184 protein-coding genes and 9 pseudogenes (1 of these 193 cut by a window edge) are annotated in these 230,686 nt (G+C 69.7%); 98 read left to right on the top strand and 95 right to left on the bottom strand.

Translation table 11 applies throughout. The features are described 5' to 3' along the window. From NP777_RS00970 to NP777_RS00960, 3 genes are all read right to left on the bottom strand, one after another. Positions 1-968: the 5' portion of an acyl-CoA dehydrogenase family protein gene (locus NP777_RS00970; RefSeq protein ID WP_256648045.1), read on the bottom strand. The gene continues 721 nt to the left of window position 1, outside the view; the window shows 968 of its 1,689 coding nt (coding positions 1-968); its start codon is at positions 966-968; the stop codon falls past the left edge of the window. Between the two features lie 51 nt (positions 969-1,019). Next, a complete protein-coding gene (locus tag NP777_RS00965; protein WP_256648044.1) occupies positions 1,020-2,348 on the bottom strand; it encodes an MFS transporter in 1,329 nt (442 codons plus the stop codon). A 185-nt stretch (positions 2,349-2,533) separates the two neighbouring features. After that, positions 2,534-3,439: a LysR family transcriptional regulator gene (locus NP777_RS00960; protein WP_256648043.1), complete on the bottom strand. Its 906-nt coding sequence runs from the start codon at positions 3,437-3,439 to the stop codon at positions 2,534-2,536. Positions 3,440-3,602: 163 nt separating this feature from the next. Here NP777_RS00960 and NP777_RS00955 point away from each other — a divergent pair, with 163 nt between their 5' ends. After that, entirely contained in the window at positions 3,603-4,004 is a 402-nt protein-coding gene (locus NP777_RS00955; protein ID WP_256648042.1) for a hypothetical protein, read from the top strand. A gap of 910 nt (positions 4,005-4,914) precedes the next feature. Here the strand turns inward: NP777_RS00955 and NP777_RS00950 are convergent. Next, positions 4,915-6,072, bottom strand: a complete 1,158-nt coding sequence (locus tag NP777_RS00950; RefSeq protein ID WP_256648041.1) for an alkaline phosphatase PhoX — start codon at positions 6,070-6,072, stop codon at positions 4,915-4,917. Between the two features lie 325 nt (positions 6,073-6,397). Here NP777_RS00950 and NP777_RS00945 point away from each other — a divergent pair, with 325 nt between their 5' ends. Beyond that, complete coding sequence (locus NP777_RS00945) at positions 6,398-8,749, top strand: glycosyl hydrolase family 95 catalytic domain-containing protein (protein ID WP_391858435.1); 2,352 nt, start codon at positions 6,398-6,400, stop codon at positions 8,747-8,749. A 28-nt stretch (positions 8,750-8,777) separates the two neighbouring features. On the opposite strand, the gene NP777_RS00940 is transcribed toward NP777_RS00945, so the two are convergent. Beyond that, the gene (locus tag NP777_RS00940) at positions 8,778-8,969 is read right to left on the bottom strand and encodes a hypothetical protein (protein ID WP_391858434.1); all 192 of its coding nucleotides are present in this window, start codon (positions 8,967-8,969) and stop codon (positions 8,778-8,780) included. A gap of 308 nt (positions 8,970-9,277) precedes the next feature. On the opposite strand from NP777_RS00940, the gene gdhA reads away from it, so the two are divergent. Then, entirely contained in the window at positions 9,278-10,624 is a 1,347-nt protein-coding gene (gdhA, locus tag NP777_RS00935) for an NADP-specific glutamate dehydrogenase (protein ID WP_256648039.1), read from the top strand. A gap of 88 nt (positions 10,625-10,712) precedes the next feature. On the opposite strand, the gene NP777_RS00930 is transcribed toward gdhA, so the two are convergent. Next, positions 10,713-11,975 (bottom strand): outer membrane protein assembly factor BamB family protein, encoded by a 1,263-nt coding sequence (locus NP777_RS00930; protein ID WP_256648038.1) that lies wholly within the window; start codon positions 11,973-11,975, stop codon positions 10,713-10,715. A gap of 596 nt (positions 11,976-12,571) precedes the next feature. On the opposite strand from NP777_RS00930, the gene NP777_RS00925 reads away from it, so the two are divergent. From NP777_RS00925 to NP777_RS00815, 23 genes are all read left to right on the top strand, one after another. After that, a complete protein-coding gene (locus NP777_RS00925) occupies positions 12,572-13,522 on the top strand; it encodes an ATP-binding cassette domain-containing protein (RefSeq protein WP_256648037.1) in 951 nt (316 codons plus the stop codon). An 11-nt stretch (positions 13,523-13,533) separates the two neighbouring features. Then, positions 13,534-14,322 carry an ABC transporter permease gene (locus NP777_RS00920; protein ID WP_256648036.1) on the top strand — a complete coding sequence of 263 codons (789 nt, stop codon included), beginning with the start codon at positions 13,534-13,536 and terminating at the stop codon, positions 14,320-14,322. A 275-nt stretch (positions 14,323-14,597) separates the two neighbouring features. Next, entirely contained in the window at positions 14,598-23,804 is a 9,207-nt protein-coding gene (locus NP777_RS00915; RefSeq protein ID WP_256648035.1) for a non-ribosomal peptide synthetase, read from the top strand. Beyond that, positions 23,801-38,818, top strand: a complete 15,018-nt coding sequence (locus NP777_RS00910) for a non-ribosomal peptide synthetase (protein ID WP_256648034.1) — start codon at positions 23,801-23,803, stop codon at positions 38,816-38,818. The genes NP777_RS00915 and NP777_RS00910 overlap by 4 nt, the downstream gene beginning before the upstream one ends. Before the next feature lie 27 nt (positions 38,819-38,845). Continuing rightward, positions 38,846-39,061, top strand: coding sequence for an MbtH family protein (locus tag NP777_RS00905; RefSeq protein ID WP_256648033.1), 216 nt, complete (start codon positions 38,846-38,848; stop codon positions 39,059-39,061). Positions 39,062-39,130: 69 nt separating this feature from the next. Then, a complete protein-coding gene (locus NP777_RS00900; RefSeq protein WP_256648032.1) occupies positions 39,131-39,388 on the top strand; it encodes an acyl carrier protein in 258 nt (85 codons plus the stop codon). A gap of 57 nt (positions 39,389-39,445) precedes the next feature. Then, on the top strand, positions 39,446-39,973 hold the full coding sequence (locus NP777_RS00895; protein WP_256648031.1) for a DUF3995 domain-containing protein: 528 nt from the start codon (positions 39,446-39,448) through the stop codon (positions 39,971-39,973). Then, complete coding sequence (sbnA, locus tag NP777_RS00890) at positions 39,973-40,977, top strand: 2,3-diaminopropionate biosynthesis protein SbnA (RefSeq protein ID WP_256648030.1); 1,005 nt, start codon at positions 39,973-39,975, stop codon at positions 40,975-40,977. Before NP777_RS00895 ends, sbnA begins: the two co-directional genes overlap by 1 nt. A gap of 1 nt (position 40,978) precedes the next feature. Next, positions 40,979-41,986 carry a 2,3-diaminopropionate biosynthesis protein SbnB gene (gene sbnB / locus NP777_RS00885; protein ID WP_256648029.1) on the top strand — a complete coding sequence of 336 codons (1,008 nt, stop codon included), beginning with the start codon at positions 40,979-40,981 and terminating at the stop codon, positions 41,984-41,986. Between the two features lie 209 nt (positions 41,987-42,195). Further along, on the top strand, positions 42,196-42,936 hold the full coding sequence (gene fabG / locus NP777_RS00880) for a 3-oxoacyl-[acyl-carrier-protein] reductase (protein WP_256648028.1): 741 nt from the start codon (positions 42,196-42,198) through the stop codon (positions 42,934-42,936). After that, positions 42,933-43,367, top strand: a complete 435-nt coding sequence (locus tag NP777_RS00875) for a 3-hydroxyacyl-ACP dehydratase FabZ family protein (RefSeq protein WP_256648027.1) — start codon at positions 42,933-42,935, stop codon at positions 43,365-43,367. Before fabG ends, NP777_RS00875 begins: the two co-directional genes overlap by 4 nt. After that, positions 43,354-43,836, top strand: a complete 483-nt coding sequence (locus tag NP777_RS00870; RefSeq protein ID WP_256648026.1) for a 3-hydroxyacyl-ACP dehydratase FabZ family protein — start codon at positions 43,354-43,356, stop codon at positions 43,834-43,836. The genes NP777_RS00875 and NP777_RS00870 overlap by 14 nt, the downstream gene beginning before the upstream one ends. Before the next feature lie 77 nt (positions 43,837-43,913). Further along, entirely contained in the window at positions 43,914-44,171 is a 258-nt protein-coding gene (locus NP777_RS00865; RefSeq protein ID WP_256648025.1) for an acyl carrier protein, read from the top strand. Between the two features lie 5 nt (positions 44,172-44,176). Continuing rightward, positions 44,177-45,385, top strand: a complete 1,209-nt coding sequence (locus NP777_RS00860; protein WP_256648024.1) for a beta-ketoacyl-[acyl-carrier-protein] synthase family protein — start codon at positions 44,177-44,179, stop codon at positions 45,383-45,385. After that, positions 45,382-46,560 carry a beta-ketoacyl synthase N-terminal-like domain-containing protein gene (locus tag NP777_RS00855; RefSeq protein WP_256648023.1) on the top strand — a complete coding sequence of 393 codons (1,179 nt, stop codon included), beginning with the start codon at positions 45,382-45,384 and terminating at the stop codon, positions 46,558-46,560. Before NP777_RS00860 ends, NP777_RS00855 begins: the two co-directional genes overlap by 4 nt. Then, complete coding sequence (locus NP777_RS00850) at positions 46,535-47,671, top strand: beta-ketoacyl synthase N-terminal-like domain-containing protein (RefSeq protein WP_256648022.1); 1,137 nt, start codon at positions 46,535-46,537, stop codon at positions 47,669-47,671. Before NP777_RS00855 ends, NP777_RS00850 begins: the two co-directional genes overlap by 26 nt. Beyond that, complete coding sequence (locus tag NP777_RS00845; RefSeq protein WP_256648021.1) at positions 47,668-48,690, top strand: beta-ketoacyl synthase N-terminal-like domain-containing protein; 1,023 nt, start codon at positions 47,668-47,670, stop codon at positions 48,688-48,690. Before NP777_RS00850 ends, NP777_RS00845 begins: the two co-directional genes overlap by 4 nt. A 1-nt stretch (position 48,691) precedes the next feature. Further along, complete coding sequence (locus NP777_RS00840; RefSeq protein ID WP_256648020.1) at positions 48,692-49,594, top strand: alpha/beta fold hydrolase; 903 nt, start codon at positions 48,692-48,694, stop codon at positions 49,592-49,594. A 2-nt stretch (positions 49,595-49,596) separates the two neighbouring features. Then, on the top strand, positions 49,597-50,550 hold the full coding sequence (locus NP777_RS00835; RefSeq protein WP_256648019.1) for a thioesterase family protein: 954 nt from the start codon (positions 49,597-49,599) through the stop codon (positions 50,548-50,550). Continuing rightward, entirely contained in the window at positions 50,547-51,278 is a 732-nt protein-coding gene (locus NP777_RS00830; protein ID WP_256648018.1) for a DsbA family protein, read from the top strand. The genes NP777_RS00835 and NP777_RS00830 overlap by 4 nt, the downstream gene beginning before the upstream one ends. Before the next feature lie 18 nt (positions 51,279-51,296). Continuing rightward, entirely contained in the window at positions 51,297-51,773 is a 477-nt protein-coding gene (locus tag NP777_RS00825; RefSeq protein ID WP_256648017.1) for a cobalamin B12-binding domain-containing protein, read from the top strand. Next, positions 51,770-53,095: a methylaspartate mutase gene (locus NP777_RS00820; RefSeq protein ID WP_256648016.1), complete on the top strand. Its 1,326-nt coding sequence runs from the start codon at positions 51,770-51,772 to the stop codon at positions 53,093-53,095. Before NP777_RS00825 ends, NP777_RS00820 begins: the two co-directional genes overlap by 4 nt. Continuing rightward, positions 53,049-53,618: a hypothetical protein gene (locus tag NP777_RS00815; protein WP_256648015.1), complete on the top strand. Its 570-nt coding sequence runs from the start codon at positions 53,049-53,051 to the stop codon at positions 53,616-53,618. The genes NP777_RS00820 and NP777_RS00815 overlap by 47 nt, the downstream gene beginning before the upstream one ends. Before the next feature lie 84 nt (positions 53,619-53,702). On the opposite strand, the pseudogene NP777_RS00810 reads toward NP777_RS00815, so the two are convergent. Then, positions 53,703-54,002 (bottom strand): annotated as a pseudogene (locus NP777_RS00810) (SDR family NAD(P)-dependent oxidoreductase); the annotation flags it as partial. Here NP777_RS00810 and NP777_RS00805 point away from each other — a divergent pair. Continuing rightward, positions 53,952-54,326 carry an MmyB family transcriptional regulator gene (locus tag NP777_RS00805; RefSeq protein WP_308404987.1) on the top strand — a complete coding sequence of 125 codons (375 nt, stop codon included), beginning with the start codon at positions 53,952-53,954 and terminating at the stop codon, positions 54,324-54,326. The pseudogene NP777_RS00810 and the gene NP777_RS00805 overlap by 51 nt on opposite strands. Positions 54,327-54,394: 68 nt before the next feature. Here NP777_RS00805 and NP777_RS00800 read toward each other — a convergent pair whose 3' ends face one another. Beyond that, positions 54,395-55,588: a right-handed parallel beta-helix repeat-containing protein gene (locus tag NP777_RS00800; RefSeq protein WP_256648014.1), complete on the bottom strand. Its 1,194-nt coding sequence runs from the start codon at positions 55,586-55,588 to the stop codon at positions 54,395-54,397. Positions 55,589-55,831: 243 nt separating this feature from the next. Here NP777_RS00800 and NP777_RS00795 point away from each other — a divergent pair, with 243 nt between their 5' ends. Then, complete coding sequence (locus NP777_RS00795) at positions 55,832-56,626, top strand: SDR family NAD(P)-dependent oxidoreductase (protein ID WP_256648013.1); 795 nt, start codon at positions 55,832-55,834, stop codon at positions 56,624-56,626. 224 nt (positions 56,627-56,850) lie between these two features. Here NP777_RS00795 and NP777_RS00790 read toward each other — a convergent pair whose 3' ends face one another. Next, positions 56,851-57,177 carry a 3-hydroxyacyl-CoA dehydrogenase NAD-binding domain-containing protein gene (locus tag NP777_RS00790; RefSeq protein WP_256648012.1) on the bottom strand — a complete coding sequence of 109 codons (327 nt, stop codon included), beginning with the start codon at positions 57,175-57,177 and terminating at the stop codon, positions 56,851-56,853. Between the two features lie 279 nt (positions 57,178-57,456). Between NP777_RS00790 and NP777_RS00785 the strand changes: the two genes are divergently transcribed. Genes NP777_RS00785 through NP777_RS00775 form a run of 3 tightly spaced genes read left to right on the top strand, consistent with a single transcriptional unit; the run spans position 57,457 to position 60,001 of the window. Then, positions 57,457-58,098, top strand: a complete 642-nt coding sequence (locus tag NP777_RS00785; protein WP_256648011.1) for a hypothetical protein — start codon at positions 57,457-57,459, stop codon at positions 58,096-58,098. A gap of 5 nt (positions 58,099-58,103) precedes the next feature. Continuing rightward, entirely contained in the window at positions 58,104-58,973 is an 870-nt protein-coding gene (locus tag NP777_RS00780; protein ID WP_256648010.1) for a helix-turn-helix transcriptional regulator, read from the top strand. A gap of 44 nt (positions 58,974-59,017) precedes the next feature. Next, entirely contained in the window at positions 59,018-60,001 is a 984-nt protein-coding gene (locus NP777_RS00775) for a quinone oxidoreductase family protein (protein WP_256648009.1), read from the top strand. A gap of 96 nt (positions 60,002-60,097) precedes the next feature. Here the strand turns inward: NP777_RS00775 and NP777_RS00770 are convergent, their stop codons facing one another. From NP777_RS00770 to NP777_RS00760, 3 genes are all read right to left on the bottom strand, one after another. Continuing rightward, positions 60,098-61,096, bottom strand: coding sequence for a sugar phosphate isomerase/epimerase family protein (locus NP777_RS00770; RefSeq protein WP_256648008.1), 999 nt, complete (start codon positions 61,094-61,096; stop codon positions 60,098-60,100). Between the two features lie 23 nt (positions 61,097-61,119). Next, the gene (locus NP777_RS00765; RefSeq protein ID WP_256648007.1) at positions 61,120-62,316 is read right to left on the bottom strand and encodes a Gfo/Idh/MocA family protein; all 1,197 of its coding nucleotides are present in this window, start codon (positions 62,314-62,316) and stop codon (positions 61,120-61,122) included. Between the two features lie 110 nt (positions 62,317-62,426). Next, entirely contained in the window at positions 62,427-63,284 is an 858-nt protein-coding gene (locus NP777_RS00760) for a sugar phosphate isomerase/epimerase family protein (protein WP_256648006.1), read from the bottom strand. A gap of 212 nt (positions 63,285-63,496) precedes the next feature. Here NP777_RS00760 and NP777_RS00755 point away from each other — a divergent pair, with 212 nt between their 5' ends. Continuing rightward, complete coding sequence (locus tag NP777_RS00755; protein ID WP_256648610.1) at positions 63,497-64,528, top strand: LacI family DNA-binding transcriptional regulator; 1,032 nt, start codon at positions 63,497-63,499, stop codon at positions 64,526-64,528. 130 nt (positions 64,529-64,658) lie between these two features. Here NP777_RS00755 and NP777_RS00750 read toward each other — a convergent pair whose 3' ends face one another. Next, a complete protein-coding gene (locus NP777_RS00750; protein WP_256648005.1) occupies positions 64,659-65,207 on the bottom strand; it encodes a DapH/DapD/GlmU-related protein in 549 nt (182 codons plus the stop codon). A 176-nt stretch (positions 65,208-65,383) separates the two neighbouring features. Here NP777_RS00750 and NP777_RS00745 point away from each other — a divergent pair, with 176 nt between their 5' ends. Beyond that, entirely contained in the window at positions 65,384-66,322 is a 939-nt protein-coding gene (locus tag NP777_RS00745) for a LysR family transcriptional regulator (RefSeq protein ID WP_256648004.1), read from the top strand. A gap of 104 nt (positions 66,323-66,426) precedes the next feature. On the opposite strand, the gene NP777_RS00740 is transcribed toward NP777_RS00745, so the two are convergent. The 6 genes from NP777_RS00740 to NP777_RS00715 form a co-directional block, all read right to left on the bottom strand. Further along, positions 66,427-67,431, bottom strand: coding sequence for a hypothetical protein (locus NP777_RS00740; RefSeq protein ID WP_256648003.1), 1,005 nt, complete (start codon positions 67,429-67,431; stop codon positions 66,427-66,429). A gap of 68 nt (positions 67,432-67,499) precedes the next feature. Continuing rightward, positions 67,500-68,786, bottom strand: a complete 1,287-nt coding sequence (locus NP777_RS00735) for a TRAP transporter large permease subunit (RefSeq protein WP_256648002.1) — start codon at positions 68,784-68,786, stop codon at positions 67,500-67,502. Beyond that, on the bottom strand, positions 68,774-69,379 hold the full coding sequence (locus NP777_RS00730) for a hypothetical protein (RefSeq protein WP_256648001.1): 606 nt from the start codon (positions 69,377-69,379) through the stop codon (positions 68,774-68,776). The genes NP777_RS00735 and NP777_RS00730 overlap by 13 nt, the downstream gene beginning before the upstream one ends. Continuing rightward, on the bottom strand, positions 69,376-71,508 hold the full coding sequence (locus NP777_RS00725; protein WP_256648000.1) for a hydantoinase/oxoprolinase family protein: 2,133 nt from the start codon (positions 71,506-71,508) through the stop codon (positions 69,376-69,378). Before NP777_RS00725 ends, NP777_RS00730 begins: the two co-directional genes overlap by 4 nt. A 53-nt stretch (positions 71,509-71,561) precedes the next feature. Next, positions 71,562-73,160 carry an FAD-dependent oxidoreductase gene (locus NP777_RS00720; RefSeq protein ID WP_256647999.1) on the bottom strand — a complete coding sequence of 533 codons (1,599 nt, stop codon included), beginning with the start codon at positions 73,158-73,160 and terminating at the stop codon, positions 71,562-71,564. A 64-nt stretch (positions 73,161-73,224) separates the two neighbouring features. Further along, entirely contained in the window at positions 73,225-74,331 is a 1,107-nt protein-coding gene (locus NP777_RS00715) for a LacI family DNA-binding transcriptional regulator (protein WP_256647998.1), read from the bottom strand. Between the two features lie 176 nt (positions 74,332-74,507). Here NP777_RS00715 and NP777_RS00710 point away from each other — a divergent pair, with 176 nt between their 5' ends. Then, positions 74,508-74,903, top strand: coding sequence for a GNAT family N-acetyltransferase (locus tag NP777_RS00710; RefSeq protein ID WP_256647997.1), 396 nt, complete (start codon positions 74,508-74,510; stop codon positions 74,901-74,903). Between the two features lie 85 nt (positions 74,904-74,988). Here the strand turns inward: NP777_RS00710 and NP777_RS00705 are convergent, their stop codons facing one another. From NP777_RS00705 to NP777_RS00695, 3 genes and pseudogenes are all read right to left on the bottom strand, one after another. Then, positions 74,989-76,464: a hypothetical protein gene (locus NP777_RS00705; protein ID WP_256648609.1), complete on the bottom strand. Its 1,476-nt coding sequence runs from the start codon at positions 76,462-76,464 to the stop codon at positions 74,989-74,991. Positions 76,465-76,497: 33 nt separating this feature from the next. After that, a pseudogene (locus tag NP777_RS00700) lies at positions 76,498-77,915 on the bottom strand (alpha-glucuronidase family glycosyl hydrolase); the annotation flags it as partial. A gap of 103 nt (positions 77,916-78,018) precedes the next feature. Further along, positions 78,019-79,326, bottom strand: coding sequence for an amidohydrolase family protein (locus NP777_RS00695; protein ID WP_256647996.1), 1,308 nt, complete (start codon positions 79,324-79,326; stop codon positions 78,019-78,021). Between the two features lie 80 nt (positions 79,327-79,406). Here NP777_RS00695 and NP777_RS00690 point away from each other — a divergent pair, with 80 nt between their 5' ends. Then, positions 79,407-79,952, top strand: coding sequence for a MarR family winged helix-turn-helix transcriptional regulator (locus tag NP777_RS00690; protein ID WP_256647995.1), 546 nt, complete (start codon positions 79,407-79,409; stop codon positions 79,950-79,952). Between the two features lie 30 nt (positions 79,953-79,982). Here the strand turns inward: NP777_RS00690 and NP777_RS00685 are convergent, their stop codons facing one another. Then, positions 79,983-81,263, bottom strand: coding sequence for an amidase (locus NP777_RS00685; protein WP_256647994.1), 1,281 nt, complete (start codon positions 81,261-81,263; stop codon positions 79,983-79,985). Positions 81,264-81,274: 11 nt separating this feature from the next. Here NP777_RS00685 and NP777_RS00680 point away from each other — a divergent pair, with 11 nt between their 5' ends. After that, complete coding sequence (locus NP777_RS00680) at positions 81,275-81,607, top strand: isochorismatase family protein (RefSeq protein ID WP_256647993.1); 333 nt, start codon at positions 81,275-81,277, stop codon at positions 81,605-81,607. 107 nt (positions 81,608-81,714) lie between these two features. Here NP777_RS00680 and NP777_RS00675 read toward each other — a convergent pair. After that, positions 81,715-82,373 (bottom strand): annotated as a pseudogene (locus tag NP777_RS00675) (NIPSNAP family protein). 132 nt (positions 82,374-82,505) lie between these two features. Between NP777_RS00675 and NP777_RS00665 the strand changes: the two are divergent. Both NP777_RS00665 and NP777_RS00660 read left to right on the top strand, forming a co-directional pair. Next, complete coding sequence (locus tag NP777_RS00665; RefSeq protein ID WP_256647990.1) at positions 82,506-83,504, top strand: helix-turn-helix transcriptional regulator; 999 nt, start codon at positions 82,506-82,508, stop codon at positions 83,502-83,504. A 352-nt stretch (positions 83,505-83,856) separates the two neighbouring features. After that, on the top strand, positions 83,857-85,398 hold the full coding sequence (locus tag NP777_RS00660) for an HAL/PAL/TAL family ammonia-lyase (RefSeq protein ID WP_256647989.1): 1,542 nt from the start codon (positions 83,857-83,859) through the stop codon (positions 85,396-85,398). 118 nt (positions 85,399-85,516) lie between these two features. Here NP777_RS00660 and NP777_RS00655 read toward each other — a convergent pair whose 3' ends face one another. Beyond that, positions 85,517-85,942 (bottom strand): RidA family protein, encoded by a 426-nt coding sequence (locus NP777_RS00655; protein WP_256647988.1) that lies wholly within the window; start codon positions 85,940-85,942, stop codon positions 85,517-85,519. Between the two features lie 62 nt (positions 85,943-86,004). Then, entirely contained in the window at positions 86,005-86,679 is a 675-nt protein-coding gene (locus tag NP777_RS00650; RefSeq protein ID WP_256647987.1) for an HD domain-containing protein, read from the bottom strand. 71 nt (positions 86,680-86,750) lie between these two features. Here NP777_RS00650 and NP777_RS00645 point away from each other — a divergent pair, with 71 nt between their 5' ends. Then, positions 86,751-87,683, top strand: a complete 933-nt coding sequence (locus NP777_RS00645; protein ID WP_256647986.1) for a GlxA family transcriptional regulator — start codon at positions 86,751-86,753, stop codon at positions 87,681-87,683. Between the two features lie 216 nt (positions 87,684-87,899). Then, on the top strand, positions 87,900-88,724 hold the full coding sequence (locus tag NP777_RS00640) for a class I SAM-dependent methyltransferase (RefSeq protein WP_256647985.1): 825 nt from the start codon (positions 87,900-87,902) through the stop codon (positions 88,722-88,724). Positions 88,725-88,950: 226 nt separating this feature from the next. Here the strand turns inward: NP777_RS00640 and NP777_RS00635 are convergent, their stop codons facing one another. From NP777_RS00635 to NP777_RS00615, 5 genes are all read right to left on the bottom strand, one after another. Further along, positions 88,951-89,856, bottom strand: a complete 906-nt coding sequence (locus NP777_RS00635) for an NADP-dependent oxidoreductase (protein ID WP_256647984.1) — start codon at positions 89,854-89,856, stop codon at positions 88,951-88,953. 250 nt (positions 89,857-90,106) lie between these two features. Further along, positions 90,107-90,547, bottom strand: coding sequence for a hypothetical protein (locus NP777_RS00630; protein WP_256647983.1), 441 nt, complete (start codon positions 90,545-90,547; stop codon positions 90,107-90,109). 451 nt (positions 90,548-90,998) lie between these two features. Next, complete coding sequence (locus NP777_RS00625; protein WP_256647982.1) at positions 90,999-91,433, bottom strand: nuclear transport factor 2 family protein; 435 nt, start codon at positions 91,431-91,433, stop codon at positions 90,999-91,001. Beyond that, complete coding sequence (locus NP777_RS00620; protein ID WP_256647981.1) at positions 91,430-92,398, bottom strand: aldo/keto reductase; 969 nt, start codon at positions 92,396-92,398, stop codon at positions 91,430-91,432. The genes NP777_RS00625 and NP777_RS00620 overlap by 4 nt, the downstream gene beginning before the upstream one ends. After that, the gene (locus tag NP777_RS00615) at positions 92,395-93,570 is read right to left on the bottom strand and encodes a type III polyketide synthase (protein ID WP_256647980.1); all 1,176 of its coding nucleotides are present in this window, start codon (positions 93,568-93,570) and stop codon (positions 92,395-92,397) included. Before NP777_RS00615 ends, NP777_RS00620 begins: the two co-directional genes overlap by 4 nt. Positions 93,571-94,209: 639 nt before the next feature. Between NP777_RS00615 and NP777_RS00610 the strand changes: the two genes are divergently transcribed. Next, on the top strand, positions 94,210-94,566 hold the full coding sequence (locus NP777_RS00610; RefSeq protein ID WP_256647979.1) for a hypothetical protein: 357 nt from the start codon (positions 94,210-94,212) through the stop codon (positions 94,564-94,566). 159 nt (positions 94,567-94,725) lie between these two features. Here NP777_RS00610 and NP777_RS00605 read toward each other — a convergent pair whose 3' ends face one another. Next, on the bottom strand, positions 94,726-95,292 hold the full coding sequence (locus tag NP777_RS00605) for a TetR family transcriptional regulator (RefSeq protein ID WP_256647978.1): 567 nt from the start codon (positions 95,290-95,292) through the stop codon (positions 94,726-94,728). Positions 95,293-95,422: 130 nt separating this feature from the next. On the opposite strand from NP777_RS00605, the gene NP777_RS00600 reads away from it, so the two are divergent. Continuing rightward, complete coding sequence (locus NP777_RS00600) at positions 95,423-96,517, top strand: saccharopine dehydrogenase NADP-binding domain-containing protein (RefSeq protein ID WP_256647977.1); 1,095 nt, start codon at positions 95,423-95,425, stop codon at positions 96,515-96,517. Between the two features lie 104 nt (positions 96,518-96,621). Then, positions 96,622-96,834: a hypothetical protein gene (locus tag NP777_RS00595; RefSeq protein WP_256647976.1), complete on the top strand. Its 213-nt coding sequence runs from the start codon at positions 96,622-96,624 to the stop codon at positions 96,832-96,834. A 237-nt stretch (positions 96,835-97,071) separates the two neighbouring features. Here the strand turns inward: NP777_RS00595 and NP777_RS00590 are convergent, their stop codons facing one another. Beyond that, positions 97,072-97,854: an MBL fold metallo-hydrolase gene (locus NP777_RS00590; RefSeq protein WP_256647975.1), complete on the bottom strand. Its 783-nt coding sequence runs from the start codon at positions 97,852-97,854 to the stop codon at positions 97,072-97,074. A gap of 95 nt (positions 97,855-97,949) precedes the next feature. Between NP777_RS00590 and NP777_RS00585 the strand changes: the two genes are divergently transcribed. After that, the gene (locus NP777_RS00585; RefSeq protein ID WP_256647974.1) at positions 97,950-98,552 is read left to right on the top strand and encodes a TetR/AcrR family transcriptional regulator; all 603 of its coding nucleotides are present in this window, start codon (positions 97,950-97,952) and stop codon (positions 98,550-98,552) included. Positions 98,553-98,659: 107 nt separating this feature from the next. Here the strand turns inward: NP777_RS00585 and NP777_RS00580 are convergent, their stop codons facing one another. The 4 genes from NP777_RS00580 to NP777_RS00565 all read right to left on the bottom strand — a co-directional run bounded on the left by NP777_RS00580 (position 98,660) and on the right by NP777_RS00565 (position 100,341). Then, positions 98,660-99,079, bottom strand: coding sequence for a hypothetical protein (locus NP777_RS00580; RefSeq protein WP_391858433.1), 420 nt, complete (start codon positions 99,077-99,079; stop codon positions 98,660-98,662). Continuing rightward, a complete protein-coding gene (locus tag NP777_RS00575; RefSeq protein WP_256647972.1) occupies positions 99,010-99,297 on the bottom strand; it encodes a hypothetical protein in 288 nt (95 codons plus the stop codon). The genes NP777_RS00580 and NP777_RS00575 overlap by 70 nt, the downstream gene beginning before the upstream one ends. A 118-nt stretch (positions 99,298-99,415) precedes the next feature. Continuing rightward, on the bottom strand, positions 99,416-100,177 hold the full coding sequence (locus NP777_RS00570) for an SDR family NAD(P)-dependent oxidoreductase (RefSeq protein WP_256647971.1): 762 nt from the start codon (positions 100,175-100,177) through the stop codon (positions 99,416-99,418). Beyond that, the gene (locus NP777_RS00565; RefSeq protein WP_256647970.1) at positions 100,174-100,341 is read right to left on the bottom strand and encodes a hypothetical protein; all 168 of its coding nucleotides are present in this window, start codon (positions 100,339-100,341) and stop codon (positions 100,174-100,176) included. The genes NP777_RS00570 and NP777_RS00565 overlap by 4 nt, the downstream gene beginning before the upstream one ends. A 128-nt stretch (positions 100,342-100,469) precedes the next feature. Here NP777_RS00565 and NP777_RS00560 point away from each other — a divergent pair, with 128 nt between their 5' ends. The 5 genes from NP777_RS00560 (at position 100,470) to NP777_RS00540 (ending at position 107,499) form a co-directional block, all read left to right on the top strand. Continuing rightward, positions 100,470-101,141 (top strand): GntR family transcriptional regulator, encoded by a 672-nt coding sequence (locus tag NP777_RS00560; protein WP_256647969.1) that lies wholly within the window; start codon positions 100,470-100,472, stop codon positions 101,139-101,141. Between the two features lie 197 nt (positions 101,142-101,338). Continuing rightward, complete coding sequence (locus NP777_RS00555) at positions 101,339-101,734, top strand: nuclear transport factor 2 family protein (protein ID WP_256647968.1); 396 nt, start codon at positions 101,339-101,341, stop codon at positions 101,732-101,734. Between the two features lie 489 nt (positions 101,735-102,223). Continuing rightward, a complete protein-coding gene (locus NP777_RS00550; protein ID WP_256647967.1) occupies positions 102,224-102,553 on the top strand; it encodes a CU044_2847 family protein in 330 nt (109 codons plus the stop codon). 74 nt (positions 102,554-102,627) lie between these two features. Then, positions 102,628-106,854: an nSTAND1 domain-containing NTPase gene (locus tag NP777_RS00545; protein ID WP_256647966.1), complete on the top strand. Its 4,227-nt coding sequence runs from the start codon at positions 102,628-102,630 to the stop codon at positions 106,852-106,854. Between the two features lie 117 nt (positions 106,855-106,971). Continuing rightward, on the top strand, positions 106,972-107,499 hold the full coding sequence (locus tag NP777_RS00540; RefSeq protein WP_256647965.1) for a DUF6328 family protein: 528 nt from the start codon (positions 106,972-106,974) through the stop codon (positions 107,497-107,499). 8 nt (positions 107,500-107,507) lie between these two features. Here NP777_RS00540 and NP777_RS00535 read toward each other — a convergent pair whose 3' ends face one another. The 3 genes from NP777_RS00535 to NP777_RS00525 all read right to left on the bottom strand — a co-directional run bounded on the left by NP777_RS00535 (position 107,508) and on the right by NP777_RS00525 (position 109,125). Next, entirely contained in the window at positions 107,508-108,392 is an 885-nt protein-coding gene (locus NP777_RS00535) for a universal stress protein (RefSeq protein ID WP_256647964.1), read from the bottom strand. Positions 108,393-108,427: 35 nt separating this feature from the next. After that, entirely contained in the window at positions 108,428-108,646 is a 219-nt protein-coding gene (locus NP777_RS00530) for a hypothetical protein (protein WP_256647963.1), read from the bottom strand. Between the two features lie 95 nt (positions 108,647-108,741). Beyond that, positions 108,742-109,125 (bottom strand): hypothetical protein, encoded by a 384-nt coding sequence (locus tag NP777_RS00525; protein ID WP_256647962.1) that lies wholly within the window; start codon positions 109,123-109,125, stop codon positions 108,742-108,744. 273 nt (positions 109,126-109,398) lie between these two features. On the opposite strand from NP777_RS00525, the gene NP777_RS00520 reads away from it, so the two are divergent. Continuing rightward, entirely contained in the window at positions 109,399-109,938 is a 540-nt protein-coding gene (locus NP777_RS00520; RefSeq protein ID WP_256647961.1) for a GNAT family N-acetyltransferase, read from the top strand. Between the two features lie 87 nt (positions 109,939-110,025). On the opposite strand, the gene NP777_RS00515 is transcribed toward NP777_RS00520, so the two are convergent. Then, positions 110,026-110,688 carry a class I SAM-dependent methyltransferase gene (locus NP777_RS00515; RefSeq protein WP_256647960.1) on the bottom strand — a complete coding sequence of 221 codons (663 nt, stop codon included), beginning with the start codon at positions 110,686-110,688 and terminating at the stop codon, positions 110,026-110,028. A gap of 86 nt (positions 110,689-110,774) precedes the next feature. Here NP777_RS00515 and NP777_RS00510 point away from each other — a divergent pair, with 86 nt between their 5' ends. Together NP777_RS00510 and NP777_RS00505 are read left to right on the top strand one after the other, a co-directional pair. Next, positions 110,775-111,122: a hypothetical protein gene (locus NP777_RS00510; RefSeq protein ID WP_256647959.1), complete on the top strand. Its 348-nt coding sequence runs from the start codon at positions 110,775-110,777 to the stop codon at positions 111,120-111,122. 65 nt (positions 111,123-111,187) lie between these two features. Next, the gene (locus NP777_RS00505) at positions 111,188-112,288 is read left to right on the top strand and encodes a proline racemase family protein (RefSeq protein ID WP_391858432.1); all 1,101 of its coding nucleotides are present in this window, start codon (positions 111,188-111,190) and stop codon (positions 112,286-112,288) included. Between the two features lie 451 nt (positions 112,289-112,739). On the opposite strand, the gene NP777_RS00500 is transcribed toward NP777_RS00505, so the two are convergent. From NP777_RS00500 to NP777_RS00490, 3 genes are read right to left on the bottom strand one after another with little or no spacing between them, the layout of a single operon-like run. Next, on the bottom strand, positions 112,740-114,314 hold the full coding sequence (locus tag NP777_RS00500; protein WP_256647958.1) for an amidohydrolase: 1,575 nt from the start codon (positions 114,312-114,314) through the stop codon (positions 112,740-112,742). Next, complete coding sequence (locus NP777_RS00495) at positions 114,311-115,663, bottom strand: MFS transporter (protein ID WP_256647957.1); 1,353 nt, start codon at positions 115,661-115,663, stop codon at positions 114,311-114,313. Before NP777_RS00495 ends, NP777_RS00500 begins: the two co-directional genes overlap by 4 nt. 37 nt (positions 115,664-115,700) lie before the next feature. Next, complete coding sequence (locus tag NP777_RS00490) at positions 115,701-116,477, bottom strand: IclR family transcriptional regulator (RefSeq protein ID WP_256647956.1); 777 nt, start codon at positions 116,475-116,477, stop codon at positions 115,701-115,703. 252 nt (positions 116,478-116,729) lie between these two features. Here NP777_RS00490 and NP777_RS00485 point away from each other — a divergent pair, with 252 nt between their 5' ends. The 5 genes from NP777_RS00485 to NP777_RS00465 are packed head-to-tail and all read left to right on the top strand — an operon-like array spanning position 116,730 to position 121,343. Further along, positions 116,730-117,623, top strand: coding sequence for a DUF6282 family protein (locus tag NP777_RS00485; RefSeq protein WP_256647955.1), 894 nt, complete (start codon positions 116,730-116,732; stop codon positions 117,621-117,623). Positions 117,624-117,656: 33 nt separating this feature from the next. Beyond that, entirely contained in the window at positions 117,657-118,583 is a 927-nt protein-coding gene (locus tag NP777_RS00480) for a hypothetical protein (protein WP_256647954.1), read from the top strand. Beyond that, positions 118,580-119,350 carry an HpcH/HpaI aldolase family protein gene (locus NP777_RS00475; protein WP_256647953.1) on the top strand — a complete coding sequence of 257 codons (771 nt, stop codon included), beginning with the start codon at positions 118,580-118,582 and terminating at the stop codon, positions 119,348-119,350. Before NP777_RS00480 ends, NP777_RS00475 begins: the two co-directional genes overlap by 4 nt. Continuing rightward, entirely contained in the window at positions 119,347-120,324 is a 978-nt protein-coding gene (locus NP777_RS00470; protein WP_256647952.1) for a BKACE family enzyme, read from the top strand. The genes NP777_RS00475 and NP777_RS00470 overlap by 4 nt, the downstream gene beginning before the upstream one ends. Beyond that, complete coding sequence (locus NP777_RS00465) at positions 120,321-121,343, top strand: enoyl-CoA hydratase/isomerase family protein (RefSeq protein WP_256647951.1); 1,023 nt, start codon at positions 120,321-120,323, stop codon at positions 121,341-121,343. Before NP777_RS00470 ends, NP777_RS00465 begins: the two co-directional genes overlap by 4 nt. A 199-nt stretch (positions 121,344-121,542) precedes the next feature. On the opposite strand, the pseudogene NP777_RS00460 reads toward NP777_RS00465, so the two are convergent. The 5 genes and pseudogenes from NP777_RS00460 to NP777_RS00440 form a co-directional block, all read right to left on the bottom strand. Beyond that, positions 121,543-122,580: pseudogene (locus NP777_RS00460) on the bottom strand (arabinofuranosidase catalytic domain-containing protein); the annotation flags it as partial. Between the two features lie 130 nt (positions 122,581-122,710). Then, complete coding sequence (locus NP777_RS00455) at positions 122,711-123,628, bottom strand: alpha/beta hydrolase family esterase (RefSeq protein WP_391858431.1); 918 nt, start codon at positions 123,626-123,628, stop codon at positions 122,711-122,713. 57 nt (positions 123,629-123,685) lie between these two features. Continuing rightward, complete coding sequence (locus NP777_RS00450) at positions 123,686-125,746, bottom strand: non-reducing end alpha-L-arabinofuranosidase family hydrolase (RefSeq protein ID WP_391858430.1); 2,061 nt, start codon at positions 125,744-125,746, stop codon at positions 123,686-123,688. A gap of 114 nt (positions 125,747-125,860) precedes the next feature. Then, the gene (locus tag NP777_RS00445) at positions 125,861-127,498 is read right to left on the bottom strand and encodes a glycoside hydrolase family 43 protein (RefSeq protein WP_256647949.1); all 1,638 of its coding nucleotides are present in this window, start codon (positions 127,496-127,498) and stop codon (positions 125,861-125,863) included. A 429-nt stretch (positions 127,499-127,927) separates the two neighbouring features. Continuing rightward, positions 127,928-128,974 carry a LacI family DNA-binding transcriptional regulator gene (locus NP777_RS00440; RefSeq protein WP_256647948.1) on the bottom strand — a complete coding sequence of 349 codons (1,047 nt, stop codon included), beginning with the start codon at positions 128,972-128,974 and terminating at the stop codon, positions 127,928-127,930. Between the two features lie 583 nt (positions 128,975-129,557). On the opposite strand from NP777_RS00440, the gene NP777_RS00435 reads away from it, so the two are divergent. The 3 genes from NP777_RS00435 to NP777_RS00425 all read left to right on the top strand — a co-directional run bounded on the left by NP777_RS00435 (position 129,558) and on the right by NP777_RS00425 (position 132,803). After that, positions 129,558-130,859, top strand: a complete 1,302-nt coding sequence (locus tag NP777_RS00435; RefSeq protein WP_256647947.1) for a hypothetical protein — start codon at positions 129,558-129,560, stop codon at positions 130,857-130,859. A 173-nt stretch (positions 130,860-131,032) separates the two neighbouring features. Continuing rightward, positions 131,033-131,848, top strand: coding sequence for a hypothetical protein (locus NP777_RS00430; RefSeq protein WP_308404986.1), 816 nt, complete (start codon positions 131,033-131,035; stop codon positions 131,846-131,848). A 190-nt stretch (positions 131,849-132,038) separates the two neighbouring features. Then, the gene (locus NP777_RS00425; RefSeq protein WP_256647946.1) at positions 132,039-132,803 is read left to right on the top strand and encodes a class I SAM-dependent methyltransferase; all 765 of its coding nucleotides are present in this window, start codon (positions 132,039-132,041) and stop codon (positions 132,801-132,803) included. Between the two features lie 54 nt (positions 132,804-132,857). Here the strand turns inward: NP777_RS00425 and NP777_RS00420 are convergent. Together NP777_RS00420 and NP777_RS00415 are read right to left on the bottom strand one after the other, a co-directional pair. After that, positions 132,858-133,271, bottom strand: a pseudogene (locus tag NP777_RS00420) (ISL3 family transposase); the annotation flags it as partial. 47 nt (positions 133,272-133,318) lie between these two features. Further along, the gene (locus tag NP777_RS00415) at positions 133,319-133,894 is read right to left on the bottom strand and encodes a CGNR zinc finger domain-containing protein (protein WP_256647945.1); all 576 of its coding nucleotides are present in this window, start codon (positions 133,892-133,894) and stop codon (positions 133,319-133,321) included. A gap of 82 nt (positions 133,895-133,976) precedes the next feature. Here NP777_RS00415 and NP777_RS00410 point away from each other — a divergent pair, with 82 nt between their 5' ends. Continuing rightward, positions 133,977-135,149, top strand: a complete 1,173-nt coding sequence (locus NP777_RS00410; RefSeq protein ID WP_256647944.1) for an epoxide hydrolase family protein — start codon at positions 133,977-133,979, stop codon at positions 135,147-135,149. A gap of 1,715 nt (positions 135,150-136,864) precedes the next feature. On the opposite strand, the gene NP777_RS00400 is transcribed toward NP777_RS00410, so the two are convergent. From NP777_RS00400 to NP777_RS00390, 3 genes and pseudogenes are all read right to left on the bottom strand, one after another. Continuing rightward, positions 136,865-137,872 carry a hypothetical protein gene (locus tag NP777_RS00400; RefSeq protein ID WP_256647943.1) on the bottom strand — a complete coding sequence of 336 codons (1,008 nt, stop codon included), beginning with the start codon at positions 137,870-137,872 and terminating at the stop codon, positions 136,865-136,867. A 763-nt stretch (positions 137,873-138,635) separates the two neighbouring features. Next, complete coding sequence (locus NP777_RS00395) at positions 138,636-139,478, bottom strand: alpha/beta fold hydrolase (RefSeq protein WP_256647942.1); 843 nt, start codon at positions 139,476-139,478, stop codon at positions 138,636-138,638. A 32-nt stretch (positions 139,479-139,510) separates the two neighbouring features. Then, a pseudogene (locus NP777_RS00390) lies at positions 139,511-139,927 on the bottom strand (dihydrofolate reductase family protein); the annotation flags it as partial. Positions 139,928-140,547: 620 nt separating this feature from the next. Between NP777_RS00390 and NP777_RS00380 the strand changes: the two are divergent. After that, positions 140,548-141,267, top strand: a complete 720-nt coding sequence (locus NP777_RS00380) for a hypothetical protein (RefSeq protein WP_256647940.1) — start codon at positions 140,548-140,550, stop codon at positions 141,265-141,267. 174 nt (positions 141,268-141,441) lie between these two features. Here the strand turns inward: NP777_RS00380 and NP777_RS00375 are convergent, their stop codons facing one another. The 3 genes from NP777_RS00375 to NP777_RS00365 form a co-directional block, all read right to left on the bottom strand. Beyond that, entirely contained in the window at positions 141,442-142,650 is a 1,209-nt protein-coding gene (locus NP777_RS00375) for a serine hydrolase domain-containing protein (RefSeq protein ID WP_256647939.1), read from the bottom strand. Positions 142,651-142,851: 201 nt separating this feature from the next. After that, a complete protein-coding gene (locus NP777_RS00370) occupies positions 142,852-143,328 on the bottom strand; it encodes a Clp protease N-terminal domain-containing protein (protein WP_256647938.1) in 477 nt (158 codons plus the stop codon). Then, positions 143,315-143,560 (bottom strand): hypothetical protein, encoded by a 246-nt coding sequence (locus NP777_RS00365; protein ID WP_256647937.1) that lies wholly within the window; start codon positions 143,558-143,560, stop codon positions 143,315-143,317. Before NP777_RS00365 ends, NP777_RS00370 begins: the two co-directional genes overlap by 14 nt. Positions 143,561-144,122: 562 nt before the next feature. Between NP777_RS00365 and NP777_RS00360 the strand changes: the two genes are divergently transcribed. The 3 genes from NP777_RS00360 (at position 144,123) to NP777_RS00350 (ending at position 146,875) form a co-directional block, all read left to right on the top strand. Beyond that, on the top strand, positions 144,123-144,866 hold the full coding sequence (locus tag NP777_RS00360) for a dienelactone hydrolase family protein (RefSeq protein WP_256647936.1): 744 nt from the start codon (positions 144,123-144,125) through the stop codon (positions 144,864-144,866). A gap of 253 nt (positions 144,867-145,119) precedes the next feature. Then, positions 145,120-145,704, top strand: coding sequence for a flavodoxin family protein (locus NP777_RS00355; RefSeq protein WP_256647935.1), 585 nt, complete (start codon positions 145,120-145,122; stop codon positions 145,702-145,704). Between the two features lie 256 nt (positions 145,705-145,960). Continuing rightward, positions 145,961-146,875, top strand: a complete 915-nt coding sequence (locus tag NP777_RS00350; protein WP_256647934.1) for an AraC family transcriptional regulator — start codon at positions 145,961-145,963, stop codon at positions 146,873-146,875. A 54-nt stretch (positions 146,876-146,929) separates the two neighbouring features. Here NP777_RS00350 and NP777_RS00345 read toward each other — a convergent pair whose 3' ends face one another. Then, the gene (locus NP777_RS00345) at positions 146,930-147,952 is read right to left on the bottom strand and encodes a carbon-nitrogen hydrolase family protein (RefSeq protein WP_256647933.1); all 1,023 of its coding nucleotides are present in this window, start codon (positions 147,950-147,952) and stop codon (positions 146,930-146,932) included. A gap of 227 nt (positions 147,953-148,179) precedes the next feature. Between NP777_RS00345 and NP777_RS00340 the strand changes: the two genes are divergently transcribed. Continuing rightward, on the top strand, positions 148,180-148,521 hold the full coding sequence (locus NP777_RS00340) for a hypothetical protein (protein ID WP_256647932.1): 342 nt from the start codon (positions 148,180-148,182) through the stop codon (positions 148,519-148,521). A gap of 132 nt (positions 148,522-148,653) precedes the next feature. Here the strand turns inward: NP777_RS00340 and NP777_RS00335 are convergent, their stop codons facing one another. Next, positions 148,654-149,307, bottom strand: coding sequence for a TetR/AcrR family transcriptional regulator (locus NP777_RS00335; RefSeq protein WP_256647931.1), 654 nt, complete (start codon positions 149,305-149,307; stop codon positions 148,654-148,656). A gap of 136 nt (positions 149,308-149,443) precedes the next feature. On the opposite strand from NP777_RS00335, the gene NP777_RS00330 reads away from it, so the two are divergent. From NP777_RS00330 to NP777_RS00320, 3 genes are all read left to right on the top strand, one after another. After that, on the top strand, positions 149,444-150,406 hold the full coding sequence (locus tag NP777_RS00330; RefSeq protein WP_256647930.1) for an alpha/beta hydrolase: 963 nt from the start codon (positions 149,444-149,446) through the stop codon (positions 150,404-150,406). A gap of 341 nt (positions 150,407-150,747) precedes the next feature. Then, positions 150,748-151,197 (top strand): hypothetical protein, encoded by a 450-nt coding sequence (locus NP777_RS00325; protein WP_256647929.1) that lies wholly within the window; start codon positions 150,748-150,750, stop codon positions 151,195-151,197. A 95-nt stretch (positions 151,198-151,292) separates the two neighbouring features. After that, entirely contained in the window at positions 151,293-152,057 is a 765-nt protein-coding gene (locus tag NP777_RS00320) for an NAD(P)-binding domain-containing protein (protein ID WP_256647928.1), read from the top strand. Positions 152,058-152,348: 291 nt separating this feature from the next. Here the strand turns inward: NP777_RS00320 and NP777_RS00315 are convergent, their stop codons facing one another. The 4 genes from NP777_RS00315 to NP777_RS00300 form a co-directional block, all read right to left on the bottom strand. After that, on the bottom strand, positions 152,349-153,365 hold the full coding sequence (locus NP777_RS00315; protein WP_256647927.1) for a zinc-dependent alcohol dehydrogenase family protein: 1,017 nt from the start codon (positions 153,363-153,365) through the stop codon (positions 152,349-152,351). A gap of 73 nt (positions 153,366-153,438) precedes the next feature. Further along, entirely contained in the window at positions 153,439-153,837 is a 399-nt protein-coding gene (locus NP777_RS00310; protein ID WP_256647926.1) for a (R)-mandelonitrile lyase, read from the bottom strand. A gap of 57 nt (positions 153,838-153,894) precedes the next feature. Continuing rightward, positions 153,895-154,218 (bottom strand): carboxymuconolactone decarboxylase family protein, encoded by a 324-nt coding sequence (locus NP777_RS00305; protein WP_256647925.1) that lies wholly within the window; start codon positions 154,216-154,218, stop codon positions 153,895-153,897. Positions 154,219-154,267: 49 nt separating this feature from the next. Beyond that, complete coding sequence (locus NP777_RS00300) at positions 154,268-155,674, bottom strand: MFS transporter (protein ID WP_256647924.1); 1,407 nt, start codon at positions 155,672-155,674, stop codon at positions 154,268-154,270. A 157-nt stretch (positions 155,675-155,831) separates the two neighbouring features. Here NP777_RS00300 and NP777_RS00295 point away from each other — a divergent pair, with 157 nt between their 5' ends. Next, positions 155,832-156,677: a helix-turn-helix transcriptional regulator gene (locus NP777_RS00295; RefSeq protein ID WP_256647923.1), complete on the top strand. Its 846-nt coding sequence runs from the start codon at positions 155,832-155,834 to the stop codon at positions 156,675-156,677. Positions 156,678-156,851: 174 nt separating this feature from the next. Here NP777_RS00295 and NP777_RS00290 read toward each other — a convergent pair whose 3' ends face one another. The 4 genes from NP777_RS00290 to NP777_RS00275 form a co-directional block, all read right to left on the bottom strand. Further along, positions 156,852-157,505 (bottom strand): hypothetical protein, encoded by a 654-nt coding sequence (locus NP777_RS00290; RefSeq protein ID WP_256647922.1) that lies wholly within the window; start codon positions 157,503-157,505, stop codon positions 156,852-156,854. Positions 157,506-157,953: 448 nt separating this feature from the next. Continuing rightward, positions 157,954-158,376, bottom strand: coding sequence for a hypothetical protein (locus NP777_RS00285; RefSeq protein WP_256647921.1), 423 nt, complete (start codon positions 158,374-158,376; stop codon positions 157,954-157,956). Then, complete coding sequence (locus NP777_RS00280; RefSeq protein ID WP_256647920.1) at positions 158,363-158,800, bottom strand: hypothetical protein; 438 nt, start codon at positions 158,798-158,800, stop codon at positions 158,363-158,365. The genes NP777_RS00285 and NP777_RS00280 overlap by 14 nt, the downstream gene beginning before the upstream one ends. 1,064 nt (positions 158,801-159,864) lie before the next feature. Continuing rightward, positions 159,865-160,785 (bottom strand): NADP-dependent oxidoreductase, encoded by a 921-nt coding sequence (locus NP777_RS00275; protein ID WP_256647919.1) that lies wholly within the window; start codon positions 160,783-160,785, stop codon positions 159,865-159,867. Positions 160,786-161,336: 551 nt separating this feature from the next. On the opposite strand from NP777_RS00275, the gene NP777_RS00270 reads away from it, so the two are divergent. From NP777_RS00270 to NP777_RS00260, 3 genes are all read left to right on the top strand, one after another. Continuing rightward, complete coding sequence (locus tag NP777_RS00270) at positions 161,337-161,663, top strand: hypothetical protein (protein ID WP_256647918.1); 327 nt, start codon at positions 161,337-161,339, stop codon at positions 161,661-161,663. A 958-nt stretch (positions 161,664-162,621) separates the two neighbouring features. Beyond that, the gene (locus NP777_RS00265; RefSeq protein WP_256647917.1) at positions 162,622-162,768 is read left to right on the top strand and encodes a hypothetical protein; all 147 of its coding nucleotides are present in this window, start codon (positions 162,622-162,624) and stop codon (positions 162,766-162,768) included. Positions 162,769-162,818: 50 nt separating this feature from the next. Next, positions 162,819-163,262, top strand: a complete 444-nt coding sequence (locus NP777_RS00260) for a hypothetical protein (RefSeq protein ID WP_256647916.1) — start codon at positions 162,819-162,821, stop codon at positions 163,260-163,262. Between the two features lie 80 nt (positions 163,263-163,342). Here the strand turns inward: NP777_RS00260 and NP777_RS00255 are convergent, their stop codons facing one another. The 4 genes from NP777_RS00255 to NP777_RS00240 form a co-directional block, all read right to left on the bottom strand. Next, positions 163,343-164,308, bottom strand: a complete 966-nt coding sequence (locus tag NP777_RS00255) for an SGNH/GDSL hydrolase family protein (RefSeq protein ID WP_256647915.1) — start codon at positions 164,306-164,308, stop codon at positions 163,343-163,345. A 312-nt stretch (positions 164,309-164,620) separates the two neighbouring features. Next, complete coding sequence (locus NP777_RS00250; protein ID WP_256647914.1) at positions 164,621-166,144, bottom strand: hypothetical protein; 1,524 nt, start codon at positions 166,142-166,144, stop codon at positions 164,621-164,623. 522 nt (positions 166,145-166,666) lie between these two features. Beyond that, positions 166,667-168,664, bottom strand: coding sequence for a DUF2264 domain-containing protein (locus NP777_RS00245; protein WP_256647913.1), 1,998 nt, complete (start codon positions 168,662-168,664; stop codon positions 166,667-166,669). Next, complete coding sequence (locus NP777_RS00240; protein WP_256647912.1) at positions 168,661-169,644, bottom strand: hydroxyacid dehydrogenase; 984 nt, start codon at positions 169,642-169,644, stop codon at positions 168,661-168,663. Before NP777_RS00240 ends, NP777_RS00245 begins: the two co-directional genes overlap by 4 nt. A gap of 261 nt (positions 169,645-169,905) precedes the next feature. On the opposite strand from NP777_RS00240, the gene NP777_RS00235 reads away from it, so the two are divergent. The 6 genes from NP777_RS00235 (at position 169,906) to NP777_RS00210 (ending at position 178,822) form a co-directional block, all read left to right on the top strand. Continuing rightward, entirely contained in the window at positions 169,906-170,784 is an 879-nt protein-coding gene (locus tag NP777_RS00235) for a helix-turn-helix transcriptional regulator (RefSeq protein ID WP_182469834.1), read from the top strand. Between the two features lie 384 nt (positions 170,785-171,168). Further along, positions 171,169-172,023 (top strand): ABC transporter permease, encoded by an 855-nt coding sequence (locus NP777_RS00230; protein ID WP_182469869.1) that lies wholly within the window; start codon positions 171,169-171,171, stop codon positions 172,021-172,023. 62 nt (positions 172,024-172,085) lie between these two features. After that, complete coding sequence (locus NP777_RS00225; protein ID WP_256648607.1) at positions 172,086-172,949, top strand: carbohydrate ABC transporter permease; 864 nt, start codon at positions 172,086-172,088, stop codon at positions 172,947-172,949. A gap of 107 nt (positions 172,950-173,056) precedes the next feature. Continuing rightward, on the top strand, positions 173,057-174,718 hold the full coding sequence (locus NP777_RS00220) for an extracellular solute-binding protein (protein ID WP_256647911.1): 1,662 nt from the start codon (positions 173,057-173,059) through the stop codon (positions 174,716-174,718). A 145-nt stretch (positions 174,719-174,863) separates the two neighbouring features. Continuing rightward, entirely contained in the window at positions 174,864-177,458 is a 2,595-nt protein-coding gene (locus NP777_RS00215; RefSeq protein WP_256647910.1) for a glycoside hydrolase family 78 protein, read from the top strand. 230 nt (positions 177,459-177,688) lie between these two features. Beyond that, positions 177,689-178,822, top strand: a complete 1,134-nt coding sequence (locus NP777_RS00210; protein WP_256647909.1) for a glycosyltransferase WbsX family protein — start codon at positions 177,689-177,691, stop codon at positions 178,820-178,822. 392 nt (positions 178,823-179,214) lie between these two features. On the opposite strand, the gene NP777_RS00205 is transcribed toward NP777_RS00210, so the two are convergent. Further along, the gene (locus NP777_RS00205) at positions 179,215-180,222 is read right to left on the bottom strand and encodes a LacI family DNA-binding transcriptional regulator (protein WP_256647908.1); all 1,008 of its coding nucleotides are present in this window, start codon (positions 180,220-180,222) and stop codon (positions 179,215-179,217) included. A gap of 7 nt (positions 180,223-180,229) precedes the next feature. Next, complete coding sequence (locus NP777_RS00200) at positions 180,230-184,246, bottom strand: glycosyl hydrolase (RefSeq protein WP_256647907.1); 4,017 nt, start codon at positions 184,244-184,246, stop codon at positions 180,230-180,232. A gap of 264 nt (positions 184,247-184,510) precedes the next feature. Between NP777_RS00200 and NP777_RS00195 the strand changes: the two genes are divergently transcribed. Together NP777_RS00195 and NP777_RS00190 are read left to right on the top strand one after the other, a co-directional pair. After that, a complete protein-coding gene (locus NP777_RS00195; RefSeq protein ID WP_308404985.1) occupies positions 184,511-184,900 on the top strand; it encodes a hypothetical protein in 390 nt (129 codons plus the stop codon). A 164-nt stretch (positions 184,901-185,064) separates the two neighbouring features. Continuing rightward, positions 185,065-186,573, top strand: a complete 1,509-nt coding sequence (locus NP777_RS00190; protein WP_256647906.1) for an L-fucose/L-arabinose isomerase family protein — start codon at positions 185,065-185,067, stop codon at positions 186,571-186,573. Positions 186,574-186,684: 111 nt separating this feature from the next. Here the strand turns inward: NP777_RS00190 and NP777_RS00185 are convergent, their stop codons facing one another. Continuing rightward, the gene (locus NP777_RS00185) at positions 186,685-187,188 is read right to left on the bottom strand and encodes a DUF6653 family protein (RefSeq protein ID WP_256647905.1); all 504 of its coding nucleotides are present in this window, start codon (positions 187,186-187,188) and stop codon (positions 186,685-186,687) included. Between the two features lie 119 nt (positions 187,189-187,307). On the opposite strand from NP777_RS00185, the gene NP777_RS00180 reads away from it, so the two are divergent. Further along, positions 187,308-187,799, top strand: coding sequence for a GbsR/MarR family transcriptional regulator (locus tag NP777_RS00180; protein ID WP_256647904.1), 492 nt, complete (start codon positions 187,308-187,310; stop codon positions 187,797-187,799). 1,347 nt (positions 187,800-189,146) lie between these two features. On the opposite strand, the gene NP777_RS00175 is transcribed toward NP777_RS00180, so the two are convergent. Both NP777_RS00175 and NP777_RS00170 read right to left on the bottom strand, forming a co-directional pair. Then, a complete protein-coding gene (locus NP777_RS00175) occupies positions 189,147-190,544 on the bottom strand; it encodes a PucR family transcriptional regulator (RefSeq protein WP_256647903.1) in 1,398 nt (465 codons plus the stop codon). A 767-nt stretch (positions 190,545-191,311) separates the two neighbouring features. Next, the gene (locus NP777_RS00170; protein WP_256647902.1) at positions 191,312-191,632 is read right to left on the bottom strand and encodes a hypothetical protein; all 321 of its coding nucleotides are present in this window, start codon (positions 191,630-191,632) and stop codon (positions 191,312-191,314) included. A gap of 459 nt (positions 191,633-192,091) precedes the next feature. Between NP777_RS00170 and NP777_RS48400 the strand changes: the two genes are divergently transcribed. The 5 genes from NP777_RS48400 (at position 192,092) to NP777_RS00150 (ending at position 196,711) form a co-directional block, all read left to right on the top strand. Further along, positions 192,092-192,283: a beta-ketoacyl synthase N-terminal-like domain-containing protein gene (locus NP777_RS48400; protein ID WP_391858429.1), complete on the top strand. Its 192-nt coding sequence runs from the start codon at positions 192,092-192,094 to the stop codon at positions 192,281-192,283. 357 nt (positions 192,284-192,640) lie between these two features. After that, positions 192,641-193,621, top strand: coding sequence for a 3-oxoacyl-ACP synthase III family protein (locus NP777_RS00165; RefSeq protein WP_256647901.1), 981 nt, complete (start codon positions 192,641-192,643; stop codon positions 193,619-193,621). Between the two features lie 135 nt (positions 193,622-193,756). Further along, on the top strand, positions 193,757-195,037 hold the full coding sequence (locus NP777_RS00160; protein ID WP_256647900.1) for an aminotransferase class III-fold pyridoxal phosphate-dependent enzyme: 1,281 nt from the start codon (positions 193,757-193,759) through the stop codon (positions 195,035-195,037). 77 nt (positions 195,038-195,114) lie between these two features. Then, complete coding sequence (locus NP777_RS00155) at positions 195,115-196,266, top strand: acyl-CoA dehydrogenase family protein (RefSeq protein WP_256647899.1); 1,152 nt, start codon at positions 195,115-195,117, stop codon at positions 196,264-196,266. Between the two features lie 31 nt (positions 196,267-196,297). Continuing rightward, on the top strand, positions 196,298-196,711 hold the full coding sequence (locus NP777_RS00150; RefSeq protein ID WP_256647898.1) for a thioesterase family protein: 414 nt from the start codon (positions 196,298-196,300) through the stop codon (positions 196,709-196,711). Between the two features lie 58 nt (positions 196,712-196,769). Here NP777_RS00150 and NP777_RS00145 read toward each other — a convergent pair whose 3' ends face one another. After that, positions 196,770-197,324 carry a CGNR zinc finger domain-containing protein gene (locus NP777_RS00145; protein ID WP_256647897.1) on the bottom strand — a complete coding sequence of 185 codons (555 nt, stop codon included), beginning with the start codon at positions 197,322-197,324 and terminating at the stop codon, positions 196,770-196,772. A gap of 166 nt (positions 197,325-197,490) precedes the next feature. Here NP777_RS00145 and NP777_RS00140 point away from each other — a divergent pair, with 166 nt between their 5' ends. Continuing rightward, complete coding sequence (locus NP777_RS00140; RefSeq protein ID WP_256647896.1) at positions 197,491-198,462, top strand: EamA family transporter; 972 nt, start codon at positions 197,491-197,493, stop codon at positions 198,460-198,462. Between the two features lie 20 nt (positions 198,463-198,482). Here NP777_RS00140 and NP777_RS00135 read toward each other — a convergent pair. From NP777_RS00135 to NP777_RS00090, 11 genes and pseudogenes are all read right to left on the bottom strand, one after another. After that, positions 198,483-198,930: pseudogene (locus tag NP777_RS00135) on the bottom strand (IS630 family transposase); the annotation flags it as partial. After that, positions 198,923-199,360 (bottom strand): annotated as a pseudogene (locus tag NP777_RS00130) (integrase); the annotation flags it as partial. The pseudogenes NP777_RS00130 and NP777_RS00135, both read right to left, overlap by 8 nt. Positions 199,361-199,408: 48 nt before the next feature. Beyond that, on the bottom strand, positions 199,409-200,578 hold the full coding sequence (locus NP777_RS00125) for a GNAT family N-acetyltransferase (protein WP_256647895.1): 1,170 nt from the start codon (positions 200,576-200,578) through the stop codon (positions 199,409-199,411). A 5-nt stretch (positions 200,579-200,583) separates the two neighbouring features. Then, on the bottom strand, positions 200,584-201,888 hold the full coding sequence (locus NP777_RS00120) for an MFS transporter (RefSeq protein ID WP_256647894.1): 1,305 nt from the start codon (positions 201,886-201,888) through the stop codon (positions 200,584-200,586). After that, positions 201,885-203,201, bottom strand: a complete 1,317-nt coding sequence (locus NP777_RS00115) for an ATP-grasp domain-containing protein (RefSeq protein ID WP_182469853.1) — start codon at positions 203,199-203,201, stop codon at positions 201,885-201,887. The genes NP777_RS00120 and NP777_RS00115 overlap by 4 nt, the downstream gene beginning before the upstream one ends. Next, entirely contained in the window at positions 203,198-204,481 is a 1,284-nt protein-coding gene (locus tag NP777_RS00110; RefSeq protein ID WP_256647893.1) for an ATP-grasp domain-containing protein, read from the bottom strand. The genes NP777_RS00115 and NP777_RS00110 overlap by 4 nt, the downstream gene beginning before the upstream one ends. A gap of 1 nt (position 204,482) precedes the next feature. Next, positions 204,483-207,521: an amino acid adenylation domain-containing protein gene (locus tag NP777_RS00105; protein ID WP_256647892.1), complete on the bottom strand. Its 3,039-nt coding sequence runs from the start codon at positions 207,519-207,521 to the stop codon at positions 204,483-204,485. Between the two features lie 478 nt (positions 207,522-207,999). Continuing rightward, on the bottom strand, positions 208,000-209,037 hold the full coding sequence (locus NP777_RS00100; protein WP_256647891.1) for a hypothetical protein: 1,038 nt from the start codon (positions 209,035-209,037) through the stop codon (positions 208,000-208,002). Next, on the bottom strand, positions 209,034-209,456 hold the full coding sequence (locus tag NP777_RS48395; protein ID WP_391858428.1) for a hypothetical protein: 423 nt from the start codon (positions 209,454-209,456) through the stop codon (positions 209,034-209,036). The genes NP777_RS00100 and NP777_RS48395 overlap by 4 nt, the downstream gene beginning before the upstream one ends. After that, positions 209,456-209,716 carry a beta-ketoacyl synthase N-terminal-like domain-containing protein gene (locus tag NP777_RS47545; RefSeq protein ID WP_305889209.1) on the bottom strand — a complete coding sequence of 87 codons (261 nt, stop codon included), beginning with the start codon at positions 209,714-209,716 and terminating at the stop codon, positions 209,456-209,458. Before NP777_RS47545 ends, NP777_RS48395 begins: the two co-directional genes overlap by 1 nt. Before the next feature lie 527 nt (positions 209,717-210,243). After that, the gene (locus NP777_RS00090) at positions 210,244-211,083 is read right to left on the bottom strand and encodes a LysR family transcriptional regulator (RefSeq protein ID WP_256647890.1); all 840 of its coding nucleotides are present in this window, start codon (positions 211,081-211,083) and stop codon (positions 210,244-210,246) included. A 92-nt stretch (positions 211,084-211,175) separates the two neighbouring features. Here NP777_RS00090 and NP777_RS00085 point away from each other — a divergent pair, with 92 nt between their 5' ends. Beyond that, complete coding sequence (locus tag NP777_RS00085; protein WP_256648606.1) at positions 211,176-211,913, top strand: SDR family oxidoreductase; 738 nt, start codon at positions 211,176-211,178, stop codon at positions 211,911-211,913. A 118-nt stretch (positions 211,914-212,031) separates the two neighbouring features. Here NP777_RS00085 and NP777_RS00080 read toward each other — a convergent pair whose 3' ends face one another. Beyond that, the gene (locus NP777_RS00080; protein ID WP_256647889.1) at positions 212,032-212,949 is read right to left on the bottom strand and encodes a hypothetical protein; all 918 of its coding nucleotides are present in this window, start codon (positions 212,947-212,949) and stop codon (positions 212,032-212,034) included. Between the two features lie 363 nt (positions 212,950-213,312). Between NP777_RS00080 and NP777_RS00075 the strand changes: the two genes are divergently transcribed. Further along, positions 213,313-214,293, top strand: coding sequence for an MFS transporter (locus NP777_RS00075; protein WP_256647888.1), 981 nt, complete (start codon positions 213,313-213,315; stop codon positions 214,291-214,293). Positions 214,294-214,422: 129 nt separating this feature from the next. Here the strand turns inward: NP777_RS00075 and NP777_RS00070 are convergent, their stop codons facing one another. The 4 genes from NP777_RS00070 to NP777_RS00055 are packed head-to-tail and all read right to left on the bottom strand — an operon-like array spanning position 214,423 to position 218,882. Further along, on the bottom strand, positions 214,423-215,781 hold the full coding sequence (locus NP777_RS00070) for an LLM class flavin-dependent oxidoreductase (protein WP_256648605.1): 1,359 nt from the start codon (positions 215,779-215,781) through the stop codon (positions 214,423-214,425). 40 nt (positions 215,782-215,821) lie between these two features. After that, positions 215,822-216,658, bottom strand: coding sequence for a carbohydrate ABC transporter permease (locus NP777_RS00065; RefSeq protein ID WP_256647887.1), 837 nt, complete (start codon positions 216,656-216,658; stop codon positions 215,822-215,824). Then, positions 216,655-217,542: a carbohydrate ABC transporter permease gene (locus NP777_RS00060; RefSeq protein ID WP_256647886.1), complete on the bottom strand. Its 888-nt coding sequence runs from the start codon at positions 217,540-217,542 to the stop codon at positions 216,655-216,657. The genes NP777_RS00065 and NP777_RS00060 overlap by 4 nt, the downstream gene beginning before the upstream one ends. Beyond that, the gene (locus NP777_RS00055) at positions 217,539-218,882 is read right to left on the bottom strand and encodes an ABC transporter substrate-binding protein (RefSeq protein WP_256647885.1); all 1,344 of its coding nucleotides are present in this window, start codon (positions 218,880-218,882) and stop codon (positions 217,539-217,541) included. The genes NP777_RS00060 and NP777_RS00055 overlap by 4 nt, the downstream gene beginning before the upstream one ends. A 982-nt stretch (positions 218,883-219,864) precedes the next feature. Between NP777_RS00055 and NP777_RS00050 the strand changes: the two genes are divergently transcribed. From NP777_RS00050 to NP777_RS00035, 4 genes are all read left to right on the top strand, one after another. After that, entirely contained in the window at positions 219,865-221,193 is a 1,329-nt protein-coding gene (locus NP777_RS00050; protein WP_256647884.1) for an LLM class flavin-dependent oxidoreductase, read from the top strand. Positions 221,194-221,783: 590 nt separating this feature from the next. Beyond that, the gene (locus tag NP777_RS00045; RefSeq protein ID WP_256647883.1) at positions 221,784-222,617 is read left to right on the top strand and encodes a PIG-L family deacetylase; all 834 of its coding nucleotides are present in this window, start codon (positions 221,784-221,786) and stop codon (positions 222,615-222,617) included. Positions 222,618-222,834: 217 nt separating this feature from the next. Continuing rightward, entirely contained in the window at positions 222,835-223,554 is a 720-nt protein-coding gene (locus NP777_RS00040) for an HAD family hydrolase (protein ID WP_256647882.1), read from the top strand. A 613-nt stretch (positions 223,555-224,167) separates the two neighbouring features. Further along, positions 224,168-225,538, top strand: coding sequence for a lactonase family protein (locus NP777_RS00035; RefSeq protein WP_256647881.1), 1,371 nt, complete (start codon positions 224,168-224,170; stop codon positions 225,536-225,538). 119 nt (positions 225,539-225,657) lie between these two features. Here NP777_RS00035 and NP777_RS00030 read toward each other — a convergent pair whose 3' ends face one another. Then, complete coding sequence (locus NP777_RS00030) at positions 225,658-226,218, bottom strand: TetR/AcrR family transcriptional regulator (RefSeq protein WP_256647880.1); 561 nt, start codon at positions 226,216-226,218, stop codon at positions 225,658-225,660. 96 nt (positions 226,219-226,314) lie between these two features. Here NP777_RS00030 and NP777_RS00025 point away from each other — a divergent pair, with 96 nt between their 5' ends. The 3 genes and pseudogenes from NP777_RS00025 (at position 226,315) to NP777_RS00015 (ending at position 228,656) form a co-directional block, all read left to right on the top strand. Beyond that, positions 226,315-227,490, top strand: a complete 1,176-nt coding sequence (locus NP777_RS00025) for an MFS transporter (RefSeq protein ID WP_256647879.1) — start codon at positions 226,315-226,317, stop codon at positions 227,488-227,490. Positions 227,491-227,619: 129 nt separating this feature from the next. Continuing rightward, positions 227,620-227,820, top strand: a pseudogene (locus NP777_RS00020) (IS5/IS1182 family transposase); the annotation flags it as partial. 239 nt (positions 227,821-228,059) lie between these two features. After that, complete coding sequence (locus NP777_RS00015; RefSeq protein WP_256648604.1) at positions 228,060-228,656, top strand: TetR/AcrR family transcriptional regulator; 597 nt, start codon at positions 228,060-228,062, stop codon at positions 228,654-228,656. Positions 228,657-228,840: 184 nt separating this feature from the next. Here NP777_RS00015 and NP777_RS00010 read toward each other — a convergent pair whose 3' ends face one another. Beyond that, positions 228,841-229,572 carry a type I glyceraldehyde-3-phosphate dehydrogenase gene (locus tag NP777_RS00010; RefSeq protein ID WP_256647878.1) on the bottom strand — a complete coding sequence of 244 codons (732 nt, stop codon included), beginning with the start codon at positions 229,570-229,572 and terminating at the stop codon, positions 228,841-228,843. Positions 229,573-230,132: 560 nt separating this feature from the next. Here NP777_RS00010 and NP777_RS00005 point away from each other — a divergent pair. Then, positions 230,133-230,672 (top strand): DUF488 domain-containing protein, encoded by a 540-nt coding sequence (locus tag NP777_RS00005; protein ID WP_256647877.1) that lies wholly within the window; start codon positions 230,133-230,135, stop codon positions 230,670-230,672. Positions 230,673-230,686 lie beyond the last annotated feature (14 nt).

The following is a 230,686-nucleotide window of genomic DNA, read 5'->3' as shown; positions in this document are numbered from 1 at the left end:
AGGGGCTGCTCGAACAGTGGCTTGCCGAACACTTCGCGGACGCGGGTGTGGTCGACGGACTCGCGGACGGCGCGTCGCATCAGGGCGGTGGCGCGCATGGCGTTGGAGAGGCGGGAGACATTGACCATCTCGGCCATCTGGCGGAATCCGCGGGTGAGTTCGCCGACCGGGGTCGCGTACGCCTCCTCGAGGGAGACCTCGGCGCTCGCGATGGACCTCGAGCCGAGCTTGTCCTTCAGCCGGTCGATACGGATGGCGTTGCGGCTGCCGTCCGGGCGCAGCCGCGGCACGAGGAACATGCCGAGCCCGCGCGTGCCCGCGCCCTGTCCGGGGACGCGGGCGAGCGTGAGGATCACATCGGCCGCCGGATTGGAGGCGAACCACTTCTTGCCCGTGAGCGTCCAGTGGGTGCCGTGGTCGGTGGCGAGGGTCCGGGTCAGGCCGACGTCCGTACCGCCCTGCCGCTCCGTCATGAACATCGCCCCCGTGGCGCGGAGTTCAGGGTCGGTGGAGGACAGCGCGGCGATCTCGGCGGCGTACCGCTCCGGGTCGTACAGGCGCAGTACACGGGCGGCGGAGTCGGTCATCGACAGCGGGCACGCCATGCCGAACTCCGACTGGACGTACAGATAGGAGAGCGCGTACTTGACCGGGTGCGGGATCGGGGTGGGCCAGCCGTGGACGCCGGGGCGGTGCGACATCGCGGCGAGGCCGAACCGCTCGTACGCGATCGACGCCACCCGGTCGTGCGCCGGGTGGTACTCGATCTCGTCCACCCGTTCGCCGTCCGGGGTGTACTGGCGCAGCCTCGGCGGGTTGGCGTCGGCGAGCGCGGCCTGCCGGTCGAGCTCACCGGCGGCGAGTTCGCCCAACTCGGTGAGCAGCGGTTCCACTCGGGCGCGGTCCTCGGCGGACAGGATCCGGTCGAGCAGCGGGCGCAGGGCGGGGTCCTGATCGGCGTAGTTCACGAAAGGGGTCTCCTGTGTCGGGTGTGAGGCGGCTCGGACGGGTGTGGCGGCTCAGACGGGTGTGGCGGCGCGGGCGGTGACGGCCGGGGAGGGTTCTCCGGTGCGGGCCAGCAGGGGCAGCACACCGAGGAGGGTCACGGCGGTATAGCCGAGGCCGAGACCGACGACCGGCCAGATCGAGCCGGAGGCGGTGAGCAGGTACTGGGCGACGATCGGCGCGGTCCCGGCGAAGAGCGTGGTGCACAGCTGGTACGACAGGGACATTCCGGTGTAGCGGACCTCGACGGGGAACACACGGGCGAGGATGCCCGCCAGCGCCGCGTAGTACATGGCGTGCGGGAAGGTCGCCAGCCCCATCCCGAGCACGGCCAGCCAGAAGTTGCCGGTGGCGCAGAGCACGAACATCAGCGGCAGGACGGCGAACTCGGGCACGAGCATCCACAGCACGGCCTTCCGCACCGGCCACTTCCCGGCGAGGACGGCGCCGAAGGGCTGGACCACGACCTGCACCACGAGGGCGAGGGAGATGACGGTCAGAAAGGTGGTGCGGTCGAAGCCGATGTCGGAGGTGGCCCAGGAGAGCGCGAAGGTCGTCTTGATGTAGGTGATCGCCACGCCGGCCGTGCCCGCGAGGACGCCCAGGGCGACGAGCAGGGGGTAGCGGGTCAGCACGACCTTGATGGGGAGCTTGGCGGTTTGCCCGCGTTCCATGACGGTCAGCATTTCGGGGGTCTCCGCCAGCCGCAGCCGGATGACCAGGCCGATGGCCACGAGGACGGCGGAGGCGAGGAACGGGACGCGCCAGCCCCAGGATTCGAAGGCGGCGTCCGGGAGCCTGGCGATGCCGAGGAAGGCGAGCGTCGCGAGGAGATTGCCGACCGGGGAACCCTGCTGGGCGAAGGCTCCGTAGAGCAGCTTCCGCTTCGGCGGGGCGTACTCGGTGGCGATGAGCACCGCGCCGCCCCACTCCCCGCCCATCGCGACGCCCTGGACCATGCGCAGCAGGACGAGGAGGACGGGGGCGGCGGCGCCGATCTGCGCGTATCCGGGCAGCAGCCCGATGCAGAAGGTGGCCGTCCCCATCATGACGAGCGTGGTGATCAGGGCCTTCTTACGGCCGTGGCGGTCGCCGAAGTGGCCGAAGATCAGGCCGCCGAGGGGGCGGGCGAGGAACCCGACCCAGAAGGTGGCGAACGCGGCCAGTGTGCCGACCGCGGGCGGGATGTCGGCGAAGAAGACCTTGCCGAGCACGAGCGCGGAGGCGGATCCGTAGATGTAGAAGTCGAACCACTCGATGGTGGTGCCGACGAAGGCGGTGATCCCGGCGCGCCTGGCGTCGCGGGCCGTGGGCAGCCGATCGGCGGGAGTGTTGTGCTGCATGACGAGCGTCCTCTCGTAGCGGCAGATCTCGCCACGAGAGCCTGTGGAGGAGAGCGGTGCGGCCGCCCGGCGCCCCATCGCGAGATGGGCATCACTGTGCACCCGCCCTTTCAGAGGTGTCCAAGACCAATTCCGCCCATCGGCCAGACGTCATCCGTCATAATCGACGGTCGGCCCGGCCGCCGCTAGCCATGGAAGTCGTCCGGGGTGGGCAGGACCCGGTCGGCGACGCGCAGCACCGCCGCCAGCGCGGCGGACTGGTTGCCCGAGCGCCATCCCAGCGCGATCGGCAGCACCGGCACGTCGTCCCCGGCCAACGGACGGAAGACGACATGCTCCAGCTGGATGTTGCGCGCCGACTCCACGACCACCGCGAGGCCGACACCCGCGCCGACCAGGGCGAGCATGGTGTACGAATCGGGTGCCTCCTGAGCGATCCGCGGCGCGAACCCCGCCTCGTGGCAGGCCTGCATCATCGCCTCCCGCACCGCGGAGCCGCGAGAGAGCGGGAACATCACGAACGGCTCCCGCGCCAGCTCGGCGAAGGCCACCTCGCCACGGTCCGCGAGCGGATGGCTGTCCGGCAGCGCCAGTTGCAGGCGCTCCATGCGGACGACCCGCGCGCTGATCCCGCGCCGTACGGGCAGCGCCACGAAGCCGAGGTCGAGCGACCCCTCGGCGATCCGTCCCAGCGCCTCGCCGGCATAGGTCTGGCCTTCCAGCACCAGCTCGATACCGGGGTGCTCGGAGGTGACGGCCCGCGTCAGCACCGGCAGGGCGGAGTAGCTGCTGGCGCCCGCGAAGCCGAGCGTGACGCGGCCGACCTCGCCCAGCCGCGCCGCCCGCACGGTCCGCCGTGCGGCCGAGGCCTCGGCCAGCAGCCGCCGGGCGGGTTCCAGCAGCGCCCGCCCCGCGGCGGTGAGCTGCACGGACCGGGTCGTACGGTCGAACAGCCTGACCCCGAGGTCCCGCTCCAGCAGCCGGATCTGCTGGCTCAGCGGCGACTGGGCGATGTGCAGTCGCTCGGCCGCCCGCCCGAAGTGCAGTTCCTCGGCGACGGCGACGAATCCGGAAAGGTGACGTAGCTCCACGCACCCGACCATGCCATCCGCACCGCCTCAAGAGAACTGACGCCACATCAAAACACCTCGGCCGAGGCGGGTTCCCGACGGAATTCATAACGCCCCGGGAACACCGGTGTGAAACGAGTGTGAAGAAGGTTTCGGTGGGGCCGTCCCGGCAAGGGGGAGCCCCATGAGTTACCCCCATGACCGCATAGCGGATAACAGTCAGTACAACGGCGATGGAAATCGCCCATACCCTGCCGACCCTGCCGGATATCCCGTCGCCAATCGACGTCGGGCGGGCAATGGAGGGGGTCTGGGTGCAGACAGGACAGCGCTGGTCATTCACACCCTCGCAGACATTGCCGCGGGTTTTCTGGCGTTGTGGATCCTGCTGTACATGCTCGACGCGAATCAGGCGAATGTCTTTGTCGACTTCGTGCACGGTGTGGCGGACTGGCTGGCCGGCTGGTCACAGGACATCTTCACGATGGACACGGAATCCCTGCGCGTCTTCCTCAACTACGGACTGCCCGCGGTGATTTACCTGGCGATCGGGCACGGTGCGGCGGCCTGGGTGCGGCGGCTCTGACTCCGCACGCCCGGCGGCGGCCGGTATCCCTGCTCGAAGGGGTGCCGGCCGCCGTCGTGTTCGGGTGGACAGACGCTACGGGCCGCGTGGTGACCAGCGGCGATGCCCCGTGCGGACGCTGTCGGCGCATGAGGAAGGCATGAGGCCGGCAGGGGGCTGGAGGAGGGCGCGGGCGGGCATCGGGTACCCGCCCGCGCCACGCGCCCCGCTGTCCCTGAACCCGGGGGGGACCGGAGATCGACCAGGGAGGGCGCGTGCCGATGACCAGTCGGCAGTACCTACAGCGCCGTACCGTAAACGCGTGTTACTCCTGGGCCATTTTCTCCCGGGGCGCCCCGCCCGAGCCCGGCCGGGTAACACGATCCGGGCCTCCGACGCTGTAGGCAATGGAGCCGTCAGCACCGCCGTGGAGTGGTGCGTGGAGCCATGCCTCAGCCGTACGCGGCAAATCCCGGAACATCGACGCACGAGAGTCGGAGGCCTACCGAGAGCACACACGGGTAATGTCCGAAATGCAGAGTGATCGCGGGCCTTCACATGGGCAGCCGCAGCCGATGGGAAATATCGGCGGTGCGCCGTTGGCTGCCCGCCTTGGATTTGTGTATCAAATTGGAAACACTCCGAGGTGCGTCCCCTCCGCCATTTGCGTTTTGGCCTTGGTCCTGATTCTGCTGGTCGTCTCGGTGGCAACGTACTTCTGGGCCGACTCCCAGCTGCGTCGGCGGCAACCTCCAATGGGACAAGGCCAAGGTCGAACAACTGGTGCACGCTGAACAACGACGAGCCGGTCACCGTGACCGACACACGGCGATGGGCGATGGGGTAGCGGCCGCTCGCTGAGCGGAGTGGGCCGGAGCGGCCGCCGGGTGCCCGGCCGGCGGCCGCTCCGGCTCCGGTACGCCGTCGGCCGTCAGCCGCGGAACGGCCCCGTCACCTCATAGGTGATGCCGCCCGACGAACTGCCGCTGGTGCCGCGCTGGCTGGAGAAGTACAGCCGCTTGCCGTCCGGCGAGAACGCCGGGCCGGTGATCTCCGAGCCCGACTGGCCGTCGACGCGCAGGAACGGGGCCACCACATCGTCCGGGGTGATCACGCAGATCTCCATGTTCCCACCGTCCTCGGCCACGTACAGATCGCCGGAGGACGCCCCGGTCACGTTGTCCACACCGGTCAGCGGGGCCGTGCCGCCGGTCACCAGCGAATCGTCATAGGCCAGTTCGATCGTCCCGGCGGCCGCGTCGTACTGCCACACCCGGTTGTCGCCCTTGGTGGTGAACCAGCAGGTGCCGTCCGCGTAGTAGCACCCTTCGCCGCCGTTGAACCGCTTGGCCCCGGACACCTGGTTGCGGGTGGCGGTGGCGCCGGTCGGGTCCGGCACGGTCGCCCAGGTGACGGGGCCACTGGTGCCGGAACCGGCGACCATGACCTCCAGCCTGCCGGAGGACAGGTCACCCCATGTCGTCGGCGTGAACCGGTAGAAGCACCCGTCCGTGACGTCCTCGGTCAGGTAGACGGTCCGGCGGACGGGATCGGCCGCCGCCGCCTCGTGCTTGAAGCGGCCCATCGCGTCGCGCCGCACCGCGGCCTTCGCGCCCCACGGGTCGGTTTCGTACACATAGCCGCGGTCCACCTCCTCACAGGACAGCCAGGTGTTCCAGGGAGTCTTGCCTCCCGCGCAGTTCTGCCGGGTACCGGAGAGGACGCGGTACGCGCCCGTGACCGCCCCGGTCGAGGAGAACGCCACCGCGCTCGCCCCGCCCGACGGGTTGATCTCCGAGTTGGAGACGTAGATCCAGCCGCTGCCGTCGGCGTAGCAGGCTCCGCCGTCCGGGGCGTCGTGCCAGGTGTACGAGGTGCCGGTGACCGTCCGCCGCGAACGGGCGATCACCCGGCTGGTGAACCCGGCGGCAAGCCGTATGCCGTTGGCGTCCGGCGAACCGAGCGCCCCGTACGGGCCGGCGCCCGGCTGCGCCGGTGCGGCGTACGCGGCGCCGCGCCACAGGGTTCCGCCGAAGGCTGCCGAGGAGCCGCCGATGACGGCGGCGCGCAGGAGGGTGCGACGTTTCACTCTGGCTCCAAGGAGTGCCGTGAACGTTCCCCGCCGCCGGCCGACGGCGGGGTCCCACGGCCTGGGACCCTAGAGAGGTATCGCATAGGCGGAATTGACAGGGCCTGGACACCATATGACGCGGGCGTGGATCCTCGGGCTCGCGGGCGAGGCGGCCTATACATCGGTTGGCTGGTGCCCTCCGCCTCGGTGAAGGCCGCCGGGCGATCCAACTCACCTGCGGATACGGACCCTTCTGATATCTGATACGTCGGAGGTATTCCCCTGAAGCTCATACGGCCTGCACCATGCCGGTAGTTCACTACCAGATATGGGAGGCACATACGTGACCCCGACAACAGGGAACGGGCTCTCTCGAAGAGGAGTGATCGGCTCGGCGGCCGTAGCCGGCTCGGCGGTCGCGCTCGGCGCCGGAGGCCGGCTGACCGGTTCCGGTGCGGCCTGGGCCGCGCCCCAGGGGCCCGGCGCGTCGGGAAGCCTGGCCGAACGGCTGGCCAGGGCCGCCGCTCCGCGATGGCGGCGGATGCCCGGCGACTGGAAGGACGGCCCCTTCCTCGGCAACGGTCTGCTCGGGGTGAACGTCTCCCGGGGCGCCACGGCCAACTCCGTGAAAGTGATGGTCAGCCACAATCAGGTACAGGACCAGCGACCCCAGTGGGCCGCCACGTACGGCTACTCGCGGCTGCCCATAGGCCATTTCGACCTCACCCTGGCCGGCGAGGTGACCGATCTCGACTGGACCCTCGACATCTGGGACGCCGAGCTGCGCGGCACCGTCACCACCACCCGGGGCAGCGTCCGCTTCACCATGCTGGTGCAGAACGCCCGTACCGCGCTGCTGATCTCCACCCGGCCCAGCGCGGGCGAGGAGAGCGCGGCCTGGTCGTTCACATGGATGTCCGCCACCTCACCCCGGACGAAGGGCAGGCCCGCCGACTACACCGGCAACCCCGACCCCCGCACCGGCTCCACGGGGGCCACCCACTACGTCGAACAGCCGTTGATCGCCGGTGGCGGGTGGACCACCGCCTGGCGCGAACACCGGGTCGGCACCGGCCGGCTGCTCGCCGCGCATATCGTCTACCGCTACCCCGACGACCTCGCGAAGACCACCGAACTGGCCGTGGCCGAGGTGGCGCGCACCCTGGCCGAGGACCCGGACGACCTGGTGCGCGAGCACCGCGGCTGGTGGAACCGCTTCTACGAGCACAGCCTGCTCTCCGTGCCCGACAAGCGGCTTCAGGACTTCTACTGGATCCAGCTCTACAAGGCCGCCTGCGCCACCCGCGCCGGAGGCCCCTCGATGTCCGAGTGGGGCCCCTGGTACCCGGAGACCGGCGGCAGCTGGACCGCGGTGTGGTGGAACCTCAACGTGCAGATCGCCACCTGGCTGATCCAGGGCTCCAACCACCTCGAACTCGACTCCGTCACCTCCACCTTCAAGAGCTTCGAGAAGAACCTGCCGCTGTCGCTCCCGCCCGAGATCCCGAAGGAGCAGATCTACGCCCTGGCCCACCCCTCCGACTGGACGCTGCGCCCCGGCACCCACACCGTCGGCGTCCCCGGCACCCCCACCAAAACCGACAACAACGGCAATCTCATCTGGGCCATGCACAATGTCTGGCTCAGCTACCGGCACACCATGGACACGCGCATCGTGCGCGACGTCCTCTACCCGATCCTCGTCAAAGCGGTGAACTACTACGACCACTTCCTCCACGAGGGCGGTGACGGCAAACTGCATCTGCCGCTCACCCGGTCCCCGGAGTACGCGGACGCGGTGGACTGCACCTACGACCTCTCGCTGCTCCGCTGGGGCTGCGCCACGCTCCTCGACTGCCTGCGCGTCCTCCGTACCGACAATCCGCGCGCCGGGCGCTGGCGGGAGATCCTGCGGCGTCTGGTCGACTATCCGCGCGACGCGACCGGCGTCACCATCGGCGCCGGCACACCCCTCGCCGGCTCCCACCGCCACTTCTCCCACATGCTGTGGCTGTACCCGCTGCACGAACTCACCTGGGACCGCCCGGCCGACCGGGAGATCATGCGGACCACGTTCGACCACTGGACCGAGGACCGCGACCTCTGGGCGGGGTACAGCTACGCGGCGGCCTCCTCGATGGCGTCGCGGATGGGGCGACCCGACGACGCCCTCGACTTCCTCACCACCTTCACCGGAAACCTCTTCGACGAGTCCTACATGGACTGCTACATGACCGCGAACACCATGTACGCGGAGGACGGCAACCTGGGCATCGAGAGCCCGCTGACCACGGCCCAGTCGATCCTCGACATGGGGATGCAGAGCCATGGCGGCGTCGTCCGGGTCTTCCCCTCCGTCTCGCCGCGCTGGCCCGACGTCTCGTTCCAGGCGCTGCGCGCCCAGGGCGCGTTCCTCGTCGACGCGGACCGCGCCGACGGCAGGACCCGATGGGTGCGGGTCCACAGCGAGGCGGGCGCGCCACTGGTGCTGCAGCACGGCATCGCCGGCGCCATCGACGTACGGGACGAGCACGGCCGCCGGCTGCGGTACCGGGAGACGGGACCCGGCCGTGTCGAGATCCCGCTCGGCCGCGACGAGACTGCCGTCATCGCCCCGCGCGGCGCCCACCCGGACCTACGGCCGCGCGACGTACCGGCCGTCGGCGGCGCGAAGCCGTGGGGGCTGCCGGACTGAGCCAGATGCGGGGTGGTGGTCTCCCTGGTCAGTAGAACTCGACGGTGTTGACCCGGTTGATCAGCTCGTGGCCGTCGAGGAGCCGGGTGGCGTTGGCGGCGAAGAGTTCGGCGATGAGGCGGTCCTCCGCCGCGTCGAGCGCGGCGGTGTGCGGGCTCACCAGCACCCGCTCGTGGTCCCACAGCGGGCTGTCGGCCGGCAGAGGCTCCGTCTCGAACACGTCCAGCGCGGCGAAGCCGACCCGGCCGGAGTCGAGCGCGCGGGCCAGGGCGGCCTCGGGACATCCTCGACCTCATCAAGAGCGGACGAACCGAGGACGAGGCCGCCACCCGGCTCATGGGCGCACTGCGCGGAGCCCTGATCGGGTGGTCAGCGGCGCGGCACGGCACGCCGGAGGAATCCGGGTCCGGTCTCTTCCCCACTGAAGGCTGACACCGGCTGAAGTACGCTGTCGGCGCACTTCCGCGCCCGAAGCACGGCTCGTGCCGGCGCCCGCCGGCCCGCATGCGAACGGAGAGAACAGCGCACATGGACGTCAGTGCCTACCTCGAGGCCGTCTACGGCAATCTCCATCGACGGGATCCGGCGGAAACGGAGTTCCATCAGGCAGCACACGAGGTCCTGCAGGCGATAGGACCCGTGCTCCAGGCCCATCCGGAGTATCTGCACGCCAGGATCGTGGACCGGCTCTGTGAGCCCGAACGACAGCTGATGTTCCGGGTCCCGTGGGTGGACGACCAGGGAACGGTGCGGGTCAACCGCGGCTTTCGGGTGGAGTTCAACAGCGCACTCGGCCCGTACAAGGGCGGGCTGCGGTTCCACCCCAGTGTCAACCTCGGCATCGTCAAGTTCCTGGGTTTCGAGCAGATCTTCAAGAACGCGCTGACCGGTCTGGGGATCGGCGGCGGCAAGGGCGGTTCGGACTTCGATCCCAAGGGCCGCTCGGACGCCGAGGTCATGCGCTTCTGCCAGGCGTTCATGACGGAGCTGTACCGGCATCTGGGCGAGCACACGGATGTGCCCGCCGGGGACATCGGAGTCGGCGGCCGTGAGATCGGCTACCTCTTCGGCCAGTACAAGCGGATCACCAACCGCCATGAGTCCGGCGTTCTGACCGGCAAGCCGGTCGGCTGGGGCGGATCGCACGTCCGCACCGAGGCCACCGGCTACGGTGCGGTGTTCTTCGCCCAGGAGATGCTCGCCACCCGCGGCCACGACTTCGACGGACGGCGGGTCGTGGTCTCCGGATCGGGCAACGTGGCCATCTACGCCATCGAGAAGGCGCACGCCCTCGGTGGACGGGTGGTGGCCTGCTCCGACTCCTCCGGCTACCTGGTCGACGAGGACGGCATCGACCTGGAGCTGCTCAAGGAGATCAAGGAGGTGCGCCGCGAGCGGATCTCCGCTTACGCCGAGGTGAAGACGGCCGCCCGGTTCTCCGACCGGGGGTCGGTGTTCGACGTGCCGTGCCAGGTCGCGCTGCCGTGCGCGACCCAGAACGAGCTCCACCAGCAGGACGCCACCGCGCTGACGAAGAACGGTGTGCTGGCCGTGGCCGAGGGCGCGAACATGCCGTGCACGCCCGAGGCGGTCGAGGTCTTCCGCGGCGCGCGGATTCTGTTCGGCCCAGGCAAGGCCGCCAACGCGGGCGGGGTGGCGACCTCCGCACTCGAGATGCAGCAGAACGCGTCCCGCGAGAGCTGGAGCTTCGAGCGTGCGGAGGACCAGCTCGCCACCATCATGCGGCAGGTGCACGCACAGTGTCGGGCCACCGCGGAAACCTACGGCGGTGACGCCGACGACTATGTGCTCGGCGCCAACACCGCGGGCTTCCTCCGGGTCGCCGAGGCCATGACCGCCCAAGGGGTCGTCTGAGCACCGCCGTCGACATGACGAGGCGGGGGCCGCGTACGGTACGGGCCCCCGCCAGGTCAACGGCGTGCCGTGACGCTCCGGGGTACCGCTACGAGGCCGACGGTCCGGTCCAGTCGGCGGCCACATGGCCGATGCGCACCCGCTGTGGGTGGTCGCCGACCGACACGGACGCGGTCTTCTCGCCCGTCGCGAAGTCGATCGCGGTGACCTGGTCGGCACCGCTCTCGGAGACGACGCACGAGGTGCCGTCGCCGCTCACCGTCGCCCAGTACGGCTTCGAGGTCGGCACCAGGGGGCCCTCCTGGAGCGATTCCCGGTCCACGACGGTCGCGTAGTCGTCCATCGTCCCGGCCACGCACAGCTTCTTGCCGTCGGGGCTCATCGACAGGCCGTGGTGGCGGGAGTCGTTGACCCAGGTGGTGCGGTCCTCGCTGGTCGCCGGGTTCTTGGGGAGGGTCTTCGCGCGGGTGATCTTGTCCTTGGCCACGTCGTACTCCAGGAACCCGTTGAAGAACGAGACCTGGAAGTAGAGCTTGGACTCATCGGGGGTGAAGGCGACGGGCCGGACGGCGTCGGACAGGTCCTTGCGGCCGAAGGCGTCGAGCCGTTCGCGCATGTCGATGACCTTGACCTGCCGATATGTGTTCGCGTCGACCACGGTGATGTGCCGGTCGCCCTTCGTCCAGTCCATCGACGGATCGTCCAGGTCGGTGTTGACCTCGCCGATCGACATGTTCCAGAGATACTTGCCGCCGTCGGTGAAGACGTTCTCATGGGGCTTGTCACCGGCGGAGAACGAACCGAGCTGTTTCCCCGTCACGATGTCGAGGACATGCACGGTGTTCGACGTCGATGCCGACACCGCGACGCGCTTGCCGTCGGGGGACACGGCCATGTGGTCCGCGCGGAATCCCGACACCGGGAAGCGCCAGTTGACCTTGCCCGTAGCGACGTCGATCGAGACCACATCGGCGAAGCTGGGCCGGGAGACCACGATGGCGGAGCCGTCCGGGGTCGAGTACATGTCGTCCACGAACTGGTCGTGGCCTTCACCCGGCCCCAGCCGGATCCCCAGGAAGAAGGCGAGTTTGATGGGGTTGAGGTAGATCTCGGTGAGCCGCTGATCCTTGTCCGGTATGACGTTGATCCGGCCGATTCTGGCCAGGTCGCCGGTGGATTTGATGACGTCGGCGGTGCCGTCCCAGTTGTTGCCCACGAACATCACTTCCCGCAGGCCGGCGGCCTTCGGCTGTGCGGAGGCGCTCACCGCCGTGGAGCCGGTCACGGCCAGTGCCACGGCGGCGGCGAGGGAGAGAATCATTCGGGTGGAGCCACGGTGCTCGGGAGGCATGGTCACTCCATTGGAAGTGGGGGTCTGTCATCGTCGGGGCGCCGCCTACTGGAAAGTAATGAAGGTGGGCACCTCTCACAAGAGCTCCGACGGCAAAAAATGACAGGCCCTCAACTTCGCTGCCCGACCAGTCGCTCGTGACGCCCTGTCGGCCGTCCCGCCTGAGAAGATCGACAGAATTTACGCGATGTTCCCCTGGTGGATAAAGCCGGTGAGCCATCGGAACGACAGGTGTCCGACCGTCAGATCCGCAGGCTGGGGCGGGTGTCGAGGGCGGGAAGCGGCACGGCGGAATGAGGGTAAATCGGATATCGCCCCCGGGGTTCGTTCCCTCATCACTTACCGTTGATCAATAAATTACCGGCCGGTATTGGCCGGTGCTCCGGATGGGCCTTGCCAGGTGTGTGCGCCGACTGCTTTAGTGACGCTGCCATCCGATAGGGAATTCCCTAGAGGAGGGCCTATCACTTTGATGAACGGGGGCCACGTACTTCTCTACTGCTGTGGCGTACGCCACTCGTCGCCGTCATGCGTTCATTGCGCATGCGCGTGCGATGTAATGCAAAGCGCGTTCCGAGTACGTGAGGTGTGAATTCGTGGAAATAGTCATAGAGGCCGAAGGGATCCGGAAGAGATACGGGGACCACGAGGCGCTGCGCGGCGTGGACCTGTCCGTTCCGGCGGGAACGCTCCTCGGCCTCCTCGGCCCCAACGGGGCGGGCAAGACAACGACGGTGCGGGTGCTGGCCACGCTGCTGGAGGCCGATGAGGGCCGCGCGAGCGTCGCCGGATACGACGTACGCACCCAGCCGCGCGAGGTGCGCCGCAGGATCGGCCTGACCGGTCAGTACGCGGCCCTCGACGAAAGGCTCACCGGCCGGGAGAACCTCCAGCTCATCGGGGTGCTCCACCGTCTGGGCCGCCGCGGGGCGAAGACTCGCGCCGATGTGCTGCTCGACCGGCTCGACCTGGGCCAGGTCGCCGCACGCCCGGTCAAGACGTACTCCGGTGGCACCCGCAGACGGCTGGACCTGGCCGCCAGTCTCATCGCCGACCCCAAGGTGCTCTTCCTCGACGAGCCGACCACCGGCCTCGACCCGACCAGCAGACTCATCCTGTGGGACATGATCCGCGAGCAACTCGCCGCCGGTGTCACGGTCCTGATGACCACCCAGTACCTCGAAGAGGCCGATCAGCTCGCCGACCGGATCGCGGTGATCGACGGCGGGCGCGTGATCGCCGACGGCACCTCGGACGAACTCAAGGCCAAGGTGGGGGGCGAACGTCTCGAGGTCACCGTGCAGGACGACGCCGCGATCCCCGCGGCCGTCACCGCCCTGCGCGAGGTCACCGCCATGGAGCCGGCCGTCGAACGGAACGGGCGGGTGCTTTCCGTATCCCTGCGCGACCAGCTCAAGACCGTCGCCGAGGCCGCCTCCGCCCTGGACGCCGCCCAGGTGCGGCCCATCGGATTCGCCGTACGGCGGCCCTCGCTCGACGATGTGTTCCTCGCCCTCACCGGCGGCACCACCGGCAAGGAAGGGTAGGGCGAGGCGCCATGGAACTCGTCAGCGACGTCTCCGCACTGTTCGGCCGCCATATGCGGCATCTGGCCCGTATCCCGGAGAAGCTCCTCAGCGTGACGCTGATGCCGGTCGCGTACGTGATCGTCTTCGGCGTGCTGTTCGGCAGCGCGATCTCCGTGCCGGGCAGCGACTACCGCTCGTATCTGATGGCCGGCATCTTCACCCAGATGATGCTCACCAACGTGGGCAACACCGCGCTGGGTGTCGCCGGAGACCTCGACAACGGAGTGGTCGACCGCTTCCGCTCCCTCCCCATGTCCCGGTCGGCCGTGCTGATCGGGCGCACCCTCTCCGACGTGGCGCTCGCCGTGATCGCCTGTGTCGCGATGGCCGTCGTCGGATACCTCATCGGCTGGCGGGTGCACCAGGGCATCCCCAAGGCCATCGCCGGATTCGGTATCCTGCTGCTGCTCGGATACGCCATGTCCTGGCTGGGCGCGCTCATCGGGCTGCTGGCCCGCAGCGCCGAGGCGGTCAACTCCATCGCGTTCATGCTGGTCATGCCGCTCACCTTCCTCTCCAACGCCTTCATTCCGCTGGACGGACTGCCGGGCTGGCTGCGGCTGCTGTGCGAGTGGAACCCGGTGAGCGCCGTGGTGGCCGCCTGCCGCGAACTCTTCGGCAACACCTCGACCGGCACCGGCAAGAGCGCCCTGCCCGTCCAGTACCCCATCCCGCTGTCCCTGGCGCTGATCGCGCTGCTGCTCGCCATCGTCGTCCCCGCCGCCGTCGGCGCCTATCGCAAGGCCGCCGCCCGCTGAGGCACCGCGGGCCCGCACGGGCCCGCCCGGAATGTGCGTGGAGCCCTCGCGCCGGGTTTTCCGTCCCCACCGCCATTCCGCAGGCCGGCGCCGAGAATTCAGGCGTGCCCCGCTTGGTATTTCTCTTGCGGATCGACATCTCGTAACGGAATTCCATTTCACTTCCGTTGGCTTGCCGAGATGTAGTTGACTTCCGAATTTGTCGCGTTGAATGAATCATGCGCCCCACTCGATTCATTATCGATGCGCCATCGCCCGATCAGGACGGATGAACCATGACCGGTTATCAGATTGCCAGCCTGCCGCTCACGGCCGCGCAGTCCGGTATCTGGCTCGCCCAGCGGCTTCAGCCGACGAATTCCCTCTTCAACATCGCCGAATACATCGACATTCACGGCGAGATCGACGCCACGCTCTTCGAGAGCGCGCTGCGCCGTGCCGTGGCCGAGGCCGAGACGCTGCGGGTCCGGATCCTGGAGGAGGACGGCAGGGCGGCGCAGGTGGTCGAGGAGCGGGTCGACTGGACCCTGCCCCTCATCGACGTCAGCCACGAGGACGATCCCCGCGCGAGTGCCGAGAGCCACATGCGCGCCGAGATGCGCCGGCCGGTGGACCCCACCACCGGTCCGCTCTTCGCCTACACGCTGTTCAAGGCGGCGGACGACCGGTACTTCTGGTACCAGCGCTACCACCACATCGTCATGGACGGCCTCGGCCTCTCCCTGGTCGGCCGTCGCGTCGCCGAGCTCTACACCGCCCTCGCGGCCGGACTGCCCTGCCCCGAGGCGCCGTTCGGGTCACTGGCCGAACTCCTCGACGACGAGGCCGCGTACCGGGACTCCGACCGGTTCACGCGCGACCGCGCGTACTGGATGTCACGCTTCGCCGATCGGCCCGCCGCCACCAGCCTGGCCGACCGCACCCCGGCCCTCCCCGCACGGCTGGAGCGCCGGAGCGCCTTCCTCGACGAGCCGACGCTGGCCGGATTGCGCGCCACCGCACGCGAGGCGGAGGTCAGCTGGCCCGCCGTCCTCGTCGCCGCGCTCGGCGTCTATCTGCACCGCATGACTGGCAACCGGCGGATCGTCCTCGGCCTGCCCGTGATGGCCCGGCCCGCCGGACGCGCCCGCACCATCCCCGGAATGATGTCCAACGTCCTGCCGTTCCGGCTGGATCTGCACCCCGGCACCACCGTGGCGGAAGCCGCCCGCCTGGCGTCCAGGGAACTGCACGGCGCGCTGAAGCACCAGCGGTACCGCGCCGAGGATCTGCGCCGGGACCTCGAACTCTCCGGTGACGAGCACCGTCTCATCGGCCCGCACATCAACATCGTCATGGTCGACTACGACCTGAGCTTCGCCGGTCACCGCGGCACCGTGCACAACCTCGGCGGGGGCCCCGTCGACGATCTGTCACTCGTGGTGGACGGACGGGCCGCCACGGAGCCGGGACGGTCCGGAAGCGGCGGCAGCGCGGCCGGCGGGCTACGTATCGACCTGGACGGCAATCCGGAGCTGTATGGCCCCGAGCGACTCGCCGACCACCAGCGGTGCTTCCTCGGCCTCCTCGGCCACTTCGCCCACGCGGCGCCCGACACCCCCATCGGCCGGATCGATCTGCTGGCCCCCCAGGAGCGCGAGCGCGTCCTGGGCGAGTGGAACGCCACCACCCACGAGGTGCCGGACTCCTCCCTGCCCGAGCTGTTCGAGGCCCAGGTCGCCCGCACCCCGCGGGCCCCCGCGGTGGTCTTCGAGGGCCGCACGCTGACATATGCCGAGCTCAACCGGCGCGCCAACCGGCTTGCCCAACTGCTGATCGCGCACGGCGCCGGTCCGGAGAGCCTCGTGGCCCTCTCCGTGCCCCGCTCCGACGAGATGATCGTGGCGCTGCTCGCCATCCTCAAGACCGGCGCCGCCTACCTTCCGGTGGACCCCGGCTACCCGGCCGAGCGGATCGCCTACATGCTCGACGACGCCGCACCGGCGATCGTGCTCACGGCCGACGCGGACACCGCGGGCGGCGATGGCCGCGTCTCCCTGCGCCTGGACGCCCCGGAGACGGCCGAACTGCTCGCCGGACAGCCGGACCGCGACCCCGTCGACGCCGACCGCACCACCCCGCTCCGGCCACAGCACCCCGCCTACGTGATCTACACCTCGGGCTCCACCGGCCGGCCCAAGGGCGTCGTGGTGTCCCAGGCCGCCGCCGTCGACCTCGCCACCTGGGCGGCCACCGACATCGGACCCCGGCAGCTGAGCCGGGTCCTCGCGTCGACCTCGCTCAACTTCGACGTCTCCGTCTTCGAGATGTTCGGGCCGCTGTGCGGTGGCGGGAGCATCGAGGTGGTGCGCGACCTGCTCGCGCTCACCGAGCGCCCGGCGGACGGCTGGTCGGGCAGCCTGATCAGCGCCGTCCCCTCGGCATTCGCCCAGGTGCTGGCGCACGGCGAGGTGAACACCTCCGCGGAGACCGTCGTCCTGGCCGGGGAGGCCCTCTCGGCACACGCCGTCGCCGCCATCCGGAACGCCATCCCGGGCTGCCGCATCGCCAACATCTACGGCCCGACCGAGGCCACCGTCTATGCGACCGCCTGGTACAGCGACCGTGAGGCGGACACCGGGGACCAGGCCCCGCCCATCGGCCGCCCGATCTCCAACACCCGGGTGTACGTGCTGGATTCGGCGCTCCAGCCGGTACCCGTCGGCGTCACCGGAGAGCTCTACATCGCGGGCGACGGCCTGGCCCGGGGGTATCTGCGGCGTCCGGGGCTGACGGCGGAGCGGTTTGTGGCGGATCCGTATGGCGGGGCGGGTGCGCGGATGTATCGCACGGGGGATGTGGTGCGGTGGCGGGCGGATGGGAATGTGGAGTATGTCGGGCGTGCCGATGAGCAGGTGAAGGTGCGTGGTTTCCGGATCGAGCTGGGGGAGATCGAGGCGGTTCTCGCCCGGCATCCGCGGGTCCGGCAGACGGCGGTGATCGCCCGCGAGGACCGCGCGGGTGTCAAACAGCTCGTGGCGTATGTGGTGGCCGAGGGCGACCCCGACATGGGGGAGTGGCGCGGGCATGTGGCCGCCGAGCTGCCCGAGTACATGGTCCCGGCCGCCTTCGTCGCGCTGGAGCGGTTGCCGTTGACGCCCAACGGCAAGCTGGACCGCCGGGCGCTTCCGGCGCCCGACTTCGGGTCGACCGTCACCGGCCGGGCGCCCGCCACCGCGCGCGAGAAGGTGCTGTGTGCGGTGTTCGCCGATGTGCTGGGGTTGCCGGGGGTCGGGGCGGATGACAACTTCTTCGATCTGGGCGGGGACAGCATCGTCTCCATCCAGCTCGTCAGCCGCGCCCGCGCCGCCGGACTGGTCTTCACCCCGCGCGATGTCTTCCAACGCCCCACCGTGGCCGCGCTCGCCGCGACCGCCACGGACGCGGACGCCACCTCGACCCCGGCCCCCGACCAGGGCATCGGTGTGGTGCCGCCGACTCCGATCGTGCACTGGCTGCGGGAGCGTGGCGGTCCGGTGGATGGTTTCCATCAGTCGATGCTGGTGCGTACGCCGGCCGGGCTGACCTTGGAGGCCCTGACGAGCGGGTTGCAGACCGTGCTCGATCATCATGACGCGCTGCGGATGTGGCTCAGACGTGACGGTGATGGTGGCTGGGAGCTGGAGACCGGGCCGCGGGGTACGGTCGACGCGGCCGATGTGATCAGGCGGGTGAGCGATCCGGAGGAGCTGCGCCGGGATCCGCTGGAAGACAGACCGCTGAGGCCCGAGGCCGGTGCGATGGTCCGGGCCGTATGGCTGGACAATGGCGCGGACGCTCCCGGTCGGCTGTTGCTGGTGGCTCACCATCTGGTGGTCGATGGGGTGTCGTGGCGGATTCTGCTGCCGGATCTTGCGGCGGCGGTCGAGGGCCGGGAGCCGGAGCCGGTCGGTACCTCGCTGCGGGGCTGGGCCGAACACCTCACCGCCCTCGCCCGGCACCCCTCCCGACTGGCCGAACTGCCGCTGTGGACGGCCATGTTCGAGGGACCGGACCCGTTGCTGGGCGGGCGGTCGCTGGATCCGGCCCGGGACACCGCCGCCACCGTTCGCCACCTTCGGCTGACGCTGCCGCCGGAGCGGACGGAGCCCCTGCTGACGCGGGTGCCCGCCGCGTTCCACGGTGGTGTGAACGACGTGCTGCTGACGGGCCTGGGTCTGGCGGTGGCCGACTGGCGGCGCCGCCACGGCCATGTGGACGCGACCGGGGTGCTGGTGGACCTGGAGGGTCATGGCCGGGAGGACATCGTCGAGGGTGCCGATCTGTCCCGTACCGTCGGCTGGTTCACCAGTCTTCACCCGGTGCGTCTGGAGCCGGGGGTCGAGGACTGGGCCGACCTGTGGGGCGGTGGGCGTGAGGCCGGGCGGGCGCTGAAGCGGGTCAAGGAGCAGTTGCGAGCCCTGCCCGACAACGGCATCGGCTACGGTCTGCTGCGCCACCTCAACCCCGACACCGCACATGAGCTGGCCGCCCTGCCGACCCCGCAGATCGGCTTCAACTACCTCGGCCGCCTCGCCTCCGGCACCGACACCGACTGGGCGGTCGAGAGCGCGTCCGGCGGCGGCGACGAGGACATGCCGCTCGTCCACACCGTCGACGTCGACGCGCTGACCCTGGACACCCACGACGGCGCACAGCTGCACGCCACCTGGAGCTGGCCGGACGGGCTGCTCTCGGAGGACGAGGTACGGGACCTGGCCGAGACCTGGTTCCGCGCCCTGGACGCCCTCGCCGCCCACGCCGTGGCACCGGGCGCCGGCGGTCGCACCCCCTCCGACCTTCCGCTGGTCTCCCTCACCCAGGACGAGATCGACACCCTGGAGCGCTCCTGCCCCGACCTGGAGGACGTGCTGCCGCCCTCCCCCATGCAGGAAGGGCTGCTGTTCCACGCCCTGTTCGACGAGGGCGGCGCCGACGTCTACACCGTGCAGCTCTTCCTCGGCATGGCGGGCGCGCTCGACGAACGGGCCCTGCGCGCCGCCGCGCGGACCCTGCTGAAGCGCCACCCGAACCTCCGCTCCGGCTTCCGCCACGAGCAGCTCGGCACCCCCGTCCAGGTCGTCCACCACGAGGTGGAGCTGGACTGGGAGACCACGGATCTGCGCGGCCTCGCCCCGGACGAGCAGACGGCCGAGCTCACCCGGATCGCGGAGGAACAGCGGGACCGTGGATTCGATCCGGCGGCGCCACCGCTGCTGCGCTTCGTCCTGCTGCGGCTCACCGACGACCACTGCCGCCTGCTCCTCACGTACCACCACATCCTGCTCGACGGCTGGTCGATGGCGCTGCTGGCCCAGGAGCTGTTCACGCTGTACGCACGCGGCGGAGACGACACGGGACTGCCCCACACCACCCCGTACCGCGACTATCTGGCGTGGCTCGCGGACCAGGACCGGGAGGCGGCCGAGGAAGCGTGGCGACAGGCGCTCGCGGGCATCGAGGAGCCCACACTGCTCGCCCCGACGGCCACCGACATCCCCGCACTGCCCCCGGAGCGGGTCACCCTCGACCTGTCGCCCGAGCTGACCACCGCGCTGACGGACCGGGCCCGCGGGCTCGGACTGACCATGAACACCCTGGTCCAGGGCGCCTGGGCGGTGCTGCTCGGCCGACTCGCCGGAGCCGAGGACGTGGTCTTCGGCGCCACCGTCTCCGGACGGCCGGGCGAGATCGGCGGCGTCGAGTCGATGGTCGGCCTGTTCATCAACACGCTGCCCGTGCGCGTGGCACTGCGCCCGGAGGAGAGCTGGACGAGACTGCTCACCCGCCTCCAGGAACAGCAGTCGGCGCTGATGGAGCACCAGTACATCGGGTTGCACGACACCCAGCGGCTGGCCGGGGTGGGGGAGTTGTTCGACACCCTCACCGTCTTCGAGAACTATCCCCTGGACCCGGACGTGCTGGACAGCTCCGGGAGCGGCCTGCGGATCACCGAGGCCGGCGCGGAGGACGCCACGCACTATCCGCTCACCCTCGTGGCGGTGCCGGGCCCGCGGCTCGCCCTGCGCCTCGGATACCGGCCGGAACTGTTCGCCGCCGACAGCGTGCGGGCCATCGGCACCCGCCTCAACCGGTTGCTGGAAGCCATCGCCACCGCCCCCGATCAGCCCGTCGCCGACGTGGACATCCTGGTTGCCGCGGAGCGCGAGCGGACGCTGATCACCTGGAACGCCACCCAGCACGACATCCCCTCCGCCACGCTCACCGAGCTGATCGAGGCCCAGGCGGCCCGAACCCCGCATGCCACCGCCGTGGTCTTCGAGGGCCGGACGCTGACGTACGCGGAGCTGGGCGCCCGCGCCAACCGGCTGGCGCGGCTGCTGGCCGAGCGGGGAACGGGCCCGGAGGGGTTCGTCGCCCTCGCCCTGCCGCGCTCCCTCGATCTCATCGTCGCGCTGGTGGCCGTGGTGAAGACCGGGGCCGCCTATGTGCCGGTCGACCCCGACTACCCCACCGAGCGCATCCGCTACATCCTGGGGAACACCCGCCCCGCGATGCTGCTCACCACCGCGGACGTCACCGAGGCGCTGCCGCCCGACGACGACACCCCCCGGCTGCTGCTGGACGCCGCGGACACCCGGGCGGCGCTGGCCGGCCACTCCGACGCCGATCTCACCGACGCCGACCGGCTCGCCCCGCTGACCGGCCGCAACACGGCGTATGTCATCTACACCTCGGGTTCCACGGGCAGGCCCAAGGGCGTGCTCGTCCCGCACGAGGGAATCGTCAACCGGCTGCTGTGGACGCAGGCGCGATACGGGCTCGACCCCTCCGACCGGGTGCTGCAGAAGACACCGTCCGGATTCGACGTCTCGGTGTGGGAGTTCTTCTGGCCGCTCATCACCGGCGCCCGGCTCGTGGTCGCCCGGCCGGAGGGGCACAAGGACCCGGCGTATCTCGCCCGGCTGATCCGCGACGAGGGCGTCACCACGACGCACTTCGTCCCGTCCATGCTCCAGGTCTTCCTCACCGAGCCCACCGCCGCCCACTGCACCGGTCTGCGCCGCGTCCTGTGCAGCGGCGAGGCGCTCCCCGGTGAGCTGCGCGCACGGTTCTACGAGACGCTGGACGTGCCGCTGCACAACCTGTACGGGCCCACCGAGGCATCCGTGGACGTCACCTCGTGGGAGTGCTCCGCCCAGGACCCGGCCGGGCCGGTGCCGATCGGCGCCCCCGTGTGGAACACCCGGCTGTACGTGCTGGATTCACGGCTGCGGCCGGTGCCCGTCGGCGTCGCCGGGGAGCTGTACCTCGCCGGTGTGCAACTCGCCCGTGGGTATCTGCGGCGTCCGGGGCTGACGGCGGAGCGGTTTGTGGCGGATCCGTATGGCGGGGCGGGTGCGCGGATGTATCGCACGGGGGATGTGGTGCGGTGGCGGGCGGATGGGAACGTGGAGTATGTCGGGCGCGCCGATGAGCAGGTGAAGGTGCGTGGTTTCCGGATCGAGCTGGGGGAGATCGAGGCGGTTCTCGCCCGGCATCCGCAGGTCCGGCAGACGGCGGTGATCGCCCGCGAGGACCGCGCGGGTGTGAAGCAACTGGTGGCGTACGTCGTCGCCGAGGGCGATTCCGACGTCGGTGAGCTGAGGAAATACCTGGCCGCCGAGCTTCCCGAGTACATGGTCCCGGCCGCCTTCGTCGCGCTGGAGCGGTTGCCGTTGACGCCCAACGGCAAGCTGGACCGCCGGGCGCTTCCGGCGCCCGACTTCGGGTCGACCGTCACCGGCCGGGCGCCCGCCACCGCGCGCGAGAAGGTACTGTGCGCGGTGTTCGCCGATGTGCTGGGGTTGCCGGGGGTCGGGGCGGATGACAACTTCTTCGATCTGGGCGGGGACAGCATCGTCTCCATCCAGCTCGTCAGCCGCGCCCGTGCCGCCGGACTGGTCTTCACCCCGCGCGATGTCTTCCAGCACCGCACGGTGGCCGCGCTCGCCGCGATGGCCGGTGAGGTCCGGGCGACGGCGGTGGAGCCACCGGACCATGGCATCGGTGTGGTGCCGCTGACCCCGATCGTGCACTGGCTGCGGGAGCGTGGCGGTCCGGTGGATGGTTTCCATCAGTCGATGCTGGTGCGTACGCCGGCCGGGCTGACCTTGGAGGCCCTGACGAGCGGGTTGCAGACCGTGCTCGATCATCATGACGCGCTGCGGATGTGGCTCAGACGTGACGGTGATGGTGGCTGGGAGCTGGAGACCGGGCCGCGGGGTACGGTCGACGCGGCCGATGTGATCAGGCGGGTGAGCGATCCGGAGGAGCTGCGCCGGGATCCGCTGGAAGACAGACCGCTGAGGCCCGAGGCCGGTGCGATGGTCCGGGCCGTATGGCTGGACAATGGCGCGGACGCTCCCGGTCGGCTGTTGCTGGTGGCTCACCATCTGGTGGTCGATGGGGTGTCGTGGCGGATTCTGCTGCCGGATCTTGCGGCGGCGGTCGAGGGCCGGGAGCCGGAGCCGGTCGGTACCTCGCTGCGGGGCTGGGCCGAACACCTCACCGCCCTCGCCCGGCACCCCTCCAGAGTCGCCGAACTCCCGCTGTGGAAACGGCAGTCCGACGGCCCCGACCCCCTGGTGGGCGCACGGGCACCGGACCCGGCCCGGGACACCGCCGCCACCATCCGCCACCTTCGGCTGACCCTCCCCCCGGAGCGCACCGACCCCCTGCTGACGCGGGTGCCCGCCGCGTTCCACGGTGGTGTGAACGACGTGCTGCTGACGGGCCTGGGTCTGGCGGTGGCCGACTGGCGGCGCCGCCACGGCCATGTGGACGCGACCGGGGTGCTGGTGGACCTGGAGGGTCATGGCCGGGAGGACATCGTTGAGGGTGCCGATCTGTCCCGTACCGTCGGCTGGTTCACCAGTCTCCACCCGGTGCGTCTGGAGCCCGGGGTCGAGGACTGGGCCGACCTGTGGGGCGGTGGGCGTGAGGCAGGGCGGGCGCTGAAGCGGGTCAAGGAGCAGTTGCGCGCTCTGCCCGACAACGGCATCGGCTACGGTCTGCTGCGCCACCTCAACCCCGACACCGCACCCGAACTGGCCGCCCTGCCGACCCCGCAGATCGGCTTCAACTACCTCGGCCGCCTCGCCTCCGGCACCGACACCGACTGGGCGGTGGCGCCGGAGGCCGACGGACTCGGCGGCGGGGCCGACGACGCGATGCCGCTTCCGCACGCACTGGAGATCAACGCGCTGACCGAGGACGGTCCGGGGGGCGCCCGTCTCGGCGCCACCTGGAGCTGGCCGGACGGGCTGCTCACCGAGGACGAGGTACGGGACCTGGCCGAGACCTGGTTCCGCGCCCTGGACGCCCTCGCCGCGCACGCCGAAGGGCCGGGCGCCGGTGGACACACCCCCTCCGATCTGACGCTGGTCTCCCTCACCCAGGACGAGATCGACGCATTCGAAGACGAACTGGAACCGGGAACCGAGTGGGAGATGCCGAAGTGAGCAGCCAGTCGAGGGTCGAGGACATCCTGCCTCTGTCGCCCCTGCAGGAGGGGCTTCTCTTCCACGCGGTGTACGACACCGAGGCTCCCGATGTGTACACCATGCAGTTCGCGTTCGACCTGGTCGGACGGGTGGATCTGGCCGCCCTGCGCGTCGCCGCGGCAGCCCTGCTGCGCCGCCACGCCAACCTGCGCGCCGGGTTCCGCAGACGCAAGACCGGCGAGGCCGTCCAGATCATCCACCGCGAGGTGGAACTGCCCTGGGACGAGCGGGACGTGAGCGGTCTGGACGAGGAGGCGCAGACCGCCGAGATCGCCCGGATCCTGGCGGAGGAGAAGGGCCGCAGGTTCGACCTCGCGAGCCCGCCGCTGGTGCGCTTCGTCGTCGTCACGCAGAGCGCCGAGCGATTCCGGCTCATCCTGACCAACCATCACATCCTGCTCGACGGCTGGTCGATGCCGCTGCTCGCCCGGGAGCTGTTCACGCTCTACGCGGCCGGGGGCAGCGATGCCACGCTGCCCAGGGTCACCCCCTACCGCGACTATCTGACCTGGCTGGCCGGGCGCGAGCGGGGCGCCGCCGAGGAGGCGTGGCGGCGGGCGCTGGACGGGGTGGAGGGGCCCACGCTGCTCGCCCCCACCGAGGGCGAGCGGCGCGACGCGGCCCAGCCGGAGCGGGTGACGCTGGAGCTGTCCGCCGAACTGACCGCATCCCTGGGACAGTTCGCCCGCTCCCGCGGGCTCACGCTGAACACCCTGGTGCAGAGCGCCTGGGCGGTGTTGCTGGGACGGCTCACCGGGCGCCGGGACGTCGTCTTCGGCGGCACGGTCTCCGGCCGCCCGCCGGAGATCCCCGGCGTGGAGTCCATGGTGGGGCTGTTCATCAACACCCTGCCGGTGCGCGTGGTGCTGCGGCCCGAAGAGCCGTTGTCCGGCCTGCTCGCCCGGGTACAGGAGCAGCAGTCGGCGCTGATGGAGCACCAGCACCTGGGGCTGCACGAGGTGCAGCGGCTGGCCGGGACCGGTGAGCTGTTCGACACCCTGACCGTCTTCGAGAACTACCCCCTGGACCCCGGTGGTCTGGAGCTGCCCGGTACCGGGGTGCGCATCGCGGGCGTCGACGTCAACGACGCCACGCACTACCCGCTCACCCTCGCCGTGCTCCCGGGCGACCGGCTCACCCTGCGCCTGGACCACCGCTCCGACCTGCTCGGCCACGACGCCGCCCAGCGGCTGGCCGCCCGTCTGGTGCGGCTGCTGGAGACGGTCGTCGCCGACCCCGACCGGCCGGTGGCGGCGGTGGACATCCTGGACGCCGCCGAGCGGACACGGATCCTCGTGGAGTGGAACGCCACCTCTCGCGACCTGCCGCGGGCCGGGCTCGGCGAGCTGTTCGAGGCCCAGGCCGCGGTGACGCCCGGGAACGACGCGGTGATCTTCGACGGCGGCGCGCTGACCTACGCCGAGTTGGACGCCCGCGCCAACCGGCTCGCCCGGCTGCTGATCCGGCGCGGTATCGGCCCGGAGAGCATCGTCGCCCTCGCCCTGCCCCGGTCGGTGGAGATGGTGGTGGCGCAGCTCGCCGTGGCGAAGGCGGGGGCCGCCTACCTTCCGGTCGACCCCGACTACCCGGCCGAGCGCATCCGTTTCATGCTGGAGGACGCCCGGCCCGAACTCGTCATCACCGGGGCCGGCGCCGCCCTCGCCCACCAGGGGGAGCGGCTGGACCTCGACGACCCCGCGCTGCCCACCCGGCTCGCCGCGCTCCCGGCCACCGGCATCGTGGACACGGACCGTACGGCCCCGCTGAGCGCGGCCCATCCGGCGTATGTCATCTACACCTCCGGTTCCACCGGCACCCCCAAGGGCGTGGTGGTCTCCCACACCGGTCTGGCCTCCTTCGCCACGGCCGCCGTGGAGAACTTCGACGTCGACGCCGGGGCGCGGGTCCTGCAGTTCGCCTCGCCCAGCTTCGACGCCGCGGTCCTGGAGCTGTGCATGGCGCTGACCTCCGGCGCCGCGCTCGTCGTACCGCCGCCCGGACCGCTGGCGGGGGAGGCCCTCGCCGAGGTGCTGGCAGGACGGCGGGTCAGCCACGCCCTGATCCCGCCCGCCGCGCTCGCGTCGGTGCCGGCGGCCACGCCGCTGCCCGGTTTCCGCTCCCTGGTCGTCGGCGGTGACGCGTGCTCCGCCGAGCTGGTGGCGCGCTGGTCGTCCGGCCGCCGGATGGTCAACGCCTACGGCCCGACCGAGTCCACCGTCGCCGCCACCATGAGCGGGCCGCTGAGCGGAGAGCGGACGCCCCCGATCGGCGGCCCCGTCGTCAACACCCGGGTGTATGTGCTGGACGAGGGGCTGCGGCCGGTGCCCGTCGGCGCCCCGGGAGAGCTCTATCTCGCGGGCGACGGGCTGGCCCGCGGCTATCTGCGCCGCCCCGGGCTGACGGCGGAGCGGTTCGTCGCCAACCCCTTCGACGCCCCGGGCACCCGGATGTACCGCACCGGCGATGTGGTGCGGTGGCGGGCCGACGGCACGCTGGACTACCTCGGGCGCGCCGACGAGCAGGTCAAGATCCGGGGCTTCCGGGTCGAGCTGGGCGAGATCGAGACCGTCATCGCCCGTCATCCGAAGGTCGCCCAGGTGGCGGTGGTCGCCCGTACGGAGGGGCCCGGCGTCCGGCGGCTGGTGGCCTACGCGGTCGGCGAGGCGGGGGCGGCCGAACTGCGCGACCATGTGGCCGAGGTGCTGCCCGCCCATATGGTCCCGGCGGCGTTCGTGCGGCTCGACGCGCTGCCGCTGACGCCGCACGGCAAGCTGGACCGCAAGGCGCTGCCCGCGCCCGACTACGGTTCGGTGACCACCGGGCGGGCCCCCGCCACCCCGGAGGAAGAGGCGCTGTGCGCGGTGTTCGCCGACGTGCTCGGGGTGGAGCGGGTCGGTGTCGACGACAGCTTCTTCGACCTGGGCGGCGACAGCATCGTCTCCATCCAGCTGGTCAGCCGGGCCCGTAAGGCGGGGCTGACGTTCACCCCGCGCGATGTGTTCCGGCTGCGGACCGTGGCCGCGCTCGCCGCCGTGGCCACGTCGCGGGAGGAGACGGCGGCCACCGCCGAACCGGACGACTCCGGTATCGGGGTGGTGCCGCTCACCCCGATCGCCCACTGGCTGCGGGAGCGCGGCGGGCCCGTCGACGGCTTCCACCAGTCGATGCTGATCCGCACCCCCGCCGGAGTGGACCAGTCGCAGCTGACCGCGGCCCTGCAGGCCGTACTCGACCACCACGACGCGCTGCGGCTGCGGCTGACCCGGGCCGGCGGCATCGTCTGGAGCCTGGAGGTGGCGCCGCGCGGGGCGGTCGACGCCGCCGGCTGTCTGGTCCGGGTCGACGCGGCCGGGCTGCGCGGCGAGGCGCTGCGCTGTGTGGTGGCCGGACACCAGGGCACGGCTCAGGCGCGGCTCGAGCCCGAACAGGGGGCCATGGTGCGGGCGGTGTGGTTCGACGGCGGACCGCACGAGAGCGGCAGACTGCTGCTCGTCCTGCACCATCTGGTCGTGGACGGCGTCTCCTGGCGGATCCTGCTGCCCGACCTCGCCGCCGCCTGCGAAGCCGTCATAGCGGGCGACCCCCCGCGGCTGGAGCCGGTGGGCACCTCGCTGCGGCGCTGGGCCGAGCAGCTCACCGCGCTCGCCCAGCACCCGGCCCGGCTGGACGAACTGCCGCTGTGGACCGCCATGCTTCAGGCTCCGGACCCGCTGCTGGGCAGCCGCGCCCTGGACGCCGCGCGGGACACCGTGGCCACCGTCCGGCACATCAGCCTCACCCTGCCGCCCGAGCGCACCGAGCCCCTGCTCACCCGGGTGCCCGCCGCCTTCCACGGCGGAGTCAACGACGTCCTGCTGACGGGCCTCGCCCTGGCGGTCGCGGACTGGCGCCGGCGCCGGGACGGCGACGCGGCGGCCCCGCTCCTGGTCGACCTCGAAGGCCATGGCCGCGAGGGCGTCGTCGAGGGCGCCGATCTCTCCCGTACCGTCGGCTGGTTCACCGATCTGCACCCGGTGCGGCTGGATCCGGCGGTGGCGGACTGGGCCGAGCTGTGGGCCGGCGGCCCGCAGACCGGACGGGCGCTGAAGAGCGTCAAGGAGCAGCTGCGCGCCCTGCCCGACAACGGCATGGGCTACGGTCTGCTGCGCCACCTCAACCCGCAGACCGGACCGGCCCTGGCCCGGCTGCGAAACCCCCAGATCGGCTTCAACTACCTGGGCCGCTTCCCAGCCGCCTCCGCCGGGGACGAGGGCGCCGACTGGGCCGCGGCCCCGGAGGCCGACGGCCTCGGCGGGGGCGTCGACCCGGCCATGCCCGTCCCGCACGTCCTGGAGGTGGGCGCCCTCACCCGGGACCACGCCGACGGGCCGCGGCTGACCGCGACCCTGTCCTGGCCCGGCGATCTGCTGACCGAGGAGGACGCCCGCGACCTGGCCGAGACCTGGTTCCGCGCCCTGGACGTCCTCGCGGCCCACACCGGGGTGGCGGGAGCCGGCGGGCACACCCCGTCGGATCTGCCCCTGGTCTCCCTGAGCCAGGACGAGATCGACACCGTGGAGCGGGCCCGCCCGGGCGTGGCCGATCTGCTGCCGCTGTCGTCCCTGCAGAAGGGGCTGCTCTTCCACGCCGTCTACGACGAGCGGGCGCGGGACGTCTACACCGTGCAGCTGCTGCTCGACGTGACCGGGCCGCTGGACCCCCGGGCGCTGCGCCGCGCGGCCCACGCGCTGCTGGAGCGCCACGCCAATCTGCGCGCCGGTTTCTGGCACGAGGGGCTGCGCACCCCGGTGCAGTTCGTGCCCCGGGCGGACGGGACCGAGCTGCCCTGGTACGAGTTCGACCTGTCCGCCGTCCCGGCCGACCGGCGGGATGCCGAGCTGGAACGGCTGCTCGCCGAGGACCGTGCCCGCCGGTTCGACCTGACCGCGCCGCCGCTGCTGCGCATCACCGTGATCCGGCTCGACGGCGACCGGTACCGGCTGGTGCTGACCAACCACCACATCCTGCTGGACGGCTGGTCCACCCCGCTGCTCGCCCAGGAGCTGTTCACGCTCTACGCATCCGGGGGAAGCGATGCCACGCTGCCCCGGGTCACCCCCTACCGCGACTATCTGGCCTGGCTTGCCGACCAGGACGGCGGCGCCGCCGAGAAGGCGTGGAAGCAGGCCCTGGAGGGCGCCGAGCCGACCCTGCTCGCCCCCGTGGACCCCGCCCGTGAGGCGGCGGTGCCGCGGAAGGTCACCGTCGAGCTGTCCGCCGAACTGACGGCGTCCCTGGGGCAGTTCGCCCGCTCCCGCGGGCTCACGATGAACACGCTGGTGCAGGGCGCCTGGGCGGTGCTGCTCGGCCGGCTCACCGGGCGCCAGGACGTGGTCTTCGGCGCCACCGTCTCCGGCCGCCCGCCGGAGATCGCCGGTATCGAGACGATGGTGGGCCTGTTCATCAACACCCTGCCGGTGCGGGTGGCCCTGCGGTCCGGGGAGCCGCTGTCCGGGCTGCTGGCCCGGGTGCAGGAGCGGCAGTCGCTGCTGACCGACCACCAGTACCTCGGCCTCACCGACATCCAGAACATCGCCGGCACCGGTGAACTCTTCGACACCCTCACCGTGTTCGAGAACTACCCGCTCGACCCGGCGGCGCTGGAGCTGCCCGGCACCGGGCTCGGCGTCCTGGGCATCGACGGCCGGGACGCCACCCACTATCCGCTGACCCTCGTCGCCATCCCCGGACTCCCCGGCCAGGGCCTCCAGCTGCGGTTCAGCCACCGGCCCGACGTGCTGGACCCGGCGGCCGTGGAGCGGATGGCGGACGGATTGCTGCGGCTGCTGGACCTCATCGCCACGGACCCGGATCGCCCGGTCGGACGGATCGATGTGCTCGGTCCCGACGAGCGCGCCCGGCTGCTGGCGCTGGGGACCGGGGACACCGGCCCCCGGCCCGCTGTGTACGGATCGATCCAGCGGAGGTTCGCCGACCAGCTGGCCCGTACCCCGGACGCGGTCGCGGTCAGTGACGCCGACGGGCAGGAGGTCACCTACCGGGAACTCGACGCCCGTGCCAACCGGCTGGCGCACCGGCTGATCGCCATGGGGGTGCGCCCGGAGAGCGCGGTCGCCGTGATGCAGAAACGTTCCGTCGAACTGGTGGTCTCGATCCTCGCGGTGCTCAAGGCGGGCGGCGCGTATGTGCCCCTGGACTCCCGCTATCCGCGGGCCCGGCTGAGCCTGATCGTCGAACAGACCGCCGCCGGTGTGCTGCTCACCGACCGCGACCTGCACGAGGCCGCCCGCGCCTTCCCGCACCGGGCCCGCCCGCTGGCCGTCGACGACCCCACCCTCGACGGTGACGCGCCCCTCGACGGCGAGCCGGACACCGACCCCGGTATCGACGGACACCAAGAGCAGCTCGCCTATGTGATGTACACCTCGGGCTCGACCGGCACCCCCAAGGGCGTCGCCGTCACCCACCACGATGTGCTCGGCCTCGCCTTCGACGGCGCCTGGGACAGCGGCCACCACACCCGGGTGCTGCTGCACTCGCCCCAGGCGTTCGACGCCTCCACCTACGAGCTGTGGGTGCCGCTGCTGCGCGGCGGCCACATCGTGGTGGCGCCCCCCGGGGAACTCGACGTCCAGGACCTGGCCCGGGTCATCGTGGAACGGAGGGTCACCGGGTTGTGGCTGACCGCCGGTCTCTTCCGGATCCTCGCCGAGGAGCGGCCCGAATGCTTCGCGGACGTATCCGAGGTGTGGTCCGGCGGCGACGTCGTCCCGGCGCCGATGGTGCGCAGAGTCCTGGCCACCTGCCCCGGTCTTGTGGTCGGCGACGGCTACGGCCCGACCGAGACCACCACGTTCGCCGCCTACCACCGGATGCGGGCGGAGGACACCGTCCCCGACACCGTGCCCATCGGCGGGCCGCTGGACCGGATGCGGCTCTACGTCCTGGACGACAACCTGGCCCTCACCCCGCGCGGAGTCGCCGGTGAGCTGTACATCGCCGGTGCCGGACTCGCCCGCGGCTATCTGGACCGCCCCGGGCTCACCGCGGAGCGCTTCGTCGCCGACCCCTTCGGCCCCGCCGGGGCCCGGATGTACCGCAGCGGTGACCTGGTCCGCTGGACCGACGGCGGCCTGCTCGAATTCGTGGGCCGCGCCGACGAACAGGTCAAGGTGCGCGGCTTCCGGATCGAACTCGGCGAGATCGAGGCCGCCGTGTCCCGCTTCCCCGGCCTCGCCCAGGTCGCCGTGATCGTCCGCGAGGACCGGCCCGGAGACAAGCGCCTGGTCGCCTACGCCGTCCCGGCCGGCGGACAGCCCGCACCGGACCTGTCCGCGCTGCGCGACCACACCGCGGCCGCCCTGCCCGCGTACATGGTCCCCGCCGCCTTCGTCGCCCTGGAGACCCTGCCCGTCACCACCAACGGCAAGGTCGACCGCCGGGCCCTGCCCGCGCCCGACTACGGCGCCGCCGCCACCCACCGGGCCCCGCGCACCCCCGAGGAGCGCACCCTCTGCGAGATCTTCGCCGAGGTCCTGGGCCTGGCCGAAGTCGGCATCGACGACAGCTTCTTCGACCTCGGCGGCCACTCCCTGCTGGCCACCCGGCTGGTCAGCCGGGTGCGCTCCGGGTTCGGCGTGGAGCTGGCGGTGCGCAGTCTGTTCGAGGCCCCCACCCCGGCCCGGCTCATGGCGGCCATCGCCGGAGCCGCCCGCGCCCGCGCCGCGCTGCGGCCCGCCGAGCGGCCCGAGCTGATCCCCCTGTCGTACGGCCAGCACCGGATGTGGTTCCTCAACCGCCTGGAAGGCGCCGCGTCCCCGTACAAGATCCCGATCGCGCTGCGGCTGAGCGGACACCTCGACCGGGCGGCCCTGCGGGCGGCGCTGGGCGATGTGGTGGCCCGGCACGAGGCGCTGCGCACCGTCTTCCGCGAAACCGGCGGCACCCCGCACCAGGTGGTGCTCGGCACCGACGCCGCCACCCCCGTCCTCACCACGGAGACCATCACCGAGGAGGAGCTGCCCGAGGCGCTGCTCCGGGCGGTCGCGCCCGGCTTCGACCTCGCCGTCGACCCGCCCCTGCGGGCCACCCTGTACGCACTCGGCCCCGACAGCCACGTGCTGCTGCTGGTCCTGCACCACATCGCCGGTGACGGCTGGTCGATGGGCCCGCTCGCCCGCGACTTCTCCCTGGCCTACACCGCCCGGCTGAAGGGCGAGGCGCCAGAGCAGGACCCGCTGCCCGTGCACTATGCGGACTACAGCCTCTGGCAGCGGGAGGTGATGGGCGGCGAGGACGACCCGGACAGCCCGATCTCCCGGCAGCTCGCCTTCTGGACCCGCGCGCTCGCCGGGCTCCCCGACGAGCTGGAGCTGCCGGCCGACCGGTCCCGGCCCGCCGTCGCCACCTATCAGGGCGGCACCCTGATGTTCCGGCTCGAACCGGAGCTCCACCACGGGCTGCTGGGCCTCGTACGGGACAACGAGGCGAGCCTGTTCATGGTGGTCCAGGCCGGGCTCGCGGCGCTGCTGACCCGGCTGGGGGCGGGCACCGACATCCCGCTGGGCAGCCCGATCGCGGGCCGCACCGACGAAGCACTCGACGAGTTGGTGGGCTTCTTCGTCAACACCCTGGTGCTGCGCACCGACACCTCCGGCAACCCCACCTTCCGGGAGCTGCTCGCCCGGGTCCGGGACACCGACCTCGCCGCCTACGCCCACCAGGACACCCCCTTCGAGCGGCTGGTCGAGGTGCTCAACCCGGCCCGCTCGATGGCGCGCAACCCGCTGTTCCAGGTCATGCTGGTGCTCCAGAACAACCTCCAGGCCGATCTGCGGCTGCCCGGACTTGACGTCACCGTGGAGACCGCCGGCGCCCACGCCGCCCAGTTCGACCTGTCCATCGACCTCACCGAGCGCTACGCCGAGGACGGCGCGCCGCGGGGCCTGGACGGCCGGTTCGACTACAGCACCGACCTGTTCGACCACCCCACCGCACAGCGGCTGCTCGGCTGCTTCGTGCGGTTCCTCCAGGCCGCCGTCGCCGAGCCGGACCGCCCGGTGGGGGACCTGGACCTCATCGAACCGGGGGAGCGGCGGCAACTGCTGCTCGACTGGAACCGCACCGAGCGCGACACCGGCATCACCGGGGTCGTGGAGCGGGTCCGGGAGATCGCCGCCCGCCACCCGGAGGCCACCGCCCTCACCGACGACCAGCACACCGTCGACTACGCCACCCTGGTGGCCCGCGCGAGCGCCCTCTCCCGCAGGCTGCTGGCGAGCGGCGCGGACGCCGGTGCGGTCGTCGCGATCCTCTCCGACCGCACCGTCCGGGCGCCCACGGCCGTCCTCGCCGTCCTCGGCATCGGCGCCGCCTATGTGCCGCTCGACCCGCGCGCCCCGCACCGGCGCGGCGCCGGAATGCTCGCCGACAGCGGCGCCCGCCGGCTGCTGGCCGCGCCCGAACACCTGGAGCGGGCCCGGGAGCTGGCAGAGGCCGCCGAGTTCCCCGTCGAGGTACTGGTGCTGGACGACCGGGCCGACGACGCCACCGAGCTGCTGCCCGTCGCCGGAGGCCCCGGCCACCTCGCCTACGTGATCTTCACCTCCGGCTCCACCGGCCGCCCCAAGGGCGCGATGGTGCACCGGCGCGGCATGGTCAACCACCTCCTCGCCAAGATCGAGGACCTGGGGATGACGGACACCGACAGCGTGGTGGCCAACGCCCCGCTGACGTTCGACATCTCGGTGTGGCAGATGCTGTCCGGGCTGGTCGCCGGCGGCCGGGTACGCCTGGTCGGCGAGGACACCGCGCTGGACCCGCAGGCGCTGTTCACCCGCGTCGCCGAGGAGCGGATCACCGTCCTCGAGGTCGTCCCCTCCCTGCTGCGCACCGCGCTGGACGCCTGGGAGTCCGGGGCGTACGCCGTCGAACTGCCCCAACTGCGCTGGCTGATGGTGACCGGCGAGGCCCTTCCGCCGGACCTGTGCGCCCGCTGGTTCGCCCGCTATCCGCACATCCCGCTGGTCAACGCGTACGGCCCGACCGAGTGCTCGGACGATGTCACCCACGCCGTCATCGACGCCGCCACCCCGCTCGGCGGCGTACGGGTGCCGATCGGCGCCACCATCCGCAACACCCGGCTCCACGTCCTGGACACCCGGCTCCAGCCGGTCCCGGTCGGCGTCCCCGGTGAGCTGTACGTGGGCGGCACCGGCGTCGGATACGGCTACGTCGGCGACCCCCGGCGCACCGCGGTCACCTTCGTGGCCGACCCGTTCGCCGACGAGCCCGGCAGCCGGCTGTACCGCACCGGCGACCGGGTGCGCCGGCTGCCCGACGGACAGCTGGAGTTCCTCGGCCGGCTCGACCACCAGGTCAAGATCCGCGGCCAGCGCATCGAACTGGGCGAGGTGGAGGCCGCGCTGCGCGCGATCCCCGCGGTGACCGACGCGGTCGTCACCGTCGGCACCGACCCCGCCGGGCAGAGCCGCCTCGTCGGCCATGTGGTCGGCGCGGCCGACCCCCGGCGGGTGCGCTCCGAACTCGCCGCGGCGCTGCCGGAGGCGATGGTGCCCGCGGTGCTGATGGCCATGGACGCACTGCCGCTCACCCCCAACGGCAAGGTGGACCGCAAGGCTCTGCCCGCCCCCGACTTCGGGGCGGCGGCCACCGGTTCCGGACGGGCCCCGCGCACCCCGCAGGAAGAGCTGCTGTGCGATGTGTTCGCCGAGGTGCTCGGACTGCCCCGGGTCGGCCCCGACGACGACTTCTTCGACCTGGGCGGCCACTCGCTGCTCGCCACCCGTCTGGTGAACCGGATCCGGTCCGCCTTCGGGGTGGACGTCCAGGTCAGGACGGTGTTCGAAACGCCCACCGTGGCCGGGCTCGCCACCTCCCTCACCCTGGGCACGGGAGCCAGGGCACCGCTGGTCCCGGCCGGGCGGACCGGGCGGATCCCGTTGTCGTACGCCCAGCGCCGGCTGTGGTTCCTCAACCGCTTCGACGGCGACAGCGGCGCCTACAACGTGCCGCTGGCGCTGCGGCTGACCGGTGACCTCGACCGCGAGGCGCTGCGCGCGGCCCTCGGCGACGTGGTGGCCCGGCACGAGAGCCTGCGCACCGTCTTCCCCGAGACCACAGGACCGGACGCGGACGGCGGCGCGTACCAGCGGATCGTGGACGCCGAGACGGCCCGGCCCGCGCTCCCGGTCATCGCTTGCGATGAGGCGTCCCTGCCCGGAGAGCTGGCCGCCGAGGCCGCCACCGGATTCGACCTCACCCGCGAACTCCCGCTGCGCACCAGGCTGTTCGCGCTCGCGCCGGACAGTCATGTGCTGCTGCTGGTGATGCACCACATCGCCAGCGACGGGGCCTCCGCGGCACCGCTCGCCCGCGATCTGGCCTCCGCCTACGAGGCCCGGCGGGCCGGTGAGGCGCCGCGGTGGACACCGCCGCGGGTGAACTATGCCGACTACAGCGTCTGGCAGCGCGAGGTGCTCGGCGACGAGAGCGACCCCGACAGCCCGATCGCCCGGCAGCTCGCCTTCTGGACCGGAGCCCTGGCCGGTCTCCCCGACCAGCTGGAGCTGGTCACCGACCGTCCCCGCCCCGCGGTCGCCACCGGAGCGGGCGGCACCGTCCCCGTGCGGATCGGCCCCGAGTTGCACCAGCGGCTGGCCGGACTCGCCCGCGAGAACCGGGCGAGCGCCTTCATGGTGGTCCAGGCCGGGCTCGCGGCGCTGCTGACCCGGCTGGGGGCGGGCACCGACATCCCGCTGGGCAGCCCGATCGCGGGCCGCACCGACGAGGCGCTGGACGATCTGGTCGGGTTCTTCGTCAACACCCTGGTGCTGCGCACCGACACCTCGGGCGACCCCACCTTCCGGGAGCTGCTGACCCGGGTCCGGGACACCGACCTCGCCGCCTACGCCCACCAGGACATGCCGTTCGAGCGACTGGTGGAGGTCCTCAACCCGACCCGCTCGCTCTCCCGCCACCCGCTCTTCCAGATCGCCCTGGCCTTCCAGAACCCCACCGAGGTCGGCCAGGAGGTCACCGGCCTCACCGTGGCCGGGGAACCGCTCGGCAACGGCGGAGCCAAGTTCGACCTGTCGATCAGCCTCGCTGACCGGCGCGACGAAGCCGGTGGTTGCCAGGGCATCGAGGGCCATGTCGTCTACAGCGCCGACCTGTTCGACGCGGACACCGTCACCGCCCTGGTCGCCCGGCTGATCCGGCTGCTGGAGGCCGCCGTCGCCGCCCCGGACCAGCCGATCGGCCGGATCGGGCTGCTCGATCCAGCCGAGCGGCACCGCATGGTCGTCACCTGGAACGACACCGCCACCGACGTCCCCGAGGTCACCCAGCCCCAGCTGTTCCAGGCCCAGGCGGCCCGCACCCCCGACGCCCCGGCGCTGGTCTTCGGCGACCAGGAGCTGTCGTACGCGGAACTCAACGCCCGCGCCAACCGGCTGGCCCGCCTGCTCATCGAATATGGCGTGGGCCCGGAGCGGTTCGTCGCCGTCGCGCTGCCCCGATCGGCACGGCTGGTGGTGGCCCTGCTCGCGGTGGGCAAGGCCGGCGGCGCCTATGTGCCGGTGGACCCGGCGTACCCGGCCGAACGGATCGGGTTCATGCTCTCCGACACCGGCCCGGCCCTGCTGCTCACCGACGCCGACACCGCCGCCGCACTGCCGGAGGGCACCGAGGGCATCCCGCGCCTCCTCCTGGACGACCCCGCCACCGACACCCGCCTCGCCCGCTTCGCGGCCACCGACCCCGGCGACGGCGACCGGCTCGCGCCGCTGCGCCCGGCCAACCCGGCCTATGTCATCTACACCTCGGGCTCGACCGGACGGCCCAAGGGCGTCGTCATCCAGCACTCCTCGCTCACCGACTACCTGGTCTTCGCCGGGGGCGACTACGACGGGGTGCGCGGCACGGCGCTGCTGCACTCCTCCATCTCCTTCGACCTGTCGGTCACCGCCACCCATGTGCCGCTCACCGTCGGCGGCACGGTCCAGGTCGTCCGCGACCTCCAGGACCCGGACCCGGGGACCGCCGAGGCGCTGCGCGCCCGCCCGTGCGCCTTCCTCAAGGCCACGCCCAGCCATCTGCCGGTCCTCACCACGCTGCCGGAGGAGTTCGCGCCCACCGCCGAACTGCTCCTCGGCGGTGAGCTGCTGCTGGGCGAGCGGGTCGACGCCTGGCGCGCGGACCACCCCGGCACCACCGTCCTCAACATGTACGGGCCCACCGAGACCACGGTCAACTGCAGCCAGTACCGGATCGCACCGGACACCCCGATCCCGCCGGGCCCGCTGCCCATCGGCGGCCCGATGCCCAACACCCGGTTCCACGTGCTCGACGACCGCCTCGAACTGGTGCCGCCGGGCGCGGCCGGAGAGCTGTACGTGGCGGGCGACTGCCTGGCCCGCGGCTATCTGGGCCGCCCCGATATGACGGCCGCCCGGTTCGTCCCCGACCCGTTCGGCGCCCCCGGCACCCGCATGTACCGCACCGGGGACGTGGTGCGCTGGAACCCGGACGGCACCCTGTCCTTCCTGCGGCGGGTGGACGACCAGGTCAAGCTGCGCGGCTTCCGGATCGAACTCGGCGAGGTCGAGGCCGTGGTCGACCGCCACCCCGCCGTCGCCGGGTCCGCGGTGATCGTGCGCGAGGACCGACCCGGCGACCAGCGCCTGGTCGCCTATGTGGTGCCCGAGCCCGGCGCCGAGCTCCCCACCCCGGCCGAACTGCGCCGCCACGCCGCCGCGGACCTGCCCGAGTACATGGTCCCGAACGCCTTCGTCCCGCTGGACGTGCTGCCGCTGACCCCCAACCGCAAACTGGACCGCCGGGCCCTGCCCGCGCCCGAGTCCGCCGCGGTGTCCGGCGGCCGGGCCCCCCGCACCCGCCAGGAGCGGCTGCTGTGCGAGCTGTTCGCCGAGGTCCTCGGCGTGGAGCGGGTGTCGATCGACGACGGTTTCTTCGACCTCGGCGGCCACTCCCTGCTGGCCACCCGGCTGATCGGCCGGGTGCGCGCCACCTTCGGGGCGGACATCGCCATCCGCACCCTCTTCGAGGCGCCCACGGTGGCGGAGCTGACCGAGCGGCTCGGCACCGGGGAGGACGACGGCCAGGGCGCCAACGGAGCGTTCGAGGTACTGCTGCCGCTGCGCCGCAAGGGCGGCCGCCCGCCGCTGTTCTGCGTCCACCCGGCCAGCGGTTTCAGCTGGTCCTACGCCGGGCTGATGCGCCACCTCGGCCCCGACCACCCGATCTACGGCCTGCAGTCGCGGGGCATCGCCGAACCCGGTGAACTGCCCGCCGGTGTCCAGGAGATCGCCGCCGATTACCTGAAGCAGGTGCGCACCGTCCAGCCCACCGGCCCCTATCTGCTGCTCGGCTGGTCCTTCGGCGGACTCGTGGCACACGCCATGGCCGAACAGCTCCAGCGCGCCGGTGAGCGGGTAGCCCTGCTGGCCATGCTCGACTCCTTCCCCCGGCTGCCCCAGAGCCACGGCGGTGGCGCGGGGCGCCCGGCGGAGGACCCGGTCCTGTCCCAGCGGGAGTTCCTCGCCGGAATGCTCGACCTGGCCGGCTACGAGCGGGCCGAGTGGGACGGCGAGCCGCTGGAGTACGGCCGGGTCGCGGAGATCCTGCGCGGCCAGGGCGGCATCCTCGGCAGCCTCGAGGAGCGGCACGTCGCGGCGCTGTACGAGGTGTTCGAGAACAATTCACGGCTCGCCCGGGGCCATGTACCCGGGACCTACGTGGGTGACGTGCTGTTCTTCGAGGCGACGCTCGGCAAGCCGGAGGACGCCCCCGGGCCCGAGGTGTGGACGCCCTTCCTGGAGGGCTCCATCGAACGCCACCCCGTCGAGTCCGCCCACGACGACATGACCCAGCCGGAACCGCTCGCCGGGATCGGCAAGATCCTCGCCGCCCGGCTCCGCGACTTCACCTGAGACCCCTCCACGGAAGAGAGACGAGAGATGAGCAACCCCTTCGACGACGCGGACGCCAGGTATCTGGTGCTGGTCAACGACGAGGGCCAGCACTCCCTGTGGCCGGTCTTCGCCGAGGTCCCGGCCGGCTGGACAGGCGTCCACGGCCCCGACGGGCGCCAGGCCTGCCTGGACCACATCAACGAGAACTGGACCGACATGCGTCCCAAGAGCCTCGTCGAGGCCATGGACGCGGCCTCCTGACGGCCCACGAACCACCCCCTCGCACCAGAAGAACACCCACCCGAGAAACACACCCCGAAGGAGCACACCATGTCCGAAACGCGTGAGCAGCACCTGGACGAGCTGCGCGAGATCGTCGCCGAGGTGCTCGAGGTCGAGCCGGAGGAGATCACCGAGACCGGTTCGTTCGTGGAGGAGCACGAGGCGGACTCGCTGCGGGCGATCGAGATCCTGGCCCGGATCGAGAAGAAGTACAAGATCGACATCCCGCAGTCCGAGCTGCCCCAGATGGAGAACCTCAAGGCGGTCTACGACGTCGTGGCCGCGCAGGCCGGCTGGCAGGACTGACCCCTTCGCACACCACGGCGACGACGACGTCACGAGGGAAGAAAGCGGACCACCGACATGAATGCTCCAACAGCCCGGGACACCGGGGGCCGACAGATGGCCTGGGCCGGACACACGGCCGCGGTACTGGCCATCGCCTTCGGCCTGTTCAGCTTCTACTGGGCGGCCGGGGGCACCTTCGGCCTCGACACCCTGGGCGGCGCGATCCAGCGGATGGCGGAACGCCGGAACTCCGGCTTCATCACGGTCGTCTGGATCACCGGCGCGCTCAAGGTGGCGGGCGGTCTGTTCTCGTTGTCGCTCGTCCGGCCGTGGGGCCGCGTCGTCCCCCGCCCGCTGATGCTTCTCGCGGGCTGGGGCGGCGCGGCGCTGCTGACCGTCTACGGCGCCCTGCAGGTCGGCAGCCTGCTTCTGGTGGCGTCCGGCGTGCTCACTCCGTCCGACCCCGTCGAGTGGAAGCCGCTGCTGTGGCGCCTGTTCGTCTGGGACATGTCGTTCCTGGTGTGGGGAGTCCTGCTCTTCCTCGCCACCCGGACCTATGTCATGAACCATCCGCGGCGCCCGGAAAGGCGCGGAGGAAATTGATGTACGACAGCGCGCAGGACCTGGTCTTCGACCGTGTCTTCCTGCGGATCGATGGACTCGTCCCCGATATCAGGCTCCTGCTCAAGATCGAGGGATTCAATCCGGCCGGTTCGATCAAACTGAAGACCGCCATCGGACTCGTCGAGGACGCCGAGCGGTGGAATCTGCTCAGACCCGGCGGCCACATCATCGAATCGTCCTCGGGCAACCTGGGAGTGGCGCTCGCCTCCGTGTGCGCCGCCAGGGGCTACCGCTTCACCTGTGTCACCGACCCGAACACCTCGCCGCAGAACGCGGCCCTGATCCGGACCTTCGGGGCCCGGGTGGTGGTCGTCGACAAGAAGGACGCCAACGGCGGATATCTGCAGTCGAGGATCGACTACATCCACGACCGGCTGCGGGATGACCCCGCCCTGTTCTGGCCGAACCAGTACGCCAACGAGGCCAACCCCCGGATCCACCGGGACCGCACCGCCGCCGCCATCCTCGACGAGGTCCCCGAGGTCGACCACCTGTTCGTCGGCGCCGGCACCACCGGCACCCTGATGGGCTGCGCGGCCCACTTCCGCGAACACTCCCCGCGCACCCGGATCGTCGCGGTGGACACCGCCGGATCCGTCACCTTCGGCTACCCGCCCGGCAAGCGGCATCTCCCCGGTCTTGGCGCCAGCCGCAAGCCCGAACTGTGCGACCCCCGGCTCGTCGACGACATCGTCATCGTCCCCGAGGCCGAGGCGGTCCGCATGTGCCGCACCATCGCCAGCAGCCGGGGCATCGCCACCGGCGGCTCCACCGGCTCGGTCCTGGCGGCCGTGGTGCGCAGGGGTCCGGCGCTGCCGCCCGGATCCACCGTGGTGGCCATCGCCCCCGACACCGGGGACCGCTACCTCAACACCATCTACAACGACGCCTGGGTCGAGGAACGCTTCGGACACCAGGCCCTGATCCCGGCGGGCGCGGACGACCATCCGGACGCCGACGGCTCACTGCTTCTGAAAGGCTGACATGTTCGACTTCCACGTCGTCAGCGGCGAAACCGCCCGCCGTGTGATCGGCCGCTCCCGGTCGGAAATCGTCGACCAGGTACGGGACACCTATCTCACCCATGACCTGGGCGACTCGGTCAATCCCAACAGTTACTTCCTGCGCTTCCCCGACAAGCCGGACAGCCGCATCATCGCCCTGCCCGCCTATCTGGGCGGTGCGCACTCGGTCGCCGGCATCAAGTGGATCGCCAGCTTCCCCGGCAATATCGAGCGCTCGGTGCCGCGTGCCTCGGCGGTCCTGCTGCTCAACGACTACGAGACCGGCTATCCGTTCGCCTGCCTCGAAGCCGCCCAGATCAGCGCCGCCCGCACCGCGGCCTCCGCCGTGCTCGCCGCCGAGACGCTGCACGGATCGCGGACCGCCCGGCGGATCCTGGTCATCGGCGCGGGCATCATCGCCCGCAACATCCTGGAGTTCTTCACCGACCGCGACTGGCAGTTCGACGAGGTGCTGGTGCACGACCGGGACCCGCGCTACGCCGAATCGCTCACCGGGTACGCGTCCGGCACCCTCGGCCACCGTGCGAGCGTCGCCCCCGAGCGGGACAAGGCGATCGCGGAGGCCGATGTGGTGGTGCTCGCCACCACGGCGGGAGAGCCCTACATCACCCGGCCGGGCACCTTCGCCCCCGGCCAGATCGTCCTCAACATCTCCCTGCGGGACATCGACCCGGAGATCATCGCGGGCGCCCACAACATCCTGGACGACATCGACCACTGCCTCACGGCCAACACCTCGCCGCATCTGGCCGAGCAGAAGTTCGGCCACCGGGAGTTCATCAACGGCACCCTCGCGGATGTGATCCGCGGCCGTCGGAAGGTGGCCCCCGACCGGCCCGTCATCTTCTCGCCCTTCGGCCTCGGCGTGCTCGACCTCGCCGTCGGCGCGTTCGTGCACCGGGCCGCCCTGGAGGAGAACGAGGCCACCGCCATCGAGGGGTTCTTCGGCGAGACCACCCGCTGGTGAGCGCCACCGCCGGTGAGTGCCACCCGCTGGTGAGCGCCACCGCCGGTGAGTGCCACCCGCTGGTGAGCGCCACCGCCGGTGAGTGCCACCCGCCGGTGGGCGCCACCGCTGGTGAGCGGTCACCCGCCGGTGGGCGCCCCTCGCTCGTGCCCCGCCGTCCCGTACCACCCACTGACCCGTATCCGGACCCGACCCACGAGGTAATTCCCATGTCCACACAACGCCGTGCCCTTGTCACCGGGGGATCGCGCGGTATCGGCGCGAGCGTCGCCCTCCGCCTCGCCCAGGACGGAATGGACGTCGCGTTCTGCTACCGCAGCGAGAAGGAGCGCGCCGAGGAGACCGCCGAGCGGATCCGCGAGCTGGGCGTGCGCTGCTTCCACGCGCCCTGTGACGTCGCGGACTTCGAGGCCGTGCAGTCCTTCATCAAGGAGGCCGAGGCCGACCTCGGCCCCATCGACACCCTCGTCAACTCGGCCGGCATCGTCCGCGACAACCCCCTCGTGCTGATGCCGGTGGAGGACTGGGACGCCGTCATCGACGCCAGCCTGACCGGTGTCTTCAACTTCTGCCGGTCGATGGCGTTCGGCTTCATGAAGCGCAAGCGGGGCGTCATCGTCAACGTCTCCTCGGTGGCCGGTGTCTACGGCAACAAGGCGCAGACGAACTACTCCGCCGCCAAGGCCGGTATCAACGGCATGAGCAAGGCGCTGGCCAAGGAGCTGGCCCCCTACGGCCTGCGGGTCAATGTCGTCGCCCCCGGATTCATCGAGACCGACATGACGGCGGGCCTCACCGACAAGGTGCGCGCCCAGGCGATGGAACTCGTCCCCATGCGCCGCTTCGGCACCCCCGGGGACGTGGCCGAACTGGTGTCGTTCCTGGTGTCCGACCGGGCGGGCTACATCACCGGGCAGATCCTCCAGGTCGACGGGGGCATCGTCCTGTGAGCCGCCGGTTCGCCGCCCCGCTCACCGCGGTCGACACGGTGGACATCGCGGACGCCCCGGCCGGCGCACGGGTGGAGGCGGTCAAGCGGATCACCGGCGACGACCCGTATCTCGCCGGCCACTACCCGGACTTCACCATCTACCCGGGCGTGTTCACCCTCGAATCCGTCCACCAGGCCATCCGCCACTGGGCCACCGAACGGCACGGCCCGGGTGCGGTCGCCGAACTGGCCACCATCACCTCGATCAGCTTCGCGGCCCCGCTCCTGCCCGGGGACACCCTGCGCATCGGCTGCGATCTGACCGAACACGATGACACACCCACGGCGGTGCGGGCCAAGGTCCGCTGCCACCGCGGCGACGGCGCCCTGTCCGCCCGGATGACCCTCGAACTGCGCATCGACCGGAGGGACGGCGATGACCACGCTTGAACACGCCGACATCCGGCGCATCCTGCCGCACCGCCACCCCGTTCTGCTCGTGGACCGCGTCCTGGACCTCGAACCCGGGGTGCGCATCGTCGCCACCAAGACCGTGACCGGCAGCGAACCCTGCTACGCCGGGCTGGACGAGAACCTCCAGGGCTCCGCCTACGCCTACCCGTCCTCCCTGCTCGTCGAGTCGTTCGGCCAGACCGGCGCCGTGCTGTGGCTGTACTCGGCCGCCACGTCCGGGGAGCGGCGCGAGGGCACCCTCATCTTCGGCTCCGCCCGCGATGTGACGATCACCGGCAGCGCCTACCCCGGCGATGTGCTGCGCCACACCGTGGAGATCGACCAGCTCATCGGCGACAACGCGTTCATGCGTGGTGAGACCTGGGTGGGCGACCGCCGCATCGCCACCCTCGGCTCGGTCCTCGCCGTCGTGCGCGAGGAGCTCGCCGCCGGTACCGGCTCATGACCCTTCCGCACGCCCCCAACCCCGCCCACAGGCTTTTGCCAGCCGCCCCCGTCCCCGCCAGATTCAGGAGAAATCCCATGTCCGAAGCGCGTGAGAAGCATCTGGACGAGCTGCGCGAGATCGTCGCCGAGGTACTCGAGGTCGAGCCGGAGGAGATCACCGAGACCGGTTCGTTCGTGGAGGAGCACGAGGCGGACTCGCTGCGGGCGATCGAGATCCTGGCCCGGATCGAGAAGAAGTACAAGATCGACATCCCGCAGTCCGAGCTGCCGCGGATGGAGAACCTCAAGGCGGTCCACGACGTCGTGGCCACGCAGGCCGGCTGGCAGGACTGATCAGCATGAACCGACGGGTCGTCATCACCGGGCTCGGCCCGGTCTCCAGCATCGGCACCGGTGTCACGGCGTTCGGCCGGGCCCTGCGCGCCGGCACCAGTGGCATCTCCGCCATCTCCAGCTTCGACTCCTCCGGCTTCCCGCACTACATGGCCGGTGAGGTCCCCGACTTCGACCCCAAGGCGCTGCTGCGCACCCTCTCCACCGCCGAATGGGGCCGCACCAGCCTGTTCGCGGCGGCGGCGGCGCGGCTGGCCGTCGAGGACGCCGGAATTGACGAGAAGGTGCTCGCGGGCGCCGCCGCCGGCTCCAGCATCGGCACCACCAGCGGGGAGTCCCAGGTCATCGAGGCGCTCACCGCCGAGTGGGTGCACAGCGGACTGGCCGAGGTCACCCCCGCGTACGCGGCCCAGGTCCCGGCCTCCCGGCTGGCCGCCGCCGTCAACCAGGAACTCCGTCTCACGGGTGAGGCGGTGACCCTGTCCACCGCCTGCTCGGCCAGCAACTACGCGCTCGGCTACGCCTACGACCAGATCGTCACCGGCGACGCCGACTACATGATCGCCGGTGGCGCGGACTCGGTGTGCCGCTGGGCGCACGCCGGTTTCTACCGGCTCGGCGCGCTCACCGAGAAGGTCTGCTCACCGTTCGACAAGGACCGCTCCGGCATCCTCACCGGAGAGGGCGGGGCCGCCCTCTTCCTGGAGACCCTGGAGTCCGCCACCGAACGCGGCGCCCACATCTACGCCGAGGTGCTCGGCTACGGCCTCAACTGCGACGCCAACCACATGGTCGCCCCCGACCCGGTGAGCATCGCCGCGTGCATGCGCCGGGCCCACCACAACGCCGGTATCACCCCCGCCGACGTCGACTACATCTGCGCCCACGGCACCGGCACCCCGGCGAACGACGCCATGGAGGCCCAGGCCGTCGTCGAGGTCTTCGGCACCCGGCCCCCGCCGATCAGTTCCATCAAGTCCATGCTCGGCCACACCATGGGCGCGGCCAGCGGATTCGGCGCCATCGCCGCCGCACTCGCCCTCGACGAGGGCTTCCTGCCCCCGACCACCAACTACCGCACCCCCGACCCCGAACTGCCCGCCATCGACCCCGTGCCGAACGAGAGCCGCCCGGCACAGCCCAGGGTCGTGCAGAACAACGGCTTCGCCTTCGGCGGCAACAACGCCATCACCATCCTCGGACGGGTCGCATGAACGCCACCGCCATCAACCCGGACCCCACCAGCGGCCAGGACGTCCGGGAGCACACCCTGGCCATCACCGGCTGGGGCGTCGTCACCTCCCTGGCCATCGGGGCCGACGAGTTCACCACCGCCATCGGCGAGGGCCGCAGCGGGCTGCGCGACGTCACCGGCATGTTTGACGAGGACCTGCCCGAGGACCAGGCGTTCGCCATGCCCGACTTCTCGGTCCGGGACCACCTCGGCCGCAAGGGCACCAGCTTCTTCGACCGCAGCACCTCCCTCGGTCTGCTCGGCTGCACCCTCGCCCTCGACGACACGGACCTGACCGTCACCGACGACAACCGCGACCGGTTCGGCATCGTCCTGGGCACCACCGCCGGCAGCATCAAGGCCACCAGCGACTACAGCCGGGAAACCCTGGAGGGCGACCGGCCGTTCCTGGTCAACCCGGTGCTGTTCCCCAATACCGTGATGAACTGCGCGGCCGGCCAGTCCGCGATCTGGCTGGGGCTCAAGGGCGTCAACGCCACCGTCGCCGGCGGCCGGCTCGCCGGGCTGAGCGCCCTGCGCTACGCCCGCAACCAGATCCGGCGCGGCTACGCGGACGCCCTGCTCGTCGGCTCCGTCGAGGAGTTCAGCCCGCACACCGCCTGGTTCAGCCACCGCCAGCACGCCGCCGAGGAGGGCCGGGTCAAGGTCGGCGAGGGCTCCGCCGTCTTCGTGGTGGAGAACGCCGAGGCGGTACGCGCCCAGGGACGCACCCCCGACGCCGAGATCCTGGCCGTCGAGGTCGGCACCTACGGCGCCCCGGGCCGGGAGCCCGACGCCGGAGCCGGGCTCGCCGACTGCGTCGGCCGCGCCCTGCGCCGCGCCGGGGTGGAGCCGTCCCAGGTGCGGGCGGTCGCCACCGGCGAGAGCGGAATCGCCCGCCTGGACGACATCGAGCGCCGTGGCATCGAGGCCGCGCTCGGCGCCGGGGTGTGGCGGGTGCGGGCCAAGGAGTGGGTCGGCGAGTGCCAGAGCGCCTCCGGTTCGCTGCAGCTGGCCGCCCTGCTGGCCGGCCACCGCGGCCACCCGGAGCTGGACGGCGCGGTGTCCGTGGTCACCTCGGTCTCTCCGGACGGCGGTGTCGGCGCGGCCGTACTGAGGGGGTGGCACCGTGCACGTGGCGATCACCGGAGCTGATCTGCTCACCTGCCACGGCGGCACCGACACCACCTTCGCCGCCCTGGCCAAGGGCGTCGACGGCAGCCAGGACCTGCGGTTCTACGACACCGGCCGCATCAACGTCACCCGTGGCTATCACGTCGACGACACCGCCGACGCCGAGCCCGAACCGCCGCTGCGGGCCGGGCGCTGGCTCGCCCGCTGCGTTCTCGGCGCGGTCCGCCAGGCCGGGGTGAACCCGGCCGTCGAGCGGGTGTCCGTCATCGTCGGCACCGGACTGCGCGAGCTGCGGGCCATGGAGCGCTGGGCCGTGGACGGGGTCCCGGTGCGCCGCCGGAATCTGCACTTCACCACCGCGGTCCGGGAGGTGCTGCCCGAGGTCACCGAGGTGATCACGGTGTCCAACGCCTGCTCCGCGTCCGGCCACGCCCTCGCGCTCGCCCAGGACCTGCTCGCGGCGGGCGAGGCCGACGCGGTCGTGGCGGCGGGCTGCGACGCGATGAGCGAATCCATGCTCACCATGATCGGCCGGGTGGCCGACGCCCCCACACCCGCGCTCCGGCCCTTCCAGGAGGGCCGCGCCGGAGTCCTGCTGGGCGAGGGCGCGGTCGCGGTGGTCCTGCGGCGGGCCGCCGACGCCGGGTCCGGCGCGCTCGCCACCGTCCTCGCCACCGGGCTCTCCTGCGACGCCCACCACGAGACCGCCCCGGACGTGGGCGGCATCGTCGCGGCCATGCGGGACGCCCACCGCCGTGCCGAGGTCACCCCGCACGACATCGGCCTGGTCCTCGCCCATGGCACCGGCACCGCGCTCAACGACCCGACCGAGGCCGCCGCCCTGGACACGGTCTTCGCCGGTGCCGCGCCGGGCCCGCTGGTGACCGGCATCAAGGGCGCCATCGGCCACACCTCCGGCAGCGCGGCGCTGATGAGCCTGCTCGTCGCCGCCTGGGCGATGCGCTCCGGGTCGGTGCCCGCCACGGCGGGGCTCGCCGAGCCGATCGAGGCGGCCGCCGGACTGCGGCTGGTCATCGGTGAACCCGCGCCCTGCGCTGCCCGGGTGGCCCAGGTCAACGCCTTCGGATTCGGCGGAGTCAACGCCGTCAGCGTGATCAGGGTGGAGCGATGACCATGAACCCCGACGGTGTGACCGTCACCGCGCACGCCCTCCATGTGCCCGACCCGATCGGTGGCTCCGTGGCGACCGCGGCGCGGGACCTCTTCGCCTCCGTGGCCCCGGAACCGGCCTGCGGCCCGGACCAGGCGCACACCGTACTGGGCCGCAAGGGGCTGCTGTTCAAGGAGGACGCGACCCGGCTGGCGCTGTGCGCGGTCCACCGCGCCTTCGGACTGCCCCCGGGCAAGCTCACCGAACCGCTCCCCGGAGCGGAGCACACCGCCGTCGTCGTCAGCTCCAACGTCGGCAACGCGCGGACCGTCCGCGACATCGTGACCGGGATGCGGGCCGGCTCCGCCCACGACGTCTCCCCGCTGAACGGCCCCAACGCCTCCAGCAACGTGATCGCCAGTACCCTCGCCATCCGCTACGGCTTCACCGGGCCCAATCTGATGGTGTGCTCCGGCGCCACCTCCGGCCTGGACGCCATCCGGCTGGGCGTCCTGCTGCTGCGCGGCGAGCGCGCCCGCCGGGTCGTGGTGGTCGGGGTCGAACCCGATGACGAGGTGGCCGGCGGGCTGGCCGCCCTCCGCCCGGCCGCGCCCGGCACCACGGTGCCGGTCCCGCTCCGGGCGGCCGCCGCCTGCGTCGTACTGGAGCCCGGCGGGGCCGGACCGCGCCTGGGGAACGTACGCCGCCACACCCGGCCGGACGACATCGCCGACGACCTCAGAGCCTGTGTCACATCCCCGGCCGGGGATGTGACACAGGCTCTCACGCCGCCCGCCGCGCTCCGGCTCACCGCCCCCGGGGCGCCGGGGGCCGGTGGCGGCATCGACCTCACCCCGCATCTGGGGGAGGTCTACGGAGCGCTCGGCGTGGTCCAACTGGCCGTCGCCGCCGCCTGGTTGGGCTCCGGTCAGCCGTCCGGACCGGGCGGGGCGCTGATCACCTGCGGCGACGGCGAGGACGGCTACGCCTCGGTGCGGCTCGACCCGGCGGACGTCCCCGCCCCCGCGGGAGGAGGCTGACATGGCGGAGCCGAACGGGGCGCGCCCGGAACCCGTGCCCGACCGGTGGACAGCGGTGGCCGAGGCCCGCGGGGCGGGGGAGCGGCTGGCCGTACTGGGGATGCCGTCCCCGGCACGGCATCCCGGCCCTCCCGTGGCGGCCCTGGTGCACGGTCTCGAAGGCGGATGGGCCGGATGGCGGCCGCTGGCCGGAGAGCTGGCGGGCCGCTGCCGGACCTACGCCCTCGACCTGCCGTGGCGCGCGGGCAACCGCTACCGCTGGCGGCACCACGGCACCCCCGCGCACTGGCTGCGCGAGGCGCTCGACCTGGTGCCCGAGCCCGTCGACATCCTGATCGGCCACTCCTTCGGCGCCAACGCCGTCCTGGAACACCTGGCCGACCGGGACGGCGCGCCCCAGCCGCGCGCCGCGGTGCTCCTCGCCCCGTTCTTCCGCCCCGACACCCTCCGGGTGGACTGGCCCCTGCACGACGCGGCGCTGGCCGGCTTCCGGCAGATCATCGCCGACGGCGTACGCGTCGGACTGGGCAGCCGGGCCGGGGACCTGGACCCCGAGGTGCTCTCCGCCATGGCCGACACCACGGTCGAGCGGATCGGCCCGGTCGGATTCCTCAGCCTGTTCCTGCAGTTCACCGGCACCACCGAACTGGACCTGGGCTCCGTCACCGTGCCCACCCTCGTCCTGGCCGGGCACGGCGACGCCTCGTTGTCCGAGGACCGCGCGGCGGCCCTGGCCGCGGCCATGCCCGCGGCGACCGTCCGCAGACGCCCCGGCTACACCCACTTCTGCCACGCGGAGCAGCCCGGGGACGTCGGCGCGGACATCGCCGGCTTCCTGGACGACCGCACCGCCCTCCCGGCGACCACCCCGCTCGCCACGACCCTTCTCACCACAAAGGAATGACCATGACGGAGCTGCTGGACGGCACCCTCACCACCCCCGTGGGCAGGCCCCGCTACGAGGGCGCCAACATCCGCACCTGGATCGGCTTCAAGCACTTCATGTATCTGACGGAGGAGGCGGTCCTCCAGTACTTCCGCGAGCGCGGGGTGGGCGCGGAGACGCTGTACCACACCTACGGCCTCGGCCTGGAGATCGTCGACCACTCGGTCAGCCTGCCCGCCACGCTCGGCATCGACGACGAGGTGACCGCCATCGTGGAGCCGGGCAAGCCCAAGCCCGGCCACGGCGCCCCGTTCAAGGTCCGGCTGACCGTCGAGCGGGACGGCGCGACCGTCACCGTCCTCACCGGCAAGATCCGGGTCGCCCTGGTCACGCTGCAGGACGCCCCGGCCGGCATCCAGCCCGTCCCCGCCCACCTGGAGCCCTACACCGTCCCCGAGGTGGCCGCCCTCGCCGACGCCGCGGACCACGAACCCCGGGCCGTCGCCGAGAGCGACCTGCCCGCCGTCCTCACCCCGCCCGGCTCCAACGCGTTCCTGTGGTCCTGGCGGATCCCGTACTTCTACTGCCACTTCTCCGACCGGCTCCAGCACTCCGGCTACGTCCGGGCCATGGAGGAGGTCGTGGACCGCTTCCTGGAGGACCGCGGCATCTCCATCCGCACCATGCTCGTGGAGCGCGGCTGGATCCCCGTGGTGTCCCGGGCCCGGGTGCGCATGCTCGCCGACGCCCTCATGGAGGAGACCCTGCACACCGTGTTCACCGTCCAGGAGATCGTCAAGGACGTGATGTACACCGCCACCTTCGACACCTACGTCCACCGCGACGGCCGGCTGGTGTACACCGCCACCGGGACCATCATGCACGGCTACGCCGTCAGCCGCGGCGAACTGGCGGGCACCCTCGCCGAGTTCGACGACACCACCCGCGCCGCGCTGCTGGGGGACGCCCGATGAAGCGACCGCCCCGCCTGTACTTCAACCTGCGCTCCCCGTTCAGCTGGATGGGGCTCAAGCGGCTAGAGGCGCGCTTCCCGCAAGCCCCCGAGGTCATCGAGTACTACCCGTACTGGGATCCGGACGAGAAGACCCGGGCCGCGCTGGAGGAGCGCGACTCCGGCTTCCACTACACCCAGATGAGCAAGGCCAAGCACCTCTACATCCTCCAGGACACCAAGCGGCTCTCCACCCGCTTCGGATACACCATGTCCTGGCCGGTGGACATCGACCCGTGGTGGGAGGTACCGCATCTGGCCTGGCTGAAGGCGCGCCACCTCGGCCGTGAGCGCGAGTTCTACGCGGCGGTGACCGCGGCGCGCTGGGAGCGCGGCGAGAACATCTGCGACGCCGGGGTGCTGCACAGGGTGGCCGAGGCGGCCGGGTTCGACGGCGACGAGATGGTGGCCGCCGTCCACGACCCCGCGCTGCGCGCCGAAGGGGTGGACGCCCTCGCCGCCGCCTACGACGACGATGTGTTCGGCATCCCGTACTTCAAGGCCGGACGCCACCGCTTCTGGGGCCTGGACCGGGTCGACGACTTCCTCGACGAGCTGATCCCGGCCCTGCGGAAGGCCGGGGTGGACGTGGCCGAGCCGGTGGCCGTACCCGCGGACGACCAGGTGCCGGCCGCACTGCTGGACCGGGTCGGCGCCTACGACTCCGACTCCGCCGGCGGCTGCGGCTGAGGCCAGGAGAGAGATCCCATGCTCATGAACCCCGTCAACGCGGCCGTCGCCCCGCGCGGCCGCACCGTACTGCTCAGCAGCGTGTCCTCGGACTCCCACACCTGGAACCTCGTCTTCCTCCAGCTGCTGCTGGAGGAGATGGGCCACCGCGTCATCAACCTCGGCGCGTGTGTGGCGGACGAACTGCTGGTCCAGGAATGCTCCGCGATCCGTCCCGACCTGGTGGTGATCAGTACGGTCAACGGTCATGGGCAGGCGGACGGACTCCGGCTGATCGGCAAGCTCCGGGCCGACCCGGAGACCCGGGACACCCCGGTGGTGATCGGCGGAAAGCTGGGCATCACCGGGGGCGCCCCGGAGGGCATGGCGCGCCGGCTGGTCGAGGCCGGGTTCAGCGCCGTGTTCCAGGACGACGCCGATCCGGCCGCCCTCGGCCGGTTCCTGGCCGCCCTGGAGGACCGCGCCGAGCCCCGCCGTGAGGTTGCCGCCCCATGAGCTCCACCGGCTCCTTCGCCGGGCTCGCCGGGCGCTCCGCGGGCCTGCTCGTCCAGCCCCGGATGGGGTTCAGCGACCCGGCGCGGATGCGCGCGGGCCTGGACGCCGTCCGGCGGGCGGGCGCGGCCACCGTCGGGACCCTCACCCTCGACAGCTACACCCGGGTGAAGGACTACGACTCGGCGGGACGCGCCCTCGCGGACGCCCTCCCGCTCAACGGCTATCCGCTCGTCACCCACGGCCCGGACACCACCCGTGCCGTGCTCGACGGCATCCAGGGGCCCGACTTCCCGGTCCAGGTCAGACATGGCTCCGCGCTGCCGGACGACATCATCGCCGCCCTCGTCGCGGCCGGTCTGGACGCCACCGAGGGCGGGCCCGTCTCGTACTGCCTGCCCTACAGCCGGGTCCCGCTGCGGGAGGCCACCGCCGGCTGGGCACGCTCCTGCGAGCGGTTCGCGGAGCTGCGGGACCGGGGCGTCGAACCCCATCTGGAGAGCTTCGGCGGGTGCATGATGGGCCAGCTGTGCCCGCCCGGACTGCTCATCGCCATCACCGTGCTCGAAGGGCTCTTCTTCCACCGGCACGGGCTGCGCAGCATCTCGCTCAGCTACGCCCAGCAGACCGACGCCCGGCAGGACGAGGAGGCGGTGGCCGCGCTGCGGTCGCTGGCCACCGCGTTCCTGCCGGACGACACCGACTGGCACATCGTGGTGTACGCGTACATGGGCAAGTACCCGCGTACCCACGGCGGGGCCCTCCTGGTGCTGCGCGCGGCCGCCGGACTCGCCGTCCGCACGGGCGCCACCCGGCTCATCGTCAAGACACCGGCCGAGTCGTACCGCATCCCCACCATCGAGGAGAACGTCGAGGCGCTGGAGTTCGCCGGCGCCGCCGCGGCGGCCGAGGCCACCCGGACACCCCCGGACCCGGCTCCGCCCCCGGACACCGGGATCGCCGCCGAGGCCCGGCAGCTCATCGAGGCCGTGCTCGACCTCCACCCGGACGTCGGACAGGCCCTGGTGCGCGCCTTCGCCAAGGGCTATCTCGACGTGCCGTACTGCCTGCACGCCGACAACCACGGACGCTCCCGCGGCTACATCGACGAGGCGGGGCGGCTGCGCTGGGCATCCGTCGGCTCGATGCCCATCCGGGGCATCACCGGCGGGACACGCGAACAGGCCGTCGGCAGCTCGGAGTTGCTGTCGGCGCTGTCGTACGTGGAACGCACACACGATCTACTGGCCCTGCGGAGCCAGGACACGAGGACAAGCGATGCGCTGGACGCTGGAACGACTGCTGCCGACCTTCGACAAGCGTGAACACCACAGTCGCCGGATCGACGCCCCGCCGGAGCGGGTCTGGCATGAACTCAATGACCTGAGAGTCGGCGAACTCGCCGTGACCCTCGGCCTGATGCGGGTGCGCGGCGGCCCCAAGACCTGGGTCAAGGGTGTCGACACCGGCGCCCACCAGGGCATGGACCTGCGGGTCCTGGAGTCGATGGCACCCCGGGAGATGGCCGCCGACCCGCCCCATGAGGTGGTGCTCGGCGACATCGCGCGCTACACCGCGCTGCGACCCGCGCGCCCGGACGTCGAACGCGGCGACCCGGAGGCGTTCGCACACTTCGACGAGGCGGGCTGGTCCAAGGTGGTGATGAACTTCCGCCTCACCCCCGAGGGCGACGGCACCCTGCTGTCCACCGAGACCCGGGTCCTGAACACCGATCCCGCCACCCGACGCGCCTTCGCCCTGTACTGGGGCCTCATGCGCGCGGGCAGCGGCATGATCCGGATCGATCTCCTGCGGGCCATCGCGAAGAAGGTGGCCGCCGACGGCTAGGGCCTGTCCGGGGTGGGCGGATCACCGCGCGTCCCGGCCACGTCATGGCAGAGCCTCGACGACGCCGATCCGGCACGGCCGGGGTCAGGACCAGGCGATCTCGCCATGGCGGGAGACGAGGCGTCCGCTGCCGGCGCCGGCCCCCTCGGTGGCGAGGGCGACGATCGCGTCCGTGCCCTCGGTGACCGTCTGGGGGCCGCTGTGACCGTTGAGGTCGGTCGCGGTGTAGCCGGGGTCGGCGGCGTTGACGCGGATGCCCTCGAGTCCCTTGGCGTACTGCGTGGTCAGCATCGTCAGCGCCGCCTTCGAGGAGGTGTACAGCGGCGCGACGACGTGCGACTCGGGCCGACCGGGGTCGTGGGTGAGGGCGAGGGAGCCCATCCCGACGCCGCCGTCGTCTCCGACCTGCGCCGGGCCACCGGCCGCTTCCCCCGGGACACCCGCCTGGCCACGCTGATCCGTGAACTGAACGCGGGTAACGAGAGGTTCGCCGGGCTATGGGCGGCCGGGGAGGTGGCCGCGCACCGCGAGGACCACAAGACGATCGACCACCCGTCGGTGGGCCCGGTCACGGTGGACTGCGACGTTCTGACCGACGGTGACTCCGAGCTCAAGGTCGTCATCATGACCGCCGTGCCCGGCAGCGAGGATGAGACCAAGCTCCAGCTCACCACCGTCGTCGGCGCACCGGCCACCACGCGCGACTGATCCGACCCGCGCGTCGGTCGACCGGCCGCGTATGCGCAACCACCCATGGTCATGACTCGTTACGCGCCCTAGCCGCCGAAGGACACACGGAGGCTGCCGTCCGCGGCGAAGGACCACTTCAGCGCGCCGGTGTAGGACGAGCACCGGGATCCGTTCGTCCCGGACCAGAACTGGTTCGAACTGTCGGCGTCACCGATGGTGCGGTCCTTCGTCCCGCTGCTGCCGCCGCGGCACGACACATTGTCCCGGAACACCGAAGTGCCGCCGTCGAAGGAGAAGTTGCGCTGTCCGTTGTCGATGCCGACGTTGCCCGACACCGACATATGGCCGGGGTTGCTGTTGTAGGTGAACCCGTGCTTGCCGTTGTGGTAGGCGACGCTCCGCCGGATGATGTGGTCGACGGCGATGTCCGAGCCGCCGAGCTTGTAGCCGTTGCGGTCGCCGTTGGAGTTCTGGGTGCCGTCCGAGAGGGTGCCGTTGCCGTAGGCGAGGGAGTCCTCGATGGTCACCGGGCCGATGGGGCCGGTGTCCTTCTTGGTGTAGAGGTCCCAGCCGTCGTCGATGTTGTTGTGGGACACGTCGTAGCGGAACACGTTCCCGGAGCCGACCGTGAGCTTCGCGGCGAATCCATCGGCGTCCTCGCCGTCGGAGTCGGCGTTGTCATGCGACTCCGAACTCACGACCAGGTTGTTCGACGGCCATTGGTCGTGGGGGGTGCTGGAGGCGATGCGGGAGATCTGGAGCCCGGTGTCACGGTTGAAGCGGGTCACCGTGCGCTCGATGACGTTGTCGCTGCCACCGACGGAGATTCCGTTGTCACCGGCGCGTTCGACGGTGATGCCGGAGATGCGCCAGAACGACCCGTTGAGGGCGAGCCCGCGGTTCGCCGGATCCTCGCTCATGGCCGAGAAGTTCAGCACCGGGGTCTCACCGGGGTAGGCGACCATCTCCTTGCGGGCGCTCGACGTGCCGTTGTTGCCCGGTGCGATGGTGATCGTCTGCGAGAGGTTGTAGGCCCCGCCGCGCACGTAGATCGTGCCTCCCGGGGTGATGCGGGTGATCGCCGAGGCGAGTGTGGTCGGAGAGGACTCCGTCCCGGGGGCGTCGGCGGTGCCCTTCGGCGCCACGAACAAGTCGTCGGCGGCGAGGGCCGCGGACTGTGCCCGCGAGACCGGCGGATGGATGGCGAGCAGACCCGCCGACGCGACCAGGACCGACGCCGCGGCGACGAGGGCGCGAGGGAATGTCCGAGAGTGCTTCATGGCGCTGAGACCTCCTGATGTGGGGGAGCCGCCGTCGGGACGGCAGACAGCACATGAGAGCGATTGCTGGCCGTCTCCCATCTTCAGAGCCCAGAAATGAAGGGCATTGATGGGTGACGAAGCAGCATGCGAGTCGGAAAATTAGCAAGCGCTTGCAGTGGCGTCAATGACTCTCACCAAGGCGGCGCGGGCGGGCGTCGGAGATCGGCGCCGCTGTCACAGGCATGGTCTAGCGTGCGAGACATGGACCTGGAGCTTGCGGGACGAAGGGCGATGGTGACGGGGAGCAGCGGGGGTATCGGCGCCGCCGTGGCCCGGCGGCTGGTCGACGAGGGGTGCGCCGTGCTGGTGCACGGTCGCGACCCCGCGCGTGTCGGCGAGGTCGCGGAGCGGCTGCGTGCCGTCGGCGGGGTGGTGGACGTCGTGCTGGGGGACCTTGCCGATGAGGCTGCCGCCGAGACGGTGGCCGAGCGGGCCCGGGAGTGGGGGGTGGAGATATTGGTCAACAACGCCGGCCCGTTCGCCGAGCATGACTGGGACACCGCGGAGCCGGCGCTGTGGCTGGACGCGATGAACGGGAACGTCGTGTCCGCGGTGCGGATGATCCGGGCCCTGGTGCCTCGGATGCGCGAGCGCGGATGGGGACGGGTGATCAATGTGGGCAGCCGGGCCGCGACGACTCCGTTGCCGAACATGGTCGAGTATTCGGCGGCGAAGGCGGCGGTGGTCAACATGACGACCAGCCTGGCGCGGCATCTGGCCGGATCCGGCATCACCGCGAACACGGTGAGCCCCGGTGTCATCGTCACGGACGGCATGCGGCGGATGTTCGAGGACGGAGCGGCCGCACGAGGCTGGCCGGAGCAATGGACGGAGCTGGAACCGCTGGTGGTGGCCGAGTACGCCCCGAACCCGACGGGCAGGCTCGGCACCGCGGCGGATATCTCGGCCGCGGTCGCGTTTCTCGCCGGTCCGCCGGCCGGCTACATCAACGGAGTCAATCTGCGCGTCGACGGGGGCATCGCGTTGGTGCCGTAGTGAGCAACCTGGCCCGAACGGTGTGACCGCCGAGTATTCCCGGTGCCGTTCTGCAAAGACCGTCCTTTTCGCCGGCGCCAACGCCGGGGGATTTCGGTGATGGTTCCGAATATCCTGCCGCCCCCGCCCAGCTGTCTGAGAGGGACTCCACGGTCATGAACACCACCTCCCGTATCGCGATCATCGGCGGAGGCCCGGGGCGGCCTCACCCTCGCGCGCATTCTTCAGGCCAACGGCATCGAGGCGGTCGTGTACGAGCGCGAGCCCGCCGATGCCGCGTGCGGCCAGGGCGGCGCCATCGTGGTTCCGGGGGCGACCACACCGGAGACCTCCGCCGGCATCCGCGCCTTGAGCGAGGAGTCCGCGGTGATCGCCTCGATCACCGCGATGGCATCCGCCGCGGCCTCGCCGGACGGCGTCGTCGTCAGCGTTCCGGTCGCCCGGGAGCCCGGGAAAGCGCCCATGAACCGTCCGTGCCGCAGCTGCTGCGCGATTTCCGCCTCGGCGGCGCGCAACACGTCGTCCGAGACGTCGACGAGGATGACGTCCACCCCCACGGCCCAGTGCCGGTGCGGTGATGCTGCGCCCCATGACCCCAGCGCCGAAAACGGCGATCGTGTCCGAGCGCGGATTGGCCGTCACGCTGCCTCCGTGATTCGTCCCATTCGGTGTGCCATGACGCTAGTCGGCTGATCGAACACCCCGGAAGGCAACTGGTATCGATCAAGGGCATCGGCGCCAGGGATACCGGACCTATAGGGCAAACCACCCAGCACGCGCATACCGGGCCCCGCGGAGCCCACCTGGGAGGCTCCTCTAGGATCTGCGGCATGGCGAAGCGCGCGGTCCATCGGCGAGCCCGGAAGATATTGGGTGAGGAGCCCGTGGCCCTGGTCTGGTGCGAGATCCACAAGCCCATTCCCACGCCACCCAAGGAGGTGCACCGCGCCGCGGGCAGGGGACGGCTGAAGCCGGGTCACCACTGGCTGCTGTACGTCGGCGCCGTGGTGTTCTTCTTCGTCGTCGTCCCGGTGATGCTGCTCGACAAGCTGGGTACCGGCCGACGTGACCGGCCGAACGCCCGCCCCTCCGGCTCCGGCCGAGGCCGCGGCCGCGACCGCGGGCAGGAACCGGCGAACCGCGTCTTCGACGGTGACTGGGGCCTGACGGCGGGCCGGCTGCTGCTGCACTGGTACGGGCCCTCACCCAACCCCAAACGCCTGGTCATGCTGGCCCGCGAGCGCGTCTGTATCGCCACCTCCCCTCGCCGCCGGCTGTCGCCCACCAAGGCCGACGACTTCCGGATCGTCGCGGAGTTCCCCCTCGATCAGGCCCGCGCCGAAGGCGAGGCGGGCCAGCCGCGCGGATTCGCCACGTTCCGGCTCCGCTTCGCCGACGGCTCCTGGCTGGAAGTGGGACGGCTGGGCGAACCCGAGGACGTGGACCACTTCCTTCGCACCATCAACGGCTGACCGTCATGGCCACCCCTCGAGCGCCCCTGTCCCGCGACGACCGGCGCACCGAGCTGCGGGAGTTCCTGCGCAGCCGCCGAGCCCGGGTCTCGCCGGCCGATGTCGGCATGCCGGACGGTGGCCGGCGGCGCACCCCGGGTCTGCGGCGCGAGGAGGTCGCGGTGCTGGCAGGCGTCGGAGTGTCCTGGTACACGTGGCTGGAGCAAGGGCGCGACATCAAGGTGTCCGAGCAGGTGCTCGACGCGATCGCCCGAGCGCTGCTGCTGGGCTCCGCCGAGCGTGCCCACCTGTACCGCCTGGCCGGACTCAATCCGCCGCAGACCCCCTCCGCGCCCTCGGCGGCACCCTCACCAGAGGTGCGGCGGTTGCTGGACGCCTGGTCACCGCGGCCCGGCTATGTTCGCGACCGCCACTGGAATTTCACCGCCGTCAACGAAGCGGCACGCGTGGTGTTCGGCTACGGCGAAAGCGACCACAACTGCCTGGTCTCCTTCTTCACCAACGCCCGCTACCGGGTGCGGCACCGGGGCTGGGCCGAGACCGCCACCGATGTGGCCGCCGCCTTCCGGGCCGACGCGGCGCGCTACCCGGACGATCCGGAGTTCGGCCGCATCGCCGCCGATCTGGCCGCGGTCAGCCCCGAATTCGCCGAGCTGTGGGCGCGCCACGATGTGGCCGAGCACACCAGCGCGGTGAAGGCCGTCGATCACCCCGACGCCGGGACGATGATCTTCGATGCCACCCTGCTGCCGCTGCCCGAGCACCCCGGGCACCATCTGATCCTGCACAACCCGCGTCCCGGCACCGGCACCCAGCGGCGGCTGGAGACATTGCTGCGGCAGCACAGCAGCCTGGTGGTGCCACACCCAGGATGAGTGGACACTGCCCGCGTTGCCGCCGTGCCCGCAGGATCGTGGACATGAGCGACAGCAGCAGGCAGATGAAGGCAGTGACCATCCCCGAGTTCGGCGACGCCGAGGTGCTCCGCGTCGCCACCGTTCCCGTCCCCGAACCCGGGCCCGGCCAGGTCGCCATCGACGTGGCGTACGCGGGCGCCAACTTCGCCGAGGTCCTCTACCGGCGCGGCGTGGTCGACGTGCCGCTGCCCTTTGTGCCCGGAATCGAGGTGTCGGGGCGGATCCGGGCCGTCGGCGAGGGCGTCGAGGACCTGGCCGTCGGGCAGCCGGTGGCCGCGCTCTCGATCGTCGACGGCGGTGGTTACGCGGAGGTGGTGGTCAACTCGGCGGACCTGGTCGTGCCGCTGGACGGCCTCGGTATCGGGATGGACGTCGCCGCGGCACTGCCCTCCAACAGCACTACCGCCTTCCTCGTGCTCGACCGGGTGGCCCGGATCGAGCCCGGAGAACGCGTTCTGATCCATGCGGCGGCGGGCGGCGTGGGAAGCCAACTCGGCCAGGCCGCCCGTCTGCTGGGCGCGGGCCACGTGGTCGGCACCGTCGGCAGTGCGGCCAAGATCGAGACCGCCAAGCACTTCGGCTACCACGAGGTGATCACGCGGGACCGGATCGCCGACGCCGGTGAGTTCGACGTCGTGGTCGACATGGTCGGCGGCCCGGCCCGCCGTGCGGGGCTGGACCGGCTGGCCCCGATGGGGCGCCTGGTGGTGATGGGCAACGCCTCCGGCGCCGAGGACATCGGTATCCCGGCCAATGAACTGTGGTTCACCAACAGGACGGTCTCCGGCTTCAACCTGGCCGCCTTCTCCGCCGCCTTCCCCGGGGAGACACGCCGGGCGCTGGGCCGCGCGGTGGCGGCCGCGGCGGCGGGAGATCTGCGGACCCGGGTCGAAACCCTGCCGCTCGAGCAGGCCGCCGAGGCCCACCGCCGCATCGAATCGGGCACGACCACGGGCAAGCTGGTGCTCGAGGTCGCGGCGCTGTGACCCAGTCGCGTCTCGGGGAGAGAGCGAGGAGGCGGGTGATACGAGCGGCCCCGCTTCCGCCGGCCGGCGGAAGCGGGGACCACGGGTGCGGGTGGATCAGAGGGCTTCCGCGGCGCTACGGAGGTTCTTGGCGGCCAGGGCCAGACCCTCGGTCTGGGAGTAGGCGGCGTCCTCGTGTTCGATGTTGACGGCCATGTCGGGGTTCACCTCGGCGAGGGCGCGCAGGAACTCCGTCCAGAAGGGGACGTCGTTGCCGAGGCCGACGGCGACGAACTTCCACGCCGGGTTCTCGGGCCAGGCGTTGCACCAGAAGCCGTAGCCGGTGGGGACCTTCCCGGGGGCGTCGGCCGGGACACGGGCGAAGGACGTGTCCAGGACGCCGCGGATGTCGGCACCGGGGCAGAGCGTGGCGTCCTTCGCGGCGGCGTGGAACACCAGCGGGCCGAGCCACTTGATGGAGGCGACGATGTCCATGCCCTGCCACATCAGATGGGAGGGGTCCATCTCGGCGCCGACGTTGGTCGCGCCGGTCTCGTCGACGAGCCGCTTCAGGGTGACCGGGGAGAAGACGACGTTGTGCGGGTGCATCTCGATGGCCACCCGGACGTCGTTCTCCCGGGCGAGCGCGTCGATCTCCTTCCAGAACTCGACGGCCACGCCCCACTGGTAGTCCAGGACGTCCATGTAGACGCCGTCCCAGGGGTTGACGACCCAGGAGGGGTACTTGGCGTCGGGGTCGGAGCCCGGGGTGCCGGACATGGTGACCACGTGCTTGACGCCGAGCAGGCCCGCGAGGCGGATGGTGCGGCGCAGGTCGTCGGCGTGTTTCGGGCCGACACCGGGGAGGGGGTTGAGCGGATTGCCGTTGCAGTTGAGGCCGGTCAGTTCCATCCCCCGGTCGGCGAAGGCCGCCAGGTACTCCTCGCGTGCGGTGGCCGAGGACAGCAGCAGGTCGACCGGGCAGTGCGGGGCGGGGATGAAACCTCCGGTGTTGACCTCGACCGAGGTCAGACCGTTCTCCTTCAGGATGTCCAGGGCCTCGGAGAGGGTGCGGTCGTGCAGACAGGCGATGTAGGCGCCGAGCTTGAGGGTCATGGGTGCAACTCCTTACGGGTGTTTCAGACGGCGGGCGGAACGTCGACGGCGGTGCCGCCCCGACGCGAGGACTCGACGACGGCCTGGATGATCTCCATCGTCCGCAGGGCGTCCGCGAACGTGGCGCAGGACGGCAGCGGTTCGGCCACCCCCGCGACCTGGTCGAGGAAGGACCGGGCCTGGTAGGTGAACATCTCGGCGTTGCCGCCGCCCACGCCCGGCGCCTCCATCGGGTAACCACCCTTGAAGTAGGGCAGGTTCGGGCCGGCGATGATCTGGCGGGCGCCGCTCGGGCGGGCGTCGGGCTGTGCGCCGTCGAAGAGGTACTCGGCCGGGCGGTGCTGGTCGAACGCGGCCCGGCCACCCACGCCCAGGACGTCGAAGGAAAGCCCGTTGGGCAGGCCGAAGGCGGTGCGCGAGACCGAGAAGGTGCCGACCAGACCGGACTCGAAGCGGGCCGTGAAGGACGCGGTGTCCTCGTTCTCGACCGCGCCGAACTCGTCCGAGACCGGCGCGGCGTCATGTCCGACGACCGCGCCCAGCGGCAGGGGCCGCTCGGGGATCTGCGTCGACAGCGAGGCACCGGACACCGCGGTGATGGGGCCCGCGATGTACTCGGCGGTGTCGATCACATGCGCACCGACGTCCCCGAGCGCGCCCGAGCCGGGCCCGCCCTTGAACCGCCAGCTCAGCGGCCCCTTCGGGTCGGTCGCGTAGTCGCACCAGTACCGGCCGCCGAACAGCGTCAGATCGCCCAGCTCATCGCGCAGGACATGATCGCGGATCGCGGCGATGGCGGGGGAGCGGCGGAAGGTGTACCCGACGGCGGTCACCACATCGGCGCGGCGCTCCAACTCGGCCATCGCACGGGCGTCCTCGACCGTTCCCGCCAGCGGCTTCTCGCACAGCACATGCTTGCCCGCCGCGACCAGCGCCTCGGCGATCGGGCGGTGCAGATCGTTTCCCACGACGATGCTGACGGCGTCGATCGTCGGGTCCTCGGCAACGGCCTCCCAGTTCGGCAGCGCCTTCTCAAAGCCGTAGCGGCGGGCGGCGTCCTCGCCGAGCGCGATGTTGGCGTCGGCTATCGCCGCCAGCCGGACCGGCGGCAGACCCGCGTCGAAGACGGTGTTGACGTTGTGGTAGCCGGCGGCGTGGGCTCGGCCGGCCATCCCGGCTCCGATCACCGCGACGGAGAGGGGCTGGGCGGACGTGGTCATGGCGAATGCCTTTCGAAACGAGGGAAAGAGAACGGGAACCGGAGGTCGACGACAGCCATGGCCACCTCCTGCCGGTTGATACGGGCGTGGGGCGACGGGGGCGCGGCCGGTCAGGAATGGGCGCCCAGATATTCGTCGATCTTCTTCCGCATGAAGGCGGAGGACTCCCTGGCCCGTTCCTCCCAGGCGAAGACGCAGGCGGTGAGGGTGCCGGCGAAGCCGTGTGCCCGCAGTTCGCGGAAGAGCTCGTCGAAGTCCACCTCGCCCTGGCCGATGTCGAGGTGCTGATGGATCCGGGCCGGGGTGCCCGGCGGGTTGAGGATGTAGCGGTTGCCCGAGGACGCGGTGTGGTCGAAGGCGTCCGCGAGGTGGACATGGGTGAGGAGGTCGCCCGCGTACTCGATGATGCCGGGCGCGTCGGCGCCGATGTGGAAGGTGTGCGGGGCGCAGTAGAGGAAGCCGACGTGGGAGTGGTTGATGCCGCGGATCAGGTTGATCGCGTCGTAGCCGTTCTCGATGAAGTCGTCCGGGTGGGGTTCCAGCGCGAGCTTGATGCCCTCGCGCTCGAACACCGGGAGCAGTTCCTCCATCGAGCGCCAGAACTGCGCCTCGCTGCGGTCCGGGTCCTCGGGGCGGCCGTTGAACTCCGAGATCATGCTGTCCACTCCGAGGTCCGCACAGATCTGGATCGAGCGCTTCCAGTACCGGACGGCGGCCTGCCGTGCGTCCTCGTCCGGGCCGGACCAGCGGAACAGGGGCAGCAGGGACGAGACGCCCACTCCGGCCGTGTCCAGCGCCTTGCGGAACTTCCTCACGGTGGCGTCGTCGACACGGGGGTGGCGGAAGAAGGGGATGAAGTCCTCCCGGGGGGAGAGTTCGATCCACTCATAGCCCAACTCGGCCACCACCGACGGCAGTTCGAGGAGCGGAACGTCGCGGATCATAAACGGGTCGAGGGCGATCCTCATGGGGAATCCCTTCGGGTCGGGGGAACATGGCGCGCCCGAGCCGCTGGAGCAGCCCCGAGGGCCGGGGTGGCCGCGGCGGAGACGGCCGATCGACGCAGCCTTTGTAGGAACGACAGGACAATTTAAAGCGCTTTAAGTCCTGGTACTATCGGCCGTGTCGCACGAGGGTGTCAAGGGTGTTGCACCAGGAGATTCGCGCCGGGGAGGCACAGGTGGAGGACGGTGGTTCCGGGCGTCACCAGAGCGGCGCGCCCAAGCGCCCCAGGCTGGAGGACGTGGCCGCGCGGGTGGGCCTGTCCACGGCATCGGTCTCCCTGGTGCTGCGGGGTGTGCCAGGCCCGAGCGAACGGACCCGGCAGCGCGTCCTGAAGGCGGCCGCCGACCTCGGCTACCAGGCGGACCGCACCGCCAGCACACTGGCCAGCAGACGCAGCCGCCTGCTCGGCGTCATGATCGACATCCGCAGCCCCTTTCACGCCGAACTGGTGGAGCACCTGCACACCGCGGCCGAGGAGGTCGGCTACGACCTGGTCCTGAGCACCCTCACCCGCACCCGCGACGAACGGACCGCGGTGGACACCCTGCTGGCCTTCCGCAGCGAGGCGCTGATCCTGCTCGGCCCCACCGCGCCCGCGGACGCGCTCGCCGTGCTCGACAACAAGGCCCCCGTGATCGTCGTCGGCCGCCGGATCGCGGACACCGCCCTGGACGTGGTACGCACCGCTGACGACGACGGCGTGCGTCAGACCATCGATCACCTGGCCGGACTCGGTCATCGCGAGATCGTCTACGTGGACGGCGGGAAGGGTGTCATCGCCACCGACCGGCGCCGTGGCTACCGCACCGCCATGCGCCGCCACGGCCTCGGCGACCACATCCGGGTGCTCGCCGGAGACCACACCGAAGCGGCCGGCGAACGCGCCGCCCGCCACCTCCTCGACGGCGGCCGACTGCCCACCGCGGTGGTCGCGTACAACGACCAGTGCGCCATCGGCGTCCTGGCCGCCCTCGCGCGTGCCGGAGTCGCCGTCCCGGGCGAGGTGTCCGTGGCCGGCTACGACGACGACACGCTCTCCCGGCTGAGCTGCTTCAACCTGACCACCGTCAGCCAGAGCGCCCGGGAACAGGCCCGGCACGCGGTGACCGCCGCCGTGGAACGCCTCGACCAGGACCGCGCCGAGCCCCGCGAGGTCGTCCTCACCCCGCGCCTCGTCGTGCGCGGCACCACGGCCGGGCACGGATAGGGGAACATCGCGCTCGACGCGGTCGTCCGCCGCTGTCGCTCGGCCCCTCCGGCGGCGGGCGGCACTCCACCCCGGCGGTCACCGGCTCATGGAGGGCCCGGGAACGCACCAGGGCCGCCGGCCCCTGGGCTCAGTCGTTCCAGTGTTTGCGGGCGAACGCGGCCGATCCGGTCACCAGGGTGTTGGGCGGAACGTCCTTCGTGACGACGGCTCCGGCGCCGACCACGGCACCGCGTCCGATCGTGACACCGGGAAGAACCGTCACTGTCGCGCCGAGCCATGCGCCGGCTTCGATCGTGATCGGTGCCCGGGTGATGAATTCGCTCCGCTCGGCGGCCGGGAGAGGGTGGTCGGAAGAGATGAGATTGGTCTTCGGACCGATCAGGACGCCGTCGCCCAGATGGATGCCGCCCTGGTCCAAGAAGGTGCAGCCCTGGTTGACGAAGACGTGCTCGCCGAAGTCGATGCCGAACCCGTGGTCGGTGTAGAAGGGCGGATAGACGGTGACGGAGTCGGGGACGGGCTTGCCGACGATCTCCGACAGCAGGGCCGCGCGGGCGGCCTTGTCGTCGAAGGGCAGGACGTTGAGCCGTGACGTGAGCGTGGTCACGTGCTCGATCCGCTCGGCCACCCGGGCGAACTCGGCGGTGCGGACGTAGAGACGGTCTTCATCGGGCATGAGGATTCCTCACGATGGTGGTGTGCGGACCGTAGCCGTCGGATGGCATCCGTCGGCTACGACAGTCGATCAACCAGAGGTTGGCCAGAGCCATCAAAGCGATCCCAGTACGCCCGGATCAAACAACGATCACGGCAGTCAGGATCAACACTTGGTTGTCCGCATAGGATGAGTGCATGGACGTCATGGCCGTGCGCACCTTCGTCGCCGTCGCGGACGCTGGACAGTTCCAGGAGGCCGCCGCCGGTCTGTCGATCACGCCGCAGGCCGTGTCCAAGCGCGTCGCCGCGCTGGAGAAGGAGCTCGGTGTCCAGCTCTTCACCCGTGACGCCCGTGGAGCGCGGCTCACCATCGACGGACAGGCGTTCCTGCCCCATGCCCGGACCTTCCTCCACTCCGCCGAGTGCGCCGTCGCGTCCGTGCGGCCGGGCCATCGGGCGCTGCGCGTCGACGTGATCGGCCGCCAGCTCTCCCTGGCGGGGCTGCTGCGCGGCTTCCATCGCGCCCACCCCGAGATCGAGCTGGACGTCGTGACGCTGTTCGACTCCGATACGGCCGTCGCCGCCGTCCGGGACGGGACCATCGACGCGACGTTCCGCGCCGTGACCAAGCCAGGCCGGGCGTTGCCCCGTGGGGTGGCGGCCACTTCCGTCTTCGACGAACCACTGCACCTGTTCACCGGACCACGACACGAGTTCGCGAACGCCCCCGCGCTCGCTCCCGCCCAACTCGCCGGACGACGGATCTGGATGCCCGGCAACCTGCCCGGCACCGAGTGGGCCGCCTACTACGAGGAACTCGCCGCCACCTTCGGCATCATCATCGACTCGGTCGGCCCGGACTTCGGCATCGAGGCCCTGCTCGACACCATCGCCGGCTCCACGACACTGGCCACCTTCATCAGCGAACAGACCCCCCTGGTGTGGCCGGCCGGCCACGATCTGCGCCGTATCCCCCTCGAAGACCCCACCCCGCTCTACCCCCACTCGCTGATCTGGCGCACCCGCAACCCGCACCCCTCCCTGGCCACCCTGCGCCGCCATCTCACCGCCGCGTACCCCGGCCGCCCCGACAGCGGCACCTGGGTACCGGAATGGACACGGCCCAACCACTGACGGCCGAGGAGGGGCCGGAAGGCCATCCGGCCGGATCGCCGTCGAGGCTGTGCGCTGTCCGGCGAACCGGGCGGGACAGCGCACAGACGTGACGTGGGCTGCGACTACCCTCGTGCCACCGCGATCGAGCCCTGGAGCCGTTCCCCCGCCTCGAAGATCATGTACGGCACTCCATGGTCGGTGCCGAACGACGGCGCCGCCGACCTGCCGTTCTCCGGCGGCCCGGAGCGGGAGTTGTAGAAGACGCCCAGATGGCGACGGCGCGAGAAGTCCGCGCCCACCTCGGTGATCATGAGGTCCCCGCCGCTCTCCTTGTCCTTGTTGTAGACCACGTACGCGGAACCGTTGCGGGTGAGCAGATGGGGACCGCCGACGTTCACCGCGCCGACGTCCGAGTGGCGCACCAGCGGGGTCTGGTCGAAGGTCCAGTTCCGGCCGTCGGCGGACCAGCCCCAGCAGATGTCACGGTGGTTGGTGGTGTTGTTGAGCATGAACAGCATCACATAGTGGGCTCCGCGCGACGGCAGGTCGTGCCGGAAGACCCTGGCGTACGAGGTCTCGGTGGTGCCCGACGGCATCATCGAGGTGGACAGGACGACCTTGTCGTACGTGAAGTGGACGCCGTCCTTGGAGCGGGCGAGCCGTGTCGTGGTGTTCTCGCCGTGGAAGTACAGCCAGAACTCCTTGACGTCCTCCTTCCACAGCACATGCGGCGAGGAGACATGGCTGACCGAGTAGTGCGGGCTCCACTTGTTCGACACGATCGGGTTCGCCGGATACTCCGTGAACGGGCCCTCCAGCGAGTTCCCGTAGGCGAGGCAGATGCCGCCGGGCGCGTCGTGCGGTGCGTAGTAGAGGTAGTAACGGCCGAGCGGCGACGCCAACTTGTCGTAGACACCGCGCACGGTCGGGAAGATGATCTCGCCCGTCGGGTTGTACTTCAGCTGTGACGGCGTCAGCAGCGTCCGTACGTAGGTGTAGTCGGGGAAGCCCCCGGGCGCGGCCGACGCTACTTGCGTCGACAGGCCGCCGAGGGTGAGCGCGGCGCCGGTGACGGCGGTCGCGCGCAGAAACATACGACGATCCGGGCCGGACTGCGGCTCTTGCATGATCGGCTCCTGAGAGGTCGGTTGCTGTTCGGGAGATCGCTGTTCCGGAGGTTGGTGCTGGAAGGAGGTCACAGATAGGTCGTGGCGGTGACACACAGGCCCCCGAGCGCCACGGCCCACACATACGGCAGCGTCCGCACCATCACCTGTTGCGGTGAGACGCCCGCGTACTGGGCGGCCCACACGGTCTGGGTGCTGGTCGGGTCGGCGACGCCGAAGACCTGGTTGTACGAGGTGGCCATGCCGAGGACGGCGGTGGCCGGGTAGATGCCGGTGGCGATGAGGACGCCCGCGATACCGGCGCCGAGGCCGAAGACATTGAGCGGGCCGCGGTACAGGCACAGCGGCACCAGCAGCGTGAAGACCAGCACGAACAGCACCGCGTTCTGCGGGCTGACGGCCTTGACGAGCGGTTCGAGGGCGTCGACCGCGCCGGGCAGCTTCACCGCGGCGAGCAGGATGCCGATCGCCACGAACAGCGTGATCGGGGGCGCCGCCACCTCGAAACCGCCGTACAGGGTGCGCAGCAGCCGCCGGTTCATCTCGCGTGGCCGTGTCGTCGTCACCAGCGCGTACAGCACCCCCGCCAGCAGCGAGGGAATGATGGCCAGTTCGAAGCCGAGGGCCAGGACCAGCGGTACCACCGGCGTCAGCAGCGCGTACCACGGGGCGTCGCCGAGCGACTGCCGTCGGCCGTGCGCCGTCGGCCCGCCCTGGAGCGACTTGAGCGACCAGGTGTGCTCCACGCCGCGCCGCCGCGACTCCACCAGGACGTACGCGACGGCCGCCACCAGCGCGAACGGGAACAGCTTCACCATGAAGCCGCGCACGGTGTCCACGGGCAGTTCCAGCGCCGTGGAGAAGAACTGCCACACCGGCAGCTCGAACGGGACACCCACCGCGATGCCCATGAGGATCGTGCCGGCGGCCGTCACCTTCGGGATGCCCACCGCGATCATGGCCGGGATCCCGATGAGCCCGGCGAGCATCGCCGCGGGCGCGGACCCCGTCACCGTGCCCACGAGGGCCGACACCGCGAGGACGCCGAGCGCCACGAACACCGGCCGGTCACCGCCGAATTCCACGATCTTGCGGACCAGGGTGGCCGCGATGCCGGTCTCCTCCAGGAGCTTGCCGAGCCACGAACCGAGCAGGATCGCGATCATCGTGGCCGCCAGCGCGGGCGCGCCCTCCTGGAGCACCGTGTCGAGCACGCTGTTCTTTCCGGTCAGCGGCGCGCCCGCGGTGAACGCGATCGCCACGGCGAGCAGCACCAGCGCGAACGCGGTGGGCAGCCTGCGGGTGAGCATGGCGGCGACGCCCGCCGCCATGAGGAGCAGAATCACGACACCCATCGATCCGTCTCGCTTTCGGGCACCTCTGGTTTTTTGGACATTGCGGCGGCCAGCGCCTCGGTGAGCAGCAGGGGGCTGCGGCCGAGGCCGCAGGCGGCGCGGGCGTAGGCATGCGCGGCGAGTTCGTCGGCGCCCGCGACATGCGCGTACAGACGGCGCGGCCCGAGCCGCAGCGCGGTGTGGCCGAGCGCCCGCTTGAACTCGGCCCGGACACGCGGGTGATGGAGCCAGGCATGCGCCCGCTCATGGGCGAGGGCCGCGGCCAGCACCGACCCCGCGGGAAACCAGTTCCGCCAGCCGAGCTCGGCGACGAGCCGTTCGGCGCGGTCGACCGTGTCGACGTACACCTCGACCACCGGCGGCCGCGACCGGTACCGGGCCAGCAGCCCGGCGGCGAGTCCGCCGTCCCGCTCGATCACCCGGACCGGCACCGGATCGGGGGTCATACGGCGACCGAACTCCTCGGCCGCCCCGGCCCATCGGCGCAGGACCAGCGGGTCGCGGCCCTCGTGTGTGGGCGTCCCGGCCAGCAGCCGCACGGCGAGGTCCAGATCGTGGTCGCGGCCGAGGTCCGGGCCGTGGTCGCCACTCATGCCCGGGACTCCACGACCGCGACCACCGGCTCGTCGGCCGCGCGCGTACGCAACTCGCTGCGGGCCAGCGCCAGCAGCGCCTCCGGTTCGAGCACCCCGGACAGATCCGCGATCCGGCCGCCCACCAGCAGGCGCACCGCGGGCGCCCGCACCCCGCCGTCGCCGTACGAGGTGGCCTCCCGCACCAGCGAGGCGAGCACCTCACCGGCCGCGCCCACGGTCGTCGTCCGCACCCGCGCGTCGGACACCCCGAGCCGCACCACCCCGTCCGCGTCCACGACCCGCACCGGCCGCCGTCCCGCCCGCAGCCGGCGCCGCACCTCCGTGCCGTACACCGTGTACGCGTCCGTGCCGGCCAGGATGCTCACCCGCGTCTCCTGCGCCTTGAGGCTGGTGGCGGCCGCGCGCAGCCGTTCGGCGTCATCGGCGCGGTGCGCCCGGTCCCGTGTGCGCAGTTCGGTCGCGCCGGTGGCGACGGCCCGTACGGTGCTGGTCTGCGGGTCGACCGTCACCTCGACCTCCACCCCGTCCGCCGCGGCGCCCTGCGCGACGACCGCCCGCTCGGCCTCGGCGCGCACGGCGAGGATGTGCTCCTGGGTGGCGCCGGGGATGATCCGCTCGACCTGCTCGCGGACCAGCGCGAGCGCCACCCCGATCGGGCTGATGACCTCATGGTGACGGGCGACGCGCCCTTCCAGACCGGCGGCCCGCGCCAGGTGCGGGGTCACGGCCGCCGCACCGCCGCCCCCGCCCACCAGGACGGCGGTCTCCCGGCCGAGCCGGTAGTCGCGGACCATCGTGTCCACGACCGCCCGCACCGAAGCGGTCCCCGCGTCCAGCACGGCCCGCGCCGCGCCCGCCACATCCAGGCCGAGCACGGCGGCGAGCGGGGCGAGCGCCGCCCGCGCCACCTCCGGGTCGCAGCGCGCGAAGTCACCCTCGGGGACCCGGCCGAGCGCGTTCGCCGCACAGGTCATCGTCACGGCGAACCGGCCGCCCGCCGCGTCCAGGACCACATGGTCGCCGGGGTCGCCGTCCATCGGACGCACCGTGGTGACCTTCGCGTCCCGCAGTTCGCCGGGCGAGGCGAAACAGGCGTAGGGAAGCCCCGCGATATGCGCGCTGCGCGGCCCGACGCCCGTGACCTTCCCGCCGGAGACCCGCACCATGGATCCGCCACCGACACCGACGGTGCGCACATCCAGGGCGTTGAGGTACGACGCCCTGCCGAGGATCGTCGCATGGCGCACCGCCACCTTGCCGCGCCGCACCACACTGATGTCCGTCGAGGTGCCACCCGTCTCCAGGAACACCCCCTCGCTGATCCGCTCCCGCATCAGCGCCCCCGCCACTCCCGCCGCCGGCCCCGACAGGACCGTCAGCAGCGGGCGCCGCCGCATCTCGTCCAGTGACATGACACCGCCGTCGCACCGCATCACCATCAGCGGCGCCGTGACCCCGGCCTTGGTGATGGCGGAGTCGACGAGATCGGCCGTGGCCAGCATGCGCGGCAGGATCGCCGCGTTCACCACGGCGGTACGGGTCCGCTTGTGCAGCCCGTACAGCGACGTGATCTCGTGCGCCGCCGCCACCGGCAGCCCCGTGGACCGCGCCACGTCGAGCACGGCCCGCTCCCCTTCGGGCCGGTCCACCCCGAACGGCTCGGTGGCGACGACGACTTCGGCGCCCTCCTGCCGCACGCGGGTCACGGCCGCCCGCACCGCGTCGCCGTCGAACGGGTCCGCCACATGCGCGTACACCAGCGGAAGCCGCTTGCCCGGGGCGACCTCCAGCTTCCCGAACGCGGCGAGGCGCCGGGTGAACACGGCGCCCGCCCCCGTGCCGATCCCGATGAGCCCGACCTTCGCCACGTCCCCTTCCAGCAGCGCGTTGGTGGCCTGGGTCGTGCCGTGCGCCAGGAACGTGACGTCGGCCGGGGCGCGCCCGGCCTGTTCGAGGAGACGGCCGAGCGCCTGGACGATGCCGTGGGCGACGCCGTCCTCATGGCGGTGGCTGGTGGGCACTTTCACCTGGCCCACCAGTTCGAGCGTCGTGGCATCGACGGCCACGGCGTCCGTGAACGTGCCGCCCACGTCGATACCGACGCGGACGCGACGGTCAGGGGACATGTCAGGCACCTCCTTGTGCGTTGACGTGCGTACGTTGTCGAAGGGGGAGGCGGTCAGTAGCCGCGGACGTCGGGCCAGCTCCGTTGCACACCCGCCCGGTCCAGCACCCGCGCGAACTCCTCGAACCGCTTGCCGTCCGCCTGCACCTGATGCGGTTCCACGCCCTCGGCCAGGCAGTGCGCGGCGAGCGCGCCCGCGACCTCGCCGACGTTCCACTCCACGGGGTGCAGGCGGTAGCAGCCGTTGGTGATGTGCGTGGTGCCGATGTTCTTGGCGGCGGGCAGCAGGTTCCGCACCCGGCGCGGGACCATCGCGCCCAGCGGGATCTCGAACGGCACCGAGCCGATGTCGATGTAGGTGTCGCCGCCGGTCGAGGGGTGCAGATCGATGCGGTAGCCCCCGACGCCGACCGAGTCCCGGTAGTGCTTGGTGCCGTACGGCCCCACGACGTCGATGGCGACGTCCTGCTCGACGACGGTCGTCACCGCCTTGATACGCCGCGACTCGCGCACATAGGCCGCCTTGGCGAGGCCGTCCGCCGTGCCCGTCACATCGGGCCGGATGCGCAACCCCGGGAACCCGGTGCCGCCGTCCGGGCGCGGTGCCTCGGTCTGCAGCCAGTACAGGACCGACAGCGACAACTGCCGTGCCTCGCCCAGCGCTTCGGCCTCCTGGCCGATGAAGGGCTTCAGCCAGTAGTCGTTCAGGGGCCAGTTGACCAGGGTGAGGTCCGAGTCGAAGGCCCCGGGCCGGTGCAGCTTGCGGGCCAGGATCCGGCGGAAGCCCCACAGCTCCTTGTCCCCGGCGTCCGCGCTCTGGTCCGCGCTGACAGCCAGCGGATCCAGCTCGGGGTTGGGCACGAAGGTGCGCGGGACGGACTCCAGGGTGCGCGGGTCGGGGGCCTCGAACCCGAGCAGCGGCCCCGGCCAGAATTCGGGGCGGTAGGCGCGCCAGAAGTCATAGCTCTCGGGCCGGTCGATCGTGTGGTCCTCGCCCTCGTGGTGGGAGAGCGCGAAACACACCGTGATGCCCTGCTGGTTGCCGGGCTGGGCCTGGGCGGGGGCGTGCGGCTCCCCGAACTCGGCGTGCGACTCGGCCCCGCAAGCGTGCTCCACTCCGGCCGGCTCGAGCAGCTCACCGGTCTCGGTGGCGTCGATGACGTAGGTGGCGGAGACGGTGCGCAGGGTGCCGGTGCGCAGGTCCCGTACCGTGACGGCCGTGATGGCATCGTTGTCGTGCTCGGCGGAGACGGCCCGGTGCTCGGTCAGGACGGTCAGCAGCCCGGAGGCCCGGTGGGGCGCGAGCATCGCCTCCAGGACGGCGAGCGCGACGCGCGGCTCGTGGCACAGTTTGCTGACGCGCCCGGCGCCCGGGTTGAGCTCGGTGAGCCCGAGTGCCTCGCCCCGCAGCGGATACCACTGCCGGTAGTAGGCCCGGATGCCCTCGCGCAGGGCCCGATACGTCGCCGTCGTGCCGAACCGCTCCACCCATGGGTGCTCGTCCGGCGGCACGGCCTGCGCCGTCAACTGCCCGCCGATCCAGTCGGTCTCCTCGGTCATCACCACGCGCCGGCCCGCTCGGCAGGCGGCGAGCGCGGCGGCGACGCCACCGAGGCCGCCACCGACGATCAGGATGTCTGGCTGGGGTATCACCGTGCTCCTCGTGTTCGTGACTGAACTTCGTTCCGCCGAAACGGAGTTGCTCCGGAGTCGGCCGCTACGGGGGTGGGACGGGCGGGCCCGCCGTCTCGCCCGCACGGAACTCGCAGGCCACCAACGGCTCGTGTGCCTCCTCGCCGGACACGAGCGCGGCGAGCAGCCGGACGGCCGCGGCGCCGAGCCGGTGCCGGGGGATGTCGAACCCCATCGGCACGGGCCGGGCGGCGAGGTCGGCGGGCGGGCTCCCGAGCAGCCCCAGCGAGACATCGCCCGGGCAGCTGAGCCCGGCCTCCCGGACGGCGGCGTTCAGCGCCCGCCACGCCGCCCCCGTGTCGGTCTCCTCGGCCACGAACGCGGTCACCCCGTCCGCGACCAGGGCCCGCACCCGCGGCGCGGTCAGCTCACGCGCCGGATCGGCGCAGCGCAGCACCGCGCCGGGGCCGCCCGCGATGCCCGCCGCCGCCAGGCCGTCCAGGAAGCCCTGCTGGCGGTCCGTGGACGGGGGCGCGTCGTCGTCCTCCCGTACGAGCACGATCCGCCGGTGCCCCAACTCGGCCAGATGGCCGACGACTTCACGGCTGGCGCTGACATAGTCGGCACCGACCCAGGCCAGCCCCTCCAGCTCCTCGCGGCGGCCCAGATGCACCACCGGAAACCCGTCGGCGACGAGCCGCTTCAGTTCGGCCAGCGGTACGTGCCGGCCGAGGAAGAGGCACCCGTCGGCCAGCCGGACCCGGCTCAGCGCGTCCGGTCCGGTGGCGCCCGCGCCACCGGTGCTCGAACCCGTGAACAGCACCAGGTCGTAGCCCCGGGCGGCCGCCTCCTGCTCCACGCCCACCAGGAACGGGTAGTACGAGTGCTGGACGTCGGTCGGGAAGGTGGCGGTGAAGCTGAAGACGCCCAGCAGGTTGTTGCTGGCCGCCGCCAGCCGCCGGGCCGCCGGGTCCGGTACGTAGCCGAGGCTGCGCGCCGCGTCGAGGACGCGCTGCCGCGTCTCCTCGGAGATCGCGGCGGCTCTGCCGTCGCCGCGCGCCGACAGGACCAGCGACACCGTCGCCTGGGACACTCCGGCGAGCCCGGCCACCTCGGCCTGCCGCGGCCGTGACGTACGGCCCGCGGGCGCCGGATTCCGTCCCGGTTTCGCCCGCTTCTTCGGCTGATCCACCCCTGACGTCCCCTCGCTCACCGATTCATTAATGCGCATTAGTAATGCGCATTAATGAACTCTGGCGTGAGCCTCACCCACCGTCAAGAGCCAGGACGGAACCATTCCCACGGGGCGCGCACCGCGCCTGAATCGCCCGGAACCCCTGCGCCCGCGCGGGTGGCTACGATCGGGCCATGACGATCACGTATGAGTGGCGAGGCGATGTCGACAGTGCGGCCATTGAAGCCTTGCACGCCGAGGGTTTCGACCGTCCCGTTCTGAACGTCGACTGGCTCACGCAACTGCGCCGGCACAGTCTGGGCTGGGTCTGCGCACGCGAGGGAGACCGCCTCGTCGGATTTGTCAACGTCGCTTGGGACGGCGGCGTCCATGCCTTCATCCTCGACACCGTCGTGGCCCGCGGGGACCGGGGGAGAGGTATCGGCACGGCGCTCGTCGCGGCGGCGGTGGAAGGCGCCCGCGCCGCTGATTGCGAATGGTTGCACGTTGACTTCGACGACGAACTGGAGTCCTTCTACTTCGACTCCTGCGGGTTCAAGCAGACGAAGGCGGGACTGATCGCTCTGTGAAACCAGCGGCTCCCACGAGGTCGGTCCTCCAACACTCGCCGGGGGCCCGTCGGCGAGCCGACGGGCCCCCGGCGAGCGGTCGCGGCTAGAGCCGCTCCTGGCCGTCGGCCAGTACCACGCAGGCGCTGAGATGCCAGGTCTCGTCCTCCTTCGAGGACAGCTCCAGATCCACCTCGCGTCCGGAGGATCCGCCGTCCAGCGGGATCCGGAGCCAGGTGAACTCCCGGCCGTCGAGCCGCTCGCTCCGGGCCCTCTCGACCCCGTCCACCCGGACGATCAGCGACCTGTTGAAGGTGTTGGGGTCGCCGGTGAGCAGATGCGCGGTGCAGCGTCCGGCCGGCAGCCTCAGCCGCAGCACGGCCGGGGCGCTGTCGCGTACGTAGTCCCGGCGGACGACATCGAACAGTCCGGTGTCCGTGGCGTCGGGCGTGTCGCCGACCCAGCCGAACCCGGCGCCCTCGTGCCAGCCACTGGCCGGTGACAGCCGGGTGTAGTCCTTCAGCACCGGCGCCGAGGCGGGCCCGGCGTCCAGCGCGTGGACGCACCGCGCGGCGGGTGGCACGACGACGGTCTTGGCCAGGCTGCGCAGCGAGGAGTCGAGCACCGGCACCGCGCCCGACCTCGGGCGCGCGTGCAGGGTGGCGAGCGCCGGTGCCGGCGGTGGCACCACGGTCATCCTCACCGTCTCGCCCTCCCGCGAGGCCACGTAGGCGGTCGCCTCCTCGGACCGCCAGCCCTCGGGGACAGCCAGCGTGGTCACCGTGCGCAGCCCGGCGCCCGTGGCGTTGACCACCTGCACCGGAAGTTCGTTGCGCTCCCCGCCCAGCAGCGCCGTGTCGGCCGGGGCGACGATCGCCTGGAGCCAGTCGCGGCGCTCGTCGCGGATCCGGCTCAGGTCGAACCAGTAGGCGACCAGGGTGTCCCGCCACTTGGCGGCCTCGGTGAGCTGCTCCCCGAACTGGCGGCGCACCTCGGCGAACCGCCGGTGGTCGACCCGGCGGCGCAGCCCCTCCCAGGCCGTGCGCATCTCCGCCACCCGCTCCGCGCCGGAGAAGTGGGTGTCGTAGATGTGCTGGATCACGGTCCTTCCGCTGTCCAGCCGGTGGGTGTACGGGACATGGTGGAGGAAGAGGAGCAGTTCCTCGGGGCAGTCCTCCAGCGACTCGTAGGCGTCCCGTGTCCTCGGCGCGTACAGCTCGGTGTAGCCGTCGCCGGTGGCGGCGGTGCGGTCGTAGCCGATGCCCGCGCGGTCCGACTTGTGGAACTGGGTGGTCGTCGTCGGGCTCGGGTCGAAGTGCCCGGTCACCGAGCCGTCCGGCGGATGGGTGAGGTATCCCGTGCCCAGCGGCGAGGTGTAGTCCTCGTAGGTGTGCCAGGAGTCCAGGAGCAGGGCGGAGACGGTCTTGACGACGTGGGGGTCGTTGCCGAAGGTCATCCGGGTCCACTCGGTGGCCAGGTCCGACGCGGACAGGTCCGGGTTCCAGGAGAGCCGTCCGTAGCCGTGGGTGTTGGCGGCGGCCAGGTGTGAGCCGGTCCAGTTCCTGGCATCGCCGAAGTTCATCACCCCCGCGAACCCGGAGTGCGCGTAGGAGTGCACCCGGCCGGTCACGACACGGGCCACGGTGCTGCCCTCGCCCGCCTTGAGCGTGTCGAAGTCCAGGACCTCCTTCCACTGCGGCACCAGATAGCACAGATGGGTGGCGTGCCCGGTGTACTCCTGCGTCACCTGGAGCTCGATCATCGAGTTGGTGCTCGGCAGCGAGCCGAAGAGGGGGTGGGCGGGCTCGCGGACCTGGAAGTCGATCGGCCCGTTCTTGATCTGCACAACGGCGTTGTCCGCGAACTTCCCGTCCAGCGGTGTGAAGTCCAGGTACGCCTGCCGGTCCCACTTCGCGTCGGTGTCGTGTACGAAGGCCCGCCACATCACGACCCCGCCGTACGGTCTCAGCGCGCCCGCCAGCAGATTGGCCCCGTCGGCGTGGGTGCGGCCGTAGTCCAACGGCCCCGGGCGGCCCTCGGAGTTGGCCTTCACCAGGAAGCCGCCGAAATCCTCGATCCTGCCGTAGATCTCCTCGGCCTTCCTCGTCCACCATGCGCGCACCCCCGGGTCGAAGGGGTCGGCGGTGTCCAGCCCGCCCAGGTCGATGGGGGCGGCGAAGTTCGCCGTGACGTACAGCGCCACGCCGTACCGGCGCAGCACACCGGCCAGCGCGGCCAGCTTGGTCAGGAACGGCTCGGCGAGGTAGTCCGCCGGCGTGTTGACATTGTTGATCACGGCGCCGTTGATGCCGAGCGAGGCCAGGACACGTGCGTAGTCCGTATACCGGTCGTCGAGTCGCGGCAGCTTCTCCCAGTCGAAGAAGGACCGGCCCGCATAGCCGCGCTCGATCGAACCGTCGTCGTTGTCCCAGTGGTCGGCCATGCGCAGCCGGGCGGCCGGACGCTCCGTGAGGTCGACGTGGTCCAGCGGCCGCCGGGTCTGTACGAGCCGCAGCAGGTGGAACGCTCCGTAGAGCACACCCCGGTCCGCGTGGGCCGCCACCACGGTGAAGTCCCTGCCGCGCCGGGTGACCTGGCGGACGACATAGCCCTCCTCGCCCAGTTCGGCCAGGTCGGCCGCGGGGACGAGCCCCCGGACCAGGGCGGAACTCGCCGGGGTGCCCACCACGAGCGCCGCGTGCGCGGGGCGTTGGTACGTGGCCTCACCCGGGTACCGAGCAGCCCGCCGAGCCCACGGACCAACTCGTCCACCGCCGACCGCTGCAGCGGGCCGCCGCCCTGCCAGACCAACGTCCCCACGGCGTCCCGGTACCGCTTGAGCTGACCGGAGTCCTCCACCTGCCGGTACCGTAGCCACAGGTCGTACCCGTCCTCGGCGGGCAGCGCGGCCGCCGGCGCTTCGGCGCCGGACACCGGCTGTGCCGACGCCGGAGCGGAGAGACCGAGCGAACCGGCCGCGCTTCCCAGGGCGGCCGCGGACAGAACGCTGCGGCGCCGTATTCCTGAGCTCATATGTCCCGCTTCCGTTGATGGATGAACGTCGGACAGGTAGAGCAACGATCAGAATCCAACAGACCTGAGCCCAAGCCGGCGAGCGGGGTCGGCCCGGTCGTGCTCATCGTGCCGGGGGCGTCCACGATCCGTCGACCGCGATGCCGGCGGCCGTGGCGATCCGTTCGCGGGACTCCAGCAGCCGGGCGCGCAGCGCCGGCAGGTCCACACCGAGCAGCCGGCCGTCCCGCTTGACCGCCCGGCCGGCGACGAAGACGCTGTCCACCAGGCCGGGGTGGCCGGCGGCGACGATCGTGCCGACGGGGTTGCCGACCGGGAAGACCGAGGGGTCCTCGGCGTTGAGCAGGATCAGGTCGGCGTCCTTGCCCACGGTGATGCTGCCGGTTCGGGCGTCGAGTCCGCACGTTCGGGCGCCGTCCACCGTGGCGAACTCGACGAAGTCCCGTGCCGTGAGACCGCCGTCCAGACCGCGCTGCACGGCGAACGCCGTGCGCATGGTCGAGAACATGTCGCCACCGGCGGACGGGCAGTCGTCGATCGACAGGGACGGGCGGATTCCGGCGGCCAGCATGCGGCCGGTCTCGGGCCAGCCGAAGCCCATCTTCAGCTCGACGTCCGGGCTGACCGTCACCGAGCAGCCCGCATCGGCCATCATCGCCACCTGGTCGTCGGAGATGCCGTTGCCGTGCACGAAGGTCGTGCGGTCGTCCAGCAGCCCGCGGTCGCGCATCTCGGCGATCGGGCGGTGGCCACTCGGCCAGCCGGTGGCGCCGTGCACGTGCACGCTCACCCGCAGCCCGAGCTCCCGTGCCAGCGCGACATCGGCTGCGGTGGTGTCCATGGTGGTCAGTTGCGGTCCGCGCAGGCCCAGCACCATGCCGTCGTCGGGCAGTTGGGACCGTACGCGGGTGATCTCGGGTGCGATGTCCGGCTCACCGGCCATGCCCGCGCAGTAGCAGAACACCGAGTGACCGGGTGCCTCGCGCAGCGCCTGGAGCGCGGCGTCGGCGTTCTCCGGGCGGTCGGAGCAGTGGAACCAGTCGAGCATGGTCGTCACGCCCGAGGCGAGCGCCTCGATCCGGCCGAGCAGGTTGCCCAGGTACACGTCCTCCGGCTGGTAGTGCGGCCGGAGCGTGCCGTGCATGGCGACGCCGTACTGGTCGAACGTCCAGTCCGCGCCGATGCCGCGGAACGCGGTCTGCCAGGTGTGCCGGTGGGTGTCCACGAAGCCGGGCATCACGATCTTGCCGGTGGCGTCCACGACCTCGGCGTCGGCGGTGCCGGCCGCGTCGAGGGTGGTGGCGACCGCCGCGATCCGGCCGTCCTCGATGAGCACATCGCCCTGCCCGAGATCGCCGACGGCCGGGTCCATGCTGACCACCATGCCGCCCCGCAACAGTTTCCTCATCATGTCCTTCCTGGAGTTGACGCATCAACTCTAGGAAGCGCCGAGTTGATGCGTCAACTGGCTTGCCCGGTATGATTCCGGCCATGGTGGAGACCCATACGCTGGAGCCCGAGGAGTGGGAGTTCTGGGACACTCATGTGCGCGCTCAGCGCCTGCTCACCCGGGAGCTCGACCGTGGTCTGCAGCGCGACTGCGGCATCTCGAAGGCTGAGTTCAGCGTGCTGGTGTCCCTGTGGCGGGCGCCAGGTCGCGAGATGCGCGTCGGCGAGCTCTCCGAGTCGCTCGACTGGGAGAAGAGCCGCGTCTCGCATCAGCTGACGCGCATGGAGAACCGGGGTTTCGTGGAGCGGACCCGATGCGGGGCCGGCGGCCGCCGCACCGGGATCGGGCTGACCGCGAAGGGCCGCCGCGCCGTGCAGAGCGCCATCCTCGTGCACGCGGGCAACATCCGCCGCTACTTCCTCGACTCGCTCACGCCCGAGCAGACCGCGGCCATCCGGGCGTGGAGCGAGCAGACGATCGACCACCTCGACCACGTCGAGCGTGTCGAGCGTGTCGACCACGTCGAGCGCACCGAGCCGGGCCACGACGAGGCCACGGGCGAGACAGCCGACGACGACGTCACCTGATGGGGCCGAGGCCCGCGCGCATGCGACGGATCAGTGCCGCGCGAGGTCGGGGAAGCGGTGGCGGACGGGACTGACCGACTCGAGTGCCGCGCCCAGGCGCAGCACGGTCGTCTCGTCGAACGAGCGGGAGACGAGCTGGACACCGATCGGCAGGTCGCCGTCGCCGGTCCCGAACGGCAATGACAGCGCGGGCAGGCCGGTGAGGTTGAACGGCGCGGTGGCGCGCATGATGCCGGTCGCCGGTACCGTCCGGTCCCCGACACGGAACGACGGCCGCGCATGAGGCGGGGCCGGTACGGGACACACGGGGCACAGCAGCGCGTCGTAGCGTTCGAAGTATCCGGCGAACAGCCCACTGAGGGCCTCGACTTGCTGTTGCGCGGCGACGTAGTCCGCCAGCGCCACCTCCGGAGCGCTGATCGTGCGTTGCGTGACGGTGTGCAGTTCGGACTCGCGGCCGGCGGCCACACGCCGGAAGTACGGCACCGTCTCCGCGGTCAGCAGGACCGCGCCCAGCGCGATCGCGTCGATCGTCTCCAGCGTTTCCAGGGGAGCGGGTTCCACGGTGCAGCCGGCTTCGCGCAGCGCGTCGGCCGCGGCCGAGACCGTGGCCGCCACCTCATGGTCCACCGGACCGAATCCGGGTTCCGTCAGCCAGCCGACGCGCAGCCCGGTCACCTCCTTCGGGGGGTCGGTGTGGGGCGGTGAATGCCGCACCTCACCATCCGCGCCGTCGGGCCCGGACAGAATGCGCAACGCCGTCGCGATGTCCCGCACACTGCGCGCCATCGGGCCGACATGCCAGTAACGACGGGGCACGTCCGGCCAGTGTCCGGTGATCGGAATCCTGCCCCGGGTGGCCTTCAGGGCGACGATCCCCGTGTCATGCGCCGGGCCGCGCACCGAGATGGCGACATCGCTGCCCAGCCCGAGTGGTGACATCCCGGCGGCGATCGCGGCCGACTCGCCGCCGCTGGAGCCGCCGGGTGTCCGTTCGGCATCCCAGGGGTTGCGGCACCGGCCGACGAGCAGGTTGTCGGTCTCGGTCCAGTAGGAGAACTCGGGCAGGTTCGTCTTGGCCAGCGGAATCGCACCGGCCGCCCGAAGCCGCGCCACCACGGTCGCGTCCGCCGCCGCGACATGGTCGCGGAACAGCGCGGAACCACGCGTGGTCACGACACCCTCGACGTCCAGCGCGTCCTTGACCGTGAACGGCACACCGTGGAAGGGCCCGAGCGGGGCACCGGCCGCGACCGATTCATCAGCCGCTCGCGCGGCGGCGAGTGCCTGTTCGGCGAGCACGGTCACCATCGCGTTGAGCCGTGGGTTGGGCCGTCGAGGCCACCGGCCGAAAGAAGCTGATCTTCGCAGGGGTGTCGCTCGAGGTGTGCGCGGCGCTGCCCGCGATCGCCGCGACGGCCGCCGGATACGACGCCTACGTCGCCGTCGACGCCTCCGGCACCTTCAGCCAGGCCAAGCGGGAGGCCGGACTGCTGCGCATGCAGCAGGCGGGCGTCATCGTCAGCGACTACGCCACCCTCATGGTCGAGGCCCTGGCCGACAACGCCGCCCCCCGATCCGCCGCCCTCTACGCTGCCCTGGACATGCCGTTCGCCGTCCTGGCGGGCCAGATCTCCGTGGCCTACCAGGCCTAGGTCCCACCACCTGGCCGACCGGTCCTCGTCCGCCGCGCTCCTGGGGCCCTTCAGGTTGTGCCGCCTCGGACTCCGAGCGTGCGAGGGCCACTCCCCGCCTACCCGGGTCAGGGGGTGAGTGAGCGGCTTGTGGGTGTCAGCCTCAGTGTCCTGGGAACTGCCGTCTGCTCTCTTCTGACGCCCGTCAGGATTTCCCGGGCGCGGGGGTGGTCCTGTATCTCGGCGAGGTGTCGGCGCCGCGCTCGTTCGTCGGGGTACGAGGTGAAGACGGCGGCGACGTTTTCTCCGGTGCGGACAGGCAGCCTGGCGAAGGTGTTGTGCGCGGTCTCGGTGGTGAGGGCGGCCAGTGGCGCGGGTCCGGTCTCGTGGAGCACGGGCAGAAGACCGTCCCGGATGAGGGCGATGCCATCGGGCGCTCCGGGAGGGAAGGACCATATGGTGGCGGAGACGAACCGGTCCGGTGCCGGTGCCCCGGGTTGGGGCCGGTGGGAGGAGCGGACGGTGAAGCCGCTCCCGGCCGTCAGGGGCCGTAGCAACAGCACATCGTCGGAGTCGGCCATGGTGGCGTTGGCCCGGGGACCGGGTCGCGGAACTGGCCGAGTACGACCATCCCCGTCTCCTCCTGCGTTTCGATGAACTCCCGGTCGAAGAGTTCGATGAGTTCCTCACGGCGGCCGGGCCGCAGCGTGTACTGGCGAAGCTCGATCACAGCAGGGTGATGGTCGGCGTCGGTGGCGGCGTCGGTGTCGGCGTCGGTGGGGGACATGGCGAAACTCCTGTCCGGGGGCTCTTCTCCAGGCATGGATGTCCGGCGGGTTCGGTCGGGGCCGGACACCGATCGACGCTAGGGGAGCGGTGTGCCACCTGCTGTCAGGGTTTTTCGAGGAGAATCGCACCCATGTCCGCAGGCCGATTGCTGTCGCTTCTGTTGTTGCTGCAATCCCGCGGCCGCCTCTCCGCACGCGCGATCGCCGGCGAGCTGGGGGTGTCCGTGCGAACCGCCTATCGCGACCTGGCACGCCTGCAGGCAGCCGGGATCCCGGTCTACGCCGAGCCGGGCCGCGCGGGCGGCTATCAGCTGCTCGAGGGCTATCGCACCCGTCTGACCGGAATGAGCGAGGGCGAGGCACGGGCACTGTTCCTCGCCGGACTGCCCGGCCCCGCCGCCGATCTGGGCCTGACGGCGGAGGTGAGCGCTGCGCGGCTGAAGCTGCTGGCCGCGCTGCCGGCGCCACTGCGCGAGGAGGCGGCACGGACCGCGTCCGTGTTCCACCTGGACGCCCCCGCCTGGTACCGGGAACCCGAACCGACCCCGCACCTGGCCGTGTTCGTCGACGCGCTGCTCACCGGGCGTGCGGTGGACGTGCGCTACCGCCGGTGGCGCGCCCCGCGGGAGGTCGGCCGCCGTCTGCGCCCCTACGGCCTGGTGCTCAAATCCGGTATCTGGTACCTCGTGGCCGCCGGGGAGACCCGGACCGCCACCTACCGGGTCGCCCAAATCCTCGACGCCGTGCTGAGCGAGGAGCGGTTCGACCGGCCGCGGGGATTCGACCTGGGCGCGTACTGGACCTCCTACCTCGAGGATTTCCACGCCCGCCGCTACACCGGCACCGCCACCATCCGCCTGTCCCCGCGGGGACGCCGGCGCCTGCCCGACAACGTTCCCCCGGAGGTGGTGCGGGCAGTGGACTCCACCGCGATCCCCGTCGGCGACGACGGATGGATCGAGGCCGTCATCCCGACCGATCCACTACGGTCGAGGCTTTTCCGGGGCGTCGTAAGTAGTGTCAGGCCGCTCCGTCGTTCACGGCTCTGGCCACATCGGACTGGGTGTTGCAGTCGCTCTCGCGCGCGGATCTCGTTGTCGCTGGGCGCGAGTTGGCCCCGGCCTTGGTGACAGGCCGATGGCCTGGGCCAGTCGTGGGGGCGCCGGGCGGCGCTGATCGCTTGAGGCGCTCGGCGGAGGCTGTCACGTCGGGTTTGCGGCTGTCGGCACCCGGCATCCGCAGTTCGCGGTGGCCCGCCCCCTGGATCGTGTAGCCGCCCTGGCCCTTGCCAGATTTTAAATAGAATGATTCATTCACCTTGTCTAGTGAATGAATACATGTCGAGCGCGAGGGGTGTCCGCAGTCTTCGAGCTGACGGAGCCGACCCTCGTCGGGACGCGTCTGGCGCCGCCCGTGCAGACCACTCCTCGACCGGCCCCATCGCCGACTGCTGACCAAGCTGACCAACTTGAGAGGATCCCCATGGATGCCCGCGAGATCACCACTGTCACCTTGGGTGAGGGTCTGATCGCCATCGAGCAGTTCGTCGCGGTCGCTCGGTACGGAGCCCGGGTCGAGTTCGACGCGACGTATGTCGACCGGGTGCGCAAGTCACGCGCGTTGGTGGAGCGCTTCCTGGCTGAGAACCGCTTGGTGTACGGGGTTACCACCGGATTCGGTGACAACGTCACGAAGGTGATCGACCCGGCGGATGCCGAGCGGTTGCAACGCAATATCGTGCGCTCACATGCCGTTTCGGTCGGCGAACCGCTGCCCACCGAGATCGTCCGCGCCATCGCGCTGATGGAGCTGGTCGGTCTCGGCGAAGGCTATTCCGGCATCCGGTTCGAGACCCTGGAGCTGATCCGGCGGATGCTCAACGCCCAGGTCACGCCGCATGTGCCCGGTGAGGGTTCCGTCGGCTACCTGGCCCCGGAGGCACATATGGCCCTTGTGCTGCTGGGGGAGGGCCGGGCCTGGTATCGCGACGAACTGCTGCCCGGGGCCGAGGCACTGCCCCGGATGGGGGAGCAGCCGACCCGGCTCGGCTGCAAGGAAGGGCTGTCGCTCACCAACGGGACGCACTCCGTCACCGCAATCGCCGTCCTGGCCGCCTACGATGCCGGTGTCGCGGCGACCACCGCCGACGTCGCCGCGAGCCTGTCGGTGCAGGCACTCAAGGGCACCGTCCGCGCCTACGACGCCCGGCTGCAGGAGCGGAAGCGACACCCCGAACAGGCCGCGGTCGCCGAGAACCTGCGGCGGCTGATCGAGTCGAGCGCGATCAGCGCCGAGTTCCTCGACCATCGGCTCCAGGACGGCTACTGCCTGCGCGGGGTCCCGCAGATACACGGCGGTGCGAAGCGGGCGCTCGCGCAGGCACGGGAGGTCATCGTCGAGGAGTTGCACTCGGTGGGCGACAACCCGGTCATCCACCCCGAGGGCGAGGACGGGGTGGCGCTGATGGGGGCGAACTTCGACAGCACGTTCGTCGGCATCCAGGCCGACGCGATGGTGAATGCGATGACAGTGCTGGCCAAGGTGGCCGAGCGGCGCACCGATCGGATGGTCAACAGCCACTTCAGCGAGCTGCCCGCCTTCCTGGTTCCCCGGCCAGGGCTCAACAGCGGCTACATGATCGCGCAGTACACAACCGCCGCGCTGACCATGGAACTGCGCGGCATGGCGGTGCCGGCGTCCGCGGACACCATCCCCACCTCGGCCAACCAGGAGGACTCGGTCAGTAACGCCTATCTGGCGGTGCTGAAGGCATACCGGGCGGCGCGCAAGCTCGGCTACATCGTGGCGATTGAGCTGATGTGCGCCGTGCAGGCGCTCGACCTGCTCGCACCGCACTCGCCCTCGCCGGCCGCGAAGGCGCTGCGGGCCCGAATCCGCGAAGCCGTACCGACCGTCATGGAGGACCGGGTCTTCCACGCCGACATAGAGCACATCGCCGAGCTTGTGCGAAGCGGGGAGGCGCTGCGGTCCGTCGAGGACGTGGTCGGCCCGCTGCACCGCTGAGGCCGGGCGCCGCGCGGCTCGCGCACGTTGCGACTCGGCGCCGTCGTGCGGGGTCTTCATGACGAACCGCACCGGGCGCGGGGCCGGTGGGGCCGGCCCCGCGCCCGGGAGAAGCGGTCTATCGGGATGCGTCGCCGGGGTAGGCGGCGGTCGCGCGGATTTCGACGAGGAGTCCCGGGCTGGCGAGGCCGCTGACCCCGATGATCGTCCAGGTCGGGTAGGGAGCCTCGACGAGGCGCTGTTTGGCCTCGACGAAGCCGGGCAGGTGCTGGCGGATGTCGACGTGGTAGCTGGTGACGTCGACGAGGGCGGACAGGTCGAGATTCTCCAGTCGAAGGATCTCCTCGATCTTCCGGATGGCGATCTCGGTCTGCTCCTCGATGGTGTCCGGGATGGTTCCGTCGGCGCGGCGGCCGATCGTTCCGGCGATGAACAGGAGGCCGTGCGCGCGGACCGCGGCGGAATAGCCGAAGCTCGCGAAGGCGCTGGTGGTCTGCCCGAAGACGGCGTTGTCCTCGGGGATCTCGACGGTCTGGACGGTCATTGCGGTGTTTCCCTTTCCTTGTTGAGCGGGTCGTAGCGCCCGTGGGGTCAGAGCCCGTGGGGTCAGTTGCCCCAGCGGGACGAACGGCAGGCGTGCTCCAGCCGGGTCCGGCCGAAGGTCTGGCGTTCGCGGAGGAATTCGCCGGGGATCGCGTACCGGGGCGCGTTCATCGGGTTTTTCGCGGCCTGCGCGACGATCGCGTCGGTGAGTGAACGGATCATTTCCAGCCGTGGGTAGGCGGCGTGGACGGCGTCGGCCTGCTCGTCGGTGACGGCTTCGACGTGGTTGGCGCCGAGCGGGCCGCCGAAGTCGAGGGCGACGCCTTCGCGGACGAGCGAGCACAGCGTGCCGCGGCGTTCCGCGATGCCCGGGGAGGTGTGCAGGGCGATGGCCTGCCAGACCTGGTCGGCGTCGGCCGCGGGCACTCCGCGGTCGACGAGGAACGCGGCGGCCCGGTCGGCGCCTTCGACCTCGAACCGCTGGCTGTGCGGGCCGTCCGGCGCCACGCCCAGGTCGTGCATCGCGCACGCGGCGAACAACAGGTCGTCGTGGTAGTCGTGGCCGACGGCCAGGCCGAGGCGCTCGGCCACCAGCCGGGCGAACAGGTAGCTGCGGATGCTGTGGTTGAACACGGATGGCGTTTCCACCGGCCGGATGAGATCCATGACGGCATCGGCAAGCGGTGTGCCGGGCAGCGTGATCAGGTCGGCGGTCGCCTCGCGGGTAGGTCCGGTCATGTCCTCAGCCTGGCCGCGACCGCCCTGACCAGGCGAGAGGCAAAATTACCTCACTTCGATAGAATCTTGCCATGACAGTGCATCGAGTCGCGGTCCTGGTGCTGGACGGGGTCACCCCGCTCGACCTGGCGATCCCGACGCAGATCTTCAACGCCCGGCCGGAGACCCCCTATGAGCTGACCGTGTGCGCGCTCGATTCGCAGGTGGCCACCACGGCGGGCTTCGCCCTGGTCGCCGGTGGGGACCTGGAGCGGGTGCGCGCCGCCGACACCGTGATCGTGCCGGGGTACGAACCGCTCCTTCGGCCGCCGGATGCCGTGCTCGGCGTGCTGGCCGAGGCCCGTGACCGGGGCCGGCGGGTGGTGTCGATCTGCACGGGCGCCTTCGCGCTGGCCGCGGCGGGCGTGCTGGACGGGCTGCACGCCACGACCCACTGGAAGCACATCGATGAGCTCGAGCGGGACTTCCCGGCCGTCAAGGTCGACCGCGACGTGCTCTATGTCGACGAGGGCGACGTGCTCACGTCGGCCGGGGTGTGCTGCGGCATCGACCTATGCCTGCACCTCGTCCGCCGCGACCTGGGGGCGGTGGTGGCCAACCAGATCGCTCGCGGTCTGGTGGCCGCCCCGCATCGCGACGGCGGGCAGGCCCAGTACGTACCGACTCCGGTCGTGGTGGCCGGTGAAGCATCGCTGTCCGGTACCCGGGGATGGGCCCTGCAGCGGCTCGAGGAGCCGCTCACGCTCCGCGTGCTCGCCCGGCACGCGGGGCTCTCGCAGCGCACCTTCATGCGCCGGTTCACCGAGGAGACGGGCACGACCCCGTTGCAGTGGCTGCTCAACGCCCGTCTCGGCAAGGCGCGGGAACTGCTGGAAACCACGGACCGCTCGGTGGATCAGGTGGCCCGGGACTGCGGGCTGGGCACAGCCGCCAACCTGCGGCTGCACTTCCGGCGCACACTGGACACCACCCCCACCGCCTACCGCCGCACCTTCACGCACTGACCTCGCCCGGAACGCCTATACGGATCTCTTTTCCGCCGGGGCCGGAAGCCTCCGACCGCCCAGCTCGCGGGCGACCGGGCGGCTGCCTTCGAGTGCGCCGAGCAGGCAATGGCGCCGCAGCGCCCACATCACCCGGTGTGGTTTCCGGCCACGGTCTGCCCGGCGACATTCCTGGGGTTTCCCTGCCTCCTGCGGGATGCCTGCGATAGTGAGTTCATGACCGACGCGTACGAGCGGATGATGCGGGCCAACCAGTCGAACTGGGACGCCCGGACCCCCGTCCACCTCGCCAGCCGGTTCTACGGGATCGACGGGGAGTCCGACCCGTCCCGCTGGTTCGCCGCGTGGGAGTGGGACGACCTCGGCGAGCTGGCCGGGCGCGACGTGCTGCACCTGCAGTGCCACCTCGGCACGGAGACGATCGCCTTCGCGCAGCGCGGGGCGCGGACCGTCGGCCTCGATTTCTCCGCGGCGTCTGTGACGGCGGCGACCGGCATCGCGTCGGGTGCCGGCTTCGACGTGAGGTACGTACAGGCCAATGTGTACGACGCCGTGGAGGCCCTCGGCGGGCGGCGGTTCGACGTCGTCTACACCGGCAAGGGCGCCCTGTGCTACCTCCCCGACCTGGACCGCTGGGCCGGTGTCGTCGCCGGACTGCTGCGTCCCGGCGGCCGCTTGTACGTCGTGGAGTTCCACCCGCTCCTCAACTCGCTGGGCCCCAAGCCCGCCCCCGGAGAGGGACCCGAACTCCTGCTCCGGCATGACTACTTGGGCGGCAGCGGCCCGGTGCACCGCGACGCGACACACACCTACACCGACGGCCCGGCCGTCGAGGGCGCCACCGACAGCTACGAGTGGATGCACGGGCTGGGGGAGGTCGTCAATGCCCTGATCGGAGCCGGTCTGGACATCCGACGGCTGCGCGAGAGCCCGGAACTGCCCTGGCCGCGCTGGCCCCATATGGTTCGTGGCTCATCCGGCTGGTGGCGGCTGCCGGAGCCGGGGATCCCTCTGCTGTACGGACTCTTGGCATCCCGCTGAGCGAACGGCCACGGTGGTGACCTATACGGGGGCGGGGCTGCCGCGAACCCCCAGGGCCACCGCAGTGTGCGCGGCGCGCTCGTCCGTGGTCCCGCTGTGCGGTGTTCGGGGTTCAAACACCGGGTGATCTACGGGCCACTGAGCATCAGGCCCTCGCGCCGGTGGCGGTCGTCATGCCGGCTTCCCGCGGCCGAAGCCGTGGGAAGCCCCGAACGGTGGGACAAGCTCAGACGCGGACCACGATCTTCCCTCGCGTGTGTCCGCGCTCGGCGTACGCGTGCGCTTCCGCGATCTGTTCGAGCGGGTAGGTCCGCTCGATGCGCGGTGTGTAGCGGCCTTGCCGGCCGAGTTCGCCCGCTTCGGCGAGGAGCGTGGAGTCGTTCTCCGCGTTGGCCAGACGCACACCCAGGCGATGCGCGTTGGTGTGGTCGGCGATCGTCGACACGCGAGCGGGGTCGCCCACGATCGCGACGAGATCGGCCAGGGACCCGGAAGCCGCGGTGTCGAGCGCGATGTCGACACCGTCCGGAGCCAGGGTGGCGAGGCGCTCCGCGAGGCCGGTGCCGTAGGTGGTGGGAACGGCTCCGAGAGAGGTGAGGAACTCGTGGTTGCGCTCGCTGGCCGTCCCGATCACGGTGGCGCCCTGAGCCACCGCGATCTCGACCGCGGCACTGCCCACGCCTCCTGCGGCGCCCTCGATGAGAAGGGTGCGCCCGCGCAGGGGACCGAGCGCCTTCAGCCCGCCCATCGCGGTCACGGATGCCAGACCGGCGCCGGCGGCCTCCTCGTCGCTCCACGTGGTGGGCGCGTGGGCCCAGGCCGAGAGCACGGCCAGCTCCGCTGTCGCGCCGGTGACGCCGCCCAGCCCGAAGACACGGTCGCCGATGCTCACCCCCTGCACGCCCGCACCCAGTTCGTCGACCACGCCGGCGGCGTCACGCCCGGTAATCGCGGGCAGGTCCACCGGGAGCACCTCGCGCACCGCACCGGAACGCACCTTCCAGTCGACGGGATTGACGCCGGCCGCCGCGACACGGATACGGATTTCGCCGGGCCCGGGATGCGGCTCCGGCACCTGCTCGACCACAAGGGTCTCCCCACCGCCGTACTCGTGATAGCGGGCTGCGCGCATGACGTTCTGCCTTTCCGACACGGCCTGAACTGGCCGTTCGTGGCTCAGTGGCCTTGTGAATGATCGGCGGGCGCCGACGCACGCTACGCTAAAACCTGACGTTGGCGTCAGGTGCAAGTCGGGTTCAGGCGGCGGTACGTGTCGTGGTCGTAGCCTCGGCCGGTCAGGACCACGTCCGGGCGGCGTCCGGGCCGGCCTCGCTCCTGCCGCTGGCGGTCTTCGGCATCTCCTCGCGTTCTACCGCGTGAGCTCAAAGCGCCCACCGGTCGAACCCGGGAGGGAACTCCCCGCGGAGAAGGCTGATGAAGGCGCGACCGCATGCCAAGAAGGAGTCGGTGGGCGGGTCTTGGAGGAACAGCGAGCCCGGCCCGCCCGTGCCGAAGGAGTTCGCCACGTCCTTCGGGATGGCCGGGGACCACGCGAGCAGTCGCCGCAGCACGCGCTCCGACAGTTCGAGCGTGAGGGCGACGCGATCGGGATGCGTTCCGACGTGGTCGTCCAGGCGGGACGACACAAATCCCACGAACCCGACCGTGGCTTGCAGCTCCCAGTCCTCTCGGGCGGCAACAAGCCATTCGGCAGGAGCGGCTACCGCCTTGGCCTCCTGCGCGAGAAGGTACAGCCACACCTCGGCCTGGGAGTCGCGAACCCAGAACCCCGATCCGCGGTAGAACATGTTCGAGCTGCCCATGGTGGGAGTAGAGCACGTGGGTGCCGAGCGCCTCCACGGAATTTAGGCGGACCGTGACCGGCCACGCCCGTTACGAGGCCGGTCGGCGTGGCCGGGAGCGTGCGCGGGGCCCGCTCCGGCCGCCACATCCGTACCGGTCGTACGTGGCCGGGTCGGGCGGCACGGCGGGCCGGTCCCTCCACGATGGTTCCCCCGGTCCGGGACCGCACCGCGGGGTCACCCGCTCCGGTGGCGACGCGCGGGGCGGGGCGGGGTGCGTGACGCTGACCCGGTGCACCGCGATGAGCAGTTCCCGTACCGTCAGGTTCGGTTCGCCGGCCGGTAGGCCGACCAGGTCATGGCCGTCGAGGAAGGCCATGACCCGGGCTTCCCGCGTGGGTGTGGTGGCGCGGTCGGAGGTGTGCATGAGGGCTCCGTTGGTCTGGGCCCCCATTGAGCCGAATCGTCCGGGTCAGCCGGCGTCGGCCAGAGGCCAGAACGAAGGGGGTGGGGTGAACAGGCGTCGCAGTTCGGCCGGTCCGCAGGAGGCGTTCTCCCAGTGCTCGGCGATCCGGCCGTCGACGAACCGCCACAGACCGCAGAACGGCACGGAGATCTCGCGGGGACGCTCGGCCCGCAGCACCCCGAGAACGGTGCCGAAGTGGTCGTTGGCCGTGATCTGCTCCACGTCCATGACCAGCGTGTACTCGGTCATGCGGAGGAGCGCCTGCTCATGGGCGCGGACGGCCCTGATGCCACGGCGTACCCGGGGGTCTTCCGCGGTCCGGTCCGCACGGTGCAGCACGATGTCGTCCGCGGCGAAGTCGGCGAGTCTGGTCAGATCCCGGTAGATGGTGCGCAGGATCTCGGTGTGCGGATGCTCGGCCCCCTTGGAGGCGCGGGTCATCGCGCCCCTCCCCGGTGCTTCCGCACCGGCTTGGGCCGCCACGGGGTGACCGTGGCGCAGAGTGCTTCGATCTCCTCCCACTCGCTGTCGGTGAGCCGGACCTCATGGGCCCGGAGGTTCTCCTCCAGATGGGTCAGCGACGTGGTGCCGGGGATGAGCAGGGTGTTGGGCGCGTGGCGCAGCAGCCAGGCCAGTCCGAGCTGGGCTCCGGTGACCCCGTACCGTTGGGCGGCCTTGCTGAGGATGCCACCGGGGCCGACCAGGTCGCCGTGGCCGAGCGGGAACCACGGGATGAAGACCATGCCGCGCTGTTCGGCGTATCTGAGGACCGGTTCGCCGGACCGGTCGGCGATGTTGTAGAGGTTCTCCACCGCCACGATGTCCACGATCTCGGCGGCCTGTTCGAGCTGGTCGACGGTGACCTCGGGCTGGCCGGACAGGCCGATATGGCGGATCTTGCCCTGCTCGCGCAGCTCGGCGAGCATGCCGAGCTGGTCCTCCAGCGGTACCAGGGGGTCGATGCGGTGCAGCTGATAGAGGTCGATGCGCTCCAGTCCGAGGCGGTGCAGGCTGACCTCGACCTGCTGGCGCAGATACTCGGGTCTGCCCAGGGCGACGATGTAGGGGTTGCGTCCCTCGGCCCGCACCCAGTCGTCGGGGCCGGTGCGCAGCATGCCGCCCTTGGTGGCGATCACCAGATGGTCCGGGTAGGGGTGCAGGGCCTTCCGGATGAGTTCCTCGTTGTAGCCGGGGCCGTAGGAGTCGGCGGTGTCGATGAAGTCGACGCCGAGGTCGTCCACGGCGCGGCGCAGCAGGCGTACGGCCTGGTCCGGATCTTCGGGCGGGCCCCAGACGCCGGGCCCGGTCAGGTGCATGGCACCGTAGCCGAGCCGGTTGACCGTCAGGTCACCGCCCAGGGACAGGGTGGCCCCGGTCCTGGGCGCATGCGGAACGGACGCGGTCACGCGGATCCTCGATTCTTGGGCTTGTGCGGGGATGGGGTTTCACTGTGCAGGTCGGGCTCGGGAGGGACGGGAAGCTTCACCGGCAAGGCGCCGACGTTGCCCGTTCGGCGGCCGGACCGTACCCGGTCGGAGTGCATCCAGGCGCCGAGGGAGGACTCGGCGGTGATTCCGGGCCCGAACCCGGCGAGCAGGCCGCGGGCCCCCGGGGGCAGCCCCTCGTCGAACTGGCGGCGCAGTGCCTCGAAGACGACGGCCGAGGCGATGTTGCCGTACTCGGTGAGCGTGGCGCGGCTGTGCCTGAAGGCGCTCGGCGGCACCTTCAGATAGCTGCACAGATCGTCCAGGATGCGTGGCCCGCCGGCGTGGATGATGTAGAAGTCCAGGGCCGTGGCGTCCCATCCATGTGCCTCGGCGAGCGTGTACAGTGCGGGCGCGATCACGTTCATGGTGCCCGGGACCCGTTTGTCCAGCCGGAAGTGGAATCCGGTGGCCTTCACCTCGTACGCGATCCAGTCCTCGGTGCCCGGCACCAGGTGCGAGGCGTTGCCCACCAGCTCCATTCCCTCCCCACCGCTGCCGCGCATGACCGCCGCGGCGATCGCGTCCCCGAACAGCCCGTCGGACAGCAGCGAGCCGACGTCGAGGTCGTCCGGCTGGTAGCACAGAGAGCAGAACTCGCACGCCACGATCAGTACGTTGGATCCCGGGTACGCGCGGCAGTAGTCGTGCGCCCTGTTGACGGCCGCCCCGCCGGCCGCACAGCCCAGCTGCGCGATGGGGATCTGCCGGGTGTTGGAGCGGAATCCCAGTTCGTTGATCATCCAGGAGGTCAGGGGTGGCATCGTGAAGCCGGTGCACGAGACGAACACGATCGTGTCGATGTCCCGCGCCGTCACCTCCGCCGCGGACAGCGCCTCCTTGACCACGTCCGGGATACGGGCACGGGCCTCGCTCACATAGAAGCGGTTACGGGCCTCGAATCCCGGATGCGTCAGGGTGACGGCCAGCGGCTGGACCAGATGCCGCTTCGCCACCCCGGTGTTCTTGATCATCCGCAGGACCAGCGGAAGCCTCTGGTGTCCGGCGTGCAGCCGGCGCGCCAGCGCCAGCGTCTCCTCCATCGAGATGGTGTTCTCCGGTACCCACACCGCCGGGCGGCACAGCACAGCCATGGCACACTCCCTTGCTCACGAAAGGCGACGACGAGGCGGAACCGACCGTGGACTTCGGGGTGGGCAAGACCGTGCCGCACACGGTGGTGGTTCACTCACATAACACTTCGCTCCACTTGCGCCTCGATGCAGCGGGGCGGGGCAGGAGGCTCCCTGACCAGTCATGTTGACCAGATACGTTGCCGTCCGCAACGGCGCGCACACCTCGATCTGAAGGCACGCCGGACATACGAAGTGCGATCGTGGCCCAGGATGTGCGCTACGGAAACACACTATTTCCGTCCCCGCCCTTCACTCGATTGTGCTTACATCGCGCGCTCCCCTCGTATCCCGCGGGCCACGGCGCACAACAGCCGCACGCCGCAACCGCATGCGCCCCCCCTGGCACCCCGGTGGGCCACGGACGCCTCAGACGCTCTGGCGCGCCCTGCCGATCGGGGGGGTGTGCTGGGCCCCGCCACCCGTCAGGCGATGGTGGCTGTCGCCTCCGCCGCCGTCGGCGGGCCGGCAGGGCGTTGGGGGTCAAGACGAGTGCGCTGAGCGTCAAGGACATTCCTCCTGGGACCAGGAAGGATTCGATGCCAGGGCCCCGCGACGGGGGGCAGTGATCGACTCGGAGCACCGGAGAAAGCAGGAAGCATGATGAAGAGGAAGACGGCTCTGGCCGCGGGCGCTCTGGCCATCGTGTTCGGCGCCTCGGTACCGGCAACGGCCGCGCCGACGACGGCCGCGTCCCGCACGGGGACGTTCTACGGCACCTATCAGCACTCCGACGGGTGCGTGTACCTGCGCTCCGCAGCCGGATACCACTATCTGCTGGAGGGCTACACGATGGGTGGCAACGGCGGCCTGTACAAGAAGGGCGGCGGCTTCATCGCGTACCCGGGCTGGAAGATCGCGGCACACGGCACCCAGTACAACAAGACCAGCACCACGTTGTGCACGACGTGGGGTGCCTACAGGAGGATCAAGGCAACATCGATCTACGCCTACTGAACGGTGTCCTGCCCGGTCCGGGCTCGGGCATGGCCAGGAATCGGCCGCCATCGTGGAGCGGGCTGCCGGCCCCGGCAAGGAGACCGCCGAGCAGATGGGGATCGAGCTGACCCCGGTCGTGTCCTGGCGGGGCGGTCAGTGGGATGGCGGTGTCGGATTTCAGTCGGTGGCCAACGCCTCTCGTAGGGTGTTGGTGGCGTTGCGGAGGCAGTCCCGGAAGCCGGTGGCTCCGCCCAGCTCGATCCATTGCGTGAAGGCGTTCGCGAAGACCAGGCTGGCGAGTTGGGCCACCGCCCGCGCCTGGGCGTTCGCCGTGCCGCGGCTCGTGAGGGCGCTTTGGAGGGCGTCGGTGAGCGCGGCGAGTTTGGTGCGCTCGCGCTCTTCGAGTTCGGGGCTGGACCGGATCACGGCCTGGCGCTGGGCCGGGTCTTTCGCGTGCTCGGTCAGGTAGGTACCCACCGTGGCCAGCGCGTTCAGGACGGCGGCCATGTCGCCTGTTCCGGGAGCCGCGGAGCGGACGGCCTCCGCGACGGCTGGGGCCAGTTCATCGGAGTGGGCGAACAGGACCTCGCGCTTGTCGGGGAAGTAGCGGAAGTAGGTACGGCGGGTGATACCGGCCCGCTCCGCGATGTGGGTCACTGTCACCTGGTCGTATCCGCGCTCAGTGAACAGTTCCAGGGCCGCCTTGCGCAGCCGTTCCTCGGTGCCGGGGTCCCATCTGGCCATGCCCCGACCCTATCAAGTGATGTCCCAGAGTGTCATCGATGCTAGCCTGGGTGATGGCACAGTGAGACATCACTTTGGGGGGTCGGCCGCTGCCCGCCGACCCCCAGGACCCGCTGGAAGGAAGTTCGCGATGACCCAGGACCGCCGGAACGCCCGTATGGGGGAGATCTGGATCCTCGGCGCCACCGGGCGCATCGGCCGCACCGTCACCGCCAAGCTGGCCGCGCGCGATGCCGACATCGTGCTGGTCGGCCGCGATGGCGACCGGCTGCGCAAGACCGCGGCGGATGCGGGCGCACCGGACGCGAAGGTGCTGATCAGCGACTCGGTGGAGCACATGGCCGCAGAGATCGGCAGCCGCCGTCCGGCCGTGGTCGTCAACACTCTCGGGGACTACGCCAGGACCGCTACGACCCTCGCTCGCGCCTGCATGCCCGGCGGGCACTACGTCGATCTCGCCGCCGACCTCGACGCGCTCCCTCGCCTGCTGGGGCTGCACGGGGAAGCCGTGGAGGCGGCGAGCACCCTGGTCACCGGCGCCGGATTCGGTGTCCTGGCCACCGAGGCCGTCGTGGCCGAGCTGTGCCGCGACCGTCCCGCCCCCGTCCAGGTCCGCGTCGACGCCCTCGGCTCGGTGGCCATGGCGGCCGGAGTCGTGGGCGAAGCCTTCGCCGCGGCCATGGTGGACATGGTCACCAGTGGCGGACGCCGCTACCAGGACGGCCACCTGGTCAGGACGCGCCTCGGCGCCGACCTGCGGAATCACACGCTCCCCGACGGACAGACCGCGAAGTCCGCCGGCGCCCCCTCGGGCGAACTCCTCGCCGCGCAAGGCGCGAGCGGGGCGCGGAACGTCGTCGTCACCACCGGTCTCGCCCCCACCTCCCGGATCGTCCGCGCGCTCCTGCCCGCCTTCGCCGCCCTCCTGTCCATCCCGCGAATGCGCCGACTCGCCGTCCGCCAACTCGCCCGGACCGCGGTGAAGGAAGCGCCCCGCCCCCGCACCCACTCCTGGGGCCATGCCGACATCACCTGGCCCGACGGTACCCATCGCGAAGGCTGGCTCCGCGCCGGCGACGGCATGGACTACACCGCCGACGTCCTCACGGAGACGGCCTCCCGCCTCGCCCGCGGCGAAGCGCCGGCCGGCGCCTATACCCCGGCAGCGGCATTCGGCCCCGGCCTGGCCACCGCCGCGGGCGGCACCTTCATCCTCGACCAGTGACCCAGTCGGGCGGCAGCGCACCCGGCAGTGGTCACCCGGGCACCAAGCACCACGTTCACGTGGCACCACAGCTCTGACGGCTCACGACGGCAGGACGGGAAACGATGACCGAGAGGGACGACGACGGTCCGACCGACGTCACCCTGCTCGCCGTGCGCACAGTCGAGCCCGGCTACGAGCCGGACTTCCGGGAGTGGTTCGGGCGGGTGACCAGCGCCGCCTCCACTTTCCCCGGCCACCTGGGGGGCCTGTTCGGACCTCCCACGGCCGCCGGGCTCTGGGTCCCGCCTTCGCGGCCGTACTCCCGATCTCCCTGATCGGCAACGGCCTTCTGGGGCCGGCGCTCGGCGCTCTGCCGCTGCCGGCGCGGGTGCTGATTCTCGCGCCGCTGTTCAGCACGTTGATGACGTATCTGATGATGCCGACCGTGACCCTCGTCCTTCGCCGTTGGCTCTATTCCTCCACCTCGGCAGCGGGTGAGGGACCGACGTGATGAGCAGCCCTCGACCTCAATCGCCTCGTGCCCGAGTGCGTTGGCGCGGCGGGGTTTCCGGTCAGGTGGCCAGGTCCAGCCATTCCCCGACGGCCAGCACGTGTGCGCGCCGTCCGGCGTGCGTGCGGAACTCCTTCTCCGGGTCGGAGACCTCGACGTAGCCCGCGATCTTGTCCGGCTGCTCCGCCTCGTAGTGCATCGGCACCGCGTACCGGGCGTCGAGGATCTCCGCGGCCGCGGCGGCCTGCCTAGGGTCCATCGCGGCGGGCAGCGGGCTCGGCGGCTGCAGGTGCGGCGCGTCGACCACCGCGCCGTTGGCGGGCAGGAACGCGGCGTCGAATGGGCTGAACCGGCGCGCGATGAGCCACCAGTAGCCGTGGAACATCGTGTCGCCGCCGTGGAAGACGCGCTGCCCGTCGGCCTGCACCACCCAGTTCAGCTGCGGGTCGCCCAGCCCGTCGACGGAGGGGACCGCGGTGACGCGGAACGGCCCGATTTCGCGGGTGGACCAGACATCCACGACCTCGGCGGCCAGCCGGTGCAGGGCCAGCTCGCGTTCGGCCGGCAGCGTCGTCACGTTGTCCACGTCGTCGCCGTGGCCGGGTGCCGGTCGCAGCACCGGCGCCCCCGGCGTCAGCGTGTCCGCGAGCGCGGACGCGTCGGTGTGGTCCCGGTGCAGGTGGGTGACGAGCGCGGCGGTGACCTCCCCGCTCGGCACCGCCAGCCCTTCGCCGGGCTTCCACCCCGTGAACAGCGGTGAGAGGTCCCGTACGTAGTCGATCACCAGTCGCCTGCCGTCCCCTTCGATCTCCAGTCCGGCCCAGCCCAGTCGTCGTACCCGCATCCCGCACTCCTTCGTCCCGGTGGTGGTTGCCGTGGAATTTAGCGCACGGGCGTTCGCTAAATCAATAGCGAACGTGCGTACGCTATCCTCGTCGCATGTCACCACGACGCTCAGCGGCCGAAGCGCGGGCCACCAGGGGACGGATCCTCGGCCGTGCCGCCGAGATCGCCTCCGAGGAAGGGCTGGACGGCATCACCATCGGCCGCCTCGCCGAGGAGCTGGAGATGAGCAAGTCCGGGGTGCACAAGCACTTCGGCACCAAGGAGACGCTGCAGATCTCCACGCTGGACAAGGCGTTCGTGGACTTCTGGCACCGGGTGGTCGAGCCCGCACTGGCCGAGCCTCCGGGTCTGCGGCGGCTGCGCGCGGTGTGCGCCAACTCCGTGGGCTACCTGGAAGCGCCACTGCTGCCCGGCGGCTGCCTGATGACCGCGGCGCTCACCGAGTACGACGGCCGCCCCGGCCGGGTCCGCGACGCGGTGGCCGAGGTGTGGTCGCGCTGGCGGGAACAGCTGCGGGCGGACCTGACCGCGGCGGTGGAGAACGGCGAGCTACCCGCCGGGTTCGACATCGACCAGGCGCTGTTCGAGATCGTCGCCGCCGGGCTGGCACTGAACGCGGCCATGCAGCTCCAGCACGACCGGGCGGCCGCGGGCCGGGCCCGCCGCGCGATCGAACGGGCCCTGGACCAGTCCTGACCGCGTTTCGACGTGGTCGGCGGTCGTAGGCGATCGGGGACCGCGGGACCGGCCGGCCTTCCCGGCCCACGCGGAACCGCAGGTCTGGAGTGGAGACGGGCCCTCGATCAGCAGCCCGCCGCGGTGAGCCATTCCGTGACGGTCGCGATGGCCCGCGGGTGCAGCTCGGGTGCTGCCTCGGATGCCGCCCGGCGCGGTTCCGCCGGATGGATGTCTGCCGCGGCCAGGGCTTCGGCGTGGCCGACGAGCCACCTCTCGATGTCCTGCGCGGGGGTCCCCAGATGGAACTGCGGGGCGAGGATCCGTGTGCCGAGCGCGAAGGCCTGGTGCGGACAGGCCGGAGTGTCGGCCAGGACCTGTGCGTTCTCGGGGATGCCGAACATGTCGTTGTGCCAGTGCAGTACCGGCACTCCTGCCAGGTGGCGCAGCGGGGAAGCCGTCCCTTCCGGGGTGGGCCTCACCGGGGCATAGCCGATCTCTCGTGCCGCGCCGGGAGTGACCTGTGCGCCCAGTGCGAGGGCCGGCAACTGCGCGCCGAGGCAGCTTCCCAGCGTCGGCGACCCGTCGGCGGCCGGGCGCGCAATGCGGCCAGTTCGTCGGCCAGGAACGGATAGCGGTCGGCGTCGTTGGCGCCGACCGGGCCGCCGAGCACCACCACCAGCTCGGCCGCACGGACCAGAGTGGTGTCGACCGGCTGGGTGGCGACGTCCAGGTAGCGCGTCAGGTAGCCGCGCTCGTGCGGCAACGGTTCGAGCAGGCCGAGGTCCTCGAGCCGAGGTGCTGGACAACCAGTGCCGTCCGGCTCGGTGAGGTGTCTGCGATATCTGTGGGCATGGCCGCTTTCCTCGTGGGTCGTCGGCGGGTTATGTGCGGAGGTAGGACGCGCCGTTGAGGTCGACGACGGTTCCCGAGGCCCAGGCCGCCGCGGGAGACGCCAGGAAGTGGACCGCGGCGGCGATCTCGGCCGGGGTGCCGACTCTGCCGAACGGGCTCTCCCCCCGCAGCCGCTCGCCTTCCGGTCCGGACAGCTTCGCGGCCTGCCGCTCGGTGGCCACGAAACCGGGCGCGACCGAGGTGACGGCGATGCCATGCGGGGCCAGCGCTACGGACAGCGACTGGCCGAGGGCGTGCAGTGCGGCTTTGGTCGCCCCGTAGGCCGGGAAATCCGGTTCCCCCCGGAACGCACCGCGTGAGCCGATGTTCACGATCGCCCCGCCCGCGCCGCGGTCGATGAGGTGGCGGGCGACGGCCCAGCTCAGATCGGCCGCGCCGAGCAGGTTGACCTGGACCATGCGGCGCCAGATCCGCTGCCAGTCGGCCAACGGGGTGTCTGGGATCGGGTGCCGAGTGTCCGCCGTGGGCGCGACGGCCGCGTTGTTCACCAGCACATCCACAACGCCCAGCGCGGTAGCCGCCTCGGCTGCCAGCCGCTCGGCTGCGTCGGGCTCGCCCAGGTCTGCCTGGAGCAACGCGTGTCCTTCGCCCGGCAGCCGCCGCAGGGTCTCTTCGGCGTCGGAGCGGCGTCCGGCGTACTGAATCGCGACGCGGTCGCCGCCTTCGGCGAAGGCCAGCGCGACTGCCCGGCCGATGCCGCGCGAACCGCCGGTCACGAGTACGCCCCTCATCGGGCGAACACCATGGACCCGTCACGGAAGGACGTCAATTCCAGGGCGTTCCGGTGATCGGTGCTGCGGCCCTCGGACAGACCCAGCATCCGGCCGTGGAAGTGGCGGGCGGCGGTCAGATCGTTGACTGGGATGGCCAGGCGCATGGCGGGTCGGTGGGACATCGTGAGGCCTCTCCGGTGGGCTCGCTGACCGGAACAGCATGTTCGGGCCGATGTCTCAATGTCAACATTAGAACATCAGCGGAGCGGAACGACTGGTGTCAGAGATGTCTTGATGTCAACATCAAGGCATGTCATCCGCACTGCCGAAGGCCCCCCGCCGCGGGCTGGCCGACGAAGCCGCCGACCTGGTGCGAGCGGCCATCCTCTCCGGACATTTCCCGCCCGGGGCCGCGCTGCGCGAGGTGGAGCTGGCCGCGCACCTCGACGTGAGCCGGGGCTCGGTCCGCGAGGGTCTGGCGCAACTGGAACGAGAGGGGCTGGTCCGCGGCGGCTGGCACCGGGGCACCACCGTCATCGACGTGACAGCGCAGGACGTGGAGGAGGTCTACACGCTGCGCGCCGCGCTGGACCGGCTGGCCACCACCACCGCGCGGCGTACCGCCACCCCGGAGCAGCTGTCCCGGCTGGACCAGCTGGTCGCCGACATGGCGGCTGAGATCGCCGGAACCGCCGACACCCGCCGCCTGGTCGCGCTGGACATCGCCTTCCACGACCAGATCTACACCGCCGCGGGGAACGGCAGGCTGACCACCGCCTGGCGGGCCATCCGCTCGCAGCTGCACCTCTTCCAACTGCGCCGCGCGGACGCGGGCTACGACCACTACCGCGCCCGCGTGGTCGACGAGCACCGGGAACTGGCCGCGCTGCTGCGCTCCGGCGACCGCCGCACGCTGGCCCGCCTGGCCGAGGAACACGTGGACTCCGCGCGCCGCAGTCTGCTGGCCGGACTGCCGGACTGAACCGGGCCCGCGGCCGAGAGCCGACGCGGGGCGCCTTCAGGGACAGCCAACAGGGTCTCGGGAACAACCGACAGGATCGCTCGTGGCGACCCTTCGCGGCGGCGAGTCCGGCCGCGGCGCCCCTCGTTGACAATCGGAACGTCGCTCCGTATAAGTGAAGCGGAGGAATCCTCCGATTGTTTCAAGGGGCAGGGACATTGAGTGACAGCCCGCGCGCGGTCTTCGAGAAGCTGCTGGCCGGCATGGTCAACCGCGACTTCGACAGCCTCCGGCAGCTCTACGCGCAGGACATCGTGTTGGAGCACCCGTTCGCGGTGCCGGAGCGGACCGTGACCCGCGGTCAGGAGGGCCTGCGGCGGCTTTTGGACGGACTGCGGGAGTGGTTCGAGGCGACCGCGAAGAACGTCGTCATCCACGAGACGGCCGACGCGGAGGTCATCGTGGCCGAATGGGACTACGAGATGCGCGTGCCCGGTACCGACCAACTGCTCACCACGGCCAACGTGATCGTGCTGCGCGTTCGCGACGGCCGGATCGTCGAGTCCCGCGATTACCACAACCACGCGGCCCTCGCCCAGATCGTCACCGGCTGAGCGCCCCAGGCCTGGCCAGGGGCCGGGAAACGCCTACCGGCCACAGTCCTGTCGGGGGCGGCCGGCGGGGCCCCACCGCCACGACCGGCCACGCTCCGGCCAAGCGGGTGCCGGGCGGCAGGCGCGGCCTGGCCGTATCCGGGTCTGCGCCGCCGAGCCCGGGATTCTGACGTCCGGTGGCACCTTCGACGTGTCCGCCCACGACGGACTCGAGGCGGCCGCCGAGGCCGACTCGATGCGCCGGCACCTGACCCGGCGGGTCGGGCCGGGGGAGCCGAGGGCGTACCCGACGTCCGGGCTCACCAGCCGCACGCGGTCCGCGTGAGTGGTGTGCGGACGCGACTGCTCGGCGGCCGCCACCACCTCGGGGAGGACCGCGGAGCGCGGCATGCGCGGAGCGCGCCAACGCCGTTGGCCAGGCCGCCAGTTCACGGCCTTGTGCATCACGCCTTAGTCTCTCCGCAGACGGACAACCCAGATGGGGGCGGGATGACGCGGGTCGGGAAGATGCTGCTCGGCGATGGAACGGCGATGCGGGTCGAGGTCGACGGGCCGGAGGACACCGGGATCGACCGGGTGGGCCGAGTCGCCGACGTGGTGAGCGGCTCCGCCGAGACTCTGCAGGAGGCCCTGACCCACATCCGGCCCGCGCTGGAGGCGGTCGCCCGGAGCGTACGCGACATGGCGCAACAACCGGACACCGTGAGCGTCGAGTTCGGCATCAAGCTCTCCGCGGAGGCGGGGGTCGTGGTGGCCAAGGCGGCCAGCGAGGCCAATTTCACCGTACGTCTGGAATGGGGCACCAGCGACCGGGGATGATGACCCGCACGGGGGTCCCTTGGGGCGAAAGGCCGCTGGAATCCGGTGCGGCCAGGGTACGGGGCAGCGGGGTTGTGGCGGGGGCGGGTTTCCTGATCGCCCCCGACCTCGTGTGCACCTGCGCGCATGTGGTCGCCGACGCGCTCGGGCTGCCCAGAGACCTGACTCGGGCGCCCGAAGGCACCGTTCGTGTCGAATTCCCGCTTCTCCGTGAAGAGGACGGGACGATCCCCGAGGCCCTCGCCGAGGTCGTCTCCTGGCAGCCGGTGAAGCGGGATGACAGCGGAGATGTGGCGCTGCTGCGGCTGGACCGTACGGTGTCGAACGCGCGGCCGGTGCCACTGGTCGACGGGTCGGCGGTATGGGGACACACCTTCCGGGTGTACGGCTTCCCGGAGGGCGCCACGCACGGAGTGTGGGCCTCCGGGACGCTGCGGGCCACCCAGGGCGCCGGCTGGCTGCAGATGGACGCCGAACCCGACAGCGGTTCGCGGATCGGGGCGGGCTTCAGCGGTTCGGCGGTATGGGACGACTCCCAGGGCGGAGTCGTCGGTATGACCGTCGCCGCCGGGCGCGGCGGGCTGGCGGGGACGGCGTATCTGGTGCCGTCCGCGGCGCTGGTGGACGAGGAGGTGCTGCGGCCAAGGTGCCCGTTCCGCGGGCTGGCGGTGTTCGGGGAAGAGGACGCGGAGTTCTTTCACGGGCGGCAGGACGACGCCGAACGGTTGGCGAAGGCGGTCGGAACGCGTCCGTTCACCGTCCTGGCCGGGCCGTCCGGATGTGGGAAGTCCTCCCTGGTCCGTGCCGGGCTGCTGCCCGTGTTACGGGCGCGTGGCACGACCGTGTCCGTGCTGCGGCCGGTGCAGGGCGTACGGCCTTGGACGGCGCTGGCGCGGGCGGTGGTGCCGGTGCTGGAGCCGGCGGCCGGGGAGGTCGAGCGGCTGCGCAAGAGCGAGGAACTGGCCGGGCTCCTGGACGACGGGGCGCGTGACGGGAGAAAGCAAGAGGTGGCCGCCGGGCTGGGGGCCGCGCTGGGGCGGCGGGGAGGGAGCGGCGGACACCTGATCTTCGTCGACCAGCTGGAGGAGTACGCGGCCGCCGAACCGGCTGCGGCGCGTGAGCTGTTCTCCCTGCTGGCAGCGGTCGCGGAAGCGCCGGACGAGGGAACCGGGAGCGGTACGCGGGTGGTGGCCACCGCGCGCCCCGAGTCGCTCGACGTCCTGGTGACCCCTGAGACCTCCGGTGCGCTCAGCGACGCCGTGATCTTCCTCGCCGCGCTCTCCGCCAAGGGTTTGCGCCAGGCCGTCACCGGGCCGGTCGACGCCACTGTGGGGCTGTGGCTGGAACCCGGTCTGGCGGAGCGGATCGTCGAGGACGCGGCGGGCGAGCCGGGCCGGATGCCTCTGACGGAGTTCGCGCTGACCCAGTTGTGGGAGCGCCGAGAGCGCTCCATGCTGACACACGCCGCGTACCAGGAACTGGGCGGCGTCGCCGGGGCGCTGGTCGGATACGCCGAAGAGGCCTTCCGCGCACACGTCCCCGCCTCCGATGAGTCCGCGGCCCGGCGGCTGTTCGTCCAACTGGCCCGCCCGGACGACCGTGGCGGTTTCACCCGCCGCCCCACCCCGGTCGCCGACCTCGACACCGCCGCGGTGGCGGTCGCACGCCGACTCGCACCGGGGAAACTGGTCGTCTTCGGCCGTACATCCGAGGGCACCGAGATCGTCGACCTCGCTCATGAGGCACTCACGAGGCTGTGGCCCCGGTTGCACGACTGGCTGGAGGACAGCCGGGTGTTCCGGGGCTGGCAGGAGCAGTTGCGGCGCGACCTGGCTCGGTGGGAGGCCCGGAACGAGGAAGCGGGAGGGCTGCTGCGCGGGCGGCTGCTCGCCGAGGCGGAAGACTGGCTGAAGCGCAGGCCCGAAGACATCACCTCCGGCGAGCGCGCGTACATCCAGGCCGGACGGCGGCACGAGCGGCGCGGCGTACGGGCGTGGCAGGCCGCTGTCGCGGCACTCGCGGCACTGCTGCTGACGGCGTCGACACTGGCGGTGGTCGCCGCGCAGAATCGGCGGGAGACCGAGGCCAAGCTGCGGACGCTCGCCTCCCGGACGCTCGCCGACGCATCGGACAAGCAGTCCGAACGCGCCCCCGGAACGGCGGTGCAGCTGGCACTGGCCGCCTGGCACACCGAGCACACGCCGCAGGCCCGGGCGGCGCTGCTCCGCCAGTACGTGCGTGGACAGTACCTACGGGGCAGCTACCGGGGCCTGTGGCGGGGCCGGGCGCAGGAGCTGGACGCCACACCGGACGGACGCACCATGGTGGTGCGGTCCAAACCGTCCGGCGTCGGCCCGCAGCAGGTGGCCGTGGTGACCGGGGTACCGGAGGGAAAACCGCGCCACTACGCGCTGCGCGGTGTGCCCGAGGGCGACATACGCAGTGCCGTCAGCCCGGACGGTCGGCACTACGCGATGGCCACACCCGAGGGCGGCGTACTGCTCTGGCGGCTGGACGGCACCAGTCGCGGGCCCCGGGTGCTGGCGCGTGAGGTGGCGGGCGAGCGCAACGTCAACAGTGCGCGCCTGGACTTCAGCGCGGACAGCCGCCGGCTTCTGCGGCTGCTCACGTTCAGCAGACCACTGCCGCAGGACGACGGCCGCGAGGGGCTCCTGGGTGCATGGGACGCGGGCAGCGGCCAGTCACTGCCCGTGGCGGACGAAGTGATCCCGCGCGGTGTCGTGCTGAGCGATGCGGCGTTCGGGGTGGACCCTGACACCGTGCTGTTGCTGCCCTGGCTCCGGGGCAAGAACAGGGAGGTGGTGGTGCGCGATCTGCGTACCGGAAGACCCGTGCGGAAGATCTCAAGCCATACCAAGGCCGGGTCATGGTGGCTCGCCGGCGGTGGAGCCTACGCCATCGAGTCGGACTCCTCGTCAAGGTCATATCTCCATGACCTGGCCAGGGGGTCGAGCGCGCGGCTCCCCGGCGGCACCACGACGCCGGATGCCACCGGTGTGTACCTGTTCGATACCCAGGAGGTCGAGAGCGGCGGATACAGCGAGATCGCGCTGACCCGGCCGACCACGGGCGAGACCTACCGGACCCGGGTACCGGTGGACAGCGAGCCACGGGATCTGATCGCCGTCGTATCGCGCGCGGGCGGCGGGGTGCGGGTGCTGGCTCCGGTCGGCGACACTCTGATGGTGGTCGAGGCACACCGCGAAGTCGCCCGAGTGCCGGATAAGTCGGATACCTCCGTCGGGGCGCTGTCATCCGACGGGCGGCGCCTGGCGCGGGTGTCCCACGGCCGGCTGGAGGTGATGGACCTGGTGAGCGGCGACCACCGCACCGCCGCACTTCCCCGTACCCGCCGTAGCCAGGCTTGGCAGGTGACATGGACCGCGCGGTCCACGCGGCTCGTGGTGTGGGAGCTGAACGGTACGAAGATGTCCACGTACGCCGCTCGTGACCTGGCCGGCCGGATGGATGTGCGGCTGGACATGGGACCCGATACCGACAAGGAATTGGGAACCGTGGACGCGGCCGAGCCGCTGTACGGCGGGGATGTCGCCGTGCTGACGGCGGGCGGCGCCCTGCTGCGGGTGGACCCGGAACGCGGCGTGCAGATCGGACCGCCGCTGTGGGCCGACCGCACACCCCTGGACTCCGGCAATCCGTTCGCGGGGATCGGTCAGATCCGTGCCCGTCCTGGCCATCCGGACCAGGTCGCGGTGGCGGCCCGGAATGACGCCGAGCGGGGCAGGGTGGAGCTGTGGGACATCCGGGCCCGCAAGCGGACGGGCGTACTGTCCGGCGATCGGATCAGCACGGTCTACTCGGATTACGGCGGCTCCAGCATGGTCTTCTCGCCGGATGGCGAGGAACTGGTGGTGCAGCAGTACGACGGCTTTCTGCGCCGCTGGGGGGTGGCCGGGCAACGTGCCCAAGGCCCGCGTATAGCGGTCGACAGTACCGGTGACGTGGTCGGGGTAACCGACGAAGGCACAGTGGTCACGTTCTCGTACGCGACCGATCTCGAGCTGTGGGAGGCCGCCACCGCTGACCGGGTCGGCGCTATTCGGATGCCGGGCGGCGGCCACACGGTGGTCGTCCGGGGCAGCCGGCTGACAATGGCCGGCGACGACTGGCGGCAGTCCTTCGACCTGCGTCCCGACACCTGGTTCAAGGACCTGTGCGAGGGCATGGGCCGCGACTACACCGACGACGAACGGAAGCACCAGCTGCCGCCCGGAACGCCCTCGGAGCCGCCGTGCACCGGCACCGGCACCGGCCCGTGAGCCATCGCGCCATCGAGTTGACCGGCGAGGTACGTCGGTCACCCTGCCGGCCCGCCGTCTCCACGAAGCGTTCCTCATCTCGCGTGCGTGACGGGACGGGACGGATACTCGTTGAGTATGGCCGACCGACCTCCCGGCAAGGCACGGCATGAGACACCCCTGGAACGTGCCGACCGGAACTTCGCCGAGTTGCTGCAGGAGCTGCGCGTCACCCAGACCGGGGTGCAGATCCTCTTCGCGTTCCTGCTGACGCTGGCCTTCGCTCCGCGCTTTTCCACGCTGGACACGGTTCAGCGTGTCACGTACGTGACAACGCTCCTGCTCGCCATGGTGGCCGCGGCCATCTTCACGGCACCCGCCGCGCTGCACAGGGCGCTGTTCCAGCAGCATGCCAAGCCCGTCATCGTGCGCGTCTCCTCGCGCTTGGCCAAGATCGGGATGTGGGTGCTGATGCTGGCGTTCACCGGCTCGGTGCTCCTGGTGGTGGACGTGTCGCTCGGCCGCATGGCAGGGGTCGCGGCCGGGGCGGGGACGCTGCTGGTGTGCGTGGGGCTGTGGCGGATCCTGCCCTTGGTGGTGCGGCGCGGGATGGTCGCACCGCGGAAAGATCGTGGACGGACTCATATGAGGAAGCGCCCTCGGTGAACGGCGGGCTACTGTTCGTGCGCGTACGGGACGGCGATGACCGGGCAGCGCGCGTGGTGCAGGACCCCCTGGCTGACGGAGCCCAGCAGCATGCCGGTGAAGCCGCCGTGCCCGCGTGCGCCCACGACCAGGCCGAGGGCGTGTTCGGACGCCTTGGTGAGGACCTGTACCGGGTGCCCGCGCACGACCTCGTGGTGCAGTTCCACCTCCGGGTGAGCGGCGGAACGCCCGGCAACCGTCTCCGACAGCAGCCGACGGCACTCCCGGACGGCCGCGTCCTCGTCCAGGATCCCGAGCCGCGGAGGGTGCCACACGTACAGGGCCCGCAGCACCGCCCCACGCAGGGCGGCCTCCTCGAAGGCGAGGTCGACGGCGGCCGCGGAATGGGCGCTGCCATCCACTCCGACCACGAAGTACGGCCGCTCTTGGGTGACGTGCTCCGCCTCCGGTACGACCACCACGGGGCAGGGCGCGTGGGCGATGAGCGGCAGGCTGACGGCGGCGGAGGCGAAGAGCTCTTGGAGGGCGCTCAGATGCCAGGAACCCAGCACGACCTCCGTGGCGTGCCGCGCCTGCTCACGCAGCACCCACGCCGGATGCCCCTCCGCCAGCAGCCCGGACACCCGCACCTGGGGGTGCCGCGACTCGACGAAGGCCACCGCTTCGTTCAGCAGACGATCCCCCGTCGCGTGCAGCGCCTCGTTCCACTCCTCCCAGGAGGGCCGCCCACCCGTCGGCCGGTAGCCCGGGGTCGGCAGGTTCTGCGCGAGGACCAGCAGCAGAGGCAGCCGGCGCCGGTCGGCCGCGTCGGCGGCCCAGCCGAGCGCCATACGTTTGCCCGGATCGGGGTCGAGGCCGACTACGATCGGGGCGCGTCCTTCTGTCTGCGTCATCGCTGACTCCCAAGTTGTTCTACGCCTCAGTTGTTCTACGCCTCGTCGGGTGACTCGCGGGCCGGGGAGAAGGACTTGTGCCGTATGGCCTGGCGTTTCTCGGCCGGGCGGGGGAAGCGGTCGGGGCGGCGGGCGGGCTCGCTGCCGTGCCGCCACTCATGCGGGCCCGACGCGGGGCTGCGGCCTCGGCGGTCCTCCCAGTGCTCCTCCAGCCGCTCCAGCCGGGCAGCGATCCGGCGTCGCCTTCCATACATATCGCCGATGGCCTCCATGCGCACGGGCGGCCCCGCACACGTATTCCCGGGCGCAGACGTGACGATTCCGGGCGAGCACCCGCCGCGCGGTCATGTCAGCACGTGTTGTCGGCGCGCCACGTGACCTTGTGCACGGTCGTCGGGTTGTAGAAGAACTGCCTGCTGACCTTGTCCCTCGTGACGCACACCGTGCCGTCCACCGGGACGGTCCCGTTGTTCATGTACGTGGTGTACTCCACGTCGACGGCGCGGGATCCGGTGTTCTGGAACACGAGCCCGTCGACGTTTCCGGACCAGTCACCACTGGTCACCAGGACCGGGGTTTCGACGGGTGTGGGGTAGGACGCGAAGGTGGGCCACAGGCAGAAGTTGCCGTCCGGGCAGGCACTGCTACCGGCCGCCGACGCGCTGGGCGCGGTGGCGGCGATGCCTGCGAAGGCGGCGGATAAGACCGTGATGGCGAGGGAGCGCTTGCGCATGATGCTTGCCTTTCGTCGCTGTGTCAGGTCGTTGCCGGGTCGCGGAGATGAGCTGACCGTCCGCGATGATCGAGCCGGCGAGTAGCACACGGTCGGTGCGGAGGGTGCCGTCGGGAAGCCCATGAGCCCAGAAACGACGGTGACCCTATAGAAGCGCTCAGCCACTGGTCCAGGGACATTTACGCCATGATCAACCCGCAGGCGAGGCTCGGTCTCACGTATAGGGGGCAGCCGGACTTGATCGCTGTCGAGCCTGCTGATTGGGTGGCCGGCATGCCTGAGCTCGGACTCATCGCCTGGCCGCCTGCCCCGATCAGGACCGAGAGGCTCGTACTCCGTGAGCCCGAGGCCCGGGACCGTGCGGCGTTCATCGAACTGCTCGCCTCGCCAGAGGTGCACACCTACCTCGGCGGCCCCCGCCCGCGTGACGAGCTTGAGCGCGAAATGCCCGGGGCGCCCGAGCGGTGGCCCGGGAGTTTCGTCGTCGATCTCGACGGGGCGATGATCGGCCAGATCCTGCTCAGGAGAGCAGCGGAGCACCGTCGCCCCGCTGCCGAGGGGAAGGTCGATCTCGGCTACCTGTTCCTGCCACGGGCGTGGGGATTCGGGTACGCCGCCGAGGCGTGTGCGGCGGCACTCGACTGGTGCGACAGCGTCCTTCCCGGCGAGCCGGTGGTGCTCACCACCCAGACCGCCAACGTCGGCTCGATGCGCCTCGCGGCGAAGCTGGGGTTCACCGAGGTAGAGCGGTTCCACGCCTGGGACGCCGAGCAGTGGCTCGGCATGCGGTCCCCGATCACGCCCTCTGATTGAGCCCGATCACGCCCTCTGATTGAGCACGTGCTCGACAGCGCGGATCCGCAACTCGACAGCACCGCTGGGACTTCGGGAGTCACCACGTCAGGCCGGACTGTTCCCGGCGGGGGCGTCGTAGACCAGGCTGTACCGCCAGAACAGGCGGCGCCGGATCCGGGCGCCGGGCAGTTCCCGCGCGGCCGCAGCCCGGATGTCCGCCAAAGTCTCCTGCGGAGCGGCGGTGGGCGCCGTCATGTGCAAGGGCGGCGCGGCGGCGCGGGCCGGATGCTTGATCAGCCCCACGACCGGATTCAAGAGCGCGGCCGGCAAGGAGACGAGCAGGTCGACGCCCCCTGTCTCCCGATAGCAGCCGACGACCACAAGACGCCCGCCCGGAGCGAGACAGCCGCGAAGTTCCCGCAGGGTGGGCACCAGCGACAGATGGTGCAGGACGGCGACCAGGGTGATGGCGTCGAAGCGACGGTGCGGGTCGCGTCCGGTGAAGTCGGCTTCCACGATGGTGACCGCCGGGTCGTCGGCGAATTGCTTCGCCGCGGCGCGGGCCATCCCGGGGTCGGGTTCAAGCCCGGTGACGGTGACCGCCCGATGACGCAGAAGCGCGGCAAGATTCCCCGCACCGCACCCGACGTCGAGGACGTGGTGGGCCTTGGACGCGGCCACCTGGCCGGCGATCCAGGGGCCGTAATGGTCGTTGTGGCTCCATGGATGCCGCTGGTTGAAACGGTGAAGGCAGGAAAGCAACGCCATGGCATCACGGTAGACAGAAACGGCGCCTCACGGGGCATGGTCCCTGCCGGAAGAGCGAGCTGATCCCCCTCCTGGGGGCGGAAGCTGTGGCGGTCGACCTGCCGGGTCGCGGGACGAGGGCCGAGGTCGGCCTGGACACGGTGGCCCTCGCGGACCGGCTGGTCGACGACGCGGCCGCGCTGCTCACTGAGGCGGTGGACTTGAGCGGCTACCGGCGGGAGATTCCGCGGACGTACGTGCACCTCACGCGGGACCAGTGCTACGTCGAAGAACTCCAGCGGCGTTCCCTTGCGCTGCTCCGGCCGGAGGTCATTGATCTCGACGCCGGTCACATGGCGATGATCAGCGCCCCGGAAAGCTCGCCGCCATCCTCAACGCTGCTCACGGCTGATCGCGGGAAGGCCTGTCCGGCCGACTCTCGCTCTGTGATGTAGGTCACATGCGAGGGTGTAATTGCAATGGTACTGTCCGGCCTCATGTCCCAGCGAGGAGTTGCCCCGTGACGCTGATTCACCCCGCTCCGTTGCGGACGACCGACTACCACACGGCCGGGGAACCGTTCCGGATCGTCGAGGAAGTGCCGGTGACGATCCCGGGCCGGACCGTGGCGGAGCGCCGAGTGGCCGCCGCCGCTGATCCGGAGGTTCAGCGGTTGCGCCAGATCCTGTGCTACGAACCGCGCGGGCACGCGGACATGTACGGCGGGTTCATCGTGCCGCCGGACGACGACGGCGCCGATCTCGGAGTGCTGTTCTGGCACAAGGACGGCTTCTCGACCGCCTGCGGACACGGCACCATCGCCCTGGGCGTCTGGGCCGTGCAGACCGGGCGGGTCACGGCTCCGGCCGACGGCGCGGTCGACGTGGTGATCGACGTCCCGTCCGGTCGGGTCACCGCGCGGGTCCACCTGGAGGCGTCCCGTGTGGTCTCGGTCGGCTTCCGCAATGTACCGAGCTACGTACTGGCCCGCGACCTCGTCGTCCCGACCTCGCGGGGCGACGTACGGGCGACCCTGTCCTACGGTGGCGCGATCTACGCGAACGTCGACGCCTCGGATCTCGGCCTCACCGTCACCCCCGAGAACCTCGCCGAGCTGATCACGGTCGGCCGCGAGGTGAAGTGGGCGCTCAACGACCATGAGGCCGCGCAACATCCCGACGACCCCCGGCTCAGCGGTGTCTACGGCACGATCCTTTTCGAGGAGGCCGGGCCCAGCGACTTCGAGGAGGCCGGGCCCAGCGACTTCGAGGAGGCCGGGCCCACCGACTTCGAGGAGGCCGGGCCCACCGACGGACCGGATGTCCATCAGCGCAACGTCACCGTCTTCGCCGACGGCGAGGTCGACCGCTCGCCCTGCGGCTCCGGGACCTGTGCCCGGGTCGCCGTCCTCGCCGCCGACGGCAGGCTGGCGCCCGGCGCCCGGCTCGTGCACGACTCCGTAGTCGGCTCGACGTTCGTGGCCAGGGTGCTCGGCACGGTCGACGCGGGCGGCAGGCCGGCCGTGCTCCCCGAGGTCAGCGGTATGGGGTACCGCACCGGTGAGCACACCTTCCACGTGGATCCGCATGATCCGCTCGTCCCCGGGTTCGTGCTGCGATGAGCGGCGGCACCGATCTGCCGACCGGGCTCGCCGACGCCATCGCCCTGATCGACGCGGACGGTCGCCGACGCCGTGATGAACGGAGGATCCGTATGAGCCCCGGGGCCGCCGCGGTGCGCGAGCGGGTGACCGCTGAGCTGCGCGCGGCCCTGATCAGCGAGCCGCGGGGTACGCCGCCTGGTGCGCGGCGCCCGCCCGAGCCGTCCTGCTGGACGGCCTCCGCCCGCTGCTCCGCGGGACCGGCGGCACACAGGCCTGGACCGGTTACGCCGCCGTGGAGCCCGGCGAGGTGTACCACCCCGGCACCCCACTCGTCGTGGCCCACTCGGTGGGCCGGGAATCCAGGGAGACGGACAGCCGGGCGTGGTAGCCACTCCACCCACGACTCCGGGCCGTCGACGGGATTCGCCGGCCCAGAAGCACATGCCGGTGACCGAAAGGCCGACGCACGTCAGGGTTTGTCGTATACGCACTCTCCGCCGACCCAGGTGGAGCACACCCTGACCTCGGCCAGCTGGTCCGGGTCCACGGTGGTGATGTCCGTGTCCAGAACTGTCAGGTCGGCGAGTCGTCCCACCGTCAGCGTTCCCTTGATCGCTTGCTCGCCGGTGGCGGCCGCCGAGGCCCGGGTGTACACGTCCACCGCGTCGAGCGCCGTGATGCGCTGCCGGGCGCCGACCACGGTCCCATGGGCCGTGGCACGGGTGACCAGGGAACGGATGGCGAGCAGCGGATCCGGCGGTGCCAGCGGGTAGTCGGACGAGCCGGCCGCGACCACCCCCGCGTCACGCAGTGATCGGTGCGCGCAGACGTGGCCGACGCGTTCGCCGTAGAACCGGATCAGGGTTTCGCCGTGCAGGGACACGAACGGCCCGAACGGTACGGTGATCACCTGTGCTCGGGCGAGGCGGGCGACCAGGCCGTCGTCGACGAGGCTGCAGTGCTCGATCCGGTGTCCGGCATGTCGTCGTGGCAGTGACTCGAAGACATCGAGGACCTGGTGGATCGCCTGGTCCCCGTTGGCGTGCACCGCGACCCGGCCGCCCGCTGCGTCGATCGCCCGGACGGTCGTGGCGAACTCGTCGTCGGTGAGGATCTGGAGCCCGTTCTCGTTGCCCGTGGCACTGGGGTAGGCCGATCGGCACAGGCACGTCCCGCCGGAGAGGGCCCCGTCGAGCATCATCTTCACGCCGACGGTCCGCAGCCGGTGGGGCGCCGGGCCGTCGGACGGGAGCGCGGCCGGGTCGGCGTAGGTGTGCCACAGCAGCATGCCGACCCGCGCGGTGAGTTCGCCGGCGGCCAGGGCGTCGGCGTAGAGCCGCTGCTCGGTCGGGGTGACGAGCGCGTCGCAGAACGAGGTGATCCCGTAGGCGTGCAGTTCGTCGATCACTTCCTTCAGCGCGGCCCGCCGGGCCGCGGGCGGCCCGGCCGGTGTGATCGAGGGCGTCCCGGTGCCGGGCAGCCATGGGTCGAGCCAGGCGCGCTCCACGAGATGCCCGTTCAGGCGCCCGTCGGCGGAGACGCCCAGTTGCCCGCCGTGCGGGGCGTCGGCGACGTCCCGGTAGCCCAGCGCGGCGAGGCCGGCGCTGTTCACCACGGCCCGGTGGAGCGAGTAGTGCACGACGAGGACCGGATGGCTGCGGGAGACCTGGTCGAGCAGGTCCCGGTCGACGGTGCCGAGGCGGCGCTCGTCCAGTGGCTGTCCGACCACCCACTGCCCCGTGGGGGTGTGCGCGGCCCGTCGGCGCAGGGCCTGGAGCGCCTGGTCGAGGTCGGCCACCGTGTCGAGGTCGACGCGGACGCGGGCGAGGGCGGCCTGCGACGGGTGGCAGTGGGCGTCGTTGAAGCCGGGGACGGCGAGCGCGCCGTCCAGTCCGATCTCCTCGGCGCCGGGGAACTCGGACCGCAGTGCGCGGCGTGTGCCGGTGCCGACGATCCACCCGGCGCGGACGGCGAGTGCTTCGGGTTCGGTGCCGTCACCGGCCACGATGCGGGGACCGGTGAGGATCCGGGTGTGCGGTGTCATGAGACGGTGTCCGGCGTCGTGTGCGCCGTCATGTCGACGTCCTTGGTCTCCGGGCCGAGTGCTCCGCCGACAGCGACGAGCGCGCCGCCGAGTGCGATGAGGACGACGGGCGCCAGCGCGTTCCCCACGATCGTGGCGAGTCCGCTGATGTAGAAGGCGTAGAACGCCGGTATGACCAGGGCGAGGCTGTATCCGACTCCGTAGCCGGTGGCGCGGATCGCGGCCGGGAACCGTTCGGTGAGGTAGGCGGCGACGGGGCCGTACAGCGAGATCGTGGAGATCTGCACACCGACGGACAGCAGGGTGACGAGCACGAGGTCATTCGCGTCCAGCGTGGTGAGGAGCGCGTAGCAGGCGGAGGCGAAGACCGCGGCGACGATGCCGAAACCGGTGTAGAAGCGGCGTCGTCCGATGCGCTGTGAGAGTACGGCGCAGCCGACGAAGGAGCCGACGCAGACGACCGAGGAGATCAGCAGGACGATGCTCACGGCGCGGTCGGTGAGCCCCACATCGGACTTGAGCGTGGCGGGCAGGACCGCGGCGGCGATGTTGGTGAGGAGCCACGCCCCGGTCATGAGGGTGAAGACCTGGGCGAGAGCCCGACGGTGGCGTCCGCCGAGCAGTTCGCGCAGCGGCGATCCGGTCGTCTGGGCGGCTTCGAAGGCGGGGGCTTCCTCGACGTTGCGCCGGTAGTAGAAGAAGAGCACGATGCCGAGCAGGCCGCCGATGAAGAACGGGATGCGCCAGCCCCACTGGACGTATGCGCTGTGCAGGCCGTCCGGCGGCATGACGCTGAGCAGCAGCAGGCTGAGCCCGGCGATCGAGGCGACGGCCAGGGGCGAGGTGCAGGTGATGAGCCCGCTGGCCAGTCCTCTCCTACGGGCGGGGCTCCACTCCATGGCCAGTGGCACCGCGGTGGCGTACTCCCCGCCCAGGAAGATGCCGCCGACGAAGCGGAGCCCGATCAGTGCCACGATCGCCCACCACCCCATGTGCTGGTGGCCTGGCAGCAGCCCGATCAGGAACGTGCTCACACCGAATCCGGCGACCGCGACCATGGTGGTGATCCGCCGGCCGACCCGGTCGGCGTAGTGCCCGAACACCGCGGACCCGAGGGGGCGGGCGAGCAGGGTGGCGGCGAAGACGGCGGCGGTGATCAGTGCCGCGGTCGTCCGTGAGGTGTCGGCCGGCTCGAAGTAGATCATCGCCGGGGCGAGGGTGATGATCGGTACGAAGATGTCGAACTGGTCGGCGTAGTAGCCGAGGATCCCACCGCGCAGGGCGGCGCGGCGGGGGTCCTTCGTGGGACTGCCGGCGGATACCGCGGGACTGTTGGTTGTCGTGGACACTGATGTCCTCCGATCGGGCCCCGGGGGCCGGGGCAGGTCAGCGCCGAAGCTGAACGTCACCGCCCATGGCCTTGCTCAGCGTGCGGGCGGTGCTTCTCAGATGGCCGGCGGTCGTACTGTCGGGTTCGAGGGGGAGCAGATCGTCGGTGGCGACCAGCGCGAGGCTGGCGCAGATGCCGTACTCGTCGAAGACCGGCGCGGCCATGGCGTGCACGCCAAAACCATCCGGGCTCATCGCGACGTGGTCGGTCCCCGTGAGTGCGCGGATCTCCTCCGTCAGCTTGATCCGCTGGTCGCCTGGGAGGCTGCCCACCAGCCGGTCGACCTGGAGCTGGTCGGACATGTGGGCCAGGAAGATCTTGGTTTGTGCCGCGGTGAGCGTCAGCTGGGTGCCGACGCGCACGGTGACGACGACGGTCCGGGTGGCGTCCTCCTCGACCCGGGTCACGATGGGGCCGGTGGAACCCCACAGGCTCAGCACGGTGGTCAGACCGGTCAGTGAGCACAGTTCGCGCATGTGGGCCGGAGCGAGGTCGACCACCCTGCGCCTGCCGAGCCCGAAGGCACCGAGTTGCAGCAGCAGCGCACCGGGGACGAAGGTCCCCGGGGAACTGCCTCGTTCCAGCAGCCCCGACGCCACCAGCGAGGTGCAGTAGCGGTAGACCGTGGTGCGGTTGAGGTCGAGTCGCTCCGCGGCTTCTCCCGCCGTCAGCTCCGGGGTCTCCGGGCCGAACAGTCGCAGGATCTGTGCCACACGGTCAACGGCCTGGATCTCCCCGCCGCCGGACCGTGCCTCGTCGTCTTTCTCCGCCATCCGGGACTCCGTTCGTAATGAGGACTGGCTGTTCACATCACGCAGTCTGCCCGATGAGTACGGGAACGGCGGTGACGCTACCCACGTCGATACGAACACGGCAATACCCATGCGAACAAGTGATGCGCCGGATTTTCGGGTCTGGGCCTCGCGGTGGGGGAGGGTGGCGGGAATCGTGTTCGCATCGCGCATTGACAATTCATCATGCGGTCGCGCATCGTCGGCAGCGGCGTAAGAGTTAAGGAGAGGCCCATGGAAGCCAGCCCCACTGTCGCCCGCATCCTCGACGGCATGGTCGACCTGCACTGCCACTCCGGGCCGGGGCCGTTCCCCCGTGAGTTCGACCATGTGGACGGAGCCCGGGACGGCGACCGGATCAATATGCGCGCCTTCGTGGCCAAGTCCCACCACCACAACACCGTCATGGACCTCCAGGCCGCCCACCGCTCGTTCGAGGGCATCGGCACCCGGGTCTACGGCGGCATCGTGCTGAACAACCAGGTCGGCGGCATCAACCCCTACGCGGTGGAGATGTGCCTGCGGATGGGCGGCAAGATCGTCTGGTTCCCGACGTTCTCCTCGCGGCGGCACATCCAGTTCGCGGAGGCGGCCCTGGCCGGCGGGTTCCCCACCAGTACGGTCGAGCTCACGACCGTGCCGGTGCTCATCCACGACGAGCAGGGGCGGCTGCGCCCCGAGGTCGTCCAGGTGGCCGATGTCGTCGCCGAGACCGACACCATCCTCAACGGCGGCCATCTGCACCCCGACGACATGGCGGAACTGTTCGCCGTGGGCGCCGAACGAGGCGTCCGGAAGATGGTGGCCAGCCACCCGAACTTCATCAGCGACCTGACCCTCGAACAGGGCGTGGAACTGTCCCGGCGCGGTGTGTTCATGGAACACGAGGTCGGCATGTACCTGGCCAACGACCATCCGCACTTCGGGGTCGAGGTCCTCCTGGAGTGGATCGAGGCCGTGGGCGTCGAGCGCACGGTCCTCGCCTCCGACCTGGGCCAGATCGGCCGCACCCGCCCCGTCGACGCGTTCATCGAGGTCACGACCGCACTGCTCGACCACGGTGTCGACGAGAAGGACGTCCGCCGGATGGTCGTCGACAACCCCACCCATCTGCTGGGCCTCGACTGAGCCGCCGCGGCTCCGCACAGAAGGACACCTCGCATGTACGATCCGACCGATCCGCGGGCTGCACTGCCGACGTCCGCTCCGAGCAGTGGCGCCCCGGCGGACGCGCCCATCGCCGCCCCCACGTACACCGAGTTCGACGGACCGCCGCAGATCGACGACGAGAAGTCGGGCCGCACCTGGGTCGTGCGGGGACAGAATTTCGTCGTGGCGCTCTCCCGGCTGCGCGCCGGGCAGGTGCTGGAGCGCACCGGCCAGGAGGACGAGTACGTGGTCCTGCTCACCTCGGATGACGCGCACGTCGTCGTCGAGGCAGGCGGTGACACCCGCGAGACCCGGGGAACGGCCATGATCGTGGTCCCGCCGGGAGCATCGCGGGTTCATGCCCGTGCCGATACCGAGGTGGTGCGGCTGTTCGACCACCGAAGCGCCGACCTCGCCGCCTTGGCGGTCAACGCCGCCGACTACGCCGAGCTGCACGCGCGGGTCGCGCCACTGCGGCCATGGCCCGCGCCGGCCGATGGCGACCGGCTGCGGGTCTACCGCCCCGACGAGGCCCCGGCCGAACCCGGCCGCTTCGGGCGGATCTACCGCACGCGGTCATTCATGGTCAACTTCCTCGACCCGCTGGACGGGCCGCGCCCCCGCAACAAGCTCTCACCACACCACCACGACGATTTCCAGCAGTGCTCCCTGGCGGTGTCCGGGCGGTTCGAACACCACATCCGGACACCGTGGACGACCGACATGGACCAGTGGCGCCCCGACGAGCACCGCGTCGTGGGCAGCCCGTCGGTGGCCGTGATCCCGCCGCCGACGGTGCACACCACACGGGCCTGCGGGGAAGGCCGCAATCAGCTCATCGACATCTTCTCCCCGCCCCGGGCCGACTTCTCCGCCCGCGACGGCTGGGTGCTCAACGCCGCCGACTACCCCGCTCCCGAGGAGGTGGCGGCCCCGTGACACCGCTGGGCGGCGACCGGGCGGCACCGCTGGGCGGCGGCCGGATCGGCACCTGGACCAAGCTGCCCGCGCTGGAGTCGGTCCAGATCGCCGCACACGCCGGTTTCGACTTCGTGGTCGTGGACCAGGAGCACGCGCCACTCGACCTGCGGACGGCCTATGAACTGATCACCGTCGCGGCCGCCTTGGGAACGACCCCGCTGGTGCGGGTCGCCGACGGGGCGCCGTCGGGTATCCAGCGGCTGCTCGACGCCGGGGCCGCGGGGGTGCTGATTCCACACGTCGACACCGTGGAACAGGCCCGCGACGCGGTGGCCGCGGTCCGCTTTCCCCCGGTCGGCCGCCGCGGGGCCGGCGGGACGAGCCGGGCCGGGCGATGGGGACTGCGCTCACGCGAGGAATACCTCGCCACGGGCGAGGACGCGCTGTGCGTTCCGCAGATCGAGAGCCGCGAGGCGGTCGGAAACGCCGCGGCGATCGCCGCGGTCGACGGTGTCGACGCGCTCTTCGTGGGCGCCGCGGACATCGGCCTGGACGTGGCGGCCGCGCCCTCGGCACCCGAGGTGACCGAACTGTGCGGCGCCGCGCTGCGCGCGGCTCACGAGGCGGGGATCCCCTGCGGCGCGGCGACCGCCACGGCGCGGGGCGCCGCCGCCCTGCTGGCACAGGGCTTCGACTTCGTCGTCGTCAGCAACGACACCTCGATGCTCGCCGAGGCCGCTTCCTCGGTCGTGCACACGATCCGAGGCAACGGAGGACCTTCATGAAATCGGTCGACCAGACCATCATCAGCTGCGCGGTCACGGGCTCGATCCACACACCGAGCATGTCCGACGCGCTCCCCTTCACCCCGGAGGACATCGCCGCGCAGGCGCTCGGCGCGGCCGGCGCGGGTGCCGCGGTGCTCCACCTGCACGCACGTGATCCGCTCGACGGCCGGCCCAGTTCGGATCCGGAGGTGTTCCGGCGCTTCCTCGTTCCGATCGCGACCGGTTCGGACGCCGTGGTCAACATCACCACCGGCGGGGCGGCGACGATGACCCTCGACGACCGGCTCGCGGCCGCGCGTACGTTCGCCCCCGAACTGGCCTCGCTGAACATGGGCTCGATGAACTTCAACTTCGCTCCGGCCGTGGGCCGGATCAGCGACTGGCGCCATGGCTGGGAGCGCGACTATCTGCTGGGCTCGGCCGACAGGATCTTCTCCAACACCTTCACCCAGATCGAGACCGTCCTGAACGACCTCGGAGAACGCGGCACTCGATTCGAGTTCGAGTGCTACGACATCGGCCACCTGTACTCGCTCGCCCACTTCGTCGAGCGCGGCCTCGTACGGCCGCCGTTCCTGATCCAGGGTGTGTTCGGCGTACTCGGAGGGATCGGCCCCGACCTGGATCACGTCCAGCACATGGTGCGCACCGCGGACCGCCTGTTCGGCCAGGACTATCTGTTCTCCGCCTTCGGCGCGGGCCGTCACCAGTTCGCCGTCGCGACCCACGCGGCGCAGCTCGGCGGACACGTACGCGTCGGCCTGGAGGACGGCCTCCACGTCGGCGCCGGACGGCTCGCACGGAACAACGCCGAACAGGTGGAGAAGATCGTGCGCATCCTGGCGGAGATGGGCCGCACCCCCGCCACTCCGGACCAGGCACGGGAACTGCTCGCGCTCAAGGGCCGTGCGAACACCGACCTGCCCGGATCCGTCCACGCCACTGTGCACGGCATTCCGGCGGCCTCATGACCGCTACGACCACCCGTATCCGTGCCGAGGTCCGGGCCGGTCTGGGTGACCTCGCGCTCGACCGGCCGGAAGCCCTCAACGCCCTGACTCCCGACATGGTCGCGGGGATCACCCGGGTGCTGAGCCGGTGGGCGGACGACGACACCGTGCACACCGTGGTCGTACGCAGCACGTCACCGCGCGCCTTCTGCGCGGGCGGCGACATCCGCTTCATGCGTGAGGAGGTTCTCGCTCAGCGGCTGGACCAGACGATGGCGTTCTTCGCCGACGAGTACGCGCTCAACGAGTTCATCGCCTCCTATCCCAAGCCCTACGTGGCCTTGCTCGACGGCGTGGCCATGGGCGGTGGGCTCGGGCTCTCCGTACATGGTGGCTACCGGGTCGTCACCGAACACAGCGTTCTGGCCATGCCGGAAACCTCCATCGGCTTCTTTCCCGATGTCGGGGCGAGTTACTTTCTGCCGCGCCTCGCTCCCGGCTGGGGTCGCTATCTCGGCCTCACCGGCGCACGAGTGGATGCCGGGGGCGCCCTCCGCAGCGGCCTGGCGACCCACTATGTGCCGCGGGAACACCTCGACGACCTGGTGAAGGCCCTCACACGAAAGGGAATCAGCGCTCTGGACGGGACGCACGGAGCGCCACCCGCGCTCGATCCCCCGGGTGCGGCCCCGGCAGCCGCGGTGCTGAAGGTGTTCGGCGAGACCCCGTTGGCCGAGCTGGAAGCGGAACTGCGTGTCCTCACGGACCCGCAGGCCGAGGCGGCGCTCGCGGCCCTGCTTTCGGCCAGCCCGTCGAGCGTGGTGACGACCGACCGGCTGCTGTGCCTGGGAGCCCAGTCCTCGCTGAGCGAATGCCTTGCGCGTGAACTCGCCACGGCTAGGGATGCCATCCGCCGGCCCGACTTCGACGAGGGCGTCCGCCGTGCGGTGGTCGAGCGCGGCACGACACCGGTATGGAGCCATGCCACCATCGAGGACGCGGCCGCCGAAGACGCGGACGCCAAGGGCGGCACACAGTGACGGGTGGCTGCGTCAGCACGGGACGATCCGCCACTGCCGCCGGGGTCGATGGGGGGACCTTCGTGATCGCTCCACGGTGGTGATCGGGCGGATCGGCCGCCCGTCGACGGCTGAACTCCGCCTCGTCTCGAGAGCGGGTCCGGCCCCCGCGTGCCCGGGGGCCGGAGGTGGTGATCCGGACAGCCTCCTATGACTTCCCGTAAGCGACGGAGGTGATGTTGGCCTGCACCGCGTTCTCGGTGGCGTCCGACGGGTAGCCGGATGTCATCACGCCTTCGTAGAAGGTGCCGGCGGCGCCGTGGCTGTTGTCGCCGCCGATGCCGAGGATGATGGCCCCTTCCTTCTTCATCGGGTTGTAGCCGGGGACGTTCGGGCGCGGCCCGTTGTAGAAGGTCGACAGACCGCCCGACTGCGCGTTGCCGCCACGGATGGACCAGTGGTTCGGCTCGCCCTTGATGATGGCGGTCAGGTACCGGTGGCTGATGGTCGGGTCGTTGGCGTTGTAGCGCTGGTTCACCCCCGAGAACAAGCCGTTCTCGAGGTCGGCCATGATCCAGGGTCCGTTGCCGGCGCCATAGCCCCAGACCTTGTTGTTCCCGAAGTAGATGGCCTCCATGGTGCCGTTTCCGTTGTCGTGGCTGTTGGTCTCGGCGTTGCCGTAGTCGAAGCAGCAGCCGCCGTTGTAGTGCGTGCCGTCGAGGATGGCGTACATCCCCTCCGGCTGGTCACCTTTGGCCACGCCGTTGGTGTTGTTGTTGCGGTACCCGGTGCCAGGAGCCACGAAGATGCCGTAGGCCTTGTGGCCGCCGACCGTGGTGGGCGCCGCCGTCGCGTTCGCGAGGTTGTCGTATCCGCCCGGGGCCGGGCCGGGGAAGCCACCGGGGGGCGCTTGGGTGAGGCGGTTGTTCCGGCCGGACTGGTCGTAGACGATGGTGATGAGGCAGGTCGTGCCGGCGCAGAACGTGTCCTGCGTGGCGGCGTTGGCGTATCCGCCCGGACTCAGGACGCCGATGTCCCGGGTGGCGTTGTCGGAGGCACGGCGGACCTGGTACAGCGGGCCGTTGTAGGAGGAGTACAGCGCACGCGTCGTGCTGTGCGCTGCCACGCAGGGCGTGCCGCCGGAGGCGTAGATGTCGCACGGCAGCGAGCCGGCGGCCTGGGAGGCCGGGGCCGTGCCGGTGAGGACGCTCACGCCGAGCGCGACCGTCGCCCCTGTCGCCAGGAGCGTGCGCCTCAAGGGGCGTAACGTTAGTCGAATGGTCACGGATGGGCTCCTTGCATGGGATGAGGTATGACACGGGACGTGCGGGGCCGGGAAGTCTCCGGGGCTCCGGCGCCGGGTGGTGGGGGGCTGGAACCGTGTTGGGCTAGAACTGGGTGAAGAACTTCCAGATCTCTCCGGGCACCCAGGTCTTGGAGCCGCTGTCACCCCCGGCCCCGTCCTGGGGCGCGGCGATATGGCCTTCGTCGAACGCGGCCCACACGACCGGATGCCCGGCCGAACACCCCGCGTAGGTGGTGATTCTGTGCGTACGGCTGCCCTGTGCCGGCTCGGGCGGGTTCTGCCCGGCGCAGCCGTTGTTCCTGACGAACTTGTCGCGCATGGCTCGTCCGCCGGAGATGCCGAGCACTCCGTCCCTGATGCCGTGCACTCCGAGGTACGCGACGGGCTGAGTGCCACCGCCGCATCCGCTGAGCTGGCCGCCGGATTGGACCGCGACCGCGCGGAAGACCGTCGGCCGGGCACACGCGAGGGCGTAGGTCATGGCGCCGCCGTAGCTGAAGCCCAGGGCGAAGCGCCGTGAGGTGTCGACGCAGAGTGCTCCCTCGATCTGGCTGATCATGTTGTCGACGAAGGTCACGTCTTCACCGCCGGAATTGCCCCACCCGTTGTTGAGTCCCTGGGGCGCGACGAAGATGGTGCTGTTGTTCGCCAGCCGCTGGAGTCCGTAGTAGGCCCAGGTGCCCGTTTCCACCGTTCGTCCCGTGGCGACGTCGGTGGCGGTGCCGCCTACCCAGTGGAGTCCGAAGACCAGCCGGTAGGCGCGGTTCTTGTCGTAGTCGTCCGGGACCTTCAGGATGTAGCCGCGGCTCTTTCCGTTGCTCTGAATCGTATGTGTGCCGCTGGTCAGCGTGGGGGCCTTGCCGCATCCGGCCGTCGCCACGGCGGCGTCACCCGCCGTGCGGGACGTGCTCCCACTGAAGCCGCCCTGCGTCGCCGTGCCGCCCATGGCCAGGGCGAGACCCCCCGCGACCAGGGCGGGCCATAACTTGGGCAGTGACATCACACCACTCCTTCAGTTGTCCGGTTGGTGTCGTACGCGCAGATCACAGGCCCTGTGTCAGCAGGTGGAGTTGGTCTGGGCGAGGAGGCCGAGACGCCACGGCAGGCTGTTGTAGTCGCCGCCGGCATTGGGGTCGAGGCCCTGGTAGAGGTACTGGATCTTGCAGGGGTTGATGGTGAGGGTCTGGTCGTTTCCGGCGCGGATCATCTCTCCGTGGCTGATGTCCTTGGTCCAGGCGCCGGAGGTGAACGCCGTGCTGGAGGCCCGTGCGAACGGGTTGCTCTCGGATGCGGCCAGCGGGGTCCAGGAGCCGGCGATGCTGCCGGAGGTCCAGGAGCGGAAGTAGCGCCGTCCGTCCGAGCCGATGGCTTCGACGATCAGCAGGTACTGGTTGCTGTCCTGCACCTTGTAGACGTTGCTCGCTTCGAACAGGGCGTACTTGTTGGAGTCCTGGGCGGCGATGACGGTGTTGGTGAACCCGTTCGGGAACTGGGCGAGGGTGGTCTGCGAGCGGTACAGGTGCCCGTTGTCGTCGGAGGAGAACAGGTAGCAGTTGGCGCTGTCGCAGATGACCCACATGTCGACCCAGTAGCCGTTGCCGATGTTCTGACGGATGATGTCCGGCATCGAGGAGTAGAAGTTGCGCGGGGCGCTCCAGCCGTTGGGGTTGCTGATGTCGGTGTTCGTGGAGTACGAGGCGTTGCCGGTCTGGTAGACGAGATACCAGGTCTTCTGCGGGGCGAAGTAGAACACCTGGGGTGCGGCCCGGTATCCGGCACCGATGGCGCCGCGATCGAGGTAGTAGTGCGGTGCGGAGGCGGCCTGGGACCAGTCGGTGAAGTTCAGGTACACCAGGCCGTACCCGGAAGAACTGGCGACGCTGGCGAACACGTGCCACTTGCCGTTGTGGTAGACCACGGTCGGGTCCTTGAGCCCGGCGATGTTGTGGGTGGCGTCCGGTTTCGGCGCGATCAGCGAACCGCTGGAGCTCCATCGGAAGCTGGACGGCAGCGAGGCGGCCGGGGAGGCGGACGATGCGGGGGACGAGGCGGGGGACGCCGGTGAGGCCGTGGTCCGGGCGGCGGGTGTGCCACCCAGGGCGGTCAGGGCGGCGTTGTACGCGGCCTTCTTGTTGCCGCTGCCGTCGAAGAGCAGCGGCTTCTCCCCGGCGCGCCAGGAGTCGGTGTCCCGGATGCCCCAGACGGTGATGCCGGTGCAGCGCGAGACGTTCATGCAGGCCCTGACCGTGTTCGCGTACGCGGTCGACGGCGCCTGGGCGATGTCCAGTTCGGTGATCTGCACATCCACACCGAGGGCGGCGAAGCTGGACAGGGTGGTCTGGAAACTCGCCGGGGGGCCGCCGGTGCCGAAGTGGGCCTGGAAGCCGACGCAGTCGATGGGGACACCGCGTGACATGAAGTCGCGGACCATGCGGTAGACGCCCTGGGTCTTGGCGTCGCTCCAGTTCTCGATGTTGTAGTCGTTGTAGCAGAGCTTGGCCGCCGGGTCGGCCGAGCGCGCGGTGCGGAAGGCCTGCTCGATGAAGCCATCGCCCAGCAGGTTCTGGAAGACCGAGGGGCGGTGCTGGCCGCTGCCGCCGTCGGCGAACGCCTCGTTGACCACGTCCCAGGCGTAGACCTTGCCCTTGTAATGGGCCATCTGGGTGGTGATGTGGTTGTTCATCACGTCGCGCAGGGTGTTCGCGTCGCCGATGGAGCTGACCCAGCTGGGCAGCTGGGAGTGCCAGACCAGGGTGTGGCCGCGTACGCGCTGTCCGTGCGAGGTGGCGTGGTTCACGATCTGGTCGGCGGGGCCGAAGTTGAACGAGCCACGGGACCGCTCGGTGGTGTCCCACTTCATCTCGTTCTCGGGTGTGACCATGTTGAACTCACGGTTCAGGATGGTCGAGTACGTGCCGTCGCCGAGCTTGCCGGCGGCCACGGCGGCCCCGAAGTACCGGCCGGACTGGGCGGCCTGGGCGCCCAGGGTGGAAGCCTGGGCGGAGCCGGCCGCGTTGACGGGTGCGGCGGTGGCGGTCCCTGACACCGTCATGACGCCGACGACCACGAGCCCTAACACCGAGGCTCGGGCTCGGCCCCGTCGATACTGAAGCTTCATCTCTCTCCTTGGGGGTCGGAAACCTTGAGGGACGGATTGGGAGCGCTCCCAAAAATGGCTGTACGAGTGCGTTCGCGCCCATGTGAGGACGGTGCCCGGACAGGACTGGACCGGTCAGGGCGTGGCGAGTTCGAAGCGGGTGACTTTGACCGAGCCGCCGAGTGCTTGGGCGGCGTAGTTGAAGATGGCGTACCGGTAGCCCATGAAGAACCGCCAGTCGTTGCCCATGGTGAAAGAGGGCCCGAGGCGGATGAAGTTGGTGCCGTCGGTGCTGTAGGAGAAGGTACCCGGTCGTCCAGCGCCGGGGCGGATGTCGGCGATGGCGCGCAGCCATATGCGGCCGCCCTGGGCGGCGGCGCTCGCGAGTTCCGTTCCGGTGCCGGTGGTGTTCCAATTGCCGTCCATGGTCAGCCCGCTCACCATTACCACCCGGGACGCGCCGCCGTCCCGTTTCACCCCGATCCACGCGGACGAGTCGCGCAGCAGCGCCAGTCCGGCCCGGTCGCCGTCTCTCATCGCGGAGTGGTCGAGCTGGATGGTGGCGGTGGAGGTGGGCCCCTGGATGCGGTGGGTGAGGGTATTGCGGGCCCAGTACAGGTCGTTCGTGACCGTCGCGGTGCGCAAGGTCAGGCCATTGCTGACCGACCACTTGGTGTTGTCCGGGTTGTGGTTCCACTCCCACGCCGACTTCAGGGACGTACCGTCGAAGGTGTCGACGCCGGTCAGCGGGGCGGCCTGGAGGGAGGGGGCCGGGACGGCGGCCGGGCCGGGATACGACGCGCCCCAGGCACCGTTCACCAGCTGCACCACCGGCCAGCCGTCGGAGGTCCAGGTGACCGGGGCCAGCACGGGGATCCGGCCGCCGGGGTAGGCGTCCACGAAGGCCAGGTAATACCAGGCACCGCTGGGGGTTTGCACGAGCCCGCCCTGGTGTGGCACCCCGCCGCCGGAGACCGGCCCGCGCAGGTCGAGCAGGACCTGCCGCATCGTGTAGGGCCCGAACGGGCCGCTCGTCGACTTCAGGATGTACTGACCGTTCGCCGGACGGGTGAGGAAGATGTAGTAGTTCCCATTGATCTTGTAGAAGCGGGAACCCTCCAGCGTCCCCACGCTCGACGGCGTGGTGAACACCTGCTGCGCACGGACCTGGTTACGCCCGTCGGCGGAGAGCTGGGCCACGCTGATCGCGGTGTTCCCGTACGACACGTACATGGTGTCGTCGCTGTCGATGAGCAGACCCGCGTCGTAATAGGCGTTGTTGATCGTGGTGAGCCTGCTCCACGGCCCTTCCACAGAGGTGGCGGTGTAGATGTAGGTCTTGGCGAAGTCGATTTGGCCGAGCCAGTAGAACGTCCGGTTACTCGGACGGTAGGCCAGGGACGAGGCCCAGATGCCCCTGACGTACGCGCGGGAACCGTTGAGGTCGTACTGGGGCCCGAAATCCAGCACCGGCACCGAGTGGCCGGCGAACTCCCAGTTCACGAGGTCGTACGAGCGGAGGATGGGCGCCCCCGGTGAGTAGTGCATCGTGGAGGCCGAGTAGTAGTAGGCGTTACCGACGCGGATGATGTCGATGTCCGCGAAGTCCTGCCAGATCACCGGATTCGTGAACTGGGCGGCGGCTGTGAGGGTGGCCCCGGCGGGGTCGTGGGGCGAGGCGGTGGCGGAGACGGGCAGGGCGGCTCCCGCCACCAGGCCGGTGGCCGTCGCCAGCGCCTTGCGGCGACTGTGCTCATGATGGAGCCAGGACATGGAGGATCGTTCTCCTTTGTGGTGGTCGGAAGTGCCACAGGAGCGATGACGCGGAGCACCTGGGGAGCGGCGGTCCTGCTGGCTGTGGGGGCATGGGCAACTCCCTGTATCGGCTGGTCACAGCTGCCGCGGCGCCCGTCCCCTCGGACTGTGGCGCGGTGGCGCGGTGGGCACATCGCACCGGATACGGCTTTGAGCGCTGGTCTGTGGGGCCGACACAAACCGGTCCACCCGGTTGCGATTCGAGATATCGAACAGCAATCGGATACTCGGACAAGCATGGATGATAGGCGGGTGGTGAGGGACGTCAACACCTCTCGCGCCAATGAACCGACAATGGCGGACGAGGGCCGAAACCAAGCCTGGAACGGCCGATGCGGCACCCGGCTCTCGGCGCGTGCGGACGGCGGCTGGTTCTCCGCCTGTCGTTCAGCCGCTCGTGCCGCGGCGCGGGCCGGTGCTTTCGCGGACGACGAGGGCGGGCTCGTCGCAGGGGTCGGGGGCGGGCGCCGAGGGATCCAGCAGCCGGTGCAGCAGCCCGAAGCAGGTGCGGCCGAGCCCCTCGAAGTCGAGGCGGACGGTGGTCAGCGCGGGTGCGAGGAAGGCCGCGAGGGGCACGTCGTCGAAACCGGCCACGCTCAGGTCGCCGGGGATGTGCCGGCCGGCTTCGCGGGCCGCTCGCATCACCCCCGCGGCCACGTCGTCGTTGCCGCACAGCACGGCGGTCACCGACGGGTTCGCGACCAGCTCCCGCGCGGCGAGGTAGCCGGTGCGCGGCGTCCAGCCTCCCTCCACCTCGGGTGGCTCCGGGGCACCGGCCGCGCGCAGCCCGTCCAGCCAGCCCAGGGTGCGCTGGGCCACCTGAGCGGTGGAGGACGGCAGCGCCAGGTAGTGCACGGTGCGGTGGCCAAGGCCCAGCAGATGGCGGGTGGCCCGAGCGGCGGCGATCCGGTCGTCCAGCCAGGCCTGCGACCGGGTGGAGACCGCTTCGCCGTCGGAGGGGCGCTCGATGGCGGCCACCACCGGAGTGTCCGCGGGCAGCAGCCGCAGGGCGTGCACCCCCGGAGCGTCGAAAGCGATGACCACGACGGGTTCCCCGGGCCGTGCCAGGCGGGTGCGCAACTCGTCCCGGTCCGGGACGGCGTGGCGGTCCAGCACGGTCACGGCGACGGCGAAGCAGGCGGTTCGGGCGGCTTCTTCGATGCCGCGCAGGGTCGAGGCGGCCCCGTACAGGCTGGTGTCGCTGGTGAGGACGGTCAGCGAGCGGGCGGCCTTGCCCGCGAGTTCGCGGGCCGCGCGGTTGGGCCGGAAGCCGAGCGAGTCGATGGCGTCCTCGACCCGGCGACGGGTGGCATCGGCCACGGAGGCATGCCCGTTGATCACACGGGAGACCGTCTGGTACGAGACCCCGGCCACCCGTGCGACATCGCGGATGGTCACGGTGGGGGCGCCTGCGCTGTCAGGAGTGGTGTGCATCAGCTCGTGCCGGCCCCGGACGTGAGATCACGAGGGGAAGCAACGGCCCGCGCGCGAACGGACGTCCACGCGCCACCGGCCCCATGTGACGTGGCAGGCGGTGACGGGGGAGACGCCGGGAAGGCGGCGGCCGTCCCGCGGCATGGCCGGCTCCTCGAAGGTGCGGAGCGCATGTGACCGGTCACTCACCTGCTCCTGGACGCATGGGCAGCGATCACCCCGCGTGGCCGCCGGGCCTCCGGCCGGGCGTAACGGGCCCGGAGAAATCCGGGCTGCGATGGCTATTGACACTTCGGATTCCGTCACCACAATCATGCGGTGGTGTGACCGTTCACACAAGAGGCCAGGAGGGGCGGAACACCAAGTCCTGACGCGACTGGGGCCGCCGCACCCCGACGCCCACTCTCGGACGGTTCCACGGTTGCCAGGGCCGGCGCCGTGAGCACCGCATCAGTGGCTTCCGGGGCAGCGGCTGCCCAGTCCCGGAGCCGTATGTGAGTCCGCGCCGGAACGCCCCGCTGTCCGGCGTCCTCGCGCCACGTCCGACTGACAGACGCGTGTTCGTCCCGGACCAGGAGGCTCCATGACCAGCACGCCTGTCACCGTGCGCTCGCGAACTCTCGTATGGCTCGCGGTCGTTGTCGTAGCCACTCTCGCCACGGCGACCGGTCCGGCGGTGACGCCGGTTTCGGCCACCACGCGCGGCAGCACCCTTGCCGTCGACGCGGGCACCGTCGTGCGCCCGGTGACCCGGGTCGGGTCCGGAAGCCTCTACGGCCTCAAGGACGCGGCCAACCCGCCGTCGTCCGCATTGACGCCGCTGCGCCTCAACCAGCTTCGGCAGCCCCCGCCCGGAACCGAGCACCGGCCGAACGGCTCACCCGTCCCGGTCGGCGACGCGCTGGTCGTGGCGCCCACGGCGATGGCCGCCGGGGCGAAGATGACCATCGACATGGCGGACATCTACGACGGCTTCCCCTACCGCTGGGGAGGCTGGCCGGACTGGCTCTCCCGAGTGGACAAGATGATCGCCGCGGTCAGGGCGCGGCCGGACATCACCAACATCAACGCCTGGGAGCCCTGGAACGAACCCGACTGGACCTGGCCCGGCTCCGCCGGAACCTTCAACGACGGCTGGGCCCGCACCTACCGGCAGATCCGCGGAAGCGACCCGAGTACGCCCATCCTCGGTCCCAGCATCTCCTCATGGAACGCCGGCTGGATGCGGTCGTTCCTCACCGCGGCGAAGGCGTCGAACACCCTGCCCGACGTCATCTGCTGGCACGAGCTGTCCGGCTATCAGAGGGTGACCGGTGACGTCCGGGCCTACCGGGCGCTGGAGAAGGAGCTGGGAATCACGCCGCGGCCCATCTCGATCAACGAGTACGCCACCCCTGACGAGATCGACGTGCCCAGCAGTGTCAACCACTACATCGCCCAGTTCGAGCGGGAAGGCGTGCGCGATGCCGAGCGCGCGTTCTGGTACGAGTCCGGGACGCTGAACGGCCTGCTCCACGACAACAAGCCGACCGCGTCCTACTGGATGTACAAGTGGTACGGCGACCAGACGGGCAATATCGTCAAGGTCACCCCCACCACCTACAACGATGGTGTCGCCGCCTATGACGCGTCCCGACGGGTCCTGAACCTGGTTTTCGGCGGGGAGGCGGGCAACAACATCATTCGGATCACCGGGCTGAGCCAGTACGGCTCCTCGGTCACCGCCACTCTCACGCACGTCGGGAGCACGGGACGCACCACCAACGTCCCCGCCCCGGCCACCGTCTTCTCCCGTACGCATCCCGTCGTCAACGGGACCGTCACCATCCCCATCGACAACGAGGACTATCTGGGTGCCTACAACCTCGTTCTCACACCCGGATGACTCGCGGCGCAGCACGGATCAACACCATTCAGGAGGGAAAATCCATGATGCCGCATCGGAGCGAATCCGTGGGCCGGGACCGCGAATTCCCGAGCCGGAGGTCTGTTCTGGCCACGATGAGTGCCCTACCGGTCCTCGTGTCCGCGACCCCGGCGGTGAGAGCATCCGCGGCGGTGGCCGCCAACGTGATCGTCGATCCGGCGGCGGGGCGGCAGACCATCCGTGGCTTCGGTGGCATGAACCACACGCTCTGGATCAACGACCTGACACCCGCCCAGAGGGACACGGCGTTCGGCAACGGCGAGGGGCAGCTCGGGTTCACCGTGCTGAGAATCCCCGTCCACTGGGTCAACCTGTACGCGATCTCGGTGCAGAACGAGCCCGATTACGCACGTGACTGGACGTGGTGGACTCCGGGCGAGATGATCCGGTTCCTCCGGGAGAATGCCGGTTCGATCGGCACCAAGGTCATCGCGCCGGAGTCCTTCCAGTATGTGAAGGGCTTCTCGGACCCGATTCTCAACGACTCGGGAGCCCTTGCCAACCTGGACATTCTCGGGGCTCACCTCTACGGCACGCCATACCAGAACTTTCCCTACCCCCTCTTCAAGGAAAAGGGCAGGGGAAAGGAACTCTGGATGACCGAGGTCTACTACCCCAACAGCAGCGATTCGGCGGACCTCTGGCCCCAAGCGCTCGATGTGGGGGAGCACATTCACCGTGCCCTGGTGGATGCCGAGTTCCAGGCGTATGTGTGGTGGTACATCCGGCGTAGCTACGGCCCGATGAGGGAAGACGGGCGAATCAGCAAGCGCGGCGCGGCCATCGCGCACTTCTCGAGGTTCGTCCGCCCGGGATATGTACGGATCGACGTGACCCCGAACCCCCAGTCGAACCTCTACGTCTCGGCGTACACCGCGAGCGCGTCCAGGAACTCGGGCAGCGACTGGCCGCCGCACACGGCGAGATCCTGCGCTTGCAACGCGTGATCCAGTCACACGGCAAAGGACACCTCATAGACGCCGTGACCGGTCCAACTCCGGTGCGTGAAAAGGACATCGCCTGCAATGAACCCGGTAGGGGGGCGCCGGGATCAGCGGTGTACTTCGCCGCGCCCGCTTGGCGCCGTAACCCTCAAAGCAGTGGCGGTGCGGGCTCGGGCCACATACGGTCGCCTCCATGGTTGACGCAATGTTCGGGCATCCGCGCCTCGCCGCCATCTACGACCCACTCGATCCGGACCGCAGCGATCTCGACGCGTATCTCGCGATGGTGGAGGAGTTCGGCGCGCGGTCCGTGCTGGACATCGGGTGCGGTACGGGCGTGTTCGCGCTGCTCCTCGCCGACCGCGGGACTACGGTCACCGGGATCGATCCCGCGCGGGCGTCCGTCGATGTCGCGCGTGGCAAGCCGGGCGCGGAGCGGGTGCGCTGGCTCGACGGCGACGCGGGGGACCTGCCGCCCATGCAGATCGACCTGGTGACGATGACCGCAAACGTCGCCCAGGCGATCGCCGATCCGCAGGCGTGGCGTACGACGCTGCGCGGCGCGTACGAGGCGCTGCGGCCCGGCGGGCGGCTTGTCTTCGAGACGCGCGATCCGGCGCAGCGCGTGTGGGAGGAGTGGGCGGAGTGGACGCGCGAGACCACGTACCGCATGACGGACATCCCGGGCGTCGGTCACGTCGAGACCTGGGCCGAGCTGACGGACGTCAGCCTGCCGCTGGTGAGCTTCCGGGGTACACATGTGTTCGCTACGGACGGGGAGGTACTGACCTCGGAATCGACACTTCGCTTCCGCGAACGTGCGGAGATCGAACGGGACTTGCACGAGCACGGCTTCGTCGTCGAGGACGTACGCGACGCACCCGACCGTCCGGGCAGGGAGTTCGTGTTCGTGGCGCGGCGCGGTACCGAGGAGCCCGTCCCTCCCGGAATGCCCTAGGGAGCGTGCACACCACACAGCGCCGGGCAGACGGGACTTTGAAGACACTCCCTGGAGCTCTTCGGCGGCGGCGGTCGTCCGGAACCCGGTGAACCCATCCTCGCGATCACTTCGATCCAGCCGCCTCGCCGGGTCGCCAAACCTGGTGTGCCTCCAGCATGCTCGTGCACCCCGATCGTGGTGACGCCGTCGAACCGGTGAGGGGCCTCGATCAGACGTCGCTTGCCTTCGGCGAGGATCGCACTGTTCGCGGTATACCAGGCCCCCAGCCCCGCGGCGACGCGACTTACGGTGAGGCGCGGCCACCTTCGAGGTGTCCTGCCGCCACGTCCTCTCGCACAAGTCGCACCGATAGCGGCGTACCTGTACCAGCAGCGTCGTGGCGTGTCCGAACGGCTCATGCGCCAGTCGCCGCGTGACTGGGTACCGCACCACGCCCTCCGACCCACATTTTCGGCAAACGCGACAGATGTATCGCAGGCATGGGGCCCACTTGGATGTACCGAGGGTAACGATCACTCCGCTGATCTGGGGTTTTTGCGCTGGTTGGCATGGAAGCGCGCCTTCTTCTGGCGATTCCCGCACGTGTTCATTTCACACCATTTGCGGGTGCGACTTTGGCTGGTGTCGAAGAAGGCGGCTTGGCAGGTTGGTGATGCGCACAAGGCCAATTTTCCGTCTCGTTCGCCTGCGATGATGCTGATCGCGTCGGCGGCGATCACACCGAGGGCATCTTCCACGCAGGAAGCCGAGCTGAGCCGCCATTGCCGCTTGCCCTCGGCCGTCAGGATCGCTGCGGCCCGACCCTGAGCGCTGCGGTCATTGATGACTTGGAGAGCGGATGCGGGGAGAGCGTCCTGGACCGCGGCCGCTGTCGCGGCGGCGTGGATCGACTCCCTCAGTTCCCGAGCGAGGTCGAGCTGGGCAGTGGTGCAGGAGTCCACGGCGAGGCCGTTCACTGTCAGCCAGTCGACGAGTCGGTGCGGCGTGGGAATGCGCTCCACGGCGTTGCCACGTCGCTCCGACAGAGTCCCGGTGAAGCTGGTCGCCAGCACCTTACCGAGGCGAAAGTCAGGGAACCCAGCATGCATGGAACCACCTTAGCTGGTTGCAGGCCGTCATGAAGACATGCTAGAACCGCCTTAGCCGGTTCCGCGATGGCCAGGAGGTTTCATGTCCCGTCCAACCAGCGACGTACAAGCATTTGAAGCCCACGCAACCGACGCTGACCTCGACGATCTACACGCGCGACTGGCCGCGGCACGGCTGCCGGAGGCCGAGACGGTCTATCGCGTCGCGCCTGACCCTCGCCGATGGGGACAGGGTGTTCCTCTCGCCGACCTCGTTGATGTCGTGGACTACTGGCGCACCGGGTACAACTGGCGGTCGTTCGAAGAGCGCCTTAACCGGATCGGCCAGTTCCGCACGACCATTGACGATCTGGGAATCCACTTCCTGCACCGCCGATCCGCGCGAGCAGATGCCACGCCTTTGATCTTGACGCACGGCTGGCCAGGCAGCATTGCTGAGTTCATCGATGTAGTAGACGAACTGGCAGATCCGAAAGATGCAGACGCGCCAGCGTTCCACGTCGTGGCTCCGTCGCTACCAGGCTTTGGCTACAGCGACAAGCCGACCACCACCGGGTGGGGGACCGAAAAGATCGCGGCCGCATGGGTGGAACTGATGGGAAGGCTCGGCTACAGCAAATTCGCAGCCCAGGGCGGCGACTGGGGAGGTAATATCACCACGGTTATCGGCGGCAGGTTCCCGGCGCACGTTCTCGGCATCCATACAACGTTCGCGGAGGCACCGCCCGGGTTGACAACGGACGGGCTGACGGCGGTCGAGCGCAAGTGGACCGAGGAAACCCGCGATTTCTGGCGCCACCGCGCGGCCTACGCGAAGCAGCAGGCGACCCGACCGCAGACCATCGGCTACTCGCTCGTCGATTCGCCGGTCGGGCTTCTCGCCTGGATCCTCGACAAGTTCGCCGAGTGGTCAGACACCGAAGACAGCCCGTTCGAGAAAATTTCCAGGGACAGGGTTCTTGACAACGTCACCCTGTATTGGCTGACGCGGACCGGCGCATCGTCGGCCCGCATTTACTACGAAAGCCACAACTCGCTCGACCCAGAACTTCGGGTCGACGTCCCGTCGGCAATCAGTATGTATCCCCGCGACATCGAGAAGTGCCCGCGCCCCTGGGCACAGGAGCGGTACCGGCAGATCGTCCGATGGAGGTCGCCCGAAGCCGGGGGACATTTCCCGTCGCTGGAGGTCCCCGAGTATTTCGTCAAGGATCTGCAAGAGGGCCTCGCGGCAGTGCTGGCCGCTAATCGGTGAACGCGGCTGGGTGCCGACACTCGATTACCGCCTGATCCGGCTCGAGGCGTTGCCCGACGGCTTCCGGACCGAGTTCATCGAGACGGCAGAACATGGTCGGACAGGGAGCGGCGAAGACGGCGTGGAGCATGTCGAGGTCTTTTGGATGGTAGACCTCGACCTACCAGCACACCGTCGTCCTGATGGTTCGGGACAAGCCTGGCGTTGCTCCATCGCACGTTGCTCAGTCAGGCACCGGGAGGTGTGGGCCCGCACTGTTCCGATACCGGTGATGCGGCTGGGTCAGCTTCAGCGGCCAGCGCGGCCAGCGCGGCTAGGGCGGCCAGCGCGGCTAGGGCGGCCAGCGCGGCTAGCGCGGCCAGCGCGGCTAGCGCGGCTAGCGCGGAGGTGCGACGGGCGTATGCGACCGAGCAGAACCGCCGCTGGTTCGGTGTGATGGACCGGTTCCGGTCCAGGCCGATGGCACGGCGGGCGGTGCCCTTCGGGCGCACTGGCGTCGGCTCCCTGATCGACCTGCCGCTGCTCGCCGCCATGGCGGGGACGGGCCTGCCCTTGGCGTCTTTTCCCTGGTCACTGTCGTGTTAGCCGGACGTTAGTGGGGCGGCGGTGTTGCGGTAGCGGCTCCGGTCAGAGTTGTTGTCGTACCGAGCAGACCACGACACCGACCGCTCTTGGGGACCTGAAATGCGTTCCGACTCCACTGCACGCATCGCCCGCCGTCGCACCATGCGTGTCGCTGCCGAGGTCCTGACCGCGGCTGCCGCCCTGACCTTGACGGCCTGCAACGGCTCGGACTCCGGTGACGCGAAGTCGGCGGGCCGGGCCGAGGCGGCCCCGGCGGGGGCCGGTGGCTCCTCGGGATCTTCCGGCGGTGCGCAGGGTTCCGATGCCAAGGCCGAGGGGGTTCGGAGGCGGGCGATGTGGGGAGCAGTCGGGCGTTGGGCGGGGCGCCACCGAGGGCGGACCTGACCTCGGTGAACGGCGGCGAGCGCTGGTCGCTGGTCCGCTCCTCGCAGAAGTGGAGCTCGGCGGAGGTGGAGGCGGGCCAGAGCACGGAGTTCACCCTCAACCTCGCCTTCACCGGGGAGGAAGAGGGCTTCTACCAGCCGGCCTGGGTCGAGATCACCCCGCCCGACGAGACCAGGGCCTTCAAGATCGAGTGCCCTGGGAGAGCGACAGTCTCGTCGACCAGCGCAGCGCCACCCATCCCGACACCTTCGCCAACCCCATCGGCTGACCAGCGCCCAGCTGTGCCATGAGGATCCACTAGCCCCGCTGCCCTGGTGTGTGACGGCACCAGGGCAGCGGACTTTCCGCTCCACGGACCGCGCCCGCTACGTGATCGCTGTCGGCGTTCTTCTCCCGCGCCCCGCCCCAGCTCCACGTGATCGCGGCTGCGTCCCCATCGCCACCTCCGCCAGCGCGGTTGATCACGCAGCGTGCTATGAGCCGGCCCTGGCCGTTCGGAGAGGGCGGGCCATCCGCGCCTTCACCGTCCGCGAACTATCCGGGCCCGGGACGCGCGGACCAGTGCCTCTGCTCGGGCGGCGAGTCTCATCGCCCGACCTCACTCCGGGCGAACTCCTCGAACTCCATCTCCATGCGCGCGGCCGGTGCGTCCGACGATCCGCGCCGACAGCCCCTGCTGGCGCTGACGGTCCCTCGTGGTACTCGCGTCGCTGGGCCGCTGCCGCGGCCGCCACGCTGGCAATGATTCAGTAGAAGTGGCGGATGAAGACGTCCGACTTGCCGTTGGTGTCGCCGGGCACGATGTCGTCGGCCGTGGAATGGAAGACCACGTCGCGCCCACCGGCGGTGACCGCGTCGGTCCCGGCCGAGGCGGGCTGGTTCGAGACGATCTCGTCGGTGCCCGTCTCCAGGTCGCGCAGCGTGAGCGACGGTCCGTTCGTGTCGTGTGGGGCGTACAGCAGATAGCGGCCGGTGGGATCGACGGCCACGCCCCGCACGTTCGGCACCAGTTGGTCGGTGCCCGAGGGCACGTCGTGGACGTAGGTGTCGGTGCCCGAGAGGTAGACGACCTTGCTGCCGTCCTTGCTGAGCTGGACGAGTGTCGCCGCCTTGGACGGGCCCTCGACCGGGCCGGAGGAGGTGCCGCTGGTCCGGTCCCATACCAAGACGTCTTCCGCCTGGCCGTCCTGGTAGGCGACAAAGCGGCCGTCGCCGCTGATGGACGGCCGGGCCGGGCGGGTGTGGCCGAATTCGGCGACGGTCTTTGTGGTGTCGGCGCGCCAGTCCCGTACCTCGATGCGCTGCCGGGACGGCGGCCGGTTGAAGGTGGCGACCTGGGCGATGTAGCGGCTGTCCGTGCTCAGCGACGGCTGGCTGCAGCTGAGGCCCGGGCAGTTGATGCCGATCGTGCTTCCCGAGCTCACCTGGGACAGGAAGGACTTCGTGTCTCGTTGCAACAGCCCCCAAAAGGCAGCGTATTGCCCGTCACCGCTGATCACCGGGCCCTGATTCGTTGGGGTAATGCTGCTCATGAGCGTGGTCTGTCCCGCCCCCGGGTCGCGGACGAACACCCTTTCCCACGTCACCGGGTTGGCGGGGGTGAGGTTATTCGCCAACGACGAGAAGGCGATACGTCGGCCGTCGGTCGTGATCGTGGCGCCGGTGGAGTCGCCGTCGCCCTGGGTGCCGTCGGTCGCGACACTGATCCGCTCGACCCCGGCTCCGCCGTTGCTCGCGACGGCCGGCACGGTCATGGGCTCAGCCGAAGCGGCTCCGGGTAGCGCCGCCGTGACCGCGCAGACCACGACCGTCGTGCTTAAGGCGGCCCGCACGCGTCTGGTGGCGCTCCGATTCGCGTTTCCTCGCATTTTTCCCCCTCAGACAGGACTTGGTCCTTCTCTCCGGCTCCCCACCGGAGGGCCACAAGCATGCAACCGCGATGGCGCTGTGGGGTCAATGCGTCGCATGACTATCGAGAGGCGTAGTTCCGGTCAGATGAGAGCGGTCGGCTTCGCGGCGCGCAGGGCCATGGGGCCCGATGGGACGCCGGCTGGGAAGGCCGAGCAGGAGCGTAGAGTGACGAGCGGAGACGACATGGCGTGCGGATAGCCGCGCGAGGGCCGGCAGCCCGCCCCGGGCGTAAGGGGCATGGCGTAACGAACCCACAGAGCCTGACAGCGCGTCAGGCGAGTGCAGCTCACGGACACGCCCCTGACCAGAGGAAAATAGCAATCTGCGGCTGGAGTACCAGCACTCCAGCCGCAGATCGTGATCTTGCTGTTGGGGGCGTGTGGTCGGGCGTGCTCCAGTTGGTTGTGGCCGCGCTTCCGTGTTGACTACGACGTTCGACGTGGAGCGCGGACGGCAGAAGCCGTGGGTTTACGGGACACGGACCGAGAGGAAGCGTTCTGGAGGAACCGTGGGTTGGAATCGTGCCGATCGCGGGCGCGCGGCCGGATTGAGCCTCCGACGTCCACTGTCGCGTGGAGGCCAGACCGGCGCGGCACCCGCCGTCCTCTATCCGAGCGTGAGCATCGCCTCGGCGACCTCGCCGACCGCCGCCTCGGGGATCGCAGTGGCGGCCTCCTGGAGGACGAGCAGCCGTGCCCCGGTGATCTCGCGCGCGATCGCCTCGCTGTTGCCGACGGGGAAGAAGCGGTTGCGGCGGCCGTGGACGACGAGCGTGGGGACCTCGATCTCGGGCAGGCGCTCGCGCCAGCGGGGTTTGCAGTCGAGCCTGGAAAACACCATGCCCATCTGGTTGGCCATCTGGACCGGGGGTGCGGTGCCGGGCGTGCGGTCCCAGACGCGCGCGGCGATTGCGTGCGCGGCGACGGGGTCGTCGCCGAGGATCTCCGCGCCGGCGGCGGCGAACTCCGCAACCGCTTCGCGGTCGGTCCAATCGGGCATCGGACGCGCGAACAGTTGGCTCATCGTCGCCTGGTCATGGTCGGGGAGGTCATCGTCGGGCGGGCCAGGGGCAACCGCGCGGGTGCCGACCAGGGTGAGCGCCGAGAACGCGCCCGGATGGTCGAGCACGGCCACCTGGGCGACCATCCCGCCGACGCCAATTCCCGCGAGGTGCGCAGGTCCTCCGCCGAGCGTGTCAGCAAGGGCCGCCGCGTCGGCGGCGAGGGTGCGCAGGGTATAGGCGGGCGCCTCCGGATCCGTCGTCGTCGACTCCCCGCTGTCGCGCAGGTCGTAGCGCACCACACGGCGCCCGCCTGCGGCGAGGCGCTCGCAAAGCGCGTCGGGCCAGGAGAGCATCGTCGTCCCGCCCGCGAGCAGGACGAGTGGCGCGTCGTCGTCACCGAACGACTCGATGCCCAAGGCGATTTCATTGGCGTTGACAGTGGTCATCGGATCACCGGAAGACGTCGTAGGGCTGGTGCGTCGAGGTCCTTGCCGTTGTCCGACGACGCCGCCTCGGCGCGCTCGGGCGCGGCGGTGACGGCGTCGGGCAGACGGGTGGTGACGAACGGCCGGTCGAGGTCGGTTGTCCGCACCGACTCCGGCGGCGAACTCGTCACGACGCCGAATGGGGGCGTGCCGACCTCGCCGGTGCCGTAGCCGGACGTGTCGTCCCAGCCTTTCGGCCCGTCGACAACGTCGAAGAGGTGGCGGCCGAGGACGACGGCGCCCGAGCGGGCGGTCCCCTCGCTCAGGACCCGGCGGTCGTCGGGGTCGTCGGAATACGCCCAGGTGTGCGGGGCCTCGCCGCCGGTGCCCAGACATTTGTCCGGGCCGGGGTCGGGCCCGGTGACGAAGCCGTCGCGAGAGACCGAGATGTCAGCGATGATTCGAGTCATGTAAGGGCAGACCCGATCCGCCGCCCGAACTCATCGCTCACGCATGAAGCGTGTGGCGGATGCGCACTCGGTAGCACGACGCGCGAGGCGGCATGTCGGACGTACGGCGGACGATCGCCCACGAGTACCTCAGAGGCGCATATGCGCAGGTCAAAGGGTATGGCCTCCTGGGTGCCCGGAATGGCCAGGTGAAGGGTTGCGGCCGCGCTTCCGTGCTGACTACGACGTTCGACGTTCGACGTGAAACGCGGGCACAACCACTTGGAGCGCTCAATGCAGGTCGGCTGATTGACGGGTACGGTCACCGCTGATCATCGGTGTGTGAAGACAGAAGATCTTGTGGTGGCAGCGGGTAACGGTGTACAGCACCTGCTCGGCCTGGGCCGGGTGGGATGCCGACGGCGTGCGCGAGTACGTGCCCGAGTACGTGCTGGAGCATCTGCGCGACGAGGACGGGTGCTGGTGGGTCGACGAGACCGGCGACGTGAGGAAGGGCACGCGCATCGTCGCCGTCCAGCGCAGTACACCGACGGTGGACCTTTTGGGTGTGGCCGTCCGCGAGTCGCAGACGGCCACACCAAAGGTCACCGCCGCTGCAAGAGCACTACGGCCGCTGGACCGTGGGCTGGCGCTGGGCGCACGACGAAGGCGACTTCGACGGAGGGCCCGTCGGGAACTGGTGCTGCCCGCGGGACTCGATCACCACACCGCAGGAGACGCTCGACCGTGTCGTCGCCGCACTGTGCGAGTGGCGCGAGTGGCTGGAGAGTCTCGCCGGGTGGTTCGACGCGTACCCCTTGGACCTGACCGAGGTCGAGGACCAGCGAATCCTGTGGGAGCGCGCCGCCCGAAACCTGATCATTCAGGTGACCGACCGCACCGGATGCGGCAGCGGCTGGCACGGACATTGCCGTCAAGTGCTCACCTGGTTCCTCAGCCGATGGGGGGTCGCTCCCGACCCCGCGCAGGAGCTGGTCGACGCGGCGATCGGCGGGCGGTTCGCGAGCTGGACCGGTCCCGATCCGGTGCTGGTCGAGGATGTCGCGGAGCGCCTCGCACTGTCGCTGCGGCCGGACGGTGGCACACGATCCGACAGGCCCGCGCCGGACCACCTCGAGCGCTGGCTCGCCGTGCGCGAGAGCGTGCCATGGCAGGAGGTTTCGGACGGCAGCCGGGACGACCCAGTGGGGCAGATCAAGCAGGCGTACAAGACGGGCCAGGGGGACCAACTCGGCGCGCTCGGGCTGGTGCTGAACGCGTCGTGCTGTGGACGAGTCGCTATCTGGACGCCGCCATCGAGGAGCTGCGGGTTGCGGGCACTCGCCGGCCGAGGAGCGTGAGCACAACGTCATGGGCGAGGACGTCGCCCGCGTCTGCCCGCTCGAGCACGCCAACCTCAACGTGCTCGGCCGCTACAGCTTCCGCTCGTCCACCCGGTCGACGGCGGCCTGCGCCCGCTGCGCGACCCGGGTGCGCCGGAGCTGGACGAGGACGACGGCGGGCGGGAGTGAGTATCAGGAGCCGGCAGGCCCGACCCGTGACCGGCGTTCAGGTATCGCCCCGCGGCAGAACTTCACCTCGAGTAGATCGGTGAAGATTCCGATGGGGTCGTCCCAACCTCCATTGCTCCAGTCGCCGTTGATGTTGATGGTGACCATCTGTTCACCATTGCGAGCGCCGTAGGCGTAGGACCACGATCCGAAGAGCGCACCCCCCATGCCCCAGACCGTTTCCCCGCAGGGCAGCCTCACTGAGGAAACGCCGAGGCCGTAGGCGGTGTTGGGAATCCAGTCGCGGGTAGGCACGGTGGTGAACATGTCGCGTTGTTGGTCCGGAGGCAGTATCCGGCCCCCCAGCAGGGCGCGGAAGAACCGGTTGAGGTCCCCGGCGGTGGAGATCATGCCGCCGGCCGCCCAGAACATGGATGAATCGAGTTCGGTCGCGTCGTGGACCGGCGCGCCGGGGTCGGTCTGGAAGAGCTTCGTGTAGTGCTGGGAATGTGGCCCGTGGATCGTCGGGTCGCTGCCGTGCGGCAGGTACGTACCAGCCAGGCCGAATGGGCGGGAGATCCGCTCCATGACCTCCTCGGCAAGTGCGTGGCGGGTGGTCCGCTCGATGATCATGCCTGCGAGGACGTAGTTGGTGTTGGAATACGCCCAGCCCGAACCCGGTGTGAAGGTGGGCGGATGGGACATGGCGATCTGCGCCAGTGACTCGGGCGGGTGTGTCTCGTAATGGTTCAGTGCTTCCTGGTCATCGGTGTAGTTGAAGATCCCGCTGGTGTGGTTGAGCAGCATCCTGATGTTCACCCCGGCACCGTCGTGGTGATGGCCGTGGACCACGTCGGGCAGCCACTGTTCCGCGGTGTCGTCCAGGCTCAGCCTGCCTTCCGCCGCCAGCTGCAGCACGACGGTGGCCACGAACGTCTTGCTGATGCTGCCGATGCGGAACCGGTCCTGCTGTGAACGCTTGCGGCCGGTTCGGGTGTCGGCCACTCCTGCGGTCCCGAACCACTGCCGGTCGCCGTCGCAAGCCTCAGCAACAATGCCGGGAATGCCGCCTTGAGCCACGGCTTGCTGAAGTAGGCGCTGGATCGCCTCGTAGCTCGCGGCCTCGTAGCCCTCGGCCTCTGAGACCGGCGCGGACTCGGATATCGCGCCCCCCGCTTTGGCCGGTTCGGTACCCGGTCGGCCGCTGTCTGTACGAGCGGTGTGTTGGTGCATATGGTCCTCCTTGGTCGTATGCGACCCGTAGATGACCGCCCGGCCTTCATCCACCGCGTGATTCATTGGCCCACCGGCTCTCACCAGGGGATTGGCGCCCGGTGCGGCGCGCGATCCATCGCGCACGCCCACCGGCCCCACCGCACATCGCGGCAAGGGCAACGCCGCGGGCGAACTGGCTGGGTCAGCTGATTCCGGTGGTCACTGATCCTGGCTGTTGAGCGTCTGCCGTACGTGGTCCGCCAGCTCGGCCTGATCGATACCGGCCAAGGCGAGAGCACGTGGCACGGTGCCGATTTGCGCCTGCAGGATCCCGAGCAGCAGATGCGCTGACCGCAGGTCCTTCTTGCGAGCGGAGGCGAAGCTCCGCTCCAGTGCGAGTCTGGCGGACGCACCCATCTTGGGCTGCTGGGAAGCGCGGCTCGGCCTGGGAAGATCGTAGGCGGCCGGAGACACCCCAACCATGCTCAGGCTGTGCTCGAACTCTCGATCCAGTGCCTCGCGGACGGCGGCGCGGTCGAGCCCGACCGAGGCCAGCACCTGCTGAGCGGTAGACCCCTGATCGGCGGCGAGCGACAACAGAAGATGATGCGCGTCGATCGTCGCCGACCCATCATCCTGAGCTTCGTCCATCGCCCGCACGATGACCGCATGCAGGTACTTGTCAAACGCGCTCATCGCCGCGCCTCCTCAGCTTGACTCCGGCGGCGATGAGCCGCTTGGCGTGCTTCTTGTGGACGGCCTGGCGGGTGACACCGAGCGCCTCGGAGACCTGCGGCCAGCTCCAGCCCGCCCGCATGGCCTGCTCGACAGCGGCGTCCTCCAGTTGATCGGCAAGGCGCCGCAACGCCACGACAGCCGCCAGGGCGTCAGCGGGCTCATGAGGAAGAGAATTCTTGCCGACAGACATGCAAGCAACTGTAGTTGACTAACGAAGATAGTCAACCCGGGTTGCTAATGACCGGGGTGGGATGCAGCTTCGGCGAACACGGCCCGGTCCCCGTTCCAGAGCCCTTCGGGCAGGCCCTCCGAGAACACGCCGAGAACAGGGCTCCTGCAACATCGCCACCAAACGCAGCAGCCCATGCCTCTTTCGAGGCCGTTGCCCAGGACGGCACATCCACTCGACCCACCGGATGAACTCCCTGCGAGCCGGCGACATCGCTGTCACGGGCAGCACGTCGGCCGGGTTCGGGATCCGAGGTGCTGGCAATGATCATTCTCGCGAACGGCGCTGTGGACTGTGGATTGGGGGAGGGCTGGTATCGACCCTGTCCGGTGGGCTACGTTGTGCGGCGATGACTACCGGGACGGCCTTGCGCCACACACGGATTGGTGACCCGGCGCTCCTCTGAGCGCCGTGCGGGCCGGTGCGGGCCCGCTGTTGGATCGAGGATCTGGCGCTGTTGCGCGGGCTCCGCCTCCTGTCGTGTTGATCACAGCTCGACACGTCAACCACGACAGGAGAACTCATGCTCACCAAGATGGTGCACATTCCCACCTCGGACGGCCAGGCCGACGCTTTCGCCGCCCTTCCCGACCGTGGCCGGCGGCATCCAGGGGTGCTGATGTACGCGGACGGTTTCGGCATCCGGCCCGTGCTGCGGGAGATGGCCTGCGAACTGGCCGGGCACGGGTACTACGTGCTCGTCCCCAACTTCTTCTACCGGCACGGCCCGGCACCGGTGATCGAACTTCCCGAGCACATCGGAGAAGAGGCCCGGCACGCGGTCTTCGCCCAGCTGATGCCCTTGATCGAGGCGCACACCCCCGAACGTGTCCTGAGCGACGCCGACGCCTACATCAGGTTCCTCACCACCCAGCCCGAGGTCGGCGCCGGTCCGGTCGCGGTGACTGGCTACTGCATAGGCGGCCTCCTGGCGATGCGCACCGCCGCGGCCCACCCCGGCCAGGTGGCCGCCGTCGCCGGATTCCACGGGCCTGTGGGCGCCGACGGGCCCGACAGGCGCCGCCTCCTCTCCACGCTCACCGCCGAGGTCCACCTCGGCCATGCCGAAACCGACATGACGCCCGAGGCCCTCGGCCAGCTCAACCAGGCCCTGGACGCCGCCGGTGTCGGCTACTCCTCCGAGATCTACCCCGGTACCGTCCACGGCTTCACGATGTCCGACACCGACGCCTTCAACCCCACCGCGCTGCAGCGCCATTGGGACCGCCTGCTGCCCCTCCTCGATCGCACCCTGGCCAACGGCTGAGGGTCCGGCTCGGAAACCAGGCCCGGAGTACACGGCTCCGGAGTCCTGGCGATGTTTCGAAGCCGCTGTGAGGGCGGGCGAAGCCCGCCCTCACCGATGGGAAGCCGTTGAGGGCGGCGCGGGTTCGGGTGGGCATGGGTGAGTGCAGCGCTAGCCATCAGGTTGCGCTAACCAAAAGTTAGTGCTTTCCTGTGGTCATTGCCTTCGAGCTGCCGTTCGGGTTGTTCGAGTGCCATCAGAGGAGTAATTCACCGTGACCACCCCTGTAGTGTCCATCGCGTACCACTCCGGCTACGGCCACACCGCTGTGATCGCCGAAGCCGTCCGTGCCGGCGCGGCCGAGGCCGGCGCCGAGGTGCATGTGATCAAGGTGGACGAGATCACCGACGAGCAGTGGGAGACGCTGGACCGCTCCGACGCGATCGTCTTCGGTTCGCCCACGTACATGGGCACCGCCTCCGGCGCCTTCCACGTGTTCGCCGAAGCCTCCTCCAAGCGCTGGTTCCAGCTGGCCTGGAAGGACAAGCTGGCGGCCGGCTTCACCAACTCCGCCTCGAAGAGTGGCGACAAGCTGCACACCCTGCAGTTCTTCCAGATCCTCGCCGGTCAGCACGGCATGCACTGGGTCAACCTCGGCCTGCACCCCGGCTGGAACAGCAGCACGGGATCCGAGCACGATCTCAACCGCCTCGGCGTCTTCACCGGTGCGGCCGCCCAGACCAACAGCGATCAGGGCCCAGAAGCCGTGCACAAGGCCGATGTGGCCACGGCCGAACATCTGGGCCGCCGGGTGACCGAGACGGCGAAGGTGTTCGCGCGGGGGCGCGTCGCCACATAGTCGCCACATAGAGGGGCTGCGGGTCCGGGCTGATCCCGGGGGAGGGCTCGTGTGCGATGCCCGCACGCCGTCGTGACCTGTGCACGCCGGCTCCTGGGCTGGTCGCGGTCGATCCGGCCGCCTCGCATTGCGAGTATCCGTCGCTCTCCGAGATGATCTCAACCTGTGTTGAGCATTCTGGCTTTTACCCAGCGCCATGTCGGAGGATCTGTGACTGACGAGTCGGACGCCCTCGTAGGGGAGGCCGCACGCGTCGATGATTGAGATCCGGTCCGCGGAGGAGTGGGCGGCTGCGATCACTACGGAGATCGTTCCGCTGGGTGTGCAGCGAATCGCGAGTGACTTCCACGCCTCGGTCGATCGTCGGGATCTGGGCGACGACGTGCGGATAACGAGGGCCTCGGCGGCAGCGTCGGCGATTCGGCGTACGGCACGCGATATCACGTCCAGTGACGACGGCTTCGCGATCTTCCAGCTCAACATCGCGGGTGCGGGCCGAGTATCGCAGGGTGATCGCGACTGCCGACTGGACGGGCTGTCCGCGACCGTCTACACCACGGACCGCCCCGCCGGGTTCGAGTTCTCCAACGGCAACGACGGCTACCTGGTTCAAATGCCCCGGGAGCTGCTGCCCGTAAGCGACTCGGAACTGCGGCGCTTCGTCATCCGGCCGTTTAAGGGGGAGCCGTTGCTGCGTGTGTGCGTAGCGCTCCTCGAGTCGGCTCGCGAGGAAGCGCCGCAGTTGGACTGGGACGGTCAAGCTGTGGTCACGGGTACGCTTCTCGACCTGCTGGCGTCCCTGCTGAGGTCAGGCGCCGAGGGAAGCGACCCAAGTCACTCGGCGCTGCTTGGGCGGATGCAGAACCACATCGATCGGCATTGCTCCGATCCGGGGCTCGACGTGCCGACGCTGGCAGGCCATTTCAGCGTCTCGACTCGCCTTGTCTACAGTACTTTCGCCAGCGTTGGGGCGACCCCGGCCGAGCGCATCCGTTCGGCTCGGCTACGCCGTGCCCGGCAGCTGATCGAACAGACCGACCTGTTGTTGAGTACGGTCGCCGCCGAGTGCGGCTTCGGTGACTTCTCGACGTTCGTCCGCGCATTCAAAAGGACGTACTACGTCACCCCGAGTGCCTGGCGACGTCAGCACCTCGCCCTCCGCTCAGCCTGAGCGGAGGGCCTGGCCGGAGGGCCTGGCCGGAGGGCCTGGCCGGAGAGAACAGGTTCAGGCCACCGGTGCGGTCGCCTCGGCTGGGTCGTCCTTCCCAGTGGGAGCCGTGGATGTCCGTTCGTTCGATCGCGCCAGGGCATCGTCGAGGTACTCCACGGAGCGGCGCCGGGTGCGATCGATCGTGAAGCGGTACACGTCGGGGCGGCTGTAATGACCGGCAGGGTCCGTCAGGTAGTTCGAGATCTCGAGCAGTCTCATGGGAAGGTCCGCGTAGACGATGCCCTCCGCGTCCGGCGCGAGCCGTTCGGTGAGAACCGTCGTGTCCGGCGCGATGATGCATGCCGCACCGCCTCCCTGGAATTCCGGGAGTTCCACGCCGTGCCGGCTCATCGCGGCCCGGCCGGCCGCGGAGATGGTCTGAGAGGCCATGAGCACGAAGGCGCCGGATTCCATCGCGTACGCGCGGTTGACTACGGCGATTGTCTCGCTCGACATCATGCTGGCGCCGAAGAAGTCGAGTATCGGCCATGACGAGATGTGGATCTGCTCGCCCTCGGCGATCATCGCCATCTTGTTGAATGGCTGCAGGTGCTCCCAGCACATCAGCGCGCCGACGCGGCCGAGGGGGGTGTCGATGACTTGCAAGTCGCTGCCGTCGCCCTGGCCGTACAGTGCCCGTTCGCGGTGGGTCGGCTTGAGCTTCCGCCGCGCAATCCGCAATTCGCCGGTGCTCGAGATCACCGCCTGGGACATGTAGAGGGAGCGGCCGGCGCGTTCGGCGAACCCGAGCCCCACCATGATGTGGTTCTCGGCCGCCGCGTGACGAATCGCGCCGAGCTCAGGTCCGTCGATCGAGATGGCGTTGACCCGGTATTCCGCCACCAGCGGCAACTCGGCCTCGCCGGCAAACACCATGAAGGCGGGGTAGCCGGGGATCCAGACCTCGGGGAAGGCGACGATCTCGGCGCCGCCTCGCGCCGCCTCCTCGATCAACGTGATCGTCTTCCCAGTGGTACCAGACGCGTCGAACCAGACGGGCTCCGCCTGGACGGCGGCCGCTCGCACGAGTTCCTTCATGATTGGCTCCGTGTTCTTTCGGCAGGGGGCGACCCACGGTAGTCATGAGCGGGTACGCGCTTATGGCGTCTTGCGCACCGGCATCGGGCGATCTCTGCGCTGTGCCGGTGCAGCGGCGCAGAGATCGCCTCAGATGTTCGGTACTCGACGAGGTCGCCGGCGTCACCACCGCGGCTTCAGCCGCTCCGGAGCTGACGAGATCTCACACTGTCCCCTCCACAGCTTCGGTGTCCTCGCGGGCGAAGGGCACCAAAACTGTGGAGCGTCGGGCCGCCGGGCTCAGGGCTGATGACACCGGCGAGGGAACGTTCTACGGCAAGGACGGCGACCTGGCCGGCTCCGACAGGGAGAGCCAGGAAGTCTCGATGCTCGCCGTGCAGATGCTCGCCCTGCACCTGCACCTGCACCTGCACCTGCACCTGCACCTGCTCCAGTCGGCGTTGGCGCGCATCAGCACCCTGCTGCTCCAGGACATCCTGAGCGAGGAGAGGCGACGGAAGCGGCTCACCGACGCCGACCGGCGGGCCCTGTCCCCGCTGCCGGTGGGCGGCTGGGCGCGCTCGGTCTGAGCGACCGCCCGGCTCTCCTCGCTTCGGTACGACCACATCAACGTCCTCGGCCGCTACTCCTGCACCCGGCCTCCGGCACCGGGCCCGCGGCAGCAGCGTGACCCGACCGCATCGCACCCGTGAGCCGGCACGTCAGGGGATCTGGGCCTCGATGTGGGCCAGGTGGGCGGCGAGGATTTCCTCGAATGCGGGGCGGCGGTCTGCTCCGAGGGGGCGGATGTCGCGGGCGAAGTGGGCCAGGGCGGGGAAGCGTTCGGGGTCGGCGCCGAGCACCGCGACGCGGAACTGCTCCATGCCCTGTTCGTACTCCTTGGGGGTGATGGTACTGATACCGGCCTCGGAGGCGATCAGCGCGGCGAGGAGGATCACGATGCGGTGGTATCGCCCCGGGACGTCCTTGTCGGGCAGGCCGGACGCGCGCAGGGCCTGCAACAGCTCCTCCATGACCAATCGGGATCCGGTGCCGCCGGACCCGTAGCGCCCCCACACCGCGGCGAGTTGGGGTTGCTCGCCGAATGCCTCGCGCAGGCGCAGGGCCAGGGCGGTGACGCGCTGCTTCCAGTCGCCCTCGGGGCGGTAGCCGTCCACGGCGGCCACCAGGATCCGGTCGGCAACCGCGCGCAGCAGTTCGGTCTTGTTGCGGAAGTGCCGGTAGAGGCTGGAGGAGTCGGTCCCGAGGGCTGCGGCGAGTTTGCGCACGCTGAACGACTCGGCGTCGCTCGTGCGCAGCAGTCCCACCGCCGTGTCCAGGATCTCCTCGGTCGACCATCGCCTTCGGCCAGTCATCTCGCCCCTCTCGTCCGGACTCAGCCTAACCTATGCACTTGATGTTGCACGCACCGCGTGCATAATGAGGGCAACGCAAACAACGTCCGGTCACAACGACACACCCGGCGTCCGGCCGGGAGGGGGAGAAGGGCACATGAGCGAGACCACCACCGCGACACGGCCACCGGAGCCGGACTTCTCGGCGATCACGACCGAGGAACTGCGCGCCTACCGCGACGCGGAGAATCGCTTCCGGGCCTCCAGCGCGGCGCGGACGATCCTCGGAGAGCCGGACACCGGCGCCGCGATCGTCTGGCAGGAGATCGCGCTGCCCGGCCGCGACCTACCGGTCCGGGTCTACCGGCCGGCCCCGACGGCAGACGACGACGCCACGGCCCGAACCGACCTGCCTCTCGTGGTCCATGTCCATGGAGGCGGCTTCGTGGGCACGGCGATGCAGTGCGACTGGACCAACAGCCACCTCGCCGCGCGGCTGCCCGCCCTCGTCGTCTCCGTCGAGCACCGCCTCCTCGCCCCCGGCAGCCCGCTGTCGAACGCTGCCGACGACGGCTGGGACGTGCTCCGGCACGTAGTGCGGCACGCCGCGCAGTGGGGCGTCGACCCGGCGCGCGTGGCCGTCTTCGGTGAGAGCTGCGGCGCGCTGATCAGCGCGCTGACGGCCATCCGGGCCCGGGAGGCCGGACTGGAGCTGACGGCGCAGGTGCTGGTCAACCCCGCGGCCGACGTGACCGAGGCGATGTTCGACCACCCCTCGATGGCCGAGTACGCATACAGCCCGACCCGGGCCCTGCCGCAACTGCGGCTCTTCCAGCGGCTCGCCGTCCCGCCTGGAGCCGACGCCCGCGCGGTCTCGCCGCTGTACGTGAACGACCTGAGCGGGCTCGCCCCGGCGCTCGTGGTGGTGCCCACCCGGGACGCGGTCGCCGACCACGGCCGCCGCTACGCCGAGCGGCTGCGCGAGGCAGGGACCCCCGTGCGGCTTTCCGAATACCCGGGAGCGCAGCACGCGTTCCTCACCCTGCCCGGCATGGAACCACAGGCCGAGGCCGCTCAGGCGGAGATCCTCGCCTTCCTCCGCACGGCCCTGGTGAAGTGACGGGGGCACCATGCCCCGACCCTCGGACCCGACGTCGCGGCGGTCTCCCGACGCGGCCTCGGCTGCATGTGTATGACTGGCGCCTACGGCCCCACCGCCTCCCCGAGGCCGCCGCCACTCTCCACCGCACCGCCTGGTCCCCGCCGGCTCACCCAGCGATCCGCGGCGTGGCCGCGCCATCCATCCGATCGGCGCCGTCCAGACCGCGTACTCGTTATGGGAACGCCATGTCGAAATCGACATCCTGCCCATGACATCGACGCCGCCGTGCCCGACACCGGGCCCAGGGCCCCGGTACAGCGAAGCGACCAATGAAGAGAACTGACGAGAGAAGCACCCTGATGACGCGACCACCTCATGCACGAGGGCCGCTTGCGGCGATGTACGTGGGCCTCGCGCTCACTGTCCTCGCGACGATCGCGCCGTATGTCGACCGCGGCACCACCCATGTGCTGGCCGATCACATCCGCGCCGGCTATCCCGACTACTCCCAGGCGCGGGTCGACTCGGCCGTCATCACCTACCTGGTCGTGTTGTCCGTCATCGGAGCGCTCGGCGTCCTTGCCTGGCTCACGGCGGCCTGGGCCGTCAAGGCAGGCAAGCGGTGGGCCCGCCCCGTCGCGACCGTGATGTTCGTGCTCGGCGCCATCGCCGCACTGGCCGGGTTGCTGACCAAGGACACCTCCGGCGCGACCGGACTGCCGCCGGAGCTGGGATGGGCCGGGATGACTCCCTGTCTGGCGGGCGTTTTCGTGGTCACATCGCTGTGGAGAAGAAGGCGACCGACGTGACGACGGCTCCGTTCGACTCCGCACGCAACCATCGCGACCGTACAGAGCCGCACCACCACGGTTCACGACCACCACACACCATGGAGGAAGACACAGTGCAGCGCATTGGCATCATCGGAGTGGGCGAGATCGGCCGGGCCATCGTCGAGGGGCTGCGCAGCGGGGGCGGTGCGTCGACGGAGGTCTTCCTCTCTCCCCGGGGAGCCCGCACCGCCGCCGAACTGTCCGAGCGCTTCGAAGGCGTCCAGATGTGCGCCGACAACCAGGAGGTGGTGGACCGCTCCGAGTTGGTGATCATCGCCGTGCGCCGCCAGGACCACCAGGAGGCGCTCGCCGGGCTGAAAGTGGACGAGGACAAGACCGTGGTCAACCTGATGGCCGGCGTCGCCATCGACGACCTGCGCCGGACCCTGGCCACCGGCGCCCCGATCGTCCGCGCCATCCCGCTGCCCGCGGTGCGCGAGCGCCGCTCCGTCACGGTGACCTGCCCCTCGCACCCGGTGGTGGACGCTCTCTTCGAGCAACTGGGCGGGGCGCTCCCCGTCGCGGACGAGGCCGCGTTCAACGTCTTCTCCGCACTGACCGGGACCCTCACCGCCCACTACGCCTACCTCGCCATGCTCACCTCGTGGGCCACCGGCCACGGCATCGCCCCCGACGCCGCCGACCGGTATGTGCGCGGCCTCTTCCAGAACGTCGGCCGCTCCCTGAACGACGAGACCCGCCCTCTGCATCAGCTTGCTGCCGACCACGAGACTCCCAAAGGGAACAACGAGCGCATCCGCACCACGTGGTTCGATGCGGCCAACGCCGCAGCCCTCAAGAAAGCCCTGGACGGCCTCCTCTCGGACCTGAAGTAACAGCCTCCCGGCTGCGACTGGCGTCCGCGGCCTGGAACGGTGACCTGTGAGGCTCGTAAAGTCATCGCTGCGGGTGGGGGCTCGCGTGCCAGACGCTGTCACTGCGACGGCGACTCGCCGGTTCGGTCCGCTACGAGCCCGCGGACCGGTTCTGGCCGGACGCGCTGTCGTCGCTGATATCGCGTCGGCGCTGGAGCTGTGTCTTCCCGGTCATGACGGGGACGCTGTCGGCCTGGCACCGCAGATCACGCCCGACCACGGCCCCACGCCAAACGCCCGTCCGGACGACGATCAAGGACGCAGGAGAGCCTTGATGGCGCGGCGTTCGTCCATGGCCCGGTAGCCCTCGGCGACCTGGTCGAGGGGCAGGGTGAGGTCGAAGACGCGGCCGGGGTGGATACGACCGGTCAGGACGCGGTCGATGAGGTCGGGCAGGAAGCGGCGCACAGGCGCGGGGCCGCCCTGGATCGTGGCGTGGGAGTAGAACAGGGCGGTACCGTCGATCCGCACTTCGTGGGGGACGCCGGCGATGCCGATGCCGCCGCCGGGGCGAGTGGAGTCCAGGGCTTGCTGGGTGGACTGCTCGGTGCCGACGCATTCGAGGACGCGGTCGGCGCCGATGCCGCCGGTCATGTCCTTGACGCGGGCGACGCCGTCGGCGCCGCGTTCGGCGACGATGTCGGTGGCACCGAGTTCGGTGGCGAGCTTCTGCCGGTTTTCGTGACGGGACATGGCGATGATGCGCTGCGCACCCATCTCCTTCGCGGCGATGACCGCGGACAGGCCGACGGCTCCGTCGCCGACCACGGCCACGGTGTCCCCGGCCTGGACGCCGGCCGCGACCGCGGCCCACCAGCCGGTGCCCATCACGTCGGAGCAGGCCAGCAGATCGGGTACCTGCTCCTCGGCCGGCAGCTCGGGGGTGGCGACGAGGGTGCCGTCCGCCCAGGGGACGCGAATGTATTCGGCCTGGCAGCCGCCGACGAACTCGCGGTTGAGACAGTTGCTGGGGTAGCCGTTGCGGCAGTTGGGGCAGGTGCCGTCGCCGGCGAAGAAGGAGCCGACGACGAATTGGCCCGGCCGCACCGTGGTGACCTGGTCGCCGACCTCTTCTACGATGCCGACGTACTCGTGGCCGGCGGGGGCGGGGTCCTTGGCGGGGTTGATGCCGCGGTAGTCCCACAGGTCCGAGCCGCACACGCAGGTGGCGAAGGTGCGGATTACGGCGTCGGTGGGCTTGAGAATGGTGGGGGCGTCGCGTTCTTCGACGCGGACGTCGCCCGGCCCGTAGAGGATGGCTCCACGCATGACGGGGATGCTCCTTGCTGGTTGCTGGTTGCTGGTTGCTGGTTGCTGGTTGCTGGGGGCTGGTTGCTGGGCGTCAGAGGTCGGGGGTGCGGGGGCCGGCGTATTCGGCGTCGGTGACGTGGTCGAGCCAGGTGACGTCGTCGCCTTCCCACAGGGCGATGTGGGTCATGAAGTGGTCCGGGGCGGCACCGTGCCAGTGCTCTTCGCCCGGCGGGGTCCAGATGACCTGGCCCGGGTGGGCCTCGAAGATCTTTCCGCCGCGGGACTGGATCAGGGCGATGCCCTCGACGATGTAGAGGGTCTGGCCGATGCCGTGGGAGTGCCAGGCGGTGCGGGCGCCGGGTGCGAAGTGCACCGCGTTCGCCCGCGCCGTCGACTCCTCCTCGCCGCGGTAGATCACATCGGCCCAGGCGTCGCCGGTGAACATCTTCTCCGGCAGCTTGCGGGTGGCGGGACGCGTCAGCAGTTCCATCGGGATGGCTCCTTGCGTGCGTGTGCGCGTTCGTGCGTGTGTGGATGGGTGGGTGGGTCAGTTGCGGAAGAGGTCCTTGGCGACGGTCATGGCGGACATGGCGCGGGGCCAGCCGGTGTAGAAGGCCAGGTGGGTGATGGCCTCGATCAGCTCGGCCTCGCCGGCGCCGTTGTCCTTGGCGCGGCCCAGGTGGTAGCGCAGTTGCTCGGTGCTTCCGCTGGTGACCAGGCTCGCCACGGTGATCAGCGAGCGGTCCCGCGGGCTGAGGTCGGGGCGCTCCCACACCTCGCCGAACAACACGTCGTCGGTGAAGTGCACCAACTGCGGTGCGAAGTCGCCGAACATGCGGGCGGCGCCGGAGGGCTGCTTGTGCTCGGACATGAAATCTCCCTTTGCGTCACAGGTGTGATCCACGGTTGCCGGGATCAGGTCAGGGGGTGCGGCGTGCGGTGGCCATCCGTGGGGCGGCCACCGCGGCGGCCAAGCCGACGACCGCAGCCAGCACGAGGCTGATGCGCAGGCCGTGCCGGAAACCGGCCGGGGCGGAGATCAGGGCGCCGAAGACGGCCACGGCCAGGGCGCCGCCGATCTGCCGGCTGGTGTTGAACACGCCGCTGGCGGTGCCGGTCCGCTCGGCGGGCACGTGCTCCAGCAGAAGGGCGGTGGTCGGCGGCATCACCAGCGGCCCGGCCAGTCCTACCGGGATCAGCAGCAGGGCACTGGCCCACACCGGGAAGGAGGCCGGGACGAGGGCGAGCGCGAGGGCTCCCGCCGCCATCAGCACCAGACCGGTGACCACCGGCACGCGTGGTCCGGTGCGCTCGGCGATGCGCGAGGAGAACGGGGTCAGGCAGGCGCTGAGGACCATCATCGGCAAGAACGCGATCCCGGCGCCCAGCGCGGACAGGCCGTGCTGCTGCTGGAAGTCGAGGCTGAAGACAAACGGCAGCCCGTAGAAGCCGACCATGAACGCGAACCCGATACCGGTGGCGATCACGACCGTCCGCGAGCGGAACAGCGACAGCGGCACCATCGGGTGCGCCACCCTGGCCTGCGCGGCCAGGAACGCGGCAAAGGCCACCACGGCCAGCCCCAGCGCCCCGAGCACCCGGGGAGAGGTGAAGCCGTCCTGCCCGGCCTCGATGGCACCGAAGGTCAGTCCGCCCATCGCGAGGATGCCGGTGATCTGCCCGATCCAGTCGAACGGTGCCGGTCTGGTCGGCGAGTGCGGCGCCCGGGACAACAGCAACAAGGTGATGATGCCGACCGGCAGGTTGATGAAGAAGATCATCCGCCAGGAGGCCAGGCTCAGCACGCCACCGAGGACGGGGCCCGCGGCGGCCGCCAGCGCCCCGCCCATCGCCCACACCCCCACCGCGCGGGCGCGGCGGGCCGGGTCGGGGTAGGCGTGGCGCACCAGCGCCATCGAGGTCGGCATGGTGATCGCCGCCCCGATGCCCTGCATCACACGGGCCGCGATCAGCATGGGCAGCGAGGGACCCAGCCCGCACGCCAGTGAGGCCATGACGAACACGGTCAGTCCGGCGGCGAACGCCTTACGGGCACCGATCCGGTCCGACAGGGCGCCGGCGGACAGCAGCAAGGCTGCGAACATCAGCGTGTAGCCGTCGACCACCCATTGCAGGCCGGTGATCCCGCCGCCCAGCGCATCGCGGATGGAGGGCAGGGCGACGTTGACGATCGTCGCGTCCAGCGTGATCACGAAGAAGCCCAGGACGGCGGCGGCCAGCGTCGCCTTCGCATGCGGTTCCGCATGCCGCTCCGCAACCGGAGTGCCCTGGCCCGGGGAACGGGGCAGGGAAGCGGTCGAGGTCATGACGCGGGGTGATCCCTTCTCGAAGGTGGGTCGGTCCGGGTCTGCTGGCCCGGCCACACCTCCAAAAGAACCACGCACCGCCTGTGACCTGGGAGTCCTTGTCAGGAGAGGTACTGGCAGGGACCCCCGCCCACCCCTGCGGCCTAGGCTGGGGAACGTGCCAGCCGATACTGTCCGCGAGGACATCCGCAACTTCCTCACCAGCCGCCGCGCCCGTCTGACTCCCGAGGAAGCCGGCCTGCCCGACTTCGGCGGCCGACGCCAGGTATCGGGCCTGCGCCGCTCCGAGGTCGCCCAGCTCGCCGCGATCAGCGTCGAGTACTACACCCGCATCGAGCGCGGCAACGTCGGCGGCGTCTCCGAAGAAATCCTCGACAGCCTCTCCACCGCCCTCCAGTTCGATGACGTCGAGCGCGCCCACCTGGCCGCCCTCGTCCGCGCCGCCAACGCCCCTCACCGCACCACCGACCGCGACGGCGGCCTGTCACACGTGCGCGACAGCCTCCAGCAGGTCCTGGACGCCATGACCCAAGCGGCCGCCTTCGTGCGCAACGCCCACCTGGACGTCCTGGCCACGAACGCTCTCGCCCGCGCCCTGTACACCGAAGCCCTCGACATCGCGGAGCAGCCGCCCAACCTGGCCCGCTTCGTCTTCCTGGACCCGCGCGCCCGCCGCTTCTACCGCGACTGGGACCGCATCGCCCACGACGCGGTCGGCAGCCTGCGCACCGAAGCCGCCCGCACTCCGGCCAACACCGACCTCGTCGGCCTCATCGACGAACTCGTCACCCACAGCGACGAGTTCGCCAGGCGCTGGGACGCCCACGACGTCGAGTACTACCGCAGCGGGCAGCAGCGCTTCCACCACCCCGACGTCGGCGACCTCGACCTCGACTACGACGCCCTCGAAGTCCCCGCCGACCCCGGTCTGACCATCGTCACCTACACCCTCGCCCCCCATTCCGCCCACGCCCCCGCATTCGCGCGGCTGCGAGACCACTGACCGAAACCGCGATGTGGGTCTGCACAAACCCGGCTCTCACTGTGCGCACATGCCCTTCGTCCCGCTGCTGAGGCAGCTTGAACGGGGCAGCTTCCAGCTTCCTAGGGCAACGCTGACCTGCGGCGAGTGCCGACACCCGATGCACGCCAAGCGGTCCCCGGCGGCTCCGTTGCGCTATGAGCCGGATGGCAGTAGTCCGCGGGCCAGAGTGAAGGCAGCCGTAGCGGTGGACAGGAGGGCGTTGATCCTTCCGAGGACGCGAGCCGTCCTGTCGGCATCCTGCGCCTCGACGGCCGCGGCCAGGTCGTCGGCGTACTCCCGCGCCCTCACCGCCTCATCGGACGTCGCGGTGTCCGCGTCCGTGCGCAGCGCGTCGATCAGTTGCTGGTGGGGGATGTCAGGCGCGTTCGCCCGGTTGCCGTAGCCGCCGTGGGCCACCGAATGATGGCTGTTGACGTTCGCCACGATGAAGCCGCCCGGTCCGGTGGAGATGTGCACCCCTTCGCCTCCTGTCCAGATGAACTTGCCCTCGTACTCGGTCCAGCCCTTGTGGGTCACGCTGTAGCTGCCGAACCGCCAACCCTCCACATCGATCAGTTTGTGCTTGAGCAACTCCGCCAGGATGCGCATGACGTCCGCCCGATTCCATCCTCGCTCGGCAAAGTAGTCGGTCATCATCACGCGCCGTCCCGGGTTCGCCGCCCGTCGGCAAATCTCGCGGAATACCTGCCCCTGATAGAGCTCCAACTGGCCCGGGGCGACCGACGGCTCCGGCAGCCGCCGCCGGTGCACGATTCCGCGGATCCACACGAACAGTGCGTAGATCAACCAGCAGAGCAAGGCGATCACAACTAGCACCGGTTCTGACCGCACGCTCGTCAACCTCCCCCCGTCGGCGCCAAGCCAACACATTTTAGGACCAGTTGGTGCGCTGTGGAATCCGTGCGACCAAACGGTGTGGATGGCGGCTTGTTCCCAGACCCACTGGGCGCTGCGCTTCTCGGCTGCCACCCGCCCGCGCCTGAACGTCGTCGGAAGGAAGAGCGGCCGTCGGGGTCCCGTCGTGTCGTGGTCCGGCTCCGGGTACGCCGGTACTTCTGCGGCCACGGGAGCTGTTCGCGCAGGGCGTTCGTCGAGCGGGTCGGCGGGCTGACCGAGCGGCACCGCCGGTCGAGCGTCGGGCTGACGAACTGGCTGCGGTCGATCGCGGTCGAGCTGGACGGCCGTTCGATTCCGGCGGTCCAGCCGCGGTCGAACCGTACGAGAGCGCTCGGAGTCAGAGACGGGCCCGGTAGGGCGGGAACCCTGCCGGGTCGGTGAGGTCCTGGTCCGCGTCGGGCCAGCGACGACGTAGTACGGCGGCGATGCGGCGGATCCAGGCAACGAGATGAGGCAGGGCCTGATGGGTCTGGGAGGTGTGAGCGGCGGCCTCCAGCGTTGCGATGAGCTGGAGTCGGCTGTGGTCACCTGGTGGACGGGCATCGAGCAGAGGGAACCGTTGCAGACGGACCAGCGCCCAGGACGCGCAGGCAGCGGCGAGGCCCTTTCCGTACCGCTGGTCGTCCTCGGCCTCGGGGATGCCGAGGGCCAGGGCACGCCGGTACTGGTCGGCCAGTCCCGTAGTGGTGGGATCGCCCACCGTCAGCCAGGCCGGGCCTGGCACATGCAGCCAACTCGCCGATAGCTCAAGCAAGTTCATGTGCGGCCCGGCCCTCGAGATGTACCCCGAGGGCCGAGGCGTGCTCGATTCCGGCCTTCCGGAACGGGGTGAGTCGCCCTGCCCGGTCTGCCGCGGGGTCGACCGGTCCCAGCTCGGACCGGCGGGCGTAGTAGGCGGCGGCTCGCCCGGCGGTGGCCGCGCTCAGGACGCCGCGGGCGTGGGCGGACGCGGCCAGTCGGCCGCCGTGCGCTGCCGCGCCGTCCCGTCGAAGCAGTTGGTCGAGGCTCACCCGGGGCGCCAGGTCTTCCAGGACGAGGAATCCGGCGGCTGTATCAGCGGCGATGACGTCGGGAGCAAGGCCGGTCCCGAGGTCCCGGCTGAGGAACTGAAGCGCGGCCAGCTCGGTACGCAGCCGCCACGCGGCAGTACGGGCGTCCCGTAGCCCGTCTGATATCCACTTCACGACGACGGAGTCGGGAACCGTCGCAGCACTTCGGAGCCAGACCCGGGTTACGGTCCACGGCTCCATCCGCTCCCAACGGTCGGCAGCGACCGTAGCGGCGTAGCGTTCGGTCAGGAGGTTCCGCAGCCATCGATTGCGAAGATCTCTCTGGAGGCAGCCACTGGCTCAGGCTACGGCTCGCTCTCCGCGTCGAGCATGCGTGTGAGGAATGAAAGCGAGCAGGTCCGACCGTCTCCTGAGTAACAGCCGGGGAGTTCAAAGCGCGCCAACAACCCCTACGGCCTGGGCCCAGGACCGCGCCGACGATTGAGAGCGCAAGGCGGCCACAGCCCGGCGGCGTCGGAAACGGGATGCCGCGGTGGCCGTCGAGGTGCTCCGGCTGACGTGCGAGGCCCATATCCCCTGAGCACCTCGTCACGACGGCTCTGGACTCCGGAGACGGGGAGCTTATCCGGAGCCCAGAGAGCGGCACCCCGAGCCGTTCGCCGTCAGGCAGCTGGCTGTTGTAACCAGCGCCCGCCTGCTGGGCCTGTGGCCGGTCGGCCGTGTGCTTCTGCTGGCTTTCACCACTGGGGTGCTGGTGGCCGCCGCAGTGACGGTATGCCGGACTTCCCGCAGCGCCAGGTAGGTGTGTCTCTCGTCCGCGGCCGACTCCGTCTTCCCGCTCGGTGGGCTGCTCGACAAGCTCTCCAGCAACGGCCTTGCCACCCGTAGGGAGGAGTTGCGCCTGGCAGGGGAAGCTCCCCTTCGTCGCCGCGGCCGGCCCGCTCGTACGGGCCTGACCTCTGCGTTCATCTGTGTCCCCGAACGCCTTGCCCTTGGCATTCGGCAGGGCCCGCTCGAGGAGCGGGGCGAGTGTCTCGGACGGTTACGTGGAGGCGGCTGTCGTGGTGGCGGCCGCAGAGGCGGAATGGCGGGCTTGTCGGCGTCGGTGTGTTCGGCGGCCGAGGAGCGGGCCGGTGGCGAGCGGGCCGGTGGCGAGCAGGCCGGTGGCGAGCAGGGCGGTGGCGAGCAGGGCGGTCAGGGCGGAACGGGGCGTATGCGGGACACGGGGGCTTTCTCGCTCAGTCTTCGCTGACGCGGATGATCGTCTTGCCGGGGACGCGCTTGTCCGGCGTGAACGCGGAGGCTGCCTCGGCGAGCGGCCGGACGGTGCCGACGATCGGCTTGAGGCGGCCGTCCCGCAGCCGCTGGGCGAGGTCGGACAGACAGGCCCGGTCGGGTTCGACGACGAAGAAGACGGCTCGCCCGTCGCGGGGGTGCACGGTGACCGGCTCGGCGATGGTGACCAGGGTGCCGCCGGGGCGGACCAGTGCGGTAGAGCGTTCGAGGATCTCGCCGCCGATCACGTCGAGCACCACATCGACCTCGCCGATGTCCGCCAGCCCCTCGGCCTGGAGGTCGACGAAGGCGTCCGCGCCCAGGCCGAGGGCGGTGTCGCGGTCACCGACCCGGCCGGTGCCGATCACCCGGGCGCCGACCTCGCGGGCCAGCTGCACGGCGATGGAGCCGACGCCGCCCGCTGCGCCGTGGATGAGCACGCTCTGGCCGGTGATCAGGTGGGCGTGGTCGAACAGGGCCTGCCAGGCGGTGAGCCCGGAGATCGGCAGCGCGGCGGCCGTGAGGTGGTCGACATCGGCCGGGAGCGGGGCGAGGTTGCGGGCCTCGACCGCCGTGTACTGGGCCAGCGTGCCGTTGCGGGCCCAGTCGGTCACACCGAACACGCGCTGCCCGACCGTCAGGCCGGTGGTGCCGTAGCCGAGCTCGGTGATCACCCCGGACAGCTCGTGGCCGGGCACGGTCGGGGTCCGGTCACGGCCGGCCCGGTCGGTCCAGGTGCCGGGCCAGTCCAGTTCGCCCGGGGTGAATCCGGCGGCGTGAACCTCCACGATCACGTCGTTCTCCGCGGCGCGCGGGTGGGGCACATCGGAGAGGGTCAGGCCGCTGACACCGGCGTCGCGGTCCTGGACGGTGATGGCTTGCATGAGGGACTCCTCCGAGTAGGGGGACGCTCAGGGAGCGGGCATCGCGCCCGGTGGGGGCAGTCATCGACCCGGTAGGAGGCCGACCGGCCGCCATGACCAATCCCAGCGCGGTCCGCCGCTGTCCGCCACCGCACACAGCGGCGGACGAAGGATGGCCGACAGGCGCCGCTGTGGTCACGCCTCCGAACCCAGGAGGGAAGCGGCCCAGGGCCCGGCAGCGTCTCGACGATGAAACTGCGGTTGGCGCTGAGATTGATCATGGTCATCCCGCCTTGCCGGAACGGCTGACGATCTCGGTGCTGGTGCCCCAGGTGATGAAGGCATTCCGCTCGAGCGGAACGTCGCTGAGAGTCTCGGCCCCATCGGCGTCCCGGACATGTACCGGCCTGTCCGGGACATGTCCGGGACAAGCACAGCGCCTTGACCAGCGGTTTGGCGCGCCTGAGATTGTCAGGGCACGAGTCCACTCCATTCCAAAAAGGGGGAAATCAATGTCCAGGTACCGTGCGATTGGAGTTCTGGCGGCCGCTGCGGTGATATCGCTGGCTTCCGTGTCAACGGCGGAAGCAGCGATCACCGACGTGCAGTCACCGGGCAATGCCACGGGTGCGCGCTACGACAGCGCTGCCAACCGGTTCACCATCTGGGACAACACCTACGACGATGACCGCGCTGCGACCCTGTACGTGACGAACGTGGCCACCGGCAGCTCGTTCACCCACAACCACGGCTGGATCGCCCAAACCAGCCAGTCCACGAGCCGGGCCATCCCCTCGACCTGGAAGTCCGGACAGGAGATCCGGTTCTTCATCTGCGACCACTCGATCTACGGCGGCAGTGGGCGGCGCTGCTCCGGCACCGCCGTGGCCTGGGTGTAAAGGGCCACTCTCTGCGCGCAAGGCCATCCGAAGCACCCCGTGGTCGCTGCACCGGTGAGGAGCGACCACGGGGCGGGCAGACCGCGGCTGATGTGCCGAGCGCCTCCCGTGCCCCCGGAGGCCCCGTGCGGGTGACCGCCGCGCGACCGGGCGTGACCCCTTGGCGTCTTTTCCCTGGTCACTGTCGTGTCAGCCGGACGTTAGTGGGGCGGCGGAAGGCGGGACGACCGCCACCATTGTCCTGATGAACAAGGGCTCCTATTCCTGCAGGATCGGTGGTTTCCCAGACCAGGGCCCTCAAGATCGAGTGGCCCCTGGGAGAGCGACAGCCTCGTCGACCAGCGCAGCGCCACCCACCCCGGCACCTTCGTCAACCCCATCGGCTGACCAGCGCCCAGCTGTGCCATGAGGATCCACTAGCCCCGCTGCCCTGGTGTGTGACGGCACCAGGGCAGCGGACTTTCCACTCCACGGATCCGCTTCGGCTACCACGCCTACGGTCACAGGCTCCTTCCTCGTTCTTTACTCTTCGGCGCGCTGGCCGCCGACCGGGTTGTCGGTCGCCCGATGACGGCACGGGACGGCGAGGCCGTCGCGTGCCAGAGCGGGCCGCGGCGCCTGGCCGACGAACTGGAGCCTGTCTGGGACTGGTGGCTGACCGAGGTACAGCCGACCCTGTGCGACTTCGGCATGACCGTGGAACCTGAGCGACAGTACGTATGGCGCCGGGACCCGGCAGTGGGGCCGCGATGGCCGCTCCAGAACCGCGGTCGGGCCGGGGCGTAAGCCGCGCGCCGGCCTCCCACCCCGGCGCCTTCCCACACTGCTGAGGCGATCCTGGCCGGGCGTGGACTGGCCAGCGGCCCGCTGTGCGGCGATGGCCTGGTCCGCCGGCTCCCATCCATGTGGATCCCGCGCAGGTCGCTCCCGCCGCCCCGGGCACGAAGAAGACACCGATGTGGTCGCCGCCGATGTACGACTGTCCGGTGCCCTGACAGCCCTGCTCGCGGCACTTCCCTCTCTGATCGAGGAGATGGAACGGACCGTGCCCGGCGAAATCGACGACCCGCACTGCTCCCGTTTGATCGACCTCACCGACTGGTGACTCCTGGGGAGCGTCACCTCTGACTCCGCTGACTGGCCGCGCTCCAGGCGGTGCAGCAGGCGGTGTCGGAGTACCGGTGGTGCGGCCTGGCGATGCTGGGCCGGACGGAAGAAGCCGAAGCCGAGGCACGGCGGGCGTACGTGACCGAGCAGAAACCGCCGCTGGTTCCGCGCGAACCCGAGCGGCGCCGACACGGTGGCCGCTACGAGGCAGGTCGCCGACGCCGCCCGGGAACGCACCGCCGATGGCCGCTCGGACTCGGCACCGCGATCTCCCGGATGATGACCGAACGCGGCATGGTCGCCCTGGCCACCGACGGCGACATAAAGCTGCGCTGGAGCACGCCGAAGCTGATCGCGGCGGCCAACACCGAGGTGCCGGGCGGAGCGTCAGGCCAGCAGGCCGGAACGGGTCCTCGACCCGCGGATTGCGACCGCCATCGAGCGGAAGAACGCAGGCTCCTCCATGCGGGAGCCGGAAGAAGCCTTCGGTAATGGGCAGGCCGCGATTGAACTACGCAAAGCCTGGCTCACCAGCCGCGCCACCGCCGCCGAATCCGAGGGGCGTCACGCGTTCAATGCCGCGCAGTCAAGTATTTCTGAACTGAAGTCGCCAGGTTGACGGAAATCTTCTCCTGGGCGGCGATGGTTGGATGGGTGCCGTCCGTTGTCTCTGTCGCGATATCAATCCAACCGGACGTATCGATGTATATCACCTTCGCATCCCCGGTGGAATTTCTTGCGGTCACTATTTCGGATATCTCATTCCTGTGAGATCCGTTGAAGGGGGACATTGCGAAGAGCGTCGCGTCTGGGTAGTACGCCCTCGCGTTTTCGAGGAAGGCGGTATATGCAGGCTTGAAATTCTGCGCCTTTTCACCGGTTGAAGGGTCGTTTGTGCCGAGATTGATCACAAGATAGTCGGGTGTGTACTGCGAGGTGTCCCATTCCGGAACACTCGATTCGCCCGGGGTGTATTCCGACAGCTTGGTGTAGCGGCTCACCATCCCTGTCGTGTCCGGCCCGCCGGACCCCGCCGCCACCGCTATCCCTCCAAATGCAACGGTGTTATGCGAAAGGTTCAGCAGTTCAGGTGTCCTGAAACTGAACGAATTCCCGAGCGAATTGACCAGTCCTGGCCCGATGTACCCCACCGAAATGGAATCCCCTACAAACTCCATGGTTGGTCTTTTTGTGAAGGGTGTCGTGCTTGCGCCATGGTCGATCTGACAGTACTTCATTCTCGGGAAGGATTGCTGGTACTCCGAATAGATCCGCATCGAGTGCTCCCCTTCTTTGAGGCCCGATGCGATGGTCAAAGTGTCCTTCGCGTTGATATTTCGCTGGAATGCTCCTCCGTCCACGCTGTAGAGAAGCCTGCAAACATCCTCAAGCGCCACGGAAAGGGAGGTTCCCGTAAAGCTGAGTTCGAGGCCGCTTTCGTAGTATCCGTTAACGTATCCGTTCGGTTTTTCTCTCCACCGGCCCAGGTAACGGATATTCTTATCGCTCATCGGAACCAAGCCCTCGGCGTATGACACCGAACCATCCGCGTGAAAGGCCGGTTGCGTCTCGGACGTTGCTGCTGGGCGGATGGAGACGCTAGGGCGCCCTGCCGAGACTGCGGGACTGGGTGTACCCAGAACAATCCCGCCCGCAGCGATTGGCGCTGCTTTGAGCAGCACCCTCCGGCCGATCCCGCCGGTGCCTCTCTCTCCGGGCTCGTCATCTCGTTCAGGCATACCGCCGTCTCCTTTGATGTGTTTTACGCCTACGAGGTCCAGGGGCGCGTCTTGGGCCCAAATAGCCACAACCAGTTCATCGGCCTGTGGCTGAGCGGGTTCGCGGAAACGTCAGAGGGTCGGTCGCCCCAGTGTTCCGGAACTGGTTCGAGGTATTTCTGCGATGGCGTCCAGACGTAGCGGCCTGCCCGCGTCCCTGATTTCGAACAGCGTCGGGCAGATCCAGCCGCCTTCATCGAATTCGTTCCAGGCGTAGATGAGGACCGTGTTGGCCGACGCATTGTCCGGATGGCTATGGTTCCAGCGCACGGCGCCTTGCAGGTGTGTTGCGATTTCATTAGGTGTTGCCTGTTGTGTCCACTCATTCTTGAACCCCGTATAGTTGGGCTCCCAGGAAAGCGGATAGTCGTACCGTGTGCGCTTGTCCCAACCTGTCGAAACGGTCGGGACGACGTTTCCTGCCGCAGTTGCATACTGATTCCACAGGCCGGCTTCGGCGTCGGCGAGTTCAGAATACGGCCGGCCATTTTGCTCGCCAGTCGCGTAGCGGCTGACCGCGTCGGCACCCACGGCGGCCTTGAGGTCGGCCGCGCCCTGTGCGGTCCACGCCATGACCACAATGTACGGATCAGGTAGCCCAGCCTGTGCACAAGCGGCCCGCATCGTGGCCACCTGATCCACCGTGGCCGTACTGAAGAAGTACACGAGTGGCCGTCCACCGAGTACGCACTGGTAATTAGGCTCGCTGAACTGTGCCACGAGGCGCGGAAGATTCGTGGCATAGCTGCCGGTGAAGTTGCCATCCAATATGGCACACCAGTTGACATCCCCCCTTCTTTCGCTGGAAAGGTACAACTCTCTGGCTCGGGCCAGCGGTTGCTGCGGATAATAGAGGAAAGCCCAGTAGTCGATTCCGGCATTCTTGGCGTATTGGATCTCCTGGTCCATGACGCCCTGGAGCGTGGCGTCGCTGTTGACCGACTCGGTCACCCGTGTACTGACATCGTCGATGTAGAGCTCGCAAGGTGAGCCCTCGCTGGTGCCGAAGACGAGAGTGTCGAGCACTGCCGTGGATTCGCGGAACGCCGCATTGCGCACCTTCCGTATCCCGTCCACGAAGATATCGACGAACGGCGCGGCAGCTTCGGGGGGCGCAGGATCGATGACGATCTTGATCGAGTACCACGTATCGCTCTCGATGACTTGGACGACTTTCCAAGAGCCGTCAGGCGCACGGTGGACAAGTTCCTTGGCGCCGGCGTCGCCCCGGGTTGCCAGATCGACGGCGACAGACGAGCCGCCGCTCAGGCTTGCGCGGGCCCCTTGGCCGGCGGCTGCCTCCTTCCACTGCCACTGCACGGTGACAGCACGTGCCTGCGCGGAGAACGTGTGGGCCATTGTCGCCGCCGTGGGCCCGGACGAGCTCCGCAGCCGAACGGACTTGCCGGTTCTCCCGGATACCTCAACGACCGACGCGTCGGTACCGGTTGGTGCCTTTACGACCCAACCGGCAGGAGTGGCACCGGTCGTTTCGCCGTCGAAGCTCTGGTCGATCAACACTGGCCGCGGAACCGTGATGTCGGCATAGAACGGAAGCCGGAAGTGGTACTTCTCCGGCGACAGCGTACGGTTCACGCCGCTTCCGTAGTGAGAATCTCCGCCCACCCAGGCGTCCCATCGAATCGCCCCGACCAGGGTCTTGGGGGCTTGTGGTCCTCGCCCGGCAGCTACAGCCGCAGTCGGCACCGCGAGGCCGAGGACGGCACCACCCGACACCGCGGTCGCCACCCTGAGAATGTCCCGGCGACTCGGCTTGCCGGCAGGAGCGGAATCTGAATTATTCGCTGTCATCGTAAATTCCCCTGGGATCTGAGATGTGCCCTACGCTTCCGATCTCTTCGGCTGAGGCGAAGGCAGGCAGCTTATGGCGCCTATCGCTGGCGACCTGTCCGTAAACCCGCAGCAGAAACCCGCAGCAGAAACCCGCAGCAGAAACCTGCAGCAGACCGTATCCCTCGCCAGAGAGATTGACGCCGGGATCATGTTGGGTAGTTGTCGGACAATCTTGCCGACTGCCGAGCGCCGCGGTGGCTCAGGCCGACCGCGCCATGCGCCGCAGGCACGGCAGGACCGACGCCGTCGATCACACAGACAAGGTCAGTAACTGGTGGTCTGCGCCTTCCCGTCGGTTGGGTGCATGGGCAACATGAGCGTTGTGGGTTCGCCGTTATGCCAGGAGACGACTATCCGGTCTCCTTGGCCGGCCATGTCTTCCACCGTCACCAGGGGAGCAGGGCCGTGGTCGGCCTGGCGGGACAGTACGACCACAGCGACGACGATGTCACCGGCAGATACCGTCCGTGTCGCGAGCCACGGCACGCCGGTGTACTCACCGAGGGGGCTGGACCCCTGATCGACGGCGACGCCGGCTTCGTCCAGTCCACGTACTCCCTGGACGAAGGAGCGCAGATCGTCGCTGGCTGCTTCGGCGATCACGGGCTTCTCGTACGTGTCCGAGTCCGACCGGAGCGGGCTGGAGGAGGCGATGGGCCAACCCCCGATGCGAAGTCGCACGGCCGATGTCGGGCTATCGACTCGCGCCAGTCGTACCTCCACACCGTCGCGAACGACGGAAGCGACGGTGAGGACCGGGCCGGGGGTGACAGCACCGGCGGGGCCCGTTCCGGGGTTCGGGCCGGTCTCGTCGGCTGCGTCTATCCAGTGCACAGGCCCCTGCGAGGCGGCGACGAGCACACCGTCCGCCAGTTCCTGTGCGAGCAACGTACGGAACCCGCTTCGATGACTGGCCCTGCCGGTGGCGTCCAGCAGTACCACTGTGTTGTCGACCGGATTGGTGACGGACGGGCCTGTGAGCGGGGGCGAGGTCGCCGTGGAGTAGCCGAGCCGGGTGTAGAGCGGGGAGTCGGCGGCGGCCTCTCCGGGGCGCGAAATGTCCGTGCCATGGTTGAGCACGGTGACGAAGCCGTCCGACTGGCGGGCGGACACCAACCAGCCGGGTGCCTCGACCACACGGGCGATGTCGCCCGTCTCGATGGGCAGTGGTCGCTCGACGTCGGCCCACACCGCGTGGTCGGACGGAAGGAGGAGGCCGAGCATGCCTTTCGCCGCCCAGTACGGAGAGCCTGGTCCCGAATAGGACTGGCGTATCCGGGGCCAGGGGCCGTGCCATCCGAGGCTGAGCAGGCCGTCCGGTTCGAGTGCCCCGTGCGTCGCGAAATGCGAGACGATTCCGCTGGCCGCGCGCCGGAGCAGCCCCGGCGGTTGCCGGCCCGAATCGGTGATCGCGGACACCCACAGTGGGGCGGCCGCGGCGAAGCGATAGGTGAGGCTGCGACCTTGAAACAGGGGTGCGCCGTTGGCGCCGATGAGGCGCAGTACGTCATCGGTGTATCGACTCAGATCCGCGGCCCACTGGTCACGGAGCGGTTGGGGGCACAGTGTTCCGGTGACGTCGAACAGGCGCGTCCACAACATCGGGTACAGGTGCAGCGCCCAGCCGTTGTAGTGGTCGAACAGCCGGCCGTGCCCATCGGCCAGCCAGCCGTTCGCCGCCCGTAGCGATGCGTGAAGGGCGAGGCTCTCCTCGATCTCCGTGGCGGACCAAGGGCCCCCGACCTCGCGGAGGAACGATTCCACGACGATGCGGAACCATGTCCAGTTGTTCTGCGGATACCACTGTCCCAGCACGGCGGACAGCCAGTCGGCGGTCTGCTCACGAACGCGTGGGTCCAGGCGGTCCCACAGCCAGGGCCGCGTCGCCTGAAGACTCAGCGCGATGGAAGCGGCTTCCACCTTCGCCTGGTGCAACCCGTCGTCGGGACGTGGCCAGGCCTCCGGCGACGCCGGATTCGTGCCCGCGGCCAGGCCCTTGGCGTATCTCTCGAGGTAGTTCCGCGGATCGTCACCGCCGCGGCCGGCCACGAGGAAGCCCGCGATCAGAAACGTGCGGGCGAATCCCTCCAGGCCGTCGGAGATCGGCCCGCCGGCGCTGACCGGACCGGGAAGGTCTATCCGGGCGCCGCAGGGGGAGCGGTAGGGCTCGACGGCGGTCAGCATCCGGTCCGCGAGCCGCTCCCAGTGTTCCCGTGTCCATCCGGTGTACGGGGAGCGGGTGAAGTCGAGTGGGCTCGTCATGCTTGTACCGCCAGGCTCTGTCGGGTGACGGGGTGCAAGGGGGGAAGTCCCGCCGCGTACCGCTCGAGTTCGGTGAGTGCCGCATCCGCCATGGTGTGTGTCTCTGTCCCCTGGGATCCTGCTATGTGCGGGGTCAGCAAGACGTTGGGAAGGTCGTAGAGGGGAGAGTCCGCGGGAAGCGGCTCGGGATCGGTGACATCGAGGATGGCGTCCAGTCGTCCCGACGCGCAGGCGTGTTCGAGTGCCGTGGCGTCCACCAGTGCCCCGCGGGCCGTGTTGATCAAAGTGGCACCCGGCCGAAGCCTCGCCAGTTCTGCCGCGCCGATCATGTGCCGGGTCTCGGGCAGCAACGGCGCGTGCAGTGACAGGACATCGGCGCGCGGCAACGCCTCAGCCATGTCGAGCAGTTCGGCACCTGCCGCGTGCACCTCCGCGGGGTCCGCGAACGGATCCACCACGAGAATCGGTCCCTCGTGCAGCGTCCGCAGGAGGGCTGCCACGCGGCGTCCGATCCTTGAGAACCCCACGATCACGACCGTGCGGTCGCGCCCGCTCAACTCGCCCCGGCGATCCCGGTAGGTCACGTCCTCCCGGTACTTCCGAGCGTCCTGGGCCAGGAAAGGAACCTTCTTGAAGGACCACAACACGGCGGCCAACGTGTACCGGGCAACGGGCTCGGCGTTGGCGTCCGCGGCGGTGGTGACCACGATTCCGCGGTCGAGGACCCGTTCGTCGACGTGCCCCCGCACGCTGCCGGCGGCGTGGAAGACGGCACGCAGTCGCGGCGCGGCACGGAGCACGTCGGCGTCGAGCGGCGGGCATCCCCACGAGGTGATCAGCACCTCCACCTTCGCCAGCCGGGAGCGAACGTCCTGGGAAGTCAACTCATCGGTCACCAGCGGCTCGGCGACCGTTGCCGCGGCACGGAGACGTACGAGCTCGGGTTCACCGAACTGAAGGCGCAGGGAGTCGCGCGCCATGGCCAACAGCGTTTCCGGGCGGCATCCGCGCGGCTGATCGGCGACAGGGTCGTGCGCTGGAGGCTTGTGCATTACAGCCCCCTTGTCAACGGCGTGGCCGTCACGGGAACCGGGTGTCGAACTTGGTATATGAACCTGGGCCATTGCTCTGTCACGAACGTGATGTTATTGAAGAGGGTGTGAATATCATGCAGGGCTGGATTGTGCGGAAGTAGGACGAAGTTGCCTCGTGGGTCGCGATACAGATATGAGCGTGCAACCGTGTTCCGCTCGGATGGGCTGCCGGTCTGGGCCGATCGTCATGAGATCACCGCTGACGTGGCCGCCCATGACCACGACTTCCTGGAGATCGCCCTCGTCACCCAGGGACGTGCCCTCCACGTCTCCGTCGATGGTGACCACTCCATTCGCCCAGGCAGCGCCGTAGTGATTCCGCCGAATCAATGGCATGCCTACCGGGAGTGTGAGGATCTGGTCGTCTTCGACTGTTTCGTGGCGCCGGAGCTGGTACACACCACGCTGCCCTTTCTCGATGCCGAGTTGCCTTTGATGGCCGGTCTGCACGCCTCGACCCTGCCGCTTCCCCAGCGGGTGCAGCTTGGTTCGGGCGACCTGAGCGCGGCGATCGCAGAGCTGTACAGCATGAGCGACACCACGTCAGGGCCGCGCTCCCGCGTCCAGATCATCGGGCACCTCTTGATCTACCTCGATCTTCTGAGCCACGCGTGGGTCGCCGAGGACTCCGTGGAGCGTCGTCGGCGAGCCAAGCTCCACCCTGCGGTGTCATGCGCTGTGAAGGTGATGGAGGACGACCCCGGTCGTTTGTGGACCCTTGCCGAACTGGGCGCTCTGACCTCGGTGGAGCGTACGTACCTCGTCCGGTTGTTTCAGCGCGATCTCGGAGTCTCGCCGATCGCCTACCTCAACCAACTGCGGGAGCAAGCCGCGGCCCGGCTTCTGGTGCAAACGGATCAGGCGGTCGCGAGGATCGGAGCGCAGCTCGGTTGGGGAGACGCCGGCTACTTCGCGCGGCGGTTCAAAGCCGCCTACGGGCTGACGCCCTCTGCCTACCGCAGGCGCGCCCTCAACGGCCAGGGCTGGGACCACTACCCGACCGACTCGGAGCCCACAGAGCAGTGACCAAGAGCCGCAGCACGGCGGGGGAGGCGCGTGGCGGCCTCACCGTTCCCTCGGCAGGCTCCCTCGGCTGTCGGCTCCAGGACAACTCTGTCCGACTCTCGCCCAATTCAGGCCATGGTGACGGCCAAGTTTGGCCAATAGTGTCGCGACCGTGACAGAGCAGCGTTACTCCCATGTGAACTCCGCCGGAAGATCTCGCCACTCGGGATTCTCGGCATGAGCGGGCCGGAGACGGGGCTCGCCGAGATCGGCTCAACGGGCCGTGAGGCCGGCTGTGACGAGTCTCCAGGCGTGGCCCGTCCGGACGAACCTTCCCCGCGGCGCGGAAGACAGCGTTTTGTGAGGCTCGGGCGACTCCGACGTGACCGGCTGTTCGTCCTGCTCATGCTCCCGGGGCTGGGCTACTTTCTGGTATTCCACTATGCGGTTCTCTTCGGCAACGTCATCGCCTTCAAGGACTACATTCCGTTCGACGGGTTCTGGGGGAGCGCATGGGTTGGTGTCCGGAATTTCACCGATCTGCTCGGTGACCCGGGCTTTTGGCATGCGGCCCGCAACACGGTCGAGATCGCCGGGTTGCAGTTGATCTTCTATTTCCCTGCCCCGTTGGCCCTGGCTCTGCTGTTGCACAGCCTCACGTCGAACACCCTTCGACGGTTCGTGCAGTCGGTGGTGTACCTGCCGCACTTCATGTCCTGGGTAATCGTGGTCGCCATGGCTCAGCAGATGCTGGGCAGTGCCGGTCTTTTCAATTCCGCACTGTCGGGAGCCGGGCTGCACACGGTCGACATCATCGGAAACCCGGAACTGTTCAAGCCGCTGACCGTGCTGCAGGTCATCTGGAAGGACTGCGGCTGGGGAACGATCATCTTCCTTGCCGCACTCACCCAGGTCGACGATCAGCTCTACGAGGCGTCGGCCATCGACGGGGCAGGCCCGTGGCGGAGGTTCTGGCACATCACCCTGCCCTCCATCCGGCCCATCATCATCCTGCTGCTCATCATGCGGATCGGGGAGATCCTCTCCATCGGCTTTGAACAGATCCTGCTGCAGCGAACAACTGTGGGTCCCGACGCAGCGGAAATCATCGACACCTTTGTGTACTACAAGGGAATTGTCGGCGGAAACTTCGGCTTCGGTGCTGCCGCCGGCCTCTTCAAGGGTGTGGTAGGGGCGATCCTCGTCTACGCCGCAAACAAGATCTCGCACCGCCTCGGGGAACAGGGAGTCTACAAGTGAGTGCTGTCAGTGGGACTCGCCCCAGAATCCGTCGGCCGGCCAAGCAAGTGCGCCCGGTCTGGATGGAGAAGCCTCGAAAGGTCACGCTGGCCGCAAAGGGCGCCGCTCTCGCGGTGATCATCCTCTTGGTCCTGATGCCGTTCCTGGTCGTCATCGCCACCTCGCTGTCGTCCACGGAGTCCGTCGTGGCGAACGGCGGTTGGGTGGTGTGGCCCAGCGACCCGTCTCTGCAGGCCTACCGGCAGATTTTTAGCGGTGGCATCGTCACCCATGCGCTGTGGGTGAGTATCGGGGTCACGGTCGTCGGGACGGCAGCGAGCATGGTGTGCACGGTCATGCTGGCCTACGCGCTCGCCCGCCCCAAGGTCTTCGGCGGCAAACCCATGCTGCTGCTCGTACTCTTCACCTTCCTCTTCCCGCCCGGAATGATCCCGACCTATCTGATGGTCAAGAACCTTGGGCTGCTGAACAACTACGCCGCGCTCATCGTCCCGGTGCTGATCAGTGTCTTCAACCTGGTGGTCCTGCGGGGGTTCTTCCAATCCGTTCCGGAGGAACTGTACGAGGCGGCCCGGCTTGATGGTGCGGGAAACTTCAGGATCCTCGTGGCCGTGGTACTGCCGCTTTCCAAGGCCGCGCTCGCGATGGTCTCCCTCTTCTACGCCGTGACCTACTGGAACTCATGGTTTCAGGCGTCGATCTACATGAATGACGACCACTGGCCGCTCCAGCAGGTGCTCCGCACCTACGTCCTGAGCGGCGGTCAGATCGCCAGTTCAACCGGCGCGGGCGACGCGGCCATGGCAGCCCCGCAAACCATTCAGATGGCCGTCCTGGTCGTGGCGACGGTGCCGATCCTGCTGGTGTACCCGTTCCTGCAGAAGTACTTCGCCAAGGGCGTGCTCTCGGGCGCCATCAAAAGCTGAATTCAAGCCGGACCCACTTCTGAGGCCCGCATATGCGGCGGCCCGTCACTCGGCTCGAGACATGGGCCATAGGCGTCAAGCACTCTTCTTGAAGGGAACGTACGACCATGCACACCCCCTCCCGCCGTTCCGTGTTGCGCTCCATCGGCATCGCCTCCGCCGCCATCGCCGCACCTCCCTTGCTGAGCTCCTGCAGTACCTCCAGCTCTTCGGGCAACGCCGCCAACGCGGGGGCGGAACTGGCGCCGTGGCCGACGTACGTGGCGAAGGCCACCGTCACCCCGGACCTCAAGGGCGACGCCGTCACCGGCATCCAGGACACCTACCTGAAATACCCCTCCGAGCTCACCAAGGGAACCTCTGAGACTCCCGGCGACGGCTCCACGCTCAAGGTCATGACCATCACCTATGGCACCGCACCCACCCCTCGTGGGCAGAACAAGTACTGGCAGGCCATGGAGAAGGCTCTCGGCGTGAAGATCGACTTCGCCTCGGTGCCGGCCGCGGACTTTACGGCAAAGATGGCCACCTTGATGGCCAGCGGTGATCTCCCGGACATCCTGAACCTGGCCGGCGGGGCCACGCTCCCGCACGAGGCACCTTTTGTCCTCAAGACAATGGCCAACATCTCGGAATTCGTCTCCGGTGACGCCGTCAAGGACTACCCCAACCTCGCGAATATTCCGACCGGTTCCTGGCGGGCGGCAGGTCGCTTCCACGGCGGCATCTACGGTGTCCCCATTCAGCGAGCCAGACCGGGATTGGCCCTGTGGATCAACGGCACCAACTTCGAGAAGCACGGCTTCCGCCCCGACGACAGCGGGTACAGCCGCGAGGACTTCACGCGCCTGCTCCAGGAACTCACCCACGGCAGGAAGTACGGGATCGGCGCGGCGAAGGACAACGCACTGAACTGGTTCGGTGCCCACGCACAGTTCCACGGAGTGCCGAACACCTGGTCGGTATCGAACGGAAAGTTCAGTACCTATTACGAGAGCCCTCGCTTCAAGGAGACGCTGGCGTATCTGCACACCTTGTGGAAGCGGAGGCAGTACTACCCCGACTCCGCCTCGACTGCGACAGTCGACCTCAAGACGCAGTTCTACAACGGAACTGTGCAGTCCTACACGGACAGCTTCGGTGCCCTCCCGACAACGCTCAGTCAGGTGCGGGGTTTCAAGGCGACCCCGATGATCTCCTACTCCGCGAACGGAGTTGACGCCACTCCGTGGGCGGGACCGGGGTATGCCGGGTACACCGTCATCAACAAGAAGCTGTCGAAGGCGAAGATCAAGATGGTTCTGAAGGTGCTGGATTTCCTGGCCTCACCTTTCGGGACCGAGGAGTACCAACTCCTTATGTATGGCGTGGAGGGCGTGCACTTCACCTACAACAAGAACGGCGACCCGATGCCGACGGCCCGTGGCAGGACCGAGAACGTCGTCAATCTGCCGTTCTATTTCATGTGCAGCGCACCCCAGGTGCTGTATGTACCCAATGCGCAGGAAGAGATCAAGGCGGCCTACGAGTGGCAGCGTCAGACCTGCCCCAAGTTGATCGACAATCCGGCGACCGGTCTCCGCTCCAATACTCTGAGCACCGCGGGCGCCACGCTGAGCCAGTCCGTGGACGACGCGATCATCGGCATCATCACCGGGCGTCAATCCGTCAATTCGTGGGACACCGCGGTGAGCGAGTGGAAGTCCGGGGGCGGCGACAAGATCGCTTCGGAATACGAGTCCGAATATGCGGCGGGTACGACGAAGTAGTCTGATGCGCACCGAAGCCGGCTGAGACGTCGTCCGGCTCGGTGCGGCTGGATGGGTGAACGTCTGAACACGGGTGGCCCGCGCCGGCTCACCCCGGATGGTCTGAGGAGACCGCGTGCCGCACCACGGAGACAAGCTCCCCCGAGTGGCTGAGCCACGTGCTGAACACCACCGGGAAGCCCTGGGCATCGGTGAAGCTCGCCCGCGGCTGTCCTGGGTGGTACTCGACGTGCCTGCCGGCTGGCAGCAGGGCGCCTACGAGATCGAGTGTGCGGACCCCGAGTTCGGAGATGTCGTGTCCAGCGGGCGGATCGACTCCGAGGACAGTGTGCTGGTCCCCTGGCCCCACCGCGAACTCGGGTCACGCAGTCGGCGGCAGATCCGCGTGCGGGTCTGGGGATCGGGGAGCGCGCACGCCTCCGACTGGAGTCCGGCGCTGACGCTGGAGACAGGCCTTCTGGAGCCATCGGACTGGACGGCGAGCTTCATCACGCCTGACACGCCTGGCATGCCTGCCGCGGGCGAGAGCGTGCCGCTCCTGCGCAGAGACTTTTCGGTCGGAGGAGCAGTACGTCGAGCAAGGCTCTACGCCACGGCATGGGGACTCTACGAACTTGAACTCAACGGTGTCCGCGTCGGCGACATCGCGCTCGCACCCGGTTGGACCAGCTACCACCACCGGCTCCGCTACCAGACATACGACGTGACGGAGGCGCTGAACCCCGGCTCCAACACGCTGGGGGCCTGGCTGGCCGACGGGTGGTTCCGGGGGCGCCTCGGGTTCAACGGCGGCACACGCCACATCTACGGTGACCGAAGAGGGCTGCTGGTCCAGTTGGAGATTCAGTACGCTGATGGATCCGCTGAGGTCGTCCGCACGGACGAGAACTGGCGCACCGCGGCAGGTCCCATCCAGCGTGCGAGCCTGTACGACGGTGAACACCACGACGCGCGGCGTGAACGTCCTGGCTGGTCCGCCCCTGGCCTCGACGCCGGCGATTGGCTGCCGGTCCAGTTGATGGCCCACGACAGGACAACGCTGGTGGCCCCCTCGGGGCCGCCGGTCCGCTGTACCCAGGAGCTGGAGCCGGTCGCCGAGACCACCTCACCGTCGGGTAGGAGGATCGTCGACTTCGGACAGAACCTGGTCGGCCGCCTTCAGGTATGGGCGGAAGGCCCGCCAGGCGCGGTGGTTCGGCTCCGCCATGCCGAGGTGCTGCAGGACGGCGAACTCTGTGTCCGGCCTCTGCGCCAGGCGCGGGCGACCGATGAGTACGTCCTGCGCGGCGACGGCCAGGAGAACTGGGAACCGCGATTTACCTTCCATGGATTCCGATACGCCGAGGTCAGCGGAGACGTTGACGACGTTCGGGTAGTGGCCCGCGTCTACCACACCGATATGCTGAGGACGGGCACCTTCGCCTGCTCGGATCCGCATATCCAGCGCCTGCACGAGAACGTGGTGTGGAGCATGCGCGGCAACTTCCTCGATGTTCCCACCGACTGTCCCCAGCGCGATGAGCGGCTGGGCTGGACCGGCGACGTCCAGATCTTCGCGCCGACCGCGTCATTTCTGTACGACTGCGCGGGCATGCTGGCCTCGTGGTTGCGCGACCTGGCCGCCGACCAGCTGCCCAATGGCTGCGTGCCCTACTTCGTTCCCGCGATTTCGGCACCACCTCTGGAACTTGAGACCCTCACGCCGACGGCGGCCTGGGGCGACGTCGCCGTTCTCACACCGTGGGAGCTGTACCGGCAATACGGGGACGTAGAGGTGTTGCGGGCGCAATATCCGAGCGCGAAGGCATGGGTCGACTGCATGACCGCCCATGCGGGTGACGACCACGTGTGGGACACAGGGTTCCAGTTCGGTGACTGGCTCGATCCATCCGCGCCGCCGGACGATCCCACCGCCAACAAGGCCGATCCGTACCTGATCGCAACCGCATACCGTGCTCGGTCGACCACGGTTCTGGCCTGGATGGCCCGCACTCTGGGATATTCCGCGGATCACCGGCATTACGAAGAACTCGCGCGAGCCATCAGGGACGCGTTTGCGCAGAAGTGGATTCTTCCGTCTGGATTGTTTGACGACGACGCCCAGTCCTCCTACGCCGTCGCGCTCCACTTCGGCCTCTTTCCCACCCCTGCGCAGCGCGACGCCGCGGCTCGGCGTCTGGCCACATTGGTAGAGGAGGCCGACTTTCATATTGCCACCGGCTTCGTCGGTACCCCGGTCATCTGTGACGCCCTCACCGACTCTGGGCATATCGACACCGCGTACGCCCTGCTTCTGAAGCGGACGTGCCCGTCCTGGCTCTATCCGGTAACCCAGGGTGCGACAACGATATGGGAGCGCTGGGACAGCCTTCTCCCGGATGGAAATGTCAACCCGGGTGACATGACGTCCTTCAACCACTACGCCCTGGGCGCGGTCGCCGACTGGCTGCATCGCGTCGTCGCGGGGATGGCCCCCGCCGAACCCGGATACCGCCGGCTCCTCGTTCGCCCCCGGCCTGGTGGCGGCCTCACCCACGCGTCGGCGGCGAAGGACACGCCGTATGGGCGGGCCGAAGTCAGCTGGCTACGCGAGGCGGACACCTTCTCCGTCCATCTCACCGTGCCGGCCGGCGTCACCGCCATCGTGGATCTTCCTGGACGGTCACCGGAGACGGTCGGGTCAGGGCATCATCGTTGGCACATCTCGGGCCTCAATTGCGCGGAGGTGACCAGTGACTGATGTCTATTGGACTCTCGGAGTGAGTAACCGCTGGTGGGAACCTGGACGGAAGGCCGGGGGTGGGTCTAGCCGGATGTGTCCCACGGGACTCCCCGTTGGTCAACTCTGCCCTACTTTTCCTCAATCCAGCCCGCAGCGTGAATGCCGCTTCTTCCATACAGTCGCAGTTGTGATTGATCAACGATTCGCATTCAACTCCCCGGCCACCTCGGAGAATTTGAGGTGCCGACGTGAACAGGCGTGAAGTGACGGTAGCGGCGTACTACTTCCCGAACTACCACGTCGACCCCCGCAATGAGCGGTGGCACGGTGAAGGATGGACCGAGTGGGAGGTGCTGAAGAAGGCCGGCCCGCGCTTCGAGGGCCATGAGCAGCCGCGCGTTCCGCTCCACGGCTGCGAGGACGAAGCCGATCCGGCGGTGATGGCCCGCAAGATCGAGATGGCCACCGAGCACGGGGTCGATGCCTTCATCTTCGATTGGTACTGGTACAGCGGGCGCCCCTACCTGGAGCGCCCGCTTGAAACGGCGTTCATGCCCATCGCGGCCGATCACGACATGAAGTTCGCCGTCATGTGGGCGAACCATCATTGGACCAACATCCACCCGTGGAAGTCCGGGACCGAGGCCACCGAACTCGAGTCGGGAAGTGTCGATGCCGCCCAATTCCGGGCCGCCACGGAGTACTTGCTGGAGAGGTACTTCCATCACCCGGCGTACCTGCGGCTCGGCGACCGCCCCTACCTGTCGATCTACGACCTGCCCACCCTCGTCGACGGGCTCGGCGGAATCGAATCGACGAGGACCGCGCTTGACGATCTGCGCTCGCGTGCCGCCCGTGCGGGCCACGGTGACGTTCACCTCAACGCCATCACCCGCGATCAGCCGGTGCTGCCCCAGGACGGTGTGGCGCTCGACGAAGCCGTGCTGGTGAGCCGACTCGGATTCGACAGCGTGACGTCCTATGTGTGGGCACACCACCACCCGCTGCCCACGCTTCTCACCCCGTACCCCGACGTCCTGGAACAGGCGGAGAAGGGCTGGGAGGATCTCGCGGCCAGGTTCGAGCAGCCCTACTATCCCAATGTGACCGTCGGGTGGGACCCGTCACCGCGGACGGTCCAGTCCGACAGGTACAACCCCGGCCTCGGCTATCCCCACACCAACATCATCTCGGACTGCACGCCCGAACACTTCGGGCAGGCGCTCGAGAAGGCGCGCACGTACGTCGAGAAGACCCGGACCCCACTCGTGACCATCAACGCGTGGAACGAATGGACGGAGGGCACCTACCTCGAGCCCGACACCATCTACGGATACGGGCATCTGGAGCAGATCCGCAGGGTGTTCGGCACCAGCCGCTGAGGCGGCGCATCACCGTTTCGGATCCGGGGGCCGGTCACCGTCAGTGACCTCACCCGGCGTCTGACACCTGCCCTCGCAGTCCTCCGAAGGGCCAGGCGAGGCTGACGCATGCGTCGTCAGCCTCGCTCCCCGGATTACCGGGTGCTTGAGGAGAGCGTGACCATGCGGCGCAAGGTGAGCATCAAAGACGTCGCTCGAGAAGCCGGTGTATTCAGCTTCATGTACGTGGACGGACCGGACACCCGGCGGAGCCGTCGTTGTGCCCAGGGCGTGGCCACGGCCCCGCGGACGGCCGGAACGCCCGCCACGTGCTGGGGCTGCGGCAACGGCCCTCCGCGGTCTTCGGCGGTGACGACAGACTTGCGCTGGGCGTGCCGCGGCACGTTCCACGATCACGCGACCCGGGTCGAGTCCCGTGGAACGAGCCGGGGGCCGAAGACTCGGGTCTCGTGGACGTGTTCGTCGCTGGCTTCGACCTCGTCCATGAGGAGTTGTACCGCCGTACGGCCCAGGTCCTCCACCGGCTGCTGGACGGTGGTCAGGGGAGTGGCTGCCAGGGTCGCGACGTCCAGATCGCCGTAACCGACCACCTGAGTGTCGCCGGGGATGCGGACGCCACGTTCCGTCAGCCCTTGGCACATGCCCACCGCGAGGAAGTCGTTCGTGCAGAACACCGCGTCGGGGAGGGTGCTCAGGTCGCGGGCGACGGCGGCGCCCGCGGCGACCGTCATCTGCCCGGCGACGACTTGGTCGAGCCGGGCACCGCGACGGCTGCGGATCGCCTGGCGGGCCCCCTGGTACCGGTCGGCGCACTGCCTGATCCCGGGGCCGCCGTTGACGACGAGCACCTGCCGCGCACCGCTGTCCAGCAGGTGCTCCACCGCCAGACGGCCGCCGGTGACGTCGTCGACGGCGACCGAGCAACCCTCCTGCGGTGGCATCTTCCGGTCGGTCAGGACCAGCGGGATGCCGCGTCGGCGCAGCCTGGTCAGGCGGTCCGGGTCGGCGCCGAGGGGGGCGACGACGACGCCGACCGCGCGCTGTTCGGCGAGCATGTCGAAGTACTCGCGCTCCCGGTCGGGGTGATCGCCGCTGTCGCACAGGACGAGTGAGAAGCCGTGCTCGTAGGCGGCCTCGGCCGCCCCCCGGGCGATGCGGGCGTAGAAGGAGTTGACGATGTCCGGTAGGACGAGCCCGATCGACGACGCGCGGCCGCTGCGCAGGCCGGCCGCGCCCGGATGCGGCACATAGTCGAGGGCGGCGATCACGGACCGAACCCGGTCGGCGGTGCGGGCGTTGACGCGCTCGGGGCGGTTGAGGACGTTGGAGACCGTGGACACGGAGACGCCTGCCGCGGCCGCGACATCCTGGATACGCGCGGGGAGTCCGCTGGTTGTCACGCGCCCCTCATCCTCCGATCGCCTCGGCCTCGGTGGCCTGTGCAGTCCCCGCCAGCGGCGGTGGGGTCATGATAGTGACGGGGCCCAGCAGCCCCGAGACCAGTTGCGAGGGAAAGGTCCAGGCGGTGGGGGTGGCCTCGCTGAAGTACGGGGCCAGCGTGTTGTACACCGTCACGTCGATGCGCACCGTGCGGCCGGCCGTACCCGGCAACGGGAAACGGTACGGGGCACAGAAGGCCTCGCCCGCCTGCTCGCCGTCGACAGCCACCTCGACGGAGCCGCGTACCCGCCCCAGGTCGAGCACGGGCGTCACCCCTGGGCCGGAACCGGGCGGGATCGTCACCGTACGGGAGTAGCGCAGCCCTCCGCTCCATCCGGCGAGTCCGATGCCGTGCCAGTCGGCCAGCGGGACGGGGGCCTCGGCGACGCGGACGGTGACCGGTCCGGACAGGGCGCTGCCGCCGCGGAGCGTAGCTGTGGGCTCGGTGACGATCTCCAGTTCCGCGGGCGCCCGCAGCGGCTGGTCCAGGTGGAGCGCGGTGCCGTCGAGCCGCCGCTCGGCGCCGTCCAGCCTCGCTGTGGCGGCGAGCCGCAGGGGCAGACGCACCGCGACCGCGCCGGCGGGGAGTGTGGCCCGCAGGCGTTGTGGCGCCGGCACGGCGTCGTCGGTGGTACGCATCGCGTCCACGGTCGCGCCGAGGGCCGGGGCGCCGTGCAGCCACGCGGTGTCGTGCAGTGGGTGCGGCCGGGTGGCGGCGTGGCAGGGCTGCAACTCGGTCCAGCGGCCCCGGTGTTCGATCGCCGCTCCCCGCCAGTCGCCCGTTTCGACTTCCCAGCCCGGACCGCTGACGACGGTGACGACCGCGGAGTGCGTACGGGCGACCAGGTCGGCGTAGAGCACGTCCTCGCCGTGGGTACTGTCGGCGACCAGCTCCAGGAGGTGCTCGCCCGCCGTCAGGTGCAATGCGTGGCGGAAGAACATCGGGGTCGCGCCCCAGGCCGACTCGTAGTACTCGACCTTCTCCTGCCGGGCCACGGCGGCGCCGTCCAGCAACACGGTGACACCGGTGGCCGCGCCGACGACGAGGACGGCCTCGGCGGCATCGTCGTCGAGGCGCACGCGGGCCCGGTAGGTGGTCCGGCCCGACGGCCGTACCGTATCCGGCAGGCGCATGAACTGGGGCCGGGGGGAGAATTCGCCGGGCAGGGTCAGGCAGAAGTAGCTGCCGAGCGGTTCGGCGGCTTCGTCCGCGGCGAGTCCGGTGCGGACGTCGGCATCGAAGAGCTGGTATTCGATGACGTTCAGCGGCTGGTCGACGTCGACGCGGACCGTGGCCAAGTAGCCGCCGCCGGTGGGGAGTTCCAGGCCGTTCCACCACAGGCGCTTGCCGGCCGCGGCGCCGACGTGCAGGTCGGCGGCGCCGAGCCGGTCCGTCTCGACGATGGCCCGGACCCGGGCGACCGTGCCGTCCGCCGGCATGCGCACGCGTACGAACTCCTCGCCGATGAGCCCCTTGTGGCCGAGTGTGCCGTACCCGGGATCAGCCACGCCCCGGCCGGCGGAGTGGAGCGAGACCTCCCATCCGGCCGCGTCGTCGGCCAGCGGCTCCTGCCCGGCGAGGACGCGGGCGACGGTGTCGCGGTCCAGCGGGTCCGGTGCCTGCGCGACCGGGACCGGGGAGAGTACCCGGACGCGGTTGCCGTAGGTCGCTCGCACCGTCTGCTCCGGGTGGCCGGCCGGCCCCTCGGACCAGCGGAAGTTCCAGACCTGCAGGTCCTCGACTGACGACGCGGCGGGCAGCGCCAGGTCTCCCCAGGTGTTGTCCATGGTGGCGACGAGTCGACCGCGCCACCCCGTCGATATGTCGGTCGCGACGACGGCCGGAGCCGGCGATGCGGGCGTGGGCACTGAGGCCGGTGCCTCGCCTTCCCGCCAGACCACGATCGCGGCGGGCGCGCCGTTGAGCGGCACCTCGATCCTGGAGCGCTGCCCGGACACCGTGACACGGGCAGTCTGGCGTACGCCGGTGGCCGGGTCCCAGACCTCCGCCTCCGCCACGACGGCGTTCACCTCGACCGACGACATCGCGGCATAGCGCGCCGGGTCGAAGTCGAAGTCCTCCCACCGCCGGGTCGTGGCGTCGCGCAGCGGATGGCTGCCGGCGTTCGGGAACGCCCCCGTGACCAGGGCGACGGCCTCGGTTCCCCGGCGGCGTACCAAGAGCGGGACTTCGCCGGTGGCGTAGTCGTACCGGCGGGCCACGGACGTGGCGCCGGACTCGGGGTCGGCGACGCGCTCGAGACGTGGGTGGGTGGCCACCGCGGTGACCACGGAATCGTCTCCGTCGGCCCCCGCCGCGAAGGCAGGCAGCCGGCCGACGACCACGACCCGGCCGCCGGCGTCGAGCAGCCTGATGAGTTGCCGTGCCGTGGCGGTTTCGAGCACGCTCGCGGACGGTAGCAGGACCGCGGAGAACCGCAGCCCGGCCACCTGCAGCGTGCCGTCCGCGACGTCGGCACGCTGGACGGAGTCGTCGTCGACGACGTCGAAGGCCACCCGCTGCCGGTCCAGTTCACCGATGCGGGTGTGGAACCAGTTGTTGGTGCCGCACAGCTGGAGATAGTGGCGCTGCGTCTCGTCCAGCTCCGGGTGCGCTCCGCCGGCCTGCCCGTCGCCGAAGTGGTCGACGGGCAGGTCCAGCGGCAGCAGCGCCTGCGCGGTGGTGGTCGGGTGCAGGACCGCGACGCCGGCGTCGTACGTTCCCCACGACATGATCGATGCGATGCGGGAGACGGCCCGCGAAAAGGCCGGGTACTGCTTCCAGTACGGCTGACGCCAGTCGGTGGACGGCGGCGCCCATTCGAACCAGCCGCCCGCAGTGCTGAAGTAACTGGCGTGCGGGTTGTACAGATTGGCGCCGCTGCGCAGGAAGGGCAGCAGCCAGTCGTACGTGTCCTCCAGCGTCCCGCCCCAGCCGGAGGAGTGGAACGCCTCGATCCACACTCGTTCATGGCCATAGAGATGGGCCATGGACGAGTGGACCTTCGCGTCCCCTTCGTGGTCGGTGCCCGCGGCGCTGTACCAGCGGTGAGTGCGGAAGTAGTCCGTGTAGAGCTGGGTGGACTGTGTGGGGTATCCCGCACGCGCCGGGTTGCTCTGGTCGGCGCCCAGCAGCATCCCGCGGCTGTCGTGCCATTGGCCGAGCGGTTTGAAGAGCGCCTCCTCGGTGAGTTCGGCGCGCACGCCGTAGTAGTCGGTGCGCACCTTGGCGGCCTGCCGCCCGCCGTGCCGGAACAGCGCGGGCAAATGGTCGAGGAGGTCGTAGCCCCGGCGGGCCCTGAACTCCTCCGGAAAGCGGGGCGTCCAGGAGTTGGTGGCGGGCAGCTCGTCCTGGAAACTCCCGGCGATGACATGGCCCAGATGCTGCGGAACGCGGCGGTCGTACTCGCCGTGAACGGTGTCCATCAGGAGACCGACGGCGTGCGGGTCCAGGTAGTCGAAAGCCGTCGGGACGGAGGTGACCAGCAGCACGACGGTGCCATCGGGGGCGTCCGGGACGTGCAGCCTGCTGCCGTCCGTCCCGTACGCGCCGATCAGTGTCTCCGTGCTCAGCAGGTCGACGCGACCGCCGGTGATCACCGCATCGCGGCAGCGCAGCGCCTGGCCGGCCGCCTCGGGGTGCCGGTGGGTGATGCCGCCCTGGACGTTGGCGCCGGAGAAGCCCACCTGGTCGTAGAACCACAGCCGCATGCCGAGCCGTCGCGCTATCTCGCAGGCGTCGGTGAAGCGCGACCACCACTCCTCGCTGAACCAGGCCGGATCGTCGGCTCGGGCGCCGAACGTGGGCCCTGCCGGGGCCAGGTTGATCACGACAAGGTTGTGGATGCCGCCCGCGGCGAACTTGCGCATCTGCCATTCGAGCCGCTCCCGGGTGACCTTGGCCCCCGACCACCACCACAGCGGGGTGGGACCGAAGTCGCGGGGCGGGTCCTGGAACAACTCGGTGAGGGTACGGGAGAGCACAGTGCCGCGGTCCTTTCGCCGACTTCAGATGCCCAACGCGATATAGAACGTTTTTATAAGCGTCACCGTACGCGTCGAAGGCGGGCCGCACCAGCTTTCGATCGCCCCTCCTGTGCGCGTTTTGCCCGCTTTCTATGCAGTCTCATCGGGCAATCGGAATGTACTCCAACCATCTTGAAAAACGTTCCAACCCGCCCTATGGTCACTCCCATTGCTCAGCGTCATCCCTCCCGTGCGTTCACGTCCCAACGAAGGATGCGTGACATGACCGGCATTCCCGCTGGCTTCCGGCCCGCCAAGCGCCCTGTCCCAGGGCGCTACTGGAAACTTGCGACCTTGTCCGGCATGGCTTCATATCTGGACTCAGGCCTGCTCATCGCCATCTCGGTGAGCCTCGCCATCTGGCGGGACAGCTTCGGGATGGGGGTGTGGATGGCCGGCGCGATGAGCGCCATCGTCACCTTCTGCATCGCCATCGGATCGCTGATCGGCGGCCGGCTCGCCGACCTGTTCGGCCGACCCGGGCGGCCTTCGCCGTCGCGGCGTTCTTCACACCGGCGCTTCTCGAATACAGCGCGGGGCTGCTCCTGTGGTCGATCACCATCTGTGCGGCGATCTCGACGCTGGTCGGCAGCTACATCGCCCGTGTCCTGATCCCCAACGCCGCCGCAGTCGTACCCGCGGACTCGCCGACCGACGCGGGTGTCGCAGCGCGGCTGGTCCCGGCACCGGACTGAGACCGGAGCCTGATCACCCCCACGCAACAGCCAGCACGAAGGATCGCAGTCGCACATCAGCAGAAAGAAGGCACAGCCCCGATGACTCCGAAGGAATCCGCCCCCAGGGCCGATACGACCGAGCCGGACACGGCCGCCGACGTAGACGCGGCGGATCGGCTGGCAGCTTTGCGCCGGCTCCTTCCGTCCGTACCGCGCAGGGTGACCCGGATCGGCCTGGTGGCAGGTGGCCTGGGTGCCTACTGGCCGCAGTTCCCGGACCTGCTCCCGAAGTTGCGCGAGTCGGCCCGCTACGTCACCGAGCGGTTCGAGGCGCTGGACGCCGAAGTGACCGACGTCGGCTTCATATCGGACGCCCGCGAGGCCGAAACCGCCGCCGAACGACTGCGCCAAGCGGACTGCGACCTGATCGTGGTGTTCCTCACCACCTATCTGACATCGTCAATGGTCCTGCCGATCGCGCAGCGCTCGGGGACTCCGGTCCTGGTGATCGATCTCCAGCCGACGGAGCGGATGGACCACGCCAACTTCGATACGGGCGAGTGGCTGGCCTACTGCGGACAGTGCCCGGTCCCCGAGGTGGGCAATGTCTTCCGTCGTGCGGGCATCCCGTTCCGTTCGGTGTCGGGCTGGCTGCGTGATCCCAACGCCTGGCGCCGCATCGAGCAGTGGGTCGCGGCGGCGAAGGTCCGGGCGGCGCTGCGGCACGCGCGCCACGGCCTGATGGGCCACCTGTACCCCGGGATGCTCGATGTCTCGACCGACATGACGTCGCTGTCCGCGCAGTTCGGTTCGCATGTCGAGGTTCTCGAGTTCGACGATCTGCGGGTCCGGGTCGCCGATGTCACGGACGCGGAGGCCGAGGAGCGCATGGGCCTGGCCCGGGAGATCTTCACCCTCGACGACTCCGTGGTGGCGGAGGACTTCGCCTGGGGCGCCAGGGTCTCCGTCGGACTCGACCGGCTGGCCGAGGACTTCGGGCTGACCACGCTCGCCTACTACCACCGGGGACTCGGCGGCGAGCAGCACGAACGACTCGGCGCGGGAATGATCCTCGGAGCATCGCTTCTGACCGCACGCGGCATTCCGGCCGCCGGCGAATTCGAGCTGCGCACTTCGGTCGCGCAGCTGGTGTCCGAGAGCTTGGGGGCGGGAGGCTCGTTCACCGAGATCCAGGCGCTCAACTTCACCGACCGCGTGGTCGAAATGGGCCACGACGGTCCCGCGCACCTGGCAGTGAGCGCACGGGATCCGCTGCTGCGGGGACTGGGTGTCTACCACGGGAAACGGGGATGGGGTGTCTCCGTGGAGTTCGACGTCAAACACGGCCCGGTCACCGCCTTCGGTATCGGCCAGGACCAGGACGGCACCTTGGCGTTCGTCGCCTCGGAGGGCGAGACCGTACCCGGGCCCCTGCTGGAGATCGGCAACACCACCAGCCGGGTCGACTTCGGCCAGGACCCCGGCGAATGGGTGGACGCCTGGAGCGGGACAGGCATCGGCCACCACTGGGCTCTGTCCACGGGCCACCGCGCTGCCGACTACAAGGCGGCCGCCCACCTGATGGGGGTGCCCTTCCGGCAGGTGTGACTCGGACAGCGCACGAGTCGCACCGTCGGCTGTATGGCTGTATGGCAGCGTGGTCTGCGCCCCGGAACCGGTCGTGCTGCTGTTGGGCAGGCGCGGCGCCGGGGCCTCCACTCATCGGCAGTCGGATTGTTTCCCGCACGCCGTGTCCTCCGGGGCCCGCTCGCGCAGATGCTGCTGGAACAGCAGGCCGTAGCGGTCGATCCGCCACAACTGGGCGAGCACGAGCATGACGGTGCCCAGTGTGAGCGGCCAGACCTGCAAGACGATCAGCCCCCAGGCGATCAGCACAAACCCGGCCAGGCCGGATGCGATCAGCCAGTTGAGGGTCCTCCTGTGCTCGGCCGGAAACCTGCCGTCGACGTGGAGCTGCTCACCGTAGATACCCCTGGCGGCCCAGCTGATGGGCGCCACCGGCTTGAACAGCCGCACGTTGAGCCAGAGCCAGACAACGACGGCGACGACGGCGGCCAGGCACCACCAGCCGAGCCATTGCCGACTCCACACAGCCAGCTCGAAAGCCGGGATGGCAGCGAAACGAGTCCACACACTCCACGGGTTGGCGTGCCTCTTCCAGGTCTCGCCCGACATCCCGTGGACGGCGGCTGCGGCGTTCATGCGGCGCATGAAGGGGGCCCTTCTGCTCGGCGTATCCGGCGCTCCGGGCGCGATGGTCAGTTCCACTCGCAGCCTCGATCATATGTAAGTTTCAGAGAACTTTGAATACTCTGAGCACTATGAGCGACAACGAGCGGCTGCGGGACCTGGCAGAGAACCTGGCGCTGATCCTCGCCCAGGGCGGGATGCAGAAGGCCACCGCGCGGGTGATGACCTCCCTGCTCTTCAGCCGGCAGGAGACGATGACCGCCGCCGACCTGTGTGAGGAACTGCAGATCAGCTCCGGCGCCGTGTCCGGCGCCGTGAAACAGCTCGCCCAGAGCGGCCTGTTGGAGCGGGTCCCGGCACCGGGCAGCCGCCGGGACCACTACCGCTTCCCGGATGGCGCCTGGGCTCGGCTCATGTCACAGCAGAACCAGCTGCTGTCCACCATGAGCGAGGTCGCCGAGCAGGGCCTCGCGGCGGCCGACGGCCCTTCCACCCCGGCCGGTCGGCGACTGGCGGAGATGGGGGACTTCTACGCATTCATGCTGCGCGAACTGCCCCCGCTGATCGCCCGATGGCGCACGGACTTCACGGCGAAACGAGAAGTCCGCGTCTGGCGTGGATGACGTATACCCGCCGCCACGCGCGGGTCGCAGTTTCTTGGATGGCGTCAGTTCGTCGCCACGCGCCGGAGGCTCCTTCAGCCCCAGCTTCTTGGCGAGTGCCTTGCCGATGGGATCGGCCATTGATGCCCCGCCCCGTGTGTTCGGGTGGAACGGCTCCTGCGAGCTCCACTTGGCACTTTCGCCGCTGAGTATCACGCCCAGGTCGGGGAGCGCCGGATTGTCCGTGTCCACCTCGCGGCCAGCCACCGACTTTAAGACGTCGGCCAGTTCGACGCCGCACGCGCACACCGCGACCGCCTTGGCGATCGCGGCGTTGAGCTTCTTGCCGAACTCGCTTCACATTCGGATCGATGGCCATCGGGTAGTTCGGTGCCACCAGCTGTGCATGCGGATTCCTTGGCCTGCTTCTGGTACTCCTCGGCACTCAGCCGCGAGTTGAGGTCCGTCTCGAGCTCCGCGAGCAGTTTGTCGGAAGCCTTTCCAGAAACCGAGGTAATGGCATCGGTCAGCACCTGGGCGAAACGGGCGTCGTTGCCTGCGCACGCCAACTCGGCAAGGACAAGATCCGGTTCACGCCCGGCGATCGGGCATTCCTGGCGGCGCTGCCGCACCGGCTGCCACCGCACGTCCTGCGAAGATTACGGCTGCTCGTACGCCCTGACACGGTGCTGCGTTGGCACCGCACTCTCATCTGTGTCGCGGACGCCGGAAAGTCAACAATCGAGTCCTATGATCGCGAATCTTTGAGAATTTCATATTTTTCTCCAGATGCCTGTCGGGTCGACGGCGAGTGTCGACGTCATCGCGGAAAGAGCAAGGTGGTGGCGCCACGTCGAAGCGGCACCGGGGGGTCGGCGATTGCTGTGCGGATTCTCGAGATTTCGAATGGTTCGGCGGCGCGACCGGGGAATCGGGGGCTGGGCCGACGCCGGTCGGGTGCCGCCTGCTGGAACAGGTTTGCTGAATTCGATATCCGCAGCCGTAACAGTATCGGCTGGTGTGACGATCGCACCTCGTCGCAGCGGGCCAAAGTATCCCACGGTAACTTGGCTCTATTCGCCAGTCAGGTCGTCGTTGGCGCGCGGTACTTCTCGGGGGATGTGGCCGCACGGGAAGCCGCTGGCCGGGGGCGACCGAGCGGAATGCGGACGGGGTGCGATTTCCTTCGTCGTGGGTGAATTTTTACCTGGCCATTAAGAATGGTCGTCGGTCGGGATGGTATCTACGCTCTCTTAGGATGTTTTCCGTCATGCGCCGGGCGGTCATGCCCCGTTTACCGAGCGGGAGAGGCGCACTCGCGTGTTCTGGGTGCCCGCTCTCCTCCGCTACCGGGATTCCGCCCCGGGCTCAAGCTAATCGATCGGGGTTGCGAAGTGGTGACGTCCCGCTCCCGCCGCAGGAGGGCTCGGCGTGCACGGTGGCAAGGTGCTCGTGCACACGCACCGCGAGCAGGAGCATCGCAGCCCGGTCGCCGCCAGTGGTCAGATCGACGAACGGCCGTAATTCGCCCACCCGGTACTTCACGGTGTTCTGATGCACCCCCAGCGCGGAGGCGACCTCTTTCAGCCGGCCCCAGCGCGACAGGTACGCGTCGATGGTGGGCAGTACCCAGTCACGGTCCATCATCGGCGAGAGCGGCTCCAGGGCGGCGCTGACGAATCTCCGTGCCCGGTCCGGCTCGGCGAGCATGGCGATCAGCGGGGCCAGCGCGTTGTAGTCGTACACGGGTTGTGCGCCGTGTTGCGGCGCGGTGTCCATACCGATGCGCAGCGCGTCGAGTGCTTCAGCGTGACTGTGCCGCGTCTGAGCGGCGCCTTCCGCCGTGTATCCCAGTCCGAAGCCCAGCACCTGACCGGTGACTAGCGGCCTCAGCCGGCGGATGAGGTGGTCTCTGCTCGTCCCGTCGGGTATTTCGAGCGTCGCCACGACGGTCCGATGCCGTACGGTCCACGACGACGCGCCCGCTTTGCTCACCATGGCCCGCCCGATGCTCTCCAGGTCGGCGAAGGTCGCCGTCGCCCGGATCTGCGCCACGGCGACACAGTGGGGGACGGCGAACGTGTCGGTCTGCCGGTGGCGCTCGGTCCAGGTGCCCGCGAGTACGGCGTCGAGCAGCTGGGAACGGTGGTACCGCTCCGGGGCGCGGGCCATGCGCGCGACCTCGTCCGAGTAGGCTGCAGCGGCCGCCACGCAGACCAGGTCGGCGAACTCCAGGACCCATGCCGCCGCCGCTCCGATGTCCCGCTCGCCGACGGCGCTGTCGGCCGCGAGCGTGCTCACTATCTCCTCACACAGCACCCGTGCCCCGACGCGATACGCGCGTAGCACCGCTTCGCGATTGATGCCCTGTGCGGCACGACGCCTGGCTCCTTCCGTCAGTGACATGAGTTCCTCCTCGCGCAGCCGCCCGCGCCGCATGGCCTCAAGGCAGCAGCGGACCGTGTCCGAGCAGACGTGAAGTATGTCTTGCAGCAGTGATTCATCGGTGATCTCGCCGTAGGCGGCGATCTCCGTCCGGTAGGCGCGGACCATGATGGCCGCCACTCTGTCGATCTGGGCTTCCAGCAGATCGACGACAGCGCTCAGCTTTCCGTCCGACCGACAGGCGTTCCCTTTACGGACACCGGCCCTGGGAGTGTTGGGCTCGGCCGTGGTCGGCTGAGCGTCGTCTTCGTGCAGGGGTATCCCAGCAGGTCTGAAGACCAGTGGTGATACCGACGGGGCCCGGTTTTCGGCGGGACTCATCTTCTTCCCCTAGACATGTGTGAGATGTGCTGGTGATAGCTCCTCAGCCATGGCCACCCGGAGGGAGTTCGCCCCGAAGGAACGGTGCCCTTTTCTTGGCGGAGGCCGAGGTGGAGTCTCTCTAGCACGGTCCGGTGCAGGCCGACATCGACTGTTGTCAGTACAGTTGATTCGAACTCCACGGCCGACCGTGGCGGCCACCGGCGCGGCTGCCCGCCTCGACGGCACGGCAACAGGCCCGGTGGTCGGCTGCCGGAGACATGCCGGAGGCCATGGCTGTTCGGTTCGTGAGGATGTCGATGGAGGTTGTGCTGAAGGTCCCCCTCGCCCCAGCCCCGGCTCTGTGTCACGGAAGTCGACACAGGTGTCGACTCGGTCTTGAGGTCTCAGATGTCAGGCCCGCGGTCGGCACCCGGGCTTGCGCTGCCATCCGGTGAAGCCCGCAGCAGGGCGCCGTCCCTGCCAGCGGCGGAATTGATCGTACACCCGCCCGTATCATGTGCACCTCATGGCACTTTCAGCCAGATGCTCGTGTTCGCCATGCCCGGAACACCACGGGCGGCGCTCCCGATACGGGTGCGCAGGAGCCATGGGCGCGCGTACACAATTCCCGGATGCCGCAGCACGCCCCGGCGTTGACGACCCCCGCGATCGCTGCCAGCGCTCGTTGGCGGGGTCCTCCAGGCTGTGACCACAGCTTGACGCAGGCACCTGAACAGAGGAGTTCGACGCCCCCAGCGGTGCCTTCGTCTCGCCGAAGATCTGGATCAGGCTGGTGAGGCACGGGTCCAAAACCACCCCGCCAAATCGCACGGAACCAGCCCGAGACGCCGCTTGACATCCATAGGGGCAGCACCGTCGTCGGCGAGGCGTTCGAACAGCGTGCTGAAGGCCGAGCACGTCCACCAGCACACCTTCACCACCCGCGCCGAGGCCCGGATCCGGATCGCGACCTGGACCACCGACTTCTGCAACACCCGTCGGCTGCACAGCGTTTGCGACTGGAAGCGCCCGGTCGGCCACGAACACGGTGGCCAGCCCCAGGCTGCCGCCTGCTCGTACCGGCCGAACACCGGCCACTTCTCCATGAACTCTGTCGTGCCGCTCGAGCCATCTCCCAAGTCCGTGGCGGCGCCGGGGCGATACGATCACCCCGGCAGATTTCACGTGAATCGAACGCCGTGTCTGCTAGCCAGTTGTCTTACTTTACGAAAAGTGCCGAAGAATCGTGTCCCGCTGTCTGTGGACAGCGTTCGCCGAGTGTTTCAGTCGATTTTGTGTACGCGTCACGAGAGTCGACCGGGTGCACAACTCTGCGGCCGAAGGCCGATTACCGCTGGCTGGCCCGAACAATTCGATGTTGCGGATTTGGCCGCACCGGACGAGGCGCGGCCTGCCTACGGCCGATAGTCTTTGGACCCAAGCGCAGTTGATTCGGTCACCCCTTCCATAAAGGCGGCGACGGTCAGCCGGCCCTGCCGGATAACCGCTCCCGCCGCAGCTGAGTCTCCGCACCAGCACCTTGTTTTTTGCCGTTAACCGACTGAGTGCGCCCCGTCGAGGGAGGTACTTCGCCGTGCCCACATCTACGTCGGACCAGGAGAAAAAAGAGCAGCACCCAGAAGTTCGCCATCGTGGGGATCAAATGTCGGCTTCCCGGTGCTCGTGATGTGGGAAAGTACTGGTCGAATCTCAAGGCGGGCACGAGAGCATTACCACGTGGTCGCTGGAAGACTTGATCGATGCCGGCATCGATCCCGAAATAGCCAACAACCTGGTCGGCCGAGGGCGGGATCTACTCCAAGTCCGGCCACCGCCGACCGTTCGACCACGAAGCCGACGGCACCATCTTCGGTACGCGGCCGGCGCGCTCTGATGGAGGCCGCGTTCGCCGACGCCGATGTCGAGCTGCCGAAGGCGCCGACCGGTGGCAGCCACCCGTCCGTGGCAACTGTTCCCTCTGTCTGCGCGGACCGATGCCGCTCTGGACGCCGCCACGGAGAACCTGGCGAAGACCTTCGCAGAGGCCTTTAGGGGCTGGGCGGCTTTCATGGGTGCGCCGGGTGCTCACTTGGCAAGCGTATGAGGAGGAATCTGTGCCCATTGGGATCGTTTCTATTGGCGGATATGTCCCGCCTCTCGTCGTGGATAACGAACAGATCGGGCGATGGGCGGTTACCGAAGAGGCGTGGATCGAATCGCGGACGGGGATAGCCGAACGGCGCTATGCTGAGGAGGATGTTTCCACGTCGGAGTTGGCCACGCGTGCGGCTCTGCCGCTACTGACAAACCCCGGAGTGGCCGATTCGGTGGGGGCTCTCGTGCTGGCGACAGCCACCCCGGATCAGCCGCAACCGGCGACGGCGAGTTTTGTGCAGCGTCGGCTCGGACTGAAGCAGGTGCCATCATTCGACGTAAATGCGGTGTGCTCCGGTTTCTTGTACGGGCTGACCGTCGCGGAGGCATTGATGGCCACGCGCGTTGGCGCTGACTACGCCCTGGTGATAGGCGCCGATAAGTATTCGTCCATCATGGACCGCGGCGACCGGCGCACCGTGAGCCTTTTCGGTGATGGGGCAGGTGCCGTTCTGCTCGGCAGGGTTCCCGAGGGTTATGGCATCCAGGGTGCTTCGCTGATCACCGATGGCGAGGCTGCATCCCTCGTGCGGGTGGAGGCCGGGGGAACCCGGCGACCGCTCACCGCTGAACGCTTACAGGCAGGCGAGCACTTCTTCCGTATGGAGGGGCGAGCGGTCCGCGACTGGGGGCTGCAATTCGTCCCCAAGGCGGCTCAACAAGCTCTGGAACAGGCTGGTATGAGCATCGAGGTCATCGACCGGGTCGTGTTCCATCAAGGAAACACCCGTCTGGTGCACAGCCTCGCCGAGGCGATGGGCGTCGAGCGGGACCGGCTGGCGGTAACCGCGCCAACGCTCGGCAACACGGCCGCAGCCTCCATTCCCCTGACCCTCGCACGCGATCACGCCCGTCGGCCGCTTCGACGTGGCGAGCGAGTGCTCCTCGCGGCCGTGGGCGGGGGTATGACTGCGGCAGCCACAGTGCTGACCTGGTACTGACCGCCATGGCCGCCCGCCGCGGTCACTATCTCTTCTGGCGCGTCGGCTACTGCCTTCACTTCCCCTGGACAAACAGCCACTTCGACTTGGGCCTTCTCCCCGTGTCGGCTGGAATGAACGTGAGGAATCCGACTCATGCTGCCCGTTGTCAGTCATGCCACCGGTGTGTACGTCTATGACCAGGAAGGACTCGAGTATCTCGACGGCTGCTCCGGCGCGATCAACGTCAATCTCGGGCACTCCGTGCCGGAAGTCACCTCCCGCATGCACGAGCAGATCGATCGGGCATGCTACGCGTACCGGACGCAGTTCCGCTCCCAGCCGCTGATGCGGCTTACGGAGCTGTTGGTGGAACTCGCACCGGGTGATCTCAGACACGTTGAATACTGCAACTCGGGCTCGGAAGCCATCGAGATGGCGTTGCGCCTCGCAACGCTTATACACGCCCGCGCATATCGTCCGTTCAAGTGCACGGTCCTCACGGAGGAACCCAGCTACCACGGCATGACCGCCGGCGCCCTGGGAGCCTCCGGGCATCCGCTACGGCGACGGGACCTCACGCCACTGCTCGCCAATCAGGCCACGGTCTCGCGGGTGCGGCCGAAGCACGGCTCACTGCGCGCCGGCGTCCACGACTGGGAGGCAGCGATCGAGCGCATCGGTCCGGCCAACCTGAGCGCCGTGCTGATCGAACCAGTCGGCGGAGCCTCTTCCGGGGCAGTCCCGACTGCCCCGGAGACCCTGCGCCGACTGCGGGAACTGGCCGACCAGCACCAGTTCCTTCTCATCGCCGACGAAGTCATGTCCGGCCTGGGGCGGACCGGCCGGTGGTTCGGGTGTGAGCACGCCGGCATCACCCCTGACGTCATCGTCCTGGGCAAGGGAATTTCCGCAGGATTCGCACCGATCGCAGCGCTCTTGGCATCCGACAAAGTCGCCGACGCCGCCGGACAGCCGCTCGGTACTGTGTTGTTCGGGCACACCATGGCGGGTACGCCACTGTCCGCAGCCGCTGGTCTGGCCGTCGTGGAATATCTGAAAGCCCATGATGTCCCGGCACACGCCGCCGAGGCTGGTGAGCGTCTGCACGAGCTTCTGCAGGGCCTGCGACAGCGACACCGGGTGATCAGCGATGTCCGGGGTGTGGGGATGCAGATGGCCCTTGGTCTTCATAGCGATGCTTCGCGATTTCCGGGAACGTCCCTGGACCTTGTCGAGGCTGCCCGTCGCGAGGGCTTGCTGCTGTACCCGTCAGGGGTGACGCCCGCCCTTGAGTCGGTCATGGTGGCGCCTCCTCTGGTCTCGACTGACGCCGAGCTGGACGAGCTCGCCGTACGGCTTGACCGCGCCCTGACCCGTCTGTCACCCGCTGCACCCGTAGCCGACGCGAGTCAACTGCTGTCCTCGGGTTGCTGACCGCTACCGCCGCACCCGGTCGGCAGGCCGGACCTACTCTCCCCGCACGTCCTCCGTCTCGACAAGGACACAACACAATGATTCATCACTTTTCTGACACCGATCTGCGTGCCCACTTCCGGAATCTGGCTGCCGAAACAGTGGCCAGGCGTGCCGAGGGGTGCCTCAAGGAAGGTCGCCTGGACCGCGATTCCTGGCAGGAGCTGAGCGACGCCGGGATGTGGCGGCTGGCGGTTCCTGTCGAGTGGGGCGGAAACGGGGGCACTTGGTGGGACTTCGTCGCTGCGTTCGAAGGTATCGCTTCAGGTGGGCGTGACATTGGTTTCTGCCTCTCCATGGTGGCTCAGGCCGGGCTGATCCGCTCGCTGCTGATCTACGGTGATGAGGAGCAGAAGGGCTACTGGCTTCCGCGACTGCTCGGCGGAGATGTCGGAGCGACTGCCCTCACCGAGACCACCGGTGGGTCGGACGTCACCCGTATCGCGACCTCGGCCACCCGAGTGGAAGGCCGCTACCTGCTGACGGGCCACAAGGATCACATCACGAACGGCCCCGTCGCGGATGTGGCGCTGATCCTCGGCCGCGTTCCCGAGCGCGGGGAGCACGACATCACCCTGTTCATGGTTGATCTGAAGGACAGGGGCGTTCAGCAGGGGCCGGTCGAGGACATGATGGGCAACCGCACGAGCCCCACCGGCCCCATCGCGCTGGACAGCGTCGCGGTGGAGACGAAGAACATAGTCGGCGCTATCGGGGGCGGCATCGAGGCCATCTACAACACCATCTCCTTGGACCGTCTGCTGTATGGAGTACTGGCCGCCGCCTACCTCGACCCGCTGCTCGATGAGGTGCTCGATTACACGTCCCGGAGGCATGCCTTCAAGGTGCCGATCGCTGACCACCAGTACGTCCAGGGGCGCATCACGGACGCGAAGTTCGCCATTGAGGCGACGCGATGGGTCTCCTACGGCGCGCTGGACGCGCTCATGCAGAACTCACCGCAGGCATCTTTGATGTGCTCCGTCGCCAAGTACCACGCCGGCGAGACGCTGAAGCTCGGCACCGAGACCGCGCTGCGCGTTTACGGACACCTCGGCTACATGGAAGGTCCGCATGCTCGGGCCTTCAGGGATGCCCTGGGCACCGTAATCGCCGGCGGAACCGCGGAGATGCAGCGTAAGAACGTCTTCAACCAGATGCGCAGACTTGCTATCTCAGCCACGGCCTGACGCCACGTCCCACCGACAACGAAGGAGTATGATGTCCACCCCCATTCTGGGAGCCGAATTCTCCGCACTGGTCGGGACATCGGCCACGCTGACGCACACCGTCACCGCCGAAGACTCCGCGAAGAACTGGGGTAACGACCTCAATGTGCTGTCCACTCCGGTCCTCTTGTGGCTGAGCGAGATCACCGCAATGAAGGTGATCGAGAGCGTGGTCCTTGCCTCGGCGATGACCGTGGGGCTGGCCCACGACTCGGCGCATCTCGCCCCCACGCTCACTGGCGACACCGTCACCATTACCGCCACGCTGACCGGCATCGACGGAAAGAAGCTCACCTTCTCCGTGGAAGGCCGCGACAGCCACGGCGCAGTCCTGCGCGGTGTGCACAGGCGTGCCGTCGTCAATCGCGAAGAATTCATCGAAAAGCTTGCCGCCCGGTCGGCCTGACGCGCTTTCTGGAGTGGGGCCGGGTCCACGTCCACTGTCCGGGCTCCGGCAGGTGCGCTCAGCCGGCGTGACGGGCGCGGTACGCCCGGACTTTGGAGCGGTTGCCGCACTCGGACATCTGGCACCATGTGCCCGACCGGTTCTTGGAGTGGTCGTAGAACGCCCACTGGCAGTCATGGGCGAGGCAGATCTTCATCCGGCGCCAAGAACCATCGAAGGCGGCGAGCCCTACGATCGCCGTATAGCGCCCGAGTACACCCTCGATACCGGTGTCCGTCTCAGGGACCAGGTCGGGCCTTCCGTCGGTGTGGAAGCCAAGGTGCACGCCCGAGTCCTGGATGGCGTCCTCCAGCACTCGCAGCGCGGCCTGGTCTACCCGGCCGTCGGGTGCAGAGTTGACGCGGGCCAGGGAGCGCAACGCCTCTCGGAAGTCGACGATCCGTTGCCTGACGGGCTCGTCCACGATGGTGAGTTCGCCGGGGAACCCGTGGTTCGTCAGCCAGGCGCGGGCTAGTTCCACCGTCTCCAAGCTGTCCGTGTGCCTCTCCGAGTCGAATGTGTTGATGAACTGTCGGACGAGTTCCAAGGGCTGCGGAGCCTCTTGTCGTTTCACCAGTACCTCCTGCCGACTGATTGACTAACCGGCTAATCACTTTGTAGGTTACACACCTGGAAGTGATGACGCCCCTCGCCCCCTGGGCGTCCGGCACCTGGGGTCATGATCCAGCCCCGGCGAGTTCTGGTTCCCGGCGAATCCTCGGAGTGCAGATGTGTCTCATGTGAAGGAACACAACGAGCATCCCGGCCGCCTGGGCCAACTGCGCGGATCGCTGTTACGGCAGACAGGCATGCTCGCAGTGGTCCTCGCAGCCGCACTGTGGGGGCTGGGGGGAACTTTCGCCGGCAAACTCTTCGCACAGGGCGCGGACCCTCTGGAGGCCGTCGCGGTCCGCACCTGGATCACCCTCGCCGGTCTCGCCGCCCTTCTCCTTGCCCGCAGGTCACCGCCGACGTCCCCCCGACGAGAACGCATCCCCGTGCCCTGGCGACTGGTAGCCGGCTTCGGATTGTCGATCTCGGTAGCCAACGCCGGGTTGTTTCTCGCCATCCAGCGGCTGCCCGTGGCGGTGGCGCTCGTACTCCAGAACCTTGCCCCCGCGCTCGTCGTCATGTCGGTGCTCGTGTCCACCCGTCGGGCGCCGTCAGCCCGGGTGATCGCCGGGCTGGTCGCCGCTCTCGCCGGTGTGGCCTGCGTCGTAGAGCTGCCGTCCACCTCGCTGGGCGAGATCGACCTGCCGGGCCTCGGCTTGGGCCTGCTCGCTGCGGCAGGCATAGCCGCGTTCTCCTACTTCGGTAGCCATGCGACCCGGGCCTGCGGAGCGTTGACAGCAAACACCTGGGCCTTCGTAGTGGCCAGCGGAGCGTGGCTGCTCTTCCAGAGCTACCGAGGGATGCCCGAACTGTTCCACCGCCCGGTGCTCCTGGTCGGCGCCTGCGTTATCGGCGTATTCGGCACGCTCGTGCCGTTCCTGCTCTACGCCTGGGGCACGGCCCGCGTCGGAGCACAAGCCGGCGCAGTCACCATCTCCCTTGAACCGCTCTTCGGCGCCGTGCTGGCCTGGGCCTGGCTAGGCCAGACGATCACCCTGGTACAAACGGCCGGGGCAGCGGTGCTGGTGACTGCCGTGGTGTTCCTGCAGCGTTCCGACGGTTCCAAGCCGACCCTCGCGCGGCACAACCCGACGGACTGAGGTTCCCCCGCCGTACGGGGGCGGTGGTAGGTGGTCGGCAGCCGGTCGGGATGTTTCCGTCCCGCCCAGCACGAGCCTGCGGTTGGACCGGGTTCCGGGCGGGCCGAATTCGTCGAAGGCGAAGACACGGTCGGGGAAGCGGCCAAGGACCTCCTCGATCCGGTCCAGCTTCGCCTCGCGGTCCGGGTCGGTGGATTCCTTCCATGTCTTGGTGCGCTGGAAGGTGAAACCGCGGCGGGCGAGGAGGCCACGTAACACCTCGTGGCCGATGGGTATCACCCGGCCGTGGACTTTCCGCAGGTAGGCGACGAGTTCGCGCAGCGACCCGCGGGTGGAAGGCTGGCCGAGCCTGGTCGGGCGAGTGGAGGCCGTCTGGATGACGAAGCCCTCGTCGTCATCGCTGAGCAGGCGGGGGCGGTCTCCCGCCCACCGAGGGTCCAAGCAGGCCAGGCCGGTCCGAGATCGTCGCGCTTCGTCCGAGCTGCACGATCCACTCCACCGTGGGGTGTGCGGTGGCGCCGAGGATCCGGATGCGACGGGTGGTGTGCTCGACGACGGCGAAGATGTACGGGCGCGCCCCGTCGGAGTGCGGACTTCGAACAGATCGCAGGCGAGAAGAGCCTTGGCCTGGCTGCGGAGAAAGGCGTCCGCGTCACTTGGGTACGCAGGTCGTTGCATGGCGTCGCCTGATCAGGTCGCGATGCCAGCGCAAGACTGTGTCGGGGCGGACCAACAGCAGAAGGTGCCGCCGTCTGTCTTTGGGAGCTGGTGGAGCAGGCCGGCGAGGATGGCGCGGTCGCTGTCGGTGAGGGTCGGTTTGCCGACCTGGCGCTGGCGGACGAGCAGTTGGTGCCGGAGTACGAGGATCTCGGCCCTTGTCTCTGTCGCTCATCGGCAGGAGGCGTAGGAAGGCAAGGCGTTGGCCGCGGGACCTTTCCCGGGGCGGTCAGATGTAGGCCTTGTCCATCTCGGCTCGGAAGTGGGCGCTCTCGCGGGCGGGCAGAGCGGCCGCGAGGGCGTCGCGCCGGGCCGCCTGGGCCTCCGGGTCGGGGGCGGCACCGGCGGGGTGCAGGGCCCAGAGCGGGCGGACGGCCGCGCCTCGGCGGCACTTGGCCTCGAGGGACTCCATGCCGAGTTCGACGCGCGCCAGACCGTTCTCCTGACAGTATCGGACCGGCTCGTAGACGGCGAGATGCGCGTACTCGGCCGCGCCCGGCAGGCGGTCGTAGTCGAATCCGACGAGGCGGACGGCCAGTTCACGGCCGTGCCGGTAGGCGAGGCAGAAACCTACCGGCCGGTCGTCGCCGGGCGCGAGGCACAGGAAGACCACGGAAGCATCCTGAAGATGCTCGGCCTGCCGCCGCAGCAGAGACGTCATCTGCTCGGCGCTGTGGTCGTGGCCGTACCGCTGCTGGACGTTGGCAAGGAGCGGGCCCAGTGCGTCGGCCTGCCCGGCAAGCGTCGTACGGACGATACACAGGCCACTCTCGGCGAAGGCCCGCAGCTCGCGACGGGCGTTCGTACGACGCTGCTTGGTCGGAAGGGCGGCGATGTGCGCGTCGAGGCCGCCCTCGGGGACGGCGATCACGCAGTCGGCGCTGAGCAGTTGGGTGGCGATCGGCCCCCGTCCGGCGGCGGTCAGCGCGGCGCGGACGGTGGCGGCGCTGTCGGTCGTCAGGTAGGGCCACCACCAGCGGCCCTCGGTCTGAGGGCACCAGGCGGTGGCCGCCTCCAGCAATGTGTCGAGGGCGCCGCCCTGTCCGGCGGCGGAGAGACCTGGGGCGAGGAGCGGGCCGCTGAGGTAACCGCGCCGCCCGCCGATGATCAGCGCCTTGTCGGCCAGAGGAGTGGGGAGCACCCGTTCCGGGACGTACCGTTCGTTGTTCTCCTGGGGTGACCAGTGGGCGATCAGGCCGGCGGACGGATCTCCCGTCGGCGTGTGCGCCGTGAAGTAGCGAGCGAGCGCGATGTGGTCGGTGTCGCTGAACTCCAGCCAGTCAGTGCCGCAGTAGAACGACGCGTCGGCAGCGAGCCGTTGCCAGGTCGGAAGTTCGCCGGGGGTGTCCGCAGCGCGCACGGTGTGCGGAAGCTGGGCCGGAGCGTACGGGGTCGTCATGGCGGTCATCCTGGGGTGTGGGTGGTGGCCGCCGCCTCAGCGGTGGGGGTGCCGGGCGAGGGACGGCGGTCGAGCAGCGGGACGACCAGGCTTGCCAGCAGCGCCGCGACGACGAAGAGTGCGGCGAGCATGAACCAGCCGAGGGCGCCCAGGGGCAGCACCACCGCCGCGACGAGCAGCGGACCGGCCATGTCCTGTGCCGAGTTGCCGAGGCTGAACAGCGACAGATAGACGTTCCGGCGGTCCTCGGGGGCGTAGGCGTAGGAGAGCTCCCAGCCTCCGGCGGCTTGCCAGAGTTCGCCGGCCGTGAGCGCGACGCAGGCGAACAGCACGGCGCCGATCGCGACGGCGGGCGGGGCCGCGGCGGGCACGGCGAGCAGCGCGGCGCATCCGGCGAGGGCGAGCCCCGTCCACCGCAAGGCACGGGCACCACTGCGGGGATCGGTGACGCGCCGTGCGAACGGCACCTGGAAGGCCACCGCCAGCACGGTGTTGACGAAGATCATGACGGGGACGAGGGCGTCCGGCGCCCCCTCGTGCCGGGTCACCCAGAGCGGCAACCCCACCGCCAGCAGCGTCATGTGCAGGGCGAGGACCGAGTTAAGGGCGGTGAGGCAGAGATACCGCCAGTCGCGGACAGCGCCGAAGGCGGCAAGTGGGTTGCGCACCGTGACCGCCCGGCCTGGCGCAGCGAGCCGCAGTCGGGCCAGCAGCACGGCGGAGGCGACGAAGGCGAGCGCGTTGCCCAGCAGCACGCCGCGATGGAGCCAGGTGCTGTCCGTGAGCAGCAGCGGTGCGGCGGCCAGCGCGCCGAGTGAGAAGCCGATGTTGCGCACGGTCCGCACCACGGCCATCATCCGGGTCCGGTCCCCCTCCTCGGAGAGGGTGCCGACCAGGGCCTGGGTGACGGGGCCGGTGATGTTCTGGGCGGCCGCCTGGCAGGCGGCGGCGAGGGTGAACGCGATCGGCCCCTGGACGAAGGCGAGGGCGACAAAGCACAGGGCCCGCCAGAGCAGCGCGCCGACCAAGGCCGGACGGGCGCCGGCCCGGTCGGCCACCGCCCCCAGCGGTAGCAGGGCGACCAGGCCGACGGCGGCGGCAATGGAGAGCCCCGCACCGAGTTGGGCGGCGCTGAGCCCGGCCTGACGGGTGAAGAACACCGCGGACCCGGCCAGGAACATACCGGTACCGAACGCGCTCAACAGCGTGGAGAAGGCGAAGACCCGGCCCGCATGGCTGCCCGGCAGATACTCCCGTACGACACGGCGGACCACACCGGAACCGTCCCTCTTCGGCTCTGCTCCGCTCATTGCTCGCCCCCGGTGCGCGGGCCGACCGTGATGGCGACCAGCGCCGCCGCACGCTCCGCCGTACGGGCCGCCTCGGACGGCGTGGGGCCGGTGGCGACGACGTGCCCGCCCCGCTGCCAGGAGTTGGTCACCTCGTTCACCCGGGCGCCCTCCACCAGGGCCACCGCCACGTCCCGTACGCCGTCGAGCCGTTCGGCTTCTGCGATGCCGATGACGGACCGCACCACGGCCTCCGGCACGTCCGGATCGGGAGTGGGCAGGAAGCGGATCGCGGCGCCCCGCCGGGCGACGCGCGCCGGGCGCGGTCCGTCCCCTGCGAGAAGAGCAAAGAGGTCGGCCACCAGCCCGTCGCCGCCGTACGCCAGGTCGATGAGGGCGGGGATGTGGTCGCCGGGGAGGCGGCCCGCGCACTCGATCAGATGTGGACGGTCGCTGGTAAGCACCCACTCCGCGTGCAGGATGCCGGTGGAGAAGCCGATGGCGTCGACGAGTTCGGCCATCGCGACGCTCAGCGCCTCTCGCGCCGCCCCGCCCGGCTCGTCGGCGGGGGCGGGCACGGTGTGGCCCAGCTCGACCGGATAGCGGCCGGGCAGCACCTGCTTGGCTGTGACGTTGAGGAAGCCGATGACGCCGTCGTGGACCAGGGCCTCCACACTGACCTCGGGGCCGTGCAGACGCTGCTCGACCAGGTACTGGGCGGCGTCGGCGTAGTGCACGCGCAGCCGGGGCTCGTCGGCCGCGACGGTGTGCCGCCAGGCCGCCTCGGTGTCGTCCCCGGGGCCGAGCAACACCACCCCCAGACTTGCCTGGCGGTTGGCCGGCTTGAGGACACAGCTGCCGTCGAACCGGGCGCGCAGGGCATCGACGTCGGCGGGTCCGGTGGCCTCGGCGAACTCCGGCTGGGTGATGCCCCGGCGGGCGGCGGCGCGGCGCAGCTCCAGCTTGTTGCGCAGGATGCGGGCGGCCCCGGCACCGCCGCCGGGCAGCCCCCAGGCGGTGGCGAGGGTGGCGGCGGCGACCACTCCATACTCGAGGGCCGGCACCACCGCGCGCACGTCCGGCGGGCGCGGCACGCTCCAGGCGAGCGCGTGGGCCCGCGCCTCGTCCTGGGTGGCGGCGCTGAGCACCCCGGCGACGCAGGGGTGCTCGGCCGCCGCCCGGTGTACGTCACGGGCCTTGACGACATGCGGCTCCTCCACGATCAGCACGCTCGCGGCGGGCAGCAGCCGGTCCACCTCCGCCATCAGCTGGGCGCCGTAGCCGACCATGACGTGGGTGACACCGTGGAGGCCGCGGGGCGGAGCGGCGCTCATGAGGAGGGTTCCTGGAGTGAGGCCGCCCGGGATTCGGTCACACGGGGTTCCGTCGGGGCGCCCGCTGGGCGGGTTCGAATCCGGTAACGGGCACGGACCGCCGCGAGCCGGTCACGTACCTCCTGCTCGGTGTCGGCACCCACGTGTACGTAACCGGCCGCCGAGGCGGAGTAGATGTGTCCGGCGATCTCGTCGCCGACCCCGCGGAGCAGACCGGCACGGAGGACGCCGGGGAGCTGGGCCAGTTCCTGCTCCGAGGTTATCTCGGTGATGACGCCGGGCCGCAGCGCCAGCCCACAGTGCCCCAGGTAGCGGGCGTCGGGATGCGTGGGGGCCGGGGCGCTGTCCGGGAACGCAGGCAGGCCCAGTGAGGTGCGGACGCACGCGTCGAGCATGTTCACGCCGTGCCGCAGCTCGATGGCGGCGGGGATCGCGCCGCCGCCGGGGCGACAGGCGATCTCGGAGACGCGCAGCCCGTCCGGGGTGGCGAAGACCTCCAGGTGGGTCACACCGGACCGCAGCCCGAGTGCCGCGACGGCGGTGGCATGCAGCTCGGCCACTGCCAGGTGCCCTGGGTGGTCGGGCGGCAGTTGGTACGTGCCGTAGCCCCGCCCGATGCTGCCGAGGACGGGTTCGAGGTAGCACGAGGTGACGACGAACCGCACCTGGCCGTCGGCCACGACACCGTCGCAGTGGTACTCGGTGAGGACCTTCGCCGGCCGTTCGACGACGGCGGTGGGGTTGTCGGGCCGGAGGCCGCCGCCGGCAGCGAGCCAGGCGTCCAGTTCGGCGGCGTCCGCGACGACGGCGACATCCTTGCTGCCGCCGCCGTAGGCGGGCTTGACCACAACGGGCCAGCCGAACTCCTCGGCGCGGGCCCGAACCTGCGCATCGCTGTGGGCACCGGCGAACGGCATCAGGTCGAGACCGGCCCGGGAGAGCCGCTGCTTCATCACGTGCTTGTTGGTGAAAAGCGTGACGGTGTGGAGGTCCGGGCCGGTCAGGCCGAGGACAGTGCGCACGTACCCGGCGGCGGGCAGCCCCACCTCGTACGGGGCGAGTACCCCGTCGATCGGGCACCGGCCGGCGATGCGCCAGGCGGCGGCCAGCACCTCGTCGACGTCACGGATGGAGCCGACGGTCTCGACGGCGACACCCTCGGGGTAGCGGGCGGCATGCCCGTGCTCGGTGACGACGCTGAGCCGGTCGATCAGCGGATGGTCCAGCAGACGGGGCGACGGGATGCGCACCGCGGAGCAGACCAGGACGGCGTGCGTCATGTCAGCCCTCCTTGAGGCCGGTACGGAGGTGGTTCAGGAACGTCCCGGCCAGGGCTTCCAGCCGGTCCGCTGAGAGCAGCCCCTGACGGGTGTGCAGATCGAGGGCGACCATGTCGCCGGCCCGCCGCAGATAGCCCATCAGGTCGAACTTGACCTCGCAGCCCAGGTCGCGGTGGGACGGCGTCCGAAGGCCCGGGGCCTGGCCGGCGGGGACCTCCACCAGAGAGATGAAGACCGTGGTGAGCGGGAAGCGGTCGTCGTCCGGCGCGGCGCCGATGTCGGCCATGACCTCGTCGTACTGGTAGTCCTGGTGCTCCATCGCCCGCACCGTGACCTCCTGGAGCGCACGGACGAGCGCGGGGAAGCCGACGGCCCCGTCGCGCCGGTTCCGGATGCCGACCAGCGAGATGAAGTTTCCGATCAGGTGCTGGAACTCGGGCCGGGTGCGGCCGGCGGCCGGGGTCCCGATCACCAGGTCGTCGCGCTCGTAGAGATCGTGCGCCATCAGCGTGTACGCGGCGAAGTAGACGGAAAACGCCGTGGTGCCGTGCTCGCGGCAGAAGGCGGCCACCTCGGCGCGCAGATCGTCCGGCACCGGGAACTGGTGGGCGATGCCCCGTGCCGCGTCCTCGGTCTCGGCACGGGCCGGGAGCAGCGGCCGCTCGTACGGCTCGGCGAACACCTCCTGCCAGTACCGGCGGTGGGGTTCGCGGGCACCGGAATCGGTGGCGAGCCGCTCGCGCCAGGCGATGTAGTCGCGGTAGCCGATGGGCAGCTCCGGCAGGCGCTCCGGCACGCCGCCGAGCAGATGGGTCAGCTCCTGGTGCAGCAGGCGCTGGCTGTACCCGTCCGAGACCATGTGGTGGACGTTCCAGAGCAGCGTCGCCCGGTCCCCGTGGTGCAGCAGCAGCGTGGCCCGGAAGAGCGGGGCCCGGCCGATCTCGATCGGGGTGTTCGCCTCCGCGATCCGCAGCTCCTCCATCCGTGCGCTCTGCTCGCTCTCCGGCAGGGTGCGCAGATCGACGGTCGCCACCGTGAAAATCAACGCGCCTGCCGGGGTGAAGTCTTGATGGAGGGTCAGTGGTCCTTCGGCGTCCGCCGCGGCGTCGGCGGGGGTGAAGCCGGCCCGCAGGCTCTCGTGCCGGTCGATCACGGTCCGCAGCGCCTGCTCGACGGCGGCGGCGCCGGTACCGTCGGGGAGCGCGAACAGGGCGGGCATGTTGCTCCATGAGCGGTTGACCCTGGGCAGATAGACGCTGCGGTAGCGGCGTTGCTGCGGGGAGAGCCCGGTGCGGTCCGGGTGGGTGCCGCGCGGGATGCCGCCCTGACTGTCCAAGGGGCGGTCGCGGAGCGCCTCGGCCATCGCACGCGGGGTGCGCAACTGGTAGATCTCGCTCATCTCCAGCCGCCGACCCGTCGCGGCGAGCAGCCGCACGGACAGATCGGCCGCGTCGAGCGACGAGCCGCCGTGCCGGAAGAAGTCGGCGTCGGAGCGGTCGGGCGCGTCGGGCAGCACGGAGCGGAAGACCTCGGTGACCGACTGGGTGAGGCCCTCCCGGCTCTCGTCGGGCACATCGGTGGCTGGCGTGCGGGGCTCGGGCAGGGAGGTTCGGTCCACCTTCCCGTTGGCGGTGAGGGGCAGCTCGTCGAGCCGGTACAGAGTGGACGGGACGTGGGCCGCGGGCAGCCGTTCGCCGGCCCAGCGACGTAGCTCCGCCTCGTCCCCGTCGCCGGCGTCCGCCGCGTAGTGGCATACCAGGCGCACCGCGCCGTCGGAACGCCGGTGGGCGACAACCACGGCGTCACGCACGGCCGGGTGCTCGCGCAGCGCGGCGGCGATGCCCTCGGGCTCGACCCGGTTGCCGTCGATCTTGACCTGGAAGTCGGAGCGGCCCAAGAGGTTGAGCTCGCCGTGCTCGCCGAGCCGGCCAAGGTCGCCGGTGCGGTACCAGACGGCCCCGGCGCCGGCGTCGGCCGGCTCCTCACCGAAGACGGCGTCGGCGGTCCCGGCGGGCGGGCCGACGAAGCGGTCGGCCTGCTCGCCGGGGGCGTTGAGATACCCGCGTGTGGAGTACGGGGTGCTGATCCAGACCTCGCCGTCGACCAGGGCCGCGTGGGTGCCGGGCAACGGTCGGCCGACCGGCTGGACCCCGGGCACGGGCTCGGTGACGTCCTGCCAGAACTTGGCCAGGGTGGTCTCCGTGGGGCCGTAGAGGTTGACGACCTGGGTGGCGCCGAACCGCTCGCGCCATCCGGTGACGGCGGCCGCGGGCAGCGGCTCGCCCGCGAAGAAGGTCAACCGTAGCGCGTCGCCGGCGGATCGGTCGTCCCGCGGGACCGAGGTCCAGCGGGCGGCGAGCGACGGCACGGTGTGGACGACGGTGATTCCGGCCGTCTCCAGCCAGCGGGGCACGCCGCCGACGGCGGTGGCCACGTCACGCGGCGGGACGCAGATGGTGGCGCCCGAGACCAGCGGGGTGAACAGGTCCCGCAGGACGACGTCGAAGGACAGGCCGGTGAGCTGGGCGAAGCGGTCGCCGGGGCCGATACCGAAGGTGTCCCGCTGCCAGGTGGTGAAGTGCGCGATACCGGCCCACCGCCCGTCGACCGCCTTGGGGGTGGAGGTGGTGCCGGAGGTGAAGAAGATGTAGCCGGGGCGGGCCTCGGCTCCAGCGGGGCCGGCACCGGGTGCCGGTTCGGCCGAGATGCCGCCGTCGCCCGGCTCGGCCGTCAACACCAGTTCCGCGCCGCTCTCCTTCACCATCGCGGTCCGCCGTGCCTCGGGCAGCGCCTGGTCGATGAGCACCAGACGGACGTCGGCCAGGACAGTGGCCACCACGGTGGTGATCAGCGCGGCGCTCCGTTCCCCGGTGACCGCGACGGAGCGCACCCGGGCGGCGACGATGTCGGCGGCGATGGCCCGCGCGTCCGACAGCAGCTCCCCGTAGCCGCGGGTGCGTCCGGCGTCTTCCATCGCGATGGCCCCGGAGTGGGTACGGGCGGCCGTTTCGACCAGGGTGGCGAGATGCGGGGTCGGCATGGTTGTCACTCCCTGTCACGGGGATCGGAACAGTCGACTGGGCCCGCGGGCAGGCGGCGAGCCGTGGGAAACAGCGAGTGCGGGAAGTGCCGCGGTGCAGCGTGGGGGTTGCCGCCGGGGCGGCTGCCGCCCGGTGGCGTACGGTGCGGCCGCTCCGGCGGCCGGGGGGCGCGGCCGGTTCCTCTCCCGGTTCCGACGTCGGCCGCCCGAGCGGCAGTGGATGGCGGGGGCGCAGCAACGGCGGGATCACACCGAGGGCGATCACCGGCAGCACCTCGGTCTGCGCGAGGGCGACGAGTGCCCCCACGGCGGGCCCGTCCAGCGTCCCGGGTCCCAGGACCAGCAGAGGGCATGCCGCACGGGGGAGCGCGGCGACGAGGTGGCCGCCGGCGGGACCGCACGGGTTCCGTCGGCGTCGTGCGGCCGGAAGTCGCACACGCGGCCGCCGTGCGGCGCACACCATGATCGGGCGGGGGTGTCAGCCATTCACGAGGTGACGGGTGCCCGGCATGAAGTGCTGGGCGTGCGGCTCCAAATCGTCGACGTTGACCGTCTTGATGATCCACCGGCTGCACAGCTCTTCCGGCTTGCGCACCTTCACCACCTCCTTGGCGTGCACGGTGTGGTTGTTGTATGTGATCACGAAGTCGCCGGGCTCGATGAACACGCGCTGCTTGAGGGCGTGCAGGGTCGCGGAGACCTTGGGCACGATCGCCCGGGCGTCGTCGGTCACGCCGATCGTGCGGTTCTCGAAGTAGCGCAGGTCGTCCTCGCCGCCGATGATCGGGTGACGGTCGGCCTCGCCCAGCTCCAGGGTGCCGCCCATCACGGTCAGGTCATCGAAAGGCGTGTAGAACTGCGGGCTGCGCAGCAGTTCCAGTTCCTCCTCGGCGAAGGCCGCGATGACGTCGATGTTACGGACGAAGGAGGTGTACACCTCGTTCTCCGGGTTGCTGCGCATGCCCACCATGTACACCTGGTCGGGGCGGACGAAGTGGTTGGCCAGGTCCTTGTGGAAGTGGATCGCGTCGAGCGCCTTCTGCGACTGGGTCGACTGCATGGAGCGCTTGGGGTAGATGTCCTGGAAGACGTCGCCGTCGTTGATGTTCAAGTATCCGATCGGCGGGGTGCCCGCGAGCTGGGCGAAGAGGGCGAGGAAGCCCTCCGCGACGAAGGTCCGCTTCAGCTCGTACTTCGACTTCACGGGCTCGTCGAAGTCGAAGACCGGTACGTCGCGGTCGTAGGGGACGTTCTTCAGGACGACGGCCGGCTCCTTGTGCCGGTCACGGCCCGCGAGGCCGGATACGTACGAGCGGAAGCGCTCGGGTACGACGCCGTCCTCGATCAGTCGGCCTATCTGGAACGCGTGGGCGTCGTAGAGGCGGTACGGATTGGCCATCACCGTCCCGATTGCCTCGGCGAGCGCCGCGGACTCCTCGTCGGTGAAGGCGAATTCCGGTGTGATCCGCCAGTCGGTGGACACGCCGGCGGTGCTGCCTGCGGGCGCGGTCGTCATAAGTTCCTCCGTCGAGTGCGGACTGCCAAACGGCCGGATGACACTGGCGGACTCTGGCAGGGGCGGCGTGACCCCGGCCAGAGTCCGCGGTTGGCAGCGAGTGGACGGCAACAACCGGCCAGTGCACAGGCCCTGTTGAGCCGTACTGCCGGAATTCCGCAAGACGCGGACAGGGCTCCCCGCATAGGTACTCGACAAGCACCTGGCCGATCTGCGAGGTCTTCGGCTCGCTGTACGGAGCGCGGGTCGACGCCTGCGGCCGGGCCCATATGGCCGGTGTTGCCCTTGAGCGAGTCGATCAGGCTGCGGGACTCGGGGGTGATGCCGTGCGCGGTGAACATCTCGCCGAGCGCGGTGACCTCGATCGGGTCTCCCACGATGATGCCGGTGCCGTGGGCCTCGATATATTCGCCGTTCATCAGCGAGTGGTACGCCATGTGGACCGCGACGGGAACGGATCGTAGCCGGCGTCCTCCAACGCGGTGTGCGCGGACTCCAGGAACAGCCGGTGCTGAGGATCCCGGACCTCCGCCTCCCGGGGAGTGATCAACTCTTCCAGCGACCACGTGGTAATGCTCTCCGTGTCCGCCTTGAGATTCGACCAGTACTTTCCCACGTCACGATCACCGGGAAGCCGACAATTGATCCCCGCGATGGCGAACTTCTGGGTGCTGCTCATTTTTCTCCTGGTCCGACGTAGATGTGGGCACGGCGAAGTACCTCCCTCGGCGGGGCGCACTCAGTCGGTTAACGGCAAAAAACAAGGTGCTGATGCGGAGGCTCGGATGCGGCGGGAGCGGATTATCCGGCAGGGCCGGCTGACCGTCGCCGCCTTTATGGAAGGGGTGACCGAATCAACTGCGCTTGGATCCAAAGACTATCGGCCGTAGGCAGGCCGCGCCTCGTCCGGTGCGGCCAAATCCGCAACATCGAATTGTTCGGCCGGTCAGCGGTAATCGGCCTTCGGCCGCAGAGTTGTGCGCCCGGCCGACTCTCCCTGAAGGCGTACACAAAATCGACTGGAACACTCGGCGAACGGTGTCCACAGAGAGCGGGCCGGCCCAGTAGCCGTGTTCGTGGCCGACCGGGCGCTTCCAGCCGCAAACGCTGTGCAGCCGACGGGTGTTGTAGCAGGCCAGTGCGGTCAGGACGTCGACCCGCGTACGGCGCGGGTTCAACCTCGTGAGCGGATGCGGAAACGGCCGGTCAAAGACGTGTTGCTACGCGGATCAGGTCGGCGGCTGCGCGTAGTCGGCTCTGCGACGGCCAAGCGATCACGGTTGTCACGGGCGGGGCGTCCAGGACCGGCACGGCGGCGAGATCCCGGCGCAGGTCGGTGCCGGCGGACTCGGGGATGATCACGGTGGTGCGGCCGAGCGCGATCAGCTGGAAGAGCTGTGCCAGGTTCCGTACCTCTGGCCCCGGTCCCTCCGGGTAGCTCCCGCCGTGGCCCGGCCAGCGTGCCATCGGGAGTTCCGGCAGTGCGGTGACCTCGGCTACCCGGATCTGGGAGCGGCCGGCGAGGCGGTGGGAGGCGGGCAGGATCGCCACCTGTCCCTCGGTGCACAGAATTTCGGTGTCGAGTCCGGCCGTCGAATCGAAGGGCAGGTGCAGCAGAGCCACATCGGCTTTCCCGTTCTGCAGCAGTTCCTGTTGCTGATGCGCTTCACAGAGCAGCAGATCGACGGTGGCTGCGCTGGGCTCCGCGCGGTACGCATCGAGCAGTTTGGCCAGCAACTCGCCGACGGTGCCGGATTTGACGGCGAGGACGAGGCGGGAGCGGCTTTGCGCGGCCTGCTGGGTACGCCGCTCGGCTGCCGCTACCGCGCTGAGGATCGAGCGTGCCTCGGACAGCAGGACGGCCCCGGCCTCGGTGAGCGTGACCCTGCGGCTGGTGCGCTCCAGCAGCGTGACCGAGAGCTGTCGTTCGAGCCGGGCGATGGCGCGGGACAGGGGCGGCTGGGCTATCTCCAGACGCTGGGCGGCCTTGCCGAAGTGCAGTTCCTCGGCGACGGCAACGAAGTACCGCAACTCGCGTATCTCCATGCATGCAAGGTAACCGTGAGGAGGGCCGTTTGATGCCGTCCGGGTATCGCTGCACTGCCGAGATGGTGTTGGTGTCCGGCCGCGGCGCGGCCATGCTCGATGTCATGAGCGAGAAGACGATCGCGCTGGTCACCGGCGCGAACAAGGGGATCGGGTACGAGATCGCGGCCGGGCTGGCCGCGTTGGGTTGGAGCGTCGGCGTCGGCGCCCGGGACGAGCGGCGCAGGACGGACGCCGTGGCGAAACTGCGCGCGGCGGGCGCCGACGCGTTCGGCGTGCCCTTGGACGTGACCGACGACGAGAGCGTGACCGCCGCCGCGCGGTTGATCGAGGAGCGGGCGGGACGCCTTGACGCGCTGGTCAACAACGCCGGCGTCGCGGGCGGCTGGCCGGAGGAGCCTTCGACCATCGACCTGGAGACCGTGCGGCGGCTGGTGGAGACCAACGTCATCGGCGTCATCCGGGTCACCAACGCGATGCTGCCGCTGCTGCGCCGCTCGGCGCACCCGCGGATCGTCAACCAGTCCAGCCATGTCGGCTCTCTGGCGCTGCAGACCACGCCCGGCGTCGACCTCGGAGGGATCAGCGGGGCCTACGCGCCGACGAAGACCTTCCTCAACGCCGTCACCATCCAGTACGCCAAGGAACTGAGCGGCACCAACATTTTGATCAACAACGCCTGCCCCGGCTACGTGGCCACCGACCTCAACGGGTTCAACGGTACTCAGACCCCTGAGCAAGGCGCGGCAATCGCCGTCAGGCTGGCGGCTCTGCCCGACGACGGCCCCACCGGTCAGCTCTTCGACGACAGGGGAGTCGTGCCCTGGTGATGTTCTGATGTATCCCCGCTCAACGGCCCGGTTTCGGGACGGCTTCTTCGGTTGCCTGACCGCGCGCGGGGATACGCTGTTCGAGCTGACCGACGCGTTGCTGTGCGCGAAGTGCTGGTCATGCCGCAGAAGTCGAACGGTGACCTTGTCCGAGTAGGGAGTTCCGCTTCAGGATCGACACGGCGGACACGGTCCGGTACCCGCGCCACTCAAAGGCGGCGGCGGGGGAGTAGCTCGTGAAATCGACCAGCCAGCCGCCGTCGTCCTGCTGCCCGGCAGCCAATCGGCTCAGCTCGGTGTCGACGACGCCCGGGTCGTACAGCGTGCGTGCGGGACGGCCGGGAGCGGGGGCGACGTCGAGTGGGCGGATCATCTCGCCCGCGGCGCCGCCTTCGACGGGCAGCAGGCCATCGTCGGGGATGAACCGCCGGAGGTGGCCGAGCAGGGCGTCCGCCTCCGGGTGGGTCTCGGACGCGGCGTCGAGGAACCGGATCGCGAAGGACAACGCGATCGCGTGGGGTCTGTCGCCGATCGCTTCGATGGCGGTCAGGCAGTACCGCGTCGCCCGTTCGAGCCAGGGATGGGCGGCGACGGCGGGGTCGTATGCGGCCACGCGCAGGGCGCCGCAGACTGCGAAAGCGGTGCTGTGCAGGGTGGAGACCTTCGGGTCGGCCTGCGCCCAAAACGGTGCGCAGCCACTGGTGTCCGTGATGGGAAGTGCGAAGGGCAGGCCGCCGTCGGGCAGGGAGACCGACGCCAACCAGTCGCACAGGCGGGCGGCGTGGGGTGTGGTCGCGGGAGCGATGTCTTCGAATACCTCGAAGGCGTGCAGTGCACCCGCGGGCTGGCTTTCGGGTGCACGCAGGTCCGGCTCAAGTCCCCAGGCGTATCCGCCGTCCGGATTGCGGTAGCCGTCGAGGGCGGCGAGCACGGGACCGGCGTCGGTTTCGCCGAGGAGCAGCTCGAACCGTCGACGATCGAGCACTCGGGCATGCGTGGCCATGAACGAGGCGGCCGCGGAGAGATCTACATTCATGCCCTCACCCTGGCACCGTCGCGGGTGTTCGGCTTGAACGTTTCGGACGTGTCCGCGGACAGCCGCTGACTGAGGGGCCGGCCCGGCTGGCACGTCTCGCATGGGCTGATCGTGCCGTGCTCTCCGCTCTCGCACGGTATCGGCCGTCCGCCTTGCGTCGCCATCGGCTGGTCACCCCGGGGACGCCGCCGGCCTGGCACCGCCGGTTGATGTGCCGGAAGTGGCGGCACCGGCGCATGGGTCGTCCGCCGTGGCCTGGGCCTGCACCAGCGTCTCCTGCCGCCACCATGGCGGTCGGGCCGGGCCGGTCGGGCCCTCGAGGGTGCCCGGCCAATTCTCATTCCGCGGGAAAGCGCTGTCCGGATGCCGAATCGTTTCTCTAGCGTGCCCGGCTATGAGCGGTTCCGAACAGACGGCAGCGAGATCGGCGGAGCCGCGTCGTTCCTGGTCGAGACCGCCCCGGCCGACCGCCGTGCGCTGTACTCCTCGTGGCTCCAGGCCTCGATGGGCATCTCCGACCTGCTCTCCGCCCTCGTCGGCTTCATCATCACCTCCGTATTCCCGGAGTCGGCGGTCCAGGACTGGGCCTGGCGGATACCCTTCGTCCTCGGCCTGCTGATCATCCCGATCGGCCTGTACATCCGCCGACGGCTGCCGGAGACCGAGGCGTTCACCGAGCAGGGGGGCATGGCTACTGCCGGGCGGGCGGCCGGGCAACGGGGCCCGCTGCGTACGCTGCTGACGGAGCACCGTGGCACGCTCGGCACCGCCGTGCTCGTCTCGATGCTGTGGACCGTCTGCGTCTACGCCTTCCTGATCTACCTCCCGACCTACTACACGCAGCCCGTGACCGGCCTGGGCTTCACCTCCCGGCAGGCGTTCCTCGCCTCGCTCGTCGGCAACGTCGTCGTGCTCGCGGGCTGCCTGGCGGCCGGGCGGCTGGCCGACCGGGTGGGGACCCGGCCACTGCTGGTGGGAAGGGCCGCCGCCATGATCGTCGTGCCGACGCCGTGCCTGATGTGGCTGCACGCTCAGCCTTGGCTGCCGGTGCTGCTGATCGTCCATATGGTGCTCTGCGCCACCGTGTCGGGGTTCTCCGGCGTCATCCCCTCCGTCCTGCCGCGGGCGTTCCCGGTGCGGGTCCGCTCGACCGGGCTCTCCACCAGCTACAACATCGCGGCCGTCTTCTTCGCCGGCACCACGCCGATTCTGATGACCTGGGCGATCTCCGACCTGACGGTCTACGCCCCAGCCATCTGGGTGGTCATTGGCTCCGGCTGCTGCCTGGCCGCGCTTCCCGCCCTCTACCGCCAAGTGGAGCGAGTGGCGGTCGAGAACCCATGAGGCCCCGGGCGGAGCGGGCCGTCACCGGTGCCCTCGCCCCGTCCGGGCAGACCGCCGCGGCCGGCGGTCCGGCTTGCCACGGCGGCGGTGCCGACGGCTGAAGCGTCCCTGGAGTCAGTCAGCGCCGTGTCACGGCGACGGAACCTCCCGGAAAGCCGCGGCGGGATGGGTGTCGGCCACCCGGTCTCCGGCGCCGAGCAGGCGGTGGCGGTGGCTGCCCGGTTCGTACGCGGTGCGGTACAGGCCCCGGCGTTGCAGGACCGGGACGACGGACTCGATGAACTCGGTGAAGTCGTCAGGAGTGACGAACTCGTGCAGGTTGAAGCCGTCCACCCCGGTCGTCTCCGCGATCCGGCTGATGCCGTCGGCGACCTGGGCGGGAGTGCCGACCACCGTCTCCGAGTACGGACTGAGGTCGGTCAGCCGGCGAACCACATCCTCCACCCGGTCGGGGGCCTGCCTCTCCCGGGTGAACCGGGCGGCCTCCGACTGGGAGTGCTCGCCCGGCGCGGGGCTGAGCCGCTCCTGCCCGGAGGCGGTGGAGAGGTCGATGCCGCTGGCCCCGCCGAAGCCGGCCAGGGCGCCTTCGCGCGACTGGGAACGCCGCACCAGGTCCGCCTTGTGCCGCGCCTCCTCCTCGGTCCGGCCGATGACCACCGACAGGTCGGTGACCACACGCAGGTTGTCGCGACGGCGCCCCGCGGCCTCGGTGGCGTCACGGATCGCGGTGACCGCCGCGGCCAGGGCGTCGGGGTTGGTGCCGTTCACGAAGACGGCCTCGGCATGGCGGCCGGCGAAGGCACGCCCCCGCTCGGAGGTCCCGGCCTGGTAGATCACCGGGGTGCGCTGCGGCGACGGCGGCACCAGTGAGGGGCCCTGCACGTCGAACAACTGCCCGTGGTGGTCGATGCGCCGGACCTTGGCCGGGTCGGCGTAGACGGTGTTCTCCTTGTCGTAGCGCACCGCGTCGTCGAGCCAGCTCCCCTCCCAGAGCTTGTAGGAGACCTCCAGGAACTCCTCCGCGCGGGCGTAGCGCACCGCGTGCCCCGGCATCTCGGAGAGGCCGAAGTTGCGGGCGGCGTTCGGCAGGTAGGACGTCACGACGTTCCAGCCGATACGGCCACCGGTGAGGTGGTCGAGACTCGCGAACCGACGCGCGTGGGGATACGGGTGCTCGTAGGTGGTCGAGACGGTGACGGCGAACCCGAGGTGCCGGGTCACGGCGGCCATGGCCGGGATGACGGTCACCGGGTCCAGCAGCGGGAAGTCGACGGCGTTGCGGACCGCGGGGTCGGGGGACTGCCGATAGATGTCGTAGACCCCGAGCACGTCCGCGAAGAACACCGCGTCGAACAGGCCTTCCTCGAACAGACGGGCGCGATCCAGCCAGAACGCGAGGTCGGTGAAACCTTCCCGTCGGCTACGGGGGTGGGTCCATGTGCCGTGCGCGTAGTAGCCGACGCCGGTCATCTCGAATGCGTTGAAGATCAGAGGGCGGTCGCGTTCCGGAATGGTCTGCTCCTTGAGATTATCGAATACCGCTGGTGGCGGACGAGGCGATGAGCCGGCGCTGGGTGAACAGCAGCAGGATCGCCGGAATGACGACGAGGACGAGGACCTCGGCGAACGCCTGCTGCGTATTGGACGAAAGAGGCCCGAAGTTCGACGCGATCGCCACGCTCGCCGTGGCGTTGTCGTTGTCGGAGATGATCAGGAGCGGCCACAGGTAGGAGTCCCACTGTGATACGAAGAGGATCATTCCGGAACCGATCAGCGCCGGGCGGCACAGGGGGAGATAAAGGTGCCAGAACCGGCGCAGATGTCCGGCGCCGTCCATGTACTGCGCCTCGGCCAGCTCCAGTGGAACACTCAGGAAGGCCTGGCGCAGGTTGAACACCGCCAGCCCGTTGCCGAGCGCCGGCAGGATCAGCGCGGGCAGCCCGTTGGCGAGGCCGAGGTCGGAGAAGACCGACACCAGCGGGACCGCCAGCGTTTCGAACGGCAGCAAGAAGCTGCCGACCACCACCGCGAACAGCACCTTGGAAAGCCGGGTCCGCACCGCGACGAACCCGTACGCGGCGAGGGACGACACGACCAGCCCGCCCACGACGGTGCTGACCGCCGCCGCGAGTGAGATGCCGACGGCGCGCAGGTAGCCATCCTCGATCGCCGACCGGAATCCGTCCAGCGAGAAGGACCGGGGGATCAGGGTGCCGAGGACCGACGTGCTGCTGAGCGCTTCCGTCGGGTCCCGGAACGCCGCGACGACCAGCCACCAGATCGGGATGAGGAAGACGAACCCGCTGAGCGCGCCGAGCGCGGTCAGGCCGAGCCGCCGTACCCGTGTCTGCGCCCCGGCCGTCATTCCCGCTCCCCGAGTAGGGCGAACTGCACGGCGACCGTGGTGCCGAGCAGCACCAGCAGCACCACCATCTGGGCCATGGCCTGCTGCTGGTTGGAGTAGACCGTCGCGGTGCGGACGGTGTCGAACATCAGGGTCGATGTCGCTTCCGAGGGGCCGCCGTTGGTGAGCACCTGGATCGGCGCGTAGATCTGGAACACCCAGACCGTGTTGGCGACCAGGACGAAGAGCAGCGGCCGGCGCAGCAGCGGAAGAACCACGGAGCGGAACTCCCGCCAGGGTGTCGCTCCGTCCACCCGCGCGGCGTCGAGAATCTCACGCGGGATGTCCAGCAGGCCGGCGATGAGGAAGACCATCCAGTAGCCGACACCGCCCCAGGCGGTGATCAACGCGATCGTCGGCAGGGCCTGCGCCGCGGAGCTGTAGAAGCCCTGAGCGGGCAGACCGATCGCCTCCAGGGTCTTGTTGACCACCCCGGTGGGCTTCAGCGCCACCCCCCACATGACCGTCAGCCCCAGGCTGGGGATGGCGCTGGGCAGGAACGCCACGGTGCGCCACAGCCCCCGCATGGGCATCGTGCGGGTGTAGAGCCAGGCCAGGTAGAGCGAGCCCACCACGATGACGGGACTCACCAGGACGACGAACCACACCGTCACGCCGAGCACGTGCCAGAACGCGGCGCTGGTGAACAGCTGCCGGAAGTTGGCCCACCCCACGAAGGACCACGAGTCGCCGTCGAACGGATCGACCTTCTCGAACGACGCGAACAGCGAGAGGCCCTCGGGAGCGAGCCTGGTGAGGATCAGCACGGCCAGGGCTGGACCGGTGAAAGCCAGCAGTACTCCGGTCCGGGCCCCGCGCCGGATCTGGTGGGTGCGACCGCTCACCTGTACTTCTCCAGGGTCGCGTCCGCCCTCGACTGCGCCGACTCAAGGGCCTTGGCGACGTTCTCACCGTTGCTGATGGACAGCAGCGCCGAGGTCAGCGCCGAATTCAACTCGTTCCAGCCGACGGTGGACACCCGCTTCTTGGCGATGCCGTGGAACAGCTGGTAGTTCACGATCTTCTGGGCGTCGGCCGCGCGCGGGTCCTGGAACGCCTCCTGCCGCCAGTACAGCTTCTTGCCCTCGTTGTTGGCCGGCGGCGAGCTGGTGTCGGCGTTGTAGGCGGCCGCTCCGGACCCCTTGAACACCATCGCCTTGATGAACGTCAGGGCCGCGTCCTGGTTCTTCGACCCCTTGTAGAGGCCCAGGGCCACGCCGCCGGCGTTCGAGACGGCCTTGCCCGCGGCGAACCGGGGCATCGGTGCGATCCCGTAGTCCAGGTTCTTGTTCTTGTTCAGCTCGGCGATGTCCCAGTCGCCGCCGACGTGGAACGCGGACTTCCCCGAGGCGAACAGGCTCGTGTAGACGCTGTTGGCATCACCCTGGGGGCTGACCTTGTCCTTGTAGAGGCCGGCGTACCAGCTGAACGTCTTCACCGCCGCCTTGCTGTCCAGGTTCGGGGTCAGGTTGTGCGAGCCCTCGGCTCCGTACCCGCCACCGAGTCCCTGGGAAAGGAACCACTGGTAGTACCAGCTGGCGATGCGCTCCCAGGTGATGCCGTACTCCGCGCCGGACTTCTGCGCCTTCTTCGCGTCCGCGGTGATCTGCTCCCATGTCGCGGGCTTCGAAGGGTCGGACGACGGCAGCGAGGCACCCGCCCTTTTGAGGAGTTTCTTGTTGTAGAAGAGGAATGAACTGTCCGACTGCTCCGGCGCGTTGTAGAGCTTTCCGTCGACCGTCGAAGCGGCGAGCGAAGCATCATCCAGCGCGCCGAATTCACTCTTGAAGACCGGGGTGATGTCGCGCAGGTAGCCGGCCGCCACGTAACGGGCCGTCAAGTGCTGATCGACGGTGATGACATCAATATTGCCGGACTTCAGACGAGAAGGCAGCACGGTCTCGAAGTCGGCGAACGGAACCGACTCGTACTTGATCTTGATGTTGGGGTATTCGGCCTCGAACTTCTTGATGGTCGAGCCTACCTGCACATTGGTATTGGCCGCGTCCAGCCAGGTCACCGTTACCTTATGGTCCGGATTCACCAACTTGGAATACGGCGGCAGCGCGGAGTCGGACGAGGAGCCCTTGGACTCACTTGAGCAGCCGGCCACGGATGCGATCACGCCCGTGACGACAACCATTGCCGTCGCTCGGGAAAAACTTCTCGACAGCCGATTTGACATCAAGCCTCCCAGAGATAGCGGATGTTAAATCCGGACCGGATCTTGGACGCCGATCAGGCCGGTAACATGAGCGGTTTCACCATCTGGAATGCCTGACAGCCGGCCGTCGGTCACTCTTGGGAAACGCGAGGTGTAGCGGTAATGACACGGAAAAACGCGGCGCAAATTCCGCGCCCATGGCCGACTTGTGCCCACGGCCGGCATACGGGTGAGGATTTCCCGGCCAATGAGCAGGCGAAAGTCCGATGCTAGCGACAGAGCGCGCTGTCGAGCCTCTTGAAGTCCACGTGCCAGCGTCGCACCAGTGGAATGTTCTTCATCATGACCATGAAACTAACCCCCCGCAATTAATCACGTCAACGTACGCCGAGTCGGCCGCCACTTTCTTAACAATGGCGCAACAACACACCTCCCGGTACCCATTCGACTCCGGAGCGTCACGAAGTGTGCCGAAATGAACGAAGAAGAGGCCGCCGCACCGCGTGGCACACCGACATGTCCCCGACCCGCCGAGAGCCGTCCACCGGCAAAAGCGGGCCCGGCTCTACGCCAATTCCCGCGGCGGAACCGGTCCGTGACCGGTACGGCGCAGAGTTGCCGGGCGGCATGTTCCGCGCGCGTCCTCGTCGTGTCGTGCGGTCGCCGTCGATGCCGGGACCGCTCTCGACGTCACCGTTCAGGCCGATATATTCTCGAGCCGCTCGCCGACCTGCGCGAGCAGGCGGGCCCGGCCCTCGTCGGGGTCTTCCACGCCCTCGGCCCGCAGCCAGGACCGACGACCGTGTCGCCGCGTCACGCCAGGGTGAGCTGGCCGAGACCGGCGCGGCCCGCGAAGTCGTCGACCACCCCGCGCACGCTTGCGGCCGCCCCCGCCCGGGGCCGCCGCCCCACGCCGTGAGCGGTACCCGCCTCCCGGGCCGGGCGCGAGGCCCTCCGCGTCCTTGCCCTGCCGTACGCCCGACGAATCGCAGAGAGGACCCCCATGTCCCGCACGCTCCACCTCGCCCTGCACCCGTACGGTGTCGGCGGCCCCGCCCAGCACGGTCTGTGGAAGGACCCGCGCATCGCGAAGAACATCAGTACCGACATCCGTTACTACATCCGGCAGGCGCAGGCAGCCGAACACGGCCTCTTCGACGCCCTGTTCACGGCCGACAGCCAGTTCGTCAGCGCCGGCTTCCCGTCGCACTACCTCAACCGGCTGGAGCCGTTGACCATGCTGTCGGCCGTCGCCACCCACACCCGGCACCTCGGCCTGGTCGCCACGGCGAGTTCGACGTACAACTCGCCCTTCAACCTCGCCCGCCGGTTCGCCTCCCTGGACCACATCAGCGGGGGCCGCGCCGGCTGGAACGTCGTCACGGGCGTCGACAGCGGGACCTCCCGCAACTTCGGGCTTGACGAGCACCTCGACTACACCACCCGGTACAGCCGCGCCCTGGAGTGCGTCGAGGTCGCCCGCGGCCTGTGGGACTCCTACGAGGACGGCGCCTTCCCGGCCGACGTGGAGCGCGACATCTTCCTCGACCCGTCCAAGCTGCACCAGCTCAACCACGAGGGCGAGCACTTCAAGGTGGCGGGCCCGCTCAACATCTCGCGCTCCCCGCAGGGTCAGCCGGTCATCTTCCAGGCCGGAGTGTCCGAGGAGGGCCGCGACCTGGCCGCCCGGGTCGCCGAGGGCATCTACGCGCCGGGCGACACCTCGCTGGAGCAGGCCCAGGAGTACTACGCGGACGTCAAGAGGCGGGCCGCGTCCTACGGCCGCGATCCCGAGCACATCAAGATCTTCGTCCATGGCGATCCCGTCGTCGCCGCCACCGACGAAGCCGCCCTGCGCCGCGAGCGGGAGATCTTCGAGGAGGACCACGACTTCGACCGCAGCCTCGCCCTCCTGGGCCGCTCCTTCGGTGCCTACGACTTCAGCACGCACGACCTGGACGCCCCGTTCCCGGACGTCGCCCACCTCGCCGAGAAGGGCGGCCGCACCGGTGCCGTCAAGCTCATCGCCCGCGCCAAGGCCCAGAATCTGACCCTGCGTCAGGTTGTGGAAACCGTCTCGGAGCTCCGCCGTTCGCCGTTCGTCGGCGCGCCGCAGACGGTGGCCGACGCCATCGAGCGGTGGTTCGACGCCAAGGCCTTCGACGGGATCGTCCTCGCCTTCCGGGTCGAGGACGAGCTCAACCTGTTCGTGGACGGCGTCGTCCCGATCCTGCAGAAGCGAGGCCTGTTCCGCACCGAATACACGGCGGACACCCTGCGCGGCAACCTAGGCCTGCCCGTCCCCGCCAACCGCTGGACCACGGGTACCTGAGTCAAGCGGGCCCCCGGGTGAACCTCCCGTTCGGTGGAGGAGGTCGGCTCGTGCGGGTCACCGGAGGACTGGCCCACCCCGCCGCCCTCGGCCACCACGGTCCCCGTCCACCGCCCGCGCCCGCACCGGCCCGACGAGCCCACGGCCTCCGCACCCGCACGAGTACACCCTTCCTCCCGTCGCATCGACCCCGCCACGGTCAGATCGAGAGCCGCATCGACCCCGCCACGGTCACAGCGAGAATGGAGTGTGTGCCCATGGACGGCACCGTCGTAGGGGTCGTGCTGGCGGCCGCGCTGGTCTTGCTCGTGCCGCGCCGCGGGATGCGAGTGGTCAACCAGGTCGAGCCGGACGACCTGCTGACCGACCGGAGCGGCCGCACGAGGGGCTCGTTCTCACGCCGACGTCTGGGAAGACCAAGCGGCCGCGCCGGGAACAGTCGGCCAGGCCGGCACCGTTGCATCAACCGAGGGACCGGCGTCGTGCGGGTGGGAACAAGGTCATCCGCCCCGACAGGATCCGGGCCCCGGGATCGCGGAACGCCCGCCGCGCACTCGGCCCAAGACGTATTTCTGCAGGAGGACTGTTTCATGACTGACCGGCCCTTGACGCTCATGGCAGTGCATGCCCACCCCGACGACGAGGCCACCGGAACCGGAGGGGTCCTCGCGCGGTACGCGGCGGAAGGCATCCGCACGGTTCTCGTGACGTGTACCGACGGCGCTTGCGGTGACGGACCGGGGGGTGTCAAGCCGGGCGACCCCGGGCACGACCCGGCGGCCGTCGCCTTGATGCGCCGCCAAGAACTCGAGGCGAGCTGTGACGTCCTGAAGGTCAGCGATCTGGAGATGCTGGACTATGCCGACTCCGGGATGATCGGCTGGCCGAGCAACGACGCCCCCGGATCCTTCTGGCGGACCCCCGTGGAGGAAGGCGCCGCCCGACTCGCGGAACTCATGCGGCACTACCGACCCGATGTGGTCGTCACCTACGACGAGAACGGTTTTTACGGCCACCCCGACCACATCCAGGCCCACCGCATCACGATGGCGGCGCTGGAGATGACCACCCTGACACCGAAGGTGTACTGGACGACGATGCCCCACTCGATGATGCGGCGGTTCGGGGAGACCATGCGCGAGTTCCATGAGGACATGCCGGAACCCGATCCTGCCGAGGCCGCCGCGATGGCCGAGATCGGCCTCCCCGACGATGAGGTCACCACGTGGGTGGACACCATCGCATTCAGCGGTCAGAAGTTCGACGCGCTGGCCGCGCACGCCAGTCAGGGCGAGAACATCTTCTTCCTCAAGATGGGCAAGGAGAGGTTCGGCGAGTTGATGGGCATGGAGACCTTCGTACGTGTCCAGGACGCCACCGGCGCGACCGTACCCGAGAACGACCTCTTCGCCGGACTGCGCTGACCCGGCCGTCCGACCAGGACCTGGGAAAGCTCATCGGCACGACATGGTGGGGGGTATACGGCACGGCAGCCTCATCGCTGCTCCGGCTGCCGCCAGACTCCGCGGAACTTCATGATGGACCTTGCCGGTCAGGCGCCGCTGGGCGGTATCCCAGCGGCGCCTCTCAGGTGCATCAGTGACCCACTCAAGATCACCGACACAAGAGGATGGTGCACCAGTGAGCGAACCTGGCGAAGGAGGAGTCCATGGGGTCCTCTTCGACTTCGCGGGGACACTGTTCGATGACACGGGCGTGCTCACGGCGCCGCGGCTGGTGGCGAAGGCCGGCGACCGCGGCATCACGCTTGACGAGCAGGTCGCGGCGACGCTGATCCGACGCACCTTGGCGTACGTGGACGCGCCGGAGCGCAGCGCGGCGAAAGAAGGATGCGACCTGTCACCCGAGGCACACCGGCGGATCTGGACCGGGCTGATCGCCGACGCCGGACCGTTCGAGCCACCGCTGGTGGAGGCGCTCTACGACTGCCTGACCGACAACGACGCCTGGCTCCCGTATCCCGACACGCTTCCGGTACTCGAGGCGCTCAGTGCCGCAGGCGTGCGCACGGGCGTGCTGAGTAACATCGGCTGGGATATCCGGCCGGCCTTCAAGCGCACCGGTGTGCTGGATCAGCTCAACGCGGTGGTGCTGTCCTGCGAGGTCGGGCTGGCGAAGCCCGACCCTGCCATCTTCGGCGTCGCCTGCGAGCGTCTGAGCCTTTCGGCCGGACGGGTGCTGTTCGTTGGCGACGATCCCGTCAAGGACGGCGCGGCGGCGTGCGCGGGGTTGCCGGTGTACCTGCTGCCGAGCGAGCGTGACGTGCGCGTGCCCCGGGGGCTGACGGCAGTCCTGCGGCTGGCCGGCGCGGAGAACGGCCGCGAGGCGCCCGCGCGGTGACATGCCTCGGCGCAGGATGCGCCACAACGCCGGATCCCGGGAGGAGACCGGCCGCATTCCGGCCGGCCCTTTTAGCATCTTCAGCATGCGGCCCGACGTTCGCCCAGGTCCCTACGCTCTGCTGATCAACGGCACTGTGGGCGTCGTTGATGTCCACCGGGCCGGCCCGGCCGACCTGGCTGCCGCGATTCACTCCAAGCTCTGGGCATCACCTGCGCCCCGGACACACTCTGGGAACTTGATCAAGTCCCGCAACGAGCGCGGACAAAGGATCACATGACTTGGCAGCAGCCCCGGATGTGACGAGCCGCAGGCTGTGTGGTTGCAGGCGCACACCTCTGGTACTGTCATCGAAACGAAAAGGTTTCCTTTCGATAGCCCATGGAGGGTCACTCACGACTCTCGCCAGCGCCCGCGCCGGCCCGAGGGCGAGCCCGAGACCGTCGAGGCAGTCGAGCGCCTGGTCCGGTAGCGCGCAAAGCTCATGGACCACGTCCGGCCTCCCCGCCTGTCTGTGAAACCGGCGGTTCAGGCAGAGAAAAGGAGATGACGAAATGCGCGAAACGGCACACCAGGGTGCGCCTTGTGGTGGGGTTCGGACGGAGGTCGCGGCATGAGTGATCCGATGTCGCGACGCCGCTTCGTTCAGGGCTCCGGGGTCGCCCTGGGGACTGCCTGCATCGCCTCCTCTACCGCCTCTGCCTCCTCCGCTCCCTCTGCGAGCGCGGCCGACCGCAGTCTTTATGCCTATGTCGGCTTCGGAACCGAAGGATGGAACGGGGGATCTATCGGCGGCGGCATCAAGGCATTTCGCGTCAACATGGCCGACGGATCGCTGGATGAGGTAGGCGCGACCGGGCCGGAATTCGCGAATATGAACTGCGACGGTATCTGCACTTCGTCCGATGGGCGCTTCGTTTACGGCACTAATCGCACGACAGCGCAGGACGGCATTCCCGGTTACGGCGGTGGTCTCTACGCCTTCGCCATCAGCTCCACAAATGGATCGCTACAGCACGTCAAGACCGTGCATTCCATGGGTTCCAATCCGTCCGGCGTTATGGTCGACAGTGCGACCGGCAGGCTGATCGCGAGCAATCGCGGGGCGATCAGCAGGGTCACGCTGCTCGTGAAAAAGCGTGGCGAGTGGACCATCGAGCGGCCTACGGACGATGCCACCGTCGCACTGTTCCCCCTTGGCGCGGACGGGTCGATTGGCCAGCCCTTGGACGTTGCCGTCTTCACCGAAGGGATGGCGCCTGGGAGCGCGGAGCTGCGACCCGAGGATCTGGGGGCAGACTCCATGGTCCAAAACGGCCCAGCGTGTCACGGCATCGCGCTCGACAGCACAGAACGTTGGATCATCGCGACGGACAACGGCTACGACCACATCTATGTCTACCCACACAGTCCCAGCTCTCGCCGGCTGTCAGGGAAGGCGTACCCGGTAGCGGCGGGAACGGGGCCGAGGCACATTGCGGCACACCCGAAAGCTCCGTTCTTCTTCGTCACCAACGAATGGTCCCCATCCATCTCCGCCTTTCAACTGAATGAAAAAACCGGCGCCGTTCGGCACATTCAAACGATCGGCGTCTCGGCCGACAATCTGTCGCCGGACAAGCCCGAAGGCAGCGTCTTCAAGTACGATGGGCCTTCGCCGGCGGACGTACGCGTGCACCCGAACGGCCGATTCGTCTACGCCTCCACACGCCGGACGAAGAGCTCCAAGGGTGGGAACGACACAATCTCGGTCTATGCGTTCAACCAGGGTACGGGTCGTCTGAAATTTGTCGAAGAAGTCGAGACGGGAGGGAAGATGCAGCGCGAGTTCAATATCGATCCCTCTGGCAAGTTCCTCTTCGCCTGCAACATGGACTCGAACAACGTGACCACGTTCGGACTGGACAGCAAGACTGGCAAGATGAGTCACGTCGCGACGACCGCGGTGCCCCGCGCAGCGGTAATCAGTTTCGCGTCGCTTTGACCCGCCAGGCGGCGACTCTGGTCAGCCCGCGTAGACACTCGCGGCCATGGCCCGGCCCTCACCAGCTCTCCCCAGAGGGCAACCCAGAGGCAGCCCCAGACTTCTTCAGGGGTAAGTGGCTAGGCCATCGCGAGCACGTCGTGGACCAGTTGGCCCGCGTACTCCCGGTCGACGGACAGGCCGAAGACCACGTGGTGATACATCGGTGCAATCACGTGATCGAGGACCTGCTGCTCGGTCGGCGCCCGCTCCCCGCGCGCCCTTGCCCGGTCCAGCATCACCTTGGCCTGTGTGCGGCGCTGCTCCCAGCACGGGCAGGTGTGCACCTCGTCCCGGGCGGACGTCATGGCGCGCAGGTAACGGGTCCGGCGCGGTTGGGTGATGTCGTCGACCACGATCCGAGCCCACGCCGACAGGTCACCGCGCAGTGACCCGGTGTCCGGCAGTTCGTCGCCGTCCTTGGTGAGCGCGGCGACAGCGACCTCCTCCAGCAGCGTGTCCAGGTCGCCCCAGCGGCGATAGATGCTGGTCGGGTTGACGCCTGCCCGGTTGGCCACCAGTGGGATGGTGATGCGGTCCGCCTTGCCCTCGCCCATGAGCTGGCCGACGGCGGTGTAGACGGCGTCCCGGACCTTCGCGCTGCGCCCGCCCGGCCGCCGGGCTGGTGTGGTGGTCGACATACGACCATTATTGCAGAAGTCTTTGTTTTAAGCTTCGCCCCGTGTATCGTCAACTAAAGCAATGATCTTCGCTTTAATTGATCGTGAGGGCACTCCATGCTGACCGTTCCGGCCACCCGGCGCATCTCGTCCGGGCCGGCCACCGTCCTGCCTGCGGCGACCATGCTGACGTTCCTCGCCGCGTCCAGCGCGCCGACCCCGCTCTACCGCGTCTACCAGGCGCATTGGGCGTTCTCCTCGGGCATGCTGACAGTGATCTTCGGCGTCTACGCGGTGTGCCTGTTGCTCGCGCTGCTGACCGTCGGGTCGCTGTCCGACCACGTGGGACGCCGCCCGGTGATCCTCGGCGCCCTCGCGCTCGACGCGGTTGCCATGCTGGCGTTCAGCACCGCGGACGGCGTTCCGTTGCTGATCGCGGCGCGCATGGTGCAGGGCATCGCGACCGGCGCGGCAACCGGTGCGCTGGCCGCCGCGATCCTGGATGCGGAGCGACCACACGGGCCGATCGTGAACAGCGTTGCCCCGATAGCGGGTCTCGCCGTCGGCGGACTTGGTTCCGCGGCGCTCGTCCAGTTCCTGCCGTGGCCGCGCCAGACCGTGTACCTGGTGCTGCTCGTGGTGTTCGCGATCGAGGCGATCGGCACGATCGTGGTGACCGAGACCTCGCCGATGATGCCTGGCGCACGGCAGGCGATCCGGCCGAATGTCGGCATCCCGGCCGCGGCGCGGTCCGCGTTCGCCGCCATCGCGCTGCTGGACATCGCGGCGTGGGCGTTGGGCGGCTTCTACCTCTCGCTCGGCCCGAGCCTGGTCCGTGTGGTCACCGGCTCCAACTCGATCCTGCTCGGCGGGTTGCTGGTGTTCACGCTGGCCGCGGCGGGTGCGGCGGCGATCTGGCTGCTGCGCGCGGTCGCGGCCGGCCGGGTGATGCGCTTCGGCGCCGCCGCGCTGGCGATCGGGGTCGCGGTAACCATCGCGGCCACCCAGGCCGGGTCCCAGGCGCTGCTGTTCGCGGGCACGCTGATCGCCGGGACTGGCTTCGGCGCGAGCTTTCAGGGCGTTACCCGCACCGTCTTCCCGCTCGCACCGGCCGCCGAACGCGGCAAGCTCGTCGCCGCGTTCTACGTGCTCAGCTACCTCGCGTTCGCCATCCCGGCCGTCGCGGCGGGCGTCATCGCGACCAGCGTCAGCCTGCTGACCACCGCTACCGGCTACGGCGTCGTGCTGATCGCGCTCGCGGTCACGGCGCTGATTCCCCGGCGGCCGCGGTAATGAAGGCGAGTGCCTGCGGCCAGGACACCGCGCACGCGCGGGCGTTCACCTCGATGCCCCGCCGGGCGGCCGCGCCGAAACCGTGCTGCGCGCCGGGACAGACATGCTGGCCAAGGTGGACGTTACTTCGGCACCGTGCGGGTGCCCTTCCGCGGCCAGTGGGACCGCCTCTCGGCAGGTCAACGCGCGGTCAATGCCGCGCACGCCCGCATCCGGGCCCTCGGCGGGCAGGCCATGGCGACCTTGAAGACCTGGCGATTGCTTCGGAAACTCCGCTGCAGCACCACTCGAATCACCAGCCACGTCCAAGCCGCCCTCACCCTCTCCTGACCCGCACAAATTGAGGTTGGCAGGTTCCAGCTCTCGGCGTACCCGCCGAGTGCTCACGCCGGGGCCCGGCGTACGCGACACCGGTCCGCGTAAGAGCGCGCTCGGCGACCGCGAGTTCGAAGTGCTGGTTCCGGCCTGGTCAAGGCGATGCCCTGACCAGGCCGCAGGGCCTTCGAACCCGGTTTGCGATACCAGTCTCACTGCGCGATTATCGAAACGAACTGTTTTCGTTGCGGAAGGTGTGGCCTGTGGAGCGTCGCTCGAGGCTCTCGCCCGAACGCGAAGCTGAGATCTTCGCGACGGTCGAGCGCCTGGTCAGAGAGCTTGGCTACGAGAAGGTCACCATCCAGCAGATCGCAACCGAGGCACACATCAGCACCGCGACCATCTACCGGCGCTGGAACGGCAAGTCGCGACTCGTCGCCGAGTCTGTCCGGCACCGCGAGCCACCCCCGCTCGAAGCCGTCGACACCGGGTCCCTGCGCGGCGATCTCCTCGCCGGGGTCGGCCCGATGGCGTCCACCGCTCCTGACGATCACGCGATCATGGCCGGCATCCACAACGCCGCCAGAACCGACCGCGAACTCGCCGACGCGATCCGTGAGGTCATGACCGTTCCGATGGAACGCGCCATCGAGACCGTCATCGAACGCGCCATCGAACGCGGCGAAATCGCCCCCGACCCGCCCGCACTCCGCTTCATCCATGAGCTGCTCTTGGCGCCCGTCGCCGTGAGCCCCATGATCACCGGTCAGCATCCCGACGAGGAGTACCTGGCCGCCTACGTTGACACCGTCATCCTGCCCGCCCTCGGGACGGTCAGTGCGACCACATAAGCCATCGGGGCCCGGACCGCGCTTGAGGGAAGTGGCGCAGCCCCCCTGCTCGGCGCCCGGTGCCAGAGGTGCGTCGGACGCACGGGACGACACACGCCGACGGAACACAGAATCCAGGTTCCCTCAGCCCGCTTGCCCCCGCAAACTGCGGGCGGTGCCGCACCATGTTGATGTGATCACCCACCTACGTCCTCGGACCATGGTGAGCTTTCACCCCATCGCGATCAGCTCGATCAGAGCATCGCCGGTGCTTTGAGCCCGGGCGGTGGATGCCGAGAACGGAGAGGGCCTCGCGGACCATCTGGTGAGTGAAGCCCCACTCGTTGTCATACCAGCTCATGATCTTGACCAGGGTACCGTCCACGACCCGGGTCATCGCGGCGTCGACGATCGAGGCCCGGGAGTCGCCGATGATGTCACTGGAGACGATCGCCTCTTCGGACAGGCCGAGGACGCCTCGATAGCGCTCAGTGACGGCCTCCTCACGGAAAATGCCGTTCACCTCCTCGAGGGATGTCGGGCGCGTGGTGACAAGCACGATGTCGGCGATCGATCCGATCGGGATCGGGACCCTCAGTGCCACGCCGTCGAAGCGACCTGTCAGGCCCGGGAGTGCCTTGGTCGTCGCGAGCGCGGCGCCGGTGGAGGCGGGGAGCATATTGGCGGCACCCGCCCGACCGCGCCGGAAGTCCTTGCCGGGCCCGTCGATGAGCTGCTGGCTGGCGGTGTACGCGTGAACTGTGGTCATGATCGCCCGCTCCACACCGATCCGGCGGTCCATCACCTCCACCACCGGAGTGTTGCAGTTCGTCGTGCAACTCGCGCAGGAGATCACCTGCTGCCCGCCGGGGGCAGGGTTCACCCCGTGCACCACGGTGGCCACCGTCTCGGTGCGGGCCGGTGCGGAGAGGATCACGAACCGCGCCCCCGCGGTGAGATGCCGGCGCAACTCCTCCTCACGGCGGAAGACGCCCGTGCACTCCAGCACGAGGTCGACTCCGAGATCGCGCCACGGCAGTTCGGAGCGCCGTCCGGCGCGGCCGGCCCGGATGACCGCCACGGGTAACCGTGCCGCATAAGGCCGAGCTCACAGAGGTCAGCCGCGTTTGCGGGCTGGGTGGGGCCGGGTGAGACTGACCGTGGCCGCGCGCTTTCGACGTACCCGGCCGCCCGCCCGGGCCCCGGTCGGCTTGTCCGGAACTGAGCGGCGGTCGGTTGTGCGGCGCGTGATGAAGGAGTCCCGATGAGCCGCGACGTCCTTGGCAACATCCGGCTTCGTAACCCGTCGGCTCCCGGCACCGAGGGCGGCGTCACCCGGTGCCTGCCAGACCGTGAGCAGACCACCACTATGAAGCGGCGGTGCGTCACGCGGCCGGCGGCATCCCGCTGCTGGTCACCGGCAGAGAGAACATGCGCTGCTCACAAGTACCATGCCCTGCTGCCGGCCTTACGCCCCGCCGCGGTGAGGGCCAGCACATGGCCGCGCCTCTCCTGACATTCGGGCACAGTACCGCGGACCGTGAGCGGTTGATCGCACTCCTGCGCGGCGCCGGCGTCCTGGCGGTCGTCGACGTGCGCACCGCTCCAGGCAGTCGGCGTAACCCGGACGTGGGCAGGGAGCTGCTCCAGGAGTGGATGCCGGAACAAGGAATCGCGTATCGGTGGGAGAAGCGGCTCGGCGGCTTCCGCAAGGCCGCGCCGGACTCCCCGGATGTCTTCTGGGAGAACGCCTCCTTCCGCGGATACGCCGGATACACGAGAGATGCTGATTTCCTCGCCGCCATGGACGAGTTGCTCGAGCAGGTCGCAACGACGCGCACCGCGGTCATGTGCAGCGAGGCCGTGTGGTGGCGCTGTCACCGGCGGATCATCGCGGACTTCGCCGTACTCGCACGGCGAATCCCGGTACTGCACCTCATGTACGACGGGCGGGTCAGCGAACACACACCGACGGCCGGGGCCCGCCTGCGCAACGACGGCCTCCTGGTCTACGACCGCGAACCACGAGGGTCCTGATGGTCTCGGTCCCT

The organism is Streptomyces rugosispiralis (assembly GCF_024505145.1).
Taxonomy (GTDB): Bacteria; Actinomycetota; Actinomycetes; order Streptomycetales; family Streptomycetaceae; genus Streptomyces; species Streptomyces rugosispiralis.
The sequence above is the reverse complement of the archived record's forward strand: the minus strand, read 5'-3'. Positions and strand labels throughout refer to the sequence as shown.

Excerpts from the sequence above, each read along its gene's own strand:
- NP777_RS00300 (WP_256647924.1), bottom strand. The coding sequence starts at position 155,674 with ATGACCTCGACCGCTTCCCTGCCCCGTTCCCCGGGCCAGGGCACTCCG.
- NP777_RS00835 (WP_256648019.1), top strand. The coding sequence starts at position 49,597 with ATGACGGAGCTGCTGGACGGCACCCTCACCACCCCCGTGGGCAGGCCC.
- NP777_RS00370 (WP_256647938.1), bottom strand. The coding sequence starts at position 143,328 with ATGAGCGCGTTTGACAAGTACCTGCATGCGGTCATCGTGCGGGCGATG.
- NP777_RS00635 (WP_256647984.1), bottom strand. The coding sequence starts at position 89,856 with ATGCGCGCAGCCCGCTATCACGAGTACGGCGGTGGGGAGACCCTTGTG.
- NP777_RS00195 (WP_308404985.1), top strand. The coding sequence starts at position 184,511 with ATGACCGGCATTCCCGCTGGCTTCCGGCCCGCCAAGCGCCCTGTCCCA.
- NP777_RS00640 (WP_256647985.1), top strand. The coding sequence starts at position 87,900 with ATGACCGACGCGTACGAGCGGATGATGCGGGCCAACCAGTCGAACTGG.
- NP777_RS00125 (WP_256647895.1), bottom strand. The coding sequence starts at position 200,578 with ATGACGACCCCGTACGCTCCGGCCCAGCTTCCGCACACCGTGCGCGCT.
- NP777_RS00185 (WP_256647905.1), bottom strand. The coding sequence starts at position 187,188 with ATGAACGCCGCAGCCGCCGTCCACGGGATGTCGGGCGAGACCTGGAAG.
- NP777_RS00025 (WP_256647879.1), top strand. The coding sequence starts at position 226,315 with ATGCTGACCGTTCCGGCCACCCGGCGCATCTCGTCCGGGCCGGCCACC.
- NP777_RS00585 (WP_256647974.1), top strand. The coding sequence starts at position 97,950 with ATGTCACCACGACGCTCAGCGGCCGAAGCGCGGGCCACCAGGGGACGG.
- NP777_RS00225 (WP_256648607.1), top strand. The coding sequence starts at position 172,086 with ATGGAGAAGCCTCGAAAGGTCACGCTGGCCGCAAAGGGCGCCGCTCTC.
- NP777_RS00100 (WP_256647891.1), bottom strand. The coding sequence starts at position 209,037 with ATGACGACCGCGCCCGCAGGCAGCACCGCCGGCGTGTCCACCGACTGG.
- fabG (WP_256648028.1), top strand. The coding sequence starts at position 42,196 with ATGTCCACACAACGCCGTGCCCTTGTCACCGGGGGATCGCGCGGTATC.
- NP777_RS00730 (WP_256648001.1), bottom strand. The coding sequence starts at position 69,379 with ATGAGTGGCGACCACGGCCCGGACCTCGGCCGCGACCACGATCTGGAC.
- NP777_RS00035 (WP_256647881.1), top strand. The coding sequence starts at position 224,168 with ATGAGTGATCCGATGTCGCGACGCCGCTTCGTTCAGGGCTCCGGGGTC.
- NP777_RS00830 (WP_256648018.1), top strand. The coding sequence starts at position 50,547 with ATGAAGCGACCGCCCCGCCTGTACTTCAACCTGCGCTCCCCGTTCAGC.
- NP777_RS00785 (WP_256648011.1), top strand. The coding sequence starts at position 57,457 with ATGGCGAAGCGCGCGGTCCATCGGCGAGCCCGGAAGATATTGGGTGAG.
- NP777_RS00610 (WP_256647979.1), top strand. The coding sequence starts at position 94,210 with ATGATGAAGAGGAAGACGGCTCTGGCCGCGGGCGCTCTGGCCATCGTG.
- NP777_RS00570 (WP_256647971.1), bottom strand. The coding sequence starts at position 100,177 with ATGAGGGGCGTACTCGTGACCGGCGGTTCGCGCGGCATCGGCCGGGCA.
- NP777_RS00920 (WP_256648036.1), top strand. The coding sequence starts at position 13,534 with ATGGAACTCGTCAGCGACGTCTCCGCACTGTTCGGCCGCCATATGCGG.
- NP777_RS00105 (WP_256647892.1), bottom strand. The coding sequence starts at position 207,521 with ATGCCGACCCCGCATCTCGCCACCCTGGTCGAAACGGCCGCCCGTACC.
- NP777_RS00050 (WP_256647884.1), top strand. The coding sequence starts at position 219,865 with ATGTCCCGCACGCTCCACCTCGCCCTGCACCCGTACGGTGTCGGCGGC.
- NP777_RS00760 (WP_256648006.1), bottom strand. The coding sequence starts at position 63,284 with ATGAGGATCGCCCTCGACCCGTTTATGATCCGCGACGTTCCGCTCCTC.
- NP777_RS00825 (WP_256648017.1), top strand. The coding sequence starts at position 51,297 with ATGCTCATGAACCCCGTCAACGCGGCCGTCGCCCCGCGCGGCCGCACC.
- NP777_RS00650 (WP_256647987.1), bottom strand. The coding sequence starts at position 86,679 with ATGACCGGACCTACCCGCGAGGCGACCGCCGACCTGATCACGCTGCCC.
- NP777_RS00775 (WP_256648009.1), top strand. The coding sequence starts at position 59,018 with ATGAGCGACAGCAGCAGGCAGATGAAGGCAGTGACCATCCCCGAGTTC.
- NP777_RS00075 (WP_256647888.1), top strand. The coding sequence starts at position 213,313 with ATGCCGAATCGTTTCTCTAGCGTGCCCGGCTATGAGCGGTTCCGAACA.
- sbnA (WP_256648030.1), top strand. The coding sequence starts at position 39,973 with ATGTACGACAGCGCGCAGGACCTGGTCTTCGACCGTGTCTTCCTGCGG.
- gdhA (WP_256648039.1), top strand. The coding sequence starts at position 9,278 with ATGGACGTCAGTGCCTACCTCGAGGCCGTCTACGGCAATCTCCATCGA.
- NP777_RS00690 (WP_256647995.1), top strand. The coding sequence starts at position 79,407 with ATGGTGGAGACCCATACGCTGGAGCCCGAGGAGTGGGAGTTCTGGGAC.
- NP777_RS00525 (WP_256647962.1), bottom strand. The coding sequence starts at position 109,125 with ATGCGCAAGCGCTCCCTCGCCATCACGGTCTTATCCGCCGCCTTCGCA.
- NP777_RS00625 (WP_256647982.1), bottom strand. The coding sequence starts at position 91,433 with ATGACCCGCGCCTCCAAGGGGGCCGAGCATCCGCACACCGAGATCCTG.
- NP777_RS00915 (WP_256648035.1), top strand. The coding sequence starts at position 14,598 with ATGACCGGTTATCAGATTGCCAGCCTGCCGCTCACGGCCGCGCAGTCC.
- NP777_RS00565 (WP_256647970.1), bottom strand. The coding sequence starts at position 100,341 with ATGTCCCACCGACCCGCCATGCGCCTGGCCATCCCAGTCAACGATCTG.
- NP777_RS00550 (WP_256647967.1), top strand. The coding sequence starts at position 102,224 with ATGACGCGGGTCGGGAAGATGCTGCTCGGCGATGGAACGGCGATGCGG.
- sbnB (WP_256648029.1), top strand. The coding sequence starts at position 40,979 with ATGTTCGACTTCCACGTCGTCAGCGGCGAAACCGCCCGCCGTGTGATC.
- NP777_RS00345 (WP_256647933.1), bottom strand. The coding sequence starts at position 147,952 with ATGAAGGAACTCGTGCGAGCGGCCGCCGTCCAGGCGGAGCCCGTCTGG.
- NP777_RS48395 (WP_391858428.1), bottom strand. The coding sequence starts at position 209,456 with ATGAACGGCGAATATATCGAGGCCCACGGCACCGGCATCATCGTGGGA.
- NP777_RS00695 (WP_256647996.1), bottom strand. The coding sequence starts at position 79,326 with ATGATGAGGAAACTGTTGCGGGGCGGCATGGTGGTCAGCATGGACCCG.
- NP777_RS00490 (WP_256647956.1), bottom strand. The coding sequence starts at position 116,477 with ATGGCGGAGAAAGACGACGAGGCACGGTCCGGCGGCGGGGAGATCCAG.
- NP777_RS00595 (WP_256647976.1), top strand. The coding sequence starts at position 96,622 with ATGACCGAGAGGGACGACGACGGTCCGACCGACGTCACCCTGCTCGCC.
- NP777_RS00315 (WP_256647927.1), bottom strand. The coding sequence starts at position 153,365 with ATGCGTGGAGCCATCCTCTACGGGCCGGGCGACGTCCGCGTCGAAGAA.
- NP777_RS00440 (WP_256647948.1), bottom strand. The coding sequence starts at position 128,974 with ATGCACACCACTCCTGACAGCGCAGGCGCCCCCACCGTGACCATCCGC.
- NP777_RS00180 (WP_256647904.1), top strand. The coding sequence starts at position 187,308 with ATGAGCGACAACGAGCGGCTGCGGGACCTGGCAGAGAACCTGGCGCTG.
- NP777_RS00445 (WP_256647949.1), bottom strand. The coding sequence starts at position 127,498 with ATGTCCTGGCTCCATCATGAGCACAGTCGCCGCAAGGCGCTGGCGACG.
- NP777_RS00705 (WP_256648609.1), bottom strand. The coding sequence starts at position 76,464 with ATGAACTTCGGCGATGCCAGGAACTGGACCGGCTCACACCTGGCCGCC.
- NP777_RS00600 (WP_256647977.1), top strand. The coding sequence starts at position 95,423 with ATGACCCAGGACCGCCGGAACGCCCGTATGGGGGAGATCTGGATCCTC.
- NP777_RS00515 (WP_256647960.1), bottom strand. The coding sequence starts at position 110,688 with ATGGCGTTGCTTTCCTGCCTTCACCGTTTCAACCAGCGGCATCCATGG.
- NP777_RS00815 (WP_256648015.1), top strand. The coding sequence starts at position 53,049 with ATGCGCTGGACGCTGGAACGACTGCTGCCGACCTTCGACAAGCGTGAA.
- NP777_RS00895 (WP_256648031.1), top strand. The coding sequence starts at position 39,446 with ATGAATGCTCCAACAGCCCGGGACACCGGGGGCCGACAGATGGCCTGG.
- NP777_RS00435 (WP_256647947.1), top strand. The coding sequence starts at position 129,558 with ATGACCAGCACGCCTGTCACCGTGCGCTCGCGAACTCTCGTATGGCTC.
- NP777_RS00365 (WP_256647937.1), bottom strand. The coding sequence starts at position 143,560 with ATGTCTGTCGGCAAGAATTCTCTTCCTCATGAGCCCGCTGACGCCCTG.
- NP777_RS00530 (WP_256647963.1), bottom strand. The coding sequence starts at position 108,646 with ATGTATGGAAGGCGACGCCGGATCGCTGCCCGGCTGGAGCGGCTGGAG.
- NP777_RS00770 (WP_256648008.1), bottom strand. The coding sequence starts at position 61,096 with ATGACCCTCAAGCTCGGCGCCTACATCGCCTGTCTGCACGACCGCACC.
- NP777_RS00655 (WP_256647988.1), bottom strand. The coding sequence starts at position 85,942 with ATGACCGTCCAGACCGTCGAGATCCCCGAGGACAACGCCGTCTTCGGG.
- NP777_RS00665 (WP_256647990.1), top strand. The coding sequence starts at position 82,506 with ATGTCCGCAGGCCGATTGCTGTCGCTTCTGTTGTTGCTGCAATCCCGC.
- NP777_RS00230 (WP_182469869.1), top strand. The coding sequence starts at position 171,169 with ATGCTCCCGGGGCTGGGCTACTTTCTGGTATTCCACTATGCGGTTCTC.
- NP777_RS00085 (WP_256648606.1), top strand. The coding sequence starts at position 211,176 with ATGCTCGATGTCATGAGCGAGAAGACGATCGCGCTGGTCACCGGCGCG.
- NP777_RS00080 (WP_256647889.1), bottom strand. The coding sequence starts at position 212,949 with ATGAATGTAGATCTCTCCGCGGCCGCCTCGTTCATGGCCACGCATGCC.
- NP777_RS00190 (WP_256647906.1), top strand. The coding sequence starts at position 185,065 with ATGACTCCGAAGGAATCCGCCCCCAGGGCCGATACGACCGAGCCGGAC.
- NP777_RS00170 (WP_256647902.1), bottom strand. The coding sequence starts at position 191,632 with ATGGAGAAGTGGCCGGTGTTCGGCCGGTACGAGCAGGCGGCAGCCTGG.
- NP777_RS00930 (WP_256648038.1), bottom strand. The coding sequence starts at position 11,975 with ATGCCTCCCGAGCACCGTGGCTCCACCCGAATGATTCTCTCCCTCGCC.
- NP777_RS00780 (WP_256648010.1), top strand. The coding sequence starts at position 58,104 with ATGGCCACCCCTCGAGCGCCCCTGTCCCGCGACGACCGGCGCACCGAG.
- NP777_RS00425 (WP_256647946.1), top strand. The coding sequence starts at position 132,039 with ATGGTTGACGCAATGTTCGGGCATCCGCGCCTCGCCGCCATCTACGAC.
- NP777_RS00710 (WP_256647997.1), top strand. The coding sequence starts at position 74,508 with ATGACGATCACGTATGAGTGGCGAGGCGATGTCGACAGTGCGGCCATT.
- NP777_RS47545 (WP_305889209.1), bottom strand. The coding sequence starts at position 209,716 with ATGAGCAGCACCCAGAAGTTCGCCATCGCGGGGATCAATTGTCGGCTT.
- NP777_RS00090 (WP_256647890.1), bottom strand. The coding sequence starts at position 211,083 with ATGGAGATACGCGAGTTGCGGTACTTCGTTGCCGTCGCCGAGGAACTG.
- NP777_RS00540 (WP_256647965.1), top strand. The coding sequence starts at position 106,972 with ATGGCCGACCGACCTCCCGGCAAGGCACGGCATGAGACACCCCTGGAA.
- NP777_RS00860 (WP_256648024.1), top strand. The coding sequence starts at position 44,177 with ATGAACCGACGGGTCGTCATCACCGGGCTCGGCCCGGTCTCCAGCATC.
- NP777_RS00965 (WP_256648044.1), bottom strand. The coding sequence starts at position 2,348 with ATGCAGCACAACACTCCCGCCGATCGGCTGCCCACGGCCCGCGACGCC.
- NP777_RS00855 (WP_256648023.1), top strand. The coding sequence starts at position 45,382 with ATGAACGCCACCGCCATCAACCCGGACCCCACCAGCGGCCAGGACGTC.
- NP777_RS00275 (WP_256647919.1), bottom strand. The coding sequence starts at position 160,785 with ATGCAAGCCATCACCGTCCAGGACCGCGACGCCGGTGTCAGCGGCCTG.
- NP777_RS00820 (WP_256648016.1), top strand. The coding sequence starts at position 51,770 with ATGAGCTCCACCGGCTCCTTCGCCGGGCTCGCCGGGCGCTCCGCGGGC.
- NP777_RS00115 (WP_182469853.1), bottom strand. The coding sequence starts at position 203,201 with ATGAGCGCCGCTCCGCCCCGCGGCCTCCACGGTGTCACCCACGTCATG.
- NP777_RS00740 (WP_256648003.1), bottom strand. The coding sequence starts at position 67,431 with ATGCAAGAGCCGCAGTCCGGCCCGGATCGTCGTATGTTTCTGCGCGCG.
- NP777_RS00870 (WP_256648026.1), top strand. The coding sequence starts at position 43,354 with ATGACCACGCTTGAACACGCCGACATCCGGCGCATCCTGCCGCACCGC.
- NP777_RS00220 (WP_256647911.1), top strand. The coding sequence starts at position 173,057 with ATGCACACCCCCTCCCGCCGTTCCGTGTTGCGCTCCATCGGCATCGCC.
- NP777_RS00360 (WP_256647936.1), top strand. The coding sequence starts at position 144,123 with ATGCTCACCAAGATGGTGCACATTCCCACCTCGGACGGCCAGGCCGAC.
- NP777_RS00400 (WP_256647943.1), bottom strand. The coding sequence starts at position 137,872 with ATGACCGTGCCGGCCGTCGCGAGCAACGGCGGAGCCGGGGTCGAGCGG.
- NP777_RS00500 (WP_256647958.1), bottom strand. The coding sequence starts at position 114,314 with ATGACACCGCACACCCGGATCCTCACCGGTCCCCGCATCGTGGCCGGT.
- NP777_RS00450 (WP_391858430.1), bottom strand. The coding sequence starts at position 125,746 with ATGAAGCTTCAGTATCGACGGGGCCGAGCCCGAGCCTCGGTGTTAGGG.
- NP777_RS00615 (WP_256647980.1), bottom strand. The coding sequence starts at position 93,570 with ATGGCTGTGCTGTGCCGCCCGGCGGTGTGGGTACCGGAGAACACCATC.
- NP777_RS00905 (WP_256648033.1), top strand. The coding sequence starts at position 38,846 with ATGAGCAACCCCTTCGACGACGCGGACGCCAGGTATCTGGTGCTGGTC.
- NP777_RS00030 (WP_256647880.1), bottom strand. The coding sequence starts at position 226,218 with ATGTCGACCACCACACCAGCCCGGCGGCCGGGCGGGCGCAGCGCGAAG.
- NP777_RS00410 (WP_256647944.1), top strand. The coding sequence starts at position 133,977 with ATGTCCCGTCCAACCAGCGACGTACAAGCATTTGAAGCCCACGCAACC.
- NP777_RS00470 (WP_256647952.1), top strand. The coding sequence starts at position 119,347 with ATGAAATCGGTCGACCAGACCATCATCAGCTGCGCGGTCACGGGCTCG.
- NP777_RS00350 (WP_256647934.1), top strand. The coding sequence starts at position 145,961 with ATGATTGAGATCCGGTCCGCGGAGGAGTGGGCGGCTGCGATCACTACG.
- NP777_RS00560 (WP_256647969.1), top strand. The coding sequence starts at position 100,470 with ATGTCATCCGCACTGCCGAAGGCCCCCCGCCGCGGGCTGGCCGACGAA.
- NP777_RS00725 (WP_256648000.1), bottom strand. The coding sequence starts at position 71,508 with ATGTCCCCTGACCGTCGCGTCCGCGTCGGTATCGACGTGGGCGGCACG.
- NP777_RS00155 (WP_256647899.1), top strand. The coding sequence starts at position 195,115 with ATGATTCATCACTTTTCTGACACCGATCTGCGTGCCCACTTCCGGAAT.
- NP777_RS00005 (WP_256647877.1), top strand. The coding sequence starts at position 230,133 with ATGGCCGCGCCTCTCCTGACATTCGGGCACAGTACCGCGGACCGTGAG.
- NP777_RS00660 (WP_256647989.1), top strand. The coding sequence starts at position 83,857 with ATGGATGCCCGCGAGATCACCACTGTCACCTTGGGTGAGGGTCTGATC.
- NP777_RS00465 (WP_256647951.1), top strand. The coding sequence starts at position 120,321 with ATGACCGCTACGACCACCCGTATCCGTGCCGAGGTCCGGGCCGGTCTG.
- NP777_RS00175 (WP_256647903.1), bottom strand. The coding sequence starts at position 190,544 with ATGAGTCCCGCCGAAAACCGGGCCCCGTCGGTATCACCACTGGTCTTC.
- NP777_RS00305 (WP_256647925.1), bottom strand. The coding sequence starts at position 154,218 with ATGTCCGAGCACAAGCAGCCCTCCGGCGCCGCCCGCATGTTCGGCGAC.
- NP777_RS00375 (WP_256647939.1), bottom strand. The coding sequence starts at position 142,650 with ATGCACCAACACACCGCTCGTACAGACAGCGGCCGACCGGGTACCGAA.
- NP777_RS00415 (WP_256647945.1), bottom strand. The coding sequence starts at position 133,894 with ATGCATGCTGGGTTCCCTGACTTTCGCCTCGGTAAGGTGCTGGCGACC.
- NP777_RS00395 (WP_256647942.1), bottom strand. The coding sequence starts at position 139,478 with ATGACCACTGTCAACGCCAATGAAATCGCCTTGGGCATCGAGTCGTTC.
- NP777_RS00285 (WP_256647921.1), bottom strand. The coding sequence starts at position 158,376 with ATGAACTTGCTTGAGCTATCGGCGAGTTGGCTGCATGTGCCAGGCCCG.
- NP777_RS00590 (WP_256647975.1), bottom strand. The coding sequence starts at position 97,854 with ATGCGGGTACGACGACTGGGCTGGGCCGGACTGGAGATCGAAGGGGAC.
- NP777_RS00335 (WP_256647931.1), bottom strand. The coding sequence starts at position 149,307 with ATGACTGGCCGAAGGCGATGGTCGACCGAGGAGATCCTGGACACGGCG.
- NP777_RS00240 (WP_256647912.1), bottom strand. The coding sequence starts at position 169,644 with ATGGCGCGCGACTCCCTGCGCCTTCAGTTCGGTGAACCCGAGCTCGTA.
- NP777_RS00765 (WP_256648007.1), bottom strand. The coding sequence starts at position 62,316 with ATGACCACGTCCGCCCAGCCCCTCTCCGTCGCGGTGATCGGAGCCGGG.
- NP777_RS00110 (WP_256647893.1), bottom strand. The coding sequence starts at position 204,481 with ATGACGCACGCCGTCCTGGTCTGCTCCGCGGTGCGCATCCCGTCGCCC.
- NP777_RS00685 (WP_256647994.1), bottom strand. The coding sequence starts at position 81,263 with ATGGTGACCGTGCTCGCCGAACAGGCACTCGCCGCCGCGCGAGCGGCT.
- NP777_RS00645 (WP_256647986.1), top strand. The coding sequence starts at position 86,751 with ATGACAGTGCATCGAGTCGCGGTCCTGGTGCTGGACGGGGTCACCCCG.
- NP777_RS00520 (WP_256647961.1), top strand. The coding sequence starts at position 109,399 with ATGCCTGAGCTCGGACTCATCGCCTGGCCGCCTGCCCCGATCAGGACC.
- NP777_RS00120 (WP_256647894.1), bottom strand. The coding sequence starts at position 201,888 with ATGAGCGGAGCAGAGCCGAAGAGGGACGGTTCCGGTGTGGTCCGCCGT.
- NP777_RS00480 (WP_256647954.1), top strand. The coding sequence starts at position 117,657 with ATGTACGATCCGACCGATCCGCGGGCTGCACTGCCGACGTCCGCTCCG.
- NP777_RS00900 (WP_256648032.1), top strand. The coding sequence starts at position 39,131 with ATGTCCGAAACGCGTGAGCAGCACCTGGACGAGCTGCGCGAGATCGTC.
- NP777_RS00535 (WP_256647964.1), bottom strand. The coding sequence starts at position 108,392 with ATGACGCAGACAGAAGGACGCGCCCCGATCGTAGTCGGCCTCGACCCC.
- NP777_RS00840 (WP_256648020.1), top strand. The coding sequence starts at position 48,692 with ATGGCGGAGCCGAACGGGGCGCGCCCGGAACCCGTGCCCGACCGGTGG.
- NP777_RS00455 (WP_391858431.1), bottom strand. The coding sequence starts at position 123,628 with ATGTCACTGCCCAAGTTATGGCCCGCCCTGGTCGCGGGGGGTCTCGCC.
- NP777_RS00745 (WP_256648004.1), top strand. The coding sequence starts at position 65,384 with ATGGACGTCATGGCCGTGCGCACCTTCGTCGCCGTCGCGGACGCTGGA.
- NP777_RS00310 (WP_256647926.1), bottom strand. The coding sequence starts at position 153,837 with ATGGAACTGCTGACGCGTCCCGCCACCCGCAAGCTGCCGGAGAAGATG.
- NP777_RS00750 (WP_256648005.1), bottom strand. The coding sequence starts at position 65,207 with ATGCCCGATGAAGACCGTCTCTACGTCCGCACCGCCGAGTTCGCCCGG.
- NP777_RS00955 (WP_256648042.1), top strand. The coding sequence starts at position 3,603 with ATGAGTTACCCCCATGACCGCATAGCGGATAACAGTCAGTACAACGGC.
- NP777_RS00160 (WP_256647900.1), top strand. The coding sequence starts at position 193,757 with ATGCTGCCCGTTGTCAGTCATGCCACCGGTGTGTACGTCTATGACCAG.
- NP777_RS00045 (WP_256647883.1), top strand. The coding sequence starts at position 221,784 with ATGACTGACCGGCCCTTGACGCTCATGGCAGTGCATGCCCACCCCGAC.
- NP777_RS00845 (WP_256648021.1), top strand. The coding sequence starts at position 47,668 with ATGACCATGAACCCCGACGGTGTGACCGTCACCGCGCACGCCCTCCAT.
- NP777_RS00735 (WP_256648002.1), bottom strand. The coding sequence starts at position 68,786 with ATGGGTGTCGTGATTCTGCTCCTCATGGCGGCGGGCGTCGCCGCCATG.
- NP777_RS00325 (WP_256647929.1), top strand. The coding sequence starts at position 150,748 with ATGACGCGACCACCTCATGCACGAGGGCCGCTTGCGGCGATGTACGTG.
- NP777_RS00605 (WP_256647978.1), bottom strand. The coding sequence starts at position 95,292 with ATGGCCAGATGGGACCCCGGCACCGAGGAACGGCTGCGCAAGGCGGCC.
- NP777_RS00330 (WP_256647930.1), top strand. The coding sequence starts at position 149,444 with ATGAGCGAGACCACCACCGCGACACGGCCACCGGAGCCGGACTTCTCG.
- NP777_RS00865 (WP_256648025.1), top strand. The coding sequence starts at position 43,914 with ATGTCCGAAGCGCGTGAGAAGCATCTGGACGAGCTGCGCGAGATCGTC.
- NP777_RS00485 (WP_256647955.1), top strand. The coding sequence starts at position 116,730 with ATGGAAGCCAGCCCCACTGTCGCCCGCATCCTCGACGGCATGGTCGAC.
- NP777_RS00245 (WP_256647913.1), bottom strand. The coding sequence starts at position 168,664 with ATGACGAGCCCACTCGACTTCACCCGCTCCCCGTACACCGGATGGACA.
- NP777_RS00795 (WP_256648013.1), top strand. The coding sequence starts at position 55,832 with ATGGACCTGGAGCTTGCGGGACGAAGGGCGATGGTGACGGGGAGCAGC.
- NP777_RS00800 (WP_256648014.1), bottom strand. The coding sequence starts at position 55,588 with ATGAAGCACTCTCGGACATTCCCTCGCGCCCTCGTCGCCGCGGCGTCG.
- NP777_RS00055 (WP_256647885.1), bottom strand. The coding sequence starts at position 218,882 with ATGTCAAATCGGCTGTCGAGAAGTTTTTCCCGAGCGACGGCAATGGTT.
- NP777_RS00150 (WP_256647898.1), top strand. The coding sequence starts at position 196,298 with ATGTCCACCCCCATTCTGGGAGCCGAATTCTCCGCACTGGTCGGGACA.
- NP777_RS00630 (WP_256647983.1), bottom strand. The coding sequence starts at position 90,547 with ATGGGCAGCTCGAACATGTTCTACCGCGGATCGGGGTTCTGGGTTCGC.
- NP777_RS00065 (WP_256647887.1), bottom strand. The coding sequence starts at position 216,658 with ATGACGGCCGGGGCGCAGACACGGGTACGGCGGCTCGGCCTGACCGCG.